Origin of the sequence: Segatella copri, assembly GCF_009494835.1 — a bacterium.
Taxonomy (GTDB): domain Bacteria; phylum Bacteroidota; class Bacteroidia; order Bacteroidales; family Bacteroidaceae; genus Prevotella; species Prevotella copri_F.
This window is the reverse complement of the sequence record NZ_VZBE01000087.1, coordinates 1-230,686: the sequence shown is the minus strand read 5'-3', so window position 1 is coordinate 230,686 and position 230,686 is coordinate 1. Positions and strand designations below refer to the sequence as shown.

Annotated in this window: 174 protein-coding genes, 4 tRNA genes and 1 pseudogene (1 of these 179 cut by a window edge); 93 read left to right on the top strand and 86 right to left on the bottom strand. The window is 46.1% G+C overall.

Features of this window, described 5'->3' with window-relative positions:
• On the bottom strand, positions 1 to 625 hold the beginning of the coding sequence (locus F7D47_RS13595) for an AMP-dependent synthetase/ligase (protein WP_153083263.1). It extends 1,184 nt beyond the left edge of the window; 625 of the gene's 1,809 nt are visible here — the first part of the coding sequence; it begins with the start codon at positions 623 to 625; its stop codon lies beyond the left edge, outside the window.
• 130 nt (positions 626 to 755) lie between these two features.
• On the opposite strand from F7D47_RS13595, the gene F7D47_RS13590 reads away from it, so the two are divergent.
• Positions 756 to 1,820 carry a M20 family metallo-hydrolase gene (locus F7D47_RS13590; protein WP_153085219.1) on the top strand — a complete coding sequence of 355 codons (1,065 nt, stop codon included), beginning with the start codon at positions 756 to 758 and terminating at the stop codon, positions 1,818 to 1,820.
• A gap of 291 nt (positions 1,821 to 2,111) precedes the next feature.
• On the opposite strand, the gene F7D47_RS13585 is transcribed toward F7D47_RS13590, so the two are convergent.
• Positions 2,112 to 3,002, bottom strand: coding sequence for an Rpn family recombination-promoting nuclease/putative transposase (locus F7D47_RS13585; protein ID WP_153085220.1), 891 nt, complete (start codon positions 3,000 to 3,002; stop codon positions 2,112 to 2,114).
• Between the two features lie 1,076 nt (positions 3,003 to 4,078).
• On the opposite strand from F7D47_RS13585, the gene F7D47_RS13580 reads away from it, so the two are divergent.
• Together F7D47_RS13580 and F7D47_RS13575 are read left to right on the top strand one after the other, a co-directional pair.
• On the top strand, positions 4,079 to 5,200 hold the full coding sequence (locus F7D47_RS13580; protein WP_153085221.1) for a replication initiation protein: 1,122 nt from the start codon (positions 4,079 to 4,081) through the stop codon (positions 5,198 to 5,200).
• Positions 5,201 to 5,214: 14 nt separating this feature from the next.
• A complete protein-coding gene (locus tag F7D47_RS13575) occupies positions 5,215 to 5,439 on the top strand; it encodes a DUF4248 domain-containing protein (RefSeq protein ID WP_119238599.1) in 225 nt (74 codons plus the stop codon).
• Between the two features lie 184 nt (positions 5,440 to 5,623).
• Here F7D47_RS13575 and F7D47_RS13570 read toward each other — a convergent pair whose 3' ends face one another.
• From F7D47_RS13570 to dut, 8 genes are all read right to left on the bottom strand, one after another.
• Positions 5,624 to 6,538 carry a fimbrillin family protein gene (locus tag F7D47_RS13570; RefSeq protein ID WP_194252660.1) on the bottom strand — a complete coding sequence of 305 codons (915 nt, stop codon included), beginning with the start codon at positions 6,536 to 6,538 and terminating at the stop codon, positions 5,624 to 5,626.
• A gap of 25 nt (positions 6,539 to 6,563) precedes the next feature.
• A complete protein-coding gene (locus F7D47_RS13565) occupies positions 6,564 to 7,613 on the bottom strand; it encodes a fimbrillin family protein (RefSeq protein ID WP_153085223.1) in 1,050 nt (349 codons plus the stop codon).
• A gap of 40 nt (positions 7,614 to 7,653) precedes the next feature.
• Positions 7,654 to 8,718 (bottom strand): fimbrillin family protein, encoded by a 1,065-nt coding sequence (locus F7D47_RS13560; RefSeq protein WP_153085224.1) that lies wholly within the window; start codon positions 8,716 to 8,718, stop codon positions 7,654 to 7,656.
• A 138-nt stretch (positions 8,719 to 8,856) separates the two neighbouring features.
• Positions 8,857 to 9,732, bottom strand: coding sequence for a DUF5119 domain-containing protein (locus tag F7D47_RS13555; protein ID WP_194252659.1), 876 nt, complete (start codon positions 9,730 to 9,732; stop codon positions 8,857 to 8,859).
• 392 nt (positions 9,733 to 10,124) lie between these two features.
• Positions 10,125 to 11,906 carry a murein hydrolase activator EnvC family protein gene (locus F7D47_RS13550; protein WP_153085226.1) on the bottom strand — a complete coding sequence of 594 codons (1,782 nt, stop codon included), beginning with the start codon at positions 11,904 to 11,906 and terminating at the stop codon, positions 10,125 to 10,127.
• 50 nt (positions 11,907 to 11,956) lie between these two features.
• Positions 11,957 to 12,871, bottom strand: coding sequence for a DUF4292 domain-containing protein (locus F7D47_RS13545; RefSeq protein ID WP_228113461.1), 915 nt, complete (start codon positions 12,869 to 12,871; stop codon positions 11,957 to 11,959).
• 37 nt (positions 12,872 to 12,908) lie between these two features.
• Positions 12,909 to 14,759 (bottom strand): tetratricopeptide repeat protein, encoded by a 1,851-nt coding sequence (locus F7D47_RS13540; RefSeq protein ID WP_153085228.1) that lies wholly within the window; start codon positions 14,757 to 14,759, stop codon positions 12,909 to 12,911.
• A gap of 42 nt (positions 14,760 to 14,801) precedes the next feature.
• Positions 14,802 to 15,239 carry a dUTP diphosphatase gene (gene dut, locus F7D47_RS13535; protein ID WP_153085229.1) on the bottom strand — a complete coding sequence of 146 codons (438 nt, stop codon included), beginning with the start codon at positions 15,237 to 15,239 and terminating at the stop codon, positions 14,802 to 14,804.
• A gap of 168 nt (positions 15,240 to 15,407) precedes the next feature.
• Here dut and F7D47_RS13530 point away from each other — a divergent pair, with 168 nt between their 5' ends.
• Positions 15,408 to 16,745, top strand: a complete 1,338-nt coding sequence (locus F7D47_RS13530) for a deoxyguanosinetriphosphate triphosphohydrolase (RefSeq protein ID WP_153085230.1) — start codon at positions 15,408 to 15,410, stop codon at positions 16,743 to 16,745.
• A gap of 84 nt (positions 16,746 to 16,829) precedes the next feature.
• On the opposite strand, the gene fic is transcribed toward F7D47_RS13530, so the two are convergent.
• The 3 genes from fic to F7D47_RS13515 all read right to left on the bottom strand — a co-directional run bounded on the left by fic (position 16,830) and on the right by F7D47_RS13515 (position 19,845).
• The gene (gene fic / locus F7D47_RS13525) at positions 16,830 to 17,711 is read right to left on the bottom strand and encodes a protein adenylyltransferase Fic (RefSeq protein WP_117692967.1); all 882 of its coding nucleotides are present in this window, start codon (positions 17,709 to 17,711) and stop codon (positions 16,830 to 16,832) included.
• Between the two features lie 238 nt (positions 17,712 to 17,949).
• On the bottom strand, positions 17,950 to 18,945 hold the full coding sequence (locus F7D47_RS13520) for a GNAT family N-acetyltransferase (RefSeq protein ID WP_153083272.1): 996 nt from the start codon (positions 18,943 to 18,945) through the stop codon (positions 17,950 to 17,952).
• Positions 18,946 to 19,017: 72 nt separating this feature from the next.
• Positions 19,018 to 19,845 (bottom strand): glycerol acyltransferase, encoded by an 828-nt coding sequence (locus tag F7D47_RS13515; protein ID WP_118416213.1) that lies wholly within the window; start codon positions 19,843 to 19,845, stop codon positions 19,018 to 19,020.
• 357 nt (positions 19,846 to 20,202) lie between these two features.
• Here F7D47_RS13515 and rsmH point away from each other — a divergent pair, with 357 nt between their 5' ends.
• From rsmH to ftsZ, 12 genes are all read left to right on the top strand, one after another.
• Complete coding sequence (gene rsmH, locus F7D47_RS13510) at positions 20,203 to 21,117, top strand: 16S rRNA (cytosine(1402)-N(4))-methyltransferase RsmH (RefSeq protein WP_117692963.1); 915 nt, start codon at positions 20,203 to 20,205, stop codon at positions 21,115 to 21,117.
• Positions 21,114 to 21,620 carry an FtsL-like putative cell division protein gene (locus tag F7D47_RS13505; protein WP_153083273.1) on the top strand — a complete coding sequence of 169 codons (507 nt, stop codon included), beginning with the start codon at positions 21,114 to 21,116 and terminating at the stop codon, positions 21,618 to 21,620. The genes rsmH and F7D47_RS13505 overlap by 4 nt, the downstream gene beginning before the upstream one ends.
• A complete protein-coding gene (locus F7D47_RS13500; RefSeq protein WP_153085231.1) occupies positions 21,617 to 23,776 on the top strand; it encodes a penicillin-binding protein in 2,160 nt (719 codons plus the stop codon). The genes F7D47_RS13505 and F7D47_RS13500 overlap by 4 nt, the downstream gene beginning before the upstream one ends.
• An 81-nt stretch (positions 23,777 to 23,857) precedes the next feature.
• A complete protein-coding gene (locus F7D47_RS13495) occupies positions 23,858 to 25,321 on the top strand; it encodes a UDP-N-acetylmuramoyl-L-alanyl-D-glutamate--2,6-diaminopimelate ligase (RefSeq protein WP_022121283.1) in 1,464 nt (487 codons plus the stop codon).
• Positions 25,322 to 25,345: 24 nt separating this feature from the next.
• A complete protein-coding gene (gene mraY / locus F7D47_RS13490) occupies positions 25,346 to 26,614 on the top strand; it encodes a phospho-N-acetylmuramoyl-pentapeptide-transferase (RefSeq protein ID WP_117692957.1) in 1,269 nt (422 codons plus the stop codon).
• A 43-nt stretch (positions 26,615 to 26,657) separates the two neighbouring features.
• On the top strand, positions 26,658 to 27,995 hold the full coding sequence (murD, locus tag F7D47_RS13485; protein WP_022121281.1) for a UDP-N-acetylmuramoyl-L-alanine--D-glutamate ligase: 1,338 nt from the start codon (positions 26,658 to 26,660) through the stop codon (positions 27,993 to 27,995).
• Positions 27,996 to 28,033: 38 nt separating this feature from the next.
• Positions 28,034 to 29,311, top strand: coding sequence for an FtsW/RodA/SpoVE family cell cycle protein (locus F7D47_RS13480; protein ID WP_022121280.1), 1,278 nt, complete (start codon positions 28,034 to 28,036; stop codon positions 29,309 to 29,311).
• A 91-nt stretch (positions 29,312 to 29,402) separates the two neighbouring features.
• Entirely contained in the window at positions 29,403 to 30,509 is a 1,107-nt protein-coding gene (gene murG, locus F7D47_RS13475; protein WP_153085232.1) for an undecaprenyldiphospho-muramoylpentapeptide beta-N-acetylglucosaminyltransferase, read from the top strand.
• Positions 30,509 to 31,885: a UDP-N-acetylmuramate--L-alanine ligase gene (gene murC / locus F7D47_RS13470; RefSeq protein ID WP_153085233.1), complete on the top strand. Its 1,377-nt coding sequence runs from the start codon at positions 30,509 to 30,511 to the stop codon at positions 31,883 to 31,885. The genes murG and murC overlap by 1 nt, the downstream gene beginning before the upstream one ends.
• The gene (locus F7D47_RS13465; protein WP_153085234.1) at positions 31,886 to 32,680 is read left to right on the top strand and encodes a cell division protein FtsQ; all 795 of its coding nucleotides are present in this window, start codon (positions 31,886 to 31,888) and stop codon (positions 32,678 to 32,680) included.
• Between the two features lie 39 nt (positions 32,681 to 32,719).
• Entirely contained in the window at positions 32,720 to 34,165 is a 1,446-nt protein-coding gene (gene ftsA, locus F7D47_RS13460) for a cell division protein FtsA (protein WP_022121277.1), read from the top strand.
• An 89-nt stretch (positions 34,166 to 34,254) separates the two neighbouring features.
• Positions 34,255 to 35,589, top strand: a complete 1,335-nt coding sequence (gene ftsZ / locus F7D47_RS13455) for a cell division protein FtsZ (RefSeq protein WP_153072552.1) — start codon at positions 34,255 to 34,257, stop codon at positions 35,587 to 35,589.
• A 63-nt stretch (positions 35,590 to 35,652) separates the two neighbouring features.
• On the opposite strand, the gene recO is transcribed toward ftsZ, so the two are convergent.
• Positions 35,653 to 36,378, bottom strand: a complete 726-nt coding sequence (gene recO / locus F7D47_RS13450; RefSeq protein ID WP_153085235.1) for a DNA repair protein RecO — start codon at positions 36,376 to 36,378, stop codon at positions 35,653 to 35,655.
• A 233-nt stretch (positions 36,379 to 36,611) separates the two neighbouring features.
• On the opposite strand from recO, the gene rpsT reads away from it, so the two are divergent.
• From rpsT to F7D47_RS13430, 4 genes are all read left to right on the top strand, one after another.
• The gene (rpsT, locus tag F7D47_RS13445) at positions 36,612 to 36,866 is read left to right on the top strand and encodes a 30S ribosomal protein S20 (RefSeq protein ID WP_006847644.1); all 255 of its coding nucleotides are present in this window, start codon (positions 36,612 to 36,614) and stop codon (positions 36,864 to 36,866) included.
• A gap of 307 nt (positions 36,867 to 37,173) precedes the next feature.
• The gene (gene gyrB, locus F7D47_RS13440) at positions 37,174 to 39,144 is read left to right on the top strand and encodes a DNA topoisomerase (ATP-hydrolyzing) subunit B (protein ID WP_006847646.1); all 1,971 of its coding nucleotides are present in this window, start codon (positions 37,174 to 37,176) and stop codon (positions 39,142 to 39,144) included.
• A gap of 131 nt (positions 39,145 to 39,275) precedes the next feature.
• Positions 39,276 to 41,651, top strand: coding sequence for a glycoside hydrolase family 95 protein (locus F7D47_RS13435; protein WP_153085236.1), 2,376 nt, complete (start codon positions 39,276 to 39,278; stop codon positions 41,649 to 41,651).
• A gap of 14 nt (positions 41,652 to 41,665) precedes the next feature.
• Positions 41,666 to 42,559: an alpha-L-rhamnosidase N-terminal domain-containing protein gene (locus F7D47_RS13430; RefSeq protein WP_153085237.1), complete on the top strand. Its 894-nt coding sequence runs from the start codon at positions 41,666 to 41,668 to the stop codon at positions 42,557 to 42,559.
• Positions 42,560 to 42,641: 82 nt separating this feature from the next.
• On the opposite strand, the gene F7D47_RS13425 is transcribed toward F7D47_RS13430, so the two are convergent.
• From F7D47_RS13425 to F7D47_RS15145, 4 genes are all read right to left on the bottom strand, one after another.
• Positions 42,642 to 43,277 carry a DUF3109 family protein gene (locus F7D47_RS13425; protein ID WP_117692943.1) on the bottom strand — a complete coding sequence of 212 codons (636 nt, stop codon included), beginning with the start codon at positions 43,275 to 43,277 and terminating at the stop codon, positions 42,642 to 42,644.
• A gap of 91 nt (positions 43,278 to 43,368) precedes the next feature.
• A complete protein-coding gene (locus F7D47_RS13420; protein WP_153085238.1) occupies positions 43,369 to 44,034 on the bottom strand; it encodes a uracil-DNA glycosylase in 666 nt (221 codons plus the stop codon).
• A gap of 57 nt (positions 44,035 to 44,091) precedes the next feature.
• Positions 44,092 to 45,609: a 2,3-bisphosphoglycerate-independent phosphoglycerate mutase gene (gene gpmI / locus F7D47_RS13415; RefSeq protein WP_118079656.1), complete on the bottom strand. Its 1,518-nt coding sequence runs from the start codon at positions 45,607 to 45,609 to the stop codon at positions 44,092 to 44,094.
• A 125-nt stretch (positions 45,610 to 45,734) separates the two neighbouring features.
• Positions 45,735 to 46,814 (bottom strand): winged helix-turn-helix domain-containing protein, encoded by a 1,080-nt coding sequence (locus F7D47_RS15145; protein WP_437181638.1) that lies wholly within the window; start codon positions 46,812 to 46,814, stop codon positions 45,735 to 45,737.
• Between the two features lie 203 nt (positions 46,815 to 47,017).
• On the opposite strand from F7D47_RS15145, the gene F7D47_RS13405 reads away from it, so the two are divergent.
• The 5 genes from F7D47_RS13405 (at position 47,018) to F7D47_RS13385 (ending at position 52,922) form a co-directional block, all read left to right on the top strand.
• Entirely contained in the window at positions 47,018 to 47,881 is an 864-nt protein-coding gene (locus F7D47_RS13405; protein ID WP_153085239.1) for a GLPGLI family protein, read from the top strand.
• An 87-nt stretch (positions 47,882 to 47,968) separates the two neighbouring features.
• Positions 47,969 to 50,479 (top strand): TonB-dependent receptor, encoded by a 2,511-nt coding sequence (locus F7D47_RS13400; RefSeq protein ID WP_153085240.1) that lies wholly within the window; start codon positions 47,969 to 47,971, stop codon positions 50,477 to 50,479.
• A gap of 162 nt (positions 50,480 to 50,641) precedes the next feature.
• Entirely contained in the window at positions 50,642 to 50,980 is a 339-nt protein-coding gene (locus F7D47_RS13395) for a helix-turn-helix domain-containing protein (RefSeq protein ID WP_022121265.1), read from the top strand.
• Positions 50,977 to 52,071, top strand: a complete 1,095-nt coding sequence (locus F7D47_RS13390; protein ID WP_153085241.1) for a type II toxin-antitoxin system HipA family toxin — start codon at positions 50,977 to 50,979, stop codon at positions 52,069 to 52,071. Before F7D47_RS13395 ends, F7D47_RS13390 begins: the two co-directional genes overlap by 4 nt.
• A 407-nt stretch (positions 52,072 to 52,478) precedes the next feature.
• Positions 52,479 to 52,922 (top strand): hypothetical protein, encoded by a 444-nt coding sequence (locus F7D47_RS13385; RefSeq protein WP_153085242.1) that lies wholly within the window; start codon positions 52,479 to 52,481, stop codon positions 52,920 to 52,922.
• Positions 52,923 to 53,003: 81 nt separating this feature from the next.
• Here the strand turns inward: F7D47_RS13385 and F7D47_RS13380 are convergent, their stop codons facing one another.
• A complete protein-coding gene (locus F7D47_RS13380; RefSeq protein ID WP_153085314.1) occupies positions 53,004 to 55,355 on the bottom strand; it encodes a beta-glucosidase in 2,352 nt (783 codons plus the stop codon).
• A gap of 413 nt (positions 55,356 to 55,768) precedes the next feature.
• Here F7D47_RS13380 and rhuM point away from each other — a divergent pair, with 413 nt between their 5' ends.
• On the top strand, positions 55,769 to 56,764 hold the full coding sequence (gene rhuM / locus F7D47_RS13375) for a RhuM family protein (RefSeq protein ID WP_153085243.1): 996 nt from the start codon (positions 55,769 to 55,771) through the stop codon (positions 56,762 to 56,764).
• Positions 56,765 to 57,024: 260 nt separating this feature from the next.
• On the opposite strand, the gene trmB is transcribed toward rhuM, so the two are convergent.
• From trmB to F7D47_RS13340, 7 genes are all read right to left on the bottom strand, one after another.
• Complete coding sequence (gene trmB / locus F7D47_RS13370) at positions 57,025 to 57,795, bottom strand: tRNA (guanosine(46)-N7)-methyltransferase TrmB (RefSeq protein WP_022121261.1); 771 nt, start codon at positions 57,793 to 57,795, stop codon at positions 57,025 to 57,027.
• 95 nt (positions 57,796 to 57,890) lie between these two features.
• Positions 57,891 to 58,601 (bottom strand): ABC transporter ATP-binding protein, encoded by a 711-nt coding sequence (locus tag F7D47_RS13365; RefSeq protein WP_117692930.1) that lies wholly within the window; start codon positions 58,599 to 58,601, stop codon positions 57,891 to 57,893.
• A gap of 36 nt (positions 58,602 to 58,637) precedes the next feature.
• Positions 58,638 to 60,038 carry a DUF5687 family protein gene (locus tag F7D47_RS13360; protein ID WP_153085244.1) on the bottom strand — a complete coding sequence of 467 codons (1,401 nt, stop codon included), beginning with the start codon at positions 60,036 to 60,038 and terminating at the stop codon, positions 58,638 to 58,640.
• 279 nt (positions 60,039 to 60,317) lie between these two features.
• Entirely contained in the window at positions 60,318 to 61,280 is a 963-nt protein-coding gene (locus F7D47_RS13355) for a glycoside hydrolase family 43 protein (RefSeq protein ID WP_117692926.1), read from the bottom strand.
• Between the two features lie 46 nt (positions 61,281 to 61,326).
• Positions 61,327 to 62,451 carry an endo-1,4-beta-xylanase gene (locus F7D47_RS13350; protein ID WP_118085852.1) on the bottom strand — a complete coding sequence of 375 codons (1,125 nt, stop codon included), beginning with the start codon at positions 62,449 to 62,451 and terminating at the stop codon, positions 61,327 to 61,329.
• 37 nt (positions 62,452 to 62,488) lie between these two features.
• Positions 62,489 to 63,922: an MFS transporter gene (locus F7D47_RS13345; protein ID WP_022121255.1), complete on the bottom strand. Its 1,434-nt coding sequence runs from the start codon at positions 63,920 to 63,922 to the stop codon at positions 62,489 to 62,491.
• Between the two features lie 65 nt (positions 63,923 to 63,987).
• Entirely contained in the window at positions 63,988 to 65,190 is a 1,203-nt protein-coding gene (locus F7D47_RS13340) for an SGNH/GDSL hydrolase family protein (protein ID WP_153095699.1), read from the bottom strand.
• Positions 65,191 to 65,441: 251 nt separating this feature from the next.
• Here F7D47_RS13340 and F7D47_RS13335 point away from each other — a divergent pair, with 251 nt between their 5' ends.
• From F7D47_RS13335 to F7D47_RS13310, 6 genes are all read left to right on the top strand, one after another.
• A complete protein-coding gene (locus F7D47_RS13335; protein ID WP_153085246.1) occupies positions 65,442 to 69,362 on the top strand; it encodes a hybrid sensor histidine kinase/response regulator transcription factor in 3,921 nt (1,306 codons plus the stop codon).
• Positions 69,363 to 69,453: 91 nt separating this feature from the next.
• On the top strand, positions 69,454 to 71,460 hold the full coding sequence (locus F7D47_RS13330) for an alpha-glucuronidase (RefSeq protein ID WP_153085247.1): 2,007 nt from the start codon (positions 69,454 to 69,456) through the stop codon (positions 71,458 to 71,460).
• Positions 71,461 to 72,256: 796 nt separating this feature from the next.
• A complete protein-coding gene (locus F7D47_RS13325; protein ID WP_153079652.1) occupies positions 72,257 to 75,442 on the top strand; it encodes a SusC/RagA family TonB-linked outer membrane protein in 3,186 nt (1,061 codons plus the stop codon).
• 28 nt (positions 75,443 to 75,470) lie between these two features.
• On the top strand, positions 75,471 to 77,105 hold the full coding sequence (locus F7D47_RS13320; protein WP_153085248.1) for a RagB/SusD family nutrient uptake outer membrane protein: 1,635 nt from the start codon (positions 75,471 to 75,473) through the stop codon (positions 77,103 to 77,105).
• Positions 77,106 to 77,736: 631 nt separating this feature from the next.
• Positions 77,737 to 77,880 (top strand): hypothetical protein, encoded by a 144-nt coding sequence (locus F7D47_RS13315; RefSeq protein WP_006847677.1) that lies wholly within the window; start codon positions 77,737 to 77,739, stop codon positions 77,878 to 77,880.
• A 2-nt stretch (positions 77,881 to 77,882) separates the two neighbouring features.
• A complete protein-coding gene (locus F7D47_RS13310) occupies positions 77,883 to 78,503 on the top strand; it encodes a hypothetical protein (protein ID WP_153085249.1) in 621 nt (206 codons plus the stop codon).
• Positions 78,504 to 78,607: 104 nt separating this feature from the next.
• Here F7D47_RS13310 and F7D47_RS13305 read toward each other — a convergent pair whose 3' ends face one another.
• Positions 78,608 to 80,365 (bottom strand): ATP-binding protein, encoded by a 1,758-nt coding sequence (locus F7D47_RS13305; RefSeq protein WP_194252591.1) that lies wholly within the window; start codon positions 80,363 to 80,365, stop codon positions 78,608 to 78,610.
• Between the two features lie 906 nt (positions 80,366 to 81,271).
• On the opposite strand from F7D47_RS13305, the gene F7D47_RS13300 reads away from it, so the two are divergent.
• The 9 genes from F7D47_RS13300 (at position 81,272) to F7D47_RS13265 (ending at position 88,070) form a co-directional block, all read left to right on the top strand.
• Positions 81,272 to 81,415: a hypothetical protein gene (locus F7D47_RS13300; RefSeq protein ID WP_022120754.1), complete on the top strand. Its 144-nt coding sequence runs from the start codon at positions 81,272 to 81,274 to the stop codon at positions 81,413 to 81,415.
• A 2-nt stretch (positions 81,416 to 81,417) separates the two neighbouring features.
• Positions 81,418 to 82,038 (top strand): hypothetical protein, encoded by a 621-nt coding sequence (locus tag F7D47_RS13295; RefSeq protein WP_022120755.1) that lies wholly within the window; start codon positions 81,418 to 81,420, stop codon positions 82,036 to 82,038.
• 265 nt (positions 82,039 to 82,303) lie between these two features.
• Positions 82,304 to 83,794 carry an ATP-binding protein gene (locus F7D47_RS13290; protein WP_118116577.1) on the top strand — a complete coding sequence of 497 codons (1,491 nt, stop codon included), beginning with the start codon at positions 82,304 to 82,306 and terminating at the stop codon, positions 83,792 to 83,794.
• A gap of 103 nt (positions 83,795 to 83,897) precedes the next feature.
• A complete protein-coding gene (locus F7D47_RS15140; protein WP_437181618.1) occupies positions 83,898 to 84,146 on the top strand; it encodes a DUF7724 family protein in 249 nt (82 codons plus the stop codon).
• A 359-nt stretch (positions 84,147 to 84,505) separates the two neighbouring features.
• Positions 84,506 to 84,742 (top strand): DUF4160 domain-containing protein, encoded by a 237-nt coding sequence (locus tag F7D47_RS13285; RefSeq protein WP_040553191.1) that lies wholly within the window; start codon positions 84,506 to 84,508, stop codon positions 84,740 to 84,742.
• Between the two features lie 6 nt (positions 84,743 to 84,748).
• Positions 84,749 to 85,015, top strand: a complete 267-nt coding sequence (locus F7D47_RS13280) for a DUF2442 domain-containing protein (protein WP_006847687.1) — start codon at positions 84,749 to 84,751, stop codon at positions 85,013 to 85,015.
• Positions 85,016 to 85,136: 121 nt separating this feature from the next.
• A complete protein-coding gene (locus F7D47_RS13275; RefSeq protein ID WP_153085250.1) occupies positions 85,137 to 85,376 on the top strand; it encodes a DUF7723 family protein in 240 nt (79 codons plus the stop codon).
• A gap of 487 nt (positions 85,377 to 85,863) precedes the next feature.
• The gene (locus F7D47_RS13270; protein ID WP_153085251.1) at positions 85,864 to 86,772 is read left to right on the top strand and encodes an Rpn family recombination-promoting nuclease/putative transposase; all 909 of its coding nucleotides are present in this window, start codon (positions 85,864 to 85,866) and stop codon (positions 86,770 to 86,772) included.
• Positions 86,773 to 86,876: 104 nt separating this feature from the next.
• Positions 86,877 to 88,070 carry an SGNH/GDSL hydrolase family protein gene (locus tag F7D47_RS13265; protein WP_118151096.1) on the top strand — a complete coding sequence of 398 codons (1,194 nt, stop codon included), beginning with the start codon at positions 86,877 to 86,879 and terminating at the stop codon, positions 88,068 to 88,070.
• 51 nt (positions 88,071 to 88,121) lie between these two features.
• Here F7D47_RS13265 and xpt read toward each other — a convergent pair whose 3' ends face one another.
• Positions 88,122 to 88,688, bottom strand: coding sequence for a xanthine phosphoribosyltransferase (gene xpt, locus F7D47_RS13260; RefSeq protein ID WP_022120760.1), 567 nt, complete (start codon positions 88,686 to 88,688; stop codon positions 88,122 to 88,124).
• 403 nt (positions 88,689 to 89,091) lie between these two features.
• Here xpt and F7D47_RS13255 point away from each other — a divergent pair, with 403 nt between their 5' ends.
• Positions 89,092 to 90,549 (top strand): AAA family ATPase, encoded by a 1,458-nt coding sequence (locus F7D47_RS13255; RefSeq protein ID WP_153085252.1) that lies wholly within the window; start codon positions 89,092 to 89,094, stop codon positions 90,547 to 90,549.
• A gap of 186 nt (positions 90,550 to 90,735) precedes the next feature.
• Positions 90,736 to 91,722, top strand: coding sequence for a YqiA/YcfP family alpha/beta fold hydrolase (locus F7D47_RS13250; RefSeq protein WP_118190159.1), 987 nt, complete (start codon positions 90,736 to 90,738; stop codon positions 91,720 to 91,722).
• Between the two features lie 102 nt (positions 91,723 to 91,824).
• Here F7D47_RS13250 and F7D47_RS13245 read toward each other — a convergent pair whose 3' ends face one another.
• Together F7D47_RS13245 and F7D47_RS13240 are read right to left on the bottom strand one after the other, a co-directional pair.
• On the bottom strand, positions 91,825 to 93,132 hold the full coding sequence (locus tag F7D47_RS13245) for a nucleobase:cation symporter-2 family protein (protein ID WP_153085253.1): 1,308 nt from the start codon (positions 93,130 to 93,132) through the stop codon (positions 91,825 to 91,827).
• A gap of 206 nt (positions 93,133 to 93,338) precedes the next feature.
• A complete protein-coding gene (locus tag F7D47_RS13240) occupies positions 93,339 to 93,806 on the bottom strand; it encodes a nucleoside deaminase (protein ID WP_153085254.1) in 468 nt (155 codons plus the stop codon).
• A gap of 276 nt (positions 93,807 to 94,082) precedes the next feature.
• Between F7D47_RS13240 and F7D47_RS13235 the strand changes: the two genes are divergently transcribed.
• The 3 genes from F7D47_RS13235 (at position 94,083) to F7D47_RS13225 (ending at position 98,811) form a co-directional block, all read left to right on the top strand.
• Complete coding sequence (locus F7D47_RS13235) at positions 94,083 to 97,568, top strand: DEAD/DEAH box helicase (RefSeq protein WP_153085255.1); 3,486 nt, start codon at positions 94,083 to 94,085, stop codon at positions 97,566 to 97,568.
• Positions 97,569 to 97,756: 188 nt separating this feature from the next.
• Positions 97,757 to 98,224 carry a transcription elongation factor GreA gene (gene greA, locus F7D47_RS13230; RefSeq protein WP_022120765.1) on the top strand — a complete coding sequence of 156 codons (468 nt, stop codon included), beginning with the start codon at positions 97,757 to 97,759 and terminating at the stop codon, positions 98,222 to 98,224.
• Positions 98,225 to 98,409: 185 nt separating this feature from the next.
• Positions 98,410 to 98,811 (top strand): HIT family protein, encoded by a 402-nt coding sequence (locus F7D47_RS13225; protein WP_022120766.1) that lies wholly within the window; start codon positions 98,410 to 98,412, stop codon positions 98,809 to 98,811.
• Positions 98,812 to 98,891: 80 nt separating this feature from the next.
• On the opposite strand, the gene F7D47_RS13220 is transcribed toward F7D47_RS13225, so the two are convergent.
• Positions 98,892 to 99,980 (bottom strand): mannose-1-phosphate guanylyltransferase, encoded by a 1,089-nt coding sequence (locus F7D47_RS13220; protein ID WP_119236006.1) that lies wholly within the window; start codon positions 99,978 to 99,980, stop codon positions 98,892 to 98,894.
• A gap of 229 nt (positions 99,981 to 100,209) precedes the next feature.
• Between F7D47_RS13220 and F7D47_RS13215 the strand changes: the two genes are divergently transcribed.
• Positions 100,210 to 100,294, top strand: a tRNA-Leu gene (locus F7D47_RS13215).
• Positions 100,295 to 100,527: 233 nt separating this feature from the next.
• Positions 100,528 to 102,102 carry a glycoside hydrolase family 28 protein gene (locus F7D47_RS13210; RefSeq protein ID WP_153085256.1) on the top strand — a complete coding sequence of 525 codons (1,575 nt, stop codon included), beginning with the start codon at positions 100,528 to 100,530 and terminating at the stop codon, positions 102,100 to 102,102.
• An 80-nt stretch (positions 102,103 to 102,182) separates the two neighbouring features.
• Here the strand turns inward: F7D47_RS13210 and F7D47_RS13205 are convergent, their stop codons facing one another.
• From F7D47_RS13205 to F7D47_RS13160, 10 genes are all read right to left on the bottom strand, one after another.
• Positions 102,183 to 102,791, bottom strand: coding sequence for a ribonuclease HII (locus F7D47_RS13205; RefSeq protein WP_153085257.1), 609 nt, complete (start codon positions 102,789 to 102,791; stop codon positions 102,183 to 102,185).
• A 422-nt stretch (positions 102,792 to 103,213) separates the two neighbouring features.
• A complete protein-coding gene (locus F7D47_RS13200) occupies positions 103,214 to 104,428 on the bottom strand; it encodes an aminotransferase class V-fold PLP-dependent enzyme (RefSeq protein ID WP_117695266.1) in 1,215 nt (404 codons plus the stop codon).
• A 36-nt stretch (positions 104,429 to 104,464) separates the two neighbouring features.
• The gene (sufD, locus tag F7D47_RS13195) at positions 104,465 to 105,808 is read right to left on the bottom strand and encodes a Fe-S cluster assembly protein SufD (RefSeq protein WP_153085258.1); all 1,344 of its coding nucleotides are present in this window, start codon (positions 105,806 to 105,808) and stop codon (positions 104,465 to 104,467) included.
• 14 nt (positions 105,809 to 105,822) lie between these two features.
• Positions 105,823 to 106,578 carry a Fe-S cluster assembly ATPase SufC gene (gene sufC, locus F7D47_RS13190; RefSeq protein WP_022120772.1) on the bottom strand — a complete coding sequence of 252 codons (756 nt, stop codon included), beginning with the start codon at positions 106,576 to 106,578 and terminating at the stop codon, positions 105,823 to 105,825.
• A 4-nt stretch (positions 106,579 to 106,582) separates the two neighbouring features.
• Positions 106,583 to 106,966 (bottom strand): hypothetical protein, encoded by a 384-nt coding sequence (locus F7D47_RS13185; protein WP_134842989.1) that lies wholly within the window; start codon positions 106,964 to 106,966, stop codon positions 106,583 to 106,585.
• Between the two features lie 24 nt (positions 106,967 to 106,990).
• Positions 106,991 to 108,442 (bottom strand): Fe-S cluster assembly protein SufB, encoded by a 1,452-nt coding sequence (gene sufB / locus F7D47_RS13180; RefSeq protein ID WP_022120773.1) that lies wholly within the window; start codon positions 108,440 to 108,442, stop codon positions 106,991 to 106,993.
• A gap of 138 nt (positions 108,443 to 108,580) precedes the next feature.
• On the bottom strand, positions 108,581 to 111,424 hold the full coding sequence (gene infB / locus F7D47_RS13175) for a translation initiation factor IF-2 (protein ID WP_022120774.1): 2,844 nt from the start codon (positions 111,422 to 111,424) through the stop codon (positions 108,581 to 108,583).
• A 61-nt stretch (positions 111,425 to 111,485) separates the two neighbouring features.
• Complete coding sequence (gene nusA, locus F7D47_RS13170) at positions 111,486 to 112,748, bottom strand: transcription termination factor NusA (protein WP_022120775.1); 1,263 nt, start codon at positions 112,746 to 112,748, stop codon at positions 111,486 to 111,488.
• Positions 112,749 to 112,751: 3 nt separating this feature from the next.
• A complete protein-coding gene (gene rimP, locus F7D47_RS13165) occupies positions 112,752 to 113,219 on the bottom strand; it encodes a ribosome assembly cofactor RimP (protein ID WP_006849190.1) in 468 nt (155 codons plus the stop codon).
• Between the two features lie 153 nt (positions 113,220 to 113,372).
• Positions 113,373 to 115,037 carry a S41 family peptidase gene (locus F7D47_RS13160; RefSeq protein ID WP_153085259.1) on the bottom strand — a complete coding sequence of 555 codons (1,665 nt, stop codon included), beginning with the start codon at positions 115,035 to 115,037 and terminating at the stop codon, positions 113,373 to 113,375.
• Positions 115,038 to 115,311: 274 nt separating this feature from the next.
• Here F7D47_RS13160 and F7D47_RS13155 point away from each other — a divergent pair.
• Positions 115,312 to 115,385 (top strand) — tRNA-Asn (locus tag F7D47_RS13155).
• A 50-nt stretch (positions 115,386 to 115,435) separates the two neighbouring features.
• Positions 115,436 to 115,509, top strand: a tRNA-Asn gene (locus tag F7D47_RS13150).
• Between the two features lie 183 nt (positions 115,510 to 115,692).
• On the opposite strand, the gene pnp is transcribed toward F7D47_RS13150, so the two are convergent.
• The gene (pnp, locus tag F7D47_RS13145; RefSeq protein ID WP_022120777.1) at positions 115,693 to 118,011 is read right to left on the bottom strand and encodes a polyribonucleotide nucleotidyltransferase; all 2,319 of its coding nucleotides are present in this window, start codon (positions 118,009 to 118,011) and stop codon (positions 115,693 to 115,695) included.
• A 196-nt stretch (positions 118,012 to 118,207) separates the two neighbouring features.
• Here pnp and F7D47_RS13140 point away from each other — a divergent pair, with 196 nt between their 5' ends.
• From F7D47_RS13140 to F7D47_RS13100, 9 genes are all read left to right on the top strand, one after another.
• Complete coding sequence (locus F7D47_RS13140; RefSeq protein ID WP_022120778.1) at positions 118,208 to 119,386, top strand: TlpA disulfide reductase family protein; 1,179 nt, start codon at positions 118,208 to 118,210, stop codon at positions 119,384 to 119,386.
• 185 nt (positions 119,387 to 119,571) lie between these two features.
• A complete protein-coding gene (locus tag F7D47_RS13135) occupies positions 119,572 to 121,026 on the top strand; it encodes a sialate O-acetylesterase (protein WP_153085260.1) in 1,455 nt (484 codons plus the stop codon).
• Between the two features lie 118 nt (positions 121,027 to 121,144).
• Positions 121,145 to 121,672, top strand: coding sequence for an NUDIX hydrolase (locus F7D47_RS13130; protein ID WP_006849196.1), 528 nt, complete (start codon positions 121,145 to 121,147; stop codon positions 121,670 to 121,672).
• Positions 121,673 to 121,797: 125 nt separating this feature from the next.
• Entirely contained in the window at positions 121,798 to 124,128 is a 2,331-nt protein-coding gene (gene topA, locus F7D47_RS13125; protein WP_153085261.1) for a type I DNA topoisomerase, read from the top strand.
• Positions 124,129 to 124,159: 31 nt separating this feature from the next.
• The gene (locus F7D47_RS13120) at positions 124,160 to 124,687 is read left to right on the top strand and encodes a shikimate kinase (protein ID WP_006849199.1); all 528 of its coding nucleotides are present in this window, start codon (positions 124,160 to 124,162) and stop codon (positions 124,685 to 124,687) included.
• A 70-nt stretch (positions 124,688 to 124,757) separates the two neighbouring features.
• Positions 124,758 to 126,650: a biosynthetic arginine decarboxylase gene (gene speA, locus F7D47_RS13115; RefSeq protein WP_153085262.1), complete on the top strand. Its 1,893-nt coding sequence runs from the start codon at positions 124,758 to 124,760 to the stop codon at positions 126,648 to 126,650.
• An 81-nt stretch (positions 126,651 to 126,731) separates the two neighbouring features.
• Complete coding sequence (argB, locus tag F7D47_RS13110) at positions 126,732 to 127,502, top strand: acetylglutamate kinase (protein WP_153085263.1); 771 nt, start codon at positions 126,732 to 126,734, stop codon at positions 127,500 to 127,502.
• A 120-nt stretch (positions 127,503 to 127,622) separates the two neighbouring features.
• On the top strand, positions 127,623 to 128,138 hold the full coding sequence (locus F7D47_RS13105; protein WP_119229705.1) for an RNA polymerase sigma factor: 516 nt from the start codon (positions 127,623 to 127,625) through the stop codon (positions 128,136 to 128,138).
• Positions 128,128 to 128,628, top strand: coding sequence for a pyruvate ferredoxin oxidoreductase (locus F7D47_RS13100; RefSeq protein ID WP_153085264.1), 501 nt, complete (start codon positions 128,128 to 128,130; stop codon positions 128,626 to 128,628). The genes F7D47_RS13105 and F7D47_RS13100 overlap by 11 nt, the downstream gene beginning before the upstream one ends.
• Before the next feature lie 794 nt (positions 128,629 to 129,422).
• On the opposite strand, the gene F7D47_RS13095 is transcribed toward F7D47_RS13100, so the two are convergent.
• From F7D47_RS13095 to F7D47_RS13080, 4 genes are all read right to left on the bottom strand, one after another.
• Complete coding sequence (locus tag F7D47_RS13095; RefSeq protein ID WP_153085265.1) at positions 129,423 to 130,301, bottom strand: hypothetical protein; 879 nt, start codon at positions 130,299 to 130,301, stop codon at positions 129,423 to 129,425.
• A gap of 80 nt (positions 130,302 to 130,381) precedes the next feature.
• Positions 130,382 to 131,215 carry a CPBP family intramembrane glutamic endopeptidase gene (locus tag F7D47_RS13090; RefSeq protein WP_153085266.1) on the bottom strand — a complete coding sequence of 278 codons (834 nt, stop codon included), beginning with the start codon at positions 131,213 to 131,215 and terminating at the stop codon, positions 130,382 to 130,384.
• Between the two features lie 50 nt (positions 131,216 to 131,265).
• Positions 131,266 to 132,204: a bifunctional riboflavin kinase/FAD synthetase gene (locus tag F7D47_RS13085; protein ID WP_153085267.1), complete on the bottom strand. Its 939-nt coding sequence runs from the start codon at positions 132,202 to 132,204 to the stop codon at positions 131,266 to 131,268.
• Between the two features lie 48 nt (positions 132,205 to 132,252).
• The gene (locus tag F7D47_RS13080; RefSeq protein WP_153085268.1) at positions 132,253 to 134,892 is read right to left on the bottom strand and encodes a calcium-translocating P-type ATPase, PMCA-type; all 2,640 of its coding nucleotides are present in this window, start codon (positions 134,890 to 134,892) and stop codon (positions 132,253 to 132,255) included.
• 178 nt (positions 134,893 to 135,070) lie between these two features.
• On the opposite strand from F7D47_RS13080, the gene F7D47_RS13075 reads away from it, so the two are divergent.
• The 3 genes from F7D47_RS13075 to pafA all read left to right on the top strand — a co-directional run bounded on the left by F7D47_RS13075 (position 135,071) and on the right by pafA (position 139,162).
• A tRNA-Ile gene (locus tag F7D47_RS13075) sits at positions 135,071 to 135,144 on the top strand.
• Positions 135,145 to 135,499: 355 nt separating this feature from the next.
• A complete protein-coding gene (locus tag F7D47_RS13070; protein WP_153085317.1) occupies positions 135,500 to 137,470 on the top strand; it encodes a heavy metal translocating P-type ATPase in 1,971 nt (656 codons plus the stop codon).
• Positions 137,471 to 137,551: 81 nt separating this feature from the next.
• A complete protein-coding gene (gene pafA, locus F7D47_RS13065; RefSeq protein WP_153083701.1) occupies positions 137,552 to 139,162 on the top strand; it encodes an alkaline phosphatase PafA in 1,611 nt (536 codons plus the stop codon).
• Between the two features lie 110 nt (positions 139,163 to 139,272).
• On the opposite strand, the gene aat is transcribed toward pafA, so the two are convergent.
• The 4 genes from aat to F7D47_RS13045 all read right to left on the bottom strand — a co-directional run bounded on the left by aat (position 139,273) and on the right by F7D47_RS13045 (position 143,146).
• Positions 139,273 to 139,938 (bottom strand): leucyl/phenylalanyl-tRNA--protein transferase, encoded by a 666-nt coding sequence (aat, locus tag F7D47_RS13060; protein WP_117694924.1) that lies wholly within the window; start codon positions 139,936 to 139,938, stop codon positions 139,273 to 139,275.
• A gap of 43 nt (positions 139,939 to 139,981) precedes the next feature.
• Positions 139,982 to 142,216, bottom strand: a complete 2,235-nt coding sequence (locus F7D47_RS13055; protein ID WP_420377554.1) for an AAA family ATPase — start codon at positions 142,214 to 142,216, stop codon at positions 139,982 to 139,984.
• A 110-nt stretch (positions 142,217 to 142,326) separates the two neighbouring features.
• A complete protein-coding gene (locus F7D47_RS13050; RefSeq protein ID WP_006849241.1) occupies positions 142,327 to 142,629 on the bottom strand; it encodes an ATP-dependent Clp protease adaptor ClpS in 303 nt (100 codons plus the stop codon).
• A gap of 10 nt (positions 142,630 to 142,639) precedes the next feature.
• Entirely contained in the window at positions 142,640 to 143,146 is a 507-nt protein-coding gene (locus F7D47_RS13045; RefSeq protein ID WP_153085269.1) for a flavin reductase family protein, read from the bottom strand.
• A 381-nt stretch (positions 143,147 to 143,527) separates the two neighbouring features.
• On the opposite strand from F7D47_RS13045, the gene F7D47_RS13040 reads away from it, so the two are divergent.
• Positions 143,528 to 145,576 carry a TonB-dependent receptor plug domain-containing protein gene (locus F7D47_RS13040; protein ID WP_153085270.1) on the top strand — a complete coding sequence of 683 codons (2,049 nt, stop codon included), beginning with the start codon at positions 143,528 to 143,530 and terminating at the stop codon, positions 145,574 to 145,576.
• A 145-nt stretch (positions 145,577 to 145,721) separates the two neighbouring features.
• Here the strand turns inward: F7D47_RS13040 and F7D47_RS13035 are convergent, their stop codons facing one another.
• Positions 145,722 to 146,705: a cation diffusion facilitator family transporter gene (locus tag F7D47_RS13035; RefSeq protein WP_437181619.1), complete on the bottom strand. Its 984-nt coding sequence runs from the start codon at positions 146,703 to 146,705 to the stop codon at positions 145,722 to 145,724.
• 354 nt (positions 146,706 to 147,059) lie between these two features.
• Here F7D47_RS13035 and F7D47_RS13030 point away from each other — a divergent pair, with 354 nt between their 5' ends.
• The 4 genes from F7D47_RS13030 to F7D47_RS13015 all read left to right on the top strand — a co-directional run bounded on the left by F7D47_RS13030 (position 147,060) and on the right by F7D47_RS13015 (position 151,898).
• A complete protein-coding gene (locus tag F7D47_RS13030; RefSeq protein ID WP_153085271.1) occupies positions 147,060 to 148,289 on the top strand; it encodes a nucleoside recognition domain-containing protein in 1,230 nt (409 codons plus the stop codon).
• Positions 148,290 to 148,390: 101 nt separating this feature from the next.
• The gene (locus F7D47_RS13025; RefSeq protein ID WP_022121361.1) at positions 148,391 to 149,854 is read left to right on the top strand and encodes an oligosaccharide flippase family protein; all 1,464 of its coding nucleotides are present in this window, start codon (positions 148,391 to 148,393) and stop codon (positions 149,852 to 149,854) included.
• A 762-nt stretch (positions 149,855 to 150,616) separates the two neighbouring features.
• Positions 150,617 to 151,156, top strand: coding sequence for a hypothetical protein (locus tag F7D47_RS13020; RefSeq protein ID WP_153085272.1), 540 nt, complete (start codon positions 150,617 to 150,619; stop codon positions 151,154 to 151,156).
• Positions 151,157 to 151,298: 142 nt separating this feature from the next.
• Entirely contained in the window at positions 151,299 to 151,898 is a 600-nt protein-coding gene (locus tag F7D47_RS13015; RefSeq protein ID WP_194252592.1) for a hypothetical protein, read from the top strand.
• 60 nt (positions 151,899 to 151,958) lie between these two features.
• Here F7D47_RS13015 and F7D47_RS13010 read toward each other — a convergent pair whose 3' ends face one another.
• Positions 151,959 to 152,447, bottom strand: a complete 489-nt coding sequence (locus tag F7D47_RS13010; protein ID WP_153085274.1) for a hypothetical protein — start codon at positions 152,445 to 152,447, stop codon at positions 151,959 to 151,961.
• Positions 152,448 to 152,947: 500 nt separating this feature from the next.
• Here F7D47_RS13010 and F7D47_RS13005 point away from each other — a divergent pair, with 500 nt between their 5' ends.
• On the top strand, positions 152,948 to 154,084 hold the full coding sequence (locus F7D47_RS13005; protein WP_153085275.1) for a Fic family protein: 1,137 nt from the start codon (positions 152,948 to 152,950) through the stop codon (positions 154,082 to 154,084).
• Between the two features lie 256 nt (positions 154,085 to 154,340).
• A complete protein-coding gene (locus F7D47_RS13000; protein WP_022121366.1) occupies positions 154,341 to 156,482 on the top strand; it encodes a S46 family peptidase in 2,142 nt (713 codons plus the stop codon).
• A 215-nt stretch (positions 156,483 to 156,697) separates the two neighbouring features.
• On the opposite strand, the gene F7D47_RS12995 is transcribed toward F7D47_RS13000, so the two are convergent.
• Together F7D47_RS12995 and F7D47_RS12990 are read right to left on the bottom strand one after the other, a co-directional pair.
• The gene (locus F7D47_RS12995; protein WP_153085276.1) at positions 156,698 to 159,424 is read right to left on the bottom strand and encodes a beta-glycosidase; all 2,727 of its coding nucleotides are present in this window, start codon (positions 159,422 to 159,424) and stop codon (positions 156,698 to 156,700) included.
• A 207-nt stretch (positions 159,425 to 159,631) separates the two neighbouring features.
• Positions 159,632 to 161,578: a DEAD/DEAH box helicase gene (locus F7D47_RS12990; RefSeq protein ID WP_153085277.1), complete on the bottom strand. Its 1,947-nt coding sequence runs from the start codon at positions 161,576 to 161,578 to the stop codon at positions 159,632 to 159,634.
• Positions 161,579 to 161,817: 239 nt separating this feature from the next.
• On the opposite strand from F7D47_RS12990, the gene F7D47_RS12985 reads away from it, so the two are divergent.
• Together F7D47_RS12985 and F7D47_RS12980 are read left to right on the top strand one after the other, a co-directional pair.
• Positions 161,818 to 163,185 (top strand): DUF3843 family protein, encoded by a 1,368-nt coding sequence (locus F7D47_RS12985; RefSeq protein ID WP_153083689.1) that lies wholly within the window; start codon positions 161,818 to 161,820, stop codon positions 163,183 to 163,185.
• Between the two features lie 323 nt (positions 163,186 to 163,508).
• Positions 163,509 to 164,924 (top strand): ATP-binding protein, encoded by a 1,416-nt coding sequence (locus tag F7D47_RS12980; RefSeq protein WP_119228633.1) that lies wholly within the window; start codon positions 163,509 to 163,511, stop codon positions 164,922 to 164,924.
• A 170-nt stretch (positions 164,925 to 165,094) separates the two neighbouring features.
• Here F7D47_RS12980 and F7D47_RS12975 read toward each other — a convergent pair whose 3' ends face one another.
• Entirely contained in the window at positions 165,095 to 166,324 is a 1,230-nt protein-coding gene (locus F7D47_RS12975) for an alpha/beta hydrolase family protein (protein WP_153085279.1), read from the bottom strand.
• Positions 166,325 to 166,521: 197 nt separating this feature from the next.
• Between F7D47_RS12975 and F7D47_RS12970 the strand changes: the two genes are divergently transcribed.
• A complete protein-coding gene (locus tag F7D47_RS12970) occupies positions 166,522 to 167,055 on the top strand; it encodes a TIGR00730 family Rossman fold protein (RefSeq protein WP_153085280.1) in 534 nt (177 codons plus the stop codon).
• A 130-nt stretch (positions 167,056 to 167,185) separates the two neighbouring features.
• Here the strand turns inward: F7D47_RS12970 and F7D47_RS12965 are convergent, their stop codons facing one another.
• From F7D47_RS12965 to F7D47_RS12955, 3 genes are all read right to left on the bottom strand, one after another.
• Positions 167,186 to 168,436 (bottom strand): ATP-binding protein, encoded by a 1,251-nt coding sequence (locus F7D47_RS12965; RefSeq protein ID WP_153085281.1) that lies wholly within the window; start codon positions 168,434 to 168,436, stop codon positions 167,186 to 167,188.
• A gap of 276 nt (positions 168,437 to 168,712) precedes the next feature.
• Complete coding sequence (locus F7D47_RS12960) at positions 168,713 to 169,900, bottom strand: FprA family A-type flavoprotein (protein WP_022120142.1); 1,188 nt, start codon at positions 169,898 to 169,900, stop codon at positions 168,713 to 168,715.
• A gap of 13 nt (positions 169,901 to 169,913) precedes the next feature.
• Positions 169,914 to 170,849, bottom strand: a complete 936-nt coding sequence (locus F7D47_RS12955; protein ID WP_117694956.1) for a PfkB family carbohydrate kinase — start codon at positions 170,847 to 170,849, stop codon at positions 169,914 to 169,916.
• Positions 170,850 to 170,969: 120 nt separating this feature from the next.
• Here F7D47_RS12955 and F7D47_RS12950 point away from each other — a divergent pair, with 120 nt between their 5' ends.
• Positions 170,970 to 172,298, top strand: a complete 1,329-nt coding sequence (locus F7D47_RS12950; RefSeq protein ID WP_153085282.1) for a M16 family metallopeptidase — start codon at positions 170,970 to 170,972, stop codon at positions 172,296 to 172,298.
• Positions 172,299 to 173,386: 1,088 nt separating this feature from the next.
• Here the strand turns inward: F7D47_RS12950 and F7D47_RS12945 are convergent.
• Both F7D47_RS12945 and F7D47_RS12940 read right to left on the bottom strand, forming a co-directional pair.
• A complete protein-coding gene (locus tag F7D47_RS12945; RefSeq protein ID WP_153085283.1) occupies positions 173,387 to 175,942 on the bottom strand; it encodes a hypothetical protein in 2,556 nt (851 codons plus the stop codon).
• Between the two features lie 266 nt (positions 175,943 to 176,208).
• Positions 176,209 to 177,723 (bottom strand): hypothetical protein, encoded by a 1,515-nt coding sequence (locus F7D47_RS12940; RefSeq protein WP_153085284.1) that lies wholly within the window; start codon positions 177,721 to 177,723, stop codon positions 176,209 to 176,211.
• A 619-nt stretch (positions 177,724 to 178,342) separates the two neighbouring features.
• On the opposite strand from F7D47_RS12940, the gene F7D47_RS12935 reads away from it, so the two are divergent.
• On the top strand, positions 178,343 to 179,029 hold the full coding sequence (locus tag F7D47_RS12935) for a hypothetical protein (RefSeq protein WP_153083086.1): 687 nt from the start codon (positions 178,343 to 178,345) through the stop codon (positions 179,027 to 179,029).
• A gap of 51 nt (positions 179,030 to 179,080) precedes the next feature.
• Here the strand turns inward: F7D47_RS12935 and F7D47_RS15005 are convergent, their stop codons facing one another.
• The 4 genes from F7D47_RS15005 to dapB all read right to left on the bottom strand — a co-directional run bounded on the left by F7D47_RS15005 (position 179,081) and on the right by dapB (position 182,640).
• On the bottom strand, positions 179,081 to 179,821 hold the full coding sequence (locus F7D47_RS15005) for a WbqC family protein (protein WP_228113360.1): 741 nt from the start codon (positions 179,819 to 179,821) through the stop codon (positions 179,081 to 179,083).
• A gap of 141 nt (positions 179,822 to 179,962) precedes the next feature.
• The gene (locus tag F7D47_RS12925; protein WP_153085285.1) at positions 179,963 to 180,403 is read right to left on the bottom strand and encodes a S26 family signal peptidase; all 441 of its coding nucleotides are present in this window, start codon (positions 180,401 to 180,403) and stop codon (positions 179,963 to 179,965) included.
• Between the two features lie 17 nt (positions 180,404 to 180,420).
• Positions 180,421 to 181,869, bottom strand: a complete 1,449-nt coding sequence (gene lepB / locus F7D47_RS12920; protein ID WP_153085286.1) for a signal peptidase I — start codon at positions 181,867 to 181,869, stop codon at positions 180,421 to 180,423.
• A gap of 9 nt (positions 181,870 to 181,878) precedes the next feature.
• A complete protein-coding gene (gene dapB / locus F7D47_RS12915; protein ID WP_006848940.1) occupies positions 181,879 to 182,640 on the bottom strand; it encodes a 4-hydroxy-tetrahydrodipicolinate reductase in 762 nt (253 codons plus the stop codon).
• A gap of 244 nt (positions 182,641 to 182,884) precedes the next feature.
• Between dapB and F7D47_RS12910 the strand changes: the two genes are divergently transcribed.
• The 4 genes from F7D47_RS12910 (at position 182,885) to dusB (ending at position 186,918) form a co-directional block, all read left to right on the top strand.
• Entirely contained in the window at positions 182,885 to 183,298 is a 414-nt protein-coding gene (locus tag F7D47_RS12910) for an acyl-CoA thioesterase (RefSeq protein WP_022122009.1), read from the top strand.
• A gap of 105 nt (positions 183,299 to 183,403) precedes the next feature.
• Positions 183,404 to 184,696, top strand: coding sequence for a DUF2851 family protein (locus tag F7D47_RS12905; protein WP_153085287.1), 1,293 nt, complete (start codon positions 183,404 to 183,406; stop codon positions 184,694 to 184,696).
• 12 nt (positions 184,697 to 184,708) lie between these two features.
• Positions 184,709 to 185,839 carry a DNA-processing protein DprA gene (gene dprA / locus F7D47_RS12900; RefSeq protein ID WP_119228646.1) on the top strand — a complete coding sequence of 377 codons (1,131 nt, stop codon included), beginning with the start codon at positions 184,709 to 184,711 and terminating at the stop codon, positions 185,837 to 185,839.
• 92 nt (positions 185,840 to 185,931) lie between these two features.
• A complete protein-coding gene (gene dusB, locus F7D47_RS12895) occupies positions 185,932 to 186,918 on the top strand; it encodes a tRNA dihydrouridine synthase DusB (protein ID WP_153085288.1) in 987 nt (328 codons plus the stop codon).
• A 281-nt stretch (positions 186,919 to 187,199) separates the two neighbouring features.
• On the opposite strand, the gene ybeY is transcribed toward dusB, so the two are convergent.
• The 3 genes from ybeY to ruvB are packed head-to-tail and all read right to left on the bottom strand — an operon-like array spanning position 187,200 to position 189,220.
• On the bottom strand, positions 187,200 to 187,634 hold the full coding sequence (gene ybeY, locus F7D47_RS12890) for an rRNA maturation RNase YbeY (protein WP_006848933.1): 435 nt from the start codon (positions 187,632 to 187,634) through the stop codon (positions 187,200 to 187,202).
• Positions 187,635 to 187,653: 19 nt separating this feature from the next.
• Positions 187,654 to 188,139, bottom strand: coding sequence for a pantetheine-phosphate adenylyltransferase (coaD, locus tag F7D47_RS12885; RefSeq protein WP_153073144.1), 486 nt, complete (start codon positions 188,137 to 188,139; stop codon positions 187,654 to 187,656).
• Between the two features lie 46 nt (positions 188,140 to 188,185).
• Entirely contained in the window at positions 188,186 to 189,220 is a 1,035-nt protein-coding gene (gene ruvB / locus F7D47_RS12880; RefSeq protein WP_153085289.1) for a Holliday junction branch migration DNA helicase RuvB, read from the bottom strand.
• Between the two features lie 273 nt (positions 189,221 to 189,493).
• Between ruvB and F7D47_RS12870 the strand changes: the two genes are divergently transcribed.
• A complete protein-coding gene (locus tag F7D47_RS12870; RefSeq protein WP_153085291.1) occupies positions 189,494 to 190,465 on the top strand; it encodes a bile acid:sodium symporter family protein in 972 nt (323 codons plus the stop codon).
• Between the two features lie 302 nt (positions 190,466 to 190,767).
• Here the strand turns inward: F7D47_RS12870 and F7D47_RS12865 are convergent, their stop codons facing one another.
• From F7D47_RS12865 to F7D47_RS12850, 4 genes and pseudogenes are all read right to left on the bottom strand, one after another.
• A complete protein-coding gene (locus F7D47_RS12865; RefSeq protein ID WP_153085292.1) occupies positions 190,768 to 192,351 on the bottom strand; it encodes a S41 family peptidase in 1,584 nt (527 codons plus the stop codon).
• A 180-nt stretch (positions 192,352 to 192,531) separates the two neighbouring features.
• Positions 192,532 to 194,421, bottom strand: coding sequence for a DNA topoisomerase IV subunit B (locus F7D47_RS12860; protein WP_228113362.1), 1,890 nt, complete (start codon positions 194,419 to 194,421; stop codon positions 192,532 to 192,534).
• A gap of 219 nt (positions 194,422 to 194,640) precedes the next feature.
• Entirely contained in the window at positions 194,641 to 195,792 is a 1,152-nt protein-coding gene (locus F7D47_RS12855) for an N-acetyltransferase (RefSeq protein ID WP_118191787.1), read from the bottom strand.
• 262 nt (positions 195,793 to 196,054) lie between these two features.
• Positions 196,055 to 196,219: pseudogene (locus F7D47_RS12850) on the bottom strand (IS1380 family transposase); the annotation flags it as partial.
• 149 nt (positions 196,220 to 196,368) lie between these two features.
• Between F7D47_RS12850 and F7D47_RS12845 the strand changes: the two are divergent.
• Positions 196,369 to 197,910 carry a carboxylesterase/lipase family protein gene (locus tag F7D47_RS12845; RefSeq protein WP_153085293.1) on the top strand — a complete coding sequence of 514 codons (1,542 nt, stop codon included), beginning with the start codon at positions 196,369 to 196,371 and terminating at the stop codon, positions 197,908 to 197,910.
• On the opposite strand, the gene F7D47_RS12840 is transcribed toward F7D47_RS12845, so the two are convergent.
• From F7D47_RS12840 to F7D47_RS12785, 12 genes are all read right to left on the bottom strand, one after another.
• A complete protein-coding gene (locus F7D47_RS12840) occupies positions 197,859 to 198,377 on the bottom strand; it encodes an ORF6N domain-containing protein (RefSeq protein WP_153085294.1) in 519 nt (172 codons plus the stop codon). The genes F7D47_RS12845 and F7D47_RS12840 overlap by 52 nt on opposite strands.
• 188 nt (positions 198,378 to 198,565) lie before the next feature.
• A complete protein-coding gene (locus F7D47_RS12835) occupies positions 198,566 to 198,835 on the bottom strand; it encodes a hypothetical protein (RefSeq protein WP_153085295.1) in 270 nt (89 codons plus the stop codon).
• The gene (locus tag F7D47_RS12830; protein WP_153085296.1) at positions 198,832 to 199,965 is read right to left on the bottom strand and encodes a hypothetical protein; all 1,134 of its coding nucleotides are present in this window, start codon (positions 199,963 to 199,965) and stop codon (positions 198,832 to 198,834) included. Before F7D47_RS12830 ends, F7D47_RS12835 begins: the two co-directional genes overlap by 4 nt.
• Positions 199,966 to 200,088: 123 nt before the next feature.
• Positions 200,089 to 200,463 (bottom strand): hypothetical protein, encoded by a 375-nt coding sequence (locus F7D47_RS12825; RefSeq protein WP_153085297.1) that lies wholly within the window; start codon positions 200,461 to 200,463, stop codon positions 200,089 to 200,091.
• Positions 200,421 to 201,677, bottom strand: coding sequence for a leucine-rich repeat domain-containing protein (locus F7D47_RS12820; RefSeq protein WP_153085298.1), 1,257 nt, complete (start codon positions 201,675 to 201,677; stop codon positions 200,421 to 200,423). Before F7D47_RS12820 ends, F7D47_RS12825 begins: the two co-directional genes overlap by 43 nt.
• The gene (locus F7D47_RS12815) at positions 201,674 to 202,513 is read right to left on the bottom strand and encodes a hypothetical protein (protein ID WP_153085299.1); all 840 of its coding nucleotides are present in this window, start codon (positions 202,511 to 202,513) and stop codon (positions 201,674 to 201,676) included. Before F7D47_RS12815 ends, F7D47_RS12820 begins: the two co-directional genes overlap by 4 nt.
• 629 nt (positions 202,514 to 203,142) lie before the next feature.
• A complete protein-coding gene (locus F7D47_RS12810) occupies positions 203,143 to 203,283 on the bottom strand; it encodes a hypothetical protein (protein ID WP_153085300.1) in 141 nt (46 codons plus the stop codon).
• A gap of 142 nt (positions 203,284 to 203,425) precedes the next feature.
• The gene (locus tag F7D47_RS12805; RefSeq protein ID WP_153085301.1) at positions 203,426 to 204,913 is read right to left on the bottom strand and encodes a THUMP-like domain-containing protein; all 1,488 of its coding nucleotides are present in this window, start codon (positions 204,911 to 204,913) and stop codon (positions 203,426 to 203,428) included.
• Positions 204,914 to 205,256: 343 nt separating this feature from the next.
• A complete protein-coding gene (locus tag F7D47_RS12800) occupies positions 205,257 to 205,400 on the bottom strand; it encodes a hypothetical protein (protein ID WP_153085302.1) in 144 nt (47 codons plus the stop codon).
• A 225-nt stretch (positions 205,401 to 205,625) separates the two neighbouring features.
• Entirely contained in the window at positions 205,626 to 206,384 is a 759-nt protein-coding gene (locus tag F7D47_RS12795; RefSeq protein WP_022120108.1) for a succinate dehydrogenase/fumarate reductase iron-sulfur subunit, read from the bottom strand.
• A gap of 15 nt (positions 206,385 to 206,399) precedes the next feature.
• On the bottom strand, positions 206,400 to 208,382 hold the full coding sequence (locus F7D47_RS12790; protein WP_153083097.1) for a fumarate reductase/succinate dehydrogenase flavoprotein subunit: 1,983 nt from the start codon (positions 208,380 to 208,382) through the stop codon (positions 206,400 to 206,402).
• Positions 208,383 to 208,414: 32 nt separating this feature from the next.
• Complete coding sequence (locus F7D47_RS12785; protein ID WP_022120110.1) at positions 208,415 to 209,098, bottom strand: fumarate reductase transmemBrane cytochrome b subunit; 684 nt, start codon at positions 209,096 to 209,098, stop codon at positions 208,415 to 208,417.
• Between the two features lie 231 nt (positions 209,099 to 209,329).
• On the opposite strand from F7D47_RS12785, the gene mnmG reads away from it, so the two are divergent.
• From mnmG to deoC, 6 genes are all read left to right on the top strand, one after another.
• On the top strand, positions 209,330 to 211,201 hold the full coding sequence (gene mnmG, locus F7D47_RS12780; RefSeq protein WP_153085303.1) for a tRNA uridine-5-carboxymethylaminomethyl(34) synthesis enzyme MnmG: 1,872 nt from the start codon (positions 209,330 to 209,332) through the stop codon (positions 211,199 to 211,201).
• Positions 211,202 to 211,450: 249 nt separating this feature from the next.
• Positions 211,451 to 211,981 (top strand): adenine phosphoribosyltransferase, encoded by a 531-nt coding sequence (locus F7D47_RS12775; RefSeq protein WP_022120113.1) that lies wholly within the window; start codon positions 211,451 to 211,453, stop codon positions 211,979 to 211,981.
• Positions 211,982 to 212,103: 122 nt separating this feature from the next.
• The gene (uvrC, locus tag F7D47_RS12770) at positions 212,104 to 213,951 is read left to right on the top strand and encodes an excinuclease ABC subunit UvrC (protein ID WP_153085304.1); all 1,848 of its coding nucleotides are present in this window, start codon (positions 212,104 to 212,106) and stop codon (positions 213,949 to 213,951) included.
• Positions 213,952 to 214,083: 132 nt separating this feature from the next.
• On the top strand, positions 214,084 to 214,536 hold the full coding sequence (gene dtd, locus F7D47_RS12765; protein ID WP_117587134.1) for a D-aminoacyl-tRNA deacylase: 453 nt from the start codon (positions 214,084 to 214,086) through the stop codon (positions 214,534 to 214,536).
• A gap of 49 nt (positions 214,537 to 214,585) precedes the next feature.
• Positions 214,586 to 214,945: a nucleotide pyrophosphohydrolase gene (locus tag F7D47_RS12760; protein WP_153085305.1), complete on the top strand. Its 360-nt coding sequence runs from the start codon at positions 214,586 to 214,588 to the stop codon at positions 214,943 to 214,945.
• Between the two features lie 54 nt (positions 214,946 to 214,999).
• Positions 215,000 to 215,935, top strand: a complete 936-nt coding sequence (gene deoC, locus F7D47_RS12755; protein ID WP_153085306.1) for a deoxyribose-phosphate aldolase — start codon at positions 215,000 to 215,002, stop codon at positions 215,933 to 215,935.
• Between the two features lie 182 nt (positions 215,936 to 216,117).
• Here deoC and F7D47_RS12750 read toward each other — a convergent pair whose 3' ends face one another.
• The gene (locus F7D47_RS12750) at positions 216,118 to 217,095 is read right to left on the bottom strand and encodes a polyprenyl synthetase family protein (RefSeq protein ID WP_022120118.1); all 978 of its coding nucleotides are present in this window, start codon (positions 217,093 to 217,095) and stop codon (positions 216,118 to 216,120) included.
• A 107-nt stretch (positions 217,096 to 217,202) separates the two neighbouring features.
• Between F7D47_RS12750 and polA the strand changes: the two genes are divergently transcribed.
• From polA to lgt, 6 genes are all read left to right on the top strand, one after another.
• Positions 217,203 to 219,965 carry a DNA polymerase I gene (gene polA, locus F7D47_RS12745; protein ID WP_153085307.1) on the top strand — a complete coding sequence of 921 codons (2,763 nt, stop codon included), beginning with the start codon at positions 217,203 to 217,205 and terminating at the stop codon, positions 219,963 to 219,965.
• 361 nt (positions 219,966 to 220,326) lie between these two features.
• A complete protein-coding gene (gene rd / locus F7D47_RS12740) occupies positions 220,327 to 220,491 on the top strand; it encodes a rubredoxin (protein WP_022120120.1) in 165 nt (54 codons plus the stop codon).
• A gap of 104 nt (positions 220,492 to 220,595) precedes the next feature.
• Positions 220,596 to 220,985 (top strand): desulfoferrodoxin, encoded by a 390-nt coding sequence (locus tag F7D47_RS12735; RefSeq protein ID WP_153085308.1) that lies wholly within the window; start codon positions 220,596 to 220,598, stop codon positions 220,983 to 220,985.
• A gap of 728 nt (positions 220,986 to 221,713) precedes the next feature.
• On the top strand, positions 221,714 to 222,550 hold the full coding sequence (dinD, locus tag F7D47_RS12730; protein ID WP_153085309.1) for a DNA damage-inducible protein D: 837 nt from the start codon (positions 221,714 to 221,716) through the stop codon (positions 222,548 to 222,550).
• A gap of 143 nt (positions 222,551 to 222,693) precedes the next feature.
• The gene (ychF, locus tag F7D47_RS12725; RefSeq protein ID WP_022120130.1) at positions 222,694 to 223,797 is read left to right on the top strand and encodes a redox-regulated ATPase YchF; all 1,104 of its coding nucleotides are present in this window, start codon (positions 222,694 to 222,696) and stop codon (positions 223,795 to 223,797) included.
• A gap of 18 nt (positions 223,798 to 223,815) precedes the next feature.
• Positions 223,816 to 224,679 carry a prolipoprotein diacylglyceryl transferase gene (gene lgt / locus F7D47_RS12720; RefSeq protein WP_153085310.1) on the top strand — a complete coding sequence of 288 codons (864 nt, stop codon included), beginning with the start codon at positions 223,816 to 223,818 and terminating at the stop codon, positions 224,677 to 224,679.
• An 80-nt stretch (positions 224,680 to 224,759) separates the two neighbouring features.
• Here lgt and mutS read toward each other — a convergent pair whose 3' ends face one another.
• Positions 224,760 to 227,423, bottom strand: a complete 2,664-nt coding sequence (mutS, locus tag F7D47_RS12715) for a DNA mismatch repair protein MutS (protein ID WP_006848893.1) — start codon at positions 227,421 to 227,423, stop codon at positions 224,760 to 224,762.
• A 44-nt stretch (positions 227,424 to 227,467) separates the two neighbouring features.
• The gene (locus F7D47_RS12710) at positions 227,468 to 228,607 is read right to left on the bottom strand and encodes an AAA family ATPase (protein ID WP_153080723.1); all 1,140 of its coding nucleotides are present in this window, start codon (positions 228,605 to 228,607) and stop codon (positions 227,468 to 227,470) included.
• 125 nt (positions 228,608 to 228,732) lie between these two features.
• Here F7D47_RS12710 and F7D47_RS12705 point away from each other — a divergent pair, with 125 nt between their 5' ends.
• Entirely contained in the window at positions 228,733 to 230,580 is a 1,848-nt protein-coding gene (locus tag F7D47_RS12705) for a calcineurin-like phosphoesterase C-terminal domain-containing protein (RefSeq protein ID WP_153085311.1), read from the top strand.
• Positions 230,581 to 230,686 lie beyond the last annotated feature (106 nt).

The following is a 230,686-nucleotide window of genomic DNA, read 5'->3' as shown; positions in this document are numbered from 1 at the left end:
CAGCATAATACTGACTATAGGTCAGCATCACGCCCTTGCTATCTCCAGTTGTTCCACTGGTATAGAGGATATTAACCAAATCATCCATACTTGCCTGCTTGTAGAGTTCCTCTACCTCCGTCTGACGAGGAAGATTCTCACCCAACTTCAGGAAGTCCTTGAAATAGAGGGCTGCAGGATCGTGGGTACTGATGCGCACGCTTGAATCGAAGATGATGATACGTTCCAGAGAAGGACAGAGGGCAAAGATACGGTGAGCCTTGTCATACTGCTCCTGTTCGCCAACAAAGAGGAAGCGAATCTGCGCATCATTAATCATATATTGAATCTGCTGCTCGCTGCTGTTGGCATAGAAAGGCACAGAGGTTACTCTGATACCGTACGCACCGAAGTCGGTGTACAGATAATGCACACAGTTCTGCGAGAAGACAGCGATTTTGTCAAGAGGTTTAGCCCCAAGATTCAGGAGGGCATTGCTCACTTGTTTCACTCTTAAGGAAAAGAGGTTGAATGAAACCGATTGCCACTGGTCGCTGCCAAACTTTCTGAAAGTTAAAGCAGTTTTCTCTCCCCATTTCTTGGCGAGATCATGTACCAGTACCGAAAGATGACTATTAATCTGCATAAGCTTATATTTATATTCTGATGCAAAGATAATAGAATTTGTTAAGAACACAAAATAAAAAGATATTTTTTCCACTTTATCTGCTCTTTTTTTCGTATCTTTGCCCTCGAAATCAAAAAATAGGGAGATTATGATGACACAAGAAGAATATGTAAGCGATGCCGTGGATTTGCTGAAAAAGCTCATCGCCACCCCATCTGTAAGCAGAAACGAGAAGGAGGCTGCCGACATCATGGAGCAGACCATCCGCAAATATGGTTTCGAACCTCATCGTGAGGCGAACAACATCTGGATTATCGACCCTCATTACGATGAGAGCCGACCTACCCTGCTGCTCAACGCTCACATCGATACCGTGAAGCCTGTGGCTTCATGGACACGCAACCCGTTTTCACCGGATGTAGAAGAGGGTGTACTTTACGGTTTGGGCAGCAACGACTGCGGCGGCGGACTCTGTTCGCTCCTCCAGATATTCAGAATGCTGACCGCAAAGCCTCAGCAGTATAATCTTATCTATCTGGCATCCGCCGAAGAAGAGGTGTCAGGAAAGGATGGCATTCCCCGTGCCCTGCCTTTGCTTCCGCATATCGACCTTGCCATCGTAGGTGAACCTACCGGCATGAACCCGGCTGTTGCCGAAAAGGGACTGATGGTGCTGGATGTGATTGCTCACGGAAAGAGCGGTCATGCTGCCCGCAACGAGGGAGTAAACGCTATCTACGAGGCATTGGATGATATGCGATGGATTCGTGACTATAAGTTTGAGAAGGTAAGCGAGTTCCTGGGACCTACCAAGATGACGCTTACCGTGGTGAATGCCGGAACCCAGCATAATGTGATTCCGGATAAGTGTACGATGCTGGTGGATATCCGCACCAACGAGTTTTACGACAACGAGGAGGTTTACAAGTTTATCTGCCAGCACCTGAAGAGCGAGGTAAAGGCCCACAGTTTCCGTCTGAAGTCATCCCGCATCGACCCGGCGCATCCTCTTATCAGGAAATGTGTAGCCATGGGCATGAAGCCATTCGGCAGTCCAACGTTGAGCGACCAGGCTCTGATGCACTTCCCTTCCTTCAAGTTGGGACCAGGAGAGTCTTCCCGCTCCCATTCTGCCGATGAATTTATCAGAATAAGCGAGATTTCAGATGCTGTAGCTAAATACCGGGAACTCTTGGATGGAGCCAGCATCTGAAAGAGATATTCGTTCTGATTATTATATAGAATACAATAAAAAACGAAGCGCGGTTATGCCTTAGACATAACCACGCTTTTCTGTTTTCCATCATCTTTTATCTTGTTACTTACTTTCGCTGGCAAAGATAAGACTTCTTTTTAGAATACCGAATAAGGAATATAGGAAAAATGATATAAAAAAGAGGCAATCGTTTGCACACATTGCACCTCACGGTGAAACAACAAGGGCCTATATGCCACGATGAACAGGTGGCGTATAGACCCTTGATTATATGGAGATATTCGTAATCTACATCTCCGCTTTCAGTAGCTTTATCTCCTCTACCGTCAGCCCCGTCATATCCATGATAGACGCTTCATCCATACCCTTTGCCAGCATCTTCCTGGCAATTTCAAGGCTTCGCTGGTTCATGCCTTCTTCTATGCCTTCAGTTCTGCCTTTTTCCATACCTTCTTCCATTCCTTTCTGGTATCTGTCATCCAGAAGGGTTCTTTCAACACTTACGGAATCCCAAAACTTGTCATAGGCTCTGAGCTCGGCATCTGTAAAGCCGGAAACTTCAAGATCTTCTACGGCTTTTCCAATCTCCGGATCATTAAGCAGGTCGGCAGGAATATCCTTCGTGTTGGAATTGATTTCTGTGAGGAAACGGAGCCACAAGACCATCATGCGCTTGTCAGCGATGGAATGAGGAGTGAACTTAGGGAGTTCAATGAAGGTGAAATGCAAGCCCTCGATGACCTTATTGCTGTCCTTATCGTGCACGATGCGGTAGTTGTGGATGAAATCCGGAGTATCATGCGCAAAGATATCATTTATCAGGTTGAGAGAATACACTGGTTGCAGTTCGCTGTATTTTCCTCCCTTTTTTGCCTGACTCACATAGAGCTTGGATGCATTGAACAGTACTCGCTGCTGGAATGCGTCAGACCATTCCATCTGCATTTCCACGCAGAACTTCCTGCCTCTGACGTCGGTGCAGAGTACATCAACTATGGTGTTCTTGCCCCCTTCTAGCTGGGGCACAAGTTCCGTTGGCAGATACTCTATCTCGTGTATCTGCTCTTCTTCGCTGAGTGGCAGGAGTGCGTTCAGGAGGCTGATCAGTCTTTTAGGATGATTGCCGAATATCTTCTTGAACGTGAGGTCTGCCTTAGGGTCTAAGTACTTCATAACCATCTGTTTTAAAATTCTATAGCGCAAAGTTACGACTTTATTTTCATATCTGCAAGAGATTTCTAGGAAAAGTTTCTGAAAAAGTTAGAGAATGAAAAGAAAAAGGGCGCATCCGGATTGGATGCGCCCTAACTTGTTAAATAAAATCGGAGTATGCTGCAGATTATTCAAGTGGTTCAGTCAGCTTATTCAAGTGGCTCAATCAGCTTACTCAAGTGGCTCAATCAGCTTACTCAAGTGGCTCAATCAGACTACTCAAGTGGCTCAATCAGCGAGTACAGCCGTCTGCGTAACCCAGTTCAGTCGAATCCTTAACCCGACGCAGCCATATCCTTAACCCAGTTCAGCCACATCAGTTGGTAAACGGAAGTACATTATTTGTTTACCTCATTTGAGTGCTCAATGACTACCAGGGAGAATTAGCCTTTCTGAGGGTACCATCAGGGACAATAACAGGTACCATCAGGGACAATCATGGGTTTTATGATATGCCCGAATGACTACCAGGGAGAATCTTAAAAATACAAGGTACTGAATATCATACAGTTAGATGCAGATTTTTCTTCCCTATACTATACCAAGTATATTATATATATACATTTACATCTTTTACACTATACGTAATACGGGAGGAAAAAGATTTTTTTTTCAACATTTCAGCTTTTAAAATGCATTTTTTCTCTTCAAAAATTTGCATAAGTCTGAAATAAATATTACTTTTGCATCATGAAAGCGCGGAGAATGTGATTCTCCTCCCGATGAAGGACACCGGGAAATGCTTTCGGTTAAGGATTAGAACATAGCTCATTGAGTAGGATTTTCTGCCCCGAAAGGTGAGTGACCAAAAGGTAATCCTTACAGGGCATTCTATGCCTGATAAATTTGATAATGATTTATCGGCATGGATGCGTAGTAAGGTTCTCTTTTGGAAATAAGAATGAACGGCAGAAATCTACCCAAGCGGATAGATCGTTTTAACTTATTTGTTTCCTTACTCCAATTCCATGCCGGTTTTCAATAAACAACAACAAGACTTGCCCCAATCGGTAGGCCACTAACAATTTTAAAAGAAACCGACAATGGAACAATTTAATCAACAGCAGCTGGGCGGGCAGCAGGCCTTCCCTCTGACAAATCAACAAGAGAAACAACTGATAGCCATCCTTGGCGTACAAGGATTGTCTTACCAGAACTATTCTGTGCTAGAACTCAAAATCGTTCTGCAGATTATCAAGCATGCCCAGAAAGCCATCTTGGGCTATGTCATCCCTTATCAGGTAACTTCACAGACTTTTAATGGCTTCACCGCAGAACAGAGAGCTGCAGACCACACCGATGTCATCATGAAACTGTCGGAGTTTCCTTATGGTGCTCATCATTATCCGCAATTGCGCGATGCCATCAAGCGTATAGAATCCCAGCCCATCCTGCTGCCGTTTAAGCTGGAAAAACAGACATTATACCGGAAATTTGCATGCCTGTTTAAGAGTGAGATATACCAAGACCGGCACAAGAACTGGATGGTAAAATTCCGCTTCGACAACAACGTGATACGGTTTTTCTACAGTTTCGACAAGGGAGTCAGCCGTATCGACCTCAATGCCATCAACCAATGCCGCAGCGCATCGAGCATCAAGTTATATATCATCATGAATTGCTGGGGTGCAAAGGGATTCACCATCTGCAAAACGGCGCATATCCAGCAACTGATGCATGGCAGGGAAGATTACTACAAGACCTGGTCGGCACTGGACAACAAATGTCTGACTTTTGCCTGCAAAGACCTCAAGCGCCTTTACCAGAACCACATCATCGACCAGTATCTTACCTATAAGCCTTTCTTTCTGGAGGAGGGTAAAAAAGTGAAGCATCACCTGCCCGAACACATCACCTTTACCCTGCACGACCGTCGCACATCAGGCGAAACTGCGGAGGGTGCAGAAGTGAGCAGCGAACTGAGAGGACAGCGGAGCAAACTGAAACTCCGGCTGCAATGCAATTATGATGTGAGCGAGAAGAAGGCAGACCAGCTGAGCGGCTATCTCAGGTTAGATATGATTGGCGACCTGGAGGACTTCTTCCTGCGAAAGGATTATTACATAGCCAACTGCAGGCGTTCGAACAAGAAGATGAACATGGGTGGCTATATGACCACAGCGATGATAGGTTTCTTTAAGGATCATGGTGTAGAAGGATTGTAAAAAATATAAAGCTTATGAATTATCCCCAACGTATGTACAGCAAGACCGAGCTGGGTCTGCTCTACTTTCCCGACACAACCGACGGGGCAACAGCGCGCCGTCATATCATGGGATGGATTAAGCGTTGCGAGCCCCTCTGGAACGAGCTGCAACGCTTAGGCTACCAGGAGCATAGCCAGTATTTCCCTCCCCGCCAGGTATTCACCATCTTCGAATACCTGGGCGAGCCGGGGGCATAATAGCAATCAGCAAGACGCCCTGAAAGGGCAAAAGCTTTGTATACTGCCAGGTATTTTAAAGCTTTTGCCCTTACAGGGCGACAAGTTTGCGTCTGTAATAACCCAGGGCGATGCCCTGGGCTAGGAGCTTCTGCCCTTTCAGGGCGTGTGGGTAATTTCAACCGTACAGGTCGATATTTTTTCGCTATTCCGAAACACAACGAACAGACATTGCTATAGAACGGGTATTTGTATTCGTCTTCTGTACTCCTTTTATCGTGAGATCATATAACTTTCCTGCTTCAAACGTATATTTCTTGATTTCTTTAGAAGCATCAATCACTGTCCCATCAAGCTTTTTTGTCAGTATGAGTCCCGTAATCTTATCTGGCAAGATAAATACGGTAGCATCACCAATTGCCGTCTGGTCTTGATAATAAGGAATAATGGTAACTTTCTGGATAGACGTTGTATCAACATTCCAATGAGGGATTCCCTGTGTTTCGTTTGGAGAGAAATAGCCAGCATTGTAAGCCGAAACTATAGCTTGCTTGATTTCACCCAAAGAGGAGTCAAAACGGATAATCACCTTAGCCAAGGCATGCTTCATCGTGATTTCTACGTTGCTTCTACGACCTGTTGTTGTACAATCATGACCGGTAGATACGCCCCACAACAGATCAAGCTCCAAAGGATGGGTCTCCTGCTCATAAAACATCCTATTATGCTTTTCGTCATAGCCAACAGAGTACGCTGGATAGCCAGCATAAAAATCTAGCTTTCCCTCTTTAGGCCAGAAACGCTTGGGTGAATAATTCCAGTTTGTACCATCAAATTTTACTATCTGACCTCTAATCCAGCCATCTACACGATACATAAACTTCTGAACCTCACCAGAAGAAGACTTATGGAAGCCGAAAATCTGAATCTCGTCACCAGTGTTAAATTTCGTTTTACCATCATTCGAGCGAGTATTGGGAATTTCCTTCCAATCTGATTGCACGGAAAACTCAATAGGCTGATCAGATACAGGAATAGCATCCTCCACCTGATTGGTACAGGCTGTACCCATCAAGACAAAGAAAATCATCCATAACTTACTATAAATATTCCGCTTCATATTCCCGATTATCCTTATAAACACATTATTCATTTTTCCCCTCAACAAAATTTTCGACATCAGCCGTTATGTTGAAATTGATAGGATCAAGTGAAAGTTTCAAATGAAAGACATACGCCTTTCCTTTTTCAAACGGAAAATGAGAATCAACTGGTTTCAGATCCTTCTTTACCGTCACCTCTTCCTCAAAGTTTCCCTGCTGTACCGTATAAGTTATCTGCAGATTAAACGATCGGTACTTATCCTGAGGGATTATACAGAGATAAGAATTGGGAGCATTTTCTATTTTTGTACATTCATGGTCTAACTGAGATGCAGTTAACTTAAAGTTGGTTCCATCTTCTGCGCCAGTTGGTGTCCAAGTATAAACCGCTCTAGTACTTTCATCCTCGACGCGATACCATTCTCCGTCTTCAAGATTCAGATAGCCATGGACATCAAAGGCACCTTCATTTTCTGTTCTGCCATACAGTTTCACCTCTTTAACGTTTATCACAGCACCATTTTCCTCTAATTCCGGCTTGGCTGTGATATCAAATGCCAAACGAGCCAAAGCATGTTGAAACTTAAATTTCACTGTATTGTCAGTCGGAGATATTGGGGCGGTTATTTTTTTTTGTGCCCATACCAAATCTACAGAATACTTTGAAGAAGTAAACTCTATATAAGTTGGATAGACATCGTTACTCTTAGGTTTGTTTACCAGTTTTACGCTTTTGTGATAAGGCGCAAAGGCATAGAAATTCACAGTTCCTTGATTTGGCCAATATCGGGTATTTGTATATCCCCAACGATTCCCATTCCAGGTTACGTGTTCATTATCCATCAGAGATGAGATTGTCCCATCAGTATGTTTGTATCTTGCAAAGACACCAAATCCGGAGTTAGGATACGGCCCTTGGAGAGAAGTAATATTGGTTTCTCCAGCACGGGTTGAAGCATTCCGACCCAGATAAGCATCAAAGTTGATTTCAGAAGATGAAGAAGATGAAGTTTCTTCCACGCCTTCGCCGGCACAACCAGATAATACCAGCTGTGCTATCAAAACATAAAAGGCTAAACGAAGAAACTTCATCTTATGATACTTTTTAATTCTTTATTTTTATCTGATACGATTAATTCCAAGAGGCATCGATTGATTCACCATCTTTAGGATTCCAAGGAGTAACATCAGCATCGAATTCGATTGGAGTCAGACCAATGTTCAAGTTGATTGTATATGCGTTGCCCTGCAAGAAATTCTTTTCAAGTTTCTTATAAACTGTATATGAAACTTTTGGCTGTGCAGTTCCTCCATTATATTGTATAGTGTACTTTACGATAACATAAAGTTGATTTGATTCTGTATTAGTACTAGAGAAATCCTGTGGAATTACAAACAAATATTCGTTGCCAGAATTTTTGATTACTTTATCTTTACTTAACGTATTATCACTAGACGTATTATCATTAGAGAACCAATCAAATTTTAGCTTATTATCTTTATCTAATGGCGTCCAAGGATTTTCAGAAGAAGGCTTAGACAAATCTATAGTACCCTTTGTGTAGAAAGCTCCTATTTCTGCATTTTCAGAAGATCCTGCCAATGTAATCTTATTCAATGTAATAGTTGCACTAGAATAAGCATCATTTAACTTTGCAGTATAACCAAGTCTAGACAAAGCATGAGCAAAAGTAAATTTCACTTTATTTTTATCTGCACTAGAGAGCTTATCCTTTGTCCTATTCTCAGCATTAGCCCACAACAAATCTGTCTGGTTAGCAATTGTTTTTGATACAGTAAAATCAAAAGTAGGTGTAGTAGTGGTAGGTGTAGCAGATGTTTTTTTATTTAACGTCTTTCCTGTTTCAAAAGGAGCATACGCATAGAAATCAATATGACCTTGTGATGGCCAATACTTTTTATTGTCATATGTCCAATCTGCACCATCTTTAGGACAAGTTACGCGCTCATTGTTGAACAAATTAGCATCAAAAGACTGCTCTGGAGCAGAATGATCTGTAGTAGAATAGTAACCAAACACACCAAAACCTTTTTTATCTAATTCCGAACTACTCTTAAGAGCATTAAGATCCACCACGCTACCACGTGAACCATTTACAGCAACTGCACTTCTTCCCAAATAGCCATCAAAGCTGATAGCCTCATTCTTAGAAGAATTGTCTGAAAGACTATTCAAGTCATCGCTTGAACAACTTACCTATGTCAACGCTGCCATTGCAGCAATACCCATAAAAAATTTCTTATACATATCTATTTTTAAACTAAACTAATCTATTATTACTATTTTTATATGTTTCTTATCACTTTACAATTTCTACAGTTCCATATCAATATCCTCAGGTTTACCCCAATCCTTGATCGTAACGTCAAAACCGCCAGAACTTCCTTCCGAAGGCTTCACCTCAGGCAAAGGTTTCGGTACCTTAACATCTACGTGGAGAGAAACAATATAACCTAACTCCGATGAATTTTCATCTTTCTTAAACTTATCTCCTACCGCAAACTGATAATCTACCTGCGTCTTTTTGTCTATCAACAAAGCTGAAAGAGACAGCTTATTGTTTTCTGCATCAAGATGGGCAGTTTCGGGTAGGCCAAAACATTTAAGCGATGTCTTCAACGTTCCTAGTGTTGCGTCATTTTTATCTATCGTTTTCGTCCAGGACTCCAGAAGATAAGTCACCTTACTCTGAAGCGGCTTCCCCTGTCCCAGCAGAAATCCTTCTGAAATACCAGTTAAGGATCCTCTCGCAGAACGCAGGTATCCTATACTTGGAACTTTCACGTTGACCTGGATATGCGAAAGCACATTCCTTGGAGTTAAAGTAACCTCAGAAAAGTCTCCAGAAACCTCGAATTCATCGAGTTTATCAGAGGCAAGCCACTCGGGCTCAACTCCTATCTGTTCATCATCTCCACGCGAGTACCAACGCGATGTTGTATGCTGTACCACAGCCCGTGCTGTCTCGTAAGAGTCCATTCCCAGAAAGTCGAGTGTACCAAACTCGGTCGTACTTTGGTTGAATACAAGGATACGATATTTTCCAGGTTCTAAGGAAAAGTCGGCATGAGTTATCTCATTAGTCAAGACAGTTTGCGGAGCACCACCTGACCAGGGAAACACCATGACCGTCATACCAGTAGGCACCTCTTTATCAAACAAATGCCAATCCACATTAATCCGCACCATTTTACGGCCATCCTTTTGCGGACAACCGGAATAGTCATCATAAATGCAAGAAGTAAACAAAATGATAAGGAACCAACAGTATAAGAATAGCCCTATACATCTTTTCATGAATGCTTCATATTTATAAAACTTCTTTTCTCGTTATTAATTCTTTTCGAAAATTTGCGGTTGCAAAATTACAACATAAAATTGAATCAGCCCTTAAGCAATATTTAATAAAAATTAAATGATAAATGAGACAAAGTTTTTGTTACAACACAAAAAAAGCCAGTAACCACCTCTTTAGTAAGCAATCAAAAACCACCAACCGAACCCAGTCGATTGGAGGTTTCATTTCTATCATCTACAGCAGCCAGGCAGTAAAAATACTACCGGCTGCACCATTTCATACATTATCGGCTCAGCCAAGCCTCCGGATTGAGCTTGGCAGTCTCCTTGCGAAGCTGGAACTGGAGGATGTTTTCAGAGCCAACACTACCCAATGCCTGACGGGTACGTACCTTCTGACCCTTATGAACGCTGACCGATTTCAAATTACAGTAAACAGAGATATAGGCACCATGACGAACCAGCACGTTCCACATGCCACCATAACCGAAGACGGCACTCACCTCACCATCGTAGATGCTGCGAGCCACACAACCCGGCTTGCCCTGGATATTGATACCCTTATTGTCGAGCGTTACGCCCTTCAAACCTTCTACATTATACTGGCCGAAATGACTCACCACACGGTAACTGCCGCTGATAGGCATCGGCAATCTACCACGGTTAGCCTCGAATCCACCGCTCAGCATACGGTCTACCGAACTCAAGGTAGAAGCTTCCTGTGCCTCCTTCTTGGCAGCCGCAATCTCACGGGTACTGCGTTCAGCATCTACCTTCGCCTTCAATTCAGCAGCCCGTCTTTCAGCCTCCGCCTTTCTTGCAGCCTGTTCGGCAGCAGCCTCACGGGCAGCCTGCTCTGCTGCAGCACGCTTGGCAGCCTCGGCAGCAGCACGCGCCCTAGCCTGCGCTTTAGCCTTCGCCTGAGCAGCAGCCTGGGCAGCAGCCTCCTCCAGAGCCTTTCTTGCAGCCTCGGCAGCCAGTCTTGCTTCTTCGGCAGCCTTTCTGCGGGCAGCTTCGGCAGCAGCCTCACGCGCCTTGGCTTCGGCTATACGACGGGCATTCTCCCTGGCAGCAGCCTCGGCAGCAGCTTTCTTGCGAGCCAGTTCCTCGGCACGTTTCTTGGCGGCAGCAGCGGCAGCTGCCTTCTTCTTAGCCTCGGCAGCAGCACGGGCTCTTGCCTTGGCTACTTCCTGAGCAATCAGGCGGTCAATCTGTGCGTTGATTGCCGCATCTTTCTTACGCTGGTCGGCGATGACAGCCTGAATGGTCTTCTGCTGTTTCTGCAGTCCCTGCACCATTTCCTGCTGCTGGGTCTGCTTACCTTCCAAAACCGTCTTCTCCTGCTTACCCTTATATAATAAGGTGTTCTTATGTCCCTTAACATGCTGCAACTGCTGGTGCTTCTCGTTCACCTGCTTCTGCTTAGCCTTTACAGCCTCGCCCTGCACCTTCTGATAGGAAGAATACTGGCGGATGAAGGAAAGGCGGCGATACATCTGTGTAAGATTCTTGGCACTGAAGATGAACATCAGCTTGTCCTGAACCGTATGATGACGGCTCATATAGCGCATGGAACGGATATACTTGTTCTTGCGGTCCTGCAACTGTTGCTGAAGCGTTTTCAACTGTGCCTGCAGGATACCGATATTGCCGTCAATATGGTGGATATCCTTCTGGATACCGTCAATCTTCTTCTGGCGCTGGTCTATTTCTCCGTTCAGCGCCATCAGGTCTTCAAGACGTTTCTTCACATCCGCCTTATTTCTCTGTAAAGCCTGCTCCTGCTCTCTGATCTTCTTCCGGATAGAAGCGCGCTGTCCCTGCAAGCCTCGGATAGAGGCATTGCTATAGGTTGCAGCCCTGCGTTCTGCTCTGGTTGGCGCAGCTGGTTTGTATGTCTTTCTGGCCACATGACTTCTGCTGTTCGTCTTTCTGGCAGGAGTAGCAGCCTTCTTTTTCGCAGTTACGGCAGTCTTTCTCACCGGCTTCTTCTGGGCAGAATGCTTCTGCGCAAAAGGTGCGAGCGAGAAGGTGATTGCCATGATGAATAATAAGATTCGCTTCATTTCTTATATTAAAAACCCATGTTCTATAATTTCAAACTCTTGATGAGCATCTACATACTCAATATCTTGCTGAGCACATCTGTTGGAGAAATCTGCTTGTATTTGCCCGAAATCTCGGTCTGAGTACTCCACTTGCTGTCGGTCTTCACCTGATTCAATTCCAGACTGATCTTAGCCTCCTGCTTTTTCCTGGTAGCAGTAGTGGTCATCGCCAGATTCAGGGAGGCAGGGAACATCTTGACACCTACACTCTTGAAATTGCCGTAGGAGACGTGGAGATTGGAGGTGCCGTTCTGCGCACTCTTATAGACAACATCTGCTGCTGTGATACGGCCGGTAGTGCGGTTGGCTGTCCAGGCATAGGTCATATTGCCGTTCCTGAAACTAACCGGCACAGCATCTCCTGCCACATCCAGTCTGGCATCAAACTTCTTGAGGTCTGATTCCTTCACAGTCCTTTCGCCCGGCAGGAGCAGCTGGTTCCAGAAGAGAGCCTGCAGAGAATAGAAGGAGATGCCCTGCTTCTTGAGGAAGTCTACCTGGGTATAATCTGCCTTGATATATTCCTTGTGCAGACGGTCGATGATAAGTACATGGTCGGGAGTAAACTCCAGACGGCCCACCTCTGTACCCAAGATAGGAATAAAGAGCTGGATGCGGATGATTTCATCCTTACGCATGCTCAGTTTTCCCGGCACGGTAATATCCTTATCACCAGCCTGGAGCGTAAACGACATGTTGCCTACAATATTCCTGGTATACACCTGATTGTCTGAAACCTTCTGTACGAAAGCCAACTTCTTGAGCGTCTCACTCTGACGAGAGACAGAACCCTTGGTGGCATTCTCTTTCTGATGACTGGCTGTTGTGGAGCCAGAGCCCTGTACATTCTTGCTGGTTCCGCAAGAACCGAGGAGCAGGATGCTGCAGGCTGCGGCAAGCAGCATCATCTTATTCTTCTTCATTGTATATTTCATCTTTCCTGATTTTTCTACTTTCCGTTTATTTCTTCTTACCTTTCCTGACTGACTTCTTCGTAGCGGCAGGTTTCTGCTTGGACGCATTACGCTTCTTCAGTTCTTCTTCGGTAATATATTGTCTGTTCTTAATCTTCCATGCCAACACCTCTGTCTGGTTCTCGCCGGTATAGGCTTCCTTCCAGAAATTCACGGATTCATCGGCCATACCATTCATATAATAGATATCTCCGGCATGTTCCAGAACCGTACTGTTATCTGCGGTGGAATCGCGGTTTTTGAGTGCCTGGTCTATATAAGTCTTGGCATCAGCATAGCGTTCTTCCATAAAGAGAATCCAGGCATAGGTATCTAGATAAGTACCGTTGTTCGGCTCTGCCTTGATGGTCTTGTAGCTCATCGACTCAGCCTTATGCAAGTCAACGCCCTTCTCGCTCAGATAGTAGGCATAGTTGTTCAGCGCCATCACGTTGTCATCTTTCCATTGCAGGCAGGAGTCGTAAGCCGCAAAAGCTTCCTGCTCTTCACCTTTCTTATGAAGGATATCGCCGGTTACGGCATAGAGGTCGGAAACCAGGTCAGCCGGCGACTGCGCATTCACCTGCGCCAGTCCGAGACGGAACTCGCGAAGTGCCTCGTCTTCCTTATTTTTCTGATAATACGCCATTCCACCGAAGTAATAGAACACCATTTCTTCGGGATTATACTCCTGAGCCGCCTTACATTGCAGGGAGACCAGGTCGTACTTCTTCTCGTTCCAGAGCATCTGTACGAGTTGCATTCTGGCATTCACGTTATCCGGAGCTATGGTAAGCACCTTTTCGAAGGCACGGCAAACAGAGTCGGCAGGCATCTTCTTCAAACTCATATAAGCAGCTTTCATCTCTGCCACATCGGCTGACGGATGAGCCACGTTGAGCGCCTTGTCAAACAGCGCAATCACCTTGGTAGAATCGCCACCTTCGCTCTCGTTCTTCTGAATGAAAGAGCGGTACATCATCACCTTGGTCTCCAGATCCGATTTCGGACTCATCAATATCTTATCGAGCATCTGCCCGGCAAGCTGCTCCTGACGGGTGGCATTATAATAGTCGTAAAGCGACATCTGGGCATAGGAATTGTCAGGCTCTTCCTTCAGCACATCGGTAAAGCACTTGTAAGCTTCCTTCTGGCGGTCGTGCTGTACGAGCCAGTTGCCCAGCATTGTCTTGTACTGCATATCCAGCGGATGCTGGTCTACCAGCGACTTCAGTTCCTGATAGGCAGCTTTCTTGTCGTTCATCAGTTCATAAACTCTCATTTTAGAGAGGGTGAACTGTTCGCTTTCACCTTCTTCCACCTCAAGACGCGAAATGGTTTTGAGTACTGATTTATAATCCTTATTCTGGGAATAAAGCTGAGCCAGGATACGGAGGGCATCGGTATTATCGTGGTTTTTGGCATACAGATTCTCATAGGCATCGATGGCAAGATCGTATTTCTGGCTACCTATATAATATCTGCCCAACTGCTCTGCATAGGTCTGGTTTTCCGGATCCAGTTCTATTGCCTTCTGCATATAAGCAAGTGCCAGGGAATCCTGCTTGAGCTGAGAATAGAAAAGCGACTCATAGAAATAGGTTTCAGCCGCCTTCGGGTCAATCTTCCGGGCATGCTCAAAGAGGTCGAAAGCTGCCGAATAATTGCCGGCAGCCTGCTGGCGCGCTCCCTCCAGGAAGAAATAGTTGTAGCGCTGGCGGTCGTTCGGAGAGAGATGATCCTCCTGAACCGCCGGCTTCTGAACCGGCTGCACCTTCTTCTTACGGGCAAGCGACGGCATGGCTACCGAGCCCAGCAAGACCAGCCCCATTGCCCAACTGATATTTCTAAGATTCATCTTCACGATTCTAATCCTTTCTATTCTATCTTTAATAATCTGTTATTTTACACCCGTATGACCGTATCCGCCGGCTCCACGTTCGGTTTCATCGAGCTCATTAACCTCGATGAAATCGCATTGTTCGTGCTTAGCCAGCACCATCTGAGCTATACGTTCACCATCATTGATAACGAAATCCTCTGTAGAGTAATTGATGAGCAGAACCATGATTTCGCCGCGATAATCGGCATCGATGGTTCCCGGCGTATTCAATACGGTAATGCCATGCTTCAAAGCCAGACCGCTGCGAGGACGGATCTGCGCTTCATAACCTGCAGGCAAAGCCATATAAAGACCGGTTGGCACCAGTCGTCGCTCCATAGGATGAAGCACGATTGCCTCATCGATGTTAGCACGCAAATCCATGCCGGCACTCTGAGGTGTGGCAAACGCAGGTAGAGGCTGATGCCCCTTGTTGATAATCTGTACTTTTATCATGACTTTTCCTTTTTTATCTGTGTCTGAGTTTAATAATCTGCAAAAATAAGCAATTTTGATGGAATAAATGAATTTTTGAGGATAAAAACATGTAATTTATCATATTTTATTTTGATTTGTGCTTACTTTAGTGTATTTTTGCGCTACAGAATCAAGTAATACAATAATATGGAATGGAAACAACTGATATCCAACAAGCGTTTCGGACAGGAGCATAAGCATGCCGAGCGCCATGATGATCGCTCTGAATTCAAGCGCGATTACGACCGTCTTATCTTTTCATCGGCATTCCGCCGCCTGCAGAACAAGACACAGGTTTTCCCTTTGCCGGGCAGCATCTTCGTTCACAACCGCCTCACCCACAGTCTGGAGGTGGCGAGTGTGGGCATGTCGATTGGTAACGACATTTCCCGACACGTCATCCGGAAGCGGCCTGAACTGAAGGATACGCTCTTCGAGGAGATAGGTACCATCGTAAGTGCAGCCTGTCTGGCACATGATTTGGGCAATCCGCCTTTCGGTCATTCCGGCGAGAAAGCCATCCAGACTTTCTTCTCTGAAGGACCGGGTCAGAAGATAAAATCAATGGTTTCATCGGAGTTTTGGGATGATATTACGCATTTCGAAGGCAACGCAAATGCCTTCAGAATCCTGACCCACCGGTTCAAGGGGCGCCGTCAGGGTGGTTTCGTCATGACCTATTCCATGCTTGCTTCCATCGTAAAATACCCGTTTGCAAGCTGTCTTGCCGGCAACCACGGCAAATTCGGTTTCTTTGCTTCCGAAGCGGAATCTTATAGAAAAATTGCCGATGAATTGGGCATTTTTTGCAAATCTGCACCGGGTGAGCCTCTCAAATACGCCCGCCATCCACTTGTATATATGGTAGAAGCTGCCGACGACATCTGCTACGAAATCATGGACATCGAAGACTCCCATAAGCTCAAGATTCTTTCCTTTGCCGAGACGGAGCACTTGCTGCTGAGTTTCTTCGATGAAGATATCCAGCAGAAGATACGCCAGCGCATCATCGACGAAGAACTGACTGACGAAAACGAGAAAGTGGTGTACATGAGAGCCAGCGTCATCGGCAAACTGGAGAACGAATGTGTGGCAGCCTTCCTGGCGCACGAGGAGGAAATCCTTGCCGGAACTTTCGAGGGCAGTCTCATCGACCATATTTCCGAGCGCCAGAAAAAGGCATACAAGGAATGTGAGAAGATCTCCTACTCTAAGATTTACCAAAGCAAGCCGGTACTCGACATAGAACTGTCGGGTTATCAAATCATGGCAACCCTGATGGAGGTTTTCATCGAAGCAGCCGTCAACCCATCGCGCTTCTACTCCAAGCAGCTCCTGCGCCGGGTAAGCAGCCAGTATGATATAGAGAACGAAAATCTGGAGGAGCGCATCATGGCGGTAATTGATTATATCAGCGGCATGACCGACATCTATGCGCTCGACATCTATCAGAAGATCAACGGAATCAGTCTGCCTATTGTATAAGGGAAAATGTAAGGGATAAAACAAATCTTAAACTAAAAAATAACACGGACAATTTGAATTTGTCCGTGTTATTTTTCTTTTTATTTATTCATCCACCTGCTCATAATAATAAGAATAGTCTATGCCCTTCATGAAGACCTCACGGTCTTCAATTTGATCTGTTAAAGCATTGGAAATAAGCTGTTTGATGCTACTACTATCAACAACACTTTGTGTCATCGCAGCCAAATAATCGTTCTTGTCAATAAGGCTCCAATCCACGCATTTTTTCAGCCTGCGCTTCAATATCAAGTCAAGCCAAATGCGCGTAGCTCTGCCATTTCCCTCACGGAAAGGATGAGCAATGTTCATTTCTACGTATTTGTCGATGATTTCATCCAGCGTACTTTCCGGCATCTGTTCGATTCCAGCAAGTGTTTGTGGAAGATACTGCGCCATGGCAAATTGGAAACCGCCCTTTGCAATGTTCATAGTTCGGATCTGTCCCGCAAAATCGTATAGACCACCAAAGAGGAAAGCATGAATCTGCTGCAAACCTTTGACAGAACCTTCAGTAATGGAATTAATCAGTTCACTCTCAAAAAGAGTGTATGCTTTCTTGCGGCTCTGGCCATCAATGGTATTATCGCTATAGGTAAACCAATCCAGGAAGTCGGCAGCTTTATTGTTAGGAAAGTTCCTGGCTAGCAACATAATACCTTCGTTGTCGAGGACATCGGTCAAACGCAGTTTGCCGTCAGGAGCTTGTAATTTCAACTGGTTAGTAGCACTAACCAGTTCATTATTTTCCTTCTTCAGTTTATTTTTCAAATACTTCCAGTAATTACGGTTCTTGCTATAATCGTCCTGCTCGTTCAATACGCCGATAATATCCAGCACAGAGAACCACCACTTGTTGTATTCCCCGTCCCAAACCGCTCTTACTTCCCGGTCTTTATAAAATCTGATTGATAATTTTCTGTCCATATTGCAATTCATTTTAAAGACACCCCGTATAACGGCATGTTGGTGATATATCTTTACACTTTCTGACACATAAAACCTGCGCAAAGATACACTTTTCGACACATAAAACCAAAATTCCGCTGCCTTTTCCGAGATTCATTAAGACTATTTAACCGAGGCAAGCAGTTTTTACAGAAAACAGAAATCCCATGTTTCTATTGCCTATAAGCAATAAGAACATGGGATTCTGCGGTATAGTCTAGATAACTTTTTCCTTATAAATTACTTTATTGGCTCCGCTCGTAATCTTCAGAGCCTCAGGATGTTCCTTAATAAAACTGTTGATGTGGCGAACTCGCTTCTCTTCGAGAATCTCATCGATGGCGATAAGGATACCGGTCTCCTCTACATCACCAAAGCCATAGTTGATGGCGGTACCGAAAAGCTTCATCGTAGGACTCAGACTCATGTAGGCATTAACAAGAGGAGGAATATTATAACCCAACTTGCGAACTTCACGGTTCAGGATGCGATAGTCTGCCTTGAAGTCATCTTCTGTAAAGATAGCAGCCAAATCACTCTCCGGAGTATCCAATTTCAGCGGTTTCATCGGGATTACGAGGTTCTCCTTGTCATCAAAATGCTTCTTGAGGAAATAGAGAATCATGTCGCGGCCACGACGGATGTAAGACGGATACATCGTCATCTTGCCGAAGAAATATTTTACTTCCGGATAGAGAACCGTCAAAGCACCCAAACCATCCCAGAGATTGTCGAGAGCAAAGATGCTCTTGGTGTTGGTACGCACATTCTGATATTCGAGCGAAACGAAGGAACGGCCCAGCTCTACGGTATAAGGCATATACTCCTTGAGGAACTTGTCGGAGAAATGGAACATGTGGCTGGTTGCCAGCTTAGGCTGTCCCTTCTCATCGAGCAGCCAGTCCTTACCCAGGAGATAACGGTAACCGCCGATAATCTCATCGGCTTCAGGATTCCAAACAATCAGCTGCTTGTAACAGTTGTCACCAAAGTCGAACTCATCAAGATCCATAGATTTGCCCGTTCCGCCTCCCGCTTCGCGGAAAGCGATTTCACGAAGTCGACCAATCTCTTTCAGCACATTAGGCGAATCATTTGCCGTAACGATGTAAATCTCGTTATGGCTCTTATTGGTCATTCTCAGTTGTTTGTCGGGTGTAAGCTCGCTTTTCAGGAGCTCACGGTCAATCGGTTGGATGATTTCTTCTTCCATATTACTCTTCTTCTATGCTATGATTCTACGATTTCGTTAATATAAAACAATGTTCCCGGGTTTTGAAAACCATTAAAGTTCATAAACCCTGTCTTCAACATACTGCGCCCACTCGGTAGCCGACTTGCTCTTATCAAAAGTCTGCCAAGGAATCGGTTTGCCGATGGAGATGCGGAAATGCTTGCCCACATTCCTGTACATCTCGTCAACCAGGAACAGCATGGCGAGATTGAACGGCAGATACTTGTCGCTAAATCGGGCGATGCGGTAGAAGCGCTCAGAGTTGCGCCCTCCGAAATGGATAGGCACCACATCGCGCTGATATTCTACACTCTTAGAGATAAACGTCTTCTTCCAAGGCAGGTCGTGGATAGTTCCATCCTTGCGCTTGCGGCTGTTCAAGCCTGCCGGAAACATCAGCATGTGGTTGTCACTCTTGAAGCCCGCCTCCACCATACGTGGAAAATCGCGGCTCTGGCGACCCGTCTTGTTGATGCCGATACTTACAGGTTTCAAACCCGGCAAGTTGAGCAGAAGATCATTCACCAGATAGCGGAACTTGCCATCATAGTGCTTGCCGATGATGGAACCGAGACATACACCGTCCTGTCCGCCCAAAGGATGATTGGAAACAAAGGTATAGAGTTTGCCGTCGTTCTTGTCAGGCAGGTTTTCCAAGCCTACGATTTCAACATCCATCTTCAGATAGCGCACACATTCGGTGAGCCATTCAGTACCCGAAAGGCCACGGCTCTCCCACAAGAACCTGTTCACCTCGTCCTCGTGAATAATCTTCTTGAGCCAGGAAACCAGGAAGCGCGGTACGAATTTCACCTTGCTTCCCATCTTGCTCTTAAGAATCTTATCTATGTCTATCGTTTTCTCTATTGATTCACTCATGTTTGCTAAAACTTATATAAGTTAGTGCAAAAGTAACTCAACTTTTTCAAATACGTGCCATTTTTTCCAAAAAAAATAGCAAAAAAGCGAAAATTTATTAGTTTTTTAAAACTATCACGACAAATCGAGCCCATTTTGCACGTATTTTTGCAAAAACATCACACTTGATGAGAACAAAAAGGCGATGCCCGAAACTGGAAGGTGAAGTTGACCAAAAACAACTTTTTCATTAAGTTTTATAAATTTTGTGGGAAAATGTAAGGCTATATGGAGATTTTTATGTACCTTTGAACCCAAATTTATACACTAATAAGTACGCACGCAATAATATAACGCGATAAGACAGCAAAAAGATATATGATAAAGACAGCAGAAACATATCACGTACCGGTGCTCCTCAAGGAGAGCGTTGATGGGTTGAACATACAGCCAGGAGGTATCTATGTAGACGTAACCTTCGGTGGTGGCGGACACTCCAGAGAGATTCTGTCGCGCCTGACGGAGGGGGCGCACCTGTACAGTTTCGACCAGGACGCCGATGCAGAGCGCAACGTGGTGGCTAACGAGAACTTCACCTTCGTATGCTCCAACTTCAGATTCCTGAAAAACTGGATGCGCTACTACGGGGTAGACGGACTCGACGGACTGTTAGCCGACCTGGGCGTATCAAGCCATCACTTCGATGACGAGACCCGCGGTTTCTCCTTCCGTTTCGACTCCCCACTCGACATGCGCATGAACAAGCGTGCAGGCAAGACTGCTGCCGACATCGTAAACGAATATGACGAAGGTGCCCTTGCCGACATCTTCTACCTATACGGTGAGCTGAAGAACTCGCGCCGCATCGCCTCGGCACTCGTCAAGGCAAGAGCCGAGAAGCCCATCCTCACCACCAAAGACTTCATGGCAGCCGTAGAGCCCCTCTTCAAGCGGGAACGCGAGAAGAAAGACATGGCAAAACTCTTCCAGGCGCTGCGCATAGAAGTGAACCACGAGATGGACGCCCTGAAAGAGATGCTCCGCTCAGCCACGGAACTTCTGAAACCGGGAGGCCGACTCAGCGTCATCACCTATCACTCGCTGGAAGACAGAATCGTAAAGAACATGATGAAAGCGGGCAATGCAGAAGGCAAGATAGAGCAGGACTTCTTCGGAAGAATAGAAACCCCTTTCAAACTCGTGAACAACAAGGTAATCGTTCCCGATGCCGACGAGCAGGAAAGAAACCCTAGGAGCAGAAGCGCCAAACTAAGAATAGCAGAAAAGAAATGATAAACGATAAAGACATAAACATCAGTGAGAAGCCTATAGCCGAAGAAAAGGCACAGGCATCACAGGAACCGCCGAAGCAGGAAACTCCGCAGCAGGAGCCACAGCAGCAGGAGGCTCCACAGGCTTCGCTCAAGGAAGTGATTGCCAAGCAAGCCATAGAGGAAGAGGCTTCAGGATCATCGAGCTTTACGCTGCGAAAGATTCTGGGTGGAGACATTCTTACCGCACAAATCATACGCCGGCAGATATGGCTCGTTATCCTCATCGTGTTTTTTGTCATTATCTACATATCCAACCGATACAATATCCAGAACGATATCATCGAGTTGGACAAACTGCAGAAAGAACTGCAAGACACCAAATACAAAGCGCTGTCTACAAGCAGCCAGATAACAGAGAAGAGTCGTGAAAGTAATGTGCTCGACATGCTGAAAAACAACAAAGACAGCGTGCTGCACATCGCTACCCAACCTCCATACATCATAAACGTACCCGAAGAATGAGCAGCAAATTTGATCATAAGAAAGTAATGCCCCGCTACAGCGCCATCGCCATCATCATGACGATTTTCGCCATAGCCGTAGTGGGTAAAGCGCTCTACATCATGACCGCCAAGCATGATTACTGGATGAAGGTGGCAGAACGGCAAAAGAAGGATTCCGTGACCGTGAAGCCAAACCGAGGAAACATCCTGAGCTGTACAGGACAGCTGATGGCAAGTTCGCTGCCGGAGTTTAAGGTCTTCATGGACTTCAAGGCGCTGAAAGATGCAGAGAACGACTCGCTGTGGGATGCCAAGCAAGACTCCATCTGTCTTTGCCTGCACCAGATATTCCCGAACCTGAACGCGGCTGATTTCAAGAAACACCTCACCGAAGGTCGCGCCAAGATGAGCCGCCACTGGCCGGTTTATCCGAAGCGTGTAGACTATAACACCTTCACCGAGATAAAGGACATTCCGGTATTCCGCCTGAAGCCCTACCAGAGCGGTTTCCACTGGGAAGAATATAATGCCCGAACCAGAACCTACGGTTCGCTGGCAGGCCGTACCATCGGAGCCATGTATGGCGCCAAGGATACTGCCCGGTTCGGTCTGGAGCTGAGTTACGACTCTATCCTGCGAGGTACCAATGGTATCGTGCATCGCCGCAAGGTGCGCAACAAGTTCCTCGACATTACCGATACCCCTCCTATTGACGGAGCTGATATCGTGACCACTATCGATGTGAGCATACAAGACCTTGCCGAACGCTCACTCATCGACGAGCTGAAGGAAATCAACGCCAATGTGGGTGTAGCCATCGTGATGGATGTACCTACGGGCGACATCAAGGCCATCGTAAACATGGAGAAATGTTTCGACGGCGAATACAGAGAAATCCACAACCATGCCGTGAGCGACCTTCTGGAGCCAGGTTCGGTGTTCAAGCCAGCCTCTATCCTCGTAGCGCTGGACGACGGAGTGGTAGACACCACCTATCATGTAGAAACCGGTGGCGGTATATGGCCGATGTACGGCAGAGAAATGAAAGACCACAACTGGCGAAAAGGCGGATACGGAATGCTGACCCTCGCACAGACCCTGTGGTACAGTTCGAACATCGGTGTGAGCCGCATCATAGACGACCATTACCGCAACAACCCGGAGAAATTCGTAAAGGGTATCTACCGTACCGGTCTGCACGACGACCTGAAGATTCCGCTGGTGGGAGCAACACCAGCCAGAATCCGCATGCCGCACAGAAACAAGAACGGACAATATGACAACTGGGCAAAGACCAGTTTGCCATGGATGAGTATCGGATATGAGACCCAGATACCGCCTATCTCTACCCTCACCTTCTACAACACCATCGCCAACAACGGCAAGATGATGCGACCAAGATTCGTGAGCAAGGTAATGAAGAACGGAGAAACCATCATGGAATTTCCTCCTGAAGTGATGCGCCAGCAGATAGCCAAGGAGAAGAGCATCAAGGAACTGCAAACCATCCTGGAACAGGTGGTAAGCTTGGGACTGGGAAAGAAAGCCGGTTCGCCTAACTTCAAAGTGGCAGGAAAGACCGGTACAGCCCAGATTTCAAAAGGTGCCGGTGGATATAAGAGTGGCGGAACCAGCTATCTCATCAGTTTCGCAGGCTACTTCCCTGCCGATGCGCCACGCTACAGCTGTATCGTCTGCATACAGAAATCCGGTTTGCCTGCTTCGGGCGGTACGATGTGCGGTAAGGTCTTCCATGAGATTTCAGAAGGCATCATGGCGCAGAGTCTGAAAGTTGACGTAAAGGACGCCCGCGACTCAGCATCCGTCTTCGTTCCTGACGTAAAGGCAGGCAATATCCTTGCAGCCAACTATGTGCTCAGCCACCTCGGCATCAAGACCAATGCCAACTGGAGTGGCAGCTATGCCAACGGCAACCCTATCTGGGGCAAGGCAGAGCGCGTGGGTAACCACAGCATCAAGCTCATCAGGGAGAAGCAATACGGCAAGACAATCGTACCCGACGTTACCGGAATGGGAGCCCGAGACGCTATCTACAATATGGAGAGCCGGGGCATCAAGACCCAGATTACAGGTAGAGGAAAGGTAGTAAAGCAGAGTCTGATGCCGGGAACGGTCATCAAGAAAGGTGCCGTATGCAGCATTGTGCTCGAATAAAACCCAGAAACAGTTATCTGAAGCCCTATATATAATAAGGTGTAGATAAAAAATATATAGAATATAAAACAGAAACAGGATATGAAGTTACAAGAATTACTCAAAAACATCGAGCCGGTTCAGATAATCGGCGATGCTGATGTAGAGGTTACGGGAGTAAACATCGACTCTCGCAAGATTAAGGAAGGTCATCTCTTCGTTGCCATGAAGGGAACGCAGGTTGACGGTCACAAGTTTATTCCAAAGGCATTGGAACTGGGCGCAAAGTCGGTTTTGTGCGAAGACATGCCTGAAGAGAAAGTTGAGGGCGTAACTTACATTCAGGTCGCTTCGACCGAGGATGCTGTCGGCAAGGTAGCAACCCTCTTCTACGGCGACCCTTCAAGAAAGCTCAAACTGGTAGGCGTAACAGGTACCAATGGTAAGACCACCATTGCCACCTTATTATATAATATGTTCCGCAAGTTCGGCCATAAGTGTGGCTTGCTCTCTACCGTCTGCAACTACATTGAGGACGAGGCTATCCCTGCCGACCATACCACCCCAGACCCTATCGAGCTGAACATGCTCCTGGGCAAGATGGTAGAGGCAGGCTGCGAGTATGCCTTCATGGAGTGCTCTTCTCACGCCATCGCACAGAAGCGTATCGGAGGCCTGCAGTTTGCCGGAGGCTTGTTCACCAACCTCACCCGCGACCACCTCGATTACCACAAGACATTCGAGAACTACCGTAACGCCAAGAAGGCTTTCTTCGACGGACTGCCTAAGACAGCCTTTGCCATTACCAATGCCGACGACAAGAACGGCATGATCATGGTACAGAACACCAAGGCTACCGTGAAGACCTACTCTACCCGCAGCATGGCAGACTTCAGAGCCAGGATCCTGGAGTGTCACTTCGGCGGCATGTATCTGGAGATTGACGGCAAAGAAGTGGGCGTACAGTTCATCGGTAAGTTCAACGTGAGCAACCTGCTCGCCGTATATGGTGCAGCCATTATGCTCGGCAAGAAGCCAGAGGATGTACTCGTAGTGATGAGTACCCTTCACAGCGTAAGCGGAAGACTGGAACCAATCCAGTCGCCAGAAGGTTATACCGCCATTGTTGACTATGCCCATACACCAGATGCACTGGAGAACGTATTGAACGCCATCCACGAAGTGCTCGAAGGCAAGGGCGGAGAAGTCATCACCGTTTGCGGTGCCGGTGGCAACCGTGACAAAGGCAAGCGCCCATTGATGGCACAGGAGGCTGTAAAACAGAGCGATAAGGTAATCATCACCAGCGACAACCCACGTTTCGAAGAGCCACAGGACATCATCAACGACATGCTTGCCGGACTCAATGCCCAGCAGATGAAGAAGGTAATCAGTATCGTAGACCGCAAGGAAGCCATCCGCACAGCCTGCATGCTGGCAAAGAAGGGCGACGTGATTCTCGTAGCCGGTAAGGGACACGAAGATTACCAGGAGATCAAGGGCGTAAAGCACCACTTTGACGATAAGGAGGTGATTCGCGACATCTTCGGAATTTCACAGAAGTAAAATCAATCAAGAAAAGAAAGAAAAATGTTATACTATCTCTTTAGATTTCTGGAACAGTGGGGCATCACAGGTTCCCACATGTGGGGCTACATCTCATTCCGTGCCCTGCTTGCGCTGATTTTATCATTGGTAATCTCTGCCTGGTTCGGCGAGAAATTCATCAAGTATCTCAAGAGCAAGCAAATTACAGAGACACAGCGCGATGCCAGCATCGACCCGTTCGGTGTCAAGAAGATTGGCGTTCCTTCTATGGGTGGTGTCATCATCATCCTGGCTATCCTCGTACCGGTACTGTTACTCGGACGTTTGCGCAACATCTATCTGATCCTGATGATCATCACCACCGTATGGCTCGGCTTTCTCGGTGGAATGGACGACTTCATCAAGATATTCAAGCGCGACAAGGAGGGATTGAAGGGCAAATATAAGATTATAGGACAGATTGGCATCGGCCTGATCGTGGGACTGGTACTCTGGTCTTCACCTGATGTAAAGATGAACGAGAACCTCGCTATCGAGCAACAGGGACAGGAAACGGTGGTAAAGCATCGTACGGAAGCAAGAAAATCGCTGAAGACCACCATCCCATTCGTCAAGGGACACAACCTCGACTATTCCAGCATCACCAGTTTCTGCGGTAAGTACAAGGTAGCAGCAGGCTGGATTCTCTTCGTCATCATGACCATCTTCGTTGTAACAGCCGTATCAAACGGTGCCAACCTCAACGATGGTATGGACGGAATGTGTGCCGGAAACTCCGCCATCATAGGTGTGGCGCTAGGCATACTTGCGTATGTGTCGTCACACATCGAGTTTGCCGCCTACCTCAATATCATGTATATTCCTGGTTCTGAGGAACTGGTAGTATTCTTCTGTGCCTTCATCGGAGCCCTCATCGGTTTCCTCTGGTACAACGCCTACCCTGCCCAGGTATTCATGGGCGATACGGGTTCGCTGACCATCGGCGGTATCATCGCAGTAGGTGCCATCATCATCCACAAGGAGCTGATGCTGCCTATCCTCTGCGGTATTTTCTTCGTAGAAAGCCTCAGCGTGATGATGCAGGTTTACTATTACAAGATAGGAAAGCGGAGAGGTGTGAAGCAGCGTATCTTCAAGCGCACACCTATCCACGACAACTTCCGCACACAGGACAGTCAGCTGGATCCTGACTGCAAGTATCTGTGGAAGAAGCCTCGCAACTGCTTCCATGAATCAAAGATTACCATCCGTTTCTGGATTGTAACCATCATTCTGGCAGCATTGACCATCATCACATTGAAGATCAGATAAAATACAGGCTCTTATCAGCCCGACAAGTATAGAGAATAAGACAATGAGCAAAATTGTAATTTTAGGAGCTGGCGAAAGTGGCGCAGGTGCAGCCGTGCTGGCAAAGAAAGAGGGATTCGAGGTCTTTGTTTCAGACATGTCAAAGATCAAGGATAACTACAAGAAGTTGATGGATGACCACAACATCGAATGGGAAGAAGGTCACCATACAGAAGAAAAGATTTTAGATGCAGATGAAGTCATCAAGAGTCCGGGTATTCCTAAGGAAGCACCTATGATACAGAAACTGATGGCTAAGGGTACACCTATCATCAGCGAAATAGAATTTGCGGGCAGATATACTGACGCCAAGATGATCTGTATCACGGGAAGTAACGGTAAGACAACCACTACCTCGCTGATTTACCACATCATCAAGTCGGCTGGCTATGATGTAGGTCTGGCAGGCAACATCGGAAAGAGTCTGGCCCTTCAGGTGGCTGAAACTCCTCATAAGTACTACGTCATCGAGCTGAGCAGTTTCCAGCTCGACAATATGTATGAGTTCCGTGCCAATGTGGCCATCCTGCTCAACATCACTCCAGACCATCTGGACCGCTATGAGTTTAAGATGCAGAACTATACCGATGCCAAGATGCGCATTACCCAGAACCAGACAGAAGAAGACAGTTTCATCTTCTGGAACGATGATCCTATCGTTACAAAGGAGCTGGCTAAGTACAACCTCAAGTCACATCTCTGCCCATTCTCTGAGTTCAAGGAGGAGGGTTGCGTTGGCTTTATCGAAGACGGCAAATACAAACTCAACTTCCCTTCAGACTTCGAAATGCCACAGGCAGACATGAGTCTACGCGGCAAGCACAACATCTATAACAGTCTGGCTGCAGGTCTGGCATGCAACATCGTAGGCATCGACCACGAGACCCTGCACAAAGGCTTGAGCGACTTCCCGGGTGTAGAGCACCGTCTGGAGAAAGTGGGCAAGTTCCAGGGCGTTTACTATGTGAACGATTCAAAGGCTACCAACGTAGATGCCTGCTGGTATGCGCTGGAGAGTATGACCACCCCTACCATCCTCATCATCGGCGGTAAGGATAAGGGAAATGACTATAACCAGATCAAGGACCTGGTAAAGGAGAAATGTGCTGGTATCGTATATCTCGGAGCCGACAACCAGAAGTTGCACGACAACTTTGACGCACTCGGCATCCCTGTACGCGACACTCACAGCATGAAGGATTGCGTGGCAGCCTGCCAGGAATTGGCAAAGCCGGGCGATACCGTACTCCTCAGCCCATGCTGCGCAAGTTTCGACCTCTTCAAGAACATGGAAGATAGAGGCGAGCAGTTTAAGGCGCTGGCAAGAGCTATCGGAGAATAACAGTTTTCAACAAATAGAACAGATAGAACTATAAAGAAATGAATAACAAGAGCATTGGTAATATTTTCAAGGGAGACAAGGTGATCTGGATGGTCTTCTTCTTTCTCTGTATGATAAGCATCGTGGAGGTATATTCTGCCTCCAGCTCCTTGTCGTACAAGACAGGAAACTACATGGCACCTGTCATCCGCCACATCTTGCTCTTGGGAGGCGGTCTGTTCACCATGATTTGCATGCTCAAGGTGAAATGCAAGTATTTCAAGATTGTTACCCCCGTCGTGATGGGCATCTCATTACTGTTGCTCGTCCTGGTCTTGGCTACCGGTCAATCTACCAACGGAGCCTCCCGATGGTTCTCTTTGATGGGCATACAATTCCAGCCTTCTGAGATAGCGAAGGGAGCGGTAGTACTAGCTGTTGCTCAGATTCTTAGTGCTATGCAAACAGCTCAGGGAGCCAACAGGAAGGCATTCAAGTTCATACTTGTAGCAACCGCTCCATTTGTAATTCTCATCGGACTGGAAAACTTATCCACAGCCATGCTCCTCAGTATCACAATCTTAGCCATGATGCTCATCGGACGAGTGCCGATGAACCAGATTGGCAAGCTGGTGGGACTGTGCATGATTGTCATCGTCACAGCCTTTGCAGGTATCATGATAGTAGGACAGGACAAGGGCGAAGAGGGCAATAAACCGGAAAATACGCTGACCGAGAAGGTTGAGCAGGAACAGAACAAGCCTAACATGGCAGAAAAGATGTTCCATAGAGCCGACACCTGGAAAGCCCGTATTGACAAGTTTATGAACTCCAAACCTGTAGCCCCACAGGATGTCGATCTCGACAAAGATGCCCAAGTGGCACATGCCAACATCGCCATCGCCTCTTCCAACATCGTAGGCAAAGGGCCTGGAAACTCAGTAGAAAGAGACTTCCTCTCACAGGCGTTCTCAGACTTCATCTATGCCATCATCATCGAAGAGATGGGTATATGGGGAGCCGCACTGGTTGCATTCCTCTACATCATCCTCCTGTTCAGAGCTGGCAGAATAGCCAACCGGTGTGAGAACAATTTCCCTGCCTTCCTCTGCATGGGACTCGCCATCATGCTGGTTACCCAGGCACTCTTCAACATGGCAGTAGCAGTAGGTTTGGCTCCTGTTACAGGACAGCCACTACCACTCATCAGTAGAGGTGGTACATCTACCATCATCAACTGTCTGTACATGGGCATCATCCTGAGTATCAGTAGAACAGCCAAGAAGAAAGAGATACCTCAAAATGAGCTCGACGACAGCAAAATGGTGGCTGCCTGACAAGAGTTTTATAAATTAAGGTGAAAAAATGGCAGAAAATGCCGTTAAATCGATATTTTTTTATACCTTTGCGTTATAAACATGAACGGATATGAATAACGAATTAAGAATTATCATAAGCGGAGGCGGCACAGGTGGTCACATCTTCCCTGCCGTATCCATTGCAAACGCCATCAAGGCAAAGCGCCCTGATGCTAAGATTTTGTTTGTAGGTGCACTCGGCAGAATGGAAATGCAGCGTGTACCTGCTGCGGGTTATGAGATCAAGGGCTTGCCTATCTGCGGCTTTGACAGAAAGCATCTGCTCAAGAATATCGCCGTACTCTTCAAGATATGGAAGAGCCAGCACATGGCAAAGAGCATCATCAAAAACTTCAAGCCTATGGCGGCTGTGGGTGTAGGTGGCTATGCTAGCGGTCCGACTCTCAATGTTTGTGCCAGCAAAGGAATACCTTGCCTCATCCAGGAGCAGAATTCATACGCTGGTGTAACCAATAAACTCTTGGCTAAGAAGGCAGAAAAAATCTGTGTGGCTTACGAAGGAATGGAGCGTTTCTTCCCTGCAGACAAGATTATCATGACCGGTAATCCTGTTCGCCAGAATGTATTGGAAACTTCCATCACCCAGGAAGAGGCACGCAAGCAATTCGGTCTCGACCCTGAAAAGAAGACCATCTTGCTCGTAGGTGGCAGCCTTGGCGCAAGAACCATCAACGAGAGTGTGCTCCAGCACCTCGACCTGGTGAAAGAAAGCGGCGTACAGTTTATCTGGCAAACAGGTAAATACTATAATGCTGCCATCATGGAGCAACTGAAAGGCCAGGAGCTGCCAATGCTCAAGGTTACAGATTTCATCAGCGACATGGGTGCAGCTTACAAGGCAGCCGACCTGGTTATCAGCCGCGCAGGTGCCAGCAGTATCAGCGAGTTCTGCCTCATCGGCAAACCGGTTATCCTGGTTCCAAGCCCTAATGTGGCAGAAGACCACCAGACCAAGAACGCCATGGCATTAGTCAACAAAGATGCTGCCATCTACGTAAAGGATGCCGATGCACCAGAGGCATTGCTCAAGAAAGCAGTTGACACGGTAAAAGACGAGGCAAAGCTTGCTTCGCTCTGTGAGAATATCAAGAAATTAGGATTAAAGAACTCTGCCGACGTCATCGCCGACGAAGTAATCAAATTAGCAACAAAGTAATGGAAATAAAAGATATTAAAGCAGTTTATTTTGTAGGAGCGGGCGGCATCGGAATGAGCGCCATCGCCAGATACTTCCTCAGCAAGAAGTTGGTTGTAGCCGGATATGACAAGACTCCATCCAATCTAACTCATGAGTTGGAGAAAGAGGGAATGCTTATCCACTATGAGGAGAATGTTGACCTCATACCAGAAGCCTGCAAGGACGCCAAGACAACATTGGTAGTCTACACACCGGCAATTCCTGCTGAACACAAGGAACTGGTTTTCTTCCATGAGAATGGCTTCACCATCGAGAAACGAGCTCAGGTTCTGGGTACATTAACCCGTACACATAAGGGACTGTGCGTAGCGGGTACACACGGAAAGACATCAACATCTACCATGTGTGCTCATATCATGCACCAAAGCCATATTGACTGTAATGCCTTCCTGGGAGGTATCTCAAAGAACTATGGCACCAACTATATCCTCTCCGACAAGAGCGACTATGTTGTCATTGAGGCAGATGAGTTTGACCGCAGTTTCCACTGGTTGCGCCCATGGATGAGCGTCATCACAGCTACAGATCCTGACCATCTCGACATCTACGGCACCAAGGAGGCTTATCTGGAGAGTTTCCGTCACTATACAGAACTAATCCAACCGGGCGGTGCACTCATCATCCACAAAGGTCTGGAGATGAAGCAACACGTACAAGACGGCGTCAAGATATACGAATACAGCCAGGACGAGGGCGACTTCCACGCAGAGAACATCAAGATAGAGAATGGAGGAATCACTTTTGATTTCATCTCTCCTATCGAGAACGTAACGGGCGTAGAACTCGGACAGCCTGTACCTATCAACATCACCAACGGTGTGGCAGCAATGGCAATGGCGCAGTTGAATGGTTGTACAGCCGATGAGCTCCGCAACGGCATGAAGACCTACGGAGGAGTTGACCGCCGTTTCGACTTTAAGATCAAGAACGACAAACTGGTATTCCTATCTGATTATGCTCATCATCCAAAGGAGATTTATCAGAGTGCAAAGAGTATCAGAGAGTTGTACAAGGACCGTAAGATAACAGCCATCTTCCAGCCTCACTTGTATACTAGAACCCGCGATTTCTATAAAGATTTCGCCAACAGTTTGAGTCTCTTGGACGAGGTTATCCTCTGCGACATCTATCCAGCTCGCGAGCAGCCTATTCCAGGAGTAACCTCCAAGCTTATCTATGACAATCTGAAACCAGGTGTAGAAAAGAGCATGATTCACAAAGAAGACGTTCTTGACCTGGTAAAGAATCGAGACTTCGATGTTCTAGTTATCTTAGGAGCTGGCGATTTGGACAACTATGTTCCACAAATTACCAAAATACTTGAAGAGAAATAAATGCATATCAATTGGAAGAAAACCATCATCATCGCACTGGATTTAGTACTCGGTACTTATCTGGTATTCGCTTTCACCAGGTTTAACAAACCTGATGAAACGAAGTTGGTATGCACCAAGGTGAACATCAACATTCAAGATGAGATGACGAATGGCTTTCTGAATGCGAAGGAAATCAAGAAACGACTGGAAGCCAGGAAACTCTATCCGCTGGGGGAACCGCTCAAAGAGGTGAACGCCCGCATGATAGAAGAAACCTTGAAGACCAGTCCTTTCGTCAAGACGGCAGAATGTTCAAAGACTCAGGATGGTCTTGTTGACATCTACCTCACCCAACGCATGCCAATCGTCAGAATCAAAAACATCAGCAACGAGGACTATTATATTGATGACCACAATCAGATCATGCCCAACACGAACTATACATGCGACATTATCATCGCAACGGGCTACATCAACAAGTGGTATGCTAAAAAATACATCTCATTACTAAGCAAAGCGCTGATGACGAATGAACTCTGGCGAAACCAGATAGAACAGATCAATGTCCTGCCTGATAGAGGAATAGAACTGGTACCGCGAGTAGGCAACCACATTATATATATAGGTAACCTGCCAGAGACCAACCTCATCGACAAACGAGAGCAAGCCATCAACGATTTCGTCAACAAGAAGATGAATCGATTAGAGAAATTCTATAAGTATGGACTCTCACAAGCTGGCTGGAACAAGTATTCGTATATCAACATCGAATTCGACAACCAGATCATATGTAAAAAGCATCAAAATAGCTAATTAGAAAATAGAAACAGATTAAGATAACATATAAGAACTATGCCAAAGGAATTTATTGTAGCTATCGAACTTGGCTCATCTAAGATGACAGGTATAGCAGGTCAGAAGAATTTGGACGGCAGCATCACCGTACTTGCCACCGTAGAGGAAGATTCATCTTCTTGCATCAGAAAGGGTGTGATCTATAACATTGACAAAACCTGCCAATGCTTGACCAACATCATCAAGAAGTTGAAGAATATACTGAAACAGGATATTACCCAGGTCTATGTAGGCGTGGGCGGTCGCTCTATACGCAGTATCAAGAACGTCATTGTCAAGGATCTCCCAGGTAACACCATCATCTCACAAGAGATGATCAATGAACTGATGGATATCAACCGCAACATGACCTATCCGGACCAGGAAATCCTGGATGCTGCAACTCAGGAATACAAGATAGACAACCAATACCAGATAGACCCTGTAGGAATACAGTGTAACCATCTGGAAGGCATCTTCCTGAATATACTTTGGCGCAAGAACTTCTATAACAATATCAATACCTGTTTTGAAAATGCCAACATTCCTATTGCAGAAATGTACCTGGCTCCTTTAGCTATGGCTGACAGCGTTTTGACAGACTCTGAAAAGCGTGCAGGCTGTATGCTTGTTGACTTGGGTGCCGATACGACAACCGTTTCTGTATATTATAAAGGTATACTTCGTCATCTCTCTGTCATCCCATTGGGCGGCGGCAACGTGACCAAAGACTTAACTTGTCTTCAGATTGAAGAGCCTGATGCTGAAAAGATGAAACTCAAGTATGCCAAGGCTTATACCGATATCAACAATATCGACCCGACCCTGAACTACCCTATCGACAAGGATAGAGTGGTTGAAAGCAAGAAGTTCATCGAAATCGTAGAAGCACGCGTAGAGGAAATCGTAGAAAACGCATGGTTCCAGATTCCTGTGGAATTCTCAGATAAGCTGTTGGGTGGTATCATCCTTACAGGTGGCGGCAGCAACATGCCTGAAATCGATAAGGTTTTCAAGACACATACCCACATCGACAAAGTACGCATTGCCAAGTTTGTTTCTCAAACAGTCAACTCCAAGGATCCTAAGATTACCAATCACGATGGTACAATGAACACCGTATTGGGACTCCTGGCAAAGGGAGACATGAACTGTGCAGGTGACGAAATCGGCACTGATCTCTTCAGCAATTCTGCAGAAAAGCCAGTAGCAGCCGAGCAGCACAAGGCTCCAAGAAACCCTAACGAGACTGCCGGCAAGGGCGTTGTTCTTACTGCGGCAGAAAAAGCGGCTGCTGACGAGGCTGCCCGCAAGCAAAAAGAACTGGAAGAAGCTGAGGCAAGACTACTGGCAGAAAAAGAAGCCGAAGAAGAAGAAAAGAGACGCAAAGAAAACAGTCTCATCCATAAAATGATGAGAGGTTTCAAGAAGTTTGTGAAAGATACCATTTCTGAAGAAGAATAAGATGCCAAAGACCAGGCTATCAGAAAACAGATTTCACAACAGGTTAAATAAAAAATCAGATAGATAAACCCTATAAAGATTATACGACTATGCTAGATAATGGAAACGCTCCTCATATTCTTGACTTTGGGGAACCTGAAAAAGAAAATAGCATCATCAAGGTGATTGGTGTTGGTGGTGGCGGTGGAAATGCCGTCAACCACATGTACCGCGAAGGTATACACGATGTAACATTCGTACTCTGCAACACAGACAACCAGGCACTTAACGACTCACCTGTGCCTGTACACCTGCAGCTAGGCAAGGAAGGTCTGGGTGCAGGAAACAAACCTGCCAAAGCACGCCAGGCTGCCGAAGAGACTCTTGAAGATATCAAGAACATGCTCAACGATGGAACAAAAATGGCATTCATCACAGCGGGTATGGGTGGCGGTACCGGTACAGGTGCAGCACCTGTCATCGCCAGAGTAAGTAAGGAGTTAGGTATTCTTACCGTTGGTATCGTAACCATCCCATTCCGTTTTGAAGGTCCTAAGAAGATTGACCAGGCATTGGATGGTGTAGAGGAAATGTCGAAACATGTAGATGCCTTACTGGTAATCAACAATGAACGTCTTCGCCAGATTTATCCAGACCTTGCCGTTCTCGATGCATTCGGCAAAGCTGACGACACCTTGAGTGTAGCTGCCAAGAGTATCGCTGAAATCATTACCGTACATGGTCTCATCAACCTCGACTTCAATGATGTGAAGACCGTACTGAAAGATGGCGGTGTGGCTATCATGAGTACAGGTTACGGTGAGGGAGAAGGAAGAGTAAAGAAAGCAATAGAAGATGCCTTGAACTCACCACTCCTTAACGATAATGACGTATTCAACTCTAAGAAGATTCTGCTCAGCATCGCATTTGCAAGCGAGAAGAAAGATAATCCTGGCTTGACCATGGACGAGATGAATGATGTCAACGACTTTATGGAGAAATTCGGTGACGACTTCGAACTGAAATGGGGTCTTGCAATTGACCCTGAATTGGGAAGCCGCGTAAAGGTAACCGTTCTCGCAACAGGTTTCGGACTCGAGGATGTAGAGGGAATGAACCGCCACCTCAAGAAACATACTGAGGAAGAATCTCGCCGTCTCGCTGAAGAAGAGGAGAAACGTGCTGAAAGAGAAGACCGCCGCAAACGCTATTATGGCAGCGACGGCAATACGACACAGTATAAGCGTCATCCACACATATTCCTGTTCCGCCAGGAAGATTTGGATAACGAGGATGTCATCCTTCAGGTAGAAAACACGCCTACCTATAAGCGTACCCGACAGACTCTGGAAGAGATCCGCAATATTGCTTCTGGCAACACTGAGCCAAAAGAAGACAATAACGATGATGCTTCTTCTGTACAGGGCGTCATCAGTTTTGCCTAAACAGAGAATACAGGCTAGGTTTATTTCAGGTTTACGTCAAGTAAGCGAGGAAACCAAAAATGACTAAGCAAAAAGTTCCTGAAGAACAGCAAAGCTCTTCATTTCCGGGAAACCTGGCAAATGAAGTTTATAATACTCCAGTATCACCTCTACACACCTGTTCCGTTCGATACGGGACATTGTGTAGAGGTGCATTGTTTTATAGTCTAAACGGAACAAAGACACAAGCCGCATAGAATCTTCCTTATTTAAATAATGTACATTCGAAGGAACATGAGCTGCAAAACATCCATCTACCAAATCAAAATAATCGCCAGACATACCACTCTCTATATTGGGCATAAAACCCAAATGAAAAGAGAGCTGAATCATAAAGACTATATGGAAATTGGCAATAGCACCTTTAGCATGGTCTAACCATTCGATACTGTCCTGTATGAAAAGATAGAGCGCACCATTAGCCTGCTCATGACGGGTAGCATATGAAAGCAGTTCTGCCAAGAACATGGAAATGCCAAGTTTGTATGGAGAAAAAGGGATATCAGAGAATGGAATCTGAATCGAAACATCCCTAAGGCGCTGCAGATTTGACTTGGGACGATAATCAAATTCTAAATTCAAGACCATGAGCGGTTGGAAAAGCTGCCGTTTCATCTTCCCCTTAGATGACTTAGGCACACGTACCATAAAGGAGAGTCTTCCCAACTTTTCGGTGAAGAAATCCACGATAAGTTGAGAGTCCCCATACTTGATGGTTTGCAATACGATAGCACTAGTTTTTATCTCCATTTTGCCTAATATTAGTGAAAAACAGGGCAAAAATACAAAAAAATGCGCATTTAGCGAAAATTTTCTATGAAAAATTTGCTAGATTCAAATAAAAGTAGTAACTTTGCACCCGCAAATAAGCAATGGTCCCTTCGTCTATCGGTTAGGACGAGAGATTTTCATTCTCTAAAGAGCAGTTCGACTCTGCTAGGGACTACAAACATTTAAGAAATAAAAAAAATAACATAAAGAAGATGGCAAATCACAAATCATCAATCAAGAGAATCCGTCAGGACAAGAAGAAGGCTTTGCACAACAAGTATTATGCAAAGACTATGCGCAATGCTGTCCGCAAGTTGCGCAACATGTCTGACAAGGAAGAGGCTGCAAAGCTCTATCCTACTGTTCAGAAGCTTTTAGACAAGTTGGCTAAGATCAACGTTATCCACGACAACAAGGCTGCAAACTTGAAGTCTGGTCTTACAAAGCACATCGCTAAGTTGGCCTAACTTATAAGTCAAAGCAAAGAAATAAATAAGGCTGCAATCCTATGATAGGGTCGCAGCCTTATTCTTTTCTATGGACCCGACTATCCATTTCCTGCATCATAAAATTTTCCCATCACAACCGGTTTATACTACAACATACCCTATAAAAACGCGCAAAACGATTATAAAACAGCTTTTTCAAGACACTTTTGCCGCTAAAGTTCACATTCTACGTTTTTTCTTCACTTTTTGGTGATTTTTCACAAACAAAAGTTCCTGTTTCTCAGCTTTTTTTAGTATCTTTGCACGGAAATAAGACAATACTAAAATGGCAGAAAATCAAAACAACGCAAATAATTACTCTGCGAGTAACATTCAGGTTCTGGAAGGCCTGGAAGCTGTTCGCAAACGTCCGGCGATGTATATTGGTGACATCTCCGAAAAGGGTCTTCATCACTTGGTAAACGAAACTGTAGACAACTCTATTGACGAAGCAATGGCGGGCTACTGTACCGACATCGAAGTTACCATCAACGAAGACAACTCTATCACCGTAGAAGATAATGGTCGTGGTATCCCTGTGGATATGCACGAAAAACTACATAAATCAGCCCTCGAAGTCGTTATGACCGTGCTTCACGCAGGTGGTAAGTTCGACAAGGGTTCTTACAAGGTATCTGGCGGTTTACATGGTGTGGGTGTAAGTTGTGTGAATGCACTTTCTACCCACATGCTGTCACAGGTGTTCCGTGGCGGCAAAATCTACCAGCAGGAATATGAGAAGGGTAAGCCTCTTTATCCGGTTAAGGTGGTAGGTGAAACCAACAAGCGCGGTACACGCCAGCAGTTCTGGCCAGATCCAACCATCTTTACTCACACTGTCTATAAGTGGGACATCATAGCCAACCGTATGCGCGAGTTGGCATTCCTCAATGCAGGTATCAAGATTACCTTGAGAGATTTGCGCCCTGACGAGGAAGGTAAGACCAAGGAGCAGGTTTTCCACGCTAAGGATGGTTTGAAGGAATTCGTCCGTTACGTAGACCGTCACCGCACTCATCTCTTCGATGATGTTATCTATCTGAAGACAGAAAAGCAGGGTATTCCTATCGAGATTGCTGTGATGTACAACACAGATTACTCTGAGAATATCCACTCATACGTCAATAACATCAACACCATTGAGGGTGGTACCCACCTGACTGGTTTCCGTATGGCGTTGACCCGCACCTTGAAGGCTTACGCAGAAGCAGACCCAACCATCTCTAAGCAGATTGAGAAGGCAAAGGTAGAGATTGCACCAGAAGACTTCCGCGAGGGTCTTACTGCCGTTATCTCCATCAAGGTAGCTGAACCTCAGTTTGAGGGACAGACCAAGACCAAGCTCGGTAACAGCGAGGTACAAGGTGCCGTTCAGCAGGCTGTAAACGAGGCTTTGTCTGATTATCTGGAAGAACATCCAGACGAGGCAAAGCGAATCTGCGAAAAGGTTGTCCTGGCTGCTACGGCCCGCATAGCTGCCCGCAAGGCACGTGAGAGTGTACAGCGCAAGAACTTCATGACAGGTGGTGGTCTTCCTGGTAAACTTGCCGATTGCTCAATGAAGGATCCTAAAGAATGCGAGATCTTCCTCGTCGAGGGTGATTCCGCCGGTGGTTCTGCCAAGCAGGGTCGCGACCGTTTCCGTCAGGCTATTCTCCCATTACGTGGTAAGATTCTGAATGTAGAAAAGGTACAGTGGCACAAGGTATTCGAAGCTGAGTCTGTCATGAACATCATCCAAAGTATCGGTGTCCGCTTCGGTGTAGATGGCGAAGACAGCAAGGAGGCTAATACCGACAAGTTGCGTTACGACAAGATTATCATCATGACCGATGCCGACGTCGATGGTTCTCACATCGACACATTGATTATGACACTCTTCTATCGTTTCATGCCAAAGGTTATTGAAGAAGGCCATCTGTATATCGCTACCCCACCACTCTACAAGTGTACTTATCGCAGCAAGGTAAGCGAATATTGCTATACAGAGCAGCAGCGCCAGGCATTCATCGACAAGTATGGAGATGGAGTAGAAGACAAGAATATCCACACCCAGCGATACAAAGGTTTGGGTGAGATGAACCCAGAGCAGCTTTGGGAAACTACTATGGATCCATCTACACGCTTGCTCAAGCAGGTTACTATCGAGAACGCAGCCCAGGCTGATGAGATTTTCTCTATGTTGATGGGTGATGATGTAGAACCACGCCGCGAGTTCATCGAACAGAATGCTACTTACGCCAATATCGACGCTTAAAGTTAACACGAACATATTGGGGGTAGACTCAGCGAGAGTCTTCCCCCTTTTTTGGATAGCCTCATCCAATGAGCATCACCTTCCGACTTCGTTTCCGGGCATCGAATTAAAAAACCAACAATACCATCTTTATGAAGCATATATTTTTTACGATTGCGTTAGCTGCCTCTAGTACGTGGAACTGCCAGGCAACAACAGTAAGTAAAGAGTTGCAACCCAACAAGTTGTGGTACAACAAGCCTGCATACGCCTTCGAAGAGTCACTGCCATTAGGCAATGGCAAACTGGGTGCGCTGGTTTATGGTGGAGCCAATAATGACTCTATCCAGCTCAACGACATCACCCTTTGGACGGGCGTGCCTGTGAATCCCAACGAAGGTGGCGAAGCCTACAAGTGGATTCCGAAAATCAGAGAGGCGCTGTTCAAGGAGGATTACAAGACCGCCGATTCCCTGCAACACTATGTGCAAGGCCATAACTCGGAGTTCTATCAGCCACTGGGCATGATCAATATCAAAGACTGCAACCAGGGCGAGTTTACGGATTATTACCGCGAACTGAGCCTCGACAACTCCCTGGCTACTGTTCATTACAGGCGCAACGGCATCCAATACACCAAAGAGTATTTTGCTTCTCATCCCGACAAGATGATTGCCATCAAGCTGAGTGCCTCCAAGAAGAGATCCATCAACAGCGACATCTCACTCACTTCCCTCATTCCCCATCAGGTAAAAGCATCCAGAGGACAGCTCACCATGACGGGACATGTTCTCGGCGATGAAGCCAACAGTACGCATTACTGTGCCATGCTTCAGGTGAAGAACACCGACGGAAAAGTGTGGACAAGCGATTCTGTACTCCATCTGAAGGATGTGAGCGAGGCTATCATCTATCTCGTAAACGAAACAAGTTACAACGGATTCGACAAGCATCCTGTGAAGGAAGGAGCTCCATACATCGAGAACGTAACCGATGAAGCCTGGCACCTTGCCAACTTCACTTACGAAGAATTCAAACAGCGTCACATCGCCGACTACAAGAAACTCTTTGATAGAGTAAGTTTGAGTCTGAAAGGAGCCAAGTTTGATGCCACCCGCCCTACCGACAAACAGTTGCTCGCCTACAGCGACAACCACGAGAGCAACCCTTATCTGGAACAGCTCTATTTCCAGTATGGCAGATACCTGCTCATCAGCAGCAGTAGAACCAAGGGAGTGCCTGCCAACCTGCAGGGACTCTGGGCACCAGCCCTCCGTTCGCCATGGCGCGGCAACTATACCATCAACATCAACCTGGAAGAAAATTACTGGCCGGCAGAAGTTGCGAACCTCTCAGAACTGGTAGCCCCAGTAGACGGATTGGTAGAGGGTATGGCTGTGACAGGTCGCCACAATGCCCAGCACTTCTATGGTATCGATAAGGGATGGTGCGCTGGACACAACACTGATGCCTGGGCAATGACCAATCCTGTAGGAACCGGAAACGAAAGTCCGCAATGGAGCAACTGGGCTATGGGTGGAGCCTGGCTTGTAGAAACCCTTTGGGATCACTATGACTATACCCGCGATACCGAATATCTTCGCAATACAGCCTATCCGCTGATGAAGGGGGCTGCCGACTTCATGCTTGCGTGGCTCATCCCGAATCCACACAATCCAAACGAACTGATTACTGCTCCATGCACATCGCCAGAGGCAGATTACATCACCGATAAGGGCTACCGTGGCAGCAGTTTCTATGGCGGAACCGCCGACCTCGCCATCATCCGCGAGCTCTTCAAGAATACCATCAAGGGAGCAAAAGCCCTGGGCATCGACAACGATTACCAGCAGCAGTTGCAATCAGCCCTCAATCGCCTGCGCCCTTACCACATAGGTAAGCGAGGCAATCTGATGGAGTGGTACCACGATTGGGAAGACCAGGATTGGCATCATCGCCACCAGTCACACCTGCTGGGGCTCTATCCATTCCATCAGATTTCGGTAAACAAGACTCCGGAACTTGCTGCTGCCGCAACCAAGACCCTGGAAATCAAGGGCGATAATTCCACCGGTTGGAGTACAGGCTGGAGAATCAACCTCTGGGCTCGTCTGCATCGGGCCGACAAAGCTTATCAGATATACCGCAAGCTGCTCACCTACGTAAGCCCTGAAGTCTACAAGGACAGCAAACACCGCAGCGGTGGCACCTACCCTAACCTCTTTGATGCCCATCCACCTTTCCAGATAGATGGCAACTTCGGAGGCACAGCAGGCGTATGCGAGATGCTGATGCAATGCGATGGCGAGACTATGCATCTTCTTCCTGCTCTACCTAAAGAATGGCCTGCAGGCGAAATTAAGGGTATCAAAGCACGTGGAAACTACGAGATTAATCTCGTATGGAACGGAGGAAAGGTCAGCAAAGCTTCCATCACCAGCAAGAATGCCGGAAACCTGACCGTCAAGTATAATGGTAAGCAGAAAGCATTAAATTTCAAGACTGGCGAAACAAAACTCATAAAATAGACAAATAATCATCTATGAGATATTTTACAATTCTCATCTTTACAACTCTCTGGGTGCTGAATTCCTATGCACAGGAATTCGGTACCCATTGGGTATCATATCCATTCCCCAACGATTCTTCTGAGATATTATACAGGAAAATCTATCATCTTGATCAAAAGCCTTTAAAGGCTGAGATAAACATGGCAAGTGGAGGAAATACCCGCCTATACATCAACGAAAGAAATGCTACGCCAAGCATTTTCAACGAAGGAGCCAGAGACAGCATCCTTCTGATGCAAACCATAGATATCTCCAGATATCTGAAAAAGGGCGAAAACATCATCGCGGTCTGGTATGCACCAGGAAGAATAAGAAATAAGAGCAAACAACTCTCGCTGGAACTTCATGGCTGGTATACAGACTCTGTTCCTTTTTATCATAAAGCAGACGAAACATGGTGGTGCAAACCCCTGAAGGGCGGCAGTTACAACGAAAAAGAACACTTTGACAATAGAATATACACTACTGAGTGGAAATCGGCTGAATACCAATCTTCAGGATGGGTTCATCCGACAGGTGCCTTCAATGATACGGTAAACTATATCTTTGTTGACCAGCTGCCATACCTCACCCAGAACAAGCTTCAAATGGTATTAGAACCATACAAGGAGGAATTCGATCATCAGGGATGCCGTATAGACTTCGGACGTCCGTTCCGTGGAACCATCAGGCTCACGATACGCAATGCCAGCAAAGGAACAACACTTCATATTAACGGAAACCAATATGTATGCAGTGGCGAAATGGACGAGCAAGCCTATTACCGTTTCCATGCTGAGCATCAAAAAAATTTCGTGATAACATGGGATAAAGGCTTCAGAAGAAGTAATATCACAAATATAGAAGGATTAGATATTTCGGAATAAGCTCAACAGCGTTTCGAAATCTCTTTTTTTATAAAACAAAAAAGACTTCGGAACTATTATCTTCCAAAGTCTCTAACTGAATTTAGTCTTCCAATTCGGCAAGTACTTGCTCTGCCACTTCGCAAAGCTCATCATACCATTCCTTGCCGAATTTCTCTACCAGCGGACCCTCCAGGAACTTATAAACCGGAAGCTTCAACTCCTCTCCCTTCTTGATGGCATCCTTGCAGATGCGCCATTTGTTATAGTTGATGCCATACACCTCGTTGCCGAAATCCTTGGCACGGATTGGATACAAAGCACAGGAGATAGGCTTCTTGAACTTCGACTTTCCTTCGCGATAAGCACGCTCCAAGGCACAGAGACAACAATTCGGAATCGTATGTCCATCGCCCAGGTCTTTCAAATCCTGGTAGCAGGTAAACACACAATCCTTACCATTCACGATGCTCGTCACCAAATCGCCTTCAATATCGGTATAAGCCACGCCCTGCTTATCAATGATAGCCTGGGCAGATGCCGAGAGATCATCCCAAACCACATCCAGCGCATTCTCAATCTCCATAATCTCATCCAGGGTAACAGGAGCTCCCGCATCGCCTTCGATGCAGCACTCACCCTTGCAGGCATCAAGGTCGCAACAGAATTTTTCGGTGATAATATCAGGTGAAACCAACACGTTGCCCACCTGCAGAATACGCAGTTCGTCTTTCTTCATAATGTTTTTGAGATGAATAAATTTCTTTGAGTGTATAATAAAAATAATGATAGCTACCCATGAGTGGATAGCTATATATTAATCGGTGTACCTACCATTGGATAGGCGCAATTCCGTTCTGCTGTAGATACGCATTGCAGCGGGAGAAATGATGATTGCCAAACCATCCGCCTCTGTTGGCTGATAATGGCGAAGGATGAACGCTTTCCAATATCAGATGCTTGCTTGTATCGATGAGCTTCGCCTTGCTCCGGGCATAACCGCCCCAAAGGATAAACACCAGGTGCTCCTTATCCTTGCTGAGCGCCTGGATGGCAGCATCGGTAAACTCCTCCCAGCCTTTGCGCTGATGACTCGCAGCCTGATGGGCACGAACGGTCAACGTGGCGTTGAGCAACAATACTCCCTGCTTTGCCCAGCGGGTTAAATCGCCCGTAGCTGGCATCGGAGTACCGAGATCCATCTGAATCTCCTTGAATATATTAATCAATGATGGTGGGAAAGTGATTCCGTCCGGCACAGAGAAACTCAGTCCCATCGCCTGACCCGGCTCATGGTATGGATCCTGTCCGATAATCACTACCTTCACATCATCAAAAGGACAGAGATTGAAGGCATTGAAAATCAAGCGGCCAGGAGGATAACAGGGCGTACGCAGGTATTCCTCTTTCACGAAGTTTGTGAGGTCAACAAAATACTGCTTGTCGAACTCTTCTCCTATATGCTGTTTCCAACTTTCTTCTATCTTTACGTCCATAATGATTTAAGTTAAAGAAGTCAAGGCTCCAAAAAGCCTTGACTTCCGAAATTATTATTAGTCAATAATCAAGTTCTCACCTGTCATATCAGCTGGCTGCTCCAAGCCCATGATGTGGAGGATAGAAGGAGCAACGTCTGCCAAACGGCCATCCTTAACGGTAGCTGAGTTGTTGTCAGTTACGTAGATGAATGGAACTGGGTTCAAAGAGTGAGCGGTATTTGGTGTACCATCCTCGTTGATAGCGTGGTCTGCATTACCGTGGTCAGCGATGATGATAGCCTCATAATCGTTAGCCTTAGCAGCCTCGATAACGTCCTTTACGCAGTTGTCAACAGCGTGAACAGCCTTAGCGATAGCGTTGTAGATACCTGTGTGACCTACCATATCACCATTAGCGAAGTTTACAACGATGAAGTCGTACTCCTGAGTGTTGATTGCACCAACCAACTTATCCTTTACCTCGTAAGCGCTCATCTCTGGCTTCAAGTCGTAAGTAGCCACCTTTGGAGAAGGAACCAGGATACGGTCCTCACCCTCGTATGGAGTCTCACGACCACCATTGAAGAAGAATGTTACGTGAGCATACTTCTCTGTCTCTGCAGTGTGGAGCTGCTTCTTGCCCTGTGCGCTCAAGTACTCACCGAGGGTATTCATTACGTTCTCCTTAGGGAAGAGGATGTGAACGCCCTGGAAGCTTGCATCGTATGGAGTCATGCAGTAGTACTGCAAGTCCTTGATGGTGTGCATGCCTTCCTCTGGCATATCCTGCTGAGTCAATACCTGTGTCAACTCCTTGGCACGGTCGTTACGGTAGTTGATGAAGATAACAACATCACCCTCCTGGATAGTACCGTCAACCTTAGAGTTATTGATTGGCTTGATGAACTCGTCTGTTACGTCCTCATCATAGCTCTCCTGCATTGCCTTCACCATATCGTCAGCCTGCTTACCCTTACCCTCAACGAGCAAGTCGTATGCTTCCTTTACACGGTTCCAGCGCTTGTCACGGTCCATAGCATAGAAACGACCTACGATGCTTGCGATGTGTGCACCGTTCTTGTCGCAGCAAGCCTGAACCTCCTCGATGAAGCCCTTACCGCTCTTAGGGTCTGTATCACGACCATCCATGAAGCAGTGAACGTATGTCTCCTTCAAACCATATTCCTTACCAATCTCAATCAACTTGAAGAGGTGATCCAAAGAAGAGTGAACACCACCGGTAGAAGTCAAGCCCATCAAGTGGAGCTTCTTACCTGTCTTCTGAGCATAGCTGTAAGCGTTGATGATCTCCTGATTTTTCAAGATGTCACCGCTCTCGCAAGCCTTGTTGATCTTAACGAGGTCCTGATATACCACACGACCAGCACCGATGTTGAGGTGACCAACCTCTGAATTACCCATCTGACCGTTAGGAAGACCTACGTCCTCGCCACAAGTCTGGAGAGTAGAATGTGCTGAAACTGCTGTCAAATAATCGAGATAAGGAGTTGGAGTCTTGAAGATAACATCACCCTTATCATGCTTACCGATTCCCCATCCGTCGAGAATCATTAAAAGAGCTTTTTTTGCCATAATTACATAAAATAATTTAAATTCGAATTTCTGCCTGCAAAGTTACAACAAAATAGGTGAAGGACAAAATAAATTAAGATAAAAAAACTCCCACCTTTCTAAAAAGATGAGAGTTGATAACAAGATCAACAGGTTCGCAGGATATATCCCTTCTTGATGACAGCTTCGATACTTACCTTTTCATCCAGGTTCAATGCCCGGCGAAGATAGGTAATCTGCACGTTCAGGGCTAGGGAATTGGAGTATGAGTCATCACCCCATACTTCATTCAGTATGAAATCCCGCTCTACAAGCTGGTTCTGGTTCTCGGCAAGAAGCTTCAGAATTTCAGCTTGACGAGATGTGATGACTACTCTGGAATTACCACATAGCAGTTCATTCTGCGCATAGTAGAAAGCAATGGAACCGATAAAAACAGCAGATTCTTCACCTTTGTCGTCTTCTTTCGGTTGCTTCAACTCATAAATCATATTCTTCAGGAACTCATGGCGAATGCCGTCAATGCGTTTCTGGAAGACTATGGTCTTAACCAGATAATACAGACATCCTATCAAGATGAAAAAGAGAAAGATGCTTCCTATCAATTGCCACATCATGGCTTTGAGCGTTCGAGTAATAGGAATGGGCACCTGAAAAGAAATACCTTGGCGAAACATTGGGTTCGTCTGATACTTCACCGTCACCACACGTGACCATCTGCCTTCGACATCATATTTTGCATTCAAGAAGACGGTCTTGTAATCCTGATGCCGAAAAAAGACAATCTTCCCATATCCCTTATCATCCAGTAATCTTTGATAGGCAGCCAAGGAAGGATGCTTACCTATATAAGCCAGATATCTGCTGATGATGAGATAAGCATCATCACCCGTAAGATCAGGATCATTCAAACGGACAAGGAAGCGATGATTGTTCCAAAAAGAAAGCGTTGTACGACTATATCCCTTCTTCATATCATATTGAGATTCTACCTTGAGCATAACCGTATCTCTTCTACCTTTTGTAGATGAATTCTCCTGCAACTTTTTTCTATTCTTCAAATCTTGCGCCAACACCTCATCACAATCCTTCTTGAATTGCTCTACCTGCTGGTTTAAGCTATATTGGCATTGCAGATGGAGCCAATAAGCCTGCGTGCAGAACAACAATACGATTGCTACCCCACATACCATCCATACTATTTTCAGTTTGCTGTTACTGTTCATACATTCCTGATCTTTTGAATTTGACGGCAAAGTTACTGAAAAATCCGTAAACAAAGGCATGAGTAATAAAATAATAATAGGCGAAAAGAAGCAAAAGTAATAACTCAGTAACAGAAATCATCGATTTCATCGAATAATCACAGTACCTTTGCATCGTCAAAATGAATAAAGCAGATAAAACAAAGAATAAATAGACGAAGATTATGAAAAAGGTATTATTAATAGCATGGCTTGCATTATATGCTTGCATGCTCCAAGCTCAAACAGTAAACCTGTTCGATGAATCAAGCATTGGCATGGGAGATTCCATTGATCAGGTAAAGTATCAGGTAGTATATGATGCCGAGTATATTTACGAAAAGAAATATACCAAGACCGACACCCTCATTGGCCGCATAGAAGAGAAAATGCTCTTGCAGATTGGCAACAAGTATTCCGCATTCTACAGTTATCCGATATTCCAAAGAGACTCTACCATCTCCGCAAATATGGCAAAAGGAATACCAGTCAATTTCTCCGGTAATGGCGGACAGATTAATTGGAAAGTATATAAGAACTATCCAGAACCGGGCAAGACTGCCTATCTCGATTTCTTTGCTGCTGACAGATATTTGTGCATTGAACCGATGGAACCGATAGACTGGCAACTCACAGACAGCATCGATTCCATCTGCGGTTACGAGTGCCACCAGGCTATTGCCAAGTTTAAGGGTAGAACATGGATTGCATGGTACACGGAAGACATCCCTATTGACAATGGTCCCTGGAAGCTGAGCGGACTGCCGGGATTGATTCTCAAAGCTCACGACTCCGAGAACGATTATGGATTTACAGCTGTAGGACTCACAACAGACAAAGGCTCCACACCTATCTATTATAAAGGTAAGACATTCGAGCCTATCGACCGCAAATCATTGACCTCCATTTACAAGAAATACTATGCCGACCCTATCGGCTATCTGCTTCAAGATGCCAAGTATGCTGCAATTGTAAAGATCAAGGATGAAAAAGGAAATATCCTGAAGCATTCCAAGCGTGCTGAGCCATACAATCCGATTGAAAGATAATTAGCAGTTTACTTTTTTGCCAGACAAGCGCCTTAAAGACATCAGCAAGATAAGTGTCTAAGGTAAATTAGAAAAGAGAGAAAAAAGATGAAGAAAATAATAGTTCTTTTCACTATTCTGTTCGTGGCGTGCCATGCGTTTGCCCAAGAGAAGATTAGCGGTTATGTCGAAGATTCATTGACCCATAACCGTCTAGCCAACGTCTCCATCACGCTGCTCCGCAATGGAAAGCCCTTGAAGTTTACAAGAACAAAGGAGGACGGAACCTTCGTGCTTTCTATCACCAAAAAGCAAGCCAACGACAAACTACAGGCCACGTTTATGGGGTATAAAAAGACAAAAACATCGATTTCATCGGGAAAAGAAACCATCATCAGTATGGCTTCAACAGCTTTTGTCTTGAAGGAAGTACAAGTAAAAGGCTCTCGCATCACAGGTCGAGACACCATATCTTTCGACCTCACCCGCTTTGCCAACGAACGAGATAACTCACTGAAAGATGTACTGAAAAAGCTGCCAGGCGTAGATATAGAGAAGAATGGTCGTATCAACTACAATGGTAAGCCCATCAACCGATTCACTGTGGAAGGTCTCGACCTGACCGGTGGCAAATATAACCAATTGGAAGAAAACATCAAGGCAAAAGATGTGAAAAAGGCCGAAGTCATCGAGCATGACCAACCTATCAAGGCGCTCCAGAACAAGACCTTTACGGATAATGTAGCGATGAACATCGCCCTGAAGGATAGTGCCCGCGACAAACTGATGCCTACTCTCAAGCCCTACTTACTCGTAGGGCATCCATCCCACGTAGGCGGAAGCATCAATATCATGCAAATTGGCAAGAAGAAACAGATGATGTATGATGCAGAATACGACAGAACAGGTAAAAATCTCGGCTATGCACTTAACCAACTCGCATCTTACAGCAATCGTCTGGCTCCAGCCTCCCTTCCATCATGGATATCAGTACCATCGCTTGACGCTCCTATCGACGAAGAACGCCTGCGCTTTAACACCTCACAAAAATACTCCATCAACCATATCAAGAAGAATAAGGACGATGCAGAGACTCGCATAGAAGCCAACTATCTTCGTACGGTAACCCGACAAGAGCGAGAGAACATGAGTATCTACGACCTCGGCGGCGAAGCTCCCACAGTTACCACTGAGCACAACCAAAAGACGATGATCAGCGATGCCTTCAATCTGCAATGGGAGAACAAGGTAAACAAGGCTGAACATTATGGCAACGAGAGCATCAGCCTCAGCGCAGCACAAAGCGACGGTTTGTCAAACATCAACGACACGCTTACCCAACGTGTCCGCATCCCAAAGCTCGACCTCTCGACAAGTATCTACCGCCTCTTCGTCTTCAAGAAAAGTCAACTCTCTTGGCGTAGCACTGCCGACTATCACCATGGTGTGGCGGACCTCTACGTTAACGAAGAGCGGAATCGCATCCGCACCAACCTTTGGCATACAGCCCACGCCTTACAGTGGATGAGGAATCGCTTCCACTGGATACAGGAATATAGAATGAGTATCGACCTCAACAACATCTATGCAAAATATCAGAAAAGAAGCGATGAAATCGGCAAAAACAGTCTTAACATCACAGGGAAGTTCACCCCTTACTGGCAATACAAGACCGAGACGTTCCGTATGTCGTTCTCTCCCGATTTCATGTGGGAACGCTTCACCTATCCACAGAAAACTCTACTTACCATATCACCCTACCTTTACTTATATAAGAAATTGGATTTCCGTAGAGAGTTGACAATCTACACAGGATACAGTACTGGAACAGGCAATGCCACAAACTACGCCATGAAGCAATATCGTCAAAGTTATCGCTCTTGGTACGCTTCGAGCGACATCATTCCGATAACTCGCTCTCTTTATGGCAAGTTGAGTTACGACTACAAGCGCCCTATCAAGGAAATCTTCTTCAGCGCATCGGTCAATGCCAGCAAAAACTGGATGAATACGGCATCCGACCTACGCATCGAGGATGGCAAATACTATACCTCATTATATAAGCAGGACAGCAAGAGCAACAACCTAGGGGCATCACTCTACATATCGAAGGGCTTCTACGACCTTCATTTGAAGACCCGCCTGGAGGGCAGTTACAACTACAGCAAGGGTGAGCAATACAGCAGCGGCAAAGCCATCAGCTACACCGCCGACAACTATACAGTGAAGCCTAGCATCGACTTCTCGCCGTCCTGGTGTGCCTTTAGCTATGAGGGAGAATTCTCTTTTTACAACTCGAAACGTCAAAAAATGGCGAAGTCATCGTTATTTAATTGGCGTCAAAGCGTATCTGCCACCGCTACCATCAGCCATGTGGACCTCTCCTTCTCGCTCGTACATTATCGCAATGAACTGCAAGAGGGCAGCCACCTTAACACCCTCCTTGGCGATGCCTCGGCAGTTTGGAGAATGAAAAAGCTCCGCCTTTCAGCAGAGCTTCGAAACCTATTCAATAAGAAGAATTATATGGAAACCATCTATAGCGGCATCAGTACATTGACCGACTGCTATTATCTTCGCCCTCGCGAACTGATGATTTCCGCCCAGTATTCCTTTTAAACAAGAACTCCCATCTCAGAAAAGAGACGGGAGTTCTTTGTTTTTGAGGACAAGAGACAAGGTTATAAGGGATTTTGACTTTTTAGTTGATTTTTATTTGGAACATAACATTATTTTTTGTATCTTTGCAACTGATAATATCTTATTATTATCCAAACGATTATGCAAGAAACGAATAATATATTAGCAATATTAGATAACTACCTCCACGACAATCCTGATGAGATTGCAAAGGAGATGGCAAACGACTTCAGAAAACGAAGAATAGAGAAGAATCTGACACGTGAGCAAGTGGCAGACAAGTCAGGCGTTGCCGTCAGCAACATCACCAGATTCGAGCAAAAGGGCCTCATCTCCCTCAAAAATCTGATTGGTATCGCCATAGCTTTGGACTACACCTCAGAAATCAAGAACGTCTTCTCGCAACCCAAGTACTCCACCATGGAGGAGTTGCAACAGATAAAAAGAAACGCTAACAAGAAAAAGGCTTACAGACAATGAAACATATAGAATCTTTAGCCGTAAAATATCACCAGGAGAAAGTCGGCACACTGGCATTGAGTGCCGATGGAAAGGTATGCACATTCGAGTATGACAATCAGTGGTTGGCATCTGGCTTTAGTATATCTCCGTTGGAATTGCCACTGAAGCCTGGTCTTTTCATTGCCAAAGCCACCCCTTTCAACGGGAACTTTGGCATCTTCGAAGACAGCCTTCCCGATGGATATGGTAGATACCTATTGCATAAAACCTTGCTAAAAGAGGGTATCAACGACTTTGAGCTATCTGCTCTCGACCGACTGAGCATCGTGGGCAATGGAGGTATGGGCGCATTGACCTACGAACCTATAACTTCTGTCCAGACAGGACACGAGATAGAGGACTTTGACCTTTTACAAGCCAAAGTCTTGGAAGTATTGAAGGAGCAACAGGATAATGACGCAGGATTGCTATTATATAATAGTGGTAATAGTGGCGGTTGTCGCCCGAAAGCCATTTTTACAAATGAGGATGGTCATTGGTTGGTCAAGTTTCGCCATACCTATGATCCACAAGATATGGGAAAGCAAGAGTATCATTATAATGAGATAGCCAAGCAATGTGGTATTCAAGTACCAGACTTCAAACTGATAAACGACAAGTATTTTGCCTGCCGTCGCTTCGACATTTCTCCAACAGGCGAACGCATTCACGTAGCCACAGCTGGAGCCTTGCTCAACGTTTCCCTTTCCAACCCCATTCTCGATTACCTTAACCTTTTGGCACTTACCGGTTATCTTACCCAGAGCCAAGAGGATGTGGAGGAGATGTTCCGCCGCATGGTTTTTAATTACATAATGGACAACAAGGACGACCACTGCAAGAACTTCTCTTTCTTGGTTCAGAAAGAGAGCGATGGCAAATGGCACTGGCATTTAGCTCCTGCCTACGACCTCACCCATTGCACCGAGGGATATAATGGAGAACACGCAACATCTGTAAATGGAACTGGGCATCCGACCGTAGAGGATATGATTGCCGTTGGCGTAAAGAATAAAATGAAGGAAAAGAGATGCCGCGAAATCTACGAAGAGGTAACCGAACAATGCTAGAATAAAAGCGAACTATCTGCGTGCGCTGTGTGGTCTATTCCTTACAACGGAATTACAATAAAAAAGCCTCTATCTCTTTTTCTGGGATAGAGGCGTTTCTGTTTAATCTATTTCATTTTGCACAAACCACGAATTATTTCTGCTTCAGATAGTTCAACTGAACCTTAGGAGCGCAGGCATTGCTTGTCTTCTCGGTGTATTCAGCAACCTTTAAAGTAGCAGTACCCTTGATATTGCCCCTTTCTCCAATCTTCCAGATTCCTATAGGGGTACATATTTCTAGAACCTTATTAACGCAATACTATAATTATAAATAAAAATATAATTTTCCTTAAAAAACATCACAAAAAGATACATTTTATGAAATAAATGATATATTTGCAGTAAATTTTTAAATAACAAAGCATATGAAACGAACATTATCCACACTTTTCGCAATCATTGCCATTTTTTGTCTGACAAGTTGTAGCAGTGATGAAGAAGATTACAGAATTACAGGGGTGTACGAAACGACCCACAATGATTTATATCTACCACATACTGTTATCAACAGCAAGGAAGAGTTAAAGAATTACATACAACAATACCTGGTCACCTGGGAAAGTACCCTAAACAAGGAACTTGAAGGCGACTTTTCAAATTATAGTATAATTTCATATTGCTATTATACAAGCATCAAACCTCAGAAAATAGAATATACAGAGGACAACAATAATATTACTGTTTACTGTGAATGCGGCATGCACGTTGAAATGGCGTTACCTTTATGTTACTTTATCAAGGTTAAACCGAAAATACCATCCAACGCCAAAGTAAACTTAGTCGTTAATGGAACGGAGATTCCTAATTAGCAAAAAGCCTATCACTTGACAATCAATCAAGTGATAGGCTTTCTTATTAACACATTATCCTTACTTTCGGAAAAATATTACCTATTTCTGCTTCAGATAGTTCAACTGAACATTAGGAGCGCAAGCATTGCTTGTCTTCTCGGTGTATTCAGCAACCTTTAATGTAGCAGTACCCTTAATGTTCTCCACATCGCTACCTACCTTGAAGAGATAGTTACCTGCATCTACCTTCCACTGGCTGTTAGCCTCATCGAAGCTGGCAAGATCGCGCTTTTCGAGGGTCATCTTCAAAGTCTGGCTCTCACCTGGATTCAGCAACTTGGTCTTGCCGAAGGTCTTGAGTTCCTTGGCTGGCTTCTCGTAAGCACCCTTTGGAGCGGTGACATAAACCTCAGCAACTTCCTTGCCGGCAACCTTACCGGTGTTCTTGATGGTTACGCTAACCTCGATGTTGTTGCCTTTTGCCTTGACTGATGGCTTGCCAAACTCGAAGGTTGTATAGCTCAAGCCATAACCGAAAGGATAAGCCACATTCTTCTTGAAGGTATCAAAGTAGCGATAACCTACGTAGATATCCTCCTCGTGGTTGCTATAGTCGTAACCCTTGATGTTGCCCTTGCTCCAATCCAACAGATTCTTGTAGGTGTACATATCGTAATCCTTGGCAAAGTTGGCAGTAGATGGATGATCGGTAGCTGCGATAGGCCAGGTCATGGTCAACTTACCCGATGGATTTACCTTACCGGTCAGGATATCAGCAACAGAGTTGCCGCCCTCGATACCTGGCTGCCAAGCTACGAGAATAGCATCCACACGGTCTCTCCAACTGGCAGTCTCCATCACAGAACCAGAGTTGATGATGACAATCACCTTCTTACCCTTGGCATGGAAAGCATCAGATACACGGAAAATCATATCCTGCTCTATCTGACTGAGGTTGAACTCACCATTGATCTGACGATCCATACCCTCACCTGCCTGACGGCCGATGGTGATGATGGCAGCATCTGCCTTTGGCTCCTCGCTAGCTACACAGCGCTCAGTAATCTCGATTTCATCGAGCTTTGGCTGACCCTGATCCAGGAACCACATCATCGGATTCTTGTCTGCCTTCAACTTTGCCTTGGCATACTTCACATAATTCTGATAGATTTCCGTAAGCTGAGGAGTAGTTGCCACACCGATATTCTTCAAACCGGTTACCATATCTACAGAATAGCCTACATTAACGGCTCCACTGCCAAGACCACCCGACATGAAGTCGTAAGAGTTGACACCGAAGAGCGCCACGGTCTTCAAGCCCTGGATAGGAAGAGCTGCATCATTCTTCAGGAGCACCATACCCTCGGTAGAACTCTGACGGGTGGTGGCAGCATGAGCCTTCAAGTCTGGCTCACCACTATATTTATATCCCTTGAATCGAGGAGTCTTCACGATATATTCGAGCATACGGCGAACATTGCGGTCCACATCCTTGATATCCAGCTTGCCATTCTTTACTGCATCAACAATATCCTGCACCTGAGCTGGATAACCCGGCATCATCAGGTCGTTGCCAGCCTCAACTTCCTGTTCCAGAGGAAGGTCGGCACGCTTACCAATCCAGTCGGTCTCCACGATTCCCTTATATCCCCAATCGTTGCGGAGAATATCAGTAAGGAGGCCCTTGTTGCCCTGGGCATAAACACCATTAATCTTATTATAGGCAGACATGATAGTCCAAGGATTGCTCTTGCGAACCATCATCTCGAAACCCTTCAGATACAACTCACGGAGAGCACGCTGGCTCAATCGCTCATCCACCTTGGTACGGTCAGTTTCCTGAGAGTTCACGGCAAAGTGCTTGGCACTTACACCCACGCCCTGGCTCTGCACACCTTGTACAAAGGCGGTTCCGATAAGACCCGTTACGATTGGGTCTTCTGAATAATACTCAAAGTTACGGCCGCAGAGCGGATTGCGATGCAGGTTCATACCCGGTCCGAGCACAACATCACAGCCATACTCCAGGGTTTCGTTACCGATAGCCTCACCCACCTTGCGCACCAGGTCGGTGTTCCAGGTAGAAGCCAGACAGGTTCCGATAGGGAAACCGGTGGCAAAGTAGCTACGGCTGTCACCTTCGCGATGAGCATCAATATGAACTCCGGCAGGACCATCACACTGTACGGTAGCAGGAATGCCGAGACGAGGGATGGCTACAGTAATACCCGCAGCACCCGGCACGAACTTCTTCTGATGTCCGAGCATAGCGCCACTGCCCACGAATCCATCGTTACCACCGCCCACAAGCATCTGGGCTTTTTCTTCCAAGGTCATCGCCTTGATCACTTCGTCGATGTTATTGGCATTCAGTTTGGGTGCTGATTGCGCCATCATTGTAGTTGCCATCGCTCCAGCCGCAACGGTAAGAGCCAATTTCTTGTAGTTCATCATTTTGTCGTTTATTTCGTTAGTTATTACTTTTCTGTTCTTTTAGTCGTTTCGTCAGTTCCATGCAGTCCCTGAGAATACTGCATTTCTTCAAAAACTTGCTGCAAATATAATAAAATAAGGTGGAAACGCCAAGCATTTCCACCTTTTTTTCTTGAATTCAACAAGATTATTCCCGGATTTAACAAAAGGTATAGGAAGAACATAACATACTATACATATCCCCAACCTAAGACTAGTCCTGATATTTAATCAGGAAGTAATCAAAAACAAAACATTCCTTCCATTAAAATCTTTCGCAAATTTCATCAAAAAGAAGAAAAAATACTCGAAAACCTTGTAGGAATCAAACAATTATCGTATCTTTGCCGAATTATCCAAAAGTTGGGTACTAGGGTAAGGACATTTAAATAATGAAAGGTATGGAGCAGAGAAAATCTTCCATCGAAATCTATCGTTCTCCAGAGGGCAACATAGAGCTGAATGTAAAATTAGAGAATGATACCGTTTGGCTTACACAAAGCCAAATGGCAGAGTTGTTTGGTCGTGACAGAACTGTGATTTCACGACATGTCAATAACTGTTTTAAAGAAGGTGAACTCGACCCAAATATCACATGTGCAAAATTTGCACATATGGGTATTGACGGAGACCAAACCTACGAAACAACAATGTATAACCTAGATGTCATTATCTCCGTAGGCTATCGTGTAAAGTCTATCAATGGTACCAGATTCCGTCAATGGGCTAATTCTATCTTGAAGCAATACATTATCAAGGGTTATGCCATCAACCAGAAGCGCCTAGACAATTACAACGAACTGAAAGAAGTGGTTCGTTTGATGTCACGTGCGATTACATTACAAGATCAGGTTTCAGAAGGCGAATATAACGGACTGTTCAATGTCATCAGCGACTATGTTTATGCCCTGGATACTCTCGACAAATATGATTATCAGACATTACTCATAGACAAGACGACTCAAGCCGAGCCGTTCCATGCCACCTACGAAAATGCAATGGAAGCCATCAATGCTTTGAAAGAAAAGTTTGGAGGCAGTAAATGGTTTGCCAATGAGAAGGATGATTCATTCAAGAGCAGCATAGGTCAGATTTACCAAACCTTCGGCGGTGAAGAACTCTACGCTTCGGTAGAAGAAAAAGCAGCCATGCTGCTCTACCTTGTCGTAAAAAACCATTCATTCAGCGATGGCAACAAGAGAATTGCGGCCATGCTTTTTCTTTGGTTTATGGAGAAGAATGGCATTCTGTATGCAGAAAATGGACATAAGAGAATTGCCGACAACACACTCGTTGCCCTGACTCTGATGATTGCAGAAAGCAGAACTGAGGAAAAAGATGTAATGGTAAAAGTAGTCGTCAACTTGATTAATAAAGACAATCAATAAGAATTGCTATTTTAAAGCCGCACAACAGCTGTTCTACGCATGCACAACAGCTGAAAGACAAGCGCACAACAGCTGATGTGCGACCGCATATCAACTGTTGTGCGCTTCGAGATACTTACTGTTCCAACAACTTCTATTGTATCTCCGAACAACTTCAGTTACTTCTTTCAGATACTTATGACGCATTCTTCAAACGCCAATAACGCTTGAGGAAAGGCATTCAAAGCATTGCGGAAGCTTATTCAAATCATTGTAGAAATCTACTTCGCTGTATCCTTTGAGCTTCGCTTATCACGGCGATAACTGCGATAATCATCCAGCGGAATCTCAATATCAGGTTCCACCAGTTCACCCTCACGTGGCAAGGCAAACTTCTGATACTTGATGTTCAAGCCACGTTCTATCCACATACTCTCATAATAGGTCTGGATAGAGAGAATCTTACGGGTTTCCTCATCGATGCCCTCCTGATGATAGAGGTCCTCTGTGCGGAAGAGCACAGGCAGATGGTTGCCATCCACCATATAAGTAGTATAGGTGAAGAGGAAGTTGGAGTCCGTCTTCAGATGGATGATGCCGCCATCCACGAGGAAATGGCGATAACGGTTCATGAAGTAAGTAGATGTAAGACGCTTGCGAGGATTCTTCATCTGCGGGTCAGAGAAGGTGAGCCAGATTTCCTGCACCTCATCCTCGGCAAAGAAGCGGTCGATAATCTCGATGTTGGTACGGAGGAAAGCCACGTTCTTCTGTCCTTCCTCTATCGCTTTCTTGGCACCGGTCCACATACGTGCGCCCTTGATATCCACACCGATGAAGTTCATCTCAGGATAGAGCTTGGCAAGTTCCACGGTATATTCACCCTTGCCGCATCCCAACTCCAGCACGATAGGATTATCATTGTGGAAATACATCTCACGCCACTTGCCCTTCATATCGAAAGGCACGTCATCTACTACACTATATGGATACTGGAACACGTTCTCGAAACGCTCCATATCCGCAAACTTAGCTAATTTTCCTTTGCTCATTGATTCTTTTTTCTTCGTTTGGGTGCAAAGGTAAGCATTTAACGATAATTATACAAATCATATCATGGAATTTGTATAATATTAACGGAAAAAGTTTATTCCGCCTGAATACCGAAGTACTCGTTGAGTTCGGCGATGGCAGCACCATCGGCATTAGGAAGATCCTTCACCAGCTTGCCTTTCTCCAGCAGGAGGATGCGGGAGGAAATGTCGGCAACGAAGTTGAGGTTATGGCTGGAGATGATGACCGTGGTGCCCTGCTCCTTGCAGATGCGCTGAATCATGTGGGCGATAGTCATCTGGGAAGAAGGATCGAGATAGTTGAATGGCTCATCCAGAAGAAGAACCTTCGGATTGATGATCATCGCTCCGATAATGCCAATCTTCTGGCGGTTGCCCTGAGAAAAATCGCGGAGATACTTTTTGGTTCCCATGATTTCATCGTGCATAAAGCCCTCAAACTGAGCCAATCGCTCCTGCAGGGTTTCATCGTCAATGTGATAAACATCAGCGATGAAATCGAAGTATTCTTCAGGGGTGAGGAAGTCGATGAGGAATCTGCCGTCGATGTAACTGCCGGTATATTCCTTCCAGGTCTCACTCTCGTTCACCTTCTGTCCATTGCTTTCCACGAAACCGTCATCAGCCTGAATCAGGTCGAGAATCAGACGGAGCAAAGTGGTCTTGCCCGCACCATTATTACCTACGAGTCCTATCAACTCGCCCTTTGCAACACCCAGATTATCAATATCGAGTACGGTATTGCCATTATATATCTTTTTGAGATTCTGAATCTTGATATCCATTATTCTAATGTTTAATGTGTAGTGTTTAATGTTTACTTAGCTTTCCATAAACTTCTCCATGCGCTTATACTTGTTCTTCTCGAAGATGGCAGCAATCTTGGCGATGAACCATTTATGGATGGCGATGCTGAAGACTGCCAGCGTTACGCAGGTGACAAACCATGCCGTCTCACCGAAGAAATGATAGATGGCACAGACACCAGCCAGCGGGAAGAGAAAGGCGATGGCATAAAGATTGATCTTCAGATTAGCTCCCTGCATGCTGAACATGGAAGTCTGGAATATCTCCAGACGGGAAGAGAAGAGTGCCGTCGGCAGATTGAAAAGATTGATGAATACCGCCAGACAGAAACCGCTGATAAGCACCTGGATTCCGATTCCTACCTGCAGGAAAAGGAACGGAAGGGTGAGCAACAAGGCTATCGCACTCACTACCATATAATAATAGAAGCAATTCTGCAGCATCTGCTTTACCTTTACCGGCTTAGTCATCAATCCATGAAAGAAGTTCGCCTCAATGCCAAAGGTCCATTGCGACAACACCACCGATGGCAGCAGAATGGCACCCGCCACATAAAGGGTAGTCATAGCCACCTTGTCCCCCATTTCCTGTCCCGCTTCTGCTGGAAGCAAGGCAAAGAGATAGGCATCGAAAAGGAAGATGGCAGTAATCATAATCACCATCGTACGGACACGCTTTGCTCTCAATGTGCCGATATATTGCAGACTGAAGAGGTTGATATGGCTGAAACCACGGAACCTGGAAACCTTCTGTTTCTGCTCGTTATAAATCTTTTCGTGATAGAGATAGATGGTAAGTCCGGCGAATACCGCTCCGGCAAGGAAGAAGATACCTATCCATCCCATCCATACCGGGAAGAAGGAAGCCACAAACATATACCCTATCAGCACGGCAAACATTCCCATCCATCCCAGTATCAAAGGCCATTTCAGAATCCACTCCGTAGCCTTGCGGTAGCAGGTGATGTAGATGCCGTCAATATAAGAAAACGCCAGGAACAGAAAGAAGCTGGCAATAACCTGACCTACAGGCAGGAGATAGATAAATACCGAAAGCATAAGCACCGGAAGCACATAGTTCCAGAAGCTCACGAGATTGGTGGTGAGCAGGAACTTGTTCCAGATTTTCTCTGGCACAGGGCGCGACTTCACATAATCATCCATCGCCGTAATATCCCGCTTCATCACCATCTTCATGATAATGTCTGGAATCAGCATACCGACAACGATACCAGCTCCCAACAGGGCAGGCATGTCTTCGCCCCCAAGTTCTCCCCCATTCTCGGTGAAGCTGAGAAAGAAGCTCACACCCATCACCACATACAGGAAGATGATGTAGCACGCCACGAAGGCATCTCTCTTATGGAAGTTACGGCGCTGCTGCAACCACCCAAGCCTTAAAAGTAATCTCAACATAAATTATTCTTTTTATGGTTTACGGGCACAAAGGTAAACAAAAATATCCGAAATCTCCTACAAAATGATAGAAATAACTTAAAAATAACATTAGATGAAAAGTAAGAGAAAACAGAAAGAGAAGAAAAGAAAGAATAGGAACATACGCAAAAACGGCATCTCCTCACGAAGATGCCGTTTCTTCCAAACTAACATTAACTTATATATCAACTATTCATCAAAACTATTATAAACCTAAAAGTCAACTCTAACGTATGTCATCTAATACTTATAATACTCTTATTCAGGCTGAACCGGCAAGATGTTATCATCCTCATCATAGAAGAGAGGAGCCACCTTTACGCTGCGAAGCCAGGTTGTATCATTTGATGGCACACAGTCGTGATGGAACAGATACCACTGTCCCTTGTACTCACAGATACTGTGATGGGTTGTCCAACCTACTACCGGTTCCAGAATGACGCCCTTGTAAGTGAACGGACCATAAGGATTATCACCTACAGCATAGCAGAGATAATGAGTATCACCGGTAGAGTAGCTGAAGTAATACTTGCCCTTATACTTATGCATCCAGCTGGCCTCGAAGAAGCGATGTGGATCATCAGCTGGCAATACATTACCCTCTTCGTCAACGATGACAACTGGCTTTGGCATTTCTGCAAACTGCTGCACATCATCCGTCATCATGGCTACACGAGATGGCAATGGATTCTCCTTGCCCTCTGGAAGATGCTCATCCTTCAGTGCCTTGTTGTCCTTGTACCACTGAAGCTGACCGCCCCAGATACCACCAAAGTAGCAGTAAATCTTGCCATCATCATCCTTGAACACGCAAGGGTCGATGCTGTATGACTTGCGGATTGGGTCGGCATTCGGAACGAAAGGACCTTCAGGCTTATCAGCCACAGCCACACCGAGATGGAACACGCCATTATAATCCTTGGCAGAGAAGATGAGATAGTACTTGCCATCCTTCTCTACTACATCGTTGTCCCACATCTGCTTCTCAGCCCATGGCACATCCTTCACATCGAGAATCACACCATGATCGGTTACCTCACCTTCCATCACATCGTCCATAGAGAGAACATGATAGTCTTTCATCTGGAAGTGACCGCCATCATCGTCGAAGCTTTCGCCGCTATCCCAGTCATGAGATGGGTAAACATACAGGCGACCGTTAAACACATTGGCAGATGGGTCTGCCATATAATCCTTTGGGAACAAATATCTTGCTTTCATTGTTGTTTATTATTTTAAGAGATGTACAATATTATCTAAAGAGATTTTACTTAAAGAGATTGACGATTTCCTTCACCACTGGCTTCACCTCGTTGTTACGATCGATGAGCAGTGGATAGTTGGTTCTGCCAGGGATAGGCCAGCCATTCAACCAAGAGTGACCATCGTTGACACCCCAGAAGGTAACACGACTGATGACATCCTTGTGACGCTCTACAATCTTAAAGAGATCAAGATAACGCTGGTTGAAGAGTTTCTGCGCCTTCTTGTCAAGTCCCTTCACGTATGGATTGTACTTCTTCTGAAGTTCAAACTTCTGGCTGATTTCCGCTCCGCCGAATCCTTCCGGATTAGGAAGCATGTTCATATCCAACTCCGTCAGCATCACCTTCACGCCTTCACCAGCAAAAGCCTCGATGCTCTTCTCATACTCAGCATAGTCAGGATAATCAAAACCATTGTGGCTCTGCATACCTACTGCATCGATACGGAGACCCTTAGCCTTCAAATCGCGAACCAGCTTGCAGATAGCCTCTCGCTTAGCTGGCTTCGAAGTAGAATAATCATTGTAGTAGAGTTCTACGTTTGGATCAGCCTCATGAGCAAAGCGGAAAGCCAACTCGATGAACTCCGGACCGATAATCTTATAATATAAAGACTTGCGGTAAGAGCCATCATCCTCGAAAGCCTCGTTCACAACGTCCCAACCCTTTACTCTACCTTTATAATGAGTAACCACATTCATAATATGGTTATACATTCTGCCGATAAGCACTTCACGGCTTACCAGATTACCCTTATCATCGGTAAACATCCACTTAGGTGGCTGAGAATGCCAAACCAGACAATGACCTATCAAGGTCTTGCCGTTCTTCTCTGCCCAGTCAGCGAGTTTATCGCCATCAGTGAAATCAAAGCGATTCACCTCCGGATGATTCTTCTCGCCCTTCATACAGTTTTCGGCAACCACCTGGTTAAACTGTTTCTTCACTACTTCCTCACCTGCAGGGTCTTGTCCATTAGGCAAATCGGTATTAATGGCAGCACCTACCAGGAAGTACTTACCCATAGTTTCCTGGAATGTTGGGATTTGAGCTGCTGAGTTCGCTTTTTGAGCGAAAGCTGTTGAAGCAAGCATCAGCCCCAGTGCCAGAGTTGTGATCTTTTTCATATCTTATATCTATTTTTCTCGTTAATAATTATAGTCTCTAGTTTTCTTCCTTGTGTCGGGCCTCAATCTTCTTGTTGATGTCGTCGATAACCTCATCGGTCAACTCATATTTAGAGATGATGAACATCGCCAAGCCCAACAAGATGGCAGGAATTACGCATACCAGCCAACGGATACCCTCCTGTGCCAGAGGAGTCTGCTGCTCCAGATCATTCATGAAGTAAGCACCGGCAGCATTACCTACCGACATCATGGCGAAGGCTGTAATGAAGAAGAGCGCCACGATACGGAGAGGACGGTTGTGGAAGAATTCTGTCCACAGGTCACTCACCTTAACATTCTTGGTTTCCTTCTCATCCATTACCACACGCTCCTTGGTTTGGGTAAAGCAGAATACCAGAAGGGCGAAACCTACCAGGGCAAAAATCAGCATGGCAACAAACCAAGCATTACTGTCGGTAGGAAGAGAGTTGCCCTCCTGAGCAGCTGCTGCCTGATAACCGGTCCATGCAAGAACTGCACCAGGAATAACACCACCCAAAGCCATACCTGCCTTATAGAAGATACCGGTCAGGGCATTGACGATGCCGGCAATACGCTTGCCGCTGGTAAATTCTGCAAAAGAGATAACCTCTGGAATCAGAGCCCACATATATCCTGTAGCTACGATTACGCCTGTTGATTTGATGAACTGAGCGATATAAACCAGCGTGATATGATCCTTTACAGGTCCCATCTTGCTGATGATATAAAGCATCGCCATACCCACGATAGCCACAGTAAGGAAGATATAGAACATATTCTTCTTGCCCACCTTTTTCTTGATGGCAGGAACCAGTGGCATAAAAATGAAGGATGGCAAAGAGCCCAAGCCCATGAAGAGCGCCATCTCGATAGGAAGATCCTTGGCTGCAGCAAGCATGGCTACCAGGATAGGTACACCTGCCGATACACAGAGTCCACCCACATTTGCCATGAACATACGTACAGAGGTGAGAATGGTAATCTCGTCTGTATCGCGAGTCAGCGAAGAGTTCAAGGCTCCGTAAGGCACATTGATCAATGTATAGAGCATCGACAAGCCTACGTATGTTACATAAGCATAGATGAGCTTAATGGTTTCTGTCTGTCCCTCCATACCATTCCAGAAGCAGAGGATGGCAAGTACGGTGAGCGGCAAACCCGCCAGAACGAGATAAGAACGATACTTACCCCAACGTGGATTATGCTTATCTACATAAGTTCCCACCAATGGGTCCCAGAGTACATCCACCAGGCGAACCACCAAGAACATGGTGGCAGCCACACCCGGATTGAGACCGTAGATGTCGGTGTAGAAGAACAACAGATACATGCAGATGGTCTGGTAGATGAGGTTTTGTGCCAAGTCTCCAGATCCGAATCCGATGCGTTGTAGCCAATTCAGTTTGTAGAATCCCTTAGATTCCTGTGTTACAGATGTCTGTTCCATATTTTATTCTGTCATTAAGTTTACACCTTATTACATATATAACATAAAAGATGCATATAATATATTTACTTCAATTTCTCTGCGGCAAACTTGCCCATTGCCTCATATCCCTTCGGATTGAGATGCAGCCAGTCGTCAGAATACTCTGCCTTCAGACGCTGAGGATCTTTCGGATCACGGGTCAGCTCATCGAAATCGATGACTCCATCAAAGGCACCACTTTTTCTGATCCATTCGTTCACGGTCTGTCGCATCGCCTCGTGCCAGAAAGAATACCAGCCGTTTCCCTTGGTTGGGGTGATGGTTCCGCCATACACCTTGATTCCCTTAGCCTTGGCTTTCGCTATCAGCACCTTGTAGCAGGCAATCAGGGTATCTGTTACATGTTCATAATTTCCTCCGCAGCAACCGATATCGTTGGTTCCCTCAAAGATGATGAGCTTATCCACACCTGCCTGTCCCAGGATATCACGGTCGAAACGCTTCATGGCTGGTTCGCTCAATCCGCCTTCCACTACGCAGTTGCCACCGATTCCGAGATTCAACACGCCGTATGGTTTCTCTGCATTCAGGGCATCCGAGAGGAAATCGGTCCAACGGTTCTGATGGTTGGTAGTACTTCCACGGCCATCGGTAATAGAGTTTCCGAGGACAGCCACCACTGGGGTAGCCTTATCGGTCTTCACATCAATGGCAGAAAGATTGTACCAGTGATCCACCTCCTCGCCATCATCAAAACTCTTATCCATCGGTTTAGGAGTACGATGCAAACCGTTTACTATATAAGATGTGGTACGTGAACCACGATGGGATGTTGCATTCACTGGAGTCTGCTTGCCATAGTCGATGGTAATCGTGAGGCGCTGTCCACTCTTCAAGGCATATTTCAAATCATCTGAGAAGATAGCCTTGCCTGGAGCGATGGTTACATTCTTCTTGCCATTAAACTTGAGATACTTCACGGTCTTACCATTCACAAACCAGTTGCTGTTCTTATCGGTATCTGCAATATACACCGATTTGATTTCTACCGGCTCCTTACTCTGCTCGTTGCTGAGCTTCACTCTGAGTTCCTCTCCGCCAAAAGATACATGAACCACTTGTCGACAAGAACGGTTGCTCAAGCTTTCCTTAGGCATATCTCCTTTACCAGTCCATTCCACTGCAGTAGCCCAAGATCCTTTCCATACCTTCTGGGCAAAAGCTACAGAACTTGACGTAGCCAACACGAGCGCCAGCGATAAGATTTTGATTGTTTGTCTATTCATTGTTATTATGATGCCTTTAATGTTTCTATTGTTGTTGACGATGCAAATTTACTAATAAGTAATGAAATAACAGGTATTTAATAGTTACCATTACTTTTCTATTTGTTTCATACCTGCAAAAAGGGCACAAAAAGATAAAGAAACAAAAAGAAACGAAACATTTTGTTGCATTAGAATTTGTTTCTTTCATTGTTTTTTGTTACTTTTGCAGCCGTAACAACCTAATTTAAACAAGAAAACGGACAGAAAATATGAAGCATATCAGACATTGCCTCACGGCACTCTTCGCTATCACCATCTCGCTCATGGTATGGGCAGACAGTGGTGAACTTTTCACATCGGGCAAACTGTCAAGTTCGCTCATCAACTGCATGGTGCAGGATAAATACGGATATATCTGGGTGGGAACCGAATACGGACTCAGCAAGTTTGACGGCTACCGCTTTACCAACTATCTGCACAACGAAGAAGACACAACCTCCATTACCGACAACATTATCTCCGACCTGCTGGTAGATAAGAAAGGTAATCTATGGATAGGTTGTGCCAAGGGACTGATGCGCTATAATTATGAGACGAACGATTTCGCCCGTCTCCAGTTTCCTGATGGCAGGAAGCCACGTATCTATTCAATGGTAGAAAGTCACAATGGCGATATCCTGCTGGGTACAGCAGGATATGGTCTCTATTCTGTAAAAGACAGAAATACCCAGAAAGGAACAGACAACCTTTTCACTATCAGACAGGAAAGGCAATACGCTGAGCGCGATTCTGATGTATTCTTTACCCATATCTACGAAGATAAGCATCATTATCTCTGGCAGAGTAGCCACCTTTCTATCTTCACCCGTTTCATCAAGAAACAAGGCAAGGTGCAGCGCAAAGACTTCAAATCGCCATGCGGAGCACCTGTGGCTTTCATCCAGCATCGCCCGCAGACCATGCTCATCGCCTGCATGTATGGCATCGTCTATTATGATTACCGCACAGGCCGCATCGCTGATGCCGGCTACGACTTTGGCAGTTATAAGAATAATGTAACCATCAACAATGCTACCTTCGACCACGAAGGCAACCTCTATATCAGCACCTCCGAGCATGGTGTTCTCATGATCAGAAAGGGAAGCAACAGGGTAGAACAGTTAGAGAACAGCAACAGCAGTTTCAATCTGGCTACCGCCTTCGTCAACGAAATCATCGAAGATAAGGACAACAATCTCTGGATAGGATGTTACAACAAAGGTCTGTACCTGATCAACCAGCGCCAGCAGGCTTTCAACAGCTGGAGTTTCTCTGCACAGAACTACATCATCGGCAGCAGCGTTTCATCTATTGCACAAGGCGAAAATGGTGAAACATGGTGTACGGTACAGAACAGTGGTGTGTTCTGTTTTGATGCTTCAGGCAAGATTATCGCTCACCCTCAGTCACCTGCAGGTACCGGCATCATCTATAAAGACCGACGTGGCGATTACTGGATCAGCAATGGCAGCGCACTCTACAGCTACAACCCTCATACAGGTACATACCAGCAGAAACTCACCTTTACCAGCGCCGGCATCTACTGTATGACCGACGATGCACAGGGCAACCTTTACATTTCTGTATACAGCAAAGGCCTATATATATATAATGTGGGAAGCGGCAAGGTTACCGTTCTGAACATGCAGCAAAGAGGCAACAGAGGATTTCTCTGCAACGACTGGGTGCGAAGCATGGCACTCGACCATACAGGCCATTTATGGATAGGAACCTCTAATGGAGTTTCCTGTCTCAATACCAAAACGCTCAGTTTCAAGGATTTCGGATGGCTCAACATTCTGAAAGACAGACAGGCGAATGGTATCTGCGAAGGAAAGAACGGCGATATTATCATCGGTACCGAAGAAGGACTCTATCTGTTTGACAGAAAGAGCAACAAGACGAAGAACTTCCCTCATGCGGAAGCGTTGAAAGGCAAGCAGGTATGCAGCATCATCAAAGACCAGAAGGGTGACTTGTGGGTAAGTACAACCATGGGCATCTGGCAGTACGAACAGAAGAACAGACAGTTTATCGGGCACATCAACGGCAACGGACTTACTACCCGTGAGTACGTGCTGGGCTCTTCCATGCATACCGCCAGCGACCTTATCGCCTTCGGAACCAGTGACGGTATCACAACCTTCTATCCTGACGTTGTCAGAGCCAAGAAGATGGAACTGGGAGATGTACATCTCACCAACTTCATCATCGACGGAAAGCCAATCAACTGTATGGTCAAAGACTTCAGCATTCCTTACTCCCAGAATTCATTCACTCTGGAGTTCTCGCTGCTCAACTACAGGAACACCGATAATATCAGTTTCCAATACCGCATCAACGACGGCAAATGGAACAGCACCAACGAGGGAGCCAATGCCGTAGCATTCAACAAGTTGAAACCGGGCGACTATACGCTGGAGGTGAGAGCTACCAGCAATGGCAGATATTCCAAGAATCCTACCATCATCAACATCAAGGTATGCGACCCTTGGTATGCATCACCCGAGGCATATCTCCTCTATATCCTGATCATAGCAAGCGTCATCCTGTATGTTATCTATACATACGAGCGCCGCCGCAAGGCAGACCTGGAAGAGACCAAGATGCAGTTTCTCATCAATGCCACCCACGACATCCGCTCGCCGCTGACATTGATCATGGGACCGCTCAACAAGCTGAAAACAAGATTAACAGATGCCGAAAGCAAACAGGATATCGATACCATCGACCGCAATGCCCAGCGCCTCCTGCTTCTGGTAAACCAGATACTTGATGAGCGAAAGATAGACAAGAACCAGATGCATCTCCATTGCCAGGAGACTCCGCTCAAGGATTTCCTGCATGGCATCGTATCGCTCTACCGCTTCAATGCACAGGAGCGCAACATCACCCTTGAGCTCAAAGAAGACGAAAGCCTCAGCAGCGATAAAGGCAAGCTGAAGGTTTGGATAGACCGCATCAACTTTGACAAGGTTATCTCCAACCTGCTCTCCAATGCCATGAAGTATACCTTTGATGGCGGCGAGATTACTGTTATCATAGGTAAAGGCGAAAAGAATGCCACCATCAGGGTAGAAGATACAGGCATCGGACTGAAGGAAGAGAAGACCGACCGCCTCTTCGAACGTTTCTATCAGGGAAACAACAGCAGCGGTCTCCATATCGAAGGAACCGGTATCGGACTCAACCTCTGTAAGGCATTTGTAGAAATGCACGGAGGCAAGATCAAGGCCTACAACCGTACCGACGGCATCAAGGGTTCCTGCTTCGAAGTAAGCATTCCGCTGGGCAACAGCCATCTGCAGCCAGGCGAGATACTGGAAGAAGAAGACAAGAAGGAGCAGGAGATTACCAAAAAGAAAGTACAGGCCAACCGCAACTTCAATATCCTGATAGTTGACGATGACAGCGAGATTGCCCAATACATCAAGACAGAACTGAGCGACTGGTACCGCTTTGAGCGTGCCTGCAACGGCAAGGAGGGTTTGAAGATGCTGCTCACCGGCAAGTACGACCTCGTGATAAGCGATGTGATGATGCCGGAGATGGATGGAATCACCATGCTCAAGAACATCAAGAACAACAGTAACATTAGCGATATTCCTGTCATCCTGCTCACCTCAAAGAGCGAGGTGGAACACCGGTTGGAGGGACTTCGCAGAGGAGCCGATGCTTTCCTGGCAAAGCCTTTCGACATGGAAGAGCTGCATATCCTTATCGACAACCTGGTGGATAATGTGCGACGCATCCGTGGCAAATACAGCGGAGCACAGGGCCAGAAGGCGAAGATTGAGCAGATTCAGGTAAAGGGCAACAACGATGCCCTGATGGAACGCGTGATGAAATATATCAACGCCCACCTTGCCGATCCCGACCTCAATGTAGAGAAACTTACCGAGAAGGTAGGTATCAGCCGTGCACAGCTCCACCGTAAACTAAAGGAGATTGCTGGTGTTTCTGCCGGAGAATTTATCCGTAACCTCCGACTGGAACAGGCGGCACGACTCATCGAAGAGGGGCAGATTAATATCACGCAGGTAGCCTACTCTGTAGGTTTCAACAACCAGACCCACTTCTCTACAGTGTTCAAGAAACACTATGGCATGTCGCCTAGCGAATATGCTGAAACAAAAAGAAAAGAGAAATAAACAACAAATAAAAGAGAATAAGGTATTTTTTCGTATCTTTGCAGCAGAAACAACAATAATACAAATTAACAATCTGCAAAGATATAAAGATATGAAGAAATACCTTATTTTATTAATTACGGTACTTACATCACTCCATGTTTCTGCACAGAGTGATGGCTCACAGTTATGGCTAGGAAAGCAGTATGCTAACTCATGCCAAGTCATCTCACAGTTGCCTAATGATGCAACAGCCAAGATTGCCAAGCAGGAGTTAGAAAACAACTGGCGTGGCAAGAATGTTGAGCTCAAGATAGACAAGAGTCTCAATCTGGGCGAGGGCTATAACATCTACGCCCGTCCTGCCCAGCAAGGCGACAACATTCAGTACGAAGCAACTATCACCGCCAGCAATCCTATCGGTTTGCTCTATGGTGCCTACGAGTTAATTCGACTTCAGAACACCGATGCCTACAACACAGGTAGCGGTAATCAGCAGAACTTCAGCAAAGCTATTGATGAGACCGAGAAGCCACAAGTGGGTCTCCGCATTCTTAACCATTGGGATAATCTCGATGGCAGCATCGAACGTGGCTACGCCGGAAAGAGCATCTTCAAATGGGAAGAAATCAAACTCGGCAAAAACGGTAAGGGCGGCAGCATCAGCAAGAGTCTGCACGACCGTCTCATCACCTATGCCCGTGCCAACGCCTCTTTGGGCATCAACGGCAGCGTACTGAACAATGTAAACGCATCGCCAAAGATGATGACTGCAGAATATATTAATAAGGTGAAGGTCATCGCCAACATCCTGCGTCCTTATGGCATCCGGGTATACCTCAGCATCAACTTCGCTTCGCCTATGGCTTTAGGCTACACCAAGACTGCCGACCCACTGGATAAGAAGGTTCAGCAGTGGTGGCAGAAGAAGGCAAAGGAGATATATGCTACCATCCCAGACTTTGGCGGTTTCCTCGTAAAAGCCAATTCTGAAGGACAGCCTGGTCCTGGCGACTACCACCGCACACATGCCGATGGAGCCAACATGCTTGCCGATGCCGTCAAACCATACGGAGGCATCATCATGTGGCGAAGCTTTGTATATGGTGCCAACCATAAAGGTGAAGACCGTGTGAAACAGGCTGTGAGCGAATTTAAGGGAATGGACGGAAAGTTCCGTGACAACGTCATCTTGCAGTCTAAGAATGGTCCGCTCGACTTCCAGCCACGTGAGCCATACGCTCCTATCTTCGACAACATCAAACAGACTCCACAGATAGCAGAACTTCAGATTACCCAGGAATATCTTGGTCAGTCTAAGCACCTCACCTATCTCGCTCCTATGTGGAAGGAATTCTTTGGCTTTGTTAATCCAGACAGACTGGTTGGAATCTCAGGTGTAGCCAATATCGGTGATGATGCCAACTGGTGCGGTCATCCGTTCTCTCAGGCTAACTGGTATGCTTTCGGCAGATTGGCATGGAATCCTTCACTTACAGCCGAGGAGATTGCTCACGAATGGCTCGTACAGACCTACGAAAACCAGGACGAGCGATTCACCAAGCCGGTAGAGATGATGATGATGACTTCGCGCGAAGCTTGCGTCAACTATATGATGCCTTTGGGTTTGCACCACATCTTCAAGTTCGACCACCACTACGGTCCGGAGCCAGATGGTTTCATCGCAAGTTATCCTTTGGAATGGTGTCCGGTCTATTATCACAAGGCTGATGCTCAGGGTATAGGTTTCGACCGTTCATCCAAGGGCACAGATGCTGTCGGTCAGTACCCAGAACCATATCGCAGTCTGTATGATAACATCGAGACCTGTCCTGAGGAATACCTTCTCTGGTTCCATCATGTGCCTTGGACTTACAAGATGAAATCAGGCAGCACCCTCTGGCAGGAACTCTGTATGAAGTACAACATGGGTGTGGCGATGGTAGAAGTTTACCGCGACTTCTGGCATACCTCAGCCAAGCAGTATATGAAGGGGCATGAGCAGGAATGGCAACATACAGACTCTTTGCTCAATGTACAGTTGGAGAATGCAAAGGAATGGCGCAATACCTGTCTCAAGTATTTTCAAACCTTTTCTAAAATGAAGATCTATGAATAAGAACAATGTTTCTTCTACCGTAGACAAGTAATTAAAGAGGAAAATTCATGAAAATCTGTCGTAATCTCACTTTTTTATCGAGATTACGACAGATTTCTCGATTTAAGCCCCTAAAAGTCCTTAGGAAAATGTGATGAATATACTTAAAAGTCCTTAGGAAAATGTGATTTTCCTTGCGTAATTCACTGTTTATTAGCACCTTTGCCAAAACATATTTTTTAGCGTATGGAAAGACTACTTATATCCCAATTGTTAAAATGGAAAGACAGTCACGGAAGGAAGCCACTCATACAGGAAGGTGCAAGACAAGTTGGTTCGCACCAGTCTCTTGCCATACGAGAGAAATAACAGTTCAAAAACCATCAACATCCCCCTCTATATGCTCTTTGTTCTAGACAAAGAATTAAAGGCAGAAAGTTAGTATTTCAGCGAAAGCGGCAGTTTTTGACAAAACTGCCGCTTTCGCTTGTTTTTCATAAGCAAAAGTGTATAAAAACCGCATATTTATAACAAAATATCGAACAAAGTGCAACTTTTCTAGAAAAAAGTTTGGTGATTTCCTAAAAAATGCTTAATTTTGCAGCCGATTAAAAATATTATTAAAATTTAGTGAAGTTTGAGATACTTCCTTATATATAATAAGGTATGACAACATACCCACCCCCACCAGTTCGGGATAAGAGTTAGAGACAAGAAATGAGCCCCCACGCTCAATAAAAGTTGGGAGGATATGTAGTGAGAAAGAAATATAAAACATTATATATTTATTAATTAATTAATTAAACGAGAGAGATTTATGGAAAAAAGACTCATGACAGTAGTTGCAGGTCTTGCTCTTAGCACGAGCATGGCTTTTGCACAAAGTCAAATCTCTGGTCACGTAACCTCTTCTGAGGATGGCAGCCCTGTTATCGGTGCTTCTATCAAGGTTGCGGGCACTAACACAGGTACAGTTACCGATATTGACGGTAACTTCTCATTGAACGCTCCTGCCGGAGCCAAGTTGGAGATTACATACATCGGTATGCAGTCTAAGACAGCCAAGGCTTCTTCTGACATGAAGATTGTATTGGATGCAGACAATCATTCTCTGGCTGATGTCGTTGTTGTGGCATATGGTACAGCTAAGCGCCAATCTATTACAGGTTCTGTAACTGCTGTTGATTCTAAGGAAATCGAGAACCGTATCACTACTTCTGTAACAGGTGCGCTCGAAGGTGCTGCTCCTGGTGTACAGGTTAATAGCTCATACGGTGAGCCAGGTAAGGCTCCAACTATCCACATCCGTGGTGTCGGAACCTTGGTAAAGGATGCTGACCAGCCTCTTTATGTAGTAGATGGCGCAGCTTTCGATGGTAACATCTCTGAGTTGAACCCTAATGATATCGAGAGCATGTCTGTATTGAAGGATGCAGCTTCTGCTGCCCTTTATGGTAACCGTGCTGCCAATGGTGTCATCCTGATTACTACCAAGCGTGCAAAGTATGGCATCAAGCCTACTATCAATCTCCAGATCAACAATGGTGTTTACACTCGTGGTATCGGTGAGTATGAGCGCCTGAATGCTGACCAGTGGATGGAGGCATCTTGGTTGGCAATGAAGAACTACGCCATGTCGGGAAAGATGAATCTGGATGCTGCTGCGGCTGCTCAATATGCTACAACTCACTTGATTAGCGACTATGTAAAGCGAAATATCTACAATGCAAAGAATGATGCTCTGTTTGATGCAAACGGCAAGCTGATTGCTTCTCGCCTCTCTGGTTATGACGACCTCGATTGGCAGGATGGTGTTGAGCGTACAGGTCATCGTCAGGAGTACAACGTCTCTGGTGCTATAAGTGGCGAGAAGTTCAATGTTTATGCTTCTGCCGGTTACTTGAACGAGAAGGGTTATACCAAGAACTCTGCTTTCGAGCGTTTCACTGGTCGTATCAACTCTAAGTTCACTCCAAGCAAGTGGTTCGAGGCTGGTATCAACTTGAGTGCCAATGTATCTAATCGTCAGTTTAATGACAACGCTTCTGGTAATGCTTATGCTAACCCATTCTATACCACCCGTTACATGGCGCCTGTGTATCCTATGTATATGCATAATGCAGATGGCAGCTATGCGCTTGATGAGAATGGAGAGAAGCAGTTTGATGTAACCTCTGAGTACCTCTCTAACCGTAACATCGCATACGAGATGGTTGCTGACAAGGATAAGACCCGTCGTGCAGTAATCGATGCACAGGTTTATGGTAAGATTAATCTGCCATACAACTTCTCTGTGATGGTAAAGGCTAATGGTAATAACAGTACATCTAACCGCCAGACCTATAATAACCCTAACATTGGTGATGGTGCAGCAAACAATGGTCGTTTGTCCAGCCATGCATACCAGTATGCTACCTATACAGCCCAGGAGTTGCTGACATGGAATCAGACCTACGGTAAGCACAACGTAGATGTTCTTGCAGGTCATGAGAACTATAGCTGGGAGAGAAAGCTGACCCGTGGTATGAATACCAATATGGCTGTATCAGGCAACTTGGTGATGGGTAACTTCCTGACAAACTCATACTTCGATGGATTTAATGATGTAGATAAGACTGAGTCTTATTTGGGTCGTATCCGCTACAACTATGACGAGAAATACTTCGCAGACTTCTCATACCGCCGTGATGGTTCTTCCCGTTTTGCAAAGGATGCCCGCTGGGGTGATTTCTATTCATTCGGTTTGAACTGGAATGCCAAGAAAGAGAATTTCCTGCAGAATGTAGAATGGTTGAACGACTTGCGTGTACGTGCTTCTTATGGTGAGGTAGGTAACAATGCCGGTGTAAGCCTCTATGCTTATCAGGCTCTCTATGAGATTGACAAGAATGGTGGTAACACAGCCTTGATCAAGCAAACTTTGGCTGCTTCAAACATTAAGTGGGAGACAACTCAGACCGTTGATTTCGGTGTTGAGGGTAGATTGTTCGACCGTTTGAACTTCAGCATCGGTTACTTCGACAAGCGTTCTAAAGATCTTCTCTTCGAGGTTCGTTTGCCATATTCAGCAGGTTCATACCCTCATAATCCGGATATGTCTAATATGTCTCAGTATCAGAATATTGGTACCATTTCGAACCGTGGATTTGAAATCGCCTTGAGTGGTGAAATTATAAAGAACAAGGATTGGAACTGGACTGTTTCTGCAGATGCTACAACCTTGAAGAATAAGGTAATCAAGTTGCCTGGAGGTAAGGATATTCTTCATGGCGTACAGAAGTATTCTGAGGGACACTCTGCATACGAGTTCTTTACCTATCACTTCGCAGGTGTTGACCAGATGACAGGTAATTCTTTGTATGATATTGCCGATGACAAAGTTGAGGCAGCTAAGGCTGATGGTACACTTGTAACCATTAATGGCAAGAACTATACAACAGAGACAGCCAATGCTGAGCGTAAATGGGCTGGTACAGCTCTCCCATCTGTATATGGTTCATTCGGTACAAACCTCCGTTGGAAGGACTTGAGCCTCGGTGTATTGTTTACCTATAGCTTGGGTGGCAAGGTTTTCGATGCTTCTTACATGAGATTGATGAGCACAGCTTCTGCTTCATCAGCATCAGCTAACCATAAGGACATCCTGAAGTCTTGGAACGGTGTGCCTGAGGGAATGACAGAGACATCTCCAAACCGTCTCGATCCTAATGGAATTCCTGTCATCGACTTCAACCGCAGTACCTACAACAACGATACAAGTGACCGCTGGTTGACAAGCGCAGATTATCTCATCTTCAAGAATATCAACCTGAGTTACAACTTGCCAAAGGCATGGATCCAGAATATGGGTATCCAGGGCTTGCAGGTTAAGGCTGGTGCAGAGAACCTGTTCACACTTACAGCCCGTAAGGGTATGAACCCTCAGTACAGCTTCAGTGGTGGTTCTGATGATACATACGTAAGTGCACGCGTATTCAACTTCGGTTTGTCTGTAACATTCTAAGGGAATAATAAAATAAAGAGAAAATAAAATGAAAAATTATATAAATAAGATATTCGGTTGCGCTATTTTAGCTTCTGCAACAATGCTGGCATCTTGTGGCAGCGATTATCTCGAAACCAAAGCGACAAGTTCTGTTGGTTCTGAGAATGCGGTAGCAACAACAGAGATGGCTTACATGGCCTTGAATGGTATCGCTCGTTGCCAGACTACTCAGCATTATGCTTTCACACAGGGCTTTGCTGGTGAGAATGCAATTATGCGTCTTTATGAGAACTTGCCAAGCCAGAATTATAATTATAATGCCTATGCATCTGGTTGGGCACCTATCCATAATCAGCAGTTCCATAATAGAACAAATACTATCTATGATGGATATGCTTGGTATTATTATTACCAGCTCATCGGTCAGGCTAACACTATCATTACCCGTATTGATGCAGCAGCAGGAAGCGAGTCTGACAAGAAGTTTATCAAGGCTTCAGCCTTGGCTTTCCGTGCTTACAGCTACGAGAAGTTGATTCACTACTACTGCTATCGTTGGCAGGACAGTAACAATGGTGCCTCACAGGGCGTGGTTCTTCGTCTTGATGAATCTACAGGCGATGCTCCATACGCAACATTGGCAGAAACCGTAGATCAGATTTACAAGGATTGCCAGGAAGCGATTACCTTGTTTGGCGAAAGTGGCATCGACCGTCCTGCTTCTGAGGTTTGGATTCCTAATGCAAACGTTGCTCATGCAGTTTATGCACGTGCAGCTTTGTTCCGCCAGGATTACCAGACAGCTCTTGATCAGGCTAAGCTTGCTAAGCAGGGTTATCCATTGATGAGCAATGCTGATTATAAGGCTGGTTTCTGTGAGCCAACATCAGAGTGGATTATGGGTAGCTATGGTGATGCTTCTGAAAATAACTGGTATTGGTCTTATGGTACACAGGGTGCTTGTAATGGTCACTATGCTACAGCAGAAGGTATGACTACAGGTGCTGGAACCATCGGCCATGAGTTGATTTCCCGTATTCCTAACAATGATGCCCGCAAGCAGAACTTCCTGACAGAGGATAAGTTCCCTAACCTTGACCTCTCTAAGGAGTCTGAGACTTACTATACATTTGGTATTCTTGGAATGGAGGATGATGACATCTATGCACAAGCAGATTCCATCGTAAAGGCTCATGCAGTAAAAGGATTAAATGCACCTTATCAGGCTGGTATCTACTATCTGGATGCAAACTTGAAGTTCTTTGTAACCGACCAGCCAGGTGTCAGCTACTTGCCATTCATCCGCTCTAGTGAGATGGTATTGATTGAGGCTGAGGCAAATTATTTCTTGCATCATGAAGCAGAAGCTCAGGCTGCATTGGTTGAACTGAATGCTACTTCTGGTCGTAACCCAGAATATACCTGCACCAAGACTGGAGAGGAGCTTCTTTCAGAGATTCAGGACTATCGTTGTCTTGAGCTTTGGGGTGAGGGCTTCGAGTGGAGCGACTTCAAGCGTTGGAACAAGGCTGTAGTTCGAAAGACTTTTAAAGAAGGTGGTAATGCACATTCGACTGTTGCTATCACCATCAATCCTGAGGATGGTAACAAGTGGACATGGGGCGTTCCTCTGAACGAGACCGACTACAATGCTGATGCAACTGCTCCGGAGATTAACTAATCAAATCTTTCGGAATAGTATAATATAATAAGGTGTATCCTTATTGCTCAACACAATGGGCAAAGGGATACACCTTTTTCTTTTTATCTCTCTCAAACATTTTCCCAAGAAGAAACGATGACAATAGTATTTATACAAATCGGATTTTGATGGAATGTTTACCTATTGCCACGTTTTGCAAAACACAGCGATTTTCGGGCGTTTTAGAGGCGTTATGGGAGCTAAAAGGTTGAAAACATTGAGCAAAAACGCTTATTTTCTATTCAATTTTTAGTGTTTTTCTATGCTTTTTATCGAAAAACCTCCCACGATGCAGCAAAAATTACGTCCCGACGTAGCATTTCCTACGTCCCGATGTAGCAACAGACGCATCCCGACGTAGCTACAGATACGTCCGGACGTAATTTTTCGAAAAGATCTTTGGTATATTCCATTTTTATTCTTATCTTTGCAGCGCAGTCCCGGTAAGATCCTCTCCCTGATTATTCGATGCTGGTGATGACCCCGGGGTTTTAATTCTTCTGTTTATTTCCCTCATTCTCAAACATTTTCAATAATTTCTTGCATCTTTCAGAAGAAAAGCGTATCTTTGCAGCACGAAAGTTGAATTATTAAAATAAGGAGGTAGAATATGGATTTATTTGATAGCAAAAGACAAGAAAGATTAGAGGCAGCAAGAAAGGCTTCTACTGCCAGTAAAGAAGCAGCACGCGCCTTTTTAATTAGGGCAGGAATTCTTTTACCTAATGGAGAAGTTGCACCACATTTGAGATAATTATGGATAAGTCTTTATATTCAAGGCGCTCCAACCTAGTAATAGGATTTCATGGCTGCGACAAGTCTGTTGTTGATGCCGTAGTTGCTGGTAAGACCGATCTTCTTTCCAGCACTAATGACTATGACTGGTTAGGTAATGGCATCTATTTTTGGGAAAATAATGAGGAACGAGCTTGGCAATGGGCTAAAGATTTAGCCAAAAGAAAGAACTCACAAATCAAAGAGCCTGCAGTTGTTGGTGCAATTATAGACTTGGGGTATTGTTTTGACTTAACAGATAGCACATATCTTCAGGAATTAAAGGCTGCTTATGAGTCTATGGTTACTGTTTATAAAGAATCTGGGATTGAATTACCGAAGAATACATCTATCGGAAATTCTACAGATTTGTTGATTAGAAAATTGGATTGTGCTGTTGTACAAACAGCTTTAACATACAATCAGGATGCCAATGCCCATTCTTACGATTCTGTAAAAGGAGTATTTTGGGAAGGACAGGAACTATATCCTAATGCAGGATTCAGAGAAAAGAATCATATTCAGATTTGTGTCTGCAATCCTAATTGCATCAAGGGTTATTTCCTTCCTAGAAGTATCAATCAGGATTATCCTAACCCATAATATAAAAAGGTGTATCCTTCTTGCCCCATACATCGGGCAAGCGGGATACACCTTTTTCTTTTTATCTCTCTCAAATATTTTCGACCTGTATGGTTGAAATAGTTTTATATCTCCTCGCAAGCTACCATTTCCGCTCCGCGGTAGATAACCACCAGCTTGTGGAGCTTTGTAGTCTTTACTGCCTCTCTGACCATATCACTGTCCGCATAGCGAGAGATTTGAGCTGAAGCCTCCTCGAAGAGCTTTTTCACTTGCTCATCGGTGGTTTGGCTCTTGCAATATTTCAACTCGATAATATATGAATCTACCATGTCCTTGTAGATGTCACAAAGCGGAGAGAGGAAGATGTCGGCATAGCCGCCGTCATTGTCCAGCTCAGAGATAGGGCGATAGAACTTGTTCTGGCTTGTCATCGCCAAGGTGAAGCCATGCACGAAAGCCTCTCCCTTCTGCTTGTCTCGCTGGGAGGAGTACTTCTTCAGGCAGTCGGCGATATACTCAAAGTATGGCTTGAATTGTCCATCGTATGCCAGTTTGCTCTCCAGTTTACCCTTGCTATATCTATCGTATACCAAGTCGTTCTCCTTGTAGGTGTCGAGCAGGTAGGTGTACATCTGGTCACGCACCACCTCATTCGGGATGATGAACTTGGTCTCACCCTTGTATGTTCCGTCTATCGTCACCATGCCGAAATAGAACAGCAGACTGAGGAAGTTGTCTGGGTCGTTGATTCGCTCGGCAGGGAAGTTCTCGTTGAGCGTGCCTATCACGAATCCCTGGGTTACCAACTGCTGGATGATGCTGGCGTCGTGGGCGAACTCCTTGTCGTGGCGGATGAGCATTCGCAACTTGTCATAGTCGATACGGATGTTGGTCTCTACCATCTTCTTAGGGATTTGGTAATTGCTTCGGATGTAATTATCTACGAAGTTGAGCACCATTACCGAGTTGTACATGGTGGTCTCACCATATCTATCCTCTGCGAAGCAATAGTTGTCGTACCAAGGCTTCATCACCTTGATCAGCTCATCGGTGGTATGATTAAACGGCAGAACACTGCCGTAATAATCCAGCATCTCTCTCACTTCTTCCTCTGTAAATCCCGTCATCTCATTGAAGTCGGGTGAGAGCGAATAGTTGGTTCCGATGTTGAATCCGCTGGTCAGGTCATCCATGGTCACAGGGCTTACTCCTGTGACGAACACTCTGCCCAGAGTATTGCCAGCCGCACCCTTGATGGTGTTGAAGAACTGGCGCAAGTATCCCTCTCCGTGGGTCTGGTTGCGATACCTCATAAGATGCTCCTCATGGGCGAGAATCATGTTGGTGAAGTTGTCGTACTCATCGATGAAGAGATAAATCTTCTTTCCTACCTCCTGGCATTTCTGGCAAAGAAACCTCAACTTGGATACCGCATCAGGCTCCTGTTGTAATCCTGCCTTGGTATCAGCAGGAAGAATATGTGCATAGATGTCGCAGAAGAAATTGAATACAAGGCGACAATGGTTGTCCAATCCATCCTTATAATCATCCAATCCTGCTGCCACCTCGGCAAAATTGAGGTGGATGATGAGATATGTATTATGCTCTGGTGTAGGATTCTGCCCGATGTATAGCTTGCCAAAGATTTCCTCAAACTTGTCTTTCTTGTTGATGTCATAGTAATTCTCAAGCATGGAGAGGGTAAGTGTCTTGCCGAAACGGCGAGGGCGAATGAAGAAGAAATACTTGTTGGATTCTTCTATTTGCTCTATGAAAGGAGTCTTGTCCACATAGTAACAATCCTCTTTTATGACATCCTCAAAATTCTGCATGCCGTATGGTATGCGCTTGCGATAAATGCGCTTTGGTCTTACTATCATAACTCAGTTTGATTATTCGTTTTTGAATCTGATGGCAAAGATAATACTTTATCTCCTAATCTCCAAAACTTTTCCCGAAAAACTTCTACCATACAGCTAGAACATTTTCCCAAGGAGAAACGATGGCAATAGTATTTATACCTATCGGATTTTGATGGAATGTTTGAGAAACAAAGATCCTTTACGCACATGAATATGTTTTCTCAAATTAATTACCACATTTGCCACGCTTATTATAAGTAGCTGATAATAAGAGAATAACGGGTGGCAGCAATGGGCTTTTCTATTGTCACCTTATTGCCACCTATTGCCACGTTTTGCAAAAAACAGCGTTTTTCGGGCGTTTTAGAGGCGTTTTGGGAGCTAAAAGGTTGAAAACATTGAGCAAAAACGCTTATTTTCTATTCAATTTTTAGTGTTTTTCTATGCTTTTTATCGAAAAACCTCCCACGATGCAGCAAAAATTACGCCCCGACGTAGCATTTCCTACGTCCCGATGTAGCAACAGACGCGTCCCGACGTAGCTACAGATACGTCCGGACGTAATTTTTCGAAAAGATCTTTGGTATATTCCATTTTAATTATTATCTTTGCAGCGCAGTCCCGGTAAGGCCCTCTCCCAGATTATTCGATGCTGGTGATGACCCCGGGTTTTTAATTCTTCTGTTTATTTCCCTCATTCTCAAACATTTTTCAATAATTCCTTGCATCTTTCAGAAGAAAAGCGTATCTTTGCAGAAGATTAGCGGCGCTCGGCAATCTGAAAGTAAACTTTCATTGCACTCGCTGGCATAATCTTTGCAGAAGATTAGCTGCACTCGACAATCTGTAAGCAAGCTTACATTGCGCTCGTTTGCATAATCTTTGCAGAAGAAATGTTCAACTTTTAAAACAAGGAGGTAGAATATGGATTTATTTGATAGCAAAAGACAAGAAAGATTAGAGGCTGCAAGAAAGGCTTCGGTTGCCAGCAAAGAAGCTGCAAGAAAATTCCTCATTGAGGCTGGAATATTATTGCCGAACGGAGAAGTTGCACCACATTTGAGATAATTATGGATAAGTCTTTATATTCAAGGCGCTCCAACCTAGTAATAGGATTTCATGGCTGCGACAAGTCTGTTGTTGATGCCGTAGTTGCTGGTAAGACCGATCTTCTTTCCAGCACTAATGACTATGACTGGTTAGGAAACGGCATCTATTTTTGGGAAAATAATGAGGAACGAGCTTGGCAATGGGCTAAAGATTTAGCCAAAAGAAAGAACTCACAAATCAAAGAGCCTGCAGTTGTTGGTGCAATAATAGACTTAGGTTATTGTTTTGACCTTACTGACAGTTCCTATCTTCGGGAATTGAAAGATGCTTACGAGTCTATGGTTGAACTCTATAAAGAGTCAGGATTAGAATTACCACAAAATACAACTATAGGTAAATCTACAGACTTACTGATTAGGAAATTGGATTGTGCTGTAGTTCAAACTGCACTAACATACAATAAAAAGGCCAATGCCCATCCATACGATTCAGTAAAAGGAGTATTTTGGGAAGGACAGGAACTATATCCTAATGCAGGATTCAGAGAAAAGAATCATATTCAGATTTGTGTCTGCAATCCTAATTGCATCAAGGGTTATTTTCTTCCTAGAGGTATCAATCAAGATTATCCAAACCCATAATATAAAAAGGTAGAATATGGACAAAAAGAAAAATGAAAACTTCTTTCTGAAACTTATTAAGATTAAGAAAGAGATACGTGATTGTGTACAAAATGGAAGAGACCTGAAAGATGTAGAGAAAAACTATGGTATCAGATTCTCTAAACCCCTATAGCATTAAAAGATGACTGACCTGCTGAAGATTGAATCAAGAAACTCATCGTAAGTGAGTATGACGCATTTCTTCGGGAGAAAATGAAGAAGACAAAGAAACAAAAAGGCAACTATGAACATAGAGGAACTTGAAAGGCTTATAGCCAACGATGAAAACGTACATTTGGAGTTGAAAAAAACTACAGGTGAGTTGAAGGATGGTATGCACACTGCCTGTGCATTCCTCAATGGTGCTGGCGGTTGGCTGGTGTTCGGTGTAGCCCCTAAGTCTCTTAAGATTCTCGGACAGGAGGTTACGGATAATACACAAAGAGAGATAGCCCAAGCGTTGAGTGGTCTCGAACCAGCAGTTTCGATTGACATTCAATACATTGACGTGCCCGATAGACTAGGCTGTCAAGTCATAGCAATGTATTTCGAAGCATTCGTTTGGGGAACGGCACCTTATACCTATCATGGTAGCCCATATTATAAGGTTGAAAGTACCACGAAGCTGATGCCTCGCAATATGTTTGAGGAACGGCTGCGTGCCAACAAACCAAACTATTATGCCTGGGAGAGACAGTCGGCTGATGACATAACCATTGATGATATGGACGAGAAACTCATCAGGGGAGCTATACGGCTCGGCGTGGAGAAGAACCGCATGCCAGCCACAGCTTTGACAGAGCCTCTTTCGGATGTACTCAGAAAACTTGAACTAATGAACGATGGCGTTCCCAATAACGCTGCTGCCGCCCTGTTTTCCACCAAATTAAGGGGCTACACGCAGATGCAGCTGCGTTTGGCTCGTTTCCGCGGAATCAATAAGATAGAGTTCATCGACAACCAAAGGGTGGAAGGAAATTTCTTCCAACTGCTTGATGCCGGTATGGCTTTCTTCTTGAAGCACCTGAACATGAGTGGCAAAATTGTTGGCTTCCGTCGTGAGGAAAATATGGAGGTGCCAGCCGAAGCGTTGAGGGAAGCCCTTACAAACAGCCTTTGTCATAGGCAGTTCGAGAAGTACAACCTTACGCCAAGTATTGCCATATATGATGACCGCATAGAGATTGAGAATCCTGGTGTATTGCCGCCACAACTCAACACAGAAACAATCAAACAGTCACACAGTTCCTATCCATACAATCCCATCATGGCGGAAGTGCTTTACCGCACCACTTTCCTTGAAAGTTGGGGGTCTGGCGCATTCCGTATCATGGAGGCTTGCAAGGCACAGAATGCTCCAGAACCGAAGTGGAGCATCAACGGTGGCTTCATTTGCGTGACATTCGTGCGGCCTGTAACCGATCCGATGAAGACTCCTGTGGGGATGCAACTGGGATTAAATTTGAACCAAGTACGAACCAAGTACGAACCAAGTACGAACCAAGTTAAAGATTTAATTCTAGCTGTTTCTGAAGATTATTTATCAACAGGGGAAATGATGAAAACTTGTGGATTAAAGAGCCGACTGAGATTTAGGACAACCTATATTTTGCCAGCCCTCGACGAAGGGGCTATAGAGCGTAAATATCCTGATATCCCAAACCATCCTCGCCAACAATATAGGTTGACAGAACAGGCCATAGAATGGAAACGTGGACAAAAGAAAAGTTTATAGACTTTTTGGCCTTATTGAAGAAAGCGCAATCACGAATTGTGATTTTGAACGCAGGGCAATGAAAAATAAATAATGCTGAATAATTTAAAATAAGGAGGTAAATATGGACAACAAGAATCTTTCATCAGAAGCGTTGCTCTCTAACAACGGAGATATGACTTCTTTTCGATATGGCAATAGTAATATCCGATTTCGTACTCCTAAATGCCTCAAACGATACACAGAGGTCAAGGAATGGGATAATGGATATATTGTTTGTATAGGGCATTCTTGCTATTGGGCAGGTAACAAACCTGACCTCCCAGTGCTTACTTGCTTCCTAAGGACAGATCGAATAAATGCCTCTACTTAAAATTTATGGCACATGTGCCACTTTTTTTAAGTGCAAAGATATGCGAAAGTAGAATTCTAACCAAAAATTTTTAGATTTATTATACTAAAAAGGTGTGCGCACTAGCTGCGCGAATTCAACAAGGTGGCTAAATCACCATTAGAAGAATGGGTTGAGCATAGAGCAAATTGCTTTTATTACTGGTTTGACTGAAAAGGAAATAAAAGAACTATAATATAAAAAGGTGTATCCTTCTTGCCCCATACATCGGGCAAGCGGAGATACACCTTTTTCTTTTTATTTCCCTCATCCTCAAACATTTTTCAATAATTCTTTGCTTCTTTCAGAAGAAAAGCGTATCTTTGCAGAAAAAAGAAACGATGCCAACAATATTTATATTTTTCGGATTCAGATTCATGTTTTATTCTAATGATCATGAACCAATTCATGTCCATGTTATCAAGGATGGAAATGAAGCAAAATACAATGTATCTCCTCTAACCCAGATTTATAATCATGGATTCAAAAAACATGATATTGCTTTGATAGAATCTATTATTTCTGAGAATGAGGCGGTCATTATAGATAGATGGAAAGAGTATTTTAATCAAAAATAAGATATTATGGAGCAATATAGAGTAAATCGCGTTTGGGTTGACGATGCCCATATTTGGGCAGAAACCCAAAATGGCTGGAAGGCTAACTATCCTTTCAGTCGTTGGAGCCGTCTTGCTAACGCCACACCTGCCCAGCGTAAGGCTTTCGTATTGAGCAGATATGGTATCCATTGGCCTGAATTAGACGAAGATTTATGCTTTGAAGGACTATTCGCAGATGCTGGCATATACAAACCGTCAAATGCAGAAGATACTATTTATTATCAAGCATAATAAAAGAATTTTTTGCAACAGAAGGATAAGTGAATCATTAAAATAAGGAGGTAAATATGGACAACAAGAATCTTTCATCAGAAGCTTTACTCTCCAATCAAGTCAGTAAAAATAGATTATCATGAATGAAGAAGAGATTAAAATCGTGGCAGAAAATGCTATGATGATAGTTTGCGGATATGCATTTTCGCAAACCGAAGAAGGTTTTATACGTGTAGTGTATCTACACTCCCCATATCATGCTCTTGTAATGACAAGCGAGGGTGAAGTAACAGAAACCAATATGGATGATATAGAAATCAGCATCGTTCAAAAGTATTGGAAACGAAACAAAAAATTAATGGAGCAAGTTTATGCCTAAATATTACGACTTTATGATATGTGGGTATAAGCTGAGCAAGTATAACAATGCGGCTGAATAAGCGTAACGAGACGGCTCATCGGGCGCAAGGATACGACTGCGCTGGGGCAAAGATATAGATTAGGAGGTTCAAGCAGTCGGTATCTGAGGTTCAGAGAGACTGTATCTGAGGTTCAAGCAGACTGCTTCTTGAAGATTCCTACTAGGCTCGACAGCTCTGCTGAGCCTAGTCAGCAGCTCTGCCGACTGCAGTCAGCAGGTCTGCCGAGCCTAGTGACAACACCCCATTAACATACATATATACTCTTTAGTCGTACGACTGTATACCCTTTAGTTGTACAACCATAAGCCTACTGTTGTACAAGTATAAACTCATTGACAGTACAATAGTAGTTTTACAACTCAAACATTTTTCCAAAAATCCTTGCTTCTTTCAAAAGAAAAGCGTATCTTTGCAACCGAATATTAATTTTAGGAGGAAATCTATATGGAAGAGCTAAAAGATAAATACATTCGATTCGATTGGGCAATCTTGCACCAACTTCACCAGAAGGCGAACTTTTGTGTGCTCGAGGGCTTCCTGACCGTGTTTCTGAATGAACCTATCAAGATTGTTGAAATCCTAGAAAACGAAGGAAACGTGCTGGCAGAAGATAAGTTCTATCGAGTAGAAATCAAGGCAAAAAATAGTAACGGTGAAGACATTCTCGTCGAGATACAAAATATAACCAGATTGTGTTATCAGGAACGTATATTTTATGGCGTAGACAAAGCTATTACCGAGCATATCAATCTCGGCAACACCTACAAAGAAGTAAAAAAGGTATATTCCATTAGTATACTTTATTTTGACCTTGGCAAAGGGTCGGACTATATTTATGTAGGACAAAACAATTTTATCGGCCTGCATACGCAAGACCAACTCATCATCAGTACCAAGGAGAAAGATACAATCGTGAGAAAGTCGCCTGCCGAAATATTCCCAACCTATATGCTAGTGCGCGTCAATGAGTTCAACAAGGTTGCCAAGTCTCCATTGGAGGAATGGGTTGATTACCTCAAAAACGGAGTCATCAATCCTGACACGAAAGCACCAGGATTGCAAGAAGCTCGCGAAAAGCTGAAATACTACTCTATGTCGAATGCCGAACGACACGCCTACGATGAACATGTCAATGCCATCATGATTCAAAATGACGTTCTTGGAAACGCTAGATTAGAAGGGCATGCGGAAGGTAGAGCGGAAGGCAGAGCGGAAGGTAGAGCAGAAGGCAGAGCGGAAGGTAAAACTGAAGAAAAAAATGCCATCGCCCTAAAAATGCGTCAAGCAGGTCTGCCTATAGAGCAAATCATGCAATTCACAGGGCTATCGGAAGAAAATATCAAATCATTATAAACAGAATTGGTCGGTGCCTCTAATGGCATCGACCCTTTTTATGAGATAATGCGTAACGAGACGCCTCATCTGGCGCAAGGATTATACTTTTAAAATACAACAAGGTGAAAAGATTTATAATGATACTATGCTTCATCTGCACATACACACTACAGATGGCGGCACAAACATGGATTGGAACTTGGGCTACGGCACCGCAGACTGTGGTGAAAGCGTTTATGCCCTATAATAACAACATGACAAACCGTTCGGTTCGCCAGATAGTAAAAGTAAGCGTAGGAGGCGACGTGATAAGACTGAAACTGAGCAATATCTACTCGATGCAACCCGTAGTGATACGCTCCATCTATATCGCCCACGCCAAAGACTCCTTCAAGATTGATGCCAAATCGGCCCAATACTTCAAGTTCGGCAACAGCTACAAGGCTACTATCCCTGCCGGCAGACAGATAGTGAGCGATGCGCTGAAGTTCAATCTCAAGAACCTGGAGCGCGTTGCCATCACCATCAACTACACCTCGGCTCCCGATGTGCCTACCGTTCACATGGGCTCACGTACCACCTCTTATATCATGAAGGGAGTAACCAATGCCCACTCCAACTTCGAAAAGGCTTTCCGAGAGAACCACTGGTACAACATCAGCGGCATCGATGTGTATACGATGAGCAACAACATGAGTGCCATCGCCATCATGGGCAACTCCATCACCGACGGCAAATGTTCTACGGATAATGCCCAGAACCGGTGGCCGGATGTTATGTCGGAGATGCTGCAGCTGAAACATAAGATAACCAACCAGGGTGTACTGAACCTGGGCATCGGTAACAACCGCGTAACCGTGCCGGGCGGTTTCGGGGCACTCGCCAAGGAACGCTTCGACCGAGACATTCTGATGCAGAGCGGCGTAAAGAAGGTAATTATCTTTGAAGGCATCAACGACATAGGTGCTGCCAAGAGCGGCAACAGCGAGACGGTAGCCCGCCAGATTATAGAGAGCATACAGGGAATGATGAGGAAGGCGAAGGCCCGGAAGATGAAAGTTTACCTGGGCACCATCACGCCTTTCAAGGGTGCCGGCTACTACAGCCACTTCCACGAAGCAGCCCGACTCTATGTAAACGACTGGATTCGAAGTCAGGCAAAGAAAGCAGATGGCATTTTAGACTTCGCCAAGCTGCTTCAAGACCCGAATGATGACAGAAGGATGAAGCGGGAATATGCCAGCGGCGATTGGCTCCATCCGAACCCTGCAGGCTACAAGGCGATGGGAATCTATGCCGCTGATATCGTCAAGTAAGAAAAAAGCCGCCCTATTACAGGCGGCTTTTACTATATATAATAAGATGTTTTACTTCAAGACAATCTTGCAATCGTCCAGGCTCTCTACGGTAGCGAGCGCCTCATAACGGATTCCCTCCTTGCGCAGGAAGTCACCACCATGCTGGAAAGCCTTCTCGATGATGAAACCCATCGCCTCAATCTTGGCACCTGCCTTCTCGCAAAGGTCCATCACGCCCTTAGACGCATTACCATTGGCAAGGAAGTCATCGATAAAGATAACATGGTCCTCAGGAGTAAGATAACTGTTGCTCACACAAACCGTATAATCGCGGTCCTTAGTAAAAGAGTGAACCACAGAGGTAATCATACCCTCCATCGTCTTAGGCTGCTTTTTCTTTACGAATACAACAGGAAGATTGGTCAGATAACCTACCATGATGGCAGGCGCGATGCCCGAAGCCTCGATAGTAATAATCTTGTTGTACTTGATGTCCTTGAAAAGGCGCACGAATTCCTTAGCTAAGTCCATCATCAGAATAGGGTCCATCTGATGGTTTACAAAGCTGTCTACTTTTAAGATTCCACCAGGAAAGCATCTGCCCTCCTGCATAATTCTTTCTTTCAGTAAATCCATTATGACTTGAACTTTAATATGGTTATTGGGTGCAAAATTACTACTTTTTTCGCAAACAAGGAAGTTTATCGCCCAATAATTTTGTTTTGTCTGCAATTTAGCGTAATTTTGCAGCAGAAATCATCGTGCAAGAGCAAGGAGTCACGGTCTACGAGAACTCTCCTCTCGTCATGAGCGCAGAAAACATGGACACTTATACCTACTGGTTGCAAGGTTTCATCTATTATGACGATGCCACCCTCGCCGAGAAAAGCAAAACCTATAGGAAAAGTGTTATTCTTTTCTAGAAAATCAGCGAAAAGCAAGAAAATCCAATCGTTTTCGCTGATTTTCTAAGTAGTTTTCTTGGTGTTATCCTAAAAAAAACGTATCTTTGCAACCAACATTATAAAACTATCTTACAATGAGTTACGCAAATATCATAGGAAGAAATAAAGAGATAAATATACTCGATAGAATATACAAGTCAAAGAAATCTGAACTTGTAGCCATTTATGGCCGTCGAAGAGTAGGCAAATCTTATCTCGTAAGCGAATGCTTTGGAAAGAAGATTCTCTTCAAAGCAGTAGGTACTTATATTAAAGACGGAGACAAGGACTATGAGTCTTACCGTCAACTTCAACTTGCGCATTTCTATGATTCGCTAGTGATTGCAGGATTATCGACAAAGGAGTCGAAACCCACTTGTTGGAGAGAGGCATTTTTACTTTTGAGAAAAGTTCTGGAAGGAAAAAGAAACAGAAGGAAAATCATCTTTATCGATGAACTTCCATGGCTTGCAGGACCGCAATCATCAGAAATGATAGCAGAACTGGGATATTTTTGGAATTCATGGGCAGACAGTGAACGAAATATTATACTCATTGTCTGTGGATCGGCTACAAGTTGGATGCTTGATAATGTGATACATGACTATGGAGGTCTGCATGGAAGACTCACGGAAACCATCAAACTATTCCCTTTCACTCTAGCAGAATGCGAAAAGTACTACAAGAAAAATGGTTTTCATCTCTCACGCTATGAAATGTGCGTGAGTTATATGGCTATAGGTGGAATCCCCTATTATCTGGATAAGCTCCGCAACGACAGAACAATGACAGACAACATAGACAGCATATTCTTTGCAGACGAATTAATTCATCAGGAATTCAAAGATGTTTATACAGGACTTTATTCCAGCAAAGAGAAATACGTCGACATCGTTAAAGCTATTGGCAGTAAGTTCTATGGAATGACACAATCAGAGCTTTCCAAGGCTACAGGTATCAAAACCGGGGGTACCCTGACAAAGCTACTTGACAACCTTAGAGAATCAGGAATTACGAGAGAGTATCCCCGCTATGGAAAGGAAAGAGTCGAAACTGTATATCAGCTAAAAGATTTCTTTTCTCTATTCTATCTGAGATTTGTTCATGGCAAACAAGTCAAACAAGGAGGATGGAACGCTATCCATGGGACAGCCACATTCTACACATGGGCTGGAGATACGTTTGAACTTTTGAGCATAGAGCATCTGCAAAACATACAAGACACTCTACGTATCCATTCGGTTGAAAGGAACTACAGTTGGTGTGGGAAAGCTGAAGACGGAAAAGGTGCTCAAATAGATTTAGTCATGGAGAGTAAAAGTACTCAAACAGATTATCTCTGCGAAATGAAATTTTCAACAGGTAATTTTACTGTCACACAAGATGTTGAGGAGAATATACGTCACAAGATAGATGCTTTCGCAAATAGCAAGATGCATAACAAGACTCGCTCAATACAAACTGTTTTGGTGACAACAATGGGACTTAGTTCCAATATGCATGCAAGTATCATCAATCACCTGATAACTCTTGAGCAATTATTTCAACGATAAAATAGAAGAATAATGAAAGAGGACTGCCAGCGATGGGTGGTTCTCTTTTTTTAATGACCTCCAATGGTTAATTATCAATAATTATAAATACCTTTATTATATGCGTATTTATAATTTTAGTATCTTTGCACCACAAACTAAGTACAAATCGCTTAAGGAAATAGCAGTACATTAAACTATAAGAATATGAATCCATATATCAAACAATTCCCCGACCTCATGGCGGGCAAGAAAATCATGTATGTTCACGGTTTCCTCTCTTCTGCACAGAGCGGCACCGTAAAGATGTTGCAGGAACTGATGCCGAATGCCACCCTCGTGGCTGAAGACATCCCGGTACATCCGGAAGAGGGCATAGAGATGCTGCAGAAGATGGCGGAGACTGAGAAGCCCGACCTCATCATCGGTACCTCGATGGGAGGCATGTATACCGAACTGCTGAAAGGTTACGACCGCATCCTCGTAAACCCTGCCTTCAAGATGGGCGATACAATGAGCAGCATGACCGGCAAGCAGGAATTTCAGAACCCGAGAAAGGACGGAGTGAACGAACTGATGGTTAACAAAGGTCTCATCAAAGAATACCGTGACTTTACCGAGCGTTGCTTCCAGGACATTACTCCCGAGGAGCAGCAACGTGTTTACGGTCTCTTCGGCGATGCTGATCCGCTGGTCCATACCTTCGACCTCTTCCATGAGCACTATCCGCTCGCCATCCCATTCCACGGTGAGCACCGACTTATCGACAAGGTAGCATTCCACTATCTCTGTCCGGTTATCCGCTGGATTGACGACAAGCAGAACGGCAAGGAGCGCCCTATCGTATACATCGACTTCGATGCCCTGCACGACAGTTACATGAAGGCAACCAGTTCGATGCACAAGGCTTACGAGATGCTGATAGAGCATTACAACGTATATATCGTAGCCCCAGCGCCAACCAACGACCATGAATACATGGCGAAGGTACAGACCTGGGTGGAGGAATATCTCTCTACCCCAGCCTACAACCACATCATCTTCTGCAACCAGAAGAACCTGCTCTACGGCGATTACTTCATCGACCCTAGCCCATGCGATGGTTTCATGGGTACGACGATAGAATACGGCAGCGATGAATTCAAGACCTTCGAAGAAATCATCACCTTCTTCGAAAGACTGGGTGGACAGTGATTTTGTTGATAGTTAATAGTTAACAGTTTATAGATAAAAAAAGGTGCAACTCACTTTCTTACTTGTGAGTTGCACCTTTTTATCTATAAATATCTTTAATTCTTATGCCTTATCCAGATTCTTCGGCAACACGAGGTTCAGGATTACGGCGAGCAGGAAGACTACTGCCACACAGTTATCTGCAAAAACGGTGCGCACAATCTCTGGGAAGATGTTGAACATACCTGTTGCAGATGTGAATCCGAGACCTACGCTGAGCGAAAGACTCACAATGACCATGTTGCGCTGAGAGAAGCCTGTACGCGCCATCATGCCGAAACCGGCAAAGAGGATGCTACCGAACATCATGATGGTACAGCCGCCCAATACAGCCTGAGGAATCGTAGTCAATACATAACCGATAGCTGGGAAGATACCACCGATAATCATGATGATGGCACCCATGGCAATGGTAAAGCGGTTCACCACTCCCGACATCGCTGCCAAACCCACATTCTGGCTGAAAGAAGTGATAGGAGTACAACCGAAAAGACCGGAAACCGAACTGACGAAACCATCGCAGCAGACTGCTGCTCCCATTTCCTTGGTCTTAGGATCACGCTTCAACGCACTGTTGCAGAGCGCAGAAGTATCACCAATCGTCTCTGTGGCAGAAACCAGATATACAGCTACAACTGATAAAATAGCCCCGATATTAAACTCAGGTGTAAATGGAAGAAGCTTTGGCAAAGCTACGATAGAGAGACCAGAAAGTCCGCTGAAATCTATCATTCCCATAAACAGCGCCAGGATGTAACCTACCAGCAGTCCTACCAATACAGAGAGAGAACGCAAGAAACCCTTGGCAAAGATCTGACAAAGCAGACAAGCCAGCAAAGTGACAGTACCCACAATCCAGTTGTTCATGCTACCGAAATCGGCAGCACCCTGACCACCCGCAAAAGAGTTGGCACCAACAGGAAGGAGCGAGAAACCGATGGCTGTTACCACGGTAGCGGCTACTACAGGCGGAATGAGCTTGATCCAATACTTGGCAAAAAGTCCGAGTGTTCCTTCTACCAGACCACCAATGATGACAGCGCCTATCAAAGTACCCATACCATGAGCACCGGCAATGGCGATGGCAAGTGAAAGGAAGGTGAAGGAGATACCCATCACGATAGGAAGGCGAGAACCGATACGCCATACCGGATAAAGCTGCACCAAGGTACCGATACCGGCGATGACCATACAGTTCTGGATAAGCACGGCGCTCACCGAACTGTCCAAACCTATCGCACCAGCGAGAATCATGATTGGCGCAATATTGCTGACGAACATCGCCAGCACATGCTGAAGACCAAATGGGAGTGCTTTACCAACGGGCACTCTGCCGTCTAATTTGTAGAGATTTTCTATTGACTGTTCCATTGTCGTTATAATAATTAGAGAATTTCCATTATCCATCAATTCAGTGTCTTTTCTGAATTTGGCGGCAAAATTACAAAGAAAATCTGAGAAATCGTTCCTTTTCTCCATTTTTCTCTATCCAGCATGATAGAATACAAGAAGAATCTACGAAAAAAGGAAGGCTGCGGTTCATATTCCGTGCAACCTTCCCTTTTTATCTTATCTCATTAATACTCCGTCTTTTCCGCATTTTCCTCCCACATGCGGAAAGCACCGAGCGCCTCATCGCGCATCAGGGCAATCATCGGCTTGTGGCGGTCTTCTATCTTGCGGTCTATCTCCTCGTAGATAAACTCATCATCGAAACCTATCTTTGCCGCATCCTTCCGGTCGTTGGCATAATAGATACGGTTGAGATGTGCCCAATAGATGGCACCCAGGCACATCGGGCAAGGCTCGCAGGAGGTATAGATTTCGCAACCCTCCAGATTGAAGGTCTTCAGTTTGCGGGTAGCCTGTCGGATACAGTTCACTTCGGCATGAGCCGTAGGGTCGAGGTCGATGGTTACACTGTTGGAAGCCTCAGCGATGATAATACCGTCCTTGGCAATCACAGCACCAAAAGGTCCGCCCCCCGTCTTCACGCTATTCTTTGAGAGCTCAATGGCTCTATGCATCAATTCTTCCTTTGTCATTGTTTAATATTTTTAGATTAATAATACCCCTTCTTTTCAATTGGGGGCTACAAATATACAAAAAAGAAATGATACGGCAAGCATTTCTTGCATTATTTTTTAGTACTTATGCTGCAAAGATACACTTTTTCGCACGAATATCCGACACTTTACTACATATTTTGCACGAACGCCCTAAATTTCCTTAAATACGCATTCCTGTTCAACAGTTAATTATCAATAATTATAAATACCTTTATTATAAGAGTAGTTATAATTTTCGTAACTTTGTAGCCTATGAATCAAAACAATATCAGCGCCGCAGAACTCTTCCTTAGGGTAAGAGAACTTTTGATACTCCCCGAACTGGAGCCGAAGACACGCAACAAGATGATGCACGATACGCTCATCCTCTGCTGCCACGAAGGAGTGAAGGAAACGAAACAGGCTTTCGGTAACCTTTTCTCCCAGGTGGATTATCTCTGTAAGGCTCACGGCATCAAGGTGGCAGACAAGATTGCCATCCAGACCATGCGCCGGCACAGTAATTCGCAGGAACCGCTCTCAAGCGAAGATTTGAAATATGATGCACGTGCCCTAGCCATCTTCATCTCTGCCGTATTCGGAATGGATGTTCCCCACGAGCTGAACGTGCTCATTCCCCATACCAACCGCCCTTATCAGAAAGGACTGGAAATCAACAACCGCCGCATCCGCTGCATCGTGAAGAACTGGGACAGCGATTTCATCCGTGTGGATATTGACCAGGATGCTGATGAAGAGGAATATCTCGTTCAGCTGAAAGATGAAGAGAACCATATCGACCATACCTACCTCTGGGATATCCTGAAGGAAGGCATGCAGCTCAACCTGCTCGACTGTCAGGTGAAACAGCCCATCATCACCCCCCGACTCATCGTGGTGGAACCCGATTATCTGGTAGATATCAGTAGCATTGCCACCTGCTTTACGGCTTTCGGTCATCATCCCCTGCTCTATCTGCTGAACCAGATGAAGCCCCGTGCCAACACCCAGGCTACCCTGCTCGGTAACTTTGCCGGCGCGGCGCTGGATGACATCATCAATACAAACGGCAAATATCAAATGAACGAAACCATAAAGACGAATTTCAGGGAGAAAGCACTGGAGTTCTGTACCTGTCCCTGGTTTGATGCCAAGAAATTCTATACCGATGCCAACCAGCAGGCATTCAATCTGCAGCAGGTAGTGGATATTCTCTTTCCCCGCACCGCATCGCAGGCACAGATGTCAGCCTTCCGTGGCGAAAGTCTTTACGACAGGAAGAAAGCCATCCTCGAACCTTCGTTCGTCTGCGAAGCACTCGGCATACAGGGACGTGTGGACCTGATGACCACTGACTGCAAACTGCTGGTGGAGCAGAAATCGGGACGCAACATGAATATCGAAACCCATCAGGTAGATCCGGGTTATCACAGTTATCAGCTGGAGCCACACTATGTGCAGCTGCTGCTCTACTATGGCGTATTGCAGCACAACTTCAAGCTGAGCAACGACCGCGTGAATATCCGTCTGCTCTACTCCAAGTATCAGCCGCAAGACGGACTGATGGTAGTAGCGTATTACCACAAGCTCTTCCAGGAAGCCATCACTTACCGCAACCAGCTGGTAGCCGCTTCTTTCGAAATAGCCAAGGAAGGTTTTGAACATGCACTCAACGAGTTTACACCCGATGTACTCAATGTAGCAGGCACACAGGACTTCTTCTACAACAAGTATCTGAAGCCGCAGATAGAAGCCATCACCAGTCCGCTCCACACCCTCTCTCCATTAGAGGAAGCCTACTTCTGCCGCATGATGACCTTCGTGTTGCGGGAACAGATGATCAGCAAGGTGGGCGCACAGGAAGGAACGAACACATCGAGTTCCGACCTCTGGACCATGCCGCTCGCCGAAAAGAAAGATGCCGGCAATATCTATACCGACCTGCACATCATCCGGAAGGAACAGAGCAGCGCAGGAAGCGGATATGATACCATCACCCTCAGCGTGCCCGACCAGGGCAAGGACTTCCTGCCCAACTTCCGCATCGGCGACATGGTATATCTCTATACCTACAAGCTGAAGGAAGAACCCGACGTAAGAAAGGCTATATTATATAAAGGTGTACTGCAGGAGATTCACAGCGATGAGATTGTGGTGCATCTCACCGACGGACAGCAGAATGCCGATATTTTCGAGATGAATCTGCCTTACGCCATAGAACATGGAACGAGCGATGCATCAACAGGCGGAAGCATCCGCAACCTGCACCAGTTTATCTGTGCACCAAAGGAGAAGCGCGACCTGCTGCTGGGACAACGTGCTCCGCAAAGAGATACTTCGCTGACATTGACCAGACACTACGATGATGTACTCGACGATATCATTCTCCGTGCCAAGCAGGCACAGGATTACTTCCTGCTCGTGGGACCTCCGGGAACAGGAAAGACCAGCCGTGCCCTGAAGTTTATGGTAGAAGAAGCACTGAACGACGGAACGGGAATGCCGACAGCAGAAAGCATCACCGCTGGAGGCAAGGCGGCGCATCAGCCTGCATCCTCTATTCTCCTGATGAGCTATACCAACCGAGCCGTGGATGAAATCTGCGAGATGCTGGTAGATTCCGGCATTCCATTCCTTCGCCTCGGCAGCGAATACTCCTGCGATGAGCGGTTCCGCCCTTATCTGATAGAGAAAGCCATCAGCGACTGTCCGAAGCTCGAAGCCATCAAACAATATATAATAGGAACGCGTGTAATCGTGGGCACCACTTCGATGATGACCTCCAAGCCGTTCATCTTCTCGCTGAAGCACTTCAAGCTTGCCATCATCGACGAGTCGAGCCAGATACTGGAGCCAAATCTCATCGGTCTCCTGTCTGCCGTGGATAAGTTTATCCTCATCGGCGACTACAAGCAGTTGCCAGCCGTGGTGCAGCAGAGCGAGCAGGATTCAGGCATTCCTACCATCAACGACAGTCAGAAAGGTGGCATCATCGACATGAGCATCCTGCAGGACATCTGTCTTACCAACTGCCGCAACTCCCTCTTCGAGCGTCTGATTCATTGGGAAGATCACGAAGAGCGCAGCGAATTCATCGGCATTCTGCGCCGCCAAGGCAGAATGCATCCCGAGATTGCAGAGTTTCCTAACCGGATGTTCTACCGTCGGGAGAAACTGGAACCCGTGCCATGTCCACACCAGTTGGAGACGGAGCTGTCATATACTCTCCCATCAGAAGATGCGCTCGACGACCTGCTGAAGGAGCACCGCATGATATTCCTCCCATCCAAATTCTGCAAGGAACCGAATGTATCTGATAAGATCAATGCCAACGAGGCAGCAATCGTGGTAGACCTGCTTCGCCGCATCCACCGCTTCTATGGAGAGCGTTTCGATGCCAAGAAGACGGTAGGCGTCATCGTTCCTTACCGCAACCAGATAGCCATGGTGCGCAAAGGCATCGAAAAGCTCGGCATTCCGGAACTGGAGAAAATCAGTATCGATACCGTAGAGCGGTACCAGGGCAGCCAGCGAGATGTCATCATCTACAGTTTCACCATCCAGAACATCTGGCAGCTCGACTTCCTTGCCGGCAACAGTTTCGTAGAAGACGGCGCCATTATCGACCGCAAGCTGAACGTAGCCATCACCCGTGCCCGAAAGCAGATGATTATGACAGGCAACCCGGAGATATTGCGCAATAATCAGATTTTTAGCGAATTAATGAACTATGTGAAGGAAAAAGGAGGATATTTTTAAAATTTCCCCCAAAAAGTTTGGTGATACGAAAATAAAGTCCTATCTTTGCATTCGAATTATACACAAAAGGATAAACAAGAGACATAAATACAGATATAGGATTCCGGTGCTTCACTGGCACTGGAATTCTTTATTTTTTATGCTACTTGCCAACCGATTATTAATAACATTAAAACAACAAGAAGATTATGGCTTACATGTCACAAGAAGGCTACGACAAACTCGTAGCTGAGCTGAAACAGCTCGTATCTGTAGAGCGCCCTAAGGCATCAGCCGCAATTGCTGAAGCCCGCGACAAGGGTGATTTAAGTGAGAATTCTGAGTATGATGCCGCTAAAGAGGCACAGGCTCATCTGGAAGATAAGATCAATCGCCTGAAGCTCACCATTGCCGAGGCCAAGATTATCGATACCAAGCAGCTCAGCACCGACAGCGTGCAGATTATGTCGAAGGTAGAGATGACCAACATGGCTAACAAGGCAAAGATGACTTACACCATCGTGAGCGAGAGCGAGGCAAACTTGAAGGAAGGCAAGATTTCCATCAAGACTCCTATCGCACAGGGATTGCTCAACAAGAAGGTAGGTGAGATTGCAGAAATCAAGATTCCTCGCGGCACCATCAACCTTCGCATCGACAAGATTTCATTTGAATAAAACGGAATAAAAGGAACTATCATATCGGCAGCAATGCCCGTATGACGGTTCCTTTTATGTTATATGTAAGCCTACCCGATATACTCTATAGAAAATGAAAGTAGCCGATGCAACGACATCAAAAAGAGAATAAGATAATATGTATTGTAAATTATAAATTATTAATTATAAATTGATTAGCGATTATGGCAAGCATTTTTTCAAAGATTGCAGCAGGAGAGATTCCTAGCTACAAGTGTGCAGAAAGCGACAAGTTCTATGCTTTCCTCGACATTAGCCCTATCGGCAAAGGTCATACTCTGGTAATTCCCCGTAAGGAGGTTGATTACATCTTCGATATGGAAGACGAAGACCTGGCTGAGTTTGAGGTTTTCGCCAAGAAGGTAGCCAAGGCTATCAAGGCAGCCTTCCCATGCAAGAAAGTGGCGCAGGTTGTTTTGGGTCTGGAGGTTCCTCATGCCCATATCCACCTCATCCCAATGAACAGCGAAGCTGATGTAAACTTCCGCAAGGAGCATCTCAAACTCACAGAGGAAGAGTTCAAGGAAATTGCTGATAAGATTTATACAGAATTCAAGAAACTTTAAATGCAAGAAGTTTCAAACAGAAAAAGAGCTGCGAATATGCTTCGCAGCTCTTTTTATATCTTTATTTCATAAGCTCTTGCTTAGACGAACTCATCGCCTTTCTTCATCTGTACCTCGTTTACATATTTACGCACCAGGGCAGAAGAATCTTCTTTCTTGCATATCAACAATACATTGTCATTCTCGGCTACTATGAAACCATCCAGTCCGTTCAATACAGCCAGCTTTCCTTTAGGCAACTTGATTACATTGTTGTGACAATTCTCCATCATCACATCGCTGTCAACAACCACGTTGTCATCGCTGCTCTTCTGCATCGCCTCGTAGATACTGTGCCAGGTACCCAGATCAGCCCAGCCGAAGTCACACTTCATCATATAGACATTGCTAGGCTTGTCAAGTATTCCGAAATCTACCGAGATATTCGGATAAGAAGAGAAACTCTCCTTCATGTAAGCGTTCTCAGTCTCCACACTGAATTCGGGATACTGTTTATCGTAATCACGGAGTACAGGGGGCAGAATCTTGCAGAAACACTCACGCAGATACTTCACATTAGAAAGGAATAAACCCGTATTCCAATAGAACTCTCCACTCTCTACAAAAATCTTGGCAAACTCTCTTTCCGGTTTCTCTGTAAACGACTGCACCTTGTACAATCCGTTGCCGATAGCTTCACCCATCTGAATATATCCATATCCAGGTTCAGGACGGGTTGGCTTCACACCCATCGTCAGGAAACGGTCATGTTCTGCCACAAAAGCCAGACCTTCCAATACGTTCTCCCGGAAAGCATCTTCATTGAAGATAGCCTGATCAGAAGGAGTGGCGATGATGCAAGCATCAGGATTGAGCATCGAGATGCGATGATTGGCCCATGCCATGCTAGGTGCCGTATTGCGATGAATAGGTTCCGCCAATATCCGTTCTGCAGGAACCTCAGGCAACTGTTCCTTTACCAGTTGAACATATTCTTCATTTGTGTTGATAAATATATGGTCGGCAGGCACGATCTTTGCCATACGGTCAAAGGTTTGCTGAAGCTGGGTGCGCCCCACTCCAAAGAAGTCGACAAACTGCTTCGGATAGTTGCTGCGGCTGCAAGGCCAAAGTCTGCGGCCCTTACCTCCCGCCAATATCACACAATAATTATTTCCGTTACTCTTCATATCTTGAGTCTAATATTTTGTTGGTTTTCAAAATTCATCTGTAAAGTTAGTGATTATCCGTGAAAGTGCCAAAGATTTTCTTGAAATTTAATAAAGTGGACTATAAAAACAACAAAAATTTAATGTTTCTGCATTAAAAATGCATTTTTAGAAAAAAAAGTCACCAAAAAGTTTGTCAGTTCAAAAATTATTAGTACCTTTGCAACCGCAAATAAGCAAGGTGGTATTTGCCCAGATGGCGGAATCGGTAGACGCGCTGGTCTCAAACACCAGTGGAGCAATCCATCCCGGTTCGATCCCGGGTCTGGGTACCAAGATGGAGAGAAGTTCGCTTCTCTCCTTTTTTCGTTTATATACCTTATTATATATACGCATTTATAACATCATTATCTACCCACTTACATCCTATCATATCCCCCACTTCACGAAAACGTTTACAACGATTTATTTAGAATAAGCCTTACTATTTTTGGCTTTTCAAAAGATAATATTTATCTTTGCAGAAGAAATAGCTTATATATAATAACCCAACAAACCGAAAAAATAGATGAAGAAATTTTTTAGCATGGTATGTGCTTGCTTGTTGGCGCTAAGTGCCCAGGCAACCGACATCAAGAAGTATGATGCTCTTTACGAGAATCTGCCATTCCAGATGGAGAAGGTGACCCGTCCACAATTCCCAGCCAATGAGGTTAATCTCAAGGACTTTGGTGCCATTGGAGATGGCTCTTCTCTCTGTACTACAGCCTTTGCCAAGGCTATCGATGCGCTGACTCAGAAAGGTGGAGGTAAACTCATCGTTCCACAGGGCGTATGGTTCACAGGTCCTATCGTATTGAAGAGTAATATCAACCTGCATCTCGAAAAAGGTGCAGTCATCCTTTTCTCACCAGATGATGCCCTCTATCCTTTTGTTGAGACATCATTCGAGGGATTGGATACACGCCGCTGCCAGTCGCCAATCTCTGGCCATAATCTTACCAACGTAGCGATTACCGGTCAGGGGTGCATCGACGGAAACGGAGAATACTGGCGCCCATTGAAGAAGCAGAAGGTTACCGCTGCACAGTGGAAGCAGATTACTTCACATGGCGGTGCATTCAAGAGAGCTGACTACTGGTTCCCATCAGAAGGTGCATTGAAGGCAGACAACAGTGCCAACATGAATGTGCCTAAGACTCCAGCTTCAGAAGAAGAATGGAATGAGATCAAGCGTTTCCTCCGCCCTGTCATGATCAGTCTCGTAAGCTGCAAGAACGTTTGGCTCAATGGTGTTATCTTCCAGAATTCACCTGCATGGAACATCCATCCGCTGATGTGCGAGAACGTTCTTATAGAAGATGTATTGGTCCGCAACCCTTCTTACGCTCAGAATGGTGATGGTCTTGACCTGGAGAGCTGCAAGAATGCACTCATCGTCAATTCTACTTTCGATGTAGGCGATGATGGTATCTGCATCAAGAGTGGTAAGGATGCTGACGGAAGAAAGCGCGGCATTCCTTGCGAGAATGTCATCGTAAACGGCTGTACCGTATTCAAGGGGCACGGTGGTTTCGTTGTTGGTAGCGAGATGAGCGGTGGCGTAAAGAATATCAAGGTGAGCGACTGCCAGTTCCTCGGCACTGATGTGGGTCTCCGTTTCAAGAGTACCCGCGGTCGTGGTGGTGTAGTAGAGAATATCTATATCGACAACATGTCAATGTTTGATATTCAGACAGATGTCATCACCTTCGATCTCTATTACGGTGGCAAGTCTGCCGTTGAGGTTCTCAACGATGGCGATGAGGCTAAGAGCCAGAAGGTACAGAAGTTCAAGGTAGACGAGACAACACCTTGCTTCCGCAATATCGACATCAACCATGTCATCTGCCGCACAGCCCGTCGTGCAGCTTACTTCAACGGTCTCCCAGAGATGCCGGTAAGCAACATCCACATCAAGGATATGGAGGTAAACAATGCTGAGTATGGTATCGTCATCAACCGTACTGACGGCGTGAAGCTCGAAAACATCAAGGTTAGTGCAAAGAATCACACCTTCGATGCAAAGAACTCGAAGAATGTGACTGTAAACGACAAGACATACAAGAAGATTGACGAAAAGGGTATCACTCTCGACTTCTAATCAAAATTAAAAGCCGCTCAACAGGCAAATCTGTTGAGCGGCTTTTTTATATGGAAATCATAGCACTACAGCTATGATGCCTAGTCTTTAAAATCAAGTGAGAGTTCACCTGTGCCTAGAAGATTGTAACTCATGCGATGATATGGAGTGACTCCAAATTCCCTGATGGCAGCACGATGCTTCTTGGTAGGATAACCCTTGTTGCTTTTCCAGTCGTACTGCGGATATTCTTCTGCCAGCGCATCCATGTAATCATCACGATAGGTCTTGGCAAGGATGCTGGCAGCTGCAATAGACAGATACTTGCCGTCACCCTTTACGATGGTTGTATAAGGCAAATCCTTGTAGGGTTTGAAGCGGTTACCATCCACGATAACTGCCTCCGGACGAACCTTGAGCTGGTCCAGGGCACGGTGCATAGCCAGAAAACTGGCGTTGAGGATATTGATTTTGTCGATTTCTTCGGGAGTAACAATACCCACAGCCCAAGCTATGGCATCACGCTCTATCTGCTCGCGGAGTGCCTTGCGCTTCTTATCCGTGAGTTTCTTACTATCGTTCAATTCGGCATTCTGATAACCGGGAGGAAGGATCACAGCTGCAGCATATACGCTGCCTGCCAGACATCCTCTGCCAGCCTCATCGCAGCCAGCCTCTACCATATCCTTATAATAATGACTTTCTAACATAATTATGATGAATTTTACGTTTATCTCTTCACTCTTCACCTCTATTTTGTAACCACCTAATTATAAGACAGTTACAAAGATAAGAGCATTTCAACTCTTCACCAACTCTTCACCCACTATTCACCTACTCTTCACCCTCATAGCACCAGGCGGTGAAGAGAGGGTGAAGAGTGGGTGAAGAGTCAGACCGTCTCTTCAGTGCGTAAGTATCAGCATAACAATACGTTACGACAAATGGGTGAAGAGTGAAGAGTATTTGGGCATTCCAACCTCAACTTTCTGATAACTGCCAAACGCAAACAGCCAACTGTCCGCAGTAGCGCCAGTTGGCTGTTCTTTGCTTGCCAGTAGGTTGTCTTTCGCTCGCCAGTTGGCTAAATAAGGCTTTTACGTGCGCTGTAAACGGCTAAAATGTTTTTTCCTTAGAACATCATAGCCACTCGTTTAACGCCCGCTACAAGCGCATCTATTTCTTCCTTTGTATTATATAGGGCAAAGCTGGCACGAACGGTGCCGAGAATGCCGTAGCGGTCCATCAAAGGCTGAGCGCAATGATGACCGGTACGTACAGCGATGCCCAGACGGTCGAGCAAAGTGCCCATATCCATGTGATGAATATCACCAACCAAGAAGCTGACAACGGCATCCTTGCCCTCCTGCTCACCAAAAAGCCTGATTCCATCGATAGTTCGCATCTGCTCCATACAGTAGCGGGTGAGTTCCTGCTCGTGCTTGGCAATGTTATCCATGCCGAGCGCAGAAACATAATCGATGGCTTTTGCCAGACCGTGGGTAGCTACATAATCAGGAGTACCAGCCTCGAACTTGAAAGGCAACTTCTCGAAAGTAGTCTTCTCGAAACTTACGCTCTCAATCATTTCGCCACCGCCCTGATAAGGAGGCAACTTGTCGAGCCATTCTTCCTTGCCGTAAAGCACACCGATACCGGTAGGACCATAAATCTTATGTCCGCTGAAAGCGAAGAAATCGCAATCCATATCCTGTACATCCACAGCAAAATGAGGAGTACTCTGAGCGCCATCCACCATGACAGGAACATCGTGCTCATGAGCAATCTTTATCATCTCTTTTACCGGATTCACCGTACCGAGCACGTTGCTCACCTGGGCAATGCTCACGATTTTGGTGCGTTCGGTAAATAAATTGGCGAATTCATCGAGGTTAATCTCACCTTTATCGTTGATAGGGATTACTCGGATGGCGATTCCCTTCTTGGCAGCCTGCAACTGCCAAGGCACGATATTGGAGTGATGTTCCATGGTAGAGATAATCACCTCGTCGCCCTCGCTCATAAAGGCATCACAGAACGATGAAACCACGAGATTCAGACTCTCTGTAGTGCCACGGGTAAAGATGACTTCCTCAACCTTAGGCGCATTGATAAACTTGCGCACGGTTTCGCGGGCTGCCTCATGAAGGTCGGTGGCCTGCTGAGAGAGATAGTGAACACCACGATGCACATTGGCATTTACATTGAGATACTCGTCGCGCATGGCATCGAGCACGCACAATGGCTTCTGCGTGGTTGCCGCATTATCCAGATACACCAATGGCTTATCATAGACCTTTCTCGATAAAATCGGGAAATCTGCTCTTACTTGATTGATATCATACATATTTTTAAGAACTTAACTCCTTTAAAAGGATATTATCTACTTGCAAAGCTTGCAGCCCTCACACTTATTGAGTTCACCACGGAATCGCTTCTCTACGAGATGATGTAGGCGATCACGCAATGGCTCCAGTTCCATCTTGTCGATGACTTCGTTGATAAATGCAAACTGAAGGAGCAACTTAGCCTCCTCACGGCTCACACCACGCTGCTGCATATAGAACAATGCGGCATCGTTGAGCTGACCTACAGTACTTCCATGCGCACACTTCACATCATCGGCATAAATCTCCAGCATCGGCTGGGTGAACATACGGGCTGTCTTCGTAGCACAGAGGTTCTGGTTGGTTTCCTGAGAAATAGTCTTCTGGGCACCATGACGAACCAGTACTTTGCCGGCAAAAGCACCACGTGCCTCACCATCGAGTACATACTTATAAAGCTCGTTGCTGGTACAATGACCCACCTGATGATCGATGAGCGTATTGTTGTCAACCACCTGGTTCTTGTCGGCAATCACACAACCATTGCAGAAGCACTCAGCTCCCTCGCCCTTGAATACGAGGTCAAGACGGTTGCGGGTGATACCGTTATGAAGCGTGATGACGTTATGGTTCACGCGGCTGTTTGCCTGCTGCTCGATATACACGTTGCTTACACGGCGGTTCTTGTAATGAGTCTCCTCCAGACAATAGAGGTCGAGACTGGCATTCTCGCCAACATAAGCCTCGATTACCTGAGTAGCGAGGAAGTTCTTGTCATCGGCTGCATGGTCGCAGAAGAGGAACTTAGCCTCAGCACCCTGTTCCATCACGATGAGTACACGGCGGTTTACCATCAAATCTACATCCGAACGGAGAATATTGATGACCTGAATGGTTCGCTCTACCTTTACATTCTTTGGAACATAAATCAACAAGCCATCCTGTGCCAGGAATGTATTCAATGCGGTGATGCCATCTTCATCGGTTTTGGCAATCTTAGCGTAGTATTTCCCGATGAATTCAGGGTTTTCTGCAGCAATCTTGTTCAAAGAGTCCACAATTACGCCCTCCGGAAGCTCTACTTTAGGCAATGCTTTGTTATAAAAAGCATCGTTTACAACGAAGTAGAGCGAAGTGCTCAGGTTAGGCACATCGCAGCGGAAAGCCTCGTATGGATCTACCGGAATTTCCAGACGATTCAAGTTCAAGCCATAATCTGGCTCGAAGATGGCGCTCATATCTGTGTACTTGTATCTTTCTACCTTTCGGGAAGGGAAGCCCAGACGATGGAAGTTCTCAAACGCAGCATCGCGCACCGCATTGAGCACCTCAGCACTGTTCTTCTTGATTATTCTCGAAGAAGACTGATACAAGTCTAAATATTGTTTTTCTGAATGCATAGCCATCCTCCCTATTATTTCTCATCTACTTCTGCCTTGATCCAGTCGTAGCCACGAGCCTCAATCTCCTTGGCAAGTTCAGGACCGGCAGTCTTCACGATTCTACCCTTATAGAGTACGTGAACCACACTTGGCTTAATCATATCGAGCAGACGCTCGTAGTGAGTGATGACGATGGCAGATGTCTTGTCGGTATGCATCTTGTTCACACCGTCAGCCACGATACGCATTGCATCCACGTCGAGACCAGAGTCGGTTTCATCGAGGATAGAGAGCTTTGGCTCCAGCATAGCCATCTGGAAAATCTCGTTGCGCTTCTTCTCACCACCCGAGAAACCTTCGTTTACTGAACGGCGAGCCAACTTGCTGTCCAATTCCACCAACTCGCGCTTCTCACGCATCAGCTTCATGAATTCGCTGGTGTTCAATGGTTCCAAACCCTGATACTCACGCTTGGCATTGATAGCCGCACGCATGAAGTTGGTCATGGATACGCCAGGAATCTCCACCGGATACTGGAAAGAGAGGAACAAGCCTTCACGGGCACGGTCCTCTGGCTTCATATCCAGAAGATTCTTGCCGTTGAAGATAGCCTCACCCTCGGTTACGGTATAGAGAGGGTTACCCGTGAGCACAGCGCTCAAGGTTGACTTACCGGAACCGTTAGGTCCCATGATAGCATGTATCTCACCATCGTTGATAGTCAGGTTGATACCTTTCAATATTTCTTTGCCTGCAATAGTAGCATGCAGATTCTTTACCTCTAACATATTATTACTTAAAAAATGCGTTCAAAATATTGGAACATAACTCTTCAAAGAAAGATGGTGACTTCTCCCAGCCCCATTGCACAAACAACGAAGGAGGGTCTAGTACCCAAAATGAGCACTCACCTGGTCGTATGACCTTACCCTTCATCTGCGGAACATAACTCGATGTCTGCATAATGGACTTGGTCAATGTAGGGTCAGACTCATCAACATGACAATATCGACCACAACGAAGATACACATTTTGCTCTTGCTTGCATTTCGCAACAAAAGATGCAACGATGGAATCTTGCTGTGCCGTCAAGCCATTTTTTTGATGATTGAAAAGGTCTTGAGCCGTTAAGTTCAAGCTATCAACTAACAATAACATCAACAACATTCTTTTCATAACCACCTCTCTTTCTTATTATTCTTAGCCAACGGTGCCTTCGAGTGAAACACTCAGGAGTTTCTGTGCCTCAACGGCAAACTCCATAGGCAACTTGTTGAGCACATCCTTGGCATAACCGTTTACGATCAAGCCGACAGCCTCCTCGGTAGGAATACCTCGCTGATTGCAATAGAAGAGCTGGTCTTCTGAAATCTTCGAGGTAGTTGCCTCATGCTCGAACACGGCTGTGTCGTTATGGGCATCCATATATGGGAAGGTATGCGCTCCACAATCGCTACCCAGCAACAAGGAGTCGCAGGAACTGTAGTTGCGTGCATTGTCGGCATTGGATGTGGCACGAACCAGACCTCGATAGGAGTTCTGGCTATGACCTGCCGAGATACCTTTAGAGATGATGGTACTCTTGGTGTTCTTACCCATGTGAATCATCTTGGTACCGGTATCGGCCTCCTGATAGTTGTTGGTAACAGCTACGCTGTAGAACTCAGCTACAGAGTTGTCGCCACGCAAGATGCAGGAAGGATACTTCCAGGTAATCGCAGAACCCGTCTCTACCTGAGTCCAGCTCAACTTAGAGTTCACACCACGCAAGTCGCCTCGCTTGGTTACCAGGTTCAGCACACCACCCTTACCATGCTCATCACCAGGATACCAGTTCTGAACGGTAGAGTATTTCACCTCAGCATTGTCCTTGACAATAATCTCTACGATAGCCGCATGGAGCTGGTTCTCATCACGCATTGGCGCTGTACATCCCTCCAGGTAAGAAACGTAGGCATCATCATCGGCGATGATCAATGTACGCTCAAACTGACCGGTGTTACGAGCATTGATGCGGAAGTAACTGCTCAACTCCATCGGACAGCGGACGCCCTTAGGAATATAAACGAAAGAGCCATCACTGAATACGCAACTGTTCAAGGCTGCATAAAAGTTATCACGATAAGGAACCACGGTTCCCAAATATTCTCTTACCAGATCAGGATGCTCCTTCACAGCCTCACCAATACTGCAGAAGATGACGCCCTTCTCACGGAGTTTCTCCTTGAAAGTAGTCTTTACCGACACAGAGTCCATGATGGCATCTACGGCGGTACCGCTCAAAGCCAGACGTTCCTCCAGAGGAATACCGAGTTTGTCGAATGTTTTCTCCAACTCAGGATCAATCTCCTTGTTTTTTGGCTTCTTTGCCAAAGGGTCGGCATAGTATGAAATCTCCTGGTAGTCAATAGGTGGCACGTGAACGTGTCCCCACTTTGGCTCCTTGAGCGTCTTCCAGTAATTGTAGGCTTTCAGACGAAATTCGAGCATCCAGTCTGGCTCTCCCTTCTTCTGCGAGATCAGGCGCACAACATCCTCGTTGAGACCCTTTTCTATGATTTCAGTATGTACATCGGTGGTAAAACCATACTCGTATTTCTGGTCTATCACATCCTTGACAACCTGATTCTGTTCTTTCTCTATTTCTGCCATTGTTATTTAGAATAACCTTTCGTTATTTTAACCCTAAATAGGGATAAGCCGCTGAGGACTCATCCCTACCTTATTATATATATGATAGAGCGAAAAACAAATGAATTCTTCACTTTTCGTTCTTCACTCTTCACTTTATTAAAGCTTCTGCTCTACCTCGATCTCAGTGAAGGTCTCGATAACGTCGCCCTCCTGGATATCGTTGTAGTTGACGAGGCTCAAACCGCATTCCATACCGGTAACCACCTCCTTAACATCGTCCTTGTAACGTTTCAAGGCACCGATTTCAGCAGTACGTATCACGATACCGTCACGGATGACGCGAGCCTTATCCTTAGCATGTACCTTACCCTCGGTAACGAGACCACCGGCAATAGTACCCACCTTAGAAATCTTGAAGGTCTGCTTAACCTCAACCTGACCGGTAACGATTTCCTTCTTCACCTTGTCGAGCATACCAACCATCGCACTCTTGATATCGTCGATAGCATCGTAGATGATAGAGTATGTGTTGATTTCAACACCCTCACGGTCGGCAGCCTTACGAGCATCGGCAGATGGACGAACCTGGAAACCAACGATGACTGCATCTGAAGCAGATGCCAGCATCACGTCGTTCTCTGAAATCTGACCCACAGCCTTGTTCACCACGTTCACCTGAACCTTCTCGGTAGAAAGCTTGATGAATGAGTCGCTCAAAGCCTCAACAGAACCGTCGGTATCACCCTTCACGATGACGTTCAACTCATGGAACTCACCACGTGCGATACGGTGAGAGATATCACCCAGGGTCAAGCGCTTCTGAGTACGCAAGCCCTGCTCACGCTGCAGCTGCTCACGCTTGTTGGCGATTTCGCGAGCCTCCTGCTCTGTTTCGATTACGTGGAACTGGTCACCTGCAGTAGGCGCACCATTCAAACCGAGGATGATAGCTGGCTCTGCAGGAGCTGCTGACTTGATGTTGGCATTACGCTCATTGAACATCGCCTTAACACGACCCCAAGAAGTACCTGCGAGTACGATGTCGCCTACCTTCAAGGTACCGTTGGCAACCAATACGGTAGAAACATATCCACGACCCTTGTCGAGAGAAGACTCGATGATGGTACCTGTAGCACGACGGTTAGGGTTAGCCTTCAGGTCGAGCATATCAGCCTCAAGGAGCACCTTGTCAAGCAAATCGTGAACACCGATACCCTTCTTGGCACTGATTTCCTGGCACTGATACTTACCACCCCACTCCTCAACGAGCAGGTTCATGTTAGCCAAGTCCTCACGGATACGGTCTGGGTTAGCACCTGGCTTATCAATCTTGTTGATTGCGAATACCATAGGCACACCGGCAGCCTGGGCATGAGCGATAGCCTCCTTGGTAGTAGGCATCACAGAGTCATCGGCTGCGATGATGATGATGGCGATATCGGTAGCCTGGGCACCACGGGCACGCATGGCGGTAAACGCCTCGTGACCTGGAGTATCAAGGAAGGTTACCTTGCGACCGCTTTTCAGGGTCACACTGTATGCACCGATATGCTGGGTAATACCACCTGCCTCACCGGCAATCACATTGGTATTGCGAATATAGTCGAGCAAAGAGGTCTTACCGTGGTCAACGTGACCCATGACGGTTACGATTGGAGCACGTGGAACCAAGTCGTTCTCATCATCCACTTCCTCGCTCACGGCCTCCTGAACCTCGGCACTCACGTATTCTGTCTTGAAACCGAACTCCTCAGCTACCATGTTGATGGTCTCTGCATCCAGGCGCTGGTTGATAGATACCATGATACCTACGCCCATCAGCGTAGAGATAACCTGAGTAACGCTGATATCCATCATCGTAGCCAACTCGCTAACGGTAACGAACTCAGTAAGTTTCAGGGTCTTGCTTTCCTTCTGCTCCTGACGAGCCTGATCCTGCAACTTCTCCTGAACAGCCTCACGCTTCTCCTTACGGTACTTAGCACCCTTCTTGTTCTGACTCTTGCTGGTCAAACGTGCAAGAGTCTCCTTAACCTGGCGTGCTACAGCCTCGTCATCAACCTCGATCTGGCGCTGGTTGCCGCGGTTGTTGTTATTGCCGCGATTATTATTGTTATTATTTCTGTTGCGGTTTTTGTTCTTCTTGTTATTACCGCCGTTGTTGCCATTACCTCCGCCATTATTCTTAGCTTCGGCATTGATGTCAACACGTTCTTTGTTGATACGAACACGCTTTTTGCGCTCATTGTGCTGTTGAGCCATTTTCTCCTCACGTTCCTTGCGGCGCTCCTCCTTGGTTTTCTTCTTAGGACGAGTGCTCTGGTTGAGAGAAGACAAATCTATCTTGCCCAACACCTTAGGCTCATTAGCAGTAAACTTCTTCTCACTCTTGAGAGTAAACACGCTGTTGTCTGCTGCGCCAGCAGAATGCTGTGCAGTTTCATTCTTAGCATGATGATGCTCTTTCTTTCCCTGAGGAGCATTCTGCTTATTCATCTGAGCGTTTGACTGCTGTGATTTCTGATGATTTTCCTGTTTCATTTGCTGTTTATGCTGAGAAGCCTGTTGTGGCTTCTGTTCCTTCTTTTGCTCAGCCTTAGGAGCGTCTTTCTTCTGCTCAGGACTGACGGCAGCAGTCTCAGGCTTTTCCGCAACAGACTCTGCAGCAGGCTTCTTACCGATATTGTCCAAGTCAATCTTTCCCAGCGGCTTATACTGCTGCTGTCCATTAGACTCCAACAAGCTTTCAGCGCGATTGTCCTTCTGCTCTGGCGCACGCTTCTTATCTTTTGCTTTTTTGGTAAAGAGTTTCTCAGCCTGATCACGAACCTCTCTGTCCTGACTGAAAGCATCATTCAATGCCTTGTATTGCTGGTCGGTGAGTTTGAAGCTCGGTTCTGCCTTGACATCTCCCAGGTCTTTTCTTTTCTCTAGGAATTCAACTGCCGTCTGAAGTCCTATATTTAATTCACGTAGTGCTTTATTTAATCTGATGCTCATAAATTATTTATTCTCCTATTTTTAAAGTTAGATTCCCTGCAAGCACTCGCTGGCAAGGGAATTATTGTTCGAATTCGGCGCGCAACACGCTGAGTACATGATCAACGGTCTCCTCTTCGAGGTCGGCCTTCTCAATCAGCAAGTTGCGAGGTGCATTGAGTACCTGCTTGGCTGTATCAAGACCGATGCCCTTGATAGCATCGATAACCCACTGGTCAATCTCATCAGAGAACTCATCCAAGTAGATATCCTCATCGGCCTCATTCTCGTCTACCTCACGGAATACGTCGATGGTATATTCTGTAAGCATAGAAGCCAGTTTGATGTTCATACCGCCACGGCCGATAGCCAAACTAACTTCCTCAGGTTGCAAGTAAACCTCTGCTTTCTTGTTCTCATCATCAACATTAATTGAAGAAACCTTGGCTGGAGCCAACGCACGCTGAATGAAGAGTTTGGTATTGCTTGAGTAGTTGATGACATCGAGATTCTCGTTGCAAAGTTCGCGAACGATACCGTGAACGCGGCTACCTTTAACACCTACACATGCGCCAACCGGGTCGATACGCTCATCGAATGTTTCAACAGCAATCTTAGCACGCTCTCCCGGAAGACGGGCGATACGGCGGATTGCAATCAGACCGTCTGCAATCTCAGGAACCTCAGCCTCCAACAGGCGCTGCAGGAAGATTGGAGCAGTACGGCTCAAGATAATCTTTGGATTATTGTTCTCGTTGTCTACACGAAGGATGACCGCACGAACAGTCTCACCCTTGCGGTAAGTATCACCAGGAATCTGCTCAGTCTTAGGCAACATGAGCTCGTTGTTCTCATCATCTACAATCAGAACCTCGCGCTTCCAAACCTGATAAACCTCACCAGAGATAACCTGACCTACGCGATCCTTGTATTTGTTGTAGAGTGAATCATGCTCCAACTCAAGAATCTTGGAAGCCAAAGTCTGACGAAGAGTCAAGATGGCACGACGACCAAACTTATTGAAGTCAACCGTCTCACTTACATCCTCACCAACCTCGTAATCCGGCTCAATCTTACGAGCCTCAGAAAGTGTAATTTCCTTATTTTCATCTTCAACTTCGCCATCAGCAACAACTATACGGTTGCGATAAATTTCGAAGTCACCCTTGTCAGGGTTCACGATGACATCAAAGTTTTCGTCACTACCAAAAATCTTGGCAAGTACATTACGGAAGCTCTCCTCCAATACACTTACCAATGTAGTACGGTCGATATTCTTTGTTTCTTTAAACTCGCGGAATGTATCAATCATACTCGCTGTCAATTCTTGCTCTTTTTTAGCCATAACTTAATTGAAACTAATTATGTATTTTGTATATTTTACTTTATCCATCTGGTAAACGTGATCAACCTCCTGCTTAACCGGACGTTTTTTACCTTCAACCTTTACCTTTTCTTCAACGCCAACTGTGAAGTCATTTCCTTCAACAGCTTTCAAGATACCCTTCACCTTCTTGCCGTCGGCATCAAGCACCTCTACCTCCTTGCCAATGAAATTGATATACTGCTGCGGAACTTTGAACGGTTGACCCAAGCCTGCAGAGCCAACTTCGAGCTCATAGTCTTCCTCGTCACGGTTCAAATGATCCTCAATATACTTACTCAAGGCAACACAATCCTCAATCCATACTCCATCGGCATGGTCAATCTCAACAACGATTCTATCGTCGGGACTGATTTCAATGCTTACCAAGAAATATTCCTTATCTTGGAGCCATTCTTCAACTAATTTTTTTACGACGTTTTTATCAATCATATATACCTTATTAAAATAAAATGAGGAACTCTTGTGAGCCCCTCATTCCACTGAACGTTGCAAAATTACAAATATTTTTGTGATTAGCCAAAAAAAATGCAACTTTTTATTCGCAACGTGCACATTTTTAATCGATTGTGCACGTTTTTGTACTTATTTCTTCACAGGATGCAGTATTTTTTCGTATTCTGATGGAGAATTCAGCAATTTTACTGCTTCCTTAATCTGCTTGTCATAGCGCATGGAATTCTGGATGGCACCGCGCTGGAAATAATAGGCAGAAACGATGTCATTTTCCAACAGATGCTTGATGTAATCCTTGTTATAATCCAGATCCTTTGCCACATTATGGCTCAGCTTTTTCTTCAAAGCCTCAAACTCTGCCTTGGCATCATCGTAGTAGCCTTCAAACTTAGCGAGTTTTTCCAAGTCTTTGAGATACTTTTCTGTTTCACGGTCGTACTGGAAGTTAGCCTTCAACACGCGTGTCTTGAATTCATCATAGTCGGCATCGGTCAGCGAGAATTCCTTCGCAGGAGCAATAGCAGGATGCTTGGCGATATAATCAACCTCATAATTAAGCATCACCTCATTACTGTCGCGGGCACCAGCCAGATAGAAGGCGATGTTTGGCAAAGAATCAGGCTTTACTTCTTCATCCGGCTTCACGCCACCTCCATCTCTCACTTCTCTGCCACCTGCGGTATAGAACACCTTGGTAAGAGAGTCGGGAACATGCTCCACATAACCACCCTTATCGTGCTTATAGTTGAGTGCCTGAACGCATCGACCGCTAGGAATGAAATATTTAGCAGTAGTAAGTTTCACCTGTCCGTTATAAGGCAAATCCATGGTAGTCTGCACCAATCCCTTTCCATACGTGCGCGTACCTAATATTACAGCACGGTCATAATCCTGCAGACTGCCGCTCATGATTTCACTGGCACTGGCAGAATTCTCGTTCACCAATACCACCATCGGCATAACGGAATCTATCGGTTCAACCGTGGTCTTATAAACATGATTAGAACGCTGCAACTTTCCCTTCATCTCCAAGACTGTCTTACCTTTAGGCAAGAACATATTGATGATGCTGACCGCTTCGGTAACAGAACCACCACCATTATTACGCAGATCGAAGACAAGACTCTTGGCTCCTTGCTTTCTCAAATCGATGAAAGCACGACGCACTTCCTTGGCAGACTGCTCGGTAAAGGAATTGAAGTTGATGTAACCGATACTACCCTCCAACATGCCATAATAAGGCAAGAACGGCAACTGGATGGTACGGCGTGTTACCTTCACCTTCATCGTCTTGCCTGTACTTGGACGCTTAACTTTCAGCATGAAAGAAGAACCCGGGTCACCACGAAGATGATCGCTGACGTAGCTCACCTCCTTATTGGTCATATCCTCATCATCAATACTCAGGATGATGTCACCCTTCTTCAGTCCCACTTCTGCAGCAGGCATATTCTCGTAAGGCTCGCTGATACAGACGCGCTGCAACTGGAAATTGTAGCGTATCACCGCACCTACACCCGCATACTTGCCGGTGAGCAGGTTCTTGAGTTCCTTCATCTTCTGCTCAGGATAATAGGTAGTATAAGGGTCGAGACTACGCAACATGGCATTGATACCATTTCCGACCACAACTTCAGCATCGAGCGTATCAACATACATCAAATCGAGATTTTTGTAGATGGCATTGAATATTTCCATATTCTTTGCGGCTTTGAAGTCATGATCTTTGTCAACCTGGGCAAAAGTAGGAACTGCCAGGAGCACCATAAGCAAGGAGAACAGTATTCTTTTCATTGTTACCTTATTTAATTGTGTATGATTCAACTTATTGGTTATTTTCTCCTCCTCTTCACGGCATTCGCCCTCGGGAGAAGATTTCGACCACAAAAGTACTCATTTCTTTGCGAAAAACACCATAAAATAGGCAAAAAGTGGCACAAAGATAAGAAAAAATACACTTTTTTAGAGAAAAAGCGAAAAAAGTCAGCAAAAAATTTGGCCGAATGAAGAAAAGTTAGTACTTTTGCACACGCAAATAAGGAACGTCATGTTCTTTACAGAAAAAAACGCTTCAATAGCTCAGTTGGTTAGAGCACCTGACTGTTAATCAGGGGGTCGTTGGTTCAAGCCCATCTTGAAGCGCAAGAGAGTTTCAGGTTAGCCTCGTAACTCATCTTCTTTCATAGCAAATTGCTTCAATAGCTCAGTTGGTTAGAGCACCTGACTGTTAATCAGGGGGTCGTTGGTTCAAGCCCATCTTGAAGCGCAGAAAAGAGTTACAAGTTTTACTTGTGACTCTTTTTGTTTATCCACATTTTATCCCACTTTGCATTCTCCATTCCCATATACAAATACTATATCCGGCAATAACCAGAGAAAGCAATATCAAAAAAGGCACATTCCTATGCGGAATGTGCCTTTATATATAATAATGTGTCTAATACGCAGATTATTCTACATCATTGTTGTGATCCAAAGAGTCGTTGAACTCCTTAGGAGCCTGCTCATCATTACGATGCTCGTAACGACGTGGCTGACGAGCTGGACGCTCACCACGACCTTCATGACGATCATCACGACGACCGCGACGCTCACCGCGCTCAGGACGTGGACGACGCTCACGCTCTACATAACCCTCTGGCTTCTCCATCAATACACGATGAGAAAGTTTGTACTTGCCAGTCTTAGGATCAATCTCCATCAACTTCACCTTGATCTTGTCGCCTTCCTTGATGCCAGCCTCTTCAACTGTCTCAAGACGCTTCCAATCAATCTCAGAGATGTGGAGCAAACCATCCTTACCAGGGAGAATCTCTACGAAGCAACCGTAAGGCATGATAGAGCGAACAGTACCCTCGTAAACCTCACCAACCTCAGGAACAGCTACGATAGCCTTAATCTTAGCCAAAGCTGCATCGATAGAATCCTTGTTAGGAGCAGATACCTGGACGTGACCCTTACCATCAGTCTCCTCGATAGTGATTGTCGCACCAGTATCCTCCTGCATCTGCTGGATAATCTTACCACCAGGGCCGATAACAGCACCGATGAACTCCTTAGGGATATCGAATGCTACAATACGTGGAACCTGTGGCTTCATCTCAGCACGTGGCTCAGAGATTGTCTCCATCATGCAGTTGAGGATGTGCTCACGACCAGCCTTAGCCTGCATCAAAGCCTCCTCAAGAATCTCGAAGCTCAAACCATCACACTTGATATCCATCTGTGTAGCAGTCAAGCCATCGCGGGTACCAGTGGTCTTGAAGTCCATATCACCCAAGTGGTCCTCATCACCGAGGATATCACTGAGGATAGCGTACTTGTCCTCACCTGGGTTCTTGATAAGACCCATAGCGATACCAGAAACGGGCTTCTTCATAGGAACACCTGCATCCATCAGGGCGAGAGTACCGGCACAAACAGTAGCCATAGAAGAAGAACCGTTAGACTCCAAGATCTGGCTTACCAAACGTACTGTGTAAGGGAAGTCTGTAGGAATCTGGCCCTTCAAACCACGCCATGCCAAGTGACCGTGACCAATCTCACGACGGCCTACACCGCGCTGAGCCTTAGCCTCACCTGTTGAGAATGGAGGGAAGTTATAGTGAAGGAGGAAGCGCTGGTAGCTCTTCTCGAGCACACCGTCGATAAGCTTCTCGTCCATCTTGGTACCGAGCGTACATGTAGAGAGAGACATAGTCTCACCACGCTGGAAGATAGCGCTTCCGTGAGGCATTGGGAGTGGAGAAACCTCGCACCAGATAGGGCGGATTTCTGTAGTAGCACGGCCATCAAGACGCAAGCCCTCGTCGAGGATGCAACGGCGCATAGCATCGCGCATTACGTCATCATAGTAACGGGTAGCCTCAGCGTGCTTCTCCTCCAAGTCTTCCTCAGAAAGATCGGTATGAGCAGCGTCATACTTCTCGAGGAAATCAGCCAGAACCTTGTCGAAAGCATCCTGACGTGCATGCTTCTCCAAAGCCTGATGATTGATATCATAAGCTGGCTTGTAAAGCTCAGACTTAATCTGCTCACGGAGTTCCTCATCGTTGATCTCGTGGTCATACTCACGCTTCACGTCAGTACCCTTCTCCTTAGCCAACTCATACTGGAGTTCGCACATAGGCTTGATAGCCTCGGCAGCCACCTTGAGGGCACCAATGAGATCCTGCTCAGAAACTTCCTTCATCTCACCTTCTACCATCATGATATTGTCCTTGGTAGCACCAACCATGATATCCATGTCTGCCTCTTCCATCTGCTGGAATGTAGGGTTTACAACATACTCACCATTGATACGAGCTACACGAACCTCAGAGATATAGTACTCGAAAGGAATATCTGAACAAGCCATGGCAGCTGAAGCAGCGAAACCTGCGAGGGCATCTGGCTGGTCAACACCATCGGCTGAGAGCAACATTACCTGTACGTAAACTTCTGCATGGTAGTTAGAAGGGAAAAGTGGACGCAAAGCACGATCCACAAGACGAGAGGTAAGGATTTCCTCATCGCTGGCTTTGCCTTCGCGCTTGGTGAAACCACCAGGGAAACGACCTGCAGCACTATACTGCTCACGATAATCTACTTGCAAAGGCATAAAATCTGTACCCGGAACTGCATCCTTTGCTGCACAAACAGTTGCGAGAAGCACTGTGTTACCCATGCGGAGAACCGCAGCACCATCAGCCTGTTTTGCAACTTTTCCGGTCTCAATTGTGATGGTTCTTCCATCAGGCAACTGAACACTTTTTGTAATTACGTTCATCTAAATTAAAAAACTTATTGTTTTGTCTAACATCTAAAATATCTAAAACGCTGCAAAGATACCTCTTTAATTATTAATAAACAAATAAATCAGCAATTATTTTCCACTTTTTTAAATAATTTATCTATAGAAGGTGCATTATTCGCAATTTTATTACTATCTTTGCACTCGATAATTTTGCAAAATAATAAAATTCATGAAGATAACTAGACTCTTTTCAGTGGCAGCGATTATGGTAGCTGCACTGGCTTTGACTTCTTGTAACAACAAGAAATTCCACATCAACGGCAATATCACAGAGGCTCAGGACTCTATGCTCTATCTGGAGAACATCAGCCTGAACGGTCCTGTGAAAATCGACTCTGTGAAACTGGGCGAGGATGGTGCCTTTGCCTTCGACGAGGCTGCCATGGACTCTGTTACCCCAGAGTTCTACCGCTTACGCATCGCCAACCAAACCATCAATCTTTCCATCGATTCTACAGAAACCGTCAAGGTAAAGGCGGCTTATCCGCAGATGAGCTTCAAATACGAAGTGGAAGGTTCTGAAAACTGCAACAAGATCAAGGAGTTGTCTCTTAAGCAGATGACTCTCCAGAGCAATATCAACGGGCTCGTGAAAGATCCTAACATCGGCAACGATTCTATCGAATCCATCGTAGGCCGCATGCTCCAGGCTTACAAACAGGACATCAAAACCAACTACATCTTCAAGGAGCCAATGAAGGCATACGCTTACTATGCGCTCTTCCAAACGGTACAGTTGGGCAATGTGAATACACTTATCTTCAACCCTCGCAACAACAAAGACGACGTGAAGGTATTTGCTGCCGTAGCAACCAGTTGGGACACCTACTATCCTGGCGCTGAGCGTGGCAAGAACCTCCACAATATCGCCATCGAGGGAATGAAGGACATCCGCATCATCGAGAACCAGATGGCACAGCAGCAGATTGAGGCCAGCAAGGTGAGCGTAAACGGATGCATCGAACTTGCACTTCAGGACAACAAGGGGCAGGTACGCCGTCTCTCCGACCTCAAGGGCAAGGTGGTACTGCTCGACTTCCACCTCTTCGCCAGCAAAGAGAGCACCAAGCGCATCATGATGTTGCGTGAACTCTACAACAAGTATCATGCTGCCGGACTGGAGATTTATCAGGTATCAGTAGACCCTGACGAGCACTTCTGGAAGACCTCTACCGCTGCCATCCCTTGGATTTGCGTACGCGATGAAGATGGCATTCAGGGCAAGAGTCTGGCTCTCTACAATGTACAGAGCATTCCTACCTTCTTCCTGATCGACCGCACCAACACCCTGCAGGCACGTGATGCACAGATTAAGGACATAGAGGCAGCCATCAAGAACCTTCTTTAAGATAATCAGAAGATAACCAGGAGTTAGAAGTTTGGAGAGAACAGTTTCGGCTTTTCATCTTCCAGCTTCTAACTCTTATTCTTTAACGTCAGTTCTGTATCTGCTTTCATGATAACATAGATGGCAATATCAGAATACGAACCATACAAGGAACTTAAGAACAATAAACTTTTAAACCCTAAAAAATGAATAAGAAATTTTTAGCAATGGCAGCCTTGGCGCTTATCACAACTGGAGCACAGGCTAAAGTAAAGTTGCCACACATCTTGGGTGACAACATGATTTTACAGCAAAACACAGAGGCTAGTCTCTGGGGATGGGACAAACCAGGAACCACAGTAGAGGTAACCACCTCATGGTCTGGGAAGAAATATTCTGCCAAGACCGGAAAGGATGGCAAATGGGCTATCAAAGTACAAACCCCGAAGGCGAGCTACAACCCACTCTCCATCACTTTCGATGATGGCGAAAAGACCACTCTCAACAATGTGCTGGCAGGAGAAGTATGGGTTTGTGCAGGTCAGAGCAACATGGAGATGCCTGTAAAAGGATTCGGCAACTGCCCTGTAGAAGGTTACAACAAGGCGGTGCTCGAAGCAAACCAGTACAAAGGCGTACATTACGTAAAGATTCCTAGCGTAATGAGCAGTAAGCCGTTAGATGATGCCAACTGCGAATGGAAGGAGGTTAACCCGGAAACCGTAGGCGATGCATCTGCTACAGGATACTTCTTTGCACAGGTAATAAACAAGACTCTTGATATTCCGGTAGGTCTGGTCATGGCAAACAAGGGTGGAAGCCGTGTTGAAAGCTGGCTCGACCGCGACTACCTGAAGAAGAACACCAAGGAAGATCTCGACTCTGTAAAGATGACCAAGAACCCTAAGTTTAAGTGGGATTTCCTCTACCCTCTTCTCTGGGGTAACGGAACTTTCCACCCTATCCTCAACTATAGCGTAAAGGGTATTCTCTTCTATCAGGGATGTTCTAACGTGGGCGACCCGGACGGCCAGTATACCAAACGTCTTGCCGACCTCGTTGCCCAGTGGCGCAGAGACTTCAAGCAGGGCGAACTGCCATTCTATTTCGTACAGATTGCACCTTATCATAATGGCGACGTAAATGGCGATTGGGGACCTAAGCTCCGTGAACAGCAGTTCAATGCAGCCAAGGTGATTCCAAACAGCGGCATCGTCTGTACCGAAGACCTGGTTTACCCATACGAGGTTGAGCAGATTCATCCATGTCAGAAACAGCCTGTAGGCGAACGACTTGCACTTCAGGCACTCAGCAAGACCTATGGCATGAAGGGACTCTTCAGCGAGAGCATGACCTTCAAGGAGATGAAGATTGTAGGTGATACTGTAAAGGTGCATTTCGACAACACCTACGGAGCCTACAACCGCTTTGAAGGTATCGAAGGTTTCGAAGTTGCAGGCGAAGATAAGGTATTCCATAAGGCTACAGCCAAGCACTTCTGGCAGGAAGGCAACGATCCTTGGAATGAGTGCGTCATCGTAACCAGTCCTGAGGTAAAGAAACCAGTAGCCCTTCGCTACTGTTTCCGCAACTTCCAGCTCGGCAATATGGCAAATGCAGGCAACCTGCCTCTCTTCCCATTCCGTACAGATAATTGGTAAATATCAGATAACCAGCGGCCGATCTTTGTTCAGCAGTCAAAGACCGGCCGCTTTTCAATTATAACATGAAGATAAATTCTTTTCCATTAAACATCAATCATTATACATTAATCATAATATGAGTCACGTATTAGATAAGTTTCAGTTTTGCCCGGTTTGCGGCTCTAATCATTTCGAAATCAACAACATCAAGAGCAAAAAGTGTAAGGATTGCGGATTCTCTTATTACCTCAATCCAAGCAGTGCTACGGTAGCTCTCATACTCAACAGCAAGGAAGAACTCCTGGCAGTAAGAAGAAAGAAAGACCCTGCCAAAGGAGCACTCGATTTGCCAGGCGGTTTTGTTGACATGGATGAAACAGGTGAAGAAGGTATGGCAAGAGAGGTAAAAGAGGAAACCGGACTGGATGCAACTGAGGTTAAGTATCAGTTCAGCTACCCAAATCTCTACCTTTACTCAGGTTTCATGGTTCATACCCTCGATATGTTCTATGAAGTGAAGGTGAAAGACGACACTCATATAGAAGCAATGGACGATGCAGAAGAATCATTCTGGATACCATTGAGCAGACTCAATCCTGATGAGTTTGCATTCGATTCCATACGCAAGGGGCTCCATCGTTATTTGGAAACAAAATTGGGGTAAAAAGGGTTCAATACAGCCAAATATGGCTCCCAAACATTAAAAAAACCAAAAAAAACACCATATAATAAGGTATAAGCAAAAAGTTTACTTACTTTTGCCAACCGAAAAAAATTGTGTATAAGCTTATGCAAGAGAATTTAGTAATCGTCGAGAGCCCTGCGAAGGCTAAAAAGATCGAAGAGTTTTTAGGTAAGGACTATAAGGTTATGTCTTCTTACGGTCATATCCGTGACCTGAAGAAGAAGGAACTTAGTATAAACGAGAAAACCATGGAACCTGATTATGAGATTCCAGAGGAAAAGAAAAAACTCGTTACAGAATTGAAAACGAATGCGAAGAAAGCCAAGAAAATCTGGTTAGCATCCGATGAGGACCGCGAGGGAGAAGCCATCAGCTGGCACCTTTGCGAAGTACTGGGATTGGATGAGGAGAAGACAAACCGTATTGTCTTCCACGAGATTACCAAACAGGCTATTCTTGATGCAATCAATAACCCACGCCATCTGGACATGAACCTGGTGAATGCCCAGCAGGCACGTCGTGTACTCGACCGACTGGTAGGTTTCAAGCTTTCTCCTATCTTGTGGAGAAAGGTTAAGCCAGCCCTTTCTGCAGGTCGTGTACAGAGTGTTGCTGTCCGTCTGATAGTAGAACGTGAGCGTGAAATCCAGAAGTTCCAGAGTATTCCATACTATCGCGTTACCGCTATTTTCGCCCTGATCAGCGACAGCGGCAATGCAACAGAGGTAAAGGCAGAACTGGACCAGCGTTTCAATACCCACGAAGAGGTTGAAGCTTTCCTTGAGAAGTGTAAAGACGCTAAGTTTATGGTTGAATCTGTAACCAAAAAGCCTTTAAAGCGTTCTCCTGCACCACCTTTCACTACTTCTACTCTGCAACAGGAGGCAGCACGCAAGCTTGGTTTCACCGTTGTACAGACCATGATGATAGCCCAGAAACTTTACGAAAGCGGACGCATCACTTACATGCGAACCGATAGCGTAAACCTCTCTACGCTCTGTTCCAACGCCAGCAAAGATGAGATTATCAGAGAATATGGCAAGGAATACAGCCAGACTCGTGCCTACCACACCAGTTCAAAGGGTGCACAGGAAGCGCACGAGGCTATCCGTCCTACATATATGAATGAACCAACCATCGAAGGAACCGCTCAGGAGAAGCGCCTTTACGAACTCATCTGGAAGCGTACCATCGCATCTCAGATGGCTGACGCACAACTTGAAAAGACAACCATCAACATCAATATCGGCAACACAAGCGAAAAGTTTGTTGCTACCGGCGAGGTTGTTTCATTCGATGGCTTCCTCAAGGTTTATCTCGAGTCAACCGACGATGAAGAGCATGCTGAGGATTCTTCCCACATTCTTCCAGCCCTGAAAAAAGGCGATGAATTGCAGCGCAGAGAAATCCTTGCTACAGAGAAGTATTCTCTGGCTCCTGCAAGATACACTGAGGCCAGTCTGGTGAAGAAACTGGAAGATCTCGGCATCGGCCGTCCATCTACTTATGCTCCAACCATCAGTACCATCCAGCAGCGTCAATACGTGGTAAAGGGTGACAAGACGGGTGAAGAGCGCACATTTACCATAGATTCCCTGAAGGGCATCAAGATAACCCAGAAGTTGAAGAAAGAGATGGCAGGCTCTGAAAAGGGCAAGCTTCTGCCTACTGATATCGGCATCGTAGTAAACGATTTCCTGATGGAGAACTTCCCGAACATCATGAACTACAACTTTACGGCAGACGTAGAGAAGAAGTTTGATGATATTGCAGAAGGAAAGACCGAATGGACCAACTGGATGAAGGATTTCGACAAGGGCTTTGAGCCTGAAGTGAAGGAAGTCCTGGAAGCCCGCAACCAGCACAAAGCCGGCGAGCGCAATCTCGGAAATGATCCAAAGACCGGAAAGCCAGTATTCGTCAAGATTGGCCGTTTTGGACCAGTGGTACAGATTGGTTCTGCAGAAGACAAGGACAAACCTCAGTTTGCCCAGCTGCCATCAGACAAGAGCATCGAAACCATCACCCTGGAAGAGGCTTTGGAACTCTTCAAGCTGCCAAGAGAACTCGGTGATTATGAAGGCATTACTGTAACAGTTGGCTCTGGCCGATACGGCCCTTACATCCTCCATAACCGCAAGTATGTTTCTATTCCAAAGGAGGATGATCCGCTGACCATCACCCTGGATAGAGCCATCGAACTGATCAAGGAAAAGCGCGAAGCCGAAGAGAAGCGCCATCTCAAAGTTTTCGATGAGGACGATAAGATGGAAATTCTCAATGGCAAGTATGGTCCATACATTGCTTACGACGGCAAGAATTACCGCATTCCAAAGGCAAAACATGAGAGTGCAGAGGAGCTTACATACGAGGAGTGTATGGAAATTATCAAAGCTGCTCCAGAACCAAAGGCTAGAGGCAGAAAGAAATCATAAACATGCCTCATTGACATAGAAACAGAAGAAAATGAAGTCAATCATCATCATAGGATACATGGGCGCCGGCAAGACAACGGTCGGCAAAGCCCTCGCCAAAGACCTTGGCGTTATGTTCTACGATCTCGACTGGTATATCGAGAGCCGAATGCGCAAGACCGTTAAACAGATCTTCGACGAAGTTGGAGAAGAGGGATTTCGCAAGATAGAGCACAATATGCTACACGAAGTGGCAGAGTTTGAAAATGTAGTGGTAAGTTGCGGAGGAGGAACACCATGTTTCTTCGACAATATGGACTACATGAACCAACTTGGCGAAACGTTTTACCTGAAGGCATCTCCAGAAACCCTTCACGCTCATCTGAAGATGGGCAAAGGCGTACGCCCTCTGCTGCTCAACAAAACACCGGAAGAGGTAGACAAGTTTATCCATGAGCAGCTGAAACTTCGCGAGCCTTACTACGAGAAGGCAAAACACATCATCGATATCAACGTGATGGACAATTATGATAAAATCAACGCTATTGTTCAGCAGATCAGAGACCTGCTGAACATATAGCCGTATCTAATAAAGTAATATATAATAAAGGTAACAAACAAAACTGATTTCCAGCAAGCAAGATTAGAAAATGAAGAAATGGACTATTGAAGACTCGAAGGAGCTCTACAACATCTGTGGTTGGGGTACTTCTTACTTTGGCATCAACGACAAGGGTGATGTCTATGTAACTCCATGCAAGGACAACACACAGATAGACCTGCGCGACATCATGGACGAGTTGGCATTACGCGACATCAACGCTCCCGTACTGCTCCGTTTCCCAGACATCCTCGACAACCGCATCGAGAAGACAGCCAGCTGTTTTCAAAAGGCAAAGGAAGAGTATGGATACAAGGGAGAAAACTTTGTCATCTATCCTATTAAGGTGAACCAGATGCAGCCGGTCGTTGAGGAGATTATCTCTCACGGCAAGAAGTTCAACCTCGGACTGGAGGCTGGCTCTAAGCCTGAACTCCACGCCGTCATCGCCGTACAGGCACAGAGCGACTCGCTCATCATCTGTAACGGCTACAAGGACGAGAGCTACATCGAACTTGCCTTGCTGGCTCAGAAGATGGGCAAGCGCATCTTTATCGTAGTAGAAAAGCTCAATGAGCTGGATATCATCGAAAAGGTAGCCAAAAAACTCAACGTAAAGCCAAACATCGGTATCCGCATCAAACTGGCTTCTTCAGGTTCAGGCAAATGGGCTGAAAGCGGCGGCGATGCATCTAAGTTCGGCTTGACCAGCGCAGAACTGCTCACAGCCCTCAAGAAGATAGACGAGATGGGATTCCACGACTGTCTGCGCCTTATCCACTTCCATATCGGAAGTCAGATTACCAAGATTCGCCGCATTCAGACTGCTCTCCGTGAGGCAGCCCAGTTCTATATTAGCCTCCACAAGATGGGCTACGATGTAGATTTCGTAGATTGCGGTGGCGGACTCGGTGTAGATTACGACGGCACCCGCTCTTCCAGCAGCGAAAGCTCCGTAAACTACTCTATCCAGGAGTATGTAAACGACTGTGTCTATACATTCGTAGATGCAGCCAACAAGAGCAATATCGAGCACCCTAACCTCATCACCGAGAGCGGCCGCTCGCTCTCTGCCCATCATTCTGTCCTGGTCATCGATGTCTTGGAGACAGCTTCCCTGCCAGAAATGCCTGAGGAGTTTGAGGCGAAGGAGACCGACCACCAGCTGGTGAAGGATCTTTATGAGATATGGGACAACCTGAATCCTCGCAACATGCTGGAAGACTGGCATGATGCCGAGCAGATTCGCGAAGAGGCCTTGCAGCTTTTCTCTCACGGCATCGTAGATCTGAAGACCCGTGCAGAGATTGAGGCAATGTACTGGAGCGTGTGCCACGAGATCAACAATCTTGCCAAGCACATGAAGCATGTACCAGAAGAGCTCAGAGGATTGGATAAGATTCTTGCCGACAAGTATTTCTGCAACTTCTCTCTGTTCCAGAGCCTGCCAGACAGTTGGGCAATAGACCAACTCTTCCCTATCATGCCTATCCAGCGTCTGAACGAGCGTCCTACCCGCAACGCTACCTTGCAGGACATCACCTGCGACAGCGACGGAAAGATTGCCAACTTCGTTACCGACGGACATATCGGCAACGTTCTTCCTCTTCATCCATTGAAGAAGAACGAACCATATTATCTCGGTGTATTCCTCGTTGGTGCCTACCAGGAGATTCTGGGCGACATGCACAATCTCTTCGGCGACACCAATGCTGCCCACATCTCTGTAAAAGACGGCAAATATAGCATCGACCAGATATTCGACGGCGAGACCGTAGAGGAGGTATTGGATTACGTACAGTACAATCCGAAGAAGCTCGTCCGCCAGTTGGAGCAGTGGGTAACCAAGAGTGTGAAGGAAGGTAAGATTTCGCTCGATGAGGGCAAGGAATTCCTGGGCACCTATAGAAATGGTCTCTTCGGATACACATATCTTCAGTAAGAATTAACAGTTGATAGTTAATAGTTTACAGCAAGATTGCCCTATAATCTATTAACTATAAACTATAAACTAAACTTAAAGATGGAAAAAGTAACAGTAGTAAAGGTAGGCGGTGCCATCGTTGAAGACAGCGAGCAGCTGGCACAGCTCTTGAAGGATTTCGCAGCCATTCCTGGCAAAAAAGTATTGGTACATGGCGGTGGCCGCCGTGCCACTAAGGTAGCCGCAGCCCTCGGCATCGAGAGCAAGATGGTGAACGGTCGCCGCATCACTGATGCAGACATGCTGGAAGTGGTAACAATGGTTTATGGCGGTCTGGTCAACAAGAACCTGGTTGCCAAGCTCCAGGCTAACGGCGTGAATGCTCTCGGTCTGACCGGTGCTGATATGGACGTAATCCACAGTCACAAGCGTCCGTTGAAGGACGGTATCGACTTCGGATTCGTGGGCGATGTAGAGCGTGCCAACGGCAAGATGCTCCAGACCCTGATTAATGAAGGCATTACTCCAGTGATGGCCCCATTGACCCATGACGGCAAGGGCAATATCCTCAACACCAATGCCGACACCATAGCCAGCGAGACTGCCAAGGCTCTGGCTCCTTACTACGATGTGACATTGATATATAGTTTTGAAAAGAAAGGCGTGCTCAGTAATCCTGAGGATGACGACAGCGTGATTCCAGTGATTACCCATGCCGATTTTGAGAGATATAAAGCAGATGGTACCGTGGCAGGCGGCATGATTCCTAAGTTGGAGAATGCCCTTGCAGCCATCGATGCTGGTGTGAAAGAGGTGATTATCACCCTTGCTACCGCCATCGACGGAGAGCACGGAACGGTGATTAAGTGAAGAACGAAGAGTGAAGAGTGAAGAATTCATCACCTTTTTTCTTAACAAGAGTTAAAAATAGAAATAAATTAAGATTGGTTGTAACTTTCTTATAACATAGTCGTCATTAATTATAGAGGGATGAAAGAAATCAGTTTCCAGAACGATGTTTTGCCGCTGAAGAACAAACTCTTCAGGCTGGCTCTTCGCATTACTCTCAACCGGGAGGAAGCGGAAGACGTTGTGCAGGATACGCTGATTAAAGTCTGGAACGCCCGCGACAGATGGCAGGAGCTTGACTCCATCGAGGCATACAGCCTCACCATCGCTCGCAACCTCTCGCTCGACCGCATCAAGAAGATGGAAAATCAGAATGATTCGCTGGAAGAGCAGAATACAGAAAGGTTAGACGAAAACACTTCCACCCCCTCAGAAAGGATGATTCAGAAAGACAAACTGAACATCGTAAAGAATATTATCGACGAGTTGCCTGAAAAGCAGCGCAGCTGTCTGCAGCTTCGAGACATCGAAGGAAAATCCTACAAGGAAATAGCAGACATCCTCTGCATCACGGAAGACCAGGTCAAGGTGAACATCTTCAGGGCTCGTCAAACAGTTAAACAAAGATTTCAACAATTCGACAGATATGGATTATAAGTACATCAACCAACTTTTGGATCGCTACTGGAAGGGCGAGACTTCTCTCGAAGAAGAGGAGATTCTCCGCGCATTCTTCAGCCAGGACGAGTTGCCTGCCGAGCTGAAGCCATACCAAGCGCTCTTCTCTTACGAGATGGGCGAGGCTAGGCAAGAGGCGCTGGGTGATGACTTCGACCAGAAGATGATGGCGATGATTGAAGATGAATACACCAAGAAGCCTAACAAGGCAAAGGTCGTTTCATTGACAGAGCGCCTGAAGCCTCTCTTCAAGGCTGCTGCCGTGGTAGCTATCATCCTGACATTGGGCAATGCAGTTCAGGTTCCTTTCCAGAGCAATGACATTGATTCTGTTGAAAACGTAGGATACATCAAGAGTGGCAAGGGCGTGTCCGTAGCCATGGGAGATTCTGCTTCGGTTGATTCTATGCAACGCACAGGCATCGATCAGGTAAGCACTCCAACAACGTCTCCAACGTTATTAAAGTAGATTATTTCTATGCTTTCTCTATAAAAAATCATGTTTAGTAAAACAATTCTGAAGCTGTGAAGTTTCAATTCTCTCAAATTTTTCATAACATACTAACGTAATAGGGCTGTCAGGATGTACTGGCAGCCCTTACTTATTTTATATATTTTGCACGCAAGCGTATGATAAAGGATACACAAGTGGCTCAATTTATCGCCACTGCGAGGCTTCATTTAAGCCTTCTGCCGGTCATCATAGATGACTCTTGCCTGCCTTCATATAAGGCTCCTGGCTAGCTTAAGAAGGAGGACTTGAAAGGGTGGTTTTCCTGATGGGGGTTAACAGAGTTAACAGTTAACAGCCCAAAATGCCTACTTTCCCCCCACTCACATATAATAATAAGTATATATATTTATATATAATATTAAGGTATAGGAGAGGGGGAGGATGCAAAAAACAGCTGTTAACTGTTAACCTGTTAACCCTTTGCCCCTTTTGTTAAAAATACTAACTCATAGTTTTCTCCTCCAGAACTCACCGTTTCTCGGGGCAGAAGTCATCGTTTTCTTCTTGGGAATACATCGCCTACCGGATGGAAATCCTTGCTTTTCTTTACAAATTCATGCTAAAAAAATAACACGGACAAATTGAATTTGTCCGGACAAATTGTCCGGCGATTTATAAATCCCTGATTATTTGACAGTTACAAACTTCCGGACAAACAAGCCGGACAAATTCAATTTGTCCGTGTTTTATTTTTCAGCCGAAATCAGCCATTTTGTTTATTGCCAATAAACAAATTTGCGGCTTTTTATTTACTGGCAATAAACAAATCGGATATAAGTTCTATCATCAAAGCTCTTATTGCCCTCTACGATGCCCTTGGTGGCAATAAAGGAATGGATGTTCTGAGGGTCGTTGGCAATCTGCTCTGCCAATGCCGCCTCGCTCGCTGCCAAGGTTGGCTTCAGGAACGGATAGCCATCGCTCGCCAAGACTATCTCGGAGGAAGAAGATGGAATTGTATCTGATGCAGAAGCGGAGTCAGAGCAAGGGACAGAATCTGATGCTGGAACAGAATCCTGAACAGAACTAGAATCTGAAACAGAGACAACCTTCACTCCCTCCCGATAGATAGGAAATCCATCGATAACCGTATAGGTCTGGTTCTGCCCCGAAAGCATCGCCTTGATAAGCAATGGCTCTATCTGCTTCCTAGCCTCAGCAGGCGAAAGGCCCTGCTCTATCAACTCTACCCTCTTACGGGCAATTTTCTCCTCATAAGGCTTGCCATTCTCATAGAGTTTTCCATCGATGATGGCCTGGCAATCGCCCACCATCCAGACTTCATTCCTTGTCCGGCTATAAAGGATAGCCGAGGCGGTAAGCCGCTCTTCCGGATGCTCCTTCAACCGTTCTTCCACCCCTAGTTTTTCATATACCTTATTATATATATAGGCTGTCACGCCCTGGCAGAAATCATCTACCGAGGCATCCGCCTTCAGTTCCTCCCGGATATACTCCGAGATAAGCATCATGGCGTATCTTCCGTTCTTCATATCAGGATTGAGATGCTTCGGCGTCTTGCTCGTACTGCCATCTATCACAGCGATGAAATCATCGGTTACAACCATTCCATCCTCACAAGCCTCCTGGCTCTTCTTTCCTATAATGCTGCTTTCTATTATCTTCATAAAATCTACTTATCTATCCGGTTATATATCTGAAAAAAGGCTACCCATCCAGGTAACCTTTTTACTCGTTTATTTATCTCTTAAGCCTTCACCTTCTTTAATCTGATAACCAGCTGTATGAAACTTGGAATCATGATGCAGAGAGAGAAGCCTATGGCATAATACATGGTTTTCTCATCGCCATGGAAGAGGTCGATGAGCTTGCCATCGCTCTGAGGCATGATATTGGACAGGACATACGCCATCGTATTATTCACCCAGTGGAGCAGGATGCCCGGAACAAGACTCTTGGTGCGATAATACATCCAACCCAGGAGTAAGCCCAGCAGGAGGGCATTGACAAACTGCGCTACGTTGGCGTGAGCCAGACCGAAGATGGCAGCCGAAATCATGATGGCTACCCAATGGTTCTTCTTGCTCATAAGACCCAGCAGGGTGCGGAGAATGGCTCCACGGAACACAACCTCCTCAGCAAAAGGCGCCAGAACGCCGATAGCCACATAGCCCCAAGGCTCCTTCATGAGCGATGCGAGTATCTGCTCGGCATTCTCGTCCATCTCGATGCCTATCTGCTCATATATGAACTCCAGAGGAATGATGGTTCCCAGGGCGAACAATGCCACCCAGAGAAGCGTTACCCAAGGCTTGGAAAGCAGATAATCGCGGGTCAGCGGTGTCCACTTCGTCTTCAGGAAGATGACGAGGGTGATAACGTTGCTGAACGCTGAGGTAAGCGCCATCAGGATAGGATTGCTGCCCGAACTGATAGCCAGGAGCGTTGCCTGGTAACCTTCGCCCTTAATGCCCGCCCAGATTCCTGCACCAGCATACATCACGATAATCTGTACTACTATAAATATAATCAGGTAGAGGACGATATCCGTCAAACCTCTCTTTAAATTAATCTTTGCCATTGCTTTTACTGTTTATAATTAATCGTTTATAGTTAATAGCATTCTCGCTATCATTCCGCTTCCTTTTCAAAGAGATCCAGCACGGTCTGCTCATCCTCTTTCAGCTGCGCCGCCAACTCCTCGGGACTGTCAAACTTCTGTTCGCCCCTTATTCGCTTCACGAAGCTTACGAGCAAGAGCTGGTCATAAATATCCCCGTCGAAATTGAAGATGTGCGTCTCTAGCGTCAGTTGTCTGCCATTGAAGGTTGGGCGATTGCCCACATTCATCATTCCCCGCTTCCATTCCACCGAATTCTCCAGTCTTACCCTTACGGCATAGACACCAGGGGCAGGAATCAGCTGTCCGAAGTGAGAGATGTCGAGATTGGCAGTAGGGAAACCGAGCTTTCTGCCTTCATGGAATCCGTTCACCACCTTTCCGATGAGGGTGTAAGGGAAACCGAGGCACCGGGCTGCCATCTCCACTTCTCCCTCTTTCAGGAAAGAGCGGATTACAGAAGAAGAGATGTTGATGCCGTCTATCTGGAAGGCTTCGTTCCTGATTACCTCGATGCCCATCTCCTTGCCGTAGCGCACGTAATCTTCGAAAGTCTCCTCGCGGTTGTGACCGAAGCGATGGTCGTAGCCGATGAAGAGTTTCCTTACGTTGAGATGGTCGTGGAGCACCTGCTGCATGAACTCTCTTGCCGACATGGCAGCCATCGCCTTGTCGAAATGCAGCACCACAGCATTATCCACTTCCGTCTTCGAAAGCAGCAGCAGCTTGGAGTCGAGCGTACTCAGCATCTCTGGCTGATAATCTGCCTGCAATACCTTGCGGGGATGCGCATCAAAGGTGATGACGGTAGATTGCAAGCCATCCTTTCGTGCCGTCTCTACGAGATGATGAATCAGGAACTGATGTCCCCGATGCACCCCATCGAAGAAACCGATGGTTGCCACACAAGGCGGCAACTGCACGATATCATTATAATGTATTGTATTCATAAGGACTGTCTTTAACATTCATATCAGAAGAAGAAAAACTCCGATGGATTATCTTCTCTTTGCTATCATTCTCTTAAAAGTTCTCCACAGCTCGCCCGCCCAAAGTACAACGGAGGTTGAGCAGATGATGAGCAGCCACTCGTGGAGCGACAATGGTGTGGTGCGGAACATTTCGCCACCAAAGGTTACGATAATCCACTGACCCACCAATACCAGTACAAGCACCAGAATCATTCCCTTATCCTTCAGGAAATGGCGGAAGGCGGTGTGATGACTCATCAGCGCCTTGGCATTGAAGAGGTTCCAGAACTGAATCATCACGAAGGTGGTGAAGAACATGGTCAGTTCATGCACATCTACTCCACCCTTGCCTCTGCGCTCGCAGTAAACCAGCAGGGCAAACATCACGAGGAAGAAGACGATGCCGCAGAACAGGATGCCGAAACCGATGCTCTTGTTGATGATGAAATCGGATGCCTTGCGTGGTTTATCCTTCATCACCTCGTGAGATGGAGGCAATGAGGCAAGTGCCAAGGCTGCAAAGGTATCCATGATAATGTTCACCCAGAGAATCTGAGTAACCGTCAGAGGCATCTCGGTTCCGATGACTGAGCCGCCAAGCACCAGCAGGAGGGCTGCCACGTTTACTACCAACTGGAAGAAGAGGAAGCGCTGCAGGTTGCGATAGAGCGAGCGTCCCCACATCACGGCGTTGGCGATAGACTTGAAGGAATCATCGAGCAGGGTCATATCCGAAGCCTCCTTTGCCACGGAAGTTCCCGAACCCAGCGACAAGCCCACGTGAGCATAGTGAAGCGCCGGAGCATCGTTGGTACCGTCGCCTGTTACGGCAACCACCTCGCCACGCTTCTGAAGCATGGCCACCAGTCGCTGCTTATCGGTAGGACGGGCACGGCTCATCACACGAATATCCTTTGCCCGTTCGTAAGCCTCTTCATCAGAAAGAGCCTCCCACTGTTCACCCGTAATCATCTGCTGGTCGAGCGAGGTCAGAGAGCCATCTGCTCCGATATTCTCAGGTTCATCTTCGAAGACACCTATCTGCTTGCCTATCTCCAAGGCGGTGGCAGCCGTATCACCCGTAACCACCTTCACCTCGATACCCGCATGGCGGCACTCCTGCACGGCAGCAGGAACATCCGGACGGATAGGATCGGCAATGGCTGCAATGGCCTGCAACTGAAGGTCGTTGGCATCGAGAAGCGCTACCACTTCGGCAGTAGAGGTTCTGGAAGTTCTCATGATAGAAGCTTCTATCTTCTTATAGGCGAACGCCAGGGTTCTCATAGCCTTATGCTGCCACTCATCAAGTTCTTCGGCTGACTGTCTCTGCATTCTATCTTCGATGATGCATTTCTTCATCACGATTTCAGGCGCACCCTTTACGAAGAGATAGGTCTCGCCATCAACTTCTGCCAAGGTTGCCATCATCTTTCTCTCGGTAGAGAAAGGCAACTGCTTGAGCACGTTCACCTGCTTGCGGAGTTCTTCATAATCCTTGCCCTGGGCATCGAGCCAGAGCAGGAGAGCCGACTCGGTAGGGTTTCCGATAGGTTTGCCGTCATTCAACTCGGCTGTAGAATTGAGGGCAATGGCAGTATCAAGCAGCGCCTCATCGCCCTGCTTGAGTTCCAGGGCACTCACCTGCATCTTGTTCTGGGTAAGCGTACCGGTTTTATCGGTACAGATTACGGTAACCGCACCCATGGTTTCGCAGGCATGAAGCTTGCGCACCAGATTATTCGACTTCAGCATTCTTCGCATGTTGAGCGCCAGAGAAAGGGTAATCGCCATCGGCAATCCCTCCGGCACCGCCATCACAATCAGGGTAACAGCCATCATGAAGTATTTCAACACGATTTCTGCCATATAGAAATAATCCTTGCCGCCCCATGCCGGATTGGTGAGGATATCGTGAATCAGGAAGATGAAGAAGGCTGCCACAGATACTACAGAGCCTACCTTGGAAATCATCTTAGCCAACTTGTCGAGCTGCATGTGAAGCGGTGTCTCCACAGAAGTCTGCTCGGTAGATTTCTTCGCCACCTTACCAATCTCGGTAGCATCGCCCACGGCTGTAACTACGAACTCCCCCCTGCCATTCATCACCATGGTAGAACGGAGGATGACGTTGCGAGGATAGGCACCATCGCCACCGCCTTCCAGAGATTTCTCGGCAACAGGTTCGCCCGTAAGGGCAGATTCGTTAATCTGCAGGTCGTTGCAGACGATGAGTTCTCCATCGGCAGGCACCTCGTCGCCCACTTCCACGAGCACTACATCTCCCACCACCACATCGTGGCGCGGAATCTCCATCACCTTACCATTGCGGCGCACCTTAACCGGCTGCTCTTCGCTGAGCGCCGTAAGCAGATTAAACTTCTTGGCAGCATCGCGCTCAAAGTAGAAGCCCACGGTAGTAGCAAGGAAAACTGCCACAAAGATACCGATGGTCTCCATGAAATTCTTTTCGATAAAAGCAAGGATAAGGGATACAAAAGCCGCCACAAGAAGTATCTGGATAATCGGGTCGCGATATTTATCCAAATACAATTTCCATAATGAAGTACGTTGAGGAGGGGTAAGCACGTTCTTGCCATGCTGTTCCCTACTCTGTTTAACTTGTTCATCGGTAAGACCGATTCTTTTATTTTTGTCTATGTCCATTTCTGAATAGAAATTCTTTTCCTTTTTTGTACGATTAATAAGTACATACGCACGTGTGCGCACATAATTTGGTGCAAAGATACGCTATTTTTCTGATTCTAAGAAAATTTTTAAGATTTTATTTGGTTATTTGCCCAAAATCTAGTATCTTTGCACTCGAATTTAATAAAAATTCAACGGACTTGTAGCTCAGTTGGTTAGAGCAACAGACTCATAATCTGGAGGTCCTAGGTTCAAGCCCTAGCTGGTCCACGCTTCTATTACAGCGACTTACGAGCAATCGTAGGCCGCTGTTTTTCTTTTTTCACAAAACGTATCCGACAGAAAAAAAGAGGGCAACTGGAGCTTTTGCAACCAAGTTGCAAAAACCTTTTCGTAATTTTGCAACCGAAATAGAAAAAGGAACTGAATGTTCCTGATTATATAGAACTAAAAGTATTGCAAAATTATGGAAGAAATGAAACATTCTCACGAACATCATCATGAATGCCATTGTGAAGATTCTCACGAACATCATCATGAGCACAATCATGACTGCTCATGCGGCACAGAAGAACATGAGCACCAGGGGTGCGGTTGCCACCACCATCACCATGAAGAAGGCGGTTTGAAATCCAAACTCTTTCTGATAGGAGCAACCATCATCCTCCTGATTATCGCTGTTTTCATCGAAAAGGAATACAGTCTGGCTACCTGGCAGTTGCTCCTCGTCTATCTCATTCCTTATTTATTAATAGGACATGAGACGCTGGGCGAAGCTGCAGAAGGTATTGCCAAGGGCGATATGTTTAACGAAAACTTCCTGATGGCTATCGCTACCATCGGAGCCCTTTGCATCGGATTCTTCCCAGGATCAGATACAGAATTCCCGGAGGCAGTCTTTGTGATGCTCTTCTTTCAGGTGGGCGAACTCTTCGAAGGATATGCGGAAGGAAAGAGCCGCGACAGTATTTCGCATCTGATGAATATTAGACCGGATGTAGCGAATGTTGAAAGAAACGGAAAAGTAGAGTCGGTTTCGCCGGAAGACGTCAAGATAGGAGAAACTATCGTAATCCGTCCGGGAGAGAAAGTTCCATTGGATGGTATTGTTGTTGAGGGAAGCTCAGCCTTGAATACCATTGCCCTGACAGGTGAGAGTATGCCACGGGATTTGAATGAAGGCGATACTATCATGTCCGGTTGCATCAACCTTTCAGGAGTAGTTCGTGTACGCACCACCAAGAGTTTTGGCGAAAGTACCGTATCTAAGATTATCTCTCTGGTAGAGAGTGCAGACAAGAACAAGTCGAAGAGCGAGGCTTTCATCACCCGTTTCGCCCGAGTCTATACTCCTATCGTTGTTTTCGCAGCCATTGCCCTGGCGGTTATTCCTCCATTCCTGGCAGCTACGGGAATCGTCGGCGAAGGAACCTTTGGCGAGAACTTCCCATTATGGCTCAACCGCGCCTTGATATTCCTGGTAGTTTCCTGTCCTTGCGCCCTGGTCATCAGCGTGCCCCTCACCTTCTTTGGCGGCATCGGCGGAGCATCCCGGAATGGTATTCTCATCAAGGGCAGCAACTATATGGATGCTTTAGCCAAGGTGGGAACCGTTGTGTTCGACAAAACCGGAACTCTGACCCACGGAGAGTTTGCCGTAGCAGCTGTTCATGCTGATGATTCCTGCCCAGACCATTCATCCCACGATGCAGATAATGTGCATATTGGCGAATATTCTGACAAGGAGAAAATCCTGCTTCATCTGGCAGCTCATGCTGAACATTTTACTACCCACCCTATCGGCGCAGCCCTGCGGACTGCCTTCCCGCAAGAAGCAACGGATGACTGCGAGGTGACCGATGTAGAGGAAATTGCAGGACAGGGTATCCGTGCCAAAGTGAACGGCAAGGTGGTTTGCGTGGGCAACAAGAAGATGATGGAAAGCATCGGTGCCCAATGGCACGACTGCAACCAGGTGGGAACCATCATCCACGTCGCCATTGATGGCAAGTATGCGGGACATATTGTGATCAACGACACCCTTAAGGGAGGAAGCGCCCATGCCATCAGAGAGCTGAAAGAACTGGGAGTAGAGAAAACGGTAATGCTGACGGGTGACCGCAGAGAAGTGGGAGAAGATGTTGCCCACAAACTGGGACTGGACGAGTGCCGTGCAGAACTGCTGCCAACCGATAAGGTTTCGCATGTAGAACAACTGCTGAAGACAAAACCAGCAGGCAAGACGCTCGCTTATGTAGGCGATGGCATCAACGATGCCCCTGTATTGAAGCGTGCCGATGTGGGCATTGCCATGGGTGGACTGGGTAGCGATGCAGCCATCGAAGCTGCCGATGTAGTACTGATGGATGATGACCCTAGAAAGATTGCCCTTGCCGTAAAGATAGCCAGAAGAACCATTCATATCGCTCACGAGAACGTGATATTTGCCATCGGAGTAAAGGTTGCCGTACTGATTCTCGCCACCATTGGTCTCGGCACCATGTGGATGGCTGTCTTTGCCGATGTAGGTGTTACGGTACTGGCTGTATTGAACGCCATGAGAAGTTTGGGTAAAAATCGTCTTTTTTATCGTTAAATACCAAAATAAGTTGTATCTTTGCAAACGAATAGCAATATACAATACTGAATGGTTATGTATAAAAAAGACATTTTGACTATGAATAAGATTATCAAACTCATCTTCGTGCTCTGCTGCTTCTGCGGCATTGCACAGGCTCAGCCTCAACGCCCTAAGCTCGTTGTAGGCATCGTTATCGACCAGATGCGATGGGATTATCTCTATCGCTACTACGCCCGCTACGGCGAAGGCGGATTCAAGAGAATGCTCGGAGAAGGATTCAGCGTAGAAAATTGCAAGATTCCTTATATCCCTTCGGTTACAGCCATCGGCCACTCTTCTATCTGGACCGGTTCCGTTCCTTCCATCCACGGAATTGCAGGAAATAACTTCGTGAAGGATGGAAAAGTAGTGTATTGTACTGCCGACGATACCGTCAACCCGGTAGGTTCAGACAGCAAGGCTGGCAAGATGTCGCCTCGCAACCTGTGGGTAACCACCATCGGTGATGAACTCCGTCTGGCTACCAACAACCGCTCTAAGGTGATTGGTGTAGCCTTGAAAGACAGAGCATCCATCCTCCCTGCGGGCCATCACGCCAATGGCGCTTTCTGGTTTGATGACAAGTCGGGCAAGTTCATCACCAGTACTTTCTATATGGATAAGTTGCCAGAGTGGGTGAACAAGTTCAACAAGCAGAAACTCCCCAACAAGTATCTTTCCAAGAAATGGGAGACGCTCTACCCTATCGATTCCTACAAGGAGAGCACCAGCGATGACAACAACTACGAGAATGGAATTGTTGAAGGCGAGAAGGCGGTATTGCCACTCGACCTGCCTACCTTATATAAAAAGCATGGTTACAAGATTCTCCGCAGTACCCCATTCGGCTGCAACCTGACTTTCGATATTGCCAAGGCTGCCATCGAGGGCGAGAACCTGGGTAGAAACACAGATACTGATTTGCTGACCATCAGCTGCTCCAGCACCGATTACATCGGTCATCAGGTGGGCGTGAACGCCATCGAAACAGAAGACTGCTATCTCAGATTAGATAAGGCATTGGCAGATTTCTTCACTTATCTCGACCAGACCGTGGGCAAGGGAAATTATCTCACCTTCCTCACCGCCGACCATGGAGGCGTGAACAACGCTACCTTCCTGCAGGATCAACGAATCCCTGCCGGCATCTGGAACAAGAAGGGACTGGTAGATGAATTGAACAAGAGTCTGAAGACAAAGTTCAACACCGACAAGGACCTAGTAAAGACCATTATGAACTATCAGGTATTCTTCAATACAGACATCATCGAGGAACTCGGTCTGGATTACGCAGCCATCAAGCAGGTGGTAGTAGACAGACTGAAGAAAGACAAGGACGTGCACTATACCTTCGACATGGAGAAGACCTCTATCGAGAGCATCCCTGAAGAGTTGAAGTTCCGCGCCATTAACGGTTATAACCGCGAGCGCAGCGGAGGTGTTCAGATTGTACTGAAACCAGGTCACTACGATTATTACAGCAGCAAGGGAACTACCCACGGAGCATGGAATCCATACGATATCCATATTCCTTGCCTGTTTATGGGTTGGGGCATCCAGCACGGCGAGAGTGCTCAGCCTCACTATATGACAGATATTGCCGCTACCGTTTGTGCGATGCTGCATATTCAGGCACCTAACGGCTGCATCGGCACACCGATATTCTAATAAAAAGCAAAAAGCCAGATAATAACAAAGGCTAGGTTCACGATTCTGGAAACCTAGCCTTTATTTTTTATTCAAAAGAAGATGTTCTTCTATTCCGAGAAGAACATCTCTTATTCTTCGTTCATAATCTTCATATATTCCTCGTAAGAAATATATCTGCCCCCCATCGATTTGAGATGAGGAGTCTCCAACTGACAATCTATCATCTTGCCACCGTGCTCCTGCAAGTATCTGGCAAGGAAGATGAGGGCAATCTTAGAAGCTGACGGAACCCTGGAGAACATGCTTTCTCCGATAAAAACCTTGCCGATGGTGACACCATAAAGTCCACCCACCAGTTCATCGGTTTCATTATCCCATACCTCTACGCTCGCCGCAAAGCCCTGCTTATGGAGGGCAGTAAATGCCTGGATGATGTTCTCGCCCAGCCATGCGCCATCTTCCCAATACCGTCCGTTGGTCTTGCTGCATCCCCGTATTACGCCATCGAAATCTTCGTTGATTCCTACGCTGTACCGGTTCTTTCTCATCAGGGTACGCATAGAATGACTGATGTGGATTTCATCAGGGAAGATGACGAAACGCTTCATCGGACAGAACCAGAGTATTTCAGGCTGGTCACGGAAACTATACCAGGGAAAGATGCCATTGCTATAAGCCAGCAACAGGCGGTCGATACTCAAATCGCCACCAATCGCAAAGCATCCATCCTCATCGCCATAATGCGGATCGGGAAAGTAAATCTCGTCCGCAGTATCATCTATCTGTAATATCATACGCTTATCTTTTATCAAGAATATTCTTGACTAGACTTTCATTCTAATAATTAATCACCAGTTCCTTTCCGTCAAAGTCGACATGCGCCTTGCCACTCTTCTTGAGTTTGCCGAAGAGCAACGCCTTCATCAGGATCGGTTTCAGGCGGTTACCGATGACACGGTCCATCTCGCGGGCACCATATTCCTTGGTAAAGCCCCATTTCAGCAATTGTTCACGCGCAGCATCGGTTAACGTTACGGTAACTCCCTTTGCTGCCAGTTTCGCATCGAGTTGACGAAGTTTCTTGGCAAGAATCAGTTCTGCCATGTGCTTATCCATATCGTTGAACACCACCATGTCGGAAAGTCGGTTGATAAACTCAGGCTTGAAAGTCTTCTTCACCTGTGCCAGCATCGCTTCGCCACGACTTACGTTTCCATTGAAACCTACGCTAGCCCGTGAAGCATATTGTGCTCCGGCATTTGAGGTCATGATGAGAATCACGTTACGGAAATCAGCCTTCTGACCCTTGTTATCAGTCAGACGGGCATAGTCCATTACCTGGAGCAGGATGTTGTAGATATCGCTATGCGCCTTCTCTATCTCATCGAGCAGGAGTACACAGTTTGGCGTCTTGCGGATGGCATCGGTCAGAAGTCCTCCATCCTCATAACCCACGTATCCAGCTGGCGAACCGATAAGTTTTGCCACGGTATGCTTCTCGGTATATTCACTCATATCGAAGCGTACCAGTTCGATGCCGAGTTCCTTGGCCAACTGCCGTGCCACCTCGGTTTTTCCTACTCCGGTAGGTCCCACGAAGAGGAGCGAAGCCAATGGTTTGTCATCATCTGTCAATCCCGCCTTTGCCATCATCACAGCCTCAACCACCTTGTCTACAGCCTTGTCCTGACCGTAAATCTTGTCGAGTATGCGCTGGCGGAGCGTAGCCAAAGCATCGTTATTCTCATCTTTCATCGCAGCCGCATCAATCTTGCAGACTTTAATCAGAATCTGCTGGATGATAGACTTGGTAACATAAGAGCGCTGGCGAGATTCTACCGGATGCACCTCCAGATAAGCACCCGCCTCATCCATCAGGTCGATGGCCTTGTCTGGCAGACAGCGGTTGCTGATATATTTGGCGCTGGCACGGACGGCATATTCCAGGGCGTCCTTGCGATAGGTTACGTTGTGGAACTTATTGTATTTATACTGCAAGCCCTCCAATATCTTGATAGCCTCCTCCTCGGTAGGTTCCTTGATATCTATCTGCTGGAACCGACGCACGATGCCCTTACTCTGAGCCATGTAACGGTTATATTCCTCGTAGGTGGTAGAGCCGATGAAACGGATATCGCCTGCCTCCAGATATTGCTTCAGCATATTGGATGCATCAGGTCCGCCATCTGAGCCACGACCGGCACCTATCATATTATGAATCTCATCGATGTAGATAATGGTATTGCCTTCCTTCACGGCTCCCTCCATCACCATCTTGATGCGTTTCTCGAAGTCGCCGCGATATTGGGCACCGGCAAGCATCTGTCCCATATCCATGCCGTAGATGCGAGCCCCCTTGAGGCGTTCAGGAACCTGATTCTCATTGATGAGCTTGGCAAGGCCATAAACCAGGGCAGTCTTGCCGACTCCGGCTTCTCCGATGTGGAGCGGATTGTTCTTCTCGGCACGGCAGAGCACCTGGATGGTTCTGTCCAGTTCCTGTTCTCTTCCGATGAGCGGATTGTGCTCTTCTACCTTGTCAGAAATACAGGTAACCAGCTGATGCCAATCCTGTACAACCTGTCTTCTGCCTTCTTCCTCGTCGTCGTCATACTCGTTGGCATAATCGTCATCATCAAAGTCTGCTCCCATGCCCATGCCAGCCTCTCCAGTATCTTCTCCAATAGGATAATAACTGTCAACGCTCGCCAGAAACTCGCCCTGCCGGTCGCCCACATTCTTGCACAGCAGGAAGGCGGCTTCTGAATTCTGCAAGCCAAACATCGCCTGCACAAAATGGGGTACATTCACCAGCTGTCTGTCGGCAGCAGCAGCCAGGGCGCACGCCGTTCCAAACATGGTTTTGAAGAGCGATGACGGCTCTGGCAGATACTTGATGGTTTCAGGCACACGCTCCTGCTTGGCGAGCCATTCCACCAAGTCTTCGTGCATCTTGAGGCTGTCTACGCCTTCTTCCTGCAGCGCCTGACAGAATGCATACTGCCTGAGCAACGCCAGCAGCATGTGCTCGGGCATCACGAACTCGTGGTCGAAGAACCGGGCTTGCTTCATGGCATCGTCCATCAGAACACTCATATATCGGGTCAATCCCATACTGTCCATTCTATTTTTTCCTTTCTTTTTCTTAGCATATATTGGGGATATTTCCCCGAAATCAACGCCTATTCCGGCATATAAGTGAGTTTAAGCGGAAACTTCTGCGTACGGGCTTTCTCCATCGCTTTCTCCACTTTACTCTTGGCGATGTCATAGCTGTAGGTGCCCACCACGGCTTTCTCTTCGTGATGAACCTTGAGCATGATTGCTTCAGCCTCAGCCTGCGACTTGAAGAAGATGGATTCCAGGATTTCTACCACGAAGTCCATCGGTGTGAAGTCGTCGTTGAACATCATTACCACGTAACGCCCCGGCTCCTTGAGCCTGGTTTTCTGGCGTTCACGAATTGCTGTTTGTTCTTGAGCCATATTTTAATTTTTACTTTTTATAAGCATTGGTAATCTCCACAACATAAACATCGTGGAATCCACCCTTGGCACCATACCACTGGAGCAGGTCCTTGTCGAGGAACTTCTCGGCGGTCATACTGTCCTTATAAAGTTTGCGACATTCCAGGGTGAGTCGTGACTGCTCGAAGCCAATGCAGCCGTTATCGGTTTCCACAGGAGTCAATCCTGTTTCCTTCACCTTATCCAAATCGCGTCCGCTCTTAGAGCCGCAGAAGCTATAAATCTTCCGAGCCTCCTCGCTGTTGCCGAGGAAAGAGAGAGTCATGAATTCATTCTCCTCGATGATGCCGTGGGTGAAACGCTCCGGACGGATAAAGACCACAGCCACCGGCTTGTTCCAAAGCCATCCCAAACAGCCCCAAGAGGCGGTCATCATATTGAAATGATCCTTGTTGCCGGCACATACCAGCATCCACTCCTTACCAATAGTCTCGAAGACGTTGTCATTCAGTTCTTTTACGTTGATCTTTTCCATCTTATCTGTTCCTTTCTTTTTAATTTCTAATTACCATAAAATTGCGACAGCAGTATTCTGATTGCAGAATGCTGCCCATATCAACTGCAAAGATACAAGAATAATCTGAAAAAGCGAATGTTTCTTTAAGAAAATCGCATCACCCTATTGAGGATTATGCCTAATTAATACTTTTTTATGCCACAAGAAGGCTGAATTGAATACGATTTGTGAGGTAGGAAACCGACCTTGATTTACATTAACTTTGCATCGGCAGTTGAAAAAATAATTCACATTTTATTTTGTCAGTTGCCCAAAAGGCAGTACCTTTGCACCCCGAATGCCGAAAGCCGGGAAGGCGGAAGGCTTCGATTTATTATTCATTTATAAACATTTTATTTAATGTACAAAACAATTTTCAACAAGCGCAACAGCTTGAAGTTCAACCGATTCTCTAACAAGAATTACTCACTCTTCGCAGTTTTGGGAAGAGAGGTACTTGTTGGTGCACTCAGCGTTGCTACCCTGAGCCATGCTAAGGCTGCAGGCGTAAGCACAGAAGGAGCCAAGGTTGATTCTACCCTCTACAAGGGCGGAAAGGCTTACGAGCTGGATGCGGTGAGCGTTACCGGATCTCGTGCGCCGATGACTGTAGAGCAGTCACCTAAGATTGTGTCTGTCATTACCCGCGACGATATTCATCGTGCGGCTGCGCAGACTATCAACGATGTATTGAAATTAGCTACCGGCGTGGATGTCCGTCAGCGTGGTGGCTTTGGTGTTCAGACGGATATCTCCATCAATGGTGGAACCTTCGACCAGATTACCATTCTCTTGAATGGCGTCAACATTTCCAATCCTCAGACTGGTCACAATGCTTCTGATTTTCCTGTAGCTCTTGCTGACATCGACCACATCGAAGTGCTCGAGGGGGCAGCATCGCGCTTATTCGGAACTTCAGCCTTCAATGGTGCCATCAACATCGTAACCAAGAAGGCTAAGAGTAAGGGGGTATCTGCAAGTGTAGAAGGCGGAAGCTTTGGAAGTTTCGGAGCACAGGGACGTGTGCAGACGGCTTTTGAAACGGGCAAGTGGACCCAGGCTTATTCCGTAAGCGGAGGCTACAAGCGCTCGGATGGCGGCACGGAGAACAGCGACTTCGAGAAGGGACAGGGCTACGGCAATCTCTCTTTCTCTTACGACCAGCGTTTTGACATCATCGCCCAGTTGGGTATCGCTACCCAAAGCTATGGTGCCAATACTTTCTACAGCGCCAAATATAACAACCAATATGAGAAGACAGACCACGGTCTGGCTTCGCTCAATCTGAGTCTGCATAACCAGGAGAAGACCTGGGAGATTGCGCCTCAATTCTATTATAACAAATTCAAGGATCACTATCAGCTGATTCGTGGAACTCAGACAGGCGAAAACTATCACGACCTCGATGTTTATGGTGGTGGACTGAATGCCAACGTGGCTTGGGCTTTGGGTAAGACTGCGGTTGGTTTCGACATCAGCAAGGAGTGCATCTACTCTACTGCATTGGGCGAAGAACTCACAGAGAAAGACTATAAGGATATTTCGGGTTCCGACCGTCAATATACCCGAAAGGGTGAACGCACCAACACCAACATCATGTTGGAGCACAACTTCATCTTCGGTGGTTTCACCTTGTCGGCTGGTGTCTTGGCTAACAAGAATACCGGTTTGGACAACGACTTCCGCTTCTATCCTGGTGTGGATATGAGTTATCGTCCTAACGACAACTGGAAGTTCTACGCTTCCTGGAACAAGGCATTGAGAATGCCTACCTACACCGACTTATACATAAGTAATGCGGTGCAGCAGGGCGACATCAGTCTAAACCCGGAGAAGAACTCAACCTTCAAGGTGGGAACTCAATATCGCCAGACTGGTTTTGCCGCAACCGTAAGCGGATTCTACGCACACGGCACCAACATGATTGACTGGGTTCAGACTTCAGAAACGGAATTGGCTGACCATAAGTATCACGTGATGAACATCGGAAAGCTCAACAACATGGGCTACAACGTAGATGCTACTATCTACATGAGAGAATTGGTACTAAACAGTTTCATCACCCGCATCAAGTTGGGTTATGCTTACATCTATCAGGATCATAAGACCGAGACAAACATTCTGAAATCACTCTATGCATTGGAGTATCTCAAGCACAAGGCTGTATTCGGTCTGGATCATCAGATTTGGAACAAGCTTTCAGCTTCGTGGAGCGTAAGATGGCAGCAGAGAATGAATGGCTATCATCCATATACCAAGGTAGATTGCAAACTGATGTGGGACGAGAAGAAATACAATATCTTCGTGAAAGCCGACAACATCACTTGCCACCGCTACTACGACCTCACAGCTGTTAAGCAGCCAGGTTTGTGGATTATGGCAGGAGCCAGCGTAAATCTCGGCCGATAATATAATCAGATAATAATCATCCCAAAAGATGATAAATATCCGAAACACGATTCGGATATCAAATAAAAAAACGAGCCTTGATGGAGGTTTCTTCCTTCCGTCAAGGCTCGTTTTCTTTTATTCCGGCTATTTCCTTTTATTTCAGTTATTCCGGTTTCTGATATTTTCCGTTCACTTTTATCGGTTCGAGATGGATTCCCACATGGGTATCTGCACCGAAGTGCTGCTTCAGTTTTGTTTCTATATGAGTAGCATGCTCATGTGCCTCATAAAGCGAGAGAGAACCCGGCATACGGACGTGCATTTCTATCGCAATCTTGTTTCCGATGCGACGGGTACGCAGGTTATGAATCTCTCCTACTCCCTGCTCTTCGTTCGCAACCTTCAGAATTTCATCTTCCTCCATTTCCGGAAGACTGGCATCCGTCAGTTCTTTCACAGACTGCATCACCAGTCCCCAGGCAGCCTTGATGATAAAGGCACTCACGATGATGGCTGCAAGCGGATCGAGCACCGCCCATTTTTCTCCCAGGATGATGGCGCCACCAATACCAAACATCGTTCCGATACTCGATAAAGCATCGCTGCGATGATGCCAGGCATTCGCCACTACAGCCTCGGAATGATATTTCTTTCCGGCTTTTACCGTAAACTGATAAGCCCACTCCTTCATCACGATACTTACGATGGCAGCAAGCAAGGCTACAACGCCCGGCTGCTGGAGTGTCTCGCCGCAGATGGCACGATAGGTCTTGGAAACACCAGAATAACAGATCACCACACCCACCACGAAGAGCGAAATGCCGATGATGGCTGTGGCAAGCGTCTCGTATTTGCCATGACCATAATCATGGTCCTTATCCATTGGCTTATTGCCCAGTTTTACGAATACCAGTACCACCACATCTGTGGCGAAATCGGTGAGCGAGTGGATGGCATCCGCTATCATGGCTGCAGAATGTCCGAGAATACCTGCAGCAAACTTCAGTACGAGCAGCACCACATTGATGATGCTTCCCGCTATCGTCACCTTATATACTTCCTTTACTCTATCCGCATCAGCGGAATGATTCTTTTTCGTTTCTGCGGGCATCTCTTGCTCGTTATATATTCTCTCATTCTTGTCCATACTATAAAATATAACAGAAGTCCTTTGCTTCCTTAATAATGTTTTTGTATAACCAAATTCCTGTCTTTCATGAATTGAGCGGCAAAAGTACATCTTTTTTCTGAAATCGGATAAAAAGAGAGATTAAAAAAGTATAACGAATAGGGAATAATGTGATAGCGAAGAGAGAAAAGCATGGAATTTTGTGATAAAACGCCTTAAAACAATAGGAATTTTGTGATTTTCAGAGCGAATTCCTTTGGAATTTTGTGATAAAGTTGTACTTTTGCACCCGATTATCAGGTATTATATTATTCTGTGACAAGAACATTATCACAATAAAAGCGGTTGATAAAACCGCAAGATGAAACAATTATGGTTTTAAATTACATTTGGATAGCATTTTTCGTGATTGCGTTCATCTTCGCACTCATCGGATTGGCAATGGGAGATACGACTATCTTCCAGAAGATTGTAGATTCCACCTTCGACTCTTCCAAGAATGCCTTCGAGATTTCTCTCGGACTGACGGGCGTGCTCGCCCTCTGGCTTGGCATCATGAAGATTGGAGAGAAGGCGGGAGTAGTGAATGTGTTGGCCCGAGCACTCAGCCCGGTCTTCACCCGTCTCTTCCCTGATATTCCGAAGAACCATCCGGTGATGGGAAGCATCTTCATGAATATCGCTTCGAATATGCTGGGACTCGACAATGCAGCAACGCCTACAGGATTGAAGGCGATGCAGCAGATGCAGGAGCTCAACACGAAGAAGGATACGGCGACGAACCCGATGATTATGTTCCTGGTTCTGAACACCTCAGGACTCACCATCATCCCTACCACCATTCTCGCCTTCCGTGCCTCTTATGGAGCTGCCCAGCCTACGGATGTCTTCATCCCTATCCTGATGGCTACGCTCGTGGCTACGCTTGCCGGAATCATCATCACTTCGCTCTGGCAGCGCATCAACATCCTGCAGCCGGTATTACTCGCTACTCTGTTGGGAATGTGCGCCTTCGTAGGCATCATCATCTGGGGATTCGGACAGATGGACAAGGATACGATGAACACGGTTACTACCCTGGCTTCGAATATGATTCTCCTGGGCATCATCCTCTGCTTCATCCTGGCTGGTTTCTGGAAGAAGGTGAATGTATATGATGCATTTATCGAGGGAGCGAAGGAAGGTTTTACTACTGCGGTGAAGATTATCCCTTATCTCGTAGCTATCCTTGTGGGCATCGGCGTGTTCCGTGCTTCGGGAGCGATGGATATGGTGATTCAGGGCGTTTCGTGGTCGGTAGAACAATGCGGCTTGAATGCCGATTTCGTAGGCGCCCTGCCTACCGCCATCATGAAACCGCTGTCGGGAAGTGGTGCACGAGGCATGATGCTGGAGGCGATGAAGAACTATGGTCCTGATTCGTTTGTGGGCAGATTGAGCTGCATCTTCCAGGGTTCCACCGACACCACCTTCTATATATTGGCAGTATATTTCGGAAGCGTAAGCATCAGGAATACCCGCCACGCCGTGGCTTGCGGCTTGCTTGCCGATTTGGCTGGAGTCATCGCAGCAATCACTATAGCATATTTATTCTTCGGATAAGAGTCTCCCACAGATTTCACAGATTTACACAGATAATCTTTGAATGACGGCGCAAGCCCAATTTAACATTTAACACTTAACATTCAACATTAAGAAAGATAATGGCAAGTTTAAAATCACTCGCAAAGGATACCGCCATCTATGGTTTGAGCAGTATCATCGGCAGATTCCTCAACTATCTGCTTGTACCACTCTATACGGCTAAGATCAGCGCCGCAAGTGGTGGTTATGGTGTCATCACCAACATGTACGCCTATACGGCGTTACTCCTCGTTATCCTGACCTACGGAATGGAGACCACCTTCTTCCGTTTTGTCAACAAGGAGGGAGAAAACTCAGAAAAGGTTTATCACACGGTATTGAGCATGGTGGGCTTCACCTCCCTACTCTTCATCGCCCTGGTATTCCTCTTCATCACGCCTTTGAGCGATGCGATGGGCTACGCCGACCATCCGGCTTATGTATGGACCATGTTCGTAACCGTGGCTATTGATGCCTTCCAGTGCATCCCGTTCGCTTACCTCAGATACAAGAAGCGCCCATTGAAGTTTGCTGCCTTCAAGTTGCTCTTCATCGGTCTGAACATTGCGCTCAACCTGGTTTACTACGTCATCATGGATGGTCACGATGTGGGTTATGCTTTCTACATCAACCTGGTTTGTACCGCCTCCATCACCTTCTGTTTCTACAAGGAACTGAAGGAAGGATTCATGGGCGAGAAATGCTCCTGGAGCGAATGTAAGGTGCTCGTCAGGAAGATGATGGGCTACAGCTGGCCTATCCTCGTGCTCGGTATTGCCGGTATTCTGAACCAGACTGCCGATAAGATTCTCTTCCCTTACATCTATGAGAAGGGCGATGCGCATGCGCAACTCGGAATCTACGGAGCAGCCAGTAAGATTGCGATGATCATGGCGATGATTACCCAGGCTTTCCGCTATGCTTACGAGCCGTTCGTATTCGGCAAGGCGAAGGATAAGGACAACCGACAGACTTACGCTTCGGCGATGAAGTATTTCGTCATCTTCACCCTCTTGGCTTTCCTAGTGGTAGTAGGTTATCTGGATGTATTGCGCCATATCATCGGTCGCGACTACTGGGATGGTTTGAAGGTAGTGCCTATCGTAATGGCTGCCGAAATCATGATGGGAGTATATTTCAACCTCAGTTTCTGGTACAAGCTCATCGACAAGACCATCTGGGGTGCTTACTTCTCAGGCATCGGTTGTGCGGTATTGATTGCCATCAACGTTATCTTCGTACCAGTTTATGGTTACATCGCCTGTGCCTGGGCTGGTTTCGCAGGTTATGGAACAGCCATGCTTCTCTCCTACTTTGTAGGTCAGAAGAAGTATCCTATCAACTATCCGGTGAAGGAGATTATGATTTATGTGGTTCTCGCCCTCATCCTCTTCGCAGGAATGACCGAGGCTAACAGATACTTCTCCAGTGGAATTGCCTGCCTCATCAACACGGTGCTCATCCTCATCTTCGCCGCTTATCTCGTGAAGAAGGATTTCCCATTGAAGAGTCTGCCTGTGGTTGGAAAGTACTTTAGAAAGTAAGAGATTCCAATCATTGAGATTATATTCCAAGAAGTCCGTAGACAATGTGTAAGTCCACGGACTTCTTTTGTTTATATTATACAGAACCTTCGCATGCGGTTCAAGAATAGACAAAAGGACCCAATGTTCCTGGTCCCGAGCAATACTCAGGATATAATAGCAGCCAGCAAGGCGCCCTGTAAGAGTTAAAGCAAACGGCTGAGTGAACGAAACGAGACGACTGAGTATTTTGAAGGATATGGCTATGCAAGTTGAAGGATACGGCTCCGTTAACCGAAGGATACGGCTCCGTAAGCTGAAGAATATGACTGCGCAAGTGAAAGAAGGCGTCTGATCAGGTTCAAAGAGATAGAATATGGAGTTCAAGGAGACTGCTTCTGGAAAGTTGCCACTAGGCTCAGCAGCTCTGCTGAGCCTAGTCAGCAGGTCTGCTCACTGCAGTCAGCAGGTCTGCCGAGCCTAGTGACAACACCTTTTAATCGTACAACAATACCCCCTATAGTTGTACAACAATACCCCCTATAGTTGTACGACTGTACACCTTTTAGTTGTACAACTACACACCCTTCAGTTGTACAACTATAAACCTTTAGACGTACAACTATGAATCCATCGATTGTTCAACTTGACTTTTTCTCCCATTCTATACCTCAAAAACAAGAAATAGTCCGAGAATTCTCAAAAAAAGTAATCTTCCTTTTCGTTATTCCCTCATAAAAGTATATCTTTGCAACGATTATTCCCTCATAAAAAATAAAGAGCATGAGAAAGATACTACAAGACAAGATCAATATGAACGATATCAACAAGATATGCATCATGACACAAGGCAAGGAGAACGACCACCGGAAGGAAGAACTTTACCAGCTCACCTTCGATGAAAACGACCGCGTATCGTTCAATGCGCTTTGGGCTTTAACCCATTTCGATGAAGCCAACAAGCCGTGGCTCTTTCAGAAGCATGATGACTTGATAGACAGGGTTCTCGTAGAGAAGAATGAGACCAAGCGCCGCCTGATGCTCCATTTTCTTCTCCGTCAGCCTTTCGAAGAAGAATCACTCCGTTCTGATTTCATCGATTTCTGCATCGCCAAGATTACCGCCTGTTCCCAGCCCTACGCCATCCGCTGCTACTGCATGAAGCTCGCCTACGAGCAGATGAAGTACTATCCCGAACTCCTCGAAGAGTTAAGAATGGCATTGGATATGCTGGAGCAAGAGGTTCTATCACCAGGAATGTTATCGGCAAAAAGGCAAATAATGAAGAAAATCAAGCGAAGCCTTGGAAAATTCGGGAAATAGTCGTAACTTTGCAAACGTAATATTCTAACAATATAATACATAAATGGATGGAGATACAACTGAACGATTATCACAAGAAAGTCAATGCCCAGATGCAAAAGAGCATGGCTTATTGGCGAGAGCATCCGCTTTCGCTGGAGGAGTGCTTAGCTCAATTCAAGCGCTTGCGGGAACAACGGCTTGCAAGGGAGTCCAAATTGCAAGGTTAAAAGACTGGGCAAAGGAGAATGATTGCTGGATTGAAAATCCGGAGTCATTAGGTGTGTTCTCTGACCGAGGTTCAGAGAACGAGGTTTATATGGCCTATGATGGAATACACGTTTATAAACTTAACGACTTCCGTTATTCAGACGACAACCTTACTCCTTTCTTTGAACGAATTGTTGCTCACAACCAATACTTCACAGCATGCCCCTACGATTTCATCGGTTTCTCACAGAATCGAGACGGCATGATTTGCGCAGTCCTTCGTCAACAGCTTGTTGTAAATGCGAGGGAAGCTACTCCCGAAGAAATCAAGGCAGAGTTTGAGCGCATCGGTTTTCACGCAGAAGACAATGGAGAATATTTCACCAATGGCATTCACGACATCTTCGATGCCGTACCCAATAATGTATTGGTTGGAGATGACGGCAACTACTATTTCATAGACACCATCATCTTCCTATCAGACGATAACGGCTTGGATACTTACAAAAAGTATTCGCCAAATTATTCAAAATCTAAAACGAATAAAGGATGAAACTTAATGCTTCATCCTTTATTCTTTTTAGACGTCTATTTATCGTAAATTCGCAAAACTTTATTTTACGACAACCGTTGTATTACTTGCTACTGTTGCATCTACCTCATAACCCGCTGTCATTTGTGCTTTTCCTCCACATGGGAAAGGAAGGCAAGTAAAACAAAAGATTATAACTGATAAAGGCGTTCTATTTACACCTTTTATATAAACTTCACTAGATGTAAAGGATACTTGTTCACCCGATGGTAGAGTTAAATAACGGAGTTTTATACCTAAACGTCCACGTGTACCAAACGCTGTAGAACGTTTAGCCTCATAAACAGTTCCTTTTGCTAAAGTTCCTGCTGGTATAACTGTTTTCCCATCAACAGTAACATCTCTGCTCACTTTAAAATCAACTGTTTCACCTTCATGTACTTCTACAGCTCTAATGGTTTTCAACGCCTCTAAAGGAACAATTGTACCTGCCTTAATTACAACTGACTGCTGCGCAAAAGCCCCAAAAGAACTTAATAGAAACATTGCACTAAATAAGAATTTCTTCATAATAAATTTATGCCATTGGCCTTTATGCCAACTGTTTCCCAGAAGCCAGCGGTTAATAAAAGGAAAAGCGTGGGAACTATTGCTTATTACTTCATTGAGGCTCTGGACTGCCCACTCCCTAGTAATGAAGCAATAGCCCACGCCTATATGATATATTACGCCCTTCAGAAAAGGGTACAATAATCCTAAGCGTGAGCAGTATTGCCATTATCTCAGGGAATGAAATTGTCCAGATTTCAATGAGAGATAATATCAAAACGCTCTATATAAAATTGAGTCTTCATTACAGCAAGTCTTTTCATGCCGCTCCAACTCGAATGCAAAGGTAGTGATTATTTCTGAAAATCGTATCATTTTAAATAAGTTTTTTCCAAGAAACATAATGTTAAGGTACACAAGTAAGCTATAAATGGGCAATTCTTTAATATTTTACCCTAAATCATTGGTAATCTCGGGAAATAGTCGTAACTTTGCAAAGTTAAATATCAAGCATTACATCTATGAATAAAGATAATATCAACGAGTTCGCATCCTTCGATGAATATCTTCGACAAGGAGAACCTTCGCAGAAGGAAAGTGCTGAGAACTGGAAGACGGCTATCGGATTGCAGGCTGTAGATGGGCTGCAACCATCGGCGTATCTCATAGATGTGGCTAAGCGAAACATCGAAGGAGAAATCACTCTAGATGAAACCAGAAAACTGATTGACTCTTACTATCAGAGCAAAACGGTCCGCACACCTAAGGATGAAGACGAAGAAGAGGCAGATAAGGTTTCAGCCAACATCGCGAAGATTCTCGCCAGCAAGACCTTTGCCTTCAATACCAACGGATATGTTTCCCTGCATCGAAGAATATTCGAGGGGGTATTCAAGCACGCAGGAGAAATCCGCCAGTATGATATTTCCAAGAAAGAATGGGTGCTCGAAGGAGATTCCGTAAACTACCTGAATTGGGAAGACTTGCGAAGAGCATTGGATTGGGATATTGAACAGGAGAAGAACTTCTCATATAAAGGTCTGACGGATGATGAGAAGATTGAGCATATTGCCAAATTCATTTCAGGCATCTGGCAGATCCATGCTTTTAGAGAGGGCAACACCCGAACCACGGCGATTTTCACCATCCAGTATCTCCGTTCGTTAGGATATGAAGTGAACAATGAAATGTTTGCCAAACACTCCTGGTATTTCCGCAATGCCCTGGTTCGTGCCAACTATCGCAATATCAATAAAGATATAGAGTACTCTCCTATCTACCTTGTTCGTTTCTTCAGAAACTTGCTGCTAGGCGAAAGTTGGGTTCTCAAAAACAGATACTTGCATATAGATCCTACAGATGAATGGAAGGTACAGCCAAGACTTGCTACCCCACAAGTACCCCACACGCCTCATCAAAAGGTGGACAGAAAAGGTGGACAGAAAACAGAAAAGGTGGGCAGAAAAGGTGGACAGAAAACCAAAGACTCTATCCTTTCCCTTATCGCATCTGACCCATTTGTCACCACCAATGAGATGAGTAAACGATTGGAAATCAACCGAAGTGCCATCTCTAAACATATAAAGAAACTGAAAGAAGATCACATAATAGAACGAATAGGACCAGACAAGGGAGGGAAATGGCTCATCAAGAAATAAGAAACACCTTATTTTATGGCGCAAAGATAGCACTAATTTTTTCACTTATACAAGAAAAATCCGCTGCTTTTGCAATCTTTTTCATGTATAAGTGAAAAACATTGTGTTTTTATCGAATATTTCTAGTATAAGTGAAAGAAATAACTCTAAAAAGGAAACTTTGATGGGATTTTCTGCTTTTTTCTGTTCTACTTGATGTTATCTCGCAGAAAAATCGTAACTTTGCAAATCATATAACAACAACACAAAGAATAAAATGAAGAAAAAAGCAACGGTCCTTATCGCCTCTATCATGGCGTTCTGCGGAATCAATACCGCTCATGCTGACGAGGGAATGTGGACGATTTACAACTTGCCTAACGCTGTGTATGAGATGATGCAGCGCGAAGGCTTCAGTATGACTTACGACCAGCTCTACAACGGCGAGAATGCCTTGAAGAATGCTGTGGTTAACTTCTCGGGCTATTGCTCAGGCGTGGTCGTTTCTCCAGACGGTCTGGTATTTACCAACCACCATTGCGGTTTCGAGGCTATCAGAAGCCACTCTACCGTGGAGCACGACTATATGCTCAACGGTTTCTTTGCTAAATCTTACGCAGAGGAATTGCCTAACGAGAATATGTTCGTCAGCTTTATGGTTGAACAGAAGGATGTAACCGATAAGGTGATGAGCCTCGGATACGAGAAACTCGACAACAAGAAGCGCGATGAACTCATCGATTCTCTGGAGAACGAGATGACTAAAGAGGCGAAGAAGAACGATTCTACCCTTCATATCACCGTTCAGCCTTTCTACGAAGGCAACAAGTGGTACGCTACTACTTACCGCGACTTCACCGACCTGCGTCTGGTTTTCACCGTACCAAAGTCTATGGGTAAGTTTGGTGGCGATACAGACAACTGGATGTGGCCTCGCCAGACCTGCGACTTCTCTGTATTCCGCATCTATGCCGACCCAAAGACCAATGGTCCAGCTGCCTACAGCAAGGATAATGTGCCTTACAAGCCAAAGCGTTGGGCACAGGTTTCTCTCCAGGGTTACAAGGATGGCGACTATGCGATGACCATGGGTTACCCTGGCAGCACAGAGCGCTATCTTTCAAGCTACGGAATCCAGACTATGCGCGATGCTGAGAATGCGCCTCGTGCCCAGGTTCGTGGCGTAAAGCAGGAGGTGATGCAGAAGCACATGCGTGCCGACGAGGCTGTGCGCATCAAGTATGACAGCAAGTACGCCCAGAGCTCCAACTATTGGAAGAATGCCATCGGCATGAACAAGTGTATCGACTCTATCGGCATCGTGAATCTGAAGCGTGAGTACGAAACCCGTCTCCGTGCTTGGCAGGATACAGCCAAGGCTGCCAACGATCTTGCCCACAAGGTAGATTTCGACAAGCTCGCCAAGCTCTACAAGGAGAGCGCAGACGTGAAATACGCCTGGACCAACTTCGCAGAATCTTTCACCAGAAGAAGCAACATCGAGTTCTCTACCCGTGCCATCAAGCTCCAGACCAACATGGAGGTGAAGGGTCCTGAGAAAAACAAGAAGAAGCAGTATCATGAATTTGAAGATAACTCTGCAGAATGGGATATGGCGCTCGATAAGGAGGTGCTCGCTACCCTTCTGAAGAACTACAAGGAGCACGTAGATGCCAAGTGGTTGCCTAAGTTCTACAAGACCATCGACGCTGAGTTTGGCGGCAACTACGCCAAGTATGTAGATTATCTCTGGGAGAAGTCGCTCATCATGAAGAAGGGCGCCAAGCTCTATTTCAACAAGAAGGGATATGAGAAGGATCCAGGCGTAAGCTTCGGTATGGATCTGAACGATGTATTTGCAGATTTCGCTGCTCAGATGGGCAGCATCAACGATAGCATCGCCGAGCAGGAGAAGTATCTCTGCGCTGCCAAGCTCCGTATGGAGGAAGACATGCCTCACTACAGCGACGCCAACTTCACCATGCGATTGAGCTATGGTCAGGTAGGCGGTTTCGACCTCGGTGGCAAGCCATCAGGCTATTATACCACAGCCGAGAGCCTCGTTGAGAAGATGAAGCAAGGCGATAAGTTCATCGATTACTACGCTGAGCCTATCATGCACGAGCTTCTCTCTGAAAAAGATTTCGGCAAGTATCAGGATAAGACGACTGGCAAGATGCAGCTCTGCTTCCTCACCAACAATGATATTACCGGCGGTAATTCTGGTAGCCCTATGTTCAACGGCAAGGGTGAGTTGATTGGTCTTGCCTTCGATGGCAACTGGGACAGCCTCAGCTCTGACATCAACTTCGACAAGCGCCTGGCTCGCTGCATTGGTGTAGATATTCGCTATGTGCTCTACCTGATGGATAAGTGGGGACACGCAGACAGACTCTTAAAGGAGATCAATGCGAAGTAAATCCTATCTCTGAATCAACAGAGATGATAGAATGGTTTATCCTGGGCTAAAGATTAGTCTCAGGATGATAGAAAAAGAGCGGAAAATCAGCTGTTAACTGTTAACCTGTTAACTCCTGGCTTTCCGCTCTTGTTTTATCTAGTCTTTCTATTCTTGTTATCTTGCTGATTTTCAACTAGTTTTATCTTACAGATTCGCAACTTACAGAATTCCTATTAATATTGCGAGATATTATTCAGCTCCTTCAATGAAACCTGACGAGGCTTCTCGGCAAGTTTCTTCTTCAATTCATCCACCGTTATTTCAGAAGATGGATTGAAAGAAGCAGAGCGCATGTAATCAATTACACTCTGATAGAAAGCCTTGCCTTCCGGATATTTGGCTGCCTTCTCCAAATCGCTCATGCAGACGAGAAGCTTTCCGGCTCCCACCTTCCATTCCATCACCAAACCCAACTTATGATTTCGCTCGATATTATCTATCACCTGAACAATCGGGCGATATTCCTTGGCGAAGTTGTCAAGCACCAGCGGATGCGATTCCTTGATAACCGAGAACCATTGCCAGTTGGTGTGCATCTCCGTTGAGAATCCCTTGAATATCGGATGTTCCGGATTCGTCAAAATGCCCAGAGTTCCTGGAGAAACCTTCTTTTTGTTGTTCTCGCAGATGGTCTTGAACATGCGATAGTTCCAGTAATCGGTCTGGAAGAGTCCGCCAACAGTATAAGGCGTAGCATTATCTGCCTGAGAAAGCGTATCATCGGCAGCCACAAAATGACTGGAAGCCGTAGGCATCCAAAGCACCTTTCCGCCCTTTTCCAAGACTTTCACCACTTCCTGGTTCAAATCTCTGGCTATGATAACGCCCTTCTTTTCCAAAGCCTTCTTCGGATAAACCCAAAGTTCGTAGGAGTTTCTCGCCTCTGTTCCTTCAATGTTTAATGTAAGAAGCAGCTTGGTAGGTTTCTGCACGTGGAAAACACCATTCAGTTCACCCACATCCACCAAACCTTCATCGTATGAAAAGATGTTCAATACTCCCTCATCCTCAGCCATCAAGTCGCCCACATTCTTTCTCACTTCACCATCCTTAGTGCTGAAAGTTCCATCATCCATACAGAACAATCCGTTCTCGGCAGCCAGATGCCATTTCAGTTTCTTGCCCTTCAGCGAAGAACCGCCATAGTTGGCAACCTTAACCTTAGCCTGAATCTTCTCGCCATCCACGAAACAGAACTTCTTCATTTCCAGCAGAGGAACCACTGGCGAACACCACTGGCGCCATTCCTCGGGCGTAGTGATTCCCTTGCTCTCCATAAACGCATCCAGGATGCCTACGAAAGCACTTCCCTGACCGGGATAATCCTGAATATCGAGCAGTTGGAAGCCCGCCATATTCCGGGTTCTCAAATCCATCTCTATATCGGCTTTATAGAGTTTCACGCTCCATAAGCCCGAAGCCTTGTGGAAATCATCTGCCTGCGAAAGCATTCCGGCTGCAGCCAGACGACGGCGGAAAACTTCGAAGTTATAAGGATGAAGCACTCCGGTGTATTTCTTCATTTCCCGATAGTCAGGATAGGTCTGAAACTGTCCTGTTTCGTGAGAGATGATTGGGATTCCTGCCTTATCGCAAGCCTCATCAAAGTTCATCGTAGAATTAGGATGGAAATGATTGATCATTCCTCCATCGTAGGCATCGGCAAACGAGAAGGAACCACGGGTATGGGTATTGTATTTGCCCCATCCCTCGCCTCCGATGCGGCAAGTGGTGAAGTAATCCATTCCTTCTTTTATTCCCTGATAACCGAGATAGTAATTGCTTCCGAAGGTATAGTATTTATCGGGCGCAATCTTGCGGAAATCATCCACAAACTCCTTCATTTTGTCAATGTCGCCCCAGAGTTCATTACCCAGCGCCATCATTCTGAAAGAAGGATGATGACCATACTCCCGCAGAATATTCACTCCCTCCTGATGCAGAAAGGTCATGAGTTTCTCATCCTTCTTATCGAAAGAACCCCAGAAAGGAAGTTCCGGCTGGAGATAGATTCCCAGACTGTCCGCTGCCACGAAAGCCGCCTCCGGTGGGCACCAGGAATGAAAGCGCACATGATTGATTCCATACTCCTTGCAGGTCCCGAGATACTTCATCCAGCCTTCCACGCTCATTTCCACATGTCCCGTCAGCGGCCATACAGCCGCATCGTGCTTGCCACGGAGGAATATCCTATGACCATTGGCGTAAAAGTGAGCGCCTTCGATATGGAAATCCTTGGCGAAATCAGGCATCTGAAGGACGGTAGGAGAAGCTACTGAACGGCAAGGGATTGCTCCTGCTAGTACTTCTGCCGATTTGCTATCAGCAGAACCGACAAGCAGGAGTTCAATCCTTCCGATAATTCCATTCCAGTTGGTCTGCGTTTCTTCTGTATAAGCATGGCTGGAGCCGTAAACCTGCTCAGGCACACCTCTTCCATTATCCACCACGATTTCCAGGAGATGCTTACCCGGCTTCACCTTCTTTGGCAGAAGATAGCGCTGGGGAGTAGAGATGAAGTTGCAGGAATCCACCAGTTCTCCATCCACATACACCCATGTCGGTCGGGTACGCTCCAGGAAGAGTTCTACCGGCTTCTTCTTCCAATCCTTCGGAATATTGATGGTTCTGGAATATCTTGCAGCTCCTTTATAGGCATAGAGTCTCGTAAGATGCGTTGTTTCCATTGTATCTTTCGGAGCGAATCCCAGATGGTTCGTATCGATGGTACCGGGAAGAATGGCACGCTTCACCTCACCCTGCGAGACACGCTTACTCTTGGCAAAAGCACTACCGCTCTTTCCCAACTCCACATTCCATTCACCAGCGAGCGAAATGCTCTGTGCATGCAAGCCCAGACTTACCAGTCCCAGACAAGCGATAAGAATAGTTTTCTTCATTAACTTATTACAGAATATCTTTTAGGGTTAAAATTGCGTATAAAGATACAATAAATTTGATGTTTACGGCTGCAAATATACAAAAATTGCGGTAAAAACACCGCAATTTACCAAAGAAATTGCTGTATTTTTACCGCAAAATATGGATATTGCATCAAAACATCCCTTTGATGCAGACTTTCATCTTATTATAAATCGCTGCCTAAATTACTTCTTCTTAGGTCTGCGACGAGCCCAACCTTCTTCCTCGAAGTTTGGCTCCTCGCCCTTGAACTTCACGTTGTCGTTGTTCTGGAAGAACTGGCGCCAATCGCCTGTATCCTCCTGAGGGCGAGACTTTCTGCCGCCACGGCTTCCACGTCCTCCCTTTCCACGAGCATCTCGAGAGTCTCTAGCATCATCAGAAGAACCTCTGCGACTGCGGCCGCCTCTTTCTGAAGAACGGCCGTCTCTGCCCTCAGAACTGCGTCCGCCACGGGCTGCTCTGCCATGACCTTCCTCATCAGCATCGTTACATCTCACGGTTCTGCCCTTGTACTCTGTACCATTCAAAGCCTTCATCACGCGCTTCGCATCCTCCTCAGGCACCTCGATGTAGGCAAACTTACTCAGCAGGTCGATGTGACCAACCTCCTGACGCCCCTTCACGTGCTTGTTCAGATACTGCATGATTTCGCCCGGATAGAAACCATCAGCCTTACCCAGGTTGATGAACAGGCGCTTGAAACCAGCCTCAGTCTCATGCTTTCTGCGACCATTGGAAACCTTGCCACGGCCTTCGCCACGGCTTCCACGACCTTCGCCGCCACGGGAACCCTTGCCGGTCTCAGGCTTGATAATCTCAGGAGCATTCTTATAGTAATCGAGGAACTTACCGAAGGTGATGGTCACCATCTTCTTGATGATGTCCTCCTTGTCGATGTACTCAAACTGGCGGTTGATTTCAGCCATGTATGGTTCAATCTGATCCTCGTCCACATCGGTCTTCATGATGTCGTCCATGGTCTTGAAGAGCTGCTTCTTGCAGATTTCCTCTGGGGTAGGTAAAACGCCGTCCACGAACTCCTTGCCAATCTGCTTCTCTATCTGACGAACCTTGAACTTCTCTCTGGTATGGATGATAGAGATGGATGTTCCCTTCTTTCCGGCACGACCGGTACGGCCGCTTCGGTGGGTGTAGCTTGCCACATCATCAGGCAAACCATAGTTGATAACGTGAGTCAGATCATCTACGTCCAGACCACGGGCAGCCACATCGGTAGCCACCAGGAACTGAACGGTATGGTTGCGGAACTTCTGCATGGTGAGGTCACGCTGCTGCTGACTCAAGTCGCCGTGCAGCGCCTCTGCATTATAACCATCCTTAATCAGCTTATCTGCAATATCCTGAGTCTCCAGCTTGGTACGGCAGAAAATAATTGCAAAGATGCGTGGATAGAAATCCACCACGCGCTTCAGGGCGAGATACTTGTCCTTGGCATTTACCAGATAGTAGATGTGGTTTACATGCTCAGCACCCTCGTTGCGCGAACCCACTACGATTTCCTTGTGGTCGTGCAGGTAGTTGAGGGCAATCTTCTCGATGTCCTTGCTCATGGTAGCCGAGAAGAGCAGAGTGTTTCTATCTTCCGGAACGTTCTCGAAGATGGCATTGATGCTCTCTGAGAAGCCCATGTTCAGCATCTCGTCAGCCTCATCAAGCACCACATTGTTTACATTCTCCAACTGAGCCACGCCACGATTAATCAAATCGAGCAGACGACCAGGGGTAGCCACGATAATCTGCACACCATGCTTCAGGGTGCGAATCTGGCTTCCGATGTCGGTACCGCCATAAACTGCGGCAATATGCAAACCGTCGATGTACTTGGCAAAACTGTTCAAATCGTCTGCTATCTGGAGGCAGAGCTCACGTGTAGGACTGAGGATGACAGCCTGTGTCTGCTTGCTGCTGGCATCAGTTTTCTGGATAACCGGAATACCGTAAGATGCAGTCTTACCCGTACCGGTCTGCGCCAACGCAATCACGTCGTTCTTATTACCAAGCAAATATGGGATAACTTCTTCCTGAACTGGCATTGGATTCTCAAATCCAAGCTCTTCGATGGCACGGCGAATCTCCTCGCTCACGCCTAATTCTTCAAATGTCTTCAAATCTTTTTAACCTTAATTCATTATAATCTAAATGGAAGGCCGAATTCACCCTCCCAGCCATGAATTAGGGTGCAAAATCCTTCCGAAACGCTTGCGGCAATCCCACGCATTTATTAAGATTGCCTAAATTCGGGTGCAAAGATACGAAAAAAATGTGAGTTTCTTGCAGATTTCTGCAATATTTTATTACCTTTGCATGAAAGTTACAACAAACAGATAACCAAGAAAACTTGAAATATATGAAAAAAGTTATTTTCACCCAAGAATGGATTGCTTTGCATCCATACGAAAAAGCAGACGAAACAGATCTGTATTATACAGAACTCGCCAACGAAATATACCACGCTCTTGACGAGGCGTGCTACACCCATAACTTCAAGAATATGGATGAAGCCAAGCAGCTGGCACTCAGCATTGCCGGTTATTTCGAAGATGTGATTTCGGGCACAGGCATTTGGAAGACTTTCACGGAAGAATGCAAGCAGCGCTACGGCACCTACATTCCTTTCTATGAGAAAGAAAGCGAATTCATCAAGAGTACGCTCAACGAAGATGACCCGGCTTACGACCCTGAGGAAATCAACATCGCTGATGTCAAGTTCCTGCTCTGGCACCATTACCAGCAGAGCAGTTTCGTACAGGAAGCTGTTCCTTTCCTCTTCGGAACCCTGGAACTGGCTGCCAAACTTGCCTACAACATTCTCGACAGAGAGTATGAAACGGCTCCGGAAAACGAGCGTCTTCTGACTTATCTCAGCGAAATGCCTGAGATAGAGGGCAACGCTGAAACGACCGAAGAGGAAATCGAGAAGAACAAGGAGTTGGATGAGATTCACCGTCGCGACACCCTGGCGTGGTTCCATTATGGTTGCTATTTCAACGTGGGCAACCAGAAGCGCCTGCAGTTTACCCTCCAGCAGATGGCAAACTCGCCTCAGGGTCTCACCGAGCCGCTCGCTTATTCTGTGCAGATGGAAATGACCATCGCCGGCAGAAACAATCTTCTGGCGCTCACTTCTTACGAATGGCTCCGCAAGATTTGCAGGAACATGCCTACTCATAAGCTCTGGGAGGATGAGGAGTTCAGGAAGAAGGCTATAGAGCTACATGAAAAGGCAGATCATGAGAAGGCGATTCACGACTACAATCTGCTCAAGGCGAAGGGATATGAAGACAAGTTCATCTTCCTGGAAGATGTGAAGACGCTGAAGGAATTCCTCAAGGAGATTGAATTCGAGTTGCCAAAGGACATCCGATTCCCTCAGAAATATGAGAAAGGCATCATCTTAAGCGGAAGTCCATATACAGGCATCAACATCAGTTTCGGTCTGGCTCATTGCATCGCATCTCCTGAGAACCCATACTATGTTCAGGAGCGTGCAGAGACCGACAGCTTTGGCATTATCAGCGGCAATGGTCTCCCATTCCCTTACGAAATTGTCTGCAAACTGATAGAAAACAACCTGATTCCTGACGCAAACATCTTTACGAGCCAGTATGTAAAGGAAGAAGGCTTGAAGATTACGCAGGCAAACCTCCAGTTCCTTGCCGATTACTACCTGATGGGTAGAAAGGATAAAGACCTGTCGCCTAAGGAGTTGTGGTAAAGACGCATTCAGCATACTCAAAAGTTCACTACGCTAACTCCATTTTTTAAGGGGTTAGCGTAGTAGACTTTTACAGATTTATAGAAAAAAGAGCGGAAAATCAGCTGTTAACTGTTAACTCTGTTAACCCCAAGCTGTTCTTCCGCTCTTTTTATTATAAATGTTGACAGACATTCTTTTGCTGTCTTCAAACAATATTAAAGAGCTATCAGCTTGCAGCAATTATTAAATATACGTAATTTTCCATATAAATATGTAATAAAGTACATATCCATCATTATTTTTTAGTAATTTCGCAGTTAGTAATTCTAAAATCACTAATTATGAAATTCGTAGATAGAATCAGGGAACAAGCTGTTTTACAGACAGCTTTGGAGTCTAAAGCTTCAAGCTTCATTGTGATATACGGACGAAGGAGACTTGGAAAATCAACTCTCATCAGAAGAGTGTTGAAAGATGGAGACATTTACTTTGAAGCCAACCTAAGCGAGAAAACTACCCAGCTAAGTCTGTTGGCACGCACCATAGGCACGGAATATCCGGGCTTCGACAGCCCTGTGTATTCTTCCTGGGAAGACATCATCATGGCTTTCAACTACCGTTGCAAGGAAAACGCAACACTTGTCTTGGACGAGTTCCCATATCTAGTTCAGAAAGATCCAGCATTACCTTCTACTCTACAACGAATCCTCGATAGGCGTATTACCGGAGTAAATGAATTGCGCTGCAACATCATCATCTGCGGCTCTTCACAGAGAATGATGCACGGTCTCTTACAAGGTTCAGAACCTCTTTATGGCAGAGCCGACCGTATTTTCATCCTACGTCCTGTCAAGTTGCCTTGGTGGCAAGAAATCATCAACACCTCAGCCAAGGAACTTGTAGAAGAGTACTCTATATGGGGAGGAGTGCCTCAGTACTGGAGTCAACGAGAAAGATTCTGCTCTTTGGACGAAGCCATTCAAGAACTGATATTAGACGAAATGGGAAATCTCTATGACGAGCCTGCCCGTCTGTTTATGGATGAGGTATCAGATATCGCGCCCTATTCATCTATCATGCTTGCGGTGGGTAGTGGAAAGCAGAAGTATTCCAGCATTTCTGATGCTCTTGGCAAGACTACGGCAGAGCTTGCCAAACCGATAAAAATTCTGACTGAAATGGCTTTCCTCAGAAAGGAAGTACCATTTGGCGAAAATCCGCAGAAGACAAAGAAGATTCTTTATCGGATAGATGACCCATTCATGGCGTTCTATTACAGATTCATCGAACCAAACAAGTCTATGATTGCCTTGGGACGTGGCAACATTGCAAAGAAATTCATCAATGACGGTTTCAACGGTCATGTTGCCGAGGTTTGGGAAAGACTGTGCCAGTTGGCTGTCTGTGGTAGCGACATAGAAGGTCACACATGGGGTGAAGCCTCACGCTGGTGGGGCAAGGTTCCCATCTTTGAAGAAGGCAAGAAAACCCCTGTCGGCAACGAGGAACTTGAATTTGATGTTGTTGCAGAAGACCTCTTTGACAAGAACACAATACTTGTAGGAGAATGTAAATGGACAGCCCCTGATTATGCCGACCGACTTTTGGAAAAGCTGAAGAGAAAGGTGTCTCTCGCCCCATTTGCCCAGGGAAAGAATGTAATATACCTCCTTTTCCTAAGAGAAAAGCCCCTACCTGGTCCTCAGCCTTGCAAGGTGATATTGCCAGAAGAAGTGGCAAGTTTGCTGCATCATTGAGCTAACCTAAATTATGTTCCGTAAGGTAATGATTTAAAACTTGGTTGTAGTAAAAACACAAAAGTCTACTACGCTAACCCCTAAAAAAATGGCGTTAGCGTAGTAGACTTTTAATATTTAAGAGAAGAAGGTACAGAAAAACAGCTGTTAACTGTTAACTCTGTTAACCCCTATTTCAGATTCTTGTCCAGAAACTCCAGCATTTTCTCCTGCGCCTTCAATCCGCAGGAATGAGGGATGTCCCAAAGCTCCGTATCCAGCAGATTATCTGCTCCCTGACTCTTCCAAACCTTGTGCATTTCGGCGAAAGCATCTTTTACACCAGGCACAGGGAAGAGCTTATCTTTTGTGCCATTGATGAAGAGCATCGGCTTCGGACAGGCGAGAGAGGCGATGTGAGGATAATCGAGATATTGGCGAAGACCCGGAATGCAATTCGCAAAGCCGCCATTCTCCTTTCTTCCGAATCTCCGGGTAAGCTGAGCGTCGGTGGTAATCATCCAGCAGATGGAAGCACCCGCCTTGATCCTATCCGATAAAGCAGAGAGCATCCACGAGCGATAGGCTCCCATCGAACACCCCACGCATCCGATACGCTTCGCATCTACCACCGTCAGCGAAGCCAGGAACTCGGTACTGGCGATATCATCGTAAGTCATGAAGGCAGAGAGGTCTCTACCCAGCATCATCATGTTGCCGGCAATGAGATCGTATTTGTTTCTATCCACGCCCTCCTTCCGGCCTCGTTCTCCCCACATCGGAGCATCTGCCGAAAAGACTATGTAACCATGTTTCGCCAGATAATCGCCCACGTACTGATTATCGTAAAGTTGCTTTGCCCACGCATCCGCATCATCCAGAATCTCCTGGCAGAGCGCCTGCTTCGTAGGAGAATCTTTTTCTTCCGGAGTAAAGAAAGGGCGAATCATCTTCTCCTTTCCGATAAAGAGATGAGCACCATGATCATGAAGCGCATTGACTGTTGGGAATGGTCCCTTGCCATCCGGAATCAGGAGATAAGCCGTAATACGGGAATAGGCGTTGATATTAAAGGCGATTTTCTGCGCCTTATATCCGTCTCTCTGTTCCTCGCCCAAAACTTCCATATCCCAAGCCGCAGCCGCTTTCGGAGGCGTCATCATGCATTCGAACACCTTCGCCCTTGCCGTCTTTTTCCACTTCTTGAAGTTCTTAATCGGACTGTTTCCCCAAGCCATCGGATAGGTCAGTTCCTTCTTCAGCGTTTCTACATAGGTAGGAATCTCTCCCTGCCATTCATACTTCTCCCGCTTCTGAAGCTTCGGTTTCGAAGAGGTTTTTGCAAGCGACACAGAGGTCTGTGCAAGCGCCACCGACGCCTGCAACAATGCGATGATACTATATGTGATAATCCTTTTCATTCTCTTGTCTTGTTTTGTTAGAAATCTTTCTTCCTGTTTATAAGATTAGTTATTGTTTGCAAAATTAAGAAATTATCCGCAAAAAGAGCCCAATAATCTCGATATTTTTGCGTACCTTTGCCTAAAACATTTATAAATAACGGATAAAACATTCATAAACAACAGATAAAACATTATCAAATAGAAGATAAAGCAATATGAAAATAGCAGTTTTTTGTTCAGCAAATAAGAATATCGACCCCGACTTCTTCACATTGACTGAAGAGATGGGAAAGTGGATGGCTGAGAACGGCCACGACCTGGTTTTCGGCGGCTGCAACTCCGGTCTGATGGATTGCATCGGCAAGGCGGTGAAGGCGCATGGCGGCAGAACCATCGGTGTGGTTCCTACGCTTGTAGAGCGAGGAGGCAGAACCTTCCCAGACCTCGACATCGAGATTCCGTGTGATAATCTCAGCGACCGCAAGGACCTGATGCTTGCCCAGAGCGACATCTTCGTAGCCCTTCCTGGCGGCATCGGCACCCTGGATGAAATCTTCACCATCGCCGCTGCGCACACCATCGGCTACCATCACAAAATGGTGATTCTCTACAACATGAAAGGGTTCTGGAACTCCACCATCGCCCTGTTGGATGACATGGCAGAGAAAAGGATGATTCGTGGCGATTGGCGGGATGTGATTGAAGTGGCAGATAACCTGGAAGAATTGGCAAAGCTCTGCGAGGGATAGAACCCTCTATAGAAAAGTAAAGCTACCTTCTGCCGAATGACTTCTCGGTAGAAGGTAGCTTTACTTCATAATACATCATTTTATGACGTTTTTTTGTGTCAGACACAATTTTGGGGAGTAAAAACACGGTTTACTTCAGCATCCATTCCCAAGCAGGAATTATATGCACCGTCTTCCCATCCACGGTAAGCTCCTCTTTCTCATTTAGCGTAATGATGTAACCCTCAGACAAATCATAGATTTCCATCGCCTCTTGCAAGCCCTCTATTTCACGCTTGCGAGTCTTCTCATCATCCATCTTCACCGTAACCTGGTAAGCCTGGGTAATCCTTACACCTTCTCTCACCACAAAGTCACACTCCTTCTTGTCGGCATGATAGAACAGGTCACAACCCCTTCGCAGCAATTCGATGAAAACGGCATTCTCCAGTTTTACACCATTGTTATCCGTGACATTGAAACCCATCCTGCTGATGATGGCATTATCTATAAAATACACCTTCTTCGGGCTCAACATCTGGGTCTTTACCGATGGAGCATACTTCAATAACTGGAATATCATGTAGGTTTGCTGAATATATTCCAGATAGTTCTTGATGGTTTCGGGATGGCGAATGCCCACTATCTTTCCCAGCGAGTTATAGGTAACACGCTGGGTGGCATTGCTGGCAAGATAAAATGCAAGTTCTTTAATTTCCTTGTCGTTTGTAAGACCATTGCGAGCCATCACATCCCGGAAGATAATGCTCTCATAAAGTGAGGACAGGTAACTGACGGAACCCGTCTGAAGATATTTCGGGAAACCACCCCTCTCCAAGAAATCACGGAAATGACCCAGCAGTTTGGAACGGCTCGCCATCAGATAGAAATCTTTCTGCGAAGGCTCAATATGCTCCAGCTGCAAGTATTCGGCAAAAGAGAAAGGATAAACCTCCACAGAGATATAACGCCCTGTGAGATGAGTGCCCATCTCCTTGCTCAGCATCCGGGCATTTGAGCCTGTCACCACCACCTTATTGCCTTCATTGTAAAGGCGCCTCACAAAGGTTTCCCAACCCGCAATGTTTTGAATCTCATCAAAGTAATAGGTGTGTTGCTCACCAAAAAGCTCAAAGAAGCATTCCTGCAAGGTTGCAAAATTTTCAAGCTTAAAGTTTACGAGACGCTCATCGTCAAAATTGAAGAAGAAATCTTTCTCCTCCAACTTATCACGCAGTTGCTGCAGCAACACCGACTTTCCACATCGTCTTACACCAGTTATGATAAGGATTTCCGAGGTGGTAAGCCATTCCTCTTCTATGTGTCGAGGGATGGCATCCTGCATAAGATGCCTGCAGTTGTCCTGCTGCTCAAATATTATTTGTTTCAACAGTTCTTTCATTGCTTTACTATTTTATGATTCGTGGGCAAAAATAAGAAAAATATCTGAAAGTAGCAAGAGAAAAAACAAAAATCTTTCATTCTGAATGAATAATTTTTCAGAAATCTTTCATTTTGAATGAACACTTTTGCCTAAAATCTTTCATTTAGAATGAATGGTTTTCGATTAGTTCCTTAAAAAACAAAAGAAAGAGCGGAAAAACAACTGTTAACTGTTAACTCTGTTAACCCCAGTTGCCATTCCGCTCTTTTATAATAATCTCTAACAAGAAATCTTTTATTCTGCCAGCAGCTTCTCTGCCATAGCCTTACCCAGAGCCTCGCACTGCGCCTTTACCTCTGGAGTAATCGCCTGCTTCATATCTACAGGCTCGCCTACAGCCTCGTAGTGGAGCTTAGTTTCGTTCCACTCCTGAATCTTTGCTACTGCCTTGCTTGCCCAGCAATGAGAACCATACCAACCGAGGAGGTGGTTCTTAACGTCCTTATTGGCAAGCTCGGAGAGGAGAACCTCCATCTCGTGATAAAGACCGGCATTGTAGGTTGGAGCACCCACGATAAGGCCCTTGTAGCGGAAGATGTCGCGCAGGATGTAGCTGTGGTGAGTCTTCGAGATGTTGTACATTACGATGTTCTTCACGCCAGCCTTGCTTGCCGCACGGGCGATGATTTCAGCCATGCGCTCGGTGTTGCCGTACATGGTGCCGTAGCAGATAACGAGGCCCGGCTCCGTCTCGTACTTCGACATCTTATCATACATGCCGATCACCTTCTCAATATGCTCGTGCCAAACCGGACCATGGGTTGAGCAGATGTAATCCAGCTCCACGCCAGCCAACTTCTTCAAGGCATTCTGAACAGGGATTCCATACTTACCCACAATGTTTGAGTAGTAGCGAACCATCTCCAGCCAGAAAGTCTCGCAGTTGATTTCCGTATCGATGATTCCGCCGTTCAACGCTCCGAAGCAGCCGAACGCATCACCCGAGAAGAGCACCTTGTTCTTCGCATCGAGGGTTACCATGGTCTCTGGCCAGTGAACCATAGGGATGAGAACGAAACTCAGCTCGTGGTTGCCCAATGAAAGGGTTCCGCCATTCTTCACCTCTACCACGTCATCTGTTACGCCGTAGAAGCCTTCGAGCATTCCCAGGGTCTTCTTGTTGCCCACAATCTTGATGTTAGGGTAATATTTCTTGATGAGGGCGATGGAGCCGCTGTGGTCAGGTTCCATGTGGTTGATGATAAGATAATCGATTTCTCGGTCGCCAATCACCTCGTGGATGTTCTCGAGGAACTGGGTGAAGAAATCAACCTCTACAGTATCTACCAGCGCTACCTTCTCATCGTCAATGATATAAGAGTTGTAGCTCACTCCGTTAGGCAAAGGCCAGAGGCCCTCAAAACGATGCTTGTTGCGGTCGTTTACGCCTACGTAATAAATCTTGTTTGTAATTTCTGTCATATCTTTTATATTTTTATAATTCCTTCTTCTTTTCTTCTCCGAATTCCTTGGAAACATAATTGTAGATGTCCTTGCAGCATTCGGTGGAGAATTCTTGAGCCGAAACAAGGAGACTGTCCCATTGCGCCTCAGATAAGCCGCGGTCGATGTCCTCGCGGGTGATTCCATCCTTGATCAGTCCGAAAACGAAACCGGCATTGAAATTATCGCCGGCTCCGATAGTGCTCACCGGTTTCATCTTCTTCGAAGGATAACTCTTGGCAAAGCCGTTCTCGGCACGAACCTCTACAGGCTCAGCGCCCTGAGTGCAGATAAACTTCTTGCAGTAGAAACTGATTTCGGCATTATAAACCTTATCCGCCTCCGGTTTCTTGTAGAGGATTCCGAAGTCCTCGTGGCTTCCGCGTACGAAATCAGCCATCTCCAGGTTCTCTATCAGATTAGGTGTAATCTTCATGATTTCGTTCTGATGAGAAGCACGGAAGTTGATGTCGTAATAAAGAATGGCGCCGTGCTCCTTCGCATACTCCAGGAAGCCGGCAACCTGAGGACGGACCACAGGATTCAGAGCGAAGAACGAACCGAAGAGCACGATGTCGCCAGGATTGATTTCCGGTGTGGCAAACTCCAGCTGGTCGTGAGGATGATCCTTGTAGAAGATGTAGTCGGCATTGTTGTTCTCGTCGAGGAAAGCCAGCGAGAGCGGCGACTTCGATTCCGGAAAGATGCTCACATTGTCAGCATTCACCCCATTATCTCTCAAAAACTGAATCACATACTCTCCTATGCGGTCGTTGCCCGCCTCGCTGATAAACGAAGCATTTACGCCCGCACGGCCCAACGAGATGACTGCATTGAATGATGAGCCACCCGGTACTGCCTCTATCGGCTTGCCGCCCTTGAAGATGATGTCAAGCACGGTTTCTCCTATTCCTATTACTTTGCGCATTGTTTTTTGATGTCTATATTTATTTTTTGGGAGCAAAGATAAGTCTTTTTGGCGATAATGCAAAATAAATGACTATTTTTTTGGATAAATTACATTTTCAGTGTAACTTTGCACCTTGAAATGAAATACAATACTTATACACTCGATAATGGACTCCGCATCATCCACCTGCCTTCAGACAGCAAGGTGGTGTATTGCGGTTACCAGATTAACGCCGGCACCCGAAACGAGGAGCTGGGCGAAGAAGGACTTGCCCACTTCTGCGAGCACGTTACTTTCAAGGGCACAGAGCGCCGCAAGGCGTGGCACATTCTCAACTGTCTGGAGAGCGTGGGAGGCGACCTGAACGCCTACACCAACAAGGAGGGCACGGTTTATTACTCCGCCATCCTCAAGGAGCACATCGCAAGAGCCGCAGATCTGCTCACCGACATCGTTTTCCATTCGGTTTATCCGCAAGCGGAAATCGACAAGGAGGTAGAGGTAATCTGCGATGAGATAGAGAGTTACAACGATTCTCCTGCCGAACTGATTTATGATGAATTCGAAAACATCATCTTCAAGGACTCGCCGCTGGGCCACAATATTCTGGGCACAGCCGAGCAGGTTCGCTCGTTCAAGACAGAAGATGCGCTGCGCTTTACAAGAAAACTTTACCGGCCGGATAATGCGATATTCTTCGCTTACGGAGACATTGACTTCAAGAAGCTGGTAAGACTTCTTCAGAGGGCGCTCGCAGATGATGAATCTGTGGTCAACCTTGCTGAGGAAAAGCTCCCACAGATTTCACAGATTACACAGATCTCATGGAATGAGAATTCTATTGCTGAAGAGAAATCTGTGTCATCTGTGAAATCTGTGGGACCTAAAAATTATCCATCTGTGGGGGAAGAGGTTGCCGGGCAGACGATTGTGATGCAGAAGAATACGCATCAGGCTCATGTGATGATTGGAACCCGCGCCTACGATGTGAACGACAGCCGCAGAATGCCGCTCTATCTGCTCAACAATATGCTGGGCGGACCGGGAATGAACGCCAAGCTGAACCTAGCCCTGCGCGAGCACAACGGACTGGTTTACACCGTAGAGAGCACGATGGTGGCTTATGGCGATACGGGCATTTGGAGCATTTATTTCGGCTGCGATGAGCACGACGTGAAGCGCTGCCTAAGACTGGTTCGCAAGGAACTGGATAAGTTCATGCAGAAACCGCTGAGCGAGGCGCAGCTCAAGGCCGCCAAGAAGCAGATAAAGGGACAGGTAGGCGTGGCTTGCGACAACCGCGAGAACTTTGCCCTCGACTTCGGCAAGAGCTTCCTTCACTATGGCTGGGAGAAGAATGTAGACCGACTCTACGAGCAGGTGGATGAGATTACTGCCGAACAGATACAGGCTGTGGCTCAGGAGTTGTTTGATAAAGACAGGCTCACCACGCTGATTTTCAGATAATGTTGATTTTCAGACAAATAGCTCAAGTAATAAGAAAACAAAGAAGGCAACAACTTGGGTCGTCATGCGACTTCCCTCGTTGTTGCCTTCGTAATTTAATGAATTAAAAACTGCTTTTTTCTTAAAAACAACTAACAATTAACCTAAAAACTTAAACCTAAAAACCTAAAATGAAAATCTATAAAACCTAAAACGAATTCTTAACAATCTATATATGAAATCCCCAATCAGAATTTATCACGAAAACTCTCAGGGGACAGTATGAATTTCAAATGAAAAGGAGTTTTTACTCTCCTCTCTGATTTCGGAAGCCCTTTTGGCTCCCTACTGTTTTTTACTCAGCTGTGCATTGCTGCCAGCCATTTTTTAATCTCGGCTCTTTTGGAGCCCTTCGCATGGCTAATCTCTGATTAAGCCAACTTGTTGCTAATAGCACCAACTTCAGCTACACATGCAACAACTACTGCGAAAATCATTCCTAATACTAACATAATTTTTTCCTTTCTTAAATTTGTTATCTTAAATATACAATCTTGTAGTTTTACCTAACAAAATCTTAACTCTTTACCTCCCGAAGGAGGATTTCCATGCTTTCTCAGCTTCGTAGCTTATTTGCCGCAGTTCATTCCGAGGTTCATACCTGTGCAAGCAACTACTGCGAATGCTACTACTGCTACTGTCATTATCCCGAACATTGCCATAATCTTTTTCCTTTCTTTTAACCTCTTAATCAGTCTCTTCGAGATTTTCCAGAAGTCTTCGTCCGAATCTCAGAACCTGGTTCCGAACCGGCCTCAAACTTGTCTCGAATCGATTTCATAAGTTATCCTTACTGAATCAATCTTTTATCCTTTTTTCTTTTTCTGGTGCAAAGGTACAACTTTTTGTGTGCGCACACAAATATTTTAGGAGAAATGTTTCAAAAAGCCCTTTTTTCTTGATTAAGGTCAAGAACATTTACATTCTCATTACAAAATCAGGCACGAATTACACGAATTACACGGATTTAAGTCTCTCATGTCAATTAAAACACATTCATAATCTCATAGAACATCCGTGTAATCCGCATAATCCGTGCCTAATCTATTCTACGCTGCCATTTCCGGCGTTCCGTAGTGCCCGTACTTGGCGATGAAACGGGCGGTCTTGGTGTAGGTGCCGTCCTCGTTCTTCATGATGAAGCCACGCTTCTTCCAGTTGCACAGCAGGATGGCAAGCTTCGTCTTGGTGCCATGAACCTGACAGATGTTCTGAATCTCAGTCTTGTCAAAGGTGTCATGAACGTAGAGAAGAAGATTGCTCACACCGGGAGTATGACACACAGAGCGGCTGTCTGCATCTATCGCCTCCTGCATCTGATTGCCGAAGAAACGCATCTTGCACCACAGATCATACTTCACGCTCCATACGATGAAATCCTCTATCGCCTTCTCCCACTTCTCGCCATTCGCCAGATAAAGCACCATCGCGCGGCGGAAACCATTCGCCAGACCACGCTTGGCAAACTCGGCGTAAGGCTTGTTGTAAGCCAGCTGAGCCATCTCCATAATCTCATTCTCCAGGCGCTCGATAAGCTGGCGAGCCTTACGGCACTCCTTGAAACCGCTAGCTGCGTTCAGCTGCTGGATGTAAGGAGAAAGCTGCGACTTGAACTGCGCATCATAACTGCCCACCTCCGGACGCGGAGCGAAATCGGGACGGATGATGGTGGCGAGCGACAGGCGGCTCACGGCTCCATCAGCCACCTCACGAACCGAGAAGAACTTCTGCGTAACGGCAATGGTGCTCGAAGCATTCCAGTTGAAACGGGTCTTTACGCGGGCTGTAACGCTCTTGGTGCCTACTCGCTCCTGGCCGTCCTCTGAATTGTCCCAGCAGAGGCGAATCAGCTGGCTAGGGTCGTTAAACTTCCTGAGCATGTCTACCTCGTCCATCTTGCAGTAGAGATAAGCATCGCCAGCCTTCTGTACATCGTCGAGACGCTGGATGTAGGCAGCGCGGGTAAGGTCGGGCGAAACGATGCGGATGCAGATGTCTTCCGGGCGCACAGGCTTCTTCTTGTTGTCGCCCATGGTGTTCACCTCGTCCTTCCAGTCCTGCTCCTTCTGGCGGTTCACCTTATCCATCTGAACCAGGTCTTCGATGATGCAGTCGATGGGTCCGTTGACGAGCGATTTGCCTGACGACATGGCTGCAATGAGCAGATTCATCATCGCCGCCTCGTGCACCTGATTATCCGTGTAGCGGAAGGTTACGCCCTTAAGATGAGCGGCAAGCGCAGGGAAGACCGCCATTGCCACAGCCGCCTTGAAATCGGCAGGCACCTTGCTGGTGAGCAGCTTGATGAGCTTAGGCAACTTGGCTGGCAACTGAGGAGGAACATCGGCATAGATTCCCGCCTTCTCGGTGGCCTGCTTGGCAAGATGATTCTTGCGGGCAGTCTCTACAGCCTGCTTTACCAAATCCGGAATCGCAGTAGATTGCGCCACCTTGCAGGCATTCTCTACGGTGGCGAACGCCTTCGCCTCGTCTTCGCCAAAGGTTTCTATTACCTGCTTGATCCAAGCCGCCTCACTATTACAGATGTATCTCAGCAGGCAGGCTTCACGATAGATGAAGTTGTTGCGGTTGCCGTGGACAGGAGCGCCGCCCATCAGCTCTACCAGCGCCTTCACAATCTCCCCGTAAGGAACGCCGTCGTAAGTCTGCTCATACTGCACGGCATTGGCAGCCCGTCTCGCCTTCTCCTCCTCGCTCTCGATGGGTTCGAAATCTACGTTTGGAGCAGAAGATGCATTCTGAAATGCCTGGCTCTGAGAAGATGCATTCTGAGAGGCTCCTGACCGGGCTGAATCTACATCCAGCGGACGTCCGTCAATATCCAGTCCTCTCTTGCGGTAAGCCTCACGATATTCAGCCACGGCTTCCTTATCCAGGCGCTTGTACCAGTCGTCGGCAGTATAAATCTGACTTGCCGCATCGGTGATGAAGATGATGCGCTCCGGGGTTACGCAGCTAGGGTCTTCGGTGGCGTGGATGAGTTTGCAGAAGGCGCTCTGAGCCTCAGCGATGGTCATTCCTACCGGGATGCGGATATCGATGTGGGCCTTGTTGCGGGCTGAGCGCTCGATGTGGAGCACTTTCCCCTTCCAGAGTTCGATGTCTTCGGCTGAGAAGATTTTCTCTCTGAAGAGCTTCTCTGTAGGCTCATCAAACATTCCGTTCAGCAGAAGGGCGTTCTTCACCGCTGGCTCAACCTCCTCAGGGTTATCATTATCTACGGTTGTCTGGAAGGTGAAAGCCTCTGGGTCGATGAACTTCTGGGCACGATGGTCTTCGAGGAAGTGGAAGTAGTGAGGCGAGCGGAAAGGCAACTGCTTCTTGAGGTCAGTAATCTTGCGGTCGAGCTGCCGGTAAGTCTCTCCTGCCTTCATCTCCTCCTGCATCATCTGGTTCTGCTGGGCGGTGAGGTCACGGATCTGACCAACGAGCTGTGCGAGCCAAGGCTGCTTGGTAAGCTCGGTGTAGTAATCGAGGAGATGGGATGAAATCTGTCCCATGTTCGCTCTGCGGTTAGGGTTCATTGCGATGATGCGGCTGCTGAGCTGCTTGCATTCATCAAAGGTTAATGATTTTTGTGTCATAAATCTATATTTTTTAGTTGTAAAAGACAGGCTCTTTGCAGAAACCTGCCGCCTCCCATTCTGAAAAGCGGTGCAAAGATAAGGAAAAAGAAAGTAACTCCATTATTATACCTCTGCCGGTAAAAGCTGTATAGAAATATCGGGCAAGAGGGATAAAAGTTTTTAGATTCAGGTATAAAGAGAGGTATAAAACAAGGGAGAAGAAAAGAAACAGGCTACAAGAAAAAAGCGTTGGCAACAGATTACAAATCCGCTGCCAACGCCCATTATTCTTTTAGCCAATCATCTAACATAATACCCTTCTTAAAAGCTTCTTCTCCCAGGATTTTCATAAAAATATCAACAATCTCACAATAACGGTTGAATTTTGCCTCTTGTGTATTAATCAATTCTTCCTGCTCCAGATCTTTCCATTTCAAAGCTTCATGGTTGGAAAAGGGAGCGATTCCTGCTTGCCTCAAATCATCCCTACCGCAGAGACGAGCTTTCGGACCGGATATTTTTTTGCCTTCAAATAGCTCTTCCAAGAATGTACAGAACGATTGAGGAGATTTGGGTGGGAGTAATTCCCAATCGCCCATCAGGCGGAAAATAGGATACCAATAGGCCTGTTTTGAAAGAAACACGCCATAATATCCCCTCTTCTGATAAACAGCAATCTTCAAGACTGCCTTTTTCACCAGTGCCATGAGTTCCTTCTTATGCTCTCCAATCGCAGGTTTCTTCCCCACAGTCTTCATCGCTATCAGTGACTCCTCATCGCCGTGCTTGCCCCATTGCTTCACATCGTCCACCCTGCCGTTCATAATCATCAGCACGATGCCCGAGAGCAGCTGGAGCATCTTCTTTCTAGGCACACGCTTATAGAACACCTGACGGAGAAAATCTACAGGGTCGGCCTTGAATGTTGGGTAGAGATTGTGGGGGAAGGCGTCCAGCTGCTGTTCTATGGCGTCCAGCTGGTCTTTATAATCGTAGGTGCCCGTCTGCTTCTTCTTGATGGCATTCGGGGCTTCTACGAAGAAAGAATAGGCCGCACGCTCGCGGTAAGCCGAACTGGTGATGAATCCCATCTCGGTAAGCAGAACAGCCCGGAGGCGCTGCAGTTCCTCATCGTCTATCTGCTCCAGCTTATGAAGGATGCGGTTTCTGGCCTGCGTCATTTCGCGGGAATAATCGCTGCGCTGGATTTCGAGGAAACTGCTGAGCCGCTCTCTAGCCTCAGAAAGGCAATCAGAAAGTTCCTCGCGCAGCATCGCCTCAGTTTCTGCATCAAGAGAGCCTTCAGAGAGCGTATTCTGGAGACGGATGATGCTGTTGATGACGCCTTCGAGCATCATGGTGCAGTCGCTGAAGCGGGTGAGCTGTTCGATGGGCAGCACAGGACCGGAGTATTGCCAGTCATCATAAATCTTATCATCATATATTTCGCGGCGCGCCTGCTCCATCTCCTCATCAGAAACATCAGAGAGTGCCCTCACCATGAGCTGCAATCCAGCCTTATCGCCCTCGTTCTTGCTGTTGCAGCCTATGCAGCGGGTGCGCAGGTTCCGCTCCTTACGGGCGATGATGAGGGCGCGTACGTCCTCGCCTTCCAGGGCTGAAACATAGCCTATGAGCTGCTGTTTGTCATAAGCTTTCACCGCCAGCATGTCGAAGGTGTTGGCGTCATCGGGCACGAGGCAGATGGTTCTCCCCTCTGCTTCTTTAGCATACTCTACCTCATGGCCTTTCACGTCATTATGGGTGAGTCCTACGATATGGAATGTGAGATTCTTCATTTTATGTTGTTATTATTGTTTTTACGTTTGTTTGCAGTCAGGTTACAAAAGTAAGGTTTTTCGGTGAAACCACCAAGCATTCTTGTTTAAATTTCCTAAAAGCAGCTGGGGGGTTAACAGGGTTAACAGTTAACAGCTGTTTTTTGCATGGTCCCCCTCGCGTACCTTATTATATAATATTATATATATACTTATTTTTATATAAGTGTGTGGATGGAAGTATGCATTTTTGGGGTGTTAACTGTTAACCTGTTAACCTTTCCCTCTCAGAACGCTCCTCTCCCAACAGAACGCCCCCTCTCCCGATGCCTGTTAAAAGAAGACTGGCTGAGCCTTGGCAGAAAAAGCTCAAACACCCTGCTACAGTCCATTTTACGGGCTTATATGAAGGCTGGCATGAGGCATAAATGATGACTGATACGAGGCTTAAATGATGGCTGAAAAGGGGCTAAATGATGCCTCGCGAGGGGATGGATCATGCATCGCGACGGAATGAGAAATGCATCACGAGGGAAGAAAATTTTCATCACGATGGAAAAAAATCAGCCTCGCGAGGCAGAAAATTGGAATATTTTTCATAACTTTGCTGCCAAAATATGAACAATAAATTTTTAAGAGTATGAATTCAAAATCAGCAGCAAAATTGGCTGCTTGCGCCTCATTAGCGCTATTTTTGAGTGGAATTCCTTCACAGAAGGCCTGTGCACAAGAGCAGGAGAAGAAGGTTGTGGTAGAAGATGCAGACAACGAGAAGCGCTATCTGCCAGCCAACAGCATCAGCGTAAGCAGCGGATATTCATGGCTCAGCAACGAAATTCTTACGGCCAACGGCGATAAACTGGGCAGAACGCCTACCGGCTTCGACGTGACCATGGAATACGCCCATCTGTGGAAACTGAAGAACACCCGCCGTCCTATTTATATCGGCTTCTCCATTAATGGCGTGGGCAGCAGAACCAAGGTGAAAATCCCTAGAAACGGCGGCAACGACGTCGACGATGTAATCATGAACTATTTCGTCGGTGCGGGTTACAAAATGGCCTACAAGACCAACAAACGCTTCATCTGGAATCTGCTGCTGAGCCTTGGCTACGCCTGCACAGACGAAGATTTCGCCACCGTAGATGGCTTTGGCGTCTATGCGGAAATGGGATGCGAATACATGCTCAGCAAGCACTGGTCGGCTGGCGTGAATCTTGGCGGCATGTCATCCGCTTACAAGCAGCCGGTAGGCTGGGACGGCAGCAAATATAAATTCGGAATCGATCACAATGGCTTGCGCGCAAAGCTGGCCTACTACTTCTAATTACGGAACCAGGCACATTGATTTTAAAAGCAGCGAGGCGATACTCTTCTCTTATAGGAAGAATATCGCCTCGTTGCCTTCATTGAAAAGAAGGTCAAGGATGCTCATATTGGGCTGAAAACCGTGTTTCTGCCCGTAAACCTGGTAATAGCGCTTCGACTCGAATTCGGGGTCAGGAAGGGGTTTCTTGGGGCGAATCGCATCGCGGAAATCCTTGATTGGAGTGTTGAGTGTTGAATGTTGAATGTTGAATTGGGCTTGCGCCTCAGGGCTATCGAATTGGCTTTCCCTTCGGTCGCCGAACGTTGTTTCTTCACTCTTAACTCTTCGTTCTTCGCTTTCTATGCTCTTCACTTTTCGTTCTTCACTTAAAACGTATTCGTCAGTGACGCTTATCTTCGGACGGATGTCGAGGAGCTCTATCATCTTCGCGGTTGTCTCCATGTTGAAATCGAAGAGGAACTCGTATTTCTTCTCGTAGAAGGGGCGGATGTCGTCCTGATAATACTCGAAGAATGGGCTCTCGCCGTAGGCGGAAAGGAGCGCATTCCAGTGGACGTGGCGCCAGTTGGCGTGGTCGGAGATGCGGATGTCCTTCATCGACAGAGAGATGTCGTGATTGGTGGGGATGGTGAGCGAGAGGGGGCCGTTGGTGGTAGGGATGATCATACGGTTACGATAGGTTTGCTTGATAAAGCTCTCGTGGCGCTCTATCAGGCATTCATCGTAGCGGTTCAGCTTCTGGTACCACTGGATGGGGCCGAAATATGTGGAAGAAAGAAGGGCTTTCAATTTCTGCTTTGTTATGAAGGGTTAATGATGAAGAGGGGGACGAGCGATGGAATCGCTCGGAACGGGGGCAGACGGGAGACAAGCTTTCGAAGGGGCTCCAGGATGCGGCAAGCTGAAGCGAGGGGCAGCGGAGCGAGGAAGCTAGAACAGCTTATGGGCTTTGCCTATCATCTGGTGCTTGTGGACGAGCTGCTGGCCGGTTGGCGTCTTCAAGAGATAGAAGCGGCAATCCTTGCAGCCGCAGCGCTTGCAGCATACGGTTGGAATGACGAACTGCATGGTGTCGATGCGCAGCGTATCGCCCGGAAGCTTCTCTATCCTGCCTATGAAATGAGACTCGAAGACGCGCTTGCGGCGCTGGTTCTTGGGCTGGTAAACCACCGTATCGGTGAAAACAACCACATCGCCACGCCCGAAATTTTCGCAGTCAATCCTGTTCACTATCACCCGGTTGCCTGCCTTCAGCTGGGGCGGAAGCCCAGCCTGAGGCACCGAGAAGATAGTGAAAACATAGGTGCGCACTGCCCAAGCCAGGAGCAGCGACAACACCAATGCTATTAGGAATTTGACGGCAGTCTTCAATTCTTATTTCTTTTTTCTTACTTAATATTGTCTACAAAAGTGAAGAGGCGGTTCCAACGGATGCCTGAGAAGCCCGGATGATCTGGGCTGTGGCTCCACCAGATGAAAATAGGCTTGCCCACGATGTGATCCTCAGGCACGAAACCCCAGTAGCGGCTGTCGGCTGAGTTGTGGCGGTTGTCGCCCATCATCCAGTAATAGTCGAGCTTGAAGGTGTAGCTCTTCGCCTGCTTGCCGTTGATGAAGATGCGGCCGGCGTTGTCTACCTTCAGGTCGTTGCCCTCGTAAACCTTGATGCAGCGCTCGTATACAGGCAGATTCTTCAGCGTAAGAGCGATGCTCTCGCCCTTCTTCGGAATCCAAACCGGGCCGTAATTATCTCTTGTCCAGCCGGTATAGGCGTTGAGCGGATAGAGGTCGCCGTAGGTTGCATCTGTATTGATAGAGATGCTCTCTACGAGGTTCCTGTTCGCCTTCAGCGCCATGTAAGCCTTCTTGGTGAGCGGAATCACGCCGCTCTGATTATACATCAAGAGGTCTTCGTTGGTGATTCCCAACTCATCGGCAAGGTTGATTGGGAACTCGCCCTTGAGTTTCATCTTATAAGTATACTGCACGTTATCAGGCTCCTTATTCGCCTTTCCGTTCAGATAAACGATGCGGTTCTTGATCTGCAGGGTCTGTCCAGGCAAGCCCACACAGCGCTTTACATAGTTCTCGCGGCGGTCGGTAGGACGGCTGATGATGTCGCCATATTCGCCCGGCATACTGCTGATGTAGTTGCGGCCTGTAGCATAAACCTGCTCAAAATAATGGCGCTGCTGCAATGGGTTCATCGCGCGCACATCCTTTTCCTGTCCGTTCTGCTGCATCAGCTGGTCGCCGATGCTGTAAACCATCTGGTAGTAATCATTCGCCTGATAGCGCTCCTCATTGACGAGCGTATCGCCTGCAGGATAGTTGAACACAACGATGTCGTTGAGCTTCACGTTGCCCAAACCCTTCACGCGGCGGTAATCCCAGTGAGGCCACTCAATGTAGCTCTTCACGTTGACCAGCGGCATAGTGTGCTGGGTGAGCGGCATGGTGAGCGGGGTTTCAGGAATGCGAGGTCCGTAGCTTACCTTGCTCACGAAGAGATAATCGCCCGTGAGGAGACTCTTTTCGAGAGAGGAAGACGGAATGACGTAGTTCTGGAAGAAGAAGAGGTTGATGAAATAAACCGCTACGAGTGCGAACACGAGCGCATCTACCCAGCTCATGATGAAACGGATAGGACCTTCCTCATCCTTCCACCACTGCCAGTGAATCTTCTTGGTGATGTAAACATCGAAGATGAACGGAACCACAATGAGTCCCAGCCAGCTTTCTACCCAAACCAGAAAGAGAAGATAAAGGGCGAGAACCACTGCGAACTTCGCCCACTGTACCTTCATATTGAGTTTTTGTTTCTGCTTGTCTATCATAACTTCTGCTTAGAACTTAAATAAATCTGATGTGGTGAGCAAGCCGGAATGGTTGGCTGTGAACTCAGCTGCGAGAACGGCTCCCAGGGCGAAACCCTTGCGTGAGTGGGCACTGTGCTCGATGGTAATCATATCAGCATCGCTGTCGTACATCACGGCGTGGATTCCAGGAACCTCACCATCGCGTACGCAGTTGATAACCAAATCCTCATCGGTGATGTTTGCATCGCCCTCATCGTGATGACCATCCTCAGTCCAGTAGGTTACGCCACGCTTCCAGTCCTTCTTTCTGTCGATGTTGTCGATGATTTCCTCGGCAAGGGTGATGGCTGTTCCAGATGGCGCATCGAGCTTATGCACGTGGTGGGTTTCCTGCATGCATACAGAGTACTGTGGGAATCCGTTCATGATTTTAGCCAGATAGCGGTTTACGGCAGAGAAGATAGCCACACCGATGCTGAAGTTAGAGGCCCAGAAGAGGGTCTGCTTACCGTCGGCGCAGAGTTTCTCCACGTCTTCCTTATGATCTTTCATCCAACCTGTAGAACCTGAAACCACCTTCACGTTGTGAGAGAAAGCCTTCAGATAGTTGCCGTAGGCGGCAGTAGGGTTGGTAAACTCAATAGCAACATCGGCAGAGCAGAATTCCGGGCTGTCGATGTCTTGAGGGTTATTCACGTCAATCTTACAAACGATTTCGTGGCCACGCTGCAGGGCGATCTCCTCGATCATGTGTCCCATCTTTCCGTAGCCGATCAAAGCAATTTTCATCTTTATCTATTTTTATTTGTTTTTACTCATTCTTTTCTGTTCAGTCAGTGGAGGTTGCTTTTATTCTGCATTTTGCAAGGTCAATCTTTGCCTCTTTAAACCAAACGTTTCGGCAAAAATACAATTTTTTCTTCGAAAAACCTTGAAAAATCCTTGTTATTATAATAATAAATAGAAAATTTTGGTTATTTTTGCAGTGATTTAAGGCTTTTAGCCTCATTTAGTAACTAAAAAAGAGAAAATTATGAGCAGATATATATTTGAGACGAAGATGGAAGTAAGAGATTATGAGTGCGATATTGAGGGCATCGTGAACAATGCCAACTATCTGCACTACATGGAACATACCCGCCATCTCTTTCTGAAGGAATGCGGCCTCAGCTTTGCCGAAATGCACAACAAGGGCGTAGATGCTGTGGTGGCGAGAATGAACCTGCAGTACAAGGTTCCGCTGCAATGCGATGATGAATTCTTCTCGCGTCTGTGGCTGGAGAAGCAGGGCGTGAGATATGTTTTCCATCAGGACATCTTCCGTGCCAAGGACGAGAAACTCTGCCTTAAGGCAACCGTAGAACTCGTCTGCCTCATCAACGGAAAGCTGGGCAACAGCGAGGACTACGACAAGGCATTCGAGAAATACTTCTCTCCTCAGGGTTAACAGGTTAACAGTTAACAGCTGATTTTTCAATACCCCTTCCGCACACGAGCGAAGAACTTGCGTTCCGAAAGAGGCAATCCTATAAACCATAAAAGCCGAAACAATATGGAGCAACTCCTTCATTATGTGTGGAAGCACAAACTCTTTCCACTCTCTCCACTCACCACCACCTGGCACCAGGCTGTGGAAGTAATTGACCCCGGACTGCACAACCGCAACGCAGGGCCCGATTTCTTCAATGCCAAAATCAAACTCAACGGAACCCTATGGGTGGGAAACGTGGAGATTCATGACAAGGCAAGCGACTGGTATGTGCACGGACATGATAAGGATGAACGCTACGACAACGTTATCCTGCACGTTTGCGGAACCATCGATGTAGAGGCTAAGAACTCGAAAGGCGAGCCCCTCGTGCAGTTGCAGCTCGACATCCCCGACAACGTATCGAAACATTATCAGGAGCTGCTGAGCATCGACCAGTATCCTCCCTGCTACCAGATTATCCCATCGCTCACCCGCCTCACCGTGCACAGTTGGATGAGCGCCCTGCAAACCGAGCGCTTATCGCAGAAAACCGATGCGATAGAGGCGCGCGTGAAGCAATGTAACGGCGATTGGGAAAACGCCTACTTCGTGACCCTGGCGCGCAACTACGGGTTCGGAATCAACGGCGACGCCTTCGAGCAGTGGGCTTACCATCTGCCACTGAGGGCCGTAGACCATCACCGCGACGACCTCTTCCAGATAGAAGCCATCTTTCTGGGGCAAGCCGGACTACTGGAGCTGAACACCATTCCCGAAAGATATCAGAAAGACGCCCTGAACGACGGCTATTTCTCCCGATTGAGGAACGAATATCTCTATCTCTCGCATAAATTCTCGCTGCAGCCGATGGATTACAAGCAGTGGCGCTTCCTGCGCCTGCGTCCGCAGAACTTCCCTCACATCCGCATCTCGCAGTTAGCCAATCTTTATTATAACCGCCGTGCGGGGCTGAGCCAGTTGCTCGAGGCAAGCACGGTGAAGGAGGTGAAGCAGGTGCTCTCAACCAGCGTTACGGAGTATTGGGAAACCCATTATACCTTCGGCAGCACGAGCATCCGCAACGAGAAGCATCTCTCCCCTTTCTCGCTCAATCTGCTCATCATCAACACCGTGGTTCCCATCCTCTTTGCCTACGGCAGGCACCGGGGCGAGGAGAAATACTGCGACCGCGCCTTCGACTTCCTGGAGGAGCTGAAGGCCGAGAATAACCACATAGTAAGGATGTGGAAGGAATGCGGGCTGCCGGTGGAGAACGCCGGGGATAGCCAGGCGCTCATACAGCTGAAGAAGGAATACTGCGACAGGAAGGAATGCCTGAGATGCAGGATAGGTTACGAATACTTGAAGAGATAAAAGATAAAGATTATGGCTGATCAACAGGAAATACTGAACACCATTCTCCTGACAAGGCTCAATTACTTCAGCCTGGCAGGAATGCTGGAGCTATACAGAAAGGTAGGCTCCGCCACGCTCATCCTGGAGCATAAGAACAACCTCAGAGACATCCTCCCCGATGCCTCGGATAAACTCGTGAGCGCTATCCAGAACTGCGAAGAAGCCCGAAAACGCGCTGAGGAAGAACTGGAGTACGACATACGCTACGGAATAGAACCCATTCCGATGAACGACGACCGCTATCCGCAACGCCTCAAAGACTGCGATGACGCACCCCTCATCCTCTTCTATAAAGGCAACGCCAACCTCAACCAGCAGCGCGTCATCAACATCGTGGGCACCCGCCACTGCACGCCTTACGGCGAAGACCTCATCCGCCGCTTCATCACCGACCTGAAGCAGCTCTCGCCCAACGTGCTCATCATAAGCGGACTTGCCTACGGAGTGGATATCGTGGCGCACCGCCAGGCACTCGCCAACGGCTACGAAACCATAGGTGTGCTGGCGCATGGCTTGGATGATCTCTATCCCCGTCAGCACCGGGAAACGGCGGCAAGAATGATAGAACAGGGCGGACTGCTCACCGAATTCCTTACCCGTACAAACGCTGATAAGATAAACTTCGTGCGCCGCAACCGCATCGTAGCGGGAATGTCGGATGCCTGCATCCTGATAGAGAGCGCAGCTCATGGCGGCGGCCTCATCACCTGCGATATTTCGCAATCCTACGGTAGGGACGTCTTCACCTTCCCGGGCAGGATAGGCGACCACTACAGCGAAGGCTGCAACAACCTCATCCGCAACAACGGCGCCACGCTCATCACCAGTGCCGAGGACTTTGTGAAGGACATGCGCTGGCAGGATGACGCCACCCTGATGCGAGCCAAGCAGCAAGGCATCGAGCGCAGCCTCTTCCCCGAATTATCGCCCGAGGAGCAACTCATCGTAGAAGTCCTCTCCAAGACCAACGACCTGCAAGTGAATCTCATCTCCGTAAAGACGAATATCGACATTTCTCGCCTCACTTCCCTCCTCTTCACATTGGAGATGAAGGGAGTCATCAAGACCTTTGCAGGGGGAATGTATCATCTTTTGAAGTAGTATTTTCTTTATTTTCAGAAAAAAGCAGTAACTTTGCAGCCGCAAAAAAGAAGATATACATCATAGGAATAAGAAGATTTCACTCGAAACTCATGAAAATAGGTAATATAGAATTTGGGCCACAGCCCCTCTTCCTCGCTCCGATGGAAGACGTAACAGATATTGGTTTTCGCATGCTCTGCAAGCGATTCGGAGCCGCCATGGTTTATACTGAGTTCGTATCGGCGGAAGCCTTGGTGCGAAGCATCAAGAGCACTGTCAGCAAGCTTACGATAAGCGATGAAGAGCGCCCTGTGGGCATTCAGATTTACGGCAGAACCACAGAGGATATGGTGGAAGCTGCCAAAATCGTAGAACAGGCGAAGCCGGATGTAATTGATATTAACTTCGGTTGCCCGGTGAAGAAAGTCGCCGGAAAGGGTGCAGGAGCCGGAATGCTCCGAAATATCCCATTGATGCTGGATATTACAAGAGAAGTGGTAAAGGCGGTAAACGTGCCGGTAACTGTGAAAACCCGATTGGGATGGGATTGTGAGAACCTCATCATCACCGACCTTGCCGAGCAGTTGCAGGATTGCGGAATCCAGGCGCTCACCATCCACGGAAGAACCCGTAGCCAGATGTACACCGGAGAAGCCGACTGGAGCCTCATCGGAGAGGTGAAGAACAATCCCCGCATCCATATTCCTATCATCGGCAACGGCGATATTACGACCCCGGAAGAAGCCAAGCTTGCTTTTGAGAGATACGGCGTAGATGCGGTGATGATTGGCCGCGCCACCTTCGGAAGGCCATGGATTTTCAAGGAGATGCGTGATTATCTAGATAATACGGGTGCTGCCCCATTAACCGTAGATGAGAAGATTGACCTTCTGGAGGAGCAGCTTCGCATCAACGTGGAGCGCATCGACGAGTACAGAGGCATTCTCCACACCCGTCGCCACCTTGCCGCCTCCCCTATCTTCAAGGGCATTCCTGATTTCCGTCAGACGAGAATCGCCATGCTGAGAGCCACTACCGTGGAGGAACTAACTGGGATTCTGAAAGAATGCCGCGAGAGAATCAAGGCGATAGAATAAAGCAAAACGCCCTGTAGGAGCAAAAGCCTCGTATATGAAAGCTTTTGCCCTTACAGGGCGAATCCTTTATATCTTCCTTATACCCAGGGTGTTGCCCTGGGATAAGAGCTTGCAGGGCTTTCAGCCCGCTACATTAACCACATTAAGGAGTTAACTGTTCATCTTAACTGCCAAGAGTTAACAGGTTAACAGTTAACAGCTGTTTTTCTATACTTCGACCGAGAAATTCGAAGGGAATTGCTTCTCTTAATATCGAAAACTTAATTCCAATATCGAAGAATTTACTTCTTCAATATCGAAGCACCTTCGAGCAGGGCGAGTGCCTTGTTCTCGTTCTCCTCCATGATTTCACGCTCTCCCGGACCCTTGTCGTTGATTCCGCAGAGGTGCAGGATGCCATGGATGATGACGCGGTGGAGCTCATCATCGTAGGTCTTGCCAAACTGCTCGGCATTGGTGCGGACCGTATCCAGCGAAATCACGATGTCGCCGTTAATCACATCATCCTCATCATAATCGAAGGTGATGACATCGGTATAGTAATCATGACCCAGATACTCGTTGTTCACTTCGAGAATCTTCTCGTCATCTACAAACATATAGCCTATCTCTCCCACCTTGCGGCCATGAGAGGCAGCTACCTTACGAATCCAGGCACTCGTATCACGCTTCTTGATCTTTGGCATTTTCACGCCGTCTACATTGTATGTAATCATACGCTTCTTCCTCCTATTTTTATTTTATTTTTGGTAAAAATTCATCTACTTCTCTTCCGAAGAATCTCAGCTCCCTAACCAGCGTTGAGCTGATGCTGCTGTATCTTGGGTCTGAAAACAGCAGGATGGTTTCTACGCCGCCCAACTGCTTATTGATGTCAGCCTGCTCCCTTTCGTACTCGAAATCCTTGGCAGAACGGACGCCACGAACCAGGAACCTGGCTCCCATACGATGCGCCAAATCGATGGTGAGATCATCGTAAGAAACCACCTCCAGGCGATAACCCTTAGATGCATCCTCCGCATCCACCAACTCCGAACATTCCTTCGGGAAAACAGCCTTGATATCCTCCACACGCTTCGAGATTTCCTCGCTGGCGTGCTTCAGCTTGCTCACCGCCACTGCAATCACGAGCTTGTCGAACATCGGCAAGGCACGCTCGGCAATGTTCTGATGTCCTATCGTAAATGGGTCGAATGTACCCGTAAAAATCCCAATCTTCATAAATGTTTATCCTTTTACGGCGCTAGCCCTAATTCAACATTCAACATTACTCAAACAAGTCTCCCTGCATAATATTGCTTGTATACGGATTTCTGCCGAGATGCTCGTAGGCAAGCGGCGTTGCCATTCTGCCTCGCGGCGTGCGCTTGATGAAACCCTCCATGATGAGGAACGGCTCGTAAACCTCCTCTACGGTGCCGCCATCCTCGCCTATTGCCGTGGCAATGGTGCTTACGCCTACCGGACCGCCGCGGAACTTGTCGATGATGGTGGTGAGAATCTTGTTATCAATCTCATCCAAGCCATACTGGTCGATGTTGAGCGCCTTGAGCGCCATCTGGGCAATATCGTAAGTGATGGTTCCGTTGCCCTTCACCTGGGCGAAATCACGCACTCTTCGCAGCAGAGAGTTGGCGATACGAGGGGTTCCTCGCGAACGGCGGGAGATTTCCACAGCCGCCTCATCCTCTATCGGCACCTTCAGGAGCATCGCACTTCGCCTGATAATCTTCTGAAGCGTAGCCGGGTCGTAATATTCCAGATGCAGATTGATTCCGAAACGGGCACGCAATGGAGCTGTAAGCAGACCGCTGCGGGTTGTCGCTCCCACGAGGGTAAACGGATTCAAGTCTATCTGGATGCTTCGTGCCGAAGGGCCCTTATCTATCATGATGTCGATGCGGTAATCCTCCATCGCCGAATAGAGATACTCCTCTACAACAGGCGAAAGACGGTGGATTTCATCGATGAAGAGCACATCGTTAGGTTCCAGCGAGGTAAGGATTCCCGCCAGATCGCCCGGCTTATCAAGCACAGGACCTGATGTAATCTTGAATCCTACACCCAGTTCGTTGGCGATGATGTTGCTCAGCGTGGTCTTACCCAGTCCCGGCGGACCATGGAGGAGCGTATGGTCGAGCGGTTCGCCACGATATTTTGCAGCCTCAACAAAGACCTCGAGATTTTCCACCACGCCATTCTGTCCGCTGAAATCAGAAAACTTCAGCGGGCGCAGCGCCTTCTCGAATTCCTTTTCGGCAGGCGAAACCATTTCTTGTCTTATATCAAAATCTTCGTTCATTCTATGACTATTATCGATAATATGGGTGCAAAGTTACACATTTGTTGCGGAATTAAAGAAGAAAAGCCGAATTATTTTGCCCATGATTTTGCACAATCCCAAAAGATTCGTGCAGATTTGCAAGCGTTACCCTATAAAAATGTTATAATTTATCATTTTCTTGCAGAATAATTTGTTTATCCGATAGAAAAGACGTACTTTTGCACTCGATATTGAAAGCGAGGAAAGAAATAAATAAGAGAGAAATATCAGGATTTTAAAAGAAATAGAATTATGCTTAAGTTATTTCAAGGGCTCAGCAAGCTGCTGGCCAATTACACATCTATCTTCGTGATAGGTGTTGCAGTGTTCACATTCTTCTTCCCACATACCTTCGACTGGGTGCGCGGAACTACTCAAACCGTCATTCTCGGCATCATCATGCTCACTATGGGTCTGACCTTGACCACCAACGACTTCAAGATTCTGGCTCAGCGCCCGCTGGATGTCTTCATTGGAGCCTGTGCCCAGTTTATCATCATGCCTGGCGTGGCTTACACCCTGGTTCATGTGTGGCATCTTGGCCCAGCCCTGGCACTCGGAATCCTGCTGGTAGGTTGCTGTCCGGGCGGCGTTTCGAGCAACATTATGAGTTATCTGTGTCATGGCGACGTAGCTTTCTCCGTAGGAATGACCTGCGCCTCTACCATTCTTGCACCGGTGATGACTCCGCTGCTGATGAAGATTACGGCAGGCGAGATTATCCATGTAGATGCTGTGGGAATGTTCATCAACATCCTCATCGTAACGATTATTCCTGTGGCCATCGGCTGCGCCCTCAACTATATTTACGGCAAGAAAGACTGCTTCCCTACCATCCAAAGTCTGATGCCGGGCATCAGCGTTACGTGTCTGGCAATCATCGTAGGCGGTGTGATTTCTACGGTTCATGATGACCTCGTAGCCCGCGGCTTATCGCTTTTCCTCTGGACTTTCGCCGTGGTTTTCTGCCACAACACCCTGGGTTACTGTCTCGGTTGGCTTGCCGGCAAATGTGCCGGATTCAATACTGCCAAGAAGCGTACCATCAGTATTGAGGTAGGAATGCAGAACGCCGGTCTTGCCACGGTACTTGCTGGCAACTTCTTCGCAGCCCAGCCTCTCGCCGTATTGCCTTGCGCCATCAGCTGCGCCTGGCACAGCATTTCCGGTACCATCCTTGCCGGAATCTATCTGAAATGGGACCATCTGCATGAGAAGAAGTAAATGAATTCGGAAAAGGATTTATGAATTCTAACAGAAGCAAAGATAGAGCAGCACGCCCTGAAAGGGCAGAAGCTCCTAGCCCAGGGCAGCGCCCTGGGTATAATGGGGATATAACGAAGTCGCCCTGTAAGGGCAAAAGCTTTCAAATACGAAGCTTTTGCCCTTACAGGGCGTTTTGTTGGTTGTATGTTTAACCCAGGGTGTTACCCTGGGCTAGGAGCTTCTGCCCTTTCAGGGCGTATTGCTTAAAACTCACCTCACGGGATTAACAGGTTAACAGTTAACAGCCGATTTTTCTATAGTTACTTCCCCGTAGTCAGCAGCTGCACGGCGCGCTGAACTATCTCGTTGGTCTCGTTCCAAACCTGGAAGTATTGGCTCATATCCCAGATATCTCGTGCTACAAGGGCTTTCAGCTGCAGGGCGAGGTATTTCTTAGTCTGAGTTAATTCAGCCTCATCCTTTGGTTCTATCTTCTCCTTCTTGCCCTCGGCGATAATGCCATCTATCAGCGAAGAAGGAACCTCGTAGGTGGCGAGGAACTTATCGAAATCCTTATACTGGCTCTTCAGCTCCTTACGATGCGCATCGATGAACTTCAGACTGTGGTTGATGACGATACTCTTGGCAGCCAGCTGGCGGTGCATCTTGGTATACTTGGTTGTATCCAGCGGCACGAAATAATCTGGCATGATTCCACCACCACCATAAACTACACGATGCTTGCGCAAGGTGTAATACTTCAGACTGTCTGAAAGATGGATGCTGTCCTGATTGGTGAACTCGCCATGCTTGTAACGCTTGTCCAGATCCATCGCATAATCCAATCTGTCACCTTTCTTATATGGCTTCTGGATGCATCTGCCACTAGGCGTATAGTAATGGGCGATGGTGAGACGAATCTCGCTGCCATCATCGAAGGTGAGCGGACGCTGCACCAATCCCTTGCCGAAGGTTCTGCGACCAACCACTACGCCACGGTCCTGATCCTGGATGGCTCCGGAAACAATCTCGGCGGCAGAAGCGGTAAACTCATTGGTGAGCACCACCACCTTGCCCTTGCGCCATCTACCGTTAGCCTGCGCCTTATATTCCTGACGAGGCGCTGCACGACCGCTGGTATAAACGATGAGATCGCCCTTCTGCAGGAACTCGTTGGCAATCTGAGCCGCAGCCTGAAGATAGCCTCCACCATTATCCTCAAGGTCGAAAATAAGGTCCTTCATTCCCTTCTTTTTCAGCGAATCCATCGCTATTGTTACCTCTTTATGACTGGTAAGACCGAAGCTTCCCAATCGGATGTATCCGATGCCCGGACGAATCATATAAGCCGCATCCATCGTAGTTACCGGAATTTTATCGCGCTTTACCTTAAAGATGAGCTTATCCTTGATGCCACGGCGCACGATGGTAAGGTTCACCGTTGTTCCCTTAGGACCACGAAGGCGCTTCATGATTTCCTCCTTGCTCATCTTGACGCCCGAAATGGCAGTATCGTTTACAGCCACAATGCGGTCGCCGGCAATGATTCCCACCTTCTCAGAAGGTCCGTTCGTAACCGGCTGGATAACGAGCAGCGTATCATCTACCATGTTAAACTGCACGCCAATGCCATCAAAACTGCCGTTCAGCGGCTCGTTCATCGCCTTGGTTTCCTTGGCTGTGGCGTAAGAAGAATGAGGGTCTAGCTTTTCGAGCATGCCTCGGATGGCGTCCTCTACGAGCTTATTCTCATCCACACTATCCACATAGAGATTGGTTATGGCGATTTCAGCCCTTCCCAACTTCTCTATCGGGCTGTTCTTGCCCATCTTGATGCGCAGCTGGGCACTGGCAGAAGTTACTGCCAGGAATGCCACCAACGCTATAAATAGATATTTCTTCATTTCTTAAAACTTAAAGCTTATGAAAGAGAGAAATCCTTCAAGAGTTAACAGGTTAACAGTTAACAGCCCCATTTCGAGAGTCAGCAGTTAACAGGTTAACAGTTAACAGCGCTTTTTTCAATGGTTACCCCCCGAAAGCACTTGAATTCTTCACTCTTCGTTCTTCACTCTTCACTTCATTTAATCCAGCGGCTCAGAGTCTTCCTCCGGAATATCCTCTTCTATCACCAGATTTTCGATGATGAAGTTTTGGCGCTCCATCGTGTTCTTACCCATATAATATTCCAGCAGCTTCTGCACCTGGTCGGTTTTATGCAGCGTAACCTGCTCCAATCGCATGTCAGGACCGATGAAATGGGCGAATTCATCAGGCGAAATCTCTCCCAATCCTTTGAATCGGGTGATTTCAGGATCAGGGCCCAAATCGCGAATCGCCTGCTGGCGCTCCTCATCGCTGTAACAGTAATGCGTGATGAAATCGCTCTTTTTCTCCTTGCTTCCCAGTTTCGCATCCGCATCAGCCACAGCCTGCTTGTTCTTGATCTTGGTTCGCTTGTTGCGCACTCGGAACAATGGGGTCTGAAGCACGTAGACATGGCCCTTCTTGATAAGATCTGGGAAGAACTGAAGGAAGAAGGTGATGATGAGCAGGCGGATGTGCATTCCGTCGACATCCGCATCGGTTGCCACAATCACCTTGTTGTAACGCAATGAATCCAAGCCGTCCTCTATATCGAGAGCCGCCTGAAGCAGATTGAACTCCTCGTTCTCATAAACCACCTTCTTGGTAAGACCGAAACTGTTGAGCGGTTTACCACGCAGAGAGAACACCGCCTGGGTATTCACATCGCGGCTCTTGGTGATGCTTCCGCTGGCAGAATCGCCCTCGGTGATGAAGATGGAACTCTCCTCCTTGCGCTCGTTCTTGGCGTCGCTGAAATGGATGCGGCAGTCGCGGAGCTTACGGTTGTGGAGATTCGCCTTCTTGGCACGCTCACGGGCTAGTTTGGTAACGCCCGCCATCGCCTTGCGCTCGCGTTCGCTCTCCTTAATCTTGTTCTCCAGAATCTCAGCTACATCCTTATGGATATGGAGATAGTTGTCTACTTCCTTCTTCAGGAAATCGCCCACATACTTATTGATGGTTTCGCCACCATTCGGCGTCATCGTAGTACTTCCGAGCTTAATCTTGGTCTGACTCTCGAAGACCGGTTCTTCTACATTGATGGCAATGGCAGCCACCAATCCGTTTCGGATGTCAGCATACTCATACTTGCCGTAGAACTCCTTGATAGTCTTGGCAATATGCTCCTTGAAGGCACTCTGATGCGTACCTCCCTGGGTGGTGTGCTGACCGTTGACGAAGGAATAATACTCCTCGCCATACTGGTTAGTATGGGTGAAGGCAATCTCGATGTCCTCGCCCTTCATGTGGACGATGTCGTAGAGACCTTCGTTGGTCATATTATCGCTCAGCAAATCCTGCAGACCATGGCGGCTCAAGATGCGGCGGCCATTGTGCATGATGGTGAGTCCGGTGTTCAGATAAGTATAGTTGCGGAGCATCGTTTCCACGAAATCATCGTGGAAGGAATAGTTCTTGAAGAGTGTATTATCCGGCTCGAAGAAGATAAAGGTACCGTTCTCGTCCTCAGTATCTTCCATCGTGTCGCTCTTCAAAATACCTTTCTCAAACTTCAGATGGCGCACCTTTCCGTCGCGGTACGACTTTACCTCGAAGTGGGAACTGAGGGCATTGACCGCCTTCACACCCACACCGTTCAGACCGACGCTCTTCTTGAACGCCTTGCTGTCGTACTTACCGCCGGTATTCAGCACGCTTACAGCCTCAACGAGCTTGCCCTGAGGAATACCACGGCCATAGTCGCGCACGCTGACACGCAGATTGTCCTCGATATCGATTTCCAGACGGGCACCTGCGCCCATCTTGAATTCATCGATAGAGTTGTCTACCACCTCCTTCAAGAGCACATAAATACCATCTTCCGGCAGATTTCCATCTCCCAGACGGCCGATGTACATACCCGGACGGGTACGCACATGCTCCATATCGCTCAAGTGGCGGATGTTATCATCGGTATATTCTACCGGCTGCTGCTCCTGAGGGGCATTGGTAAGCTCATCAGCGGCATTCAATTCGCTGTTACCTAAGTTTTTATCTTCAGACATGATTTCCTCCTTAGTTATTCTTATTTATTTTCTTATAACATAGCAAATGATGTTGCAATTTTCTGTTTATCAGATAATTGCCAACACAACAATTGCTATTTACCTGATACTCTTAATATAGCAGTTGCGGCGCTTGTGAAGGACTGGATCCAAGACGCCCCATTGTCCCTGCACGGCAGCATTATCTTCCATTTCCACCTGTGTTTCTCCCCACTCGATTCCATACTTCTGATAGATAGGAATCAGGTCGGCAAAGAGCAGCGCATTGGCACCCTTAGCACGGTATTCCGGCTGGATACCGATGAGCAGAAGGTCGACAATCTTGGTTTTATGGAACTTGATGGCGCGCAGCAGATGCCACCAGCCAAAAGGAAGCAGCCTGCCCCTATGACACTTCTGCAGAGCTCTGGAAAGGGAAGGCATCGTAATACCGATACCTATCATCTTATGATCCTCGGTAGTCCAGTCTTCTATGGCTGTTACAAAGTTCAGGTCGAGCAAAGACAGATACATCTTGATGTACTGGTTTATCTGCTTCTGTGAAAGTTCGGAATAACCATAGAGATGCTTGTATGTATCATTGATGAGGTCGAAAATCTTCTGTCCGTATCCGCCCTGATAAACATCCTTACGGGTAAGTTTGCGGACATGGAGATTGTATCTTTTCTCTATCATCGCCGCTATCTTGGAATATTTCTCCGGGATGGTATCTGGCACCATCAGTTTATACTCTACATACTTATTATCTACGGTAAAACCCTCCAGAGCCTCAATGTGCTCCGGATAATATGAATAATTATAAATGGTAGGCATGGTGCCTAACTGGTCAAAGCCCCAGGTAAGCATGCCTTCCGGATCCATATCGGTAAAACCCAGCGGACCTACAATATCTTCCATTCCCTTCTCCTTACCGTATTTCTCTACAGCATCGAGAAGAGCCTTGGAAACCTCGCGGTCGTCAATGAAATCAATCCAGCCGAAGCGGACCGACTTCCTGCCCCATTTATTGTTTGCCTTATGATTGATAATGGCAGCGACGCGACCTGCCAGCTTGCCATCCTTATAGGCAAGAAAATACTCTGCCTCGCAGAACTCGAACGCTGCGTTCTTGTCCTTGCTCAGAGTATTCATGTCGTCGCTGAAAAGATTAGGCACATCATATTCGTTGCCTTCGTAGAGGTCGTAATGGAAGTCGATGAACGTCTTCAAGTCCTTCTTTGTTTCGACCTTTTTAATTTCTATTAATGACATGATTTTCAAACTAGTTTGCAATATTATAAATGCAAAAGTAGCAATATTTTGGCAAATTACCAAATATTGCTACTTTTTTTGCAGTTTTTTAGGGGTTAAAATTTAATTACAGCCCCCAAACTAGCCTATATCACCCATTTAGTGGTGGTTTTGGCGGAATATCTTTACCTGATAATTTTAAGCACTGACGGAAAACTAACATTCTCCAAGGAATCACAATAAGAAAAAGCTCGATCATCTATTCTCTCCAACACTGGCGAGAAGTGCGAAGTGTCGGATGAAGCGAGAGATGGTTCATCAAATGAGTAGTGAAATTATGAGGGTGGAGTCGATTACAGAAGACAATATGGAGCCAAATTGCTCCATGACCCGAAAATATTCCTCCAAAAGGAGTGAGTTTCTCAGATTTAATTTGTATCTTTGCCATGTCATATCAGAGTTTTGCTTGTTTTCTTTTCGCAACATTAAGATAAGTGAAAATTCTGACATAGCAAAATCCAGAGTAACTTTTTGTTGCTCAGGCGCTTAAAATATTTAATTGATAATAGTGTTGCGGAATTAATGGAATAACCAGAAATGAAATTGAAAAGACATCTACTGACAGCTGCCCTGACACTCTTTTGCCTATCGGCAGCTAACGCCCAACTGCTAAGAACAACAGTGGAGCAAGGAGAAATTGAAGGTGTGGAACATGAAGGATTCGCCCTATACAAGGGAATCCCATACGCTGAAGCACCAGTGGGCAACCTCAGATGGAAAGCCCCAGTGAGCAAGAAGCCTTGGAAGGGAGTATTCAAAGCAGATAAATGGGGAGACCGTCCACCACAGCCCATTGACCCTAACCAAAATGGTGGAGAGCTGGGCATGAGCGAGGACTGCCTATACCTCAGTGTGGAAACGCCAGCCAAGAGTAAGAATGACAAACTCCCTGTATTTGTGATGATTCATGGAGGAGCCTTTCTTACTGGCTCCTACAGTGGAACTCAGGAAAGCTTTGTCAAGGAAGGCATCATCTATTGCAGCATAGAATACCGCTTGGGAGCCTTGGGATTCATGGCACATCCAGAGCTGAGTAAGGAATCAGGCAAGAACATATCTGGTAACTATGGCATCCTTGATCAAGTGATGGCCTTAAAATGGATTCACAACAATATCGCTGCCTTCGGTGGAGACCCAGACAAGATTACCATTGCTGGAGAATCTGCCGGTGGTATCTCGGTAAGTATACTATGCGCCTCTCCCCTTGCCAAGGGACTCTTCCGAGGAGCCATCAGCGAAAGTGGTAGCTCCTTCTGGCCTGTGGGTGAAAGCAGAAATGGTAACACAGCCATGCTCACTACCAAAGCGGCAGAAGCAGGTGGACTTCTCCTTCAAAAGAGACTCAAGGCTAAGAACTTGAAGCAGCTAAGAAAAGTTCCGGCTATGGACATCGTGAAGAATACCGCCTTTGAGTCTTTTTGGCCGAACGTTGACGGCTACTCCATCACCGATGACCAGTATAAGCTCTATGAAAAGGGAAGCTACAATGATGTAAATGTCATCATAGGAACCAACAGCGACGAAGGAAGTATGTTTAGCCGCCCTGTCAGTGTAAGTGACTATGAGAAAAGAATCCATGAGATATATGGAAGTTGGGCTGACCAAGTTCTCAGTCTCTATCCTGCCAAGACAGAGGAAGAAACCTACTTCGCTCAATCCGACATTTTCCGTGATGGCTCCTTTGCATGGGGAACATATGCCTGGGCTAACCTGCAGAGCAAGACCGGCAAGGGCAAGGTGTATATGTATTACTTTGACCAAGACTCTGAGAACACCATCGTGAAAAGCCGCAAGGGAGGAGCCAGCCATGTGGCAGAGATGCCATTCATCTATGGCTATAAGTTTGGCTCTGGAAAGATGACCAAGACGGAGCAGCACATGGAGCAAATCATGTCACGCTACTGGATCAACTTTACCAAGACTGGCAATCCAAATGGGGATAGCCTTCCTTTCTGGACTAGCTACCAGGAAGGTAAACCAACGGTGATGATTATGAAGGAAGGACTGCATTTGGGTCCTGTTCAAAATCAAAAGCAAATGGACTTCTTCGAGAAGTTCTTCAAGGAAAAAAGAAAATAATACGTCAAGTTCCAAGTGGCATTTCTCACACTTGGAACTTTTTCATTAAAGAGATAAAACGCCACATTGTTCACCATAAAATGGCGCATAGATACGAATGCTCGCATGATGCGGATGTTTGCTTCAACAGCAGTTGTAGACTTCAAAACTCCACTAAGCATGGCAACTCCTTGCTCTGTGAAAGCATAAGGCAGTTTTCTTACACCGCCCCAACTTGAAGTCGCAAATTGCGACTTCAAGTTATCAAATTCATTTGGGGTCAATTGAAACATAAAGTCTTCAGGGAAACGTTCTATATTACGTTTTACCTGCTCATTCAACCTTCTTGTTTCTACTCCATACAGCTCAGCCAAGTCATGGTCAAGCATCACTTGTTGTCCTCTGATAACTCGTATCAGAGACTCCACTTTATTTTCTACAGACAGTTGCTGTCCTTCCACCTGTTCCAATTCCTTTTCCTTTGCCATTTCCTTTGGTTTTGAATATTTTGGCAAAGATACAACTATTATTGGAAACAAGCAAGAATTTTCTAGAATGTTTTTGTTTGAGGTGTCAAATTGGAACCTCAAACGATACAATAGGATGGTTTCAAAGTCGCAATTTGCGACCTTGAAGAAGTTTGGAAGTCGCAATTTGCGACTTCCAAACACAAATATTACTTAATAGCTATCTTCAAGTCATTACCCTTTATCTTAGCGATGACGATGCTTTCATTCGGCTTAGCAAAGTGAAGAACACCTTGCACCGCCTTGGCACTTCCGACAGTTGCCGTCGCCTTATAGCCATCGGCTGTCGCATAGACAGAAATATCCAATTTGCCATTCTGCTGCACTTGCCCATCGGTATTATACTTATCGGTTGCCACATCAGCTTCATTGATGGTATAGTGGTATTCTGCACCTGAAAGTAAACTTTCTATATTCACGAATCAGACTTTGCTGTTAACAACTTATCTGTTGCAAGTTTCATTTCCTGTAGTGTCTCTCCAGACTTCAAACTCCAATCTATTTGCTTCACTTCTTCAATTGCTTGTTGATAAGTACAAACCCTTCTCCTATCTAACTCAGCACTAGCTTCGGCATAGTCCCTACCTATATAATTTCCCCATCCATCATACCATCCTTCACTTCTTTCTGAAATATAATCAGCTTTGCTTCTGTATTCAAGATATTCCTTTACTGTCATTTTTCTCAATGTCATTTCTTTCAAATCATGATATTCAGACATATCCATTGGCTGACCAATATATTTATGAATATATATGCATAAATCCCACCCCAAAGCTAAACAAAAATCTCTCAAGGAATGTCCATTTGAGCAATATGGATACCCTTTCCAATAATAGTATACCTTCATCATCGCTATTCGTTCTCCATAAAATTCCTTCTCCAATTTACCATGACTATCCATTGGTTTTGCTGTCGGAAACATGTTATACTCCACATGATATTCTATGTATGATTTCAACAAATCGCTGTCACCAATAGTACATACGGTAGCATGTCTTTCCTTATGATTTTTAAAAATATAAGCAGACAACACCTCATATCGCTTATCAGGATAAGTGATCTGACGATATTCACCATCTTCCTTTATTAGAACTAATCCATAAGTATTTTCAGCATAGTCTCCATATATAGCAATACATCTCCGCTCAAAGTCTGTATCTTTTATTTTTTGACCTTGCCCTACAGCTAAAGAGGAAGAGGGTGTATACGAATTACCTATCGGACCATGACTATATGAATCATACGAATCGCCAAACGGTTCATCAGCATAATCATCATTAAACATTATTGGGTCATAATCATCATCGTCATCATCATAATAAGGAACATCTAATTCGTCGTTATGAAAATCAGAATGAGAATTAGGATCTGGCTTCTTTTTGTCTCCAAAAATCGTAACTAGTAGCCATATTACACCAAAAAAGATAATTGTTCCAAGGATTCCTCCAAATGTACCACCACTATCACCATCGTCTTCTCTTGAGATTTCATCCAATACCCATTGCTGGGCGCTCACACGACAAAACACAGTAACTAGGATTGTCATAAGACAATACACTCTTTTGCTTAATCGAAAATATAAATTCATTTTTTGCCTTTTATCATTTTAGAAAATGCTCCTAAGTATCCCGATAGATTCTCAAAGCAAGCTATCGGGACACGAAAGAAATTACCTAATTGCAATCTTCAAGTCATTACCTTTTATCTTGGCGATGACGATGCTTTCATTCGGCCTAGCAAAGTGAAGAACACCTTGCACCGCCTTGGCACTTCCGAGATTCACGCCGTTTACAGAATAGAAGGTTACCACCTCTCCATCATTCAGGCCAGAGATTGTAATGTCGCTATCCGTCGTTACCATTACCCCTCTTGTTTTCACAAGATTGATGTTATTGGTATCATCACCGCCCTCGGCATTGAGCCAATAAAGGGTAGCCGTCGCCTTATCCGATGCCTTATAACCATCAGCTGTTGCATAGACCGAAATGTCCAACTTTCCATTCAGCTGCACTTTACCTTCTGTATTATATTTATCGGTTGCCACATCTGAATCCTTGATGGTATAATGGTATTCTGCACCTGGGGTTGAACTTTCGAAAGAAAGATTACCTGAAAAAAAGTCAAATTCGGCGTAGAGCAACTTGATAAAGTACCAGGATTTATTTCTTCATCCGCTGATTGTATAATCCCAAAACCATTCCAAATATTAGTGCTCTTATATTCCGATAGCGATTTATTTGGGACATATAATATTTTTGAAGATAGCGCCTCAAATGAATACGAATCAAGAACTGGTGGATTCTTCGCAAAACAAACGACCTTAATTAATTTATCACACCCATTGAAAGCAAAAGACTTTATCTTCTTAACTGAAGATGGGATAATTATACATTCTAACGAACTGCAATAGCCAAATGCGCCATAATCTATCATTTCCAAAGATGAAGGAAGAGCAATTTCTCGTAATGAAGAACAATTATCAAACATATAGTCTTTCATTTCTTTTAATGCGGCACTAATTATCGCTTTTTCTAATTGTTTACAATTATTAAAGCAGGAGGACTCTAGTTCAATAACAGAAGATGGTATCTTTATAGACTTTAAATACTCACAACCAGAAAAGCACTGCGCTCCTATTTTCGTAACGGAATTCGGTATTTCAATTTCGCTTATAGGAGTTAATGCAAAAGCCATATCCCCTATTTCCGTTATAGTCTCACTCAATTTTATTTTTTTTATACCCGAACTGATAAAACAAGAATTCTCCAAAAACTTTACACTTTGTGGAATCTCTATTTTCCCGAGATTTTGGCATGAAGAAAAGCAATTACTACTAATTCTCTTCAAGTTGCTAGGTAGTTTGACTTCAAATAAGTTGTCACAATACGAAAAACAATAGCTCCCGATTTCCGTTACACTATTTGGAATAGAAATTGTACTAATTTTACAGTGTTCAAAACAACTTTGGCCTAAAGAATGAACCGAGGCTGGTATATCAACCTTTGTGATAGAACTTGCCTCAAAACAATGAGCACCTAAAGAACCAACATAAAATTCCACACCATTATATGTAAATTTTGCAGGAATTGAAATTTCACCTTCATAATCATTAGCCAATAACGTCGCCTCACACTTTTCCGAATCAATCAAATACTTAAATCCATCTACTATAACAACATCAGAAGCCATAATTGTTGTACAACAACAAAACATCATTAGCAATGCTACCAAAAGTTTAGAGAATATAAAATGTTTCATACTTTAATTAAATTTATAGATTTTGTTAATTGTTCATTTACGATTTTATCCATACCACTACCAGTATAATACCTGCCGAAAGTATCGTCTATTTGTGAATAGAGATTGGCAAACCAAAGTTCTTCCTTTGCCATTTGGAACGCAATAGAATTTAGATATTCTTTTGTCGACAAGCCATCAGGAGTTTCATTACAAACATACATTAATAGTTGTTGTAAGTTTCGTATATAATGTTCATAACATATCAGCCAAGAAGCTAAGAATAACCGAAAAGCAAATATTGTCTTATCGGATAGCATTCTTACTTTATTATAATGCTCTTCTGAAATACGATAGACGCTTATACAATATTTCCGTCGATATTCCAAAATAGCTTTTTCGAACTTCATATTACAACTCTCATACTCTTCTGTTCCTTCCAAATATTTATCTTGTTCCAATTCCCAAAACGAGATTCCTTGCCAGTCACTATCTTTCAATATTCCAAGGTACTTTTCTTGAGATACAACATTTATGATTTTGGCAACCTCGTTATAAGCAAACAAGAAACATTGCCTTGCTACATATGTCTTAGGCTTCCGAAACAAGTCTTCTGTTAGAATAACAGCATTAAGCCTCAAGCTATCAGTTAATTTTCTATGATTGTCTTGCATAGAATAAAATGCTGTTTTGAACTGCACTTGCGCATAACTTTTTCGTTGGTGCCTAAAGGTACACAACATCGTAACAGCACTGGCTACCGTTGCAAGAGCAGAAACTGATGCAACCATAAGGTCAATGAAGTTATCGGGTTTACTATTGTAAATATCCCCCATACAAATACTAACTTTTGCCATCGAATCCCCAACTGGCGATTATCATTCTTATAGCTGACGGCAAAATAAAAAAACGTGGGATTCTACCTGTTACCCGTCCCACGAATCGAGGCCTTCGCATTGCCCAGTGTTGTTGAACGAGCAACGTCGAAGCCCACGCCGATATGTATACACTTCTCCCTATACGGATATAAGACTCATCGCAAGACGCAATAAGCCATACCAGTAAAGGGATGCGAAATATATCACATCCCGAGGGCATCTACCGTTGCTAAGTCCATGACAACACCTGAAAGTTGCGAAGTTTCGATTCGTCAAGAACAAAGCGTCAAGTAAACGCCTTTATATTATGTCGTGATACCTTTATCCCACTTACCTTTTCTCCCATCTTAGCACAAGAAAGTCGCTTAAAGCGGCTCCAAATGCCTCGACACGGCGTGAGCGAGTATGGTATCGGTTGCAAAGGTAATGAAAAAAATGATTACTCACGTATTTTTAGTTGATTATTTTTCGTTGTTTGGATAAAAACTGATGTTTGAGGAACATTAAGAAGACTTATTGCGACCATACGCAGGAAAAGCATAAAGCCTAAATGAAGTAGTTGAGTTCGTAAAATGAAGTGGATGAGTTTGCCGACAGATATAGCTGCATTAGCCAACAGATATGGATGAGTTAGCCGACAGATATAGCTGCGGCAGCTGATAGAATCGAATCTGGAGGCTGATAGAGTCGAATCCGGTGGCAGATAGAGACGAATCCGGTGGCAGATAGAGACGAATCATCTTGTTCAATGAACCACAATATTCTCTACCATCAAACCTTCATTCACCCCTAGCTTATAGATTTTTGAGGTTTCGCAAGCTCTTTCCTGGTTTCCTTTAAGATTCTAACCTTTTTAAAACATCCAAAAAGAGCTTGGAAATCTCCTTAATCCTATGCCTTCTCCGTTATCATCAGCACATGACTTTCATCGCTCAGTGTGGTAGCGAAGATATAGTTTTCGCCACCATCCTTCAACTTCAATCGCTTGCGCAATTCCGCTACGGAGAGAGGGAAGTTGCGGGTAGCGATGTTCGCCTTGGTAATTCCTGACAGATGGCGCTTCAACTCCTTCTTATTAAAGGAGGATACGGCGATGATGCGAAAACTTCTGCCGGGGAAGACGGCGATAGGCTCACGGCTCACGAAAAGATGACTGTTCTTGGAAAGCATCCTTGCATCATATCGCTCGGAAAGAACGCCGAAACAGCCGGCTTTCATCAGCGAGGCATTCGGCTCGTAAAGATACTGCATCTCTTCAAGCGTGAATGGGGCAATCTTGACGGAAGAAGTCTCCATATTCGACTCATCACAGACGAAGGACTGCGCATCATTGATGCAATAAATGCGGAGATTTCTGCCCATATTTAGCGCTGAAAGCACTAAAAGGAGTTCCTTGCACTCATTGTTCACGGAGATGATATGAACCTCTTTTACGCAGTTTAATTCGCTTAACGCACGGTGCCAATCGAGCATCGGAGAGAGTTTGATGATGACGTAATCTGCCTTCGAAAGCATTTCTTCCTGCAAAAGGGTTACATCGGGCGTACAATCTTTCAAGGATACTACCTTGTTGCCCGCATCGTCTCTACGGGCAGGATCGATGAAGATCAGCTTAAGACCAAGGTTGGTCTTAAGTAATGACTGAGACTGATCTTCAGTTATGCCTAAAGAATCTAATGCAGCAGCCTCTTTCTTTGAAGCAAAAGAATGCAGCACCTCTATTCCGTCTCCATTCTTCACGATGGCATTCTTCAAACCCAACCGCCCAAAGTTTTCCTTTGCTGCCTCACAGAGATGAGCCTGACGCTCCACATACATCGACTTCACGCCCAATCGGGAAGCGATGTAAGAGAAGTCTACTCCGAAGCCGCCGGTCAGGTCAACAAACCCGGTTTCTTCAGAAAAATCTCCTTCATGAGGTTCTCCTTTTATTTCATTAACATTCTCTTCTGATTCTGTTAATATCTGTTGTTTTTTGCAAGTAGCTTCATTTTTGGCGAATTCTGAATCAACTGCCCCTTTGCCCGCAAATTCGCAAATTTCAGAAAGATGAAGATTTGAGGCGTTTTCGCTCTCCTTCCCCTTTTCTTCTCCGTTTTCGGATGATGAAGGAGACAAACCGAGCAGTCGGGCAGCGAGTTCAGCCTTATAAAGTGCCGTTTGCTCTGACGAACATTGCTCCATCGAAATATGAGGGGGATAGATAATGCCATCGATGCTTGCCCAACGGGGCAGTTTCACACGAGCCATCTTTCGCCCACGAATCTGGTCGAGAGCGAAAGGCATATCTACCTCAGGATACTTGCTGCCGAGGAAAGCCAGCTGGCGAACGTCATCGTCCTGATGCTGGCGGATAAAATCGAGCGTTGCTTGGTTCATTATTTCTGTTGAGTGATTCGTCATTACATTACTTATTCTTAATAACCGCAAATTTACGATATTCTGATGAGATTACAAAATATTTCTCAGAATATCTGATAATTTATGTCGGGATGCACCAAAAACAGGATGCTCTCGGCTATAATCTACCCTTTTTCCTGGCTATATGATTCTAACAGCAGGCATAAATAAATACATAACTATCGGAGATAGAACAACTGACTAGGAAAAACAGAAGGCTGGCAGAAGAAAAACAGCATACTGGCAGAAGGCAAACAGCCGACTAGCGCAACAGAGGCTAGTCGGCTGTTCCTGTATAACAGTTTGCCAAACATCCTTTCTCTTATTTCAAGAGAAGCACGGTTGGCAGGAATATCGCAATCAGCTCTTCACTCTTCACCTTTCCAACATAAAGAGCTGAAACACAATATATTACATAGGTGAAGAGATTTCCAGCACTCTTCACCCACTCTTCACCACTCTTCACCTTTTACGATTTTAGGAAAGGTATAAACGCAGAGCCGCTTAGCTGTCAACAGCCTAAAAAGGTGAAGGGCGGGTGAAGAGTAAAAAACCACTCTTCACCCGCCCAACTTCCTATCCTTCAACCACTTACACCCAAAAGGTGAAGAGTGAAGAGTTGTTGGGAAAATTCTCTCGCATCCGTAAAGATGCAGAGAGAAAATTCCTGTGTCTCAAAAGAAACGATGGATTAGTCAGCCAACTTAGCCTTCAAGAACTCACGGTTCAAGCGGGCGATGTTAGCGATAGACTCGTTCTTAGGACAAACAGCCTCGCAAGCACGAGTGTTTGTACAGTTACCGAATCCGAGCTCATCCATGCGTGCAATCATCTTCTTAGCACGGGCAGCAGCCTCTACACGACCCTGTGGGAGAAGTGCCAGCTGGCTAACCTTTGAGCTGACGAAGAGCATAGCAGAACCATTCTTACATGCAGCAACACAAGCACCGCAACCGATACATGTAGCGCAATCCATTGCCTCGTCTGCATTCTCCTTAGGAATCAGGATAGCGTTGGCATCCTGAGCCTGACCTGTACGGATGCTGGTGTAACCACCTGCCTGGATGATCTTGTCGAATGCTGAACGGTCTACCATACAGTCCTTGATGATAGGGAAACCAGCAGAACGCCAAGGCTCAACGGTGATAACGTCACCATCGTTGAAACGACGCATGTAGAGCTGACATGTTGTAGCACCACGCTCAGTCTTACCGTGAGGTGTACCATTAATATAGAGAGAGCACATACCGCAGATACCCTCGCGGCAGTCGTGGTCGAAGACGAAAGGCTCCTGACCTGACTCGATGAGCTCCTCGTTCAAGATGTCGAGCATCTCGAGGAATGAAGTATCATCTGGGATGTTCTTCATCTCATGTGTATCGAAGTGACCCTGTGCTGTAGGACCGTCCTGCTTCCAATACTTAACTGTGAAACTTATATTTCTTGCCATTGTCTTGTTCGCTTTTTAATTCTTGTAATTTCTTGTCTGTACCTTAATTGCCTCATACTCGAGAGGTTCCTTGTTGAGCACTGGAGCAGTTGTATCATTGCCCTGATACTCCCAGCAACCTACGTAGAAGAAGTGCTCATCATCACGCTTAGCCTCGCCTTCCTCTGTCTGGTACTCCTCACGGAAGTGACCACCACAGCTCTCATTGCGGTGCAATGCATCGTAAGCGATCAACTCGCCCATCAAGATGAAGTCACGCAAGTGGATAGCCTTATCCAACTCTACGTTCAAGCCTTCCTTCTTGCCAGGGATGAAGAGGTTCTTGTTGAATTCCTCGCGCAGAGCCTTCATCTTCTTCAAGCCTTCCTCAAGACCTTCCTTGGTACGACCCATACCTACGTGCTCCCAAAGGATGTGACCCAACTCCTTGTGGATAGAATCTACAGAGCGCTTGCCCTGGATACCCATCAGGCGGTCGATTTCCTTCTGAACACCTGCCTCTGCCTCTGCGAACTCTGGGAGATCGGTAGAGAGCTTTGGCCACAATGCCTGGTCAGCCAAGTAGTTCTGGATAGTGTATGGCAATACGAAGTAACCGTCAGCCAAACCCTGCATCAAAGCAGATGCACCAAGACGGTTAGCACCATGGTCAGAGAAGTTACACTCACCAATAGCGAAGAGACCAGGGATAGTGGTCATCAACTCGTAGTCAACCCAGATACCACCCATTGTATAGTGGATAGCAGGGAAGATCATCATTGGGTTGTAGTACTTCACGCCGTTAATCTCGTTAGCCAACTCACCTGGGTTAACGTCGGTAATCTCCTCATACATATCGAAGAGGTTGCCATAACGCTGCAGGATAACGTCGATACCGAGACGGTTGATAGACTCAGAGAAGTCGAGGAATACGGCAAGACCTGTGTTGTTGACACCGAAGCCCTTGTCGCAACGCTCCTTAGCTGCACGAGAAGCCACGTCACGAGGAACCAGGTTACCGAATGCTGGGTAACGGCGCTCCAAGTAGTAGTCGCGGTCTTCCTCAGGAATATCAGAACCCTTCTTTGTACCAGCCTGCAATGCCTTAGCATCCTCAATCTTCTTAGGAACCCAGATACGACCATCGTTACGGAGTGACTCTGACATCAAAGTCAACTTACTCTGGTTTGTACCGTGAACAGGGATACATGTAGGGTGAATCTGAACGTAAGATGGGTTAGCGAAGTCAGCACCCTTGCGGTAGCACTGGATAGCTGCTGTACAGTTACAACCCATAGCGTTTGTAGAAAGGAAGTAAGCGTTACCATAACCACCGGTAGCGATAACTACGGCGTTGGCAGAGAAACGCTCCAACTCACCTGTAATCAAATTCTTGGCGATGATACCACGAGCGTGACCGTCAACGATAACAAGATCCTCCATCTCGTAACGGGTGAAGAGCTTAACCTTACCTGCCTCAACCATGCGGCTCAAAGAAGAGTAAGCACCGAGGAGGAGCTGCTGACCTGTCTGACCCTTAGCATAGAATGTACGAGATACCTGAGCACCACCGAAAGAACGGTTAGCCAGCATACCACCGTACTCACGAGCGAAAGGAACGCCCTGAGCTACGCACTGGTCGATGATATCGTTGCTCACCTCAGCCAAACGGTAAACGTTAGCCTCACGAGCACGGTAGTCACCACCCTTTACAGTATCGTAGAACAGACGGTAAACAGAGTCACCATCATTCTGATAATTCTTAGCTGCATTGATACCACCCTGTGCTGCGATAGAGTGAGCACGACGTGGAGAGTCCTGGATGCAGAAGTTCAAAATGTTGAAGCCCATCTCGCCGAGAGAAGCAGCAGCAGAAGCACCTGCCAAACCTGTACCTACAACGATAACGTCGAGCTTTAACTTATTCTTTGGGTTAACCAAACGCTGGTGAGCCTTATAGTTGGTCCACTTCTCAGCAACTGGTCCTTCAGGTATTCTAGAATTTAATGTTTTTGCCATAATCTTTTTTAATACTTAAATGATTACACGAATTATGCGCAGCACAAAGATGGAGCGCAACCGAAAGCGAATGCCAATACAACTACGATGAAGAGGAGAAGCAGGATGGTAGAGTAAATCATACCGATCATCTTCCAACGGCAGAACCAAGTCTTACCGCTCCAACCGAGAGTCTGAATAGCACTCCAGAAACCGTGAGTGAGGTGGAACCAAAGAGCTACCAACCAGATGATGTAGAGAACTACGAACACTGGGTTAGCGAAGGTGTCCTGAATGAATGCGAAGCCGTCTGCTGGGCTGTGACCGAAGCTTGTACCCAAAAGCTCTGCAAACATCATGTTGTACCAGAAGTTAAAGAGGTGAAGCAACAAACCGAGAACAATGATGATACCGAGCACCAACATGTTCTGGCTAGCCCACTCTACTTTTTCTGGCTTTGCTGTTACCTCGTAACGCTGGTTACCGCGAGCACGACGGTTCTGTGCTGTCAGGATGAAAGCGTAAACGATGTGACAAACTGCCAAAGCTGCCAAACCCAAAGTTGCAACTACGGCGTACCAGTTAGCACCCAACAACTCGCAGATTGTGTTGTAAGCTTCTCCAGAGAAAAGCGCAACAACATTCATGCAACCGTGGAATGTCAAGAATAGAATAAGAGCGATACCAGTTACTGACATCACTACCTTTCTACCAATAGATGAATTGATTAACCACATAAATGATTGAAATTTAATTATTTAACTGTTTGAAACTAATTTATATTCCACACTTTTCGTCCCTGCAATACCTATTTTTTGGCATTCTGCAATCCTCATTTCTAGGTATATTTTCGCAAGTCTGCTGCAAAATTACTATATTTTAATGATTTATCAAAGTATTTTTGCTAAAATTTCGATTTTATTTCTTACTTTTGCCGAAAATTAGAAAAAATATAGATTAAACGAAGTATGAAATTCAATTATGACGTGCTCGTTATCGGTGGAGGACATGCCGGATGCGAGGCTGCTGCAGCCTCTGCAAACATGGGTGCCAAAACCTGTTTGATAACGATGGATATGAACAAGATTGGACAGATGAGTTGCAACCCCGCCATCGGAGGTATTGCCAAGGGACAGATTGTGCGCGAAATCGATGCTTTGGGCGGACAGATGGGTATCGTAACGGATAAAACCGCCATCCAGTTCCGAATGCTCAACATCGGCAAGGGTCCTGCCGTATGGAGCCCCCGTGCCCAATGCGACAGAGGAAAGTTTATCTGGGAATGGAGAACCATCCTCGACCATACCGACAACCTCGACATCTGGCAAGACCAGGCTGACGAACTGCTCGTAGCTAACGGAGAAGCCATCGGCGTAAAAACCATCTGGGGAGCCGAATTCTATGCCAAGAGCATCATCATCACCGCTGGAACATTCCTCAACGGACTGATGCATGTAGGAAGAAAGATGGTAGAAGGCGGAAGATGCGCCGAACCTGCCGTACACAACTTTACGGAGAGCATCACCCGATGGGGTGTCACTACAGCCAGAATGAAAACCGGTACTCCAGTCAGAATTGACAAGAGAAGTGTTCATTTCGAAGATATGGAAGAACAGCCGGGCGACAGCGATTTCCACCAGTTCTCTTACATGGGAGAACATCGGGTTCTGAAACAATTGCCTTGCTGGACTTGCTATACCAACAAGAAGGTACACGAAACTTTAAAAAGCGGTCTCGCTGATTCACCTTTATATAATGGTCAGATTCAGAGTACCGGTCCACGTTATTGTCCGAGCATCGAAACCAAGCTCGTTACCTTCCCCGACAAGGATCAGCATCCGCTCTTCCTGGAACCGGAAGGCGAAGATACGAACGAGATGTATCTGAACGGTTTTTCTTCGAGCATGCCGATGGATATCCAGCTGAATGCACTTCACGAGATTCCTGCTTTGAGAGATGCCAAGATTTACAGACCGGGATACGCCATCGAATACGATTACTTCGACCCTACCCAACTCAAACATTCACTGGAGTCGAAAATCATCAAAGGTCTCTTCTTTGCCGGACAGGTGAACGGAACCACCGGTTATGAGGAAGCAGGAGGACAGGGAACCGTGGCAGGAATCAACGCAGCCTTGCATTGTGTTGGCGACAAGACATTCGAGATGAACCGCGATGAGAGTTATATCGGCGTACTCATCGATGATCTCACCACAAAGGGAGTTGACGAACCATACCGTATGTTTACCTCCAGAGCCGAATACCGCATTCTGCTCCGCCAGGACGATGCCGATGCCCGACTCACCGAAAAAGCATACGAACTCGGAATTGCCAAACGCGACCGTTACGACTGGTGGATAGAGAAAAAAGAAGCCATCGAAAGAATCATTGAATTCTGCGCCAACTATCCTATTAAGAAGGATGAGATAAATCCAAAACTAGAGGCACTCGGTACTACTCCACTTCGCGCCGGCTGCAAGCTCATCGACCTCATCGCTCGTCCGCACCTGAATCTCACGAATCTTTCGGAGATTATTCCGGACCTGAAGGCTGCGCTGGATGCACCAGCCAACCGAAAGGAAGAGATAACGGAAGCTGCAGAAATCAAGATGAAGTACAAAGGTTACATCGAACGAGAGCGTCTCATTGCCGACAAGATGCACCGTTTGGAGGATATCAAAATCAAGGGCCGTTTCAACTATTCCGAGCTCCACGAAATCTCCACAGAAGGACGTCAGAAACTCGAGCGCATCGACCCGGAAACTTTGGCACAGGCAAGCCGAATTCCGGGCGTATCACCAAGCGACATCAACGTGATGCTTGTATTACTCGGAAGATAAGCCGTTTCACAGCGAAACACAAGGGAATTTTAAATGTTTCACGTGAAACAGACTATCAGCAAAACATTTGATGTTCAACCGCTTAAGAAAGGTTGCATCAAGTGTTTTGCGGTTAAAGTAAAACTTCAGCAATTCGTGAAACAAAAGCGGATAAAATCGAGCAAAAGGCAAAAACAAACGGGCAAAAAGCCCATAAAAAGGAACAAGAAAAAAGAACAAAATAAGTATCAATTTAAAGCATAAAAAGTAATGAACAATCAGCTATTATTAGACAATCTGCGTTGCATTCCAGATTGGCCAATCAAGGGTGTAAACTTCCGCGACGTTTCAACCCTTTTCAAGAATCCTGCATCTTTAAAAGAGATCAGCGATGAGATGTATGAACTCTACAAAGACAAAGGAATCACCAAGATTGTAGGCATCGAATCACGCGGTTTCGTCATGTCTTCTGCCCTTGCTATTCGTCTCGGAGCCGGCGTAGTTTTATGCCGCAAACCGGGCAAACTTCCATGCAAAACCGTACAGGAAAGTTATGCTAAGGAATATGGCATCGATACCATCGAAATCCACGAAGATGCCATCAATGAGGACGACATCGTACTCCTCCACGACGACCTCCTTGCCACCGGTGGAACCATGAAAGCAGCATGCGACCTGGTAAAGAAATTCCATCCGAAAAAGGTATATGCCAACTTCATCATCGAACTCGTAAACGAGAATTTCGAAGGCAGAAACTCCTTTGATCCAGACGTTGAAGTAACTACTTTATTACAGTTATAAGCTGCAAAAAGACTGCAAGAAATACTGCGAGAATGCAGCAAGGAAGCAGTAAAAGACACCAGAGCGTTGCCGTTTCACGTGAAACAGTAACGCTCGTTTTCCCTTTAAAAACAAGTAAAAATATGACGAAACAAGAGAATGAGGAGCGCTTGGCTAGGCTTAAAAACATCGTTTTAAGTATGCCGGAAAAGCCAGGAAGCTACCAATATTACGACGAAAATCATACGATTATATATGTGGGAAAGGCAAAAAATCTGAAGAGAAGAGTATCTTCCTACTTCCATAAAGAGGTAGACAGATACAAGACAAAGGTGCTTGTTTCTAAGATTCACGACATATCTTATACGGTCGTAAACACAGAAGAAGACGCACTTTTGCTTGAAAACAGCCTGATCAAAAAGTATAATCCAAGATACAATGTCCTGCTGAAAGACGGCAAGACATACCCCTCTATATGCGTAACAAACGAGTATTTTCCACGCATTTTCAAGACTCGTCATATCAATAAAAAAGTGGGAACTTTCTTCGGTCCTTACCCTCATATCGGCAGCATGTATGCCGTTTTAGAGGTCATCAAGAAGCTTTATAAGCCCCGCACCTGCAGAATGCCTATCACCAGAGAAGGCGTTGCTGAAGGCAGATACAAGCCTTGCCTAGAGTATCATATCCATAACTGCGGAGCACCCTGCATCAACAAGCAGAGCTATGAGGAATATCAGGAAAACATGCGCCAGGCACGTGAAATCCTGAAGGGAAACACGCGGGAAGTAAGCAAATACCTCTACGATTTGATGATGAAGAATGCCGAACTTCTACGTTTTGAAATAGCCGAAGAATATAAGAAAAAGTACCAATTACTGGATGACTTTGAGGCAAAAAGCGAGGTGGTAAGCCATACCATTACAGACGTAGATGTCTTCACCATCGTAAATGATGATGCCAACAAAAACGCCTTCATCAACTATATTCACGTAAAAAACGGCACCATCAACCAGAGCTTCACCTACGAATATAAACGTAAACTGGAGGAGAGCGACGAGGAACTTCTGATTACTGCCATTCCGGAAATCAGAGAGCGTTTCCACTCCACATCGAAGGAGATAATCGTGCCCTTCGAAATGGAATGGAAGCTGAAAGATGCTACCTTCTTCGTACCCCAGAGAGGTGACAAAAAGCACCTTCTGGAGCTGTCGGAAATGAACTGCAAGCAGTATAAATTCGACCGTCTGAAGCAGGCAGAAAAGCTCAATCCGGAGCAGAAACAGACCCGATTGATGAAGGAATTACAAGCAAAACTGAAGCTTCAAAAGCTGCCTTATCAGATAGAATGTTTCGATAATTCCAACATATCCGGTACTGATGCCGTGGCAGGTTGCATCGTATATAAAGGTATGAAACCATCCAGAAAAGACTACCGTAAATACAACATTAAGACGGTAGAAGGGCCGGACGATTACGCATCCATGCAAGAGGTGGTAAGACGCCGGTACAGTCGCATGATAGAGGAAAAAACAGCACTTCCTGACCTCATTATTACCGATGGCGGAAAGGGGCAGATGGACGTAGTAAGAGAGGTTATTGTTGACGAATTACACCTGGATATTCCTATCGCAGGTCTTGCCAAGGACGACCGTCACAGAACCAACGAACTTCTCTTCGGATTCCCTCCTCAAACCATCGCCCTACCACCCGAAAGTGGACTGTTCAAGGTACTGACGCAGATACAGGATGAGGTGCACAGATACGCTATCACCTTCCATCGCGACAAGCGCAGCAAACATGCTCTTCACTCAGAATTAGACGATATCAAAGGCATCGGTCCGAAGGCTAAAGAAGCCCTGCTGAGCAAGTTTAAGAGCGTGAAAAAGATGAAAGAAGCATCATTGGAACAACTTTCAGAAGTATTAGGCCCTCATAAGGCAGAAATTCTTTCAAAATATTTCGAAGAAAAAGGCGAGAATATGAAATAAAAGTTGTATATTTGCAGTTCAAACTATACTATATATATTAATAATAAGAAGAAGAACAGAACCGAAGTAAGCATTCCACAAATGCTATTCATAAAGTTCTATGTTCAACATTCAAAGTTCAAAAGTAGTAATATGAGAATCGTAATACAGCGTGTCTCTCACGCCTCAGTTACCATCGAAGGAGAGGTTAAATCTGCCATCAGACAAGGCTATCTGATCCTTCTGGGAATAGAGGAAAGCGACACTTCAGAAGATGTAGACTGGCTGGTCAGAAAGGTAATAGGACTCCGTGTTTTCGACGACGAAAACCATGTTATGAACCGCTCCATCATGGATATAAATGGTGAGATTCTGGTCATCAGCCAGTTCACCCTATTCGCCAGCTACAAGAAAGGAAACCGCCCAAGCTGGCTCAGAGCAGCCAAGCACGAAATCAGCATTCCACTCTATGAGGAGTTCTGCAAAAAGCTATCCGATGCACTCGGAAAGCCAGTAGGAACAGGCGAATTTGGTGCCGATATGAAGGTAGATTTACTGAACGATGGACCGGTAACCATCATGATGGATACTCACAACAAGGAATAATGCCCTACCCTGAAAGAAAGGCATCTTTCCCTATAAAAGAATTAGGAAGATGACAATAAAAGAAGCACAAGAAGCTGTAGATCAGTGGATTAAAGAATATGGCGTACGCTATTTCAGCGAACTGACCAATATGGCTTGCCTCACAGAAGAAGTGGGCGAACTGGCACGCGTCATTGCCCGAACATACGGCGACCAGAGTTTTAAGAAAGGCGAGAAACCTAACTTAGGCGAAGAAATGGCCGATGTTCTTTGGGTGCTTATCTGCCTGGCAAATCAGACAGGGGTTGACTTGACAGAAGAACTCCAGAAGAGTTTTGACAAGAAGACCCAAAGGGATTCTGAAAGGCATAAAAACAACCCAAAACTATCTGAGCATCAGGAAGATAAAGAACAAGATAACAAGAATTAAAATTGCTATTCATATAAAAACTTAACTTTAATAATTATATAAATAACATTAAGTATGAGCAGTATTAAAGAACAGGTTCTTGCACAGCAGGGACAGTATAAAGAGTCAGACGACAAGTATTTATCAGTTTTGAAGCAGTACAACTGCAACCTCAACGATGAGGAAGTAGCTGCTGCAGTAAAGAAGATTCTCGATGAAAAGGTAGAAGAGAATGAGACCATGGAGGTCAAGAAGTTCCTCTTCGGTAGCATCGAGTTGACTTCTCTCCATACAGAAGATACAGAAGAAAGCATCCTGAAGATGATTGAAAAGGTGAACCAGTTTGCCAAGGATTATCCTCAGCTTCCTCACGTAGCAACCGTATGTACCTACCCTAACTTTGCCGGCCTTATCAGCCAGAGTCTGGAGGTTGACGGCGTAGAAATCGCTGTAGTAAGTGGCAATTTCCCATCCTCTCAGACCTTTATCGAGGTAAAGATTGCAGAAACCGCTATGGCTATCAAGGATGGTGCTACAGAGGTGGATATCGTAATGCCTGTTGGCAAGTTCTTCAGCGAAGATTACGAGGGGCTCTGCGATGATATTCAGGAACTCAAGGAGACATGCGGAGAACATAAGATGAAGTGCATTCTGGAGACAGGCGATCTGAAGAATTGCAGCAACATCATGAAGGCTTCTATCCTCGCAATGTACTCAGGTTCTGACTATATCAAAACCTCAACAGGCAAGGAGAAGGTCTCAGCTACCCCTGAGGCAGCATACGTTATGTGCCAGGCTATCAAGGCATATTACGAAAAGACTGGCATTCAGATTGGTTTCAAGCCTGCTGGTGGTATCAATACCGTTCATGATGCCGTAGTTTACTACACCATCGTGAAGGAAGTTTTGGGCGAGAAATGGCTGACCAACCAGTGGTTGCGCCTCGGCACATCACGCCTGGCTAACCTCCTCTTGAGCGAAATTCTGGGCAAGGAAATCAAGTACTTCTAAAGATAATTTCAAAGCACCATTAAACATACTTAGAAAGATAGTTTTAAAGTACCATTTAAGATACTTCTAAAGAGAATTCTAGAGTGTTGTTTAAAAGAAAAATTTAAAGAAAAGTAACTGATTATCAATAGAATACAAAAAAACAAAGGGTTGATTCTCTCTGAGAACCAACCCTTTTTATATTAAGCTTTTCTTTCAATCACAAAATCCAAGTAAGCCTTCAAGGCATTGTAAATATCCTTATCCTCCACATAAGTATCGAGGAAATTCATGGCTTCGGCATGGAAATCCCACATGCGCTTATCCGCATATTCAATACCTCCATTTTCCTTTGTAAATGCCACTAACTGAGCTATTTCATCAGCCGTCACAGTATGAGCCTTTACCTTTCTGGCAAGCTTCATCATCTCCTCATCACCGGTAGACTTCAAAGCATATATTACAGGCAAAGTCAGTTTTCCTTCAACCATATCATTACCCGTAGGTTTACCTATCTCCTTGGAATCATAATAATCAAAGATATCATCACGGATCTGGAAGATGATGCCCAAGTTCTGTCCGAAACGCTTAGCCTCTTCAATCTGCAGTTCTGAAGCATTGGCAGAGATCGCTCCGATACCGGCGCAAGCCTCAAAGAGAGCTGCAGTTTTCTGCTTAATCACCTGATAATAAATATCTTCCGATATCTCTTCATTACTGATACTGTTGAGCTGAAGAATCTCACCATTAGACAGGATACGTCCCAACTCAGCAAGATAACGCACGATTTCCTCTGAATGCGAATAAGATACATGAAGCAAGGCGGTGGAAAGAATGAAATCGCCCACAAGCACAGCCACCTTATTATTATAAGTAGCATTCACGCTAGCCTGTCCGCGGCGCTCCCCACTCTCATCAACCACATCATCATGTACCAGCGAAGCGGTATGAAGAAGCTCCAGACCCACAGCAGAATGCTGGGTAACACTGGAAACCTTTCCAAAATTACGTGCCATCAACAAAATGAGTATAGGGCGCATACGTTTTCCAGCGCGCTGACGGATGTGGTCGAGCACCTGGGAAAGGAGGCCATCGCTATGCATAAGAGACTTGTTGAACAAATCTATAAAATCTGCTAATTCTGCCTCTATAGGCAGCTTGATAAGTGATAAATAGTCCATTATATGTGAGTAAATCTACTTAATTTCTGAAATTTGTTACAAAATTAATCAATTCTTCTTGAAATATCGCATTTTTTTAGTAATTTTACACCACAAAAATGAATATTATGGATAAATTGTTCCTTTTAGACGCGTATGCGCTCATTTATAGGTCGTATTACGCCTTTATGAAAGCCCCTCGAATCAATTCGAAGGGACTCAATACTTCGTGTGTAATGGGTTTCTGCAATACCCTCAACGAGATACTTACCAAGGAGAAACCTACCCATATTGCGGTGGCTTTCGACCATGGCAAGACCTTCCGTCATGAGGCTTTCCCTGCATATAAAGCTCAACGAGAAGAGACACCGGAAGACATCAAACTCTCTGTGCCTATCATCAAAAATATCCTGGAGGCATATCATATCCCTATCCTTCAGGTAGATGGTTTCGAGGCGGATGATATCATTGGAACAGTTGCCTTGAAGGCAGGTGAAAAGGGGATGGAAACCTACATGCTCACACCCGATAAGGATTACGCACAACTGGTTCGTAACAATGTTTTCATGTTCCGTCCTCGTCATGGCGGTGGATACGAAAAGTTGGGCGTACAGGAAATTGAAGAAAAATACAGCATCACTTCCCCACTCCAGGTTATCGACCTCCTTGCTCTGATGGGCGACTCAGCTGATAACTTCCCAGGCTGTCCGGGCGTGGGAGAAAAGACAGCCATCAAACTTATCAACGAGTTCGGTAGTGTAGAAGGTCTTATCGAGAACTCTTCTCAAGTGAAAGGCAAGCTCCGCGAAAAAGTGGAGGGTGCAGTAGAAGATATCAGGATGTCAAAGTTCCTGGCAACCATACGAACCGATGTTCCGGTAGAGATCAAGATGGAAGATTTGAAACGGGTAGAGCCAGACAATACAAAATTGGATGAAATCTTCACCGAGTTGGAGTTTAAGTCGTTTGCCAACCGAGTTCTTAACAAACCTAAAAAGGTGCAAACAAAGCCTACAGGAGAGCTCGATTTATTTGGCGCACAGCCTGCCGATGGTAAGGAAGAGTCAAAAAACGCGAGTTTTGAGACCCTTAAAACGACACCTCATTCATATAAACTCATTGATACAGAAGGAGATGCAAAGAAACTTTGTGACTATTTATTGACATTCAATATTCTCAGTCTAGACACAGAGACCACATCTACCGCTGCTATTGATGCAGAATTGGTGGGTTTGAGCTTTGCCGTGAAGGAAAAAGAGGCTTTCTACGTAGCAATTCCGGCAAATCGTGAAGAAGCCTTAAAAATCGTAAACATCTTCAAACCTCTCTACGAGAACCCGGAAATCTTGAAAGTGGGGCAGAACATCAAATACGATTACGAGGTGTTGATGAACTACGGCATAGAGATTCAGGGCAAGATGTTCGATACGATGCTCGCCCACTATCTCATCCAGCCAGAACTTTACCACAACATGGATTACTTGGCAGAAGTATTCCTCAACTATCAGACCATCCACATCGAAGAACTGATTGGCCCGAAGGGAAAGAACCAGAAGTCGATGCGCGATCTCGCCCCATCAGACATTTACGAATATGCTGCCGAAGATGCCGACATCACCTTGAGATTGAAAAATGTGCTCGAACCAAAACTCAAAGAGATAGATTGTGAAGATCTGTTCTGGAATGTAGAAATGCCGCTTGTACCTGTTTTAGCCCACATGGAGATGACGGGAGTATGCATCGACACCGATACCCTGAAGGAAACATCCGAGAAACTCACCAACCGCCTCAATGAGATAGAACATCATATCTATGAGTTGGCAGGCGAATCGTTCAATATCGCTTCCCCACGCCAGGTTGGAGAAATACTCTTCGGAAAGATGAAGATTGTGGAGAAGCCTAAGAAGACGAAGACGGGCCAGTACGTAACAAGCGAAGAAGTTCTTCAGCAGCTGCGCAGCAAGAGTCCAATCATCGATGAGATACTGAACTACAGAGGTTTAAAGAAACTTTTGGGAACCTATATAGATGCCCTTCCAAAGCTTATCAACTCTCGCACCGGTCACATTCATGCCTCTTTCAACCAAGCCATCACAGCCACAGGACGTCTTTCTTCAAGTGATCCAAACCTGCAGAATATTCCTGTACGCGATGACGATGGCAAGGAGATACGCAGATGCTTCATCCCAGAACCAGGCTGCCTGTTCTTCTCTGCCGACTATTCACAGATAGAACTTCGCATCATGGCACACCTGAGCCAGGATCCAAACATGGTAGAAGCATTCCGTGAAGGCTCTGATATTCATGCAGCTACAGCTGCCAAGATTTGGCACGAAGACATCAAAGAAGTAACAGATGCACAGCGCAAGAAGGCAAAAACTGCCAACTTCGGCATCATCTACGGCATCACGACCTTCGGTCTTGCCCAACGCATGAACATCGAAAACCGAGAGGCAAAGCAGATCATAGAAGACTACTTCCGCACCTTCCCTGGTGTTCAGGCTTACATGGAGAAGGCAAAGGAAATGGCAAGAGAGAAAGGCTATGCCGAAACCCTCTTCCACCGCCGTCGCTACCTGCCAGACATCAACAGCAAGAATGGTACTGTAAGAGGATTTGCCGAGCGCAATGCCATCAATGCCCCTATCCAGGGCTCTGAGGCAGACATCATCAAAGTGGCTATGATCCGCATCTTCAACCGATTCAGAGCAGAAGGCATCAGGAGCAAAATGATTATCCAGGTGCATGACGAACTCAATTTCTCCGTATATCCGGAAGAGAAAGAAAAGGTAGAGAAGATTGTGGTAGAAGAGATGCAGAACGCCTACCAGCTCAGTGTGCCTCTGGTTGCTGATGCCGGATGGGGAAACAACTGGCTAGAAGCACATTAGAAAAACCAGAAAGCGGCCGCAGAAACCGCAAGGCAACTTAAATACAAAGAAGCTCGCAAGATACCAAACGTTCATCTTGCGAGCTTTTCTTTTTCGAGATGTTTCACATGAAACAATTAAATCTTCTATCAAAACACCACTAAAAAGATAAATAACTCCTTTATTCACAAGTACATCTAGAAATCTTTGTTTATTTAGATTAAAAAGGATAATAAAATTATAATATTTTCAAATTTATTTGGTTCTTACAGAAATAAAGTGTATATTTGCATTATAAATCAGAAAGATATGCAAACGCACCTGTCTGATTAAAAGTGAATAGATAACACTAATCAATCAAATTAAGAAAGAAAGGAACATTATGAAGAAATATGTTTGCGACGTGTGTGGTTGGATTTATGATCCAGAAGTAGGTGATCCAGAGGGCGGCATCGCTCCAGGTACAGCATTCGAAGACATCCCAGATGATTGGGTTTGCCCTCTTTGCGGAGTAGGCAAGGAAGATTTCAGCCCTGTAGAGGAATAAGGCTCTTTTGGAGGAATCACCCGAAGGATATCCTCATAAAGGAATCATCCGAATGAAATGCCTGATATTCAGGCAACTCAAATGTTAAATAAGGAGGAATCAATATGACAAAGATTAGAGAAATCTACCGCTGCCAGGTTTGTGGCAACGTGGTAGAAGTAGTAAACCCAGGAGCCGTGCTCAGCTGCTGTGGCGAGCCGATGAAGCTGATGAAGGAAAACACCAGCGATGGCGCCAGGGAGAAGCACGTGCCTGTGATAGAACCTATCGAGGGCGGCTATCGCGTAACAGTAGGAAGTGTGGAGCATCCGATGCTTCCAGAGCATTACATCCAATGGATAGAATTGCTCACCCCTACCGATGTGCTTCGTCACGAGTTGAAGCCAGGCGAAAAGCCTGAAGCTATCTTCCTGACCAACGCAGAAGCCAAGGATGTTACGGCTCGAGAATACTGCAATCTCCACGGATTGTGGAAGGGGGTAATTGAAGGATAAATACCATCATACCAACAAAAGGTCTCATGTCGTTTTCCCAATGTAGGGAATATGACTTGAGACCTTTTTAACTTTATTTGCATCTTGTTTCTACCACAGTAACTACTCATGCCCATAGGGGTGCTGAGCAAAATGATCACCATAATTCTAAGAAATTCATCGCACAACAACTGAACTACGCCCGCACATCAGCTGTTATGCATGCGCACAACAGGTGATGTGCAACCGCACAACAGCTGTTGTGCGGTTGCAGAAGGTATCTTTTCCAGCAACTTATCCTATCTCTTCCAGCAACTTATCCTATATATCCCAAAGACTTATGTAATATTTTCCAAACACCTTTCCCGTATATTCCAGCGTCTTCACCTATATCGTTGCACTTCCTCAAGCGTTTCTGTCGGTTTACCATCGTTGATTCTTCCCTCATCTATGATTTTTAGTTAATTTCCCACGATTTCTTCGTATCTTTCATTTATAATGTGTAACTTTGCATCAAATATATTTAAACGTTTTAAATAAAGCAACATAACAATGGCAAAGAACAATAAGCAGACAGTTGGTCAAAACGGCAACAGCGCCAAGAAGACCACCAGGAAAAAGAAGAAGTTTTTCCTAAAAAAATAAACAATATTCTTCCAAAAGTAAAAAATGAAAAATAACTAAAGATTTCCTTGCAGCTACCAAATAAAAAGCGTAACTTTGCCGAAATATCATAAAAATAAGCAATTATGAAGGAAGAAGAAATCAAAGAATTGTTCGAGCAATTCGAAGCTATTGCCAACGAATACGAAGGCGTAGAATGTTGGAGTGCAAGAGAACTTGCACAAGTGTTAGGTTATAGCCAATGGCGTAATTTCGAAGGAATTATCGAAAAGGCAAAAGCATCATGTACCAATGCAGGGCAAGAAGTATCATATCATTTTGCTGACGTCAGCAAAATGATAAATCTTGCAAAAGGTGCTCAGCGTGAAGTCAAAGACTACATGCTGACTCGTTATGCTTGCTATCTCATTGCCCAAAACGGTGATCCACGCAAGCCACAAATCTCTTTTGCCCAAAACTACTTTGCCGTACAAACTCGCCGAGCAGAATTGGTGCAAAAGCGTTTGCTGGAATACGAACGTGTACAAGCACGTGCAAAACTTGCAGAAACAGAGAAGCGTCTCTCTGGTGTGCTGTATGAAAGAGGGGTGGACAGCAAAGGCTTTGCCATCATTCGCTCACTAGGTGACAAGGCGTTGTTTAATCTCGACACGGCTCTTCTCAAACGTAAATTGGGTGCTCCTAACAGCCGACCTCTCGCCGATTTCCTTCCAACACTAAATATTAAAGCTAAAGATTTTGCTGCAGAAATGACTTCTGTCAACGTTCAGCAAAAGGATTTACATGGTCAGCAATCTATCTGTCAAGAGCATGTCGATAATAATAAGGCTGTTCGTAATATGATGCTCCAACGTGGCATTGTACCAGAAAATCTTCCTGCAGGTGAAGACGTCAAGAAAGTAGAACGCAGATTAAAATCTGACGAAAAGACATTGACCAAAAAGAATAGCAAAAAGAAATAATATCCATCACAATTCTATAACTAGAGAAGATGTAAGGATTTCACTCGCGATCTATGATTTTTAGTTAATTTTCCACGATTTCTTCGTATCTTTCATTTATAATGTGTAACTTTGCACCGGAAATTTAAACGTTTAAAGATAAAATGGCATTAAAATGTGGTATTGTAGGCCTCCCTAACGTGGGTAAGTCTACACTGTTCAACTGTCTGTCTAGTGCAAAGGCACAGGCAGCTAACTTCCCTTTCTGTACTATCGAACCAAACTTGGGCGTCATCACCGTACCAGATGAGCGACTCAACAAGTTGGCAGAGATTGTTCACCCAGGACGCATCGTCCCAGCTACTTGCGAAATCGTGGATATCGCAGGTCTCGTAAAGGGTGCCAGCAAGGGCGAAGGTCTTGGTAATAAATTCTTGGGAAATATCCGTGAGTGCGATGCTATCATCCACGTAATCCGCTGCTTCGACGATGACAACATCGTTCGCGAGGGTGGCGCTAAGGTTGATCCTTTGGAGGATAAGAGCGTCATCGATACAGAGTTGCAGCTCAAGGACCTGGAAACTATCGAATCTCAGCTCACCAAGCAGAAGAAGACTGCTGCAGCAGGCAACAAGGATGCTAAGACGATGGTTACCGTTCTGGAGGCTTACAAGGCTGTTCTGGAGCAGGGAAAGAATGCTCGTGGCGTTACTTTCGAAACCAAGGAAGAGCAGAAGGTGGCTCACGACCTCTTCCTCCTCACTACTAAGCCAGTGCTCTACGTAGCCAATGTTGACGAGGCTTCTGCCAAGACCGGCAACGAGTATAGCAAGAAAGTAGAGGAAATCGCCAAGGAAGAAGGTGCTGAGTGCATGGTCATCGCTGCCAAGACAGAGGAAGACATCGCATCGCTCGAAACCTACGAGGACAAACTGATGTTCCTCGAAGAACTCGGGCTGGAAGAGAGCGGCGTAAACCGACTCATCAAGAAGGCATACGCCCTGCTGAACCTCGAAACATTCATCACCGCTGGTGAGATGGAGGTCAAGGCATGGACCTATCACAAGGGCTGGAAGGCTCCTCAGTGTGCCGGTGTCATCCATACCGACTTCGAGAAGGGATTCATCCGTGCAGAGGTTATCAAGTATGATGACTATATCAAGTATGGCTCTGAGGCAGCTGTACGTGAGGCTGGTAAGCTCGGCATCGAGGGCAAGGAGTACGTCGTACAGGATGGTGACATCATGCACTTCCGGTTCAATGTATAATCCTATTCTTCTACGGTTATGATAGCAAATCTGCTTAACTATATCGTATGGGACCCAGATCCTATTCTGGCTCATCTGGGTCCTATGACCATCCGCTACTACTCCACCTGCTGGATGATTGGTCTGCTGCTGGGCTATCTGCTCATGAGCAAGCTTTACAAGCAGCAGGGGCTCTCAGATGAGAAGTTCTCCCCACTGTTTCTCTACATTTTCTTAGGTGTACTGATAGGTGGCCGTTTGGGACATTGCATCTTCTATCAGCCGGAATATTTCCTCACCCAGTGGGATCACTTCATCGAGATGCTGATACCTGTTCACCACATGCCAGACGGCAGTTGGAAGTTTACTGGTTATGAGGGACTGGCGAGCCACGGAGGCGTATTCGGCATGTTCGTCGGCATCTGGCTCTATTGCCGCAACATGAAGGTGAGCGGCTGGGTAGTGCTCGATAATATGGGTATCTGCTCAGGCATTACAGCCACCTTTATCCGTTTGGGCAATCTGATGAATTCAGAGATTATCGGCAAGGTAACCGATGTGCCTTGGGCATTTATCTTCGTTCGCGAAGACCAGTATCCACGCCATCCGGGTCAGCTCTACGAGGCTTTGGCATACTTCTGCTTTTTCCTCCTCATCCTCTTCATCTACAAGAAGAGAGGACCTAAGAGCGTAGGCACCGGTTTCTATTTCGGTCTTTGCCTTACCCTTATCTTCACCTTCCGTTTCTTCATCGAATATACCAAGGAGATTCAGGTAGCATTCGAGGCAGGTCTGCCTATGGATATGGGACAGATATTGAGCATTCCGCTCATCATCGTCGGTGTATGGAGCATCGCTTCCAGCACAAAGAGAGCGAAAGAAAAGAATGTAGAGGCAAAATAATATTAGACGAATTATTTTCAGATTATAAAAATCCCTCCTCGTGCAACAGCATCTGCTGCCACGGGGAGGGATTTATATTTTTATCTTCCCAGCAGGATTTTCTTGATGTCATTGAGCTTGTTCAATGCCTCTACCGGAGTGAGATTGTTCACATCCAGCCCGAGTATTTCATCACGTATCTGCGTCAGTACAGGATCATCGAGCTGGAAGAAACTGAGCTGCACACCATCCTTAGGTTCATCGATGTGCTGTACGTTCGGTTTACCGGCACCGCCAACCCCGGCATTGTCATCCTCCAACTGTTTGAGAATCACATTGGCACGGTTCACGATGCTGCGAGGCATACCGGCAATCTCTGCCACATGGATACCGAAAGAGTGCTCACTGCCTCCCGGTTCCAGTTTACGCAGGAAGATTACCTTTCCGTCCACCTCTCTCACACTCACATTGAAGTTCTTGATGCGAGGGAAGTTCTTCTCCATCTCGTTGAGCTCATGATAGTGGGTAGCAAAGAGCGTACGTGCCTGTGCCTTCTTATGTTCGTGCAGATATTCCACGATAGCCCAGGCAATGGAAATACCGTCATAGGTGGAAGTTCCTCTTCCCAACTCATCAAAGAGAACCAATGAACGTGGCGATACATTATTTAATATATTAGCTGCCTCGGTCATCTCTACCATAAAGGTCGATTCGCCGAGCGATATATTGTCGCTTGCACCTACACGTGTAAAGATTTTATCCACCAGTCCCACTCGGGCGCTCTCTGCGGGCACAAAACAGCCTACCTGTGCCAGCAGCACGATAAGGGCGGTCTGGCGCAGCAGAGCCGATTTACCAGCCATGTTAGGACCGGTAATCATCATGATCTGCTGTTTCTCGGTATCGAGCAGCACATCGTTAGGTACATAGCGTTCGCCCAGCGGCAGTTGGGTTTCAATCACCGGATGCCTGCCCTGCTTGATGTCGAGCACCTCAGAATCATCGACGATAGGGCGCACGTAGCGGTTCTCGTCAGATGTCTTTGCAAATGACAAAAGACAGTCCATACGGGCGATGAGGTTGGCATTGATCTGTATCTGCGGAATATACTCCTGCATGGCAGCTATCAGTTCGTTGAAGAGCTGTGCTTCCAATACCAGAATCTTCTCATCAGCACCGAGAATCTTTTCCTCATATTCCTTCAGTTCCTGAGTGATATAACGCTCTGCCTGAGCCAGCGTCTGCTTGCGTATCCACTCCTCAGGCACCTTGTCCTTAAAGGTATTTCTCACCTCCAGATAGTATCCGAAAACATTATTGTAACCTACCTTCAGACTCGAAATTCCTGTCTTTTCTATCTCCCTTTCCTGTATCTTGAGCAGATAATCCTTGCCGTGGCGGCTGATGGCACGAAGGTCGTCAAGTTCGGCATTGAATCCGTCGGCTATCACGTCACCCTTATTGACCAGCTGTGGCGGATCGGGCTGTATTTCCCTGGCGATGCGGTCTTTCAGGGTCTCGCATACGTTCAGCTGCTCGCCTACCCGCTTCAGAGCCTCGTTCGTAGCATGCTGGCATGCCACCTTGATAGGCTTGATGGCTTCGAGTGCATTCTTCAGCTGAACCACTTCGCGAGGCGAAACTCTACCCACGGCTACTTTGGAAATGATACGCTCCAGGTCGCTGATGCGATGCAGCTGGTCATCGAGAAGCTGGCGGAATTCCGGTTCCTTGAAGAAATATTCCACGATGTCGAGACGCTCGTTGATTGGTTTAACGTCCTTCAACGGGAAGACCAGCCAGCGTCTGAGCATACGTCCGCCCATCGCCGTTACCGTACGGTCGATGACATTCAGGAGCGAAGAACCGTCTTCCTGCATAGGGGCAACCAGCTCCAGACTGCGGATGGTAAACCTGTCCATACGCACGAACTTATCTTCTTCGATACGTGAAAGGGCGGTGATATGATTAATCTGTGTATGCTGGGTAATCTCGAGATACTGCATGATGGCACCACTGGCTATCACACCGTTCTTGAGATGCTCTACACCGAAACCTTTCAGAGATTTTGTCTTGAAATGTCCCAGGAGTTTCTGCAGGGCTGTCTGTTCGGTGAAAACCCAGTCATCCAGTTCGAAGGTACAGTATTTGCTGCCGAAATATTTCTCAAAGTCATTCTTTCGGGCGCGGTCGTAGAGCACCTCTTTCGGCATGAAGTTGCCCATCAGTTTTTCCACATAGTCGTAGGTTCCCTCGCCGGTAAGAAACTCTCCGGTCGAGATATCCAGAAAGCTCACACCGCAGGCGGTCTTGCCGAAATGTACGGCTGCCAGGAAGTTGTTCTCCTTGTAGTTCAGCACGTTATCTCCCATCGCCACACCCGGTGTAACGAGTTCAGTAATACCTCGCTTCACCATCTTGTCCATCTGGCTCAGTCCCTTCTTACCTTTTATTTCGAGTCGTTTCTTCTTCGGGTCTTCCAGCTGGTCGCATACCGCTACGCGCTTACCCGCCCTGATGAGTTTAGGCAGATAGGTATCCAAAGCATGATGAGGGAATCCTGCCATCTCGGTCGTGCCCGTAGAACCGCCATTGTTGCGTCGTGTCAGCGTAATGCCGAGTATACGGGATGCCTCCACCGCATCTTCGCAGTAAGTTTCGTAGAAGTCACCGCAACGGAAGAGCAGCAGCGCTTCAGGATGTTTCGATTTCATCTCGAAAAACTGTCTCATCATCGGTGTAAGACCTTTATTATCGTTTGCCATTATCTTTCTTCTCCTTATATTATTTCTTTTAATTTACATAGTTTCTATCTACAATACTCCTCCTTAAACCACAGCCGGTATATCGGGTCAACAAAGACAAAAGCATCGTTTTGCTTTTCGATAATATCTTTGTTCTGGAGCGTTTTCCTGTTCTTGACAATCGTATTCGGATTACCAAGATTATAGATTTGTTTCACGGCTTGCGAAGAGAAATGCTGTTCGCCATTGGCTATAGCCTTAAGCATCTCTATCTGGGTGGAACTGAGATTCTCCGTATCATTCTGAAACATCGGGGTATTGATGTTGAGTACCTGTTTCAATCCCAGATGATATATATCTTCCGTCACTTCCGAAACCGTGAAACTCCAGATAAAATAGCACAACTGCTGGAGATACCAGGAATGGCACGCCACGGCATCACAGATCCGCTCTGCCATCTCTGCAGAGATTGACTTTCCTGTCTTCTCGAAAGATGACAGAATGAATGGAATCCAATGCTCCTTAGCTATCTTCTGCATGAAAATCACTTGTCCAAAGCGATAAAAAGGACTATTGGAATTGTTGAAGATATTGAGCATCATGTTTCGCTTGCTGCCGTAGAGGCAGTAAGAGGTAAGCTGCTGTTGCTGCCATACCGAGCGCATCTTTCCCTCCATATCCTTATACTCAGGAAGATTAGCCAACTGCTGGAACTCGTCGATGCAGACGATAATCCTGATGCCCTTTTCCTTTGCCAGCAACTCAGGCAGTTGGAGAATCGTCATCTTATCACGCTCCTGTGGTACAAACTTCAGGTCGAAAGCCATGAAGTCGGTCACCTGGTCGCTTACTACAACCTGCGGTATCACGCCTGTCAGGAATTTCTTTGCATCCTCTATCCACCGTTCCATTTTAGAGGAAGCACAAGCTATAACCTGACTGGCAAAAGTGCGATAAAATTCAGATTCAGAGCCGATGCTGAAGGCATCGATATAACAGATTCTTACGTTATTATCCTCACCAGCCAATTCGCTCATCGCCCTTTTCACTAGCGATGATTTACCCCATCGGCGTGGTGAAATCAGCATCACGTTGATATGGGAGGACAGTAATTGCTTGAGCAAAGCCCTGTCTTCCTGTCTGTCGATAAAATTCTCATTGGTGGCTAATGTACCAAATTGAAATGGTGATAGATATTTTGCCATATTCCTAGTAATTTGGTACAAAGTTACGAAATATTACCCTAAGGTAAGTTACCCTAAGGTAATATTTAGAGTTTTTTAAATGAATATATGCTGCATTACCATAATAAAGCCGTACTTTTGTACTCATGAAAAAGAAACAATTATACATAGGGGTTCTGTCGGTTGCTTGCTGCGCGCTCGTAGCAATAGGCATCACCTTGCACCTGCTCTACCCCAAGAAACAGATACAGAACCTGGTGAAAACTCCACCGGTTCTCCGGCTCAAGCCACTGCCTGCTGATACACTGAAGAAGAAACCTGTGAAGAAGATGGATTTCAATATCTCCGGAACTTTAAGAGATAAGGAAGGAAAGGGAGTGGCTGGCGTCATCGTGAGCGATGGATTCAACTGTGTAAAAACCGATGCACAGGGCAGATATAAGATGAAGCGAGACAGCCTGGCAAAATTCATATACTATTCTGTTCCAGCCGATTGCGAGGTTCCTACCCATTCTAAGACCGATCGCACGGCTTTCTTCTACCAGAAGGTATCCAAGGGGAAGAAAACCTATAACTTCACCCTCACCCGACTGCCGGGCGGCAAGGAGATTCACTATAAGATGATTGTCATCGGCGACCCGCAGGTTACCAATGCCTACAGCCCTTACTATACTTCTCCGGATGATAATCCCATCAAGAAGAGCGATGTAGAAAGATTCACTACCCAGACGATGGCGGACATCAGGCAGACCATCAGTTCGCTGCCTGCCGGAACTCCTGTATATGGACTCAGCATGGGTGATGATGTGCAGTATTATGGCGGCTACAACGCCAAGCTGGAGCGTCAGATACGCCAGGCATTGGGGTCTTCCGAGATGCGTCTTTTCTCTGTTATCGGCAATCACGACCAGGATGGCAAGGCACTCTACCGCCGCAAATGGGAGGAGAATTTCGGTCCTACCGATTTTTCCTTCAACCGTGGCGATGTGCATTATGTCTGCATCAACAACTGCTTCTTCCACCGCGGCATGTCTTATTATTCTCCTGGAGAATTACGTGAACGCCAGGTGCGCTGGCTGAAGCAGGATCTCGCCCTCACGCCAAAGGATATGAAGGTGGTACTCTGTTATCATATTCCTTTTACCTTTGGTAATGCGCCTTTCAGCAAGGCGAAGCCGCTGACCAATACCCATGAGGAGGGACATTATTCTTCTTCCCGTCTCTCGCTCCTGCTTTCTTTGCTGAAACAGTTTAAGGGCGGTTACGAACTCTTCTGCGGACATACTCATTTTGCCTGCAACCACGAAATCAACTATAAAGGAGAGGATGTAATGGAGCATTGTCATGCTGCCGCCTGTGGTAATATATGGCAGTCGAATATCAACATCTGCGGAACTCCAAATGGATATTATGTATACAGTTTTGTGGGTACCAGCATCAGCAACTGCTATTACAAGGGAACCTTCTGGGATAAGAGCAAGCAGATGACCATCTTCCGTGCCCAGACCGATTTCAACGGTGAGAAATATGCCAAAGACTGGCAGTTGGCAAACAATAGGAATATCCTGGTAGCCAATGTCTTCAATGCCACCAGCCATTGGCGTGTTGTAGCCGTAGAGGATGGCAAAGAATATCTGATGGGGCGCCTCAGCGGAAAGGGGCAGGATGCCTTTGCCGCCGGCTATCATCATAAATACAGCGAGAGTGTATCCTATCGGTTCGTGAGCAAGGGAAATGGTTATCTCATCATGAACCACCTATATTATTATACTCCTAGGAATCCGAATGCCAGAATCATCATCAAAGCATCCGATCCATACGGAAATACCTATACGGCATCAAGCGATGAGGTAACGACAGAGCCTTTCGCCAACTTTGCCCATTATTACGAAAAAGAGTATAAGGAATATAAGAATAAGAAAGACAAGATGTTGCGGGATTCTATATCTGGCAGACAGAAAGATTCACTTGCTGCAAGGAAGAAAACGCCATAAATGCCCTGAACCAATGGTTACAGGCCTAAAGTAAAGATAGAACGCAAGCAGCACGCCCTGAAAGGGCAGAAGCTCCTAGCCCAGGGAGGGCACTGAAAAAGTCCCT

Excerpts from the sequence above, each read along its gene's own strand:
- F7D47_RS13590 (WP_153085219.1), top strand. The coding sequence starts at position 756 with ATGATGACACAAGAAGAATATGTAAGCGATGCCGTGGATTTGCTGAAA.
- F7D47_RS13585 (WP_153085220.1), bottom strand. The coding sequence starts at position 3,002 with ATGGTTATGAAGTACTTAGACCCTAAGGCAGACCTCACGTTCAAGAAG.
- F7D47_RS13580 (WP_153085221.1), top strand. The coding sequence starts at position 4,079 with ATGGAACAATTTAATCAACAGCAGCTGGGCGGGCAGCAGGCCTTCCCT.
- F7D47_RS13575 (WP_119238599.1), top strand. The coding sequence starts at position 5,215 with ATGAATTATCCCCAACGTATGTACAGCAAGACCGAGCTGGGTCTGCTC.
- F7D47_RS13570 (WP_194252660.1), bottom strand. The coding sequence starts at position 6,538 with ATGAAGCGGAATATTTATAGTAAGTTATGGATGATTTTCTTTGTCTTG.
- F7D47_RS13565 (WP_153085223.1), bottom strand. The coding sequence starts at position 7,613 with ATGAAGTTTCTTCGTTTAGCCTTTTATGTTTTGATAGCACAGCTGGTA.
- F7D47_RS13555 (WP_194252659.1), bottom strand. The coding sequence starts at position 9,732 with ATGGTGCGGATTAATGTGGATTGGCATTTGTTTGATAAAGAGGTGCCT.
- F7D47_RS13550 (WP_153085226.1), bottom strand. The coding sequence starts at position 11,906 with ATGAAGCGAATCTTATTATTCATCATGGCAATCACCTTCTCGCTCGCA.
- F7D47_RS13545 (WP_228113461.1), bottom strand. The coding sequence starts at position 12,871 with ATGAAGAAGAATAAGATGATGCTGCTTGCCGCAGCCTGCAGCATCCTG.
- F7D47_RS13540 (WP_153085228.1), bottom strand. The coding sequence starts at position 14,759 with ATGAATCTTAGAAATATCAGTTGGGCAATGGGGCTGGTCTTGCTGGGC.
- dut (WP_153085229.1), bottom strand. The coding sequence starts at position 15,239 with ATGATAAAAGTACAGATTATCAACAAGGGGCATCAGCCTCTACCTGCG.
- F7D47_RS13530 (WP_153085230.1), top strand. The coding sequence starts at position 15,408 with ATGGAATGGAAACAACTGATATCCAACAAGCGTTTCGGACAGGAGCAT.
- fic (WP_117692967.1), bottom strand. The coding sequence starts at position 17,711 with ATGGACAGAAAATTATCAATCAGATTTTATAAAGACCGGGAAGTAAGA.
- F7D47_RS13520 (WP_153083272.1), bottom strand. The coding sequence starts at position 18,945 with ATGGAAGAAGAAATCATCCAACCGATTGACCGTGAGCTCCTGAAAAGC.
- F7D47_RS13515 (WP_118416213.1), bottom strand. The coding sequence starts at position 19,845 with ATGAGTGAATCAATAGAGAAAACGATAGACATAGATAAGATTCTTAAG.
- rsmH (WP_117692963.1), top strand. The coding sequence starts at position 20,203 with ATGATAAAGACAGCAGAAACATATCACGTACCGGTGCTCCTCAAGGAG.
- F7D47_RS13505 (WP_153083273.1), top strand. The coding sequence starts at position 21,114 with ATGATAAACGATAAAGACATAAACATCAGTGAGAAGCCTATAGCCGAA.
- F7D47_RS13500 (WP_153085231.1), top strand. The coding sequence starts at position 21,617 with ATGAGCAGCAAATTTGATCATAAGAAAGTAATGCCCCGCTACAGCGCC.
- F7D47_RS13495 (WP_022121283.1), top strand. The coding sequence starts at position 23,858 with ATGAAGTTACAAGAATTACTCAAAAACATCGAGCCGGTTCAGATAATC.
- mraY (WP_117692957.1), top strand. The coding sequence starts at position 25,346 with ATGTTATACTATCTCTTTAGATTTCTGGAACAGTGGGGCATCACAGGT.
- murD (WP_022121281.1), top strand. The coding sequence starts at position 26,658 with ATGAGCAAAATTGTAATTTTAGGAGCTGGCGAAAGTGGCGCAGGTGCA.
- F7D47_RS13480 (WP_022121280.1), top strand. The coding sequence starts at position 28,034 with ATGAATAACAAGAGCATTGGTAATATTTTCAAGGGAGACAAGGTGATC.
- murG (WP_153085232.1), top strand. The coding sequence starts at position 29,403 with ATGAATAACGAATTAAGAATTATCATAAGCGGAGGCGGCACAGGTGGT.
- murC (WP_153085233.1), top strand. The coding sequence starts at position 30,509 with ATGGAAATAAAAGATATTAAAGCAGTTTATTTTGTAGGAGCGGGCGGC.
- F7D47_RS13465 (WP_153085234.1), top strand. The coding sequence starts at position 31,886 with ATGCATATCAATTGGAAGAAAACCATCATCATCGCACTGGATTTAGTA.
- ftsA (WP_022121277.1), top strand. The coding sequence starts at position 32,720 with ATGCCAAAGGAATTTATTGTAGCTATCGAACTTGGCTCATCTAAGATG.
- ftsZ (WP_153072552.1), top strand. The coding sequence starts at position 34,255 with ATGCTAGATAATGGAAACGCTCCTCATATTCTTGACTTTGGGGAACCT.
- recO (WP_153085235.1), bottom strand. The coding sequence starts at position 36,378 with ATGGAGATAAAAACTAGTGCTATCGTATTGCAAACCATCAAGTATGGG.
- rpsT (WP_006847644.1), top strand. The coding sequence starts at position 36,612 with ATGGCAAATCACAAATCATCAATCAAGAGAATCCGTCAGGACAAGAAG.
- gyrB (WP_006847646.1), top strand. The coding sequence starts at position 37,174 with ATGGCAGAAAATCAAAACAACGCAAATAATTACTCTGCGAGTAACATT.
- F7D47_RS13435 (WP_153085236.1), top strand. The coding sequence starts at position 39,276 with ATGAAGCATATATTTTTTACGATTGCGTTAGCTGCCTCTAGTACGTGG.
- F7D47_RS13430 (WP_153085237.1), top strand. The coding sequence starts at position 41,666 with ATGAGATATTTTACAATTCTCATCTTTACAACTCTCTGGGTGCTGAAT.
- F7D47_RS13425 (WP_117692943.1), bottom strand. The coding sequence starts at position 43,277 with ATGAAGAAAGACGAACTGCGTATTCTGCAGGTGGGCAACGTGTTGGTT.
- F7D47_RS13420 (WP_153085238.1), bottom strand. The coding sequence starts at position 44,034 with ATGGACGTAAAGATAGAAGAAAGTTGGAAACAGCATATAGGAGAAGAG.
- gpmI (WP_118079656.1), bottom strand. The coding sequence starts at position 45,609 with ATGGCAAAAAAAGCTCTTTTAATGATTCTCGACGGATGGGGAATCGGT.
- F7D47_RS15145 (WP_437181638.1), bottom strand. The coding sequence starts at position 46,814 with ATGAACAGTAACAGCAAACTGAAAATAGTATGGATGGTATGTGGGGTA.
- F7D47_RS13405 (WP_153085239.1), top strand. The coding sequence starts at position 47,018 with ATGAAAAAGGTATTATTAATAGCATGGCTTGCATTATATGCTTGCATG.
- F7D47_RS13400 (WP_153085240.1), top strand. The coding sequence starts at position 47,969 with ATGAAGAAAATAATAGTTCTTTTCACTATTCTGTTCGTGGCGTGCCAT.
- F7D47_RS13395 (WP_022121265.1), top strand. The coding sequence starts at position 50,642 with ATGCAAGAAACGAATAATATATTAGCAATATTAGATAACTACCTCCAC.
- F7D47_RS13390 (WP_153085241.1), top strand. The coding sequence starts at position 50,977 with ATGAAACATATAGAATCTTTAGCCGTAAAATATCACCAGGAGAAAGTC.
- F7D47_RS13385 (WP_153085242.1), top strand. The coding sequence starts at position 52,479 with ATGAAACGAACATTATCCACACTTTTCGCAATCATTGCCATTTTTTGT.
- F7D47_RS13380 (WP_153085314.1), bottom strand. The coding sequence starts at position 55,355 with ATGAACTACAAGAAATTGGCTCTTACCGTTGCGGCTGGAGCGATGGCA.
- rhuM (WP_153085243.1), top strand. The coding sequence starts at position 55,769 with ATGAAAGGTATGGAGCAGAGAAAATCTTCCATCGAAATCTATCGTTCT.
- trmB (WP_022121261.1), bottom strand. The coding sequence starts at position 57,795 with ATGAGCAAAGGAAAATTAGCTAAGTTTGCGGATATGGAGCGTTTCGAG.
- F7D47_RS13365 (WP_117692930.1), bottom strand. The coding sequence starts at position 58,601 with ATGGATATCAAGATTCAGAATCTCAAAAAGATATATAATGGCAATACC.
- F7D47_RS13360 (WP_153085244.1), bottom strand. The coding sequence starts at position 60,038 with ATGTTGAGATTACTTTTAAGGCTTGGGTGGTTGCAGCAGCGCCGTAAC.
- F7D47_RS13355 (WP_117692926.1), bottom strand. The coding sequence starts at position 61,280 with ATGAAAGCAAGATATTTGTTCCCAAAGGATTATATGGCAGACCCATCT.
- F7D47_RS13350 (WP_118085852.1), bottom strand. The coding sequence starts at position 62,451 with ATGAAAAAGATCACAACTCTGGCACTGGGGCTGATGCTTGCTTCAACA.
- F7D47_RS13345 (WP_022121255.1), bottom strand. The coding sequence starts at position 63,922 with ATGGAACAGACATCTGTAACACAGGAATCTAAGGGATTCTACAAACTG.
- F7D47_RS13340 (WP_153095699.1), bottom strand. The coding sequence starts at position 65,190 with ATGAATAGACAAACAATCAAAATCTTATCGCTGGCGCTCGTGTTGGCT.
- F7D47_RS13335 (WP_153085246.1), top strand. The coding sequence starts at position 65,442 with ATGAAGCATATCAGACATTGCCTCACGGCACTCTTCGCTATCACCATC.
- F7D47_RS13330 (WP_153085247.1), top strand. The coding sequence starts at position 69,454 with ATGAAGAAATACCTTATTTTATTAATTACGGTACTTACATCACTCCAT.
- F7D47_RS13325 (WP_153079652.1), top strand. The coding sequence starts at position 72,257 with ATGGAAAAAAGACTCATGACAGTAGTTGCAGGTCTTGCTCTTAGCACG.
- F7D47_RS13320 (WP_153085248.1), top strand. The coding sequence starts at position 75,471 with ATGAAAAATTATATAAATAAGATATTCGGTTGCGCTATTTTAGCTTCT.
- F7D47_RS13315 (WP_006847677.1), top strand. The coding sequence starts at position 77,737 with ATGGATTTATTTGATAGCAAAAGACAAGAAAGATTAGAGGCAGCAAGA.
- F7D47_RS13310 (WP_153085249.1), top strand. The coding sequence starts at position 77,883 with ATGGATAAGTCTTTATATTCAAGGCGCTCCAACCTAGTAATAGGATTT.
- F7D47_RS13305 (WP_194252591.1), bottom strand. The coding sequence starts at position 80,365 with ATGATAGTAAGACCAAAGCGCATTTATCGCAAGCGCATACCATACGGC.
- F7D47_RS13300 (WP_022120754.1), top strand. The coding sequence starts at position 81,272 with ATGGATTTATTTGATAGCAAAAGACAAGAAAGATTAGAGGCTGCAAGA.
- F7D47_RS13295 (WP_022120755.1), top strand. The coding sequence starts at position 81,418 with ATGGATAAGTCTTTATATTCAAGGCGCTCCAACCTAGTAATAGGATTT.
- F7D47_RS13290 (WP_118116577.1), top strand. The coding sequence starts at position 82,304 with ATGAACATAGAGGAACTTGAAAGGCTTATAGCCAACGATGAAAACGTA.
- F7D47_RS15140 (WP_437181618.1), top strand. The coding sequence starts at position 83,898 with ATGGACAACAAGAATCTTTCATCAGAAGCGTTGCTCTCTAACAACGGA.
- F7D47_RS13285 (WP_040553191.1), top strand. The coding sequence starts at position 84,506 with ATGCCAACAATATTTATATTTTTCGGATTCAGATTCATGTTTTATTCT.
- F7D47_RS13280 (WP_006847687.1), top strand. The coding sequence starts at position 84,749 with ATGGAGCAATATAGAGTAAATCGCGTTTGGGTTGACGATGCCCATATT.
- F7D47_RS13275 (WP_153085250.1), top strand. The coding sequence starts at position 85,137 with ATGAATGAAGAAGAGATTAAAATCGTGGCAGAAAATGCTATGATGATA.
- F7D47_RS13270 (WP_153085251.1), top strand. The coding sequence starts at position 85,864 with ATGGAAGAGCTAAAAGATAAATACATTCGATTCGATTGGGCAATCTTG.
- xpt (WP_022120760.1), bottom strand. The coding sequence starts at position 88,688 with ATGGATTTACTGAAAGAAAGAATTATGCAGGAGGGCAGATGCTTTCCT.
- F7D47_RS13255 (WP_153085252.1), top strand. The coding sequence starts at position 89,092 with ATGAGTTACGCAAATATCATAGGAAGAAATAAAGAGATAAATATACTC.
- F7D47_RS13250 (WP_118190159.1), top strand. The coding sequence starts at position 90,736 with ATGAATCCATATATCAAACAATTCCCCGACCTCATGGCGGGCAAGAAA.
- F7D47_RS13245 (WP_153085253.1), bottom strand. The coding sequence starts at position 93,132 with ATGGAACAGTCAATAGAAAATCTCTACAAATTAGACGGCAGAGTGCCC.
- F7D47_RS13240 (WP_153085254.1), bottom strand. The coding sequence starts at position 93,806 with ATGACAAAGGAAGAATTGATGCATAGAGCCATTGAGCTCTCAAAGAAT.
- F7D47_RS13235 (WP_153085255.1), top strand. The coding sequence starts at position 94,083 with ATGAATCAAAACAATATCAGCGCCGCAGAACTCTTCCTTAGGGTAAGA.
- greA (WP_022120765.1), top strand. The coding sequence starts at position 97,757 with ATGGCTTACATGTCACAAGAAGGCTACGACAAACTCGTAGCTGAGCTG.
- F7D47_RS13225 (WP_022120766.1), top strand. The coding sequence starts at position 98,410 with ATGGCAAGCATTTTTTCAAAGATTGCAGCAGGAGAGATTCCTAGCTAC.
- F7D47_RS13220 (WP_119236006.1), bottom strand. The coding sequence starts at position 99,980 with ATGAAGAGTAACGGAAATAATTATTGTGTGATATTGGCGGGAGGTAAG.
- F7D47_RS13210 (WP_153085256.1), top strand. The coding sequence starts at position 100,528 with ATGAAGAAATTTTTTAGCATGGTATGTGCTTGCTTGTTGGCGCTAAGT.
- F7D47_RS13205 (WP_153085257.1), bottom strand. The coding sequence starts at position 102,791 with ATGTTAGAAAGTCATTATTATAAGGATATGGTAGAGGCTGGCTGCGAT.
- F7D47_RS13200 (WP_117695266.1), bottom strand. The coding sequence starts at position 104,428 with ATGTATGATATCAATCAAGTAAGAGCAGATTTCCCGATTTTATCGAGA.
- sufD (WP_153085258.1), bottom strand. The coding sequence starts at position 105,808 with ATGCATTCAGAAAAACAATATTTAGACTTGTATCAGTCTTCTTCGAGA.
- sufC (WP_022120772.1), bottom strand. The coding sequence starts at position 106,578 with ATGTTAGAGGTAAAGAATCTGCATGCTACTATTGCAGGCAAAGAAATA.
- F7D47_RS13185 (WP_134842989.1), bottom strand. The coding sequence starts at position 106,966 with ATGAAAAGAATGTTGTTGATGTTATTGTTAGTTGATAGCTTGAACTTA.
- sufB (WP_022120773.1), bottom strand. The coding sequence starts at position 108,442 with ATGGCAGAAATAGAGAAAGAACAGAATCAGGTTGTCAAGGATGTGATA.
- infB (WP_022120774.1), bottom strand. The coding sequence starts at position 111,424 with ATGAGCATCAGATTAAATAAAGCACTACGTGAATTAAATATAGGACTT.
- nusA (WP_022120775.1), bottom strand. The coding sequence starts at position 112,748 with ATGGCTAAAAAAGAGCAAGAATTGACAGCGAGTATGATTGATACATTC.
- rimP (WP_006849190.1), bottom strand. The coding sequence starts at position 113,219 with ATGATTGATAAAAACGTCGTAAAAAAATTAGTTGAAGAATGGCTCCAA.
- F7D47_RS13160 (WP_153085259.1), bottom strand. The coding sequence starts at position 115,037 with ATGAAAAGAATACTGTTCTCCTTGCTTATGGTGCTCCTGGCAGTTCCT.
- pnp (WP_022120777.1), bottom strand. The coding sequence starts at position 118,011 with ATGAACGTAATTACAAAAAGTGTTCAGTTGCCTGATGGAAGAACCATC.
- F7D47_RS13140 (WP_022120778.1), top strand. The coding sequence starts at position 118,208 with ATGAAGATAACTAGACTCTTTTCAGTGGCAGCGATTATGGTAGCTGCA.
- F7D47_RS13135 (WP_153085260.1), top strand. The coding sequence starts at position 119,572 with ATGAATAAGAAATTTTTAGCAATGGCAGCCTTGGCGCTTATCACAACT.
- F7D47_RS13130 (WP_006849196.1), top strand. The coding sequence starts at position 121,145 with ATGAGTCACGTATTAGATAAGTTTCAGTTTTGCCCGGTTTGCGGCTCT.
- topA (WP_153085261.1), top strand. The coding sequence starts at position 121,798 with ATGCAAGAGAATTTAGTAATCGTCGAGAGCCCTGCGAAGGCTAAAAAG.
- F7D47_RS13120 (WP_006849199.1), top strand. The coding sequence starts at position 124,160 with ATGAAGTCAATCATCATCATAGGATACATGGGCGCCGGCAAGACAACG.
- speA (WP_153085262.1), top strand. The coding sequence starts at position 124,758 with ATGAAGAAATGGACTATTGAAGACTCGAAGGAGCTCTACAACATCTGT.
- argB (WP_153085263.1), top strand. The coding sequence starts at position 126,732 with ATGGAAAAAGTAACAGTAGTAAAGGTAGGCGGTGCCATCGTTGAAGAC.
- F7D47_RS13105 (WP_119229705.1), top strand. The coding sequence starts at position 127,623 with ATGAAAGAAATCAGTTTCCAGAACGATGTTTTGCCGCTGAAGAACAAA.
- F7D47_RS13100 (WP_153085264.1), top strand. The coding sequence starts at position 128,128 with ATGGATTATAAGTACATCAACCAACTTTTGGATCGCTACTGGAAGGGC.
- F7D47_RS13095 (WP_153085265.1), bottom strand. The coding sequence starts at position 130,301 with ATGAAGATAATAGAAAGCAGCATTATAGGAAAGAAGAGCCAGGAGGCT.
- F7D47_RS13090 (WP_153085266.1), bottom strand. The coding sequence starts at position 131,215 with ATGGCAAAGATTAATTTAAAGAGAGGTTTGACGGATATCGTCCTCTAC.
- F7D47_RS13085 (WP_153085267.1), bottom strand. The coding sequence starts at position 132,204 with ATGAATACAATACATTATAATGATATCGTGCAGTTGCCGCCTTGTGTG.
- F7D47_RS13080 (WP_153085268.1), bottom strand. The coding sequence starts at position 134,892 with ATGGACATAGACAAAAATAAAAGAATCGGTCTTACCGATGAACAAGTT.
- pafA (WP_153083701.1), top strand. The coding sequence starts at position 137,552 with ATGAATAAGATTATCAAACTCATCTTCGTGCTCTGCTGCTTCTGCGGC.
- aat (WP_117694924.1), bottom strand. The coding sequence starts at position 139,938 with ATGATATTACAGATAGATGATACTGCGGACGAGATTTACTTTCCCGAT.
- F7D47_RS13055 (WP_420377554.1), bottom strand. The coding sequence starts at position 142,216 with ATGAAGCAAGCCCGGTTCTTCGACCACGAGTTCGTGATGCCCGAGCAC.
- F7D47_RS13050 (WP_006849241.1), bottom strand. The coding sequence starts at position 142,629 with ATGGCTCAAGAACAAACAGCAATTCGTGAACGCCAGAAAACCAGGCTC.
- F7D47_RS13045 (WP_153085269.1), bottom strand. The coding sequence starts at position 143,146 with ATGGAAAAGATCAACGTAAAAGAACTGAATGACAACGTCTTCGAGACT.
- F7D47_RS13040 (WP_153085270.1), top strand. The coding sequence starts at position 143,528 with ATGTACAAAACAATTTTCAACAAGCGCAACAGCTTGAAGTTCAACCGA.
- F7D47_RS13035 (WP_437181619.1), bottom strand. The coding sequence starts at position 146,705 with ATGGACAAGAATGAGAGAATATATAACGAGCAAGAGATGCCCGCAGAA.
- F7D47_RS13030 (WP_153085271.1), top strand. The coding sequence starts at position 147,060 with ATGGTTTTAAATTACATTTGGATAGCATTTTTCGTGATTGCGTTCATC.
- F7D47_RS13025 (WP_022121361.1), top strand. The coding sequence starts at position 148,391 with ATGGCAAGTTTAAAATCACTCGCAAAGGATACCGCCATCTATGGTTTG.
- F7D47_RS13020 (WP_153085272.1), top strand. The coding sequence starts at position 150,617 with ATGAGAAAGATACTACAAGACAAGATCAATATGAACGATATCAACAAG.
- F7D47_RS13010 (WP_153085274.1), bottom strand. The coding sequence starts at position 152,447 with ATGAAGAAATTCTTATTTAGTGCAATGTTTCTATTAAGTTCTTTTGGG.
- F7D47_RS13005 (WP_153085275.1), top strand. The coding sequence starts at position 152,948 with ATGAATAAAGATAATATCAACGAGTTCGCATCCTTCGATGAATATCTT.
- F7D47_RS13000 (WP_022121366.1), top strand. The coding sequence starts at position 154,341 with ATGAAGAAAAAAGCAACGGTCCTTATCGCCTCTATCATGGCGTTCTGC.
- F7D47_RS12995 (WP_153085276.1), bottom strand. The coding sequence starts at position 159,424 with ATGAAGAAAACTATTCTTATCGCTTGTCTGGGACTGGTAAGTCTGGGC.
- F7D47_RS12985 (WP_153083689.1), top strand. The coding sequence starts at position 161,818 with ATGAAAAAAGTTATTTTCACCCAAGAATGGATTGCTTTGCATCCATAC.
- F7D47_RS12980 (WP_119228633.1), top strand. The coding sequence starts at position 163,509 with ATGAAATTCGTAGATAGAATCAGGGAACAAGCTGTTTTACAGACAGCT.
- F7D47_RS12975 (WP_153085279.1), bottom strand. The coding sequence starts at position 166,324 with ATGAAAAGGATTATCACATATAGTATCATCGCATTGTTGCAGGCGTCG.
- F7D47_RS12970 (WP_153085280.1), top strand. The coding sequence starts at position 166,522 with ATGAAAATAGCAGTTTTTTGTTCAGCAAATAAGAATATCGACCCCGAC.
- F7D47_RS12965 (WP_153085281.1), bottom strand. The coding sequence starts at position 168,436 with ATGAAAGAACTGTTGAAACAAATAATATTTGAGCAGCAGGACAACTGC.
- F7D47_RS12960 (WP_022120142.1), bottom strand. The coding sequence starts at position 169,900 with ATGACAGAAATTACAAACAAGATTTATTACGTAGGCGTAAACGACCGC.
- F7D47_RS12955 (WP_117694956.1), bottom strand. The coding sequence starts at position 170,849 with ATGCGCAAAGTAATAGGAATAGGAGAAACCGTGCTTGACATCATCTTC.
- F7D47_RS12950 (WP_153085282.1), top strand. The coding sequence starts at position 170,970 with ATGAAATACAATACTTATACACTCGATAATGGACTCCGCATCATCCAC.
- F7D47_RS12945 (WP_153085283.1), bottom strand. The coding sequence starts at position 175,942 with ATGACACAAAAATCATTAACCTTTGATGAATGCAAGCAGCTCAGCAGC.
- F7D47_RS12940 (WP_153085284.1), bottom strand. The coding sequence starts at position 177,723 with ATGAAGAATCTCACATTCCATATCGTAGGACTCACCCATAATGACGTG.
- F7D47_RS12935 (WP_153083086.1), top strand. The coding sequence starts at position 178,343 with ATGAATTCAAAATCAGCAGCAAAATTGGCTGCTTGCGCCTCATTAGCG.
- lepB (WP_153085286.1), bottom strand. The coding sequence starts at position 181,869 with ATGATAGACAAGCAGAAACAAAAACTCAATATGAAGGTACAGTGGGCG.
- dapB (WP_006848940.1), bottom strand. The coding sequence starts at position 182,640 with ATGAAAATTGCTTTGATCGGCTACGGAAAGATGGGACACATGATCGAG.
- F7D47_RS12910 (WP_022122009.1), top strand. The coding sequence starts at position 182,885 with ATGAGCAGATATATATTTGAGACGAAGATGGAAGTAAGAGATTATGAG.
- F7D47_RS12905 (WP_153085287.1), top strand. The coding sequence starts at position 183,404 with ATGGAGCAACTCCTTCATTATGTGTGGAAGCACAAACTCTTTCCACTC.
- dprA (WP_119228646.1), top strand. The coding sequence starts at position 184,709 with ATGGCTGATCAACAGGAAATACTGAACACCATTCTCCTGACAAGGCTC.
- dusB (WP_153085288.1), top strand. The coding sequence starts at position 185,932 with ATGAAAATAGGTAATATAGAATTTGGGCCACAGCCCCTCTTCCTCGCT.
- ybeY (WP_006848933.1), bottom strand. The coding sequence starts at position 187,634 with ATGATTACATACAATGTAGACGGCGTGAAAATGCCAAAGATCAAGAAG.
- coaD (WP_153073144.1), bottom strand. The coding sequence starts at position 188,139 with ATGAAGATTGGGATTTTTACGGGTACATTCGACCCATTTACGATAGGA.
- ruvB (WP_153085289.1), bottom strand. The coding sequence starts at position 189,220 with ATGAACGAAGATTTTGATATAAGACAAGAAATGGTTTCGCCTGCCGAA.
- F7D47_RS12870 (WP_153085291.1), top strand. The coding sequence starts at position 189,494 with ATGCTTAAGTTATTTCAAGGGCTCAGCAAGCTGCTGGCCAATTACACA.
- F7D47_RS12865 (WP_153085292.1), bottom strand. The coding sequence starts at position 192,351 with ATGAAGAAATATCTATTTATAGCGTTGGTGGCATTCCTGGCAGTAACT.
- F7D47_RS12860 (WP_228113362.1), bottom strand. The coding sequence starts at position 194,421 with ATGGAGCATGTGCGTACCCGTCCGGGTATGTACATCGGCCGTCTGGGA.
- F7D47_RS12855 (WP_118191787.1), bottom strand. The coding sequence starts at position 195,792 with ATGTCATTAATAGAAATTAAAAAGGTCGAAACAAAGAAGGACTTGAAG.
- F7D47_RS12845 (WP_153085293.1), top strand. The coding sequence starts at position 196,369 with ATGAAATTGAAAAGACATCTACTGACAGCTGCCCTGACACTCTTTTGC.
- F7D47_RS12840 (WP_153085294.1), bottom strand. The coding sequence starts at position 198,377 with ATGGCAAAGGAAAAGGAATTGGAACAGGTGGAAGGACAGCAACTGTCT.
- F7D47_RS12830 (WP_153085296.1), bottom strand. The coding sequence starts at position 199,965 with ATGACAATCCTAGTTACTGTGTTTTGTCGTGTGAGCGCCCAGCAATGG.
- F7D47_RS12820 (WP_153085298.1), bottom strand. The coding sequence starts at position 201,677 with ATGAAACATTTTATATTCTCTAAACTTTTGGTAGCATTGCTAATGATG.
- F7D47_RS12815 (WP_153085299.1), bottom strand. The coding sequence starts at position 202,513 with ATGGCAAAAGTTAGTATTTGTATGGGGGATATTTACAATAGTAAACCC.
- F7D47_RS12805 (WP_153085301.1), bottom strand. The coding sequence starts at position 204,913 with ATGAACCAAGCAACGCTCGATTTTATCCGCCAGCATCAGGACGATGAC.
- F7D47_RS12795 (WP_022120108.1), bottom strand. The coding sequence starts at position 206,384 with ATGGCAAGAAATATAAGTTTCACAGTTAAGTATTGGAAGCAGGACGGT.
- F7D47_RS12790 (WP_153083097.1), bottom strand. The coding sequence starts at position 208,382 with ATGGCAAAAACATTAAATTCTAGAATACCTGAAGGACCAGTTGCTGAG.
- F7D47_RS12785 (WP_022120110.1), bottom strand. The coding sequence starts at position 209,098 with ATGTGGTTAATCAATTCATCTATTGGTAGAAAGGTAGTGATGTCAGTA.
- mnmG (WP_153085303.1), top strand. The coding sequence starts at position 209,330 with ATGAAATTCAATTATGACGTGCTCGTTATCGGTGGAGGACATGCCGGA.
- F7D47_RS12775 (WP_022120113.1), top strand. The coding sequence starts at position 211,451 with ATGAACAATCAGCTATTATTAGACAATCTGCGTTGCATTCCAGATTGG.
- uvrC (WP_153085304.1), top strand. The coding sequence starts at position 212,104 with ATGACGAAACAAGAGAATGAGGAGCGCTTGGCTAGGCTTAAAAACATC.
- dtd (WP_117587134.1), top strand. The coding sequence starts at position 214,084 with ATGAGAATCGTAATACAGCGTGTCTCTCACGCCTCAGTTACCATCGAA.
- F7D47_RS12760 (WP_153085305.1), top strand. The coding sequence starts at position 214,586 with ATGACAATAAAAGAAGCACAAGAAGCTGTAGATCAGTGGATTAAAGAA.
- deoC (WP_153085306.1), top strand. The coding sequence starts at position 215,000 with ATGAGCAGTATTAAAGAACAGGTTCTTGCACAGCAGGGACAGTATAAA.
- F7D47_RS12750 (WP_022120118.1), bottom strand. The coding sequence starts at position 217,095 with ATGGACTATTTATCACTTATCAAGCTGCCTATAGAGGCAGAATTAGCA.
- polA (WP_153085307.1), top strand. The coding sequence starts at position 217,203 with ATGGATAAATTGTTCCTTTTAGACGCGTATGCGCTCATTTATAGGTCG.
- rd (WP_022120120.1), top strand. The coding sequence starts at position 220,327 with ATGAAGAAATATGTTTGCGACGTGTGTGGTTGGATTTATGATCCAGAA.
- F7D47_RS12735 (WP_153085308.1), top strand. The coding sequence starts at position 220,596 with ATGACAAAGATTAGAGAAATCTACCGCTGCCAGGTTTGTGGCAACGTG.
- dinD (WP_153085309.1), top strand. The coding sequence starts at position 221,714 with ATGAAGGAAGAAGAAATCAAAGAATTGTTCGAGCAATTCGAAGCTATT.
- ychF (WP_022120130.1), top strand. The coding sequence starts at position 222,694 with ATGGCATTAAAATGTGGTATTGTAGGCCTCCCTAACGTGGGTAAGTCT.
- lgt (WP_153085310.1), top strand. The coding sequence starts at position 223,816 with ATGATAGCAAATCTGCTTAACTATATCGTATGGGACCCAGATCCTATT.
- mutS (WP_006848893.1), bottom strand. The coding sequence starts at position 227,423 with ATGGCAAACGATAATAAAGGTCTTACACCGATGATGAGACAGTTTTTC.
- F7D47_RS12710 (WP_153080723.1), bottom strand. The coding sequence starts at position 228,607 with ATGGCAAAATATCTATCACCATTTCAATTTGGTACATTAGCCACCAAT.
- F7D47_RS12705 (WP_153085311.1), top strand. The coding sequence starts at position 228,733 with ATGAAAAAGAAACAATTATACATAGGGGTTCTGTCGGTTGCTTGCTGC.